The organism is Paraprevotella clara YIT 11840 (assembly GCF_000233955.1).
Lineage (GTDB): Bacteria > Bacteroidota > Bacteroidia > Bacteroidales > Bacteroidaceae > Paraprevotella > Paraprevotella clara.
The window spans coordinates 1-170775 of record NZ_JH376625.1; the positions used below are offsets into that span (position 1 = coordinate 1).

Consider the following 170775-nt stretch of genomic DNA (forward strand, 5'->3'; position numbering starts at 1 on the left):
TCAGGTAAGAGAGGATATTCCGGTCAAGACGGGGATATCCTCTTTTTTTGTTTCCTTTTTGCTGTGCCGGTAATCCGTCAAGGTTGTTTGTCCCTTGGTAAGGGAGTGATTAAAAAATGAATTCCTTACAAGCCAGATAGGGGAGTTTTCGTTTGTATGTGTCTGGGGGGCTTGTTGCTTCGTTGCTTCATTAGTGGGATTCTGTTTTTCTCTTCCTTTGTATTTTTCTGGAGCAGCCGTAAACCCATGTGGGCTATTGTTAGCCAATACAAGAAAAACGGTATATCAACCACTCCTCTAAGTTGTGCCCTGAACTGCTTAATTTTCGCATTGAAAGATTCCGGAGCTGCATTTGACGCTCTGTTGATATAGAAGTTCAAGACCTCTTCATTCCTGTCGTATAATTAGAGATTTGTTTTGAATTATATCGAACTCACGTTAAATTAAAAAAATGAAATTCTTCTATTCTTTTTTGATTCTTTTATTATTATTGTTATATTTGCACATTATTCCTCTTTTTAGAGGAATTGAGAGTGAATAATTTTATTAGTTAACCTAATTCTTAAAACAATGAAAAGGATTTTACTAAGTTTAACAGCGGTTTTATTCGCTGTGGTTGGTTGGGCGCAGAGTGAATGGAAAGACATCACGTCCGACTATATCAAGAATGCCGCTATGAGCATTGACAGGGACCAGCAGACAGACTGGACTTTTGTGGGTTGTACCGATAACGGGCCTTCAGAGGGGTATAATGTGTATGGCTTTTATGCCGGTTGGGGAGCTTTGGAAAGTACGGTTGGTAGTGCCAAGCAGGACATAACTCTGCCGGCTGGTAAGTATCGTATGACGGGGTATGCTTTTTTCCGTCAGGGATTAAAGTTCGATGTGGAACCGTCAAAATCTCTTGGCAAAATGATTGCAGGAGAAGAAAGTGCTGTAATTCCTACTTTGGGTAGTGTTTCCGGTTTGGATCCCTATCCCGATAATTTTCCTCAGGCAGCAGATGCGTTCTATAATAAGAATCTTTATCAGAGCACATTGGAGTTTACTCTTTCCGAAGATAAAACTATAACGGTGGGTTTTGAATGTACCTTCGATTTGCAACAGTCGTGGATGTTGATAGGTGAGATGAAACTGTATCGTGAGATGACAATATTAGATGAGTATAAGTTAGTTCGTGAATCTTTGAAAAGTTTGCAAACTGAAGGCTTGAATGCAGGCTTGATGGAAAAGGTGAATGCGACCTTGACTGAAACAGAAAATATGGTGGGTTCTGATGAAGAGTTGAATTCTGCCATATCCATGATGAGAACTACCAAAACCGAAGTGGAGGAAGTGCTGCCTAAGCTCAAGGAAATCGAAGAATATTTGGTTTTCTGCGAAAACGTAATATCTATCTCCACAGAGAAAAGGGCTGGTGTTACAGATGCATTCAAAGAGGCTTTGAAGACTTCCGGTCTGGAGTCTGCTGTTACTCCTGAGGATTTTGCTGGAGTAAAGACAGTTTGCGAAAATGCATACATTGAATATATTTTGAATGCTGTTCCTAATCAAGGCGAATTTTTTGATTACACAATCTTTATTGAGGGTATTGGCAACAGTACGAACGGCTGGGTGAATGAGTTTACCGGTTTTAATAAGAACTATCAGTATAATGGTGCTTCCAATAAAAATAATGAGGCATTAGGCTTGATTAAGCCAGGCTATATTGAAGCATGGAATAATGGTGCGGCATTTACCGGAACATTGATATATACTAAGAATAATTTGCCGACAGGAATCTATAAGCTTTCTGCTTATGCATTCAAGAATGACGGTGCTACTGTGAATTTCACAGCAAACGGTCAAACAGTGGCTTTGCAGGATGCCGGTGGTCTTTATACCAATCCGGTATTGGAAAACATTGAAGTTACTGATGGTTCGTTGACTTTTGGCTTGGAAATGATAGAGAAGGCTGATTGGATTGGAATAACAAATATCAAGTTGTCGTATATCGGCTTGTTGGGTATTGATAAATTGAGGGTTTCTCTTGAAGAGGCACGTACGGCTTTGCAGGCTGCCTTTGATGTCGCAGTGGCTGATAGGAAGATTGGTAAGGCCATGAAAGCAAAAGTAGAAGAGCTTATGGCGACAACCGGAACCGTAGACGATGATGCCATCGCGTTGACTGATGCTTGTAGCAAGGTGATAGCTATGACTAATTCTTTGTCTGAAATCACGGAGGCGTATGCCAAAGTTGGTCAGCAAATCAAAGATGCCATGATGTCTGCTATGTATGCCACTGTGGATAATCCTGAAGACAAAACAAACTACACCGCCGCATATACCAAAGCGAATACCGATTTGGAAGAAGCTGTGACTTTGGAAACCATTCAGGTTATCGGCACAGAATTGGCAGAAGCTACCAAGACTTTCGTGTTGGTGGCTTACCCGGGTAATGGCAAGACTTTCGACTATACTTTCATGATTGAGAATCCTTCGTTTGAAACGGGAGAGTTGTCACCTTGGACCGCTGCCAGCGGTGGGGATACCGGCGTGAAGGAAAATTCAAATGGAACTTATAATATCACCAATGCACATGGTGATTACGTGTTCAATACATGGGGAACAAGTAATATGCATGTACAGCAGACGGTAACCGACCTGCGTGATGGTGTGTATAAACTGACTGCGTTGGTTGCTGCTGATGCAGGTACGACACTAACTTTGACTGCCGGTGTGAAAACGGCCAATGTCGCTGCAATAGACAAGGCTACGGGCGTGGATGTTTCGGTAGACGGTGTGGAAGTCGTTAATGGTGAATTATTAGTCAAGGTAGCTTCCTCAAATTGGTTCAAGGCCGATAACTTCCGTTTGGAATACACAGGCAAGGCTATTCATACAGAAGTTCCGGAAGCTCTCGCTCCGGCTCCGGAAAGTGAGGGCTTGGATGAAATCGGTTATATCGAAATCACAGCTTCCGGACAATATGCAGTGATTAATGCACAGTATGATGATGAGGGATATATAGAAACATTGAATTGTGAAATGCCCTATTTGTTGAACAAAGAGACAAAGGAAAAGATTGAAGTATCAGGTGTTGATTATGGTGAAGGCTATAACACAATCATGCTGATGTTTGCAACTGAAAAGCGGGAACCTATTACAGCTTCTGGAACTTATGAGTTGGTTATTCCGCAAGGTTTGTATAGCTGTCCGGATAATAAAGAGGATTGGGAGGGTTTTGTTCTTTCCGGTCCGCAGAATAAAGAAGTGCGTTACGAATATACAATCGTAGAACATCAGGCAGGTCCTGTCATTGAAGTAATCGGTGTAGAACCGGCTTCCGAGGATGAAGTTGAAACGGTATCTACTTTCACGTTGGCATTCGACCAACCCGTTACGATTAATACGTCAGAAGATGCTCCGGCTGTGTATTTGATGAGTCGGTTGTCCGGACAGATTTCTGCTACTGTTTCGGCCGTAGAAGGTGAAGGGCAGGAAAACCAAATCCTGATTACGCTGGAAAGAGAGGTCGTAGATGCAGGCATGTACACGCTTGTCGTGCCGGAGAAGGTAGTTTTGAATGCTCAGGGAGATTGGAATGTGTCTGTAAACTTGACTTATAGAGTCACGGGTAAAAAGGTTGAGACTACCAACTACCAGCCTACGGGTATTACTCCGGCAGAAGGCGAGGTAACCTCTTTGAAGAGTTTCGTATTGCAATTCCAGAAAGAGACCTTTGCCGTGACCAATGTAGACTCTCAAGAAGAAGCTTACCTTATCAATAAAGATACGCAGGAAAAGGTAAGTGCCACTTTGGATATGGGAGACGAATACAATGAAATCAAGATAGAACTGACAGAAGAAGTTACCGCCAAAGGTTCATATACTTTGGTCGTACCGGCTATGAAGATACAACAGGCTTCGGATAGCTGGGGTAACAATGTCCTCGACAATGCTCCGGAACTGCGATATGACTTTACTGTTGTAGAGGGGCAGAGTATTGATGCGGTCCTTGCCAAAGGACAGAGGGTGGATGTCTATACCGTAAGCGGTCTGCTGGTGAAGAAGGCTGCGGATCGAGAGACTCTCAAAACGTTGAAGAAAGGACTTTATATCATTAACGGAAAAGGTGTCTTAATCAAGTAGCCTCCCCGGTTTGAACATTTTTTGGGATAAACGAGCGGATGTGTCGAGTAGCGGTGCATCCGCTTTTTCGATGATAGAATGGCGTCAATGATGCAATAAAAAAGAGGATTGCCCGTTTTTGGGAAAGGAGTATAAGAAGTTAAATGTTATGCAGTGGTATGACCGGATAAGGCAGGTTAAGTTTTTGTTAGTAGTCATGGCCATCGTGATAGCCGTGGGGTCTCTCATTATATCCAACTATTTAGTACGTGATTTGGCTTTGGGTGAACACCAAAACATGGAAGTATGGGCAGAAGCCATGCGAACGCTGAACAATGCGGATGAAAACACCGATGTCACCTTGGTTTTGAAAGTTTTGAATGGAAATAATACCATTCCGGTCATCGTGCAATATAAATCAGGAGAAATACATAGCTATCGGAATTTGTCATTGAAAGCAAGTAATGCAGCCGACAGTACGAGAGAGGTAAAGCAAATGGCGGAAGACATGCGGCAAGGAGGCCGGGTGATTCGTATTTATCTGAATGAAGGTGCTTCTCAAGGTGCTGATGGTGATTTTATGGAAATCTGTTATGACGATTCCATTATGTTGAAACGGCTGTCTTCCTATCCTTATATACAATTGGGTGTAGTTCTTATTTTTGTCGTAGTGGCTATTTTCGCTTTGTTGAGTTCCAAAAAGGCAGAGCAGAATAAAGTCTGGGTGGGTTTGTCCAAAGAGACAGCCCATCAGTTAGGTACCCCGATTTCTTCGTTGATGGCATGGGTTGAGATTTTAAAAGAGACTTATCCCCATGATGAGCTTATCCCGGAGATGGACAAAGATGTGAAACGATTGGAGATGATAGCCGAACGTTTTTCTAAAATCGGCTCTTTGCCGGAACCCCGTGAGGATTTGTTGGCCACAGTGCTTGAACACGTGATAGATTATATCTCCCGCCGTACATCCAATAAAGTGTCTATCCGTTGCCTGTTGCCGGAATATCCGTTGAAGGCTTATATGTGTGCTCCGCTTTTCGAGTGGGTGATAGAGAATCTTTGTAAGAATGCGATAGATGCGATGGGAGGACAAGGATGTATCACGGTAACAGCTTTTGAAGACGCGGGGAAAGTGGTTGTTGAAGTCACAGATACCGGTAAAGGTATCTCGAAAAATCATTTCCAGACGGTCTTCAGTCCCGGTTTTACAACCAAGAAAAGAGGTTGGGGGCTGGGCTTGTCCTTAGCCAAACGCATAGTGGAAGAATATCACAAAGGACGTATTTTTGTGAAACGTTCGGAAATCGGTGTGGGGACAACCTTTAGGGTGGAGTTGAAAAAGTATTAAAAAGAACGTTTTTTGTGCTTTTTATTGTGCGCCATCGCTTATTTTTTGTAAATTTGCAGCCCAAATGGATGTACTTGACAGTTATAAGATTGATTTGAAGAACATGCGGACTGATGTCGCTGAATATCAGTTTGCATTGGATGATGCATTCTTTGAAGCTGTGGAAGGGACTTTAGTGAAGAGCGGTAAGGCAGACGCAGACCTGAAGATAAGAGAGAGCGGGGGAGCTTATGTTTTTACCTTTCATATTAAAGGAACGGTACATGTGCCGTGCGACCGGTGTCTTGACGATATGGACGTGGAGATAGAGGCGGAACGTATGCTTACCGTAAAGTTAGGGGATGAGTATGCGGACGAAGGGGATATGATGATACTGCCATACGAAGATGCCATATTGAATGTCGCATGGATTATTTACGAATTTATTGTGCTGGAAGTTCCGCTTACACACGTGCATGAACCTGGACATTGCAATGTGGAAATGATGGAGGCATTGGCGGCACATTTGGTGACTTCGTCTGAGAAACCAGATGGTTCCGAGGAAGAGAAGAGCGCGGATGAAGAAAGTGGCAAACCGGTAGATCCGCGTTGGAATAAATTGAAAAAAATATTGGATAATAATTAAATACTTAAGAAAATGGCACATCCTAAAAGAAGACAGTCAAAAACGAGAACCCGTAAGAGAAGAACTCATGATAAGGCCGTAGCGCCTACGTTGGCAGTTTGCCCGAATTGCGGCGCATTCCACATTTATCACACTGTTTGCCCCACTTGTGGCTATTACAGAGGTAAGGTGGCTATCGTGAAAGAAGCTGCTGTTTAATCATTAGTGAGGGAGATATAGCCAGAGAGCACTATTGTTCTCCGGCTACTTTTTTTAGAAAGCAGAATAAAGAATGGAAAAAATAAATGCGGTAATCACCGGTATTGGCGGTTACGTTCCGGAATATGTCTTGAACAACGACGAGTTGTCGCGAATGGTTGATACAAACGATGAGTGGATTATGACTCGTATCGGCGTAAAGGAAAGGCGTATTTTAAATGAAGAAGGTTTGGGTACGAGCTATATGGCCCGTAAGGCAGCGAAACAGTTATTGCAGAAAACGGGAGTAAATCCTGAAGACATTGATTGCGTGATTGTTTCTACTTCTACTCCGGATTATCATTTCCCCTCTGTGGCTTCTATTGTCATTGGCAAGTTGGGGTTGACGAATGCTTTTGCATACGACTTGCAGGCAGCCTGCAGCGGATTCCTTTTCGCTATGGATACGGCTTCCGCTTTGATTGAGAGCGGGCGTTATAAGAAGATTATTGTTATCGGTGCTGACAAAATGTCTTCAATGGTCGATTATACAGACCGTGCGACTTGTCCGATTTTTGGAGATGGAGCCGCTGCCGTATTGGTTGAGCCTACTACGGAAGACTTGGGTTGGAAGGATGCCTATTTGCGTACGGATGGCAAAGGGTTGCCGTTCTTGTGCATGAAAGCGGGCGGTTCCGCTTGCCCTCCTTCGTATTTTACCATAGACCACCGCTTGCATTATCTCCATCAGGAAGGACGTACGGTGTTTAAGTTTGCCGTGACCAATATGAGCGACGCTTCAGCTTTGGTGGCCGAACGTAACGGATTGACCAAGGATAATATCGCTTGGGTCATTCCTCATCAGGCTAATGTACGCATTATCGAGGCAGTAGCACACCGTTTGGAGTTGCCGATGGAAAAAGTGATGCTCAACATCCAACGTTACGGCAATACAAGTGCAGCCACTTTGCCCTTGGCCTTGTGGGACTACGAACAACAGTTGAAGAAGGGAGACAATCTGATTTTTACCGCTTTCGGCGCCGGATTCACATGGGGAGCCGCTTATATGAAATGGGGCTACGACGGAGCAGGTAAGTAAATAAGGGATAAATAGAGAATCCTTCAAAAAGACATCATAAAAAAGAACGCATCCGTTTATAGATGCGTTTTTTTATTCAAAGAAAAAAACAGAGCAATTATGGCACATAAAGCTGGTTTTGTGAATATTGTAGGAAATCCGAATGTCGGAAAGTCCACGCTGATGAATCTCCTGGTCGGGGAACGTATATCCATTGCGACCTTTAAGGCGCAGACCACGCGCCACCGTATCATGGGGATTTTGAATACGGAAGACATGCAGATTTGTTTTTCCGACACCCCCGGGGTCTTGAAGCCTAATTACAAGTTGCAAGAGTCTATGTTGAATTTCTCGGAATCAGCTTTGCAAGACGCCGATGTGCTGTTGTACGTGACGGATATGGTGGAGACACCCGATAAGAATGGCGACTTCTTGGAAAAAGTGTCCAAGATGGATGTTCCCGTGTTGTTGCTTATCAATAAAATCGATGTGAGCAACCAGCAGGAACTGACTTCGAAGGTGGAAGCTTGGCATGCCGTTCTGCCCAAGGCCGAAATCATACCTATTTCAGCTTTGTGCAAGTTCAACATAGATACGGTGTTGAATCGCATTAAAGAACTTTTGCCGGATTCCCCTCCATATTTCGGCAAGGACCAGTGGACCGATAAACCGGCCCGTTTCTTCGTAACTGAAATTATCCGTGAAAAGATTTTATTATATTACGATAAAGAGATTCCGTATTCTGTGGAAGTCGTAGTGGAACAGTTCAAGGAAGAGGCAAAATCCATTCATATCAATGTCGTTATCTATGTGGAGCGCGACTCTCAGAAAGGCATCATCATCGGCCATCGGGGAGTGGCATTAAAGAAAGTTTCCACAGAAGCCCGGAAGTCTTTGGAGAAATTCTTCGGTAAAAGCATTTATCTGGAGACCTTTGTGAAGGTGGATAAGGATTGGAGAAGTTCGGAACGGGCTTTGAAAAGCTTTGGGTATAATTTAGATTAATAATCAGGCTGTGAAGCCGAAATTCGATAATTTATGGGAAATATAGTGGCAATAGTCGGACGCCCGAATGTGGGTAAGTCTACTCTTTTTAATCGTTTGACTCAGACACGTCATGCGATTGTCAGTGATGAAGCCGGGACGACGCGCGACCGCCAGTATGGGAAGTCGGAGTGGACAGGACGTGAGTTCTCCGTGATAGACACCGGCGGTTGGGTGGTAAACTCGGATGATATATTTGAGGAAGAAATCCGCAAGCAAGTGACGTTGGCGACGGAAGAAGCGGATGTCATATTGTTTTTGGTGGATGTCCGGAACGGTTTGACGGATTTGGACGAAGCCGTGGCCAATATCTTGCGGCGTACCAAAAAGCCGGTTATCCTTGTAGCCAACAAGGCCGATACGAATGAATGGATATACAGTGCTGCAGAGTTTTACGCTTTGGGGTTGGGCGACCCTTATTGCATTTCGGCGGCAACCGGAAGCGGTACGGGGGAATTGTTGGACCTGATAGTCTCAAAATTCCCTAAAACTACCGATGACGAAACTGATGAGAATATCCCTCGTTTTGCCGTTGTCGGGCGACCGAATGCAGGCAAGTCCAGCCTAATCAACGCGTTTATCGGAGAAGAACGTAATATCGTGACCGATATCGCCGGAACCACCCGGGATTCCATTTACACCCGTTATACCAAGTTCGGGTTTGATTTCTATTTGGTAGATACGGCCGGTATCCGCCGTAAAAACAAGGTGACGGAAGATTTGGAATATTATTCCGTCATGCGTTCCATCCGGGCCATTGAGAACTCCGATGTCTGCATTCTGATGCTGGATGCGGAGCGTGGCATAGAAGCCCAGGACTTGAACATATTCCAATTGATACAACGGAACAACAAAAGTTTGGTTGTGGTGGTCAATAAATGGGACTTGGTAGAGAACAAGACGACGGTGGTCATGAACGAATATGAATATGCCATCCGCCATCGCATGGCTCCATTCGATGATTTTCCGATTATATTCGCTTCCGCCTTGACGAAACAACGCATTTTTAAGGTGCTTGAGACAGCCAAGGAGGTTTATCAGAACCGGAAGAAACGCGTCGCTACAGCTAAACTGAATGAAGAGATGTTGCCTTTGATTGAGGCCTATCCGCCCCCTTCCATCAAAGGTAAATACATTAAGATTAAGTATTGCATGCAACTGCCGGATACGCAAATTCCCTCTTTTGTGTTCTATGCCAATTTGCCGCAATATGTGAAAGAGCCCTACCGTCGTTTCCTGGAAAACAAGATACGCGAACGTTGGGATTTCAGCGGTACTCCTATTAATATCTTTATACGGCAGAAGTAATGAGGAAAATCATTCCCCTATGGGTGGCCTTTTTAGGACTTTCCCTATGGGTTTCGTGTGGCAAAAGCGATAAAAGCGAGGTAAGCCGGGCAGCCGAGACCTATTATAATTATTTGATAGAGGGTAAGTACGAAGATTACATTCATTCTATTGCCTATAGCGACAGCATGACGGAGTCCTATCGCAGCCAGATGGTTGATCTTGTGGCCCAGTATGCCGCCCGTGAGAAAGAACGTAGGGGAGGGTTGGTTTCCGTCCGGGCATTAGGAGATACGGTATCTGGAGATGTCGCCAGCGTTTTTCTGGAAGTGCTGTTCGGAGACAGCACGCGTGAAGAAATCGCTTTGCCGATGGTCCGATGCGGAGAGGAATGGAAGATGCAGTAATCAGTATGAAATAGTTTCAGTCAGTTAAAGAATCCTGAAAAAGGGATAATTAACTGACTGAAATGTTTTAATGAGAATCTTTTGCGTATATTTGTAGCATAGCCTTGGAGCTATCCGATAAGTGCCTATTGCACGTCGGGATACTAAACAATAAAAGAGAACTATGAAACAGTTTGAAACCGTGACATTTAAAGGAACAGCAGTACATACAAACGGGATGATGCCCCAAAAAGGAGAGATGGCTCCCGACTTTACGGCTGTGGCCGGTGATTTGAGTGATTTGTCTTTGGGCAGTCTTAAAGGCAAGCGTGTGATATTGAATATTTTTCCAAGTCTGGACACTTCCGTATGCGCCACATCGGTGCGCAAGTTCAATGTGAAAGCGGCCCATTTGGAGAATGTGCAGGTATTGGCCGTATCCATGGATTTACCTTTTGCACAAGGACGCTTTTGTACGACTGAAGGCATTGAGAACGTGAAGCCCGTATCTTTGTTCCGCAGCAAGGACTTTGCCGGGAATTACGGGCTGATGATGGTGGACGGCCCCTTGGCCGGATTGACGGCCCGGGCCGTAATCATTGTGGACGAGAACGGAAAGGTGATATATGCCCAGTTGGTTCCGGAAATAACGGAAGAGCCGGATTATGACGCAGCCTTGTCGGCGTTGAAATAAACCGGTTTGCCGGTTCGTAGGAATGGAAATGGAAGATGTCACTTGTGGAGCATCTTCCATTTTTTTATCGTTCCACCACGTGGTATCGGTTGCCGTAATGTGTGTGCACCTTTTGCGCCCCTGCGGCCACGAGGGCCTGGGCCAGTTTTGGCAGCGTCACGCCTGCCATCGCTCCGGGTTCCAACCGCCGCAACCGTGCGAATATCTCGGGCAGAGAGAGCAGGCGTACCTTCTCCCCCGGTTGAGCCGCACGATAGTAGCGGCGCAACACTTCCTCGGCCGGGCAGATACGGTAGAAAGCCGCGTTGTGCAGCCTCAGGGCGTTCTCTTCCCCGTGGCTGAACCAATACCGTTCCCCGTTTTCCAGTTCCGCTTTCAGTTGGGAGTAGATTTGTGCGTGGTCGATACCTGTGCAGTCGATGGGATGCTCCACGAGCACGCAGATGAAGCGGCGGCTTCCCGAAGGGTCGGAAAGCAGTTCGCGCGAGTTGGACGTGCCGATGAAGGAGGCGATGCGCGGCAGGGCTTGGCTGTGCCGCCGGTACGCCTTGCGCAGGTTGAGGGCGGAGAGCTGCATGAGGTTTTTCAGGAGCGGGTGTTTCTTCTCGGGTATGCGGTCGAACTCGTCCAGGTTCAGCAGCCCCATCTCTGTGAGTTGCCTTTCCACCTTGTCGGGACGCGCGAGGTCCACGCTGTCGGTGTAGTAGGCCTGCAACTCTGGTGGAAGCAGGGTGCGGCAGAAGGTGGACTTTCCGAGTCCTTGTTCGTCGCTGACGAGCAAGGGCGCGGTGCTGTGTGCGTGCAGCCTGTCGGATAGTCCGGCCCATTGCGCGGCCAGTCCGAGCATCCACCGGTGGAAGGCCTGTATCCACAAGGGACTGTCCGACACACGGGCAGCCAAGTTGTGCAGTCGGTCGCGCCCGTCCCATGCCGGGAGCCGTTGGAAATACTGCCGGAAGGGATGGTATTCCCTTACGTCTGCGGAGTGCACCATGCGTGCCACGTCCCGGTCCCAGCAGTCGATGCCGTGGCGGTGTGCTTCGAGACAGATGGCATTCAGGTCTCGTTCCGTGGCGGGCCGGAATGTCCCGTTTTCTTTATCTGATTTGCTACGGAATTCCGTGGCTTCTGTGAGCACGTTGAAGCGGAACTCGTATCGTTTGGCGAGGAAACCGCCGAGGGCTGACTCGAGGCCGGCGGCTTTTAGGGATGCTACCTCACGGACAGCGGGTACGGCTTCCGGCAACCGGAGGATAGCCTCCATTGCTTCCGGAAAGTCATTACCCTGCAAGACCGTGGAGTTTTCAGCTTCCGATAAGGTGGCACGACGGGTATCCGCTGTTTTGTCTGTATGTCGTTTTTCATTCCATCGGCAGACGGCGGCATGCGCGATTTTCTTGAAGTCCATAGGCTTTGTTTTTTTCGGTGTTTTCTTATTTGCAAATATACGACATGAAAAAGCCTTTGTCAAGTCCTTCACCATAACCTCGTTGATTACCAGGTGGTTTACATTTGTAAATCGGAATCTGTATGCTGTGTGTCGTTTCCCAGTGAAATTTCGGTGAAGGATGTAAAGTCAGAAAGTTCACCTTAAAACGTTGGTACAGAAGAGGTCTGAAGGAAGCGAACCTTTTCGGGAGAAAAACAGTTTGTAGGAGGAGTGGGAACGGAGAACACCCTCCGGAAAACGTTCACACCTCCTTTTTATCCAGTGTTCAGCCCGGCAAAGTTTTGGAAACTGATGTCGTCATGTATATAAACCGTTTTCAGTAGATTGAAAAATCGTTTGCAGCAGAATGGAAGATCATTTGGCATATATTGTATGGAAGTTTCTACATGGTATAGGGAATATGTTTATAATGTGAGATTTCATTGATTAATAGTTTTGTTATATCGTAATCCGTGATTACCACCAAATTTGTTTCCCATTTTTATATGTAAATATCCGCTCGTCTTTTCCTTTTGTTAAATTTTTTAGATAATATAAACCAGAAGTCGGAACATCCTTATATACTAATCGGATATTTTGGGCTTTTTGTTTACCTAATGAACACCATTTTCCATTATTCCAATAGAATAATTCGTATGTATCACCTATGTCAATCGTATTTCCGTCACCTCGTCCAGTGAATAAAATGCGTTCTATGCCGATAGGTTTGCCAAAATCCATACCTACCCATGCTCCAGATGATAGAGGGGCATCAAAGAAAGTTAATAGGTCATTGTCAAATACTTTTTCTTTAGTACCATCGGGGTTACCTTCCCAGTGTCCATCTGTACCAATAACCTTTCCTTGTATTTGTTTGTGAGTATTACGCTCATAGAAGCGAATATCAGCTATGTTACAATAAGTTCCTTCTTTGGGTTGATAATAACGCCAGTACTGGAATTTTTGTAAGGTATCTGGCAAAATTATTTCATGTCCTATTGCAGAACAGTCGGTAATTCTATATAGTAATTTGGCATTTTTGAAATTAATATCATTTGAAGCTTGGAACTCTCCACTATCTGCACGCATAATAATTTCTTGTACATGTTGAAGTACAGGATATTTGCGTTTTAAAATAAAAGTTTCCCTTTTTGTTGTATTGGCAATAATTTTTTCTATTTTCCCGCTATATGTAAATAGGAATGGAGGGCATAATGCATTCGCTTTTCCGTCCTTATTATAAGAAATAGGAAGGTATACTGTATTCATACCCACCTTGTGAAAAATGAGCTCGCCTTTTTCTATTCGAGAAACGTCAACGGGAACCCATTCCTTGTTATTGAAAACTGCAAGATATGCATGACGTCCATTCAAGTTTTTATCGACTTTTAAGTTTATATCTCTACAGTCCATATATTCTTCCGTTACATCTTTGATGAATGGATAACGGAATAGGTCAGGTACATACTCTCCTGATTTTATTAACCGATGTAATTCTGGATTTATAGCATAAGTTAATCGAAAAACTTTGGGCATGCGTTCATCTAATTTATGTGGTTGGCCGGGGTTAGATGTTACACCTCCAAATGGAATATTTTTTCCATCATTGGAGAGTAGGACGTTCCATGTATGTCCAAGATTACGGAAAGCCCATTGTGGTGTGAAATCAATTCCGATGGGAATGCCTTGACTCCGAAAAATAGAAGATGCGATGAATGAAAAATCACGGCAAGTCCCGAATGGAAGGTGTAAACGTGTAGCAAGACGGTAAACAGTGCGAATAGAGTCTGTAAAGTTAATAACTTCAGGATGCATATAATACCATAGGTTACTATTCAAGGTGATGCCTGCACGTAAAGCTGAATTTTTATATTGATCACAATATGCTAATTCATTCATGTGGTCGGGATGAAAGTTGCGTAAATAAGTACGCCAATTATCAAATGGTTGTAATTCTTCGGTTTTATAGGGTAATATGTATTCACAAAATTGATCAAAACTTAGATGCTGTGCCCAAGGCCATTTCTTCCATTGCACGAATGCACTATCTATATTTTGGACTAAAAAATGAGCTGAGATAATTTCAATGTCTTGTACTGTTCTTGTATCCAACTGTTGGAAGTGTTTGTTTAGGCTCACTAATGAATCTTGTATTGTTTCCATGTCGTAGTCTTCCATTGATTTTAGTAAAGAGTCTACAGCATCATAATATTGGGATACTTCGGTTGTGTCTGCATATGAATAATGACCAGGCATATTACGTATAAGAAACTTGGCTGCTTCGAGCTTCAAAGAATCGTTTTGGTAATGCCTTATGACCTTTAATAATTCCTTGCGGTTTTCCTTGGCCAATATTAAGGCTTCTTCTAAAAGTATGTCACGGCGGTCATTACAACCTATGATGATTCCCGAAAGAATAAAAATGAAAAATATCTTCTTCATGTTCGTTCTAAAATATTTTGAGTACAAATATAATGAAATATATTAAGAGTATATTTTATAAATGTGGAAATCTCTTTTTAGATAAAAAATTCTATGCAATATTTTGAACCTTGATTACTACAATGAGTGGATTTGTTATCATATATAACATGAAAAAATAATTTTAGATGCTTTAGCTAAAAAATACTATTTGTTATTTTACTTTTTTAATATGTTTTCGTATATTTGTGGTTGGATTTGAATTTTATTAAAAATGAATGGCTTAAGATTATCTGATTATACCATTCCTGTAGAACTTGAATCTAATAAAGGTAAGTTTATGTTGATTCATGGTTATACAGGGGCATTGGATGTTATTGGTCGTGATGTTTTAGAGCAAATAAGAAAAAATCCTCTTGAGGGTTCATTGTCCTCAAATGCGATAGATAGATTATTAAAAAGGGGCTATTTGACAACGAAAGACAAAGAAGAGGAACAAATGTATGTGGAAAGGTTTTGTAAAATCCTCTCTAAGAGAAATAAGCTCTTGCTGAAGAAAAATTTCACATTAGTCGTTACTTATAATTGTAATTTTAATTGTCCCTATTGTTTTGAAAAAGAATTGATGGGGGGTAAATATAAAAATGTAGGAAAAACTATATCAAAAAAATTATCGACTAATTTTTTTGATACCATACCTATAATTGAACCTAATAAATATCTACGTAATAATGTGATTTCGCTTTTTGGAGGCGAGCCTTTACTCGAAGAAAATATAGATTTGGTAAAGTATATAGTTGACCAAGGAAAGGAAAGAGGCTATGTCTTTACAGCAACAACCAATGGATATGATTTGCCTGTTTATGAAAATCTGTTAGGGAATAAATTAATACAAGGAGTGCAGATTACGATAGATGGATGCCAAAGTGTGCATGATAGTCGGAGGATGCATTCTATTTATGGTGGGACTTTCAATAAAATAATCCGAAATATTAAATATTTTTTATCAAAAGGTGTGTTTGTAAGGGTTAGAATTAATATTGATGAGGATAATATAGATGAGTTAGACAAGTTAGATTCTTATTTTAAAGAAAATAAATTGTATGACTTTGAAAGGTTTTCTGTATATGCTGCTTATATTTCAGGAGATTTAAATTTTAATCCAAGAAGCTACCAAGTAAGTAAAAGAAAGTGTATAACGCAAAGATATTTTTTGGAAAAGTTGAAAAAATACAGCACGGGTATAACTTTCGAGCAACAGTTGTATTCTAATTTCTATAATGCAATTAAAAATAGTAAGGTCCTTAATTTGTCTCCATCTCATTGTAATGCTCGTTTCGGTTCGTATATATTTGATCCTTTTGGTAATATTTACTCTTGCTTGGAGGCAATAGGGACTACAGATGATGTGATTGGAACGTATTATAATGAATTAAGATGGAATAAGGAAAATAAAGATAAATGGTTTAATCAAGAGATTGGGCTTGATGAAGAATGTAAAAAATGCAAATATATACTCCTTTGTGGTAGAGGATGTTATGCAAAAAATAGAATGGCTGATAAGAAAGGGGAAAAATGCGATGATTTTCCAATTAGATTGAGAAGCGTTGCAAGAAAAGTATATTCTGATTTAAAGGGATTCTAAATAAAAGTTGGATTTAAAAATTAGAAAGTATGAAAGTAAATGATGAAATGCAATCGTTAAATGAGGGTTTGTGGACGGATTTTTCTGTAGAAGAATTAGAAAGTCGTTTAGAGACGGACCCCATGCTTATGGGAAATCCATTGGATGCTTCCGTAGAATTTACGGAAGGGGGAGAGTGTTTCACGTGTACGATGTGTTTTACATGTGGTGAATTCTTGTCGTAATTAAAGAAAATGGTCTCGATTAAAATATTGTCGAGGCCATTTTTTGCTAGTAAATGGAAAATGGAGTTGATAAGTATTCAGTGAAATCAAATCTATGATAAACTATAAGTTATTTTATTTATGCTTCGTGCTTATATCTTTTAGTGTGGGGGCTTTTTCACAATGTAAGATAACAGGGTGTGCTAAACTGGAAAACAGCCTTGAGGGAGCTTGTATTTCTGTGAAATTGTTAAATAATGATTCTGTATCCATAGCATCTGTGTCAACGGATACACTTGGTTACTTTTCTTTTAATGACGTTCCTGCTAAGCACTATATTGTAGCATACAGTCATATCGGTTACAAAACTTGTTATAGGACTTTTGAAATAATTGAGCCATATACACAGCTTCCGACAATTTACTTGCAAGAAGATAACTTGTTTTTAGACGAAGTAAAAGTACAGGCTTCTTCATTTATCCGTAAAAAAGACTATTTATTGGTTATACCAAGCAAACAACAAATAAAGCATTCATATACAGGGTATGATTTACTTTATAATTTGATGATACCTGGAGTTAATGTTGATCGCTCGACCGGGAACGTTTCTGCCTTAAATGGTAGTACAACTTTGTATATAGATGGAAGGAAAGCTGATGCTCGTGAGATAAAGCATTTACGTCCCCGTGATATAGAAAAAATAGAATATTATGATAGCCCGTCAGGAAGGTTTAGCGGTGATAATACTTCTATCAATTATGTAACTAAAACATCTGAATTGGGTGGATATCTGGCATTGGATGCTAAACAAACGGTTGGTTATATGAGTGGTGAATATGATGTGGCAACCAAATTGGTTTCTAATAATACCAGTTTTACCTTATTTGCAGGCTATGGTATGGAAGATTATGCCGGAAGTAAAGCCCAAAACGATGAAATCTTTAAATTTTCCGCGTATGAAATAAAACGTAATAATAATGGTATTCATTCGGAAGTAAAAAATCATACCCAATATGAACAGTTGAATATTATGAATAGGAATAAGCGGCGTACGTTGCTAGCCAAGTTCTCTTTCGTTCATAATAATCAACCAAAGCAATACAATATAAATGTTTTAGAATATGATGGGGGACTTAAAACAGAATCGCGTAAGCAAAGTAAACAAAAAAATATGATGCCTTCATTGTGTTTATATGGGAATTTTAATGTTGATTCTACTCAATATATTGAAGCTTCGTTTGATGCGAGTTATGCAGATAATCATTATCAATACGATTATATGGAAAATAGTACATCATTAGTGAAGGTTGCAAACGAAAATATGTATGGATTAAATATGGAACTTAAGTATGGTATTAATCTAAAAAAACAGAACTCATTAAATATTAAATTCTATCATCATCATAACATAAGCTTATCAACATATAGTAGTGAAACAGATTTATGGCAACATTTGTGGACTGGTGAGACATTATTATTCTCCGAATATAGTCAACGCATAAAAGGGAAAACATTTTTTCGTATTGCTCCAGGAGTTTCGATGCTACAATATAAGTTGCACGGTGAAAAACGTATTTGTAAGATTTCACCTCGATTGCATTTTACTTTAGGATATCAGCCGTCGCACAGAGACATCCTGCAATTTAGGATAAATGTGGGTAATTCATTTCCTAATATAAATATGTTAAGTAGCACCAGTCAAGAAGTTGATTTTTTACAAATGAGGAAGGGAAATCCAAATTTAAAAACTACCACAGCTTACCATTTTATGGGGATATATGCCATTAATTGGAAAAAAGTGAGCTTACAAGTAGTAGGAATGTATCAATTATTTAAAAATATGTATACTTATGACTATTTTGTAGAGCATGACAAGTTGATTCAGAGTTTTCGTTCCGATGTTGATTGGCAACAAGTAACAGGGATGCTTTCATTCACATGGAAGCCAATAGAGAGGCTTCATTTAAAATTAGATGGAAATAATTCTTTATCCCAATTTAGCAGAGGTGTGAATAAACGGTTGAATAGTTGGAATGGTGGTATGCAAATTAATTATTATTGTGGGGATTTCTTGATTAGCTTATTTGGTAAAACTGAAAATTCTGTGCTAGGTTATGATTTGGCTAAAGTGCATATTCCTGCTAATTATGGGATGTTTGTAAACTGGAGTAAGAAGAACTGGCTTGTTGAAGGTTCTATTAGTAATCCTTTCTATTTTAATAGACGTTATGTAGCTTCATTTCAAGATGTAGCATTTGGTTATCATAACTCTATGACACCTAAAAAGGAACAAATGTCTGGTTATATTAAGGTGGCTTATACTTTTGACTTCCTGAATAAAACATCGCATGATGCAAAGGATGTAAAAACAAAAATAAATAGCGCGATATTAAAAGTGGATTAATATATGAAATATAGGAGTATAACGATTAGTAAATTAGAAACGTCAGCTAAAGAGGAAACTTTTTTGTTATGTTGTAACAGAAAATATTACAGGGCTAATAAGTTAACTGTGGAGCTTCTTCATTCCCTTCAAAAATATGAAAATGAAAAGGAGGGAATATCTGCTTTTGTAGAACAAACAAAAGGACTATATACATATAGATATATAGAAGAAGTTGTAAAACGCGTTATTAATCCTTTATTGGAGGGTACTAATGTAAAAGCTAATAAATCATTTTTGTATGAAAGGAAATTTTTGTCTGCTGATTCTATAGATAAATTTTCCTGTCTATTCAGTTTTTTGTTTGAGAAAAAATATATCTATTTAATTTTAGCTTCAGTTTTAATTGCTGACGTTTGCTTTTTTTTTCAAGCAAATAATTTAATGTACTTTGATAATACTATAAATTTATATCACTTTATAGGCATTTTTTTATTTGTTTTTTCTTCTTCTTTTTTTCATGAATTGGGACATGCTTCCGCTTGCAAGTATTTTGGGCTAAGGCATGGGGATATAGGCTTCGGTTTATATTTGAATATTCCCGTATTATACACGGATGTGACAGAGATATGGAAACTAAAACGCAAACAGCGTATAGTTGTAAATCTTGCAGGAATCTATTTCCAGTCGTTTTTCCTGTTAGGATTAATAATTGGCTTTTTTATTAGTTCTAGTGATATACTGCGTTATTTGATTTTGATTATGAATTTTGGATTCTTGATGACTCTTAATCCCTTTTTTAAGTTTGATGGTTATTGGATAATGTCAGATTTATTAGGTATACCCAATTTGCGTGATCGTTCAAAGGAATTGCTTGTTTATATTTATAATTGTATACGAAAGAAAAGCAAAACAAAATCACCTTATTTATTGGAAATGAGAAAAAAAGAAAAATGGGGGTTCTTCATTTATTCTTTATTGGTCAATTTGTTCATGGGATTCTATCTTTTCTATGTAATTCCAAGATTTTTATTTCGTTTTATACAAGGTTTTCCAACTCAAATAGAAAAATTAAATATTTATTTGTCAAGTGGCTTGACACCTCCTTTTGCGTTAGTTCATAATTTAGGCGTACAGTTGATATTTTTAATATTAATTATATATTTCTTGTCAAGGTCTGTATTATTAATAAAAAGAAATGTTAGGCACTAAAAAGAATCTTTTATTTCCAACATATAATATTATCGCCTTGTTTATGGGGCTTATAATTGCTGCTAAATTATTCAGGGTTGATGATAATTATTATCTTGGTGAGCTATTGTCGATAATAGCATTGCTTGCAATAGGTCCATTGTCTATTAAGAGGTGGTCAGGTATTGATATTTGCTTAGGAGTCATTTCTGTGTATGATATTGTGTCTTGTTGTTATAGTAATTGTACGAATCCCTCTATACAGGTCGCGTTTTCCTCTGTTTCATTTTTTATATTCTATCTCATTGCAAGGCAACTATTCGCAGATGCAAAAGCTGAAAAAATACTTTTGATAACTAGTTCTGTTTTTGTCATAATAGGTGTGTGTTTAGGGATAAGTTTATTCTTTTTGTTTCAAAAATCAATAAAGGATGCAGGATTTGAAGGGCTTTATCATTTTAGATTTCTTTACCGGCCATTAAATTACTACGTCAATCAGTGGGGGACAATATTGATTATTCTATTAGGGTGGATTTGTCTAATAAGGAAATATACATCAGTATTGTTCTTTTTATTGTTTTTATCTATTTTTCTTTGTTTTTCAAGAGGTGCTTATTTGGCCTTGGGGGGCTTTCTAATTTTATGGTTGTTTTTTATTCCTTCTTGGAAAGAAAAAATAAGAATGTTGATAATAGCTGTAGCGTCATTGATTTTTGTATTTTTGTTTTATCCAAAAGATTGTTTGACGACCTTAAAAATGAATTCAACTACTTCTCAGCAAAAAAGTTCAATGGTGCGAATTCGTTCAACTCAGGTTGCATTGGATACATTTTGTGCTGGAAGTAATCAATTATTTGGTTATGGAAATGGAAGTTATACTTTTGTGTTAGATAAAGCTATAAATCAAGATAGTAGGCAGATGTATACGAGTTTTGCTCCGAACTTACCAATAAAGTTATTGATTGAAAAAGGCATTATAGGATTCTGTTTGTATATGTGTTTCTTTTTCATTATTGCCCAATATTTATGGAAGAATCGTGATATACGAGATACGCGAGCTGTTTTTTGTGTATTTTGTGCTGTGTTTATTAAAGAAATGACGCAGGCTGATTTTTTTAATATTCAATTTGTTTGGCTTGTGTTTTATTTACAACTTGCATACCTGCAAAGAAATGACGTTTCTCGGGTTGTAGCGGTGGATAAAGAAAAGTTTGTATTGCCTTCTTTGGCGATAATTATGTATATATGTTGGTGTATGCATTCTTTTCTACTTAAAAGAAATATGGGTTTATGTTCAAAAGCATTTATCGCTATAGAGAAAGCTAATGTAGGGGAGGCTGTTAGATATATAGAACAAACGAGTCAACAACTTCCTTATTTAATCTTGCGTGGATGGATTTACATGCAATGCTATAAAGTAGATAAAAATGAAGAATATGTAAAAAAGGCTCAGGCTGCATGGTGGAAGGCTCATCAATGCCAACCTGAGGATATACATATAGAATATTTGTTAAACGCTTATGGAAATGGATGTCAAAAAAATATATATGGATTAAAAGAATTGTCGAAAAAATATCCTTATAATTCTCTCTATTCTTTTGCTTTGGGAGAAATTTTATACGAAGAAAATAGAAAGGATGAGGCGATGAATTTCCTTATTAAGGCGATTTTGTATACTCCTACTATTTTAAGGACGGAATTTATTGAAAACATAAAAGAGCATGATTTGATTTATTTCCAATCGTTGCGAAAGAAATTATCCGCATTGAGACCTATGGATATAGATGCCAATGAAATGGCGCGTATTGGTTATATAGCTTATTGGTGTGGGAATACAAAAGAAGCCCGTTTTTATTTGAGAAAAGCCATAGAGGAATTTCCTAGCCTCTCCACGCCACAACGCTTGTTAGGAAATAAAAAAAGATATCAATTATTAAAATATGGATTTTTTCAGAAAAGTTCTACTTCGGTTTATCCTATAGAAGAACGGTTGGACAATGATTTATTGTTTATAAGGTTTTATGGAAAGAAGTTTCAAAATTGGTATGGTATTCCTTTTGGCAAATAGCTATTACGTGAACATAAGAGTGTAATAAAAAGAACGTGAATTTTTATAGCGTTTATAATATATGAAAAGCAGGAAACTATCTTTTTCGATTTTTCATATGTTAGGGGAGGTTACCCATAAGAGACTTTATAACGGAAAAGTAAACTATGAATCAACCGGTAAACTTCTATTATTGGACGAAAAGCGCAAATAATTCTCGAAATAGGCCTAAAGATTGTGGAGTATGAAAATAATTAAGTAATTTTGAAAACGGCAGGCATCACCCGTAAACGACGGGCTGCGGAAGCCTTGCAGAAGCGTGTACGGAATGAAAGGCTGTTTGCCAAACAGATGGAACTCAACAACGAAGTCCGTGCATTGAAGCGTGAGATAGCGAATCTGGATGAGGAATTTAAAACATTGGAAAACAGTTAAGAAACAAAATGTATGGCTGACATATTAAAACATTTGGATTTGCCCTTGCAGGCAGAAACCGTGGATGGCTGCACTATTTATACCGTCAACGAAGGTGACCTTGTGGCCTGTTTCTCTCCAGGCATTACCGATAAGGTAGTAGCTGCAATGGCCGACAAAAGTCCCTTGCGTGTACTCTTCCGCGATGCATGCTTCAAGGAGGATGCTCAGAAAAATCAATATTTACGAGCAGTTCAAGTAATCCTTGGATTGGGCTGATAATGATGCTTTTAATAATATTCGGGTGATATAAATATGTGAAACTTGTCTCACATATTATAATGAATGATTAAACAACGATGTTATGACAAAGAAACAAGCCATACAACTTTTTGAAGAGCGTAAAGTCCGTACCATTTGGGACGACAAACAGGAAAAATGGTATTTTTCCATTATTGATGTAGTATCGGTACTTACAGATAGTGCCGCCCCGGCGGCATACTGGCGAAAGCTGAAACAAAGATTAAAGGCAGAGGGAAATGAAACCGTGACAAGTTGTCACAGTTTGAAAATGCAAGCAGCCGATGGCAAAATGCGTCTTACGGATGTAGCCGACACAGAGCAACTATTCCGCTTGATCCAATCAATACCTTCGCCTAAGGCAGAACCGTTCAAACAATGGATGGCCGAGGTAGCAAGCCAACGGTTAGACCAGATGCAAGACCCGGAATTGAGCATAGACCAGGCCATCATAGACTATAAGCGTTTGGGATATTCGGATGCTTGGATAAACCAACGAATCAAAAGCATAGAGATACGCAAAGAACTAACCGACGAATGGGCTCGTACTGGTGTGGAGCAGGGACTTCAATATGCCTCGCTCACTGACATTATCACGCGCGAATGGAGCGGAATGACCACAAAACAATATCGCAACTATAAAGGTCTCAAAAAAGAAAGTCTGCGCGACAATATGACCAATATGGAGATTGCACTAAATATGCTTGCTGAGGCATCGGCTACGGAACTCTCCAAGCAGCGTAACCCCAATGGGTTCAGCCAACAGAAAAAAGTAGCGAAAGACGGCGGTAGTGTGGCAAAAGCAGCCCGAAACCAATTGGAAAACAAACTGGGTTATAAAGTGATTTCACCTGCAAAGGCAAGCGACTATCTGCCCCCTCTGACCGACAATGAAGACAACCATGAAGATCAGATATAAACATCAACGCTTTCAAGCGGAAGCTACTAAATGTGTGAGCGACGTGTTTCAGGGGCAACCCAAACACGATGGCAGCCGCACCTTCTTGAATAAGTTTGGTGCGCTCGACTTCGACGGCTTCGGCAACCTGCCCCTTGTGCTTGACAATGAAAGCATTTGCGAGAATGTGCGTGGTGTACAAATGGCAGAAGGATTGAGACCCGTGGAGCATTTGGAAGGTGACGGACGCACCTTTACCGTCGAGATGGAAACAGGTACGGGTAAGACTTATACTTACATCAAAACCATGTACGAGCTGAACGCCTGCTATGGTTGGTCGAAATTTGTGATCGTAGTGCCCAGCATTGCCATCCGCGAAGGCGTGTATAAGAGTTTTGAGAGTATGGCGGAACATTTTGCCGAAGAGTACGGCAAACGCATGCAATACTTCGTCTACAACTCCAAGCAGCTTGCCAAGATTGATGCCTTTGCCTCGGACAATGGTATCCATGCCATGATAATCAATACGCAGGCATTCAATGCTTCGCTCAACGAAGATAAGAACTAAGAAGGTCGTGCCGGTGATGCCGCAGCCCGTATCATCTTTTCGCGTCGTGACGAATTCGGTTCGCGAAAGCCGATTGACATCTTGGTCAAGACGCACCCCATCCTGATTATAGACGAACCGCAAAGCGTGCAGGGTACTGACAAAAGCAATGCGACCCGAAAAGATTCACGGTGGTTACTTCTTTATCGACAAGAAGGGAAAGAGCGTGGAGTCGAAAAATAAGGAAGGCGAAAACGAGGAACGCGGTTTCGACCTTATCATGAAGGATAAAGAGCGGCTGCTAAGCCAAAGTTGCCCCGTTCGTTTTATTTTCTCACACTCGGCTTTGAAAGAGGGTTGGGACAACCCTAATGTGTTCCAGATATGTACGTTGAAAGACACCTCCAACGAAATCAAGAAACGTCAGGAGGTGGGGCGTGGTATGCGCTTATGCGTCAACGATAAGGGCGAACGTCAGGATGCAGACGTATTGGGCGACCATGTGTTCGACACCAACATCCTGACCGTTATTGCCAGCGAGAGTTACGACGACTTTGCCAAGAAGTTGCAACCCGACATGGCTGAAGCCTGCGCCAATCGTCCGGTGGTAGTGACAGCCTCGCTGTTTACCGACCAACAGGCACAGACACAAGATGGGCACAGCATAAAAATTACGACCGAACAGGCTGTGGAAATCCACGAAGAATTGATTGCGCAAGGCTACATCAAGAAAGGTAAACTCACTCAAAAGTACTTTGACGAAAAGAAAGCCGGTTCGCTCAACTTTGGTGAAGTAGAGCACATACGCTCATTCATCATCAAGCAATTCGATAAGGTGTTCAATCCAGATGCCATCAAGCCGGCTAATGGCCGTAATAAGACGGAAGCTCACTTTGTGAAGGATAATTTCAACAAGAAAGAATGGCAAGAGTTGTGGAAACGCATCAACACGCGCACCTACTATAACGTGAGTTTTGAAACATCGAAACTCATCAAGAATGCCATTGATGCACTCGACAAGCATCTGAATGTGACGGAAATCCGCATCGTAGTGGAAAGTGGCGGTATGGAAAGCATCCGTGACCGCGAAGAGTTGGAAGCCGGAACAGCCATGAGTGCTGCTACCGTGAAAACCATTCGGGTGACGGAAGCTATTGGAGCAGAAGTAACTTACGACTTGGTGGGTGAACTCGTACAATCCACCGGCCTGACTCGCCGCACCATTGTAGAGATGTTGAAAGGCATCAATCCTGCAACGTTCCATCAGTTCAAACTGAATCCGGAAGAGTTCATCGTCAAGGCCGGACGTATCATCAATGGCTGTAAGGCTATTTCGCTTATCCAACACATCCGGTATGAGAAAAGTACCGGGATTTTTGGTGTTGACATCTTTGAAGGAGCTAAGCTGCGAGGTACACTCGGGAAGGATGCCATCGAAAGCACCAGGTCGCTCTACGACCTTGTAGTGGTGGATAGTGAAGGTATTGAAAAGAGTTTTGCCGAGTCACTGGAAGCAGAGAATGATGTGGTGGTGTATAGCAAGCTGCCCGGTGGATTCTACATCAATACTCCGATGGGTAAATACAATCCTGACTGGGCTGTAGCTTTCCGCGAAGGTTCTGTGAAACACGTCTATTTTGTGGCAGAAACCAAAGGCAACGACATCGAAGTGTCGCAACTTCGCTGTGCCGAGGAGGCCAAGATAGAGTGTGCCTGTCGCCATTTTGCAGCCATCAGTACAGGTGATGTGGTGTATAGCGTGGTGAAAACCTATCAGGATTTGTATAATGCGGTAACAAAGTGAGAATTATAAATTTGTCCCGAACTCACGTCTATTCTCATTTATTGGCTTCTTTCACCTTTCGGAAGAGGTCCGAGGCGAAGATGAAGCTGTTCAGGCGTTCGTTGGTCGAGTTCATGATTTCGTCTTTGTTGCCCTGCCATTCTTTTCTCCCTTCATATATATATAGGATGTTTTCTCCGATGCCCATTACGGAATTCATGTCGTGCGTATTGATGATGGTGGTCATGTTGAATTCCACGGTGATGTCGTGAATCAGCTCGTCTATCACCAGAGATGTTTTGGGGTCGAGACCCGAGTTCGGTTCGTCGCAGAACAGGTATTTGGGGTTGAGGGCGATGGCTCTTGCAATGGCCACACGCTTTTGCATACCGCCGCTGATTTCGTCCGGGAACTTCTTTTGCGCTTCAAGCAGGTTCACCCTGTCCAGACAAAACTGGGCGCGTTTCACCCGTTCGGCATAAGAGTCTTTGGAAAACATATCCAGCGGAAACATGACGTTTTCCAATACGGTCATGGAGTCGAACAAAGCTGCGCTCTGGAATATCATTCCCATTTCGCGGCGGAGCATCTTCCATTCTTGTTTGTTCATCGTCACCAAGTCACGTCCGTCATAAAGCACTTCGCCGCTGGTGGGACGGAACAATCCCACGATACATTTCATCAGTACCGTCTTTCCGGAACCGCTCTGGCCGATAATCAGGTTCGTCTTTCCATTCTCAAACACACTGTTGATGTCCTTCAGCACTTCTTTGTCCTCGAAAGACTTATATAGCGATTTAACTTCGATCATCAGGATAACAATTGAGTAAGTAACACATCGGAAAACAGGATGAGCACACTGCTGCTCACCACAGAGTCTGTACTAGCTTTTCCCACTTCCACCGAACCGCCTTCGACCGTATAGCCGTAGAACGCCGATACGCTGGTGATGACGAAAGCGAAGAATATGGACTTGATGAATCCCATCCATACGTACCATTCGTTGAAGTCGTGTTGCAATCCCAACGTCAGGTCGTCTATCGTGATGACTTGCCCGATGACGGATGTGGCGTAGGCCCCTACGAATCCGGAGAAAATACTGAAACAGACCAGGAAGGGCATCATGGTCATCATGCCCAGCACCTTGGGCAGGATGAGGTAATTGGCGGAATTGACTCCCATGATTTCAAGGGCGTCGATTTGCTGTGTGACGCGCATGGTGCCGATTTCGGAGGCGATGTTGGAACCGACCTTCCCGGCCAGAATCAGGCACATGATGGAAGATGAAAATTCCAGCAACATGATTTCGCGGGTGGTGTATCCCGTGACGAACTTAGGCATCCACGGGCTTTGGATGTTCAGCTTGATCTGGATGCAGATCACTGCGCCGATGAAGAAGGATATCAGGAGGACGATTCCGATGGAGTCTACGCCCAACTGGCTCATTTCCTTAATGTATTGTTTGAAAAACATCCGCATCCTTTCGGGACGTGAAAAAGTGCGTCCCATCAGCATCAGATAACGGCCGAATGTAGCCAAACTTTTGTTGAATAGCATGTCCAATTCTTTTTAAATCACACAAAATTAATGAAAATCCGCTAAAAAGAGGCGGCGGGCGGAAATAGTTTTGTGCAAGGGGCTGCTTTTTAATACAATTTTCGTATTTTTGTACGCAAATTTGTAGTTTATGGCAGAAGCTCTTTCTCAGGACAGTCAGAATACAGGGTTAGTGCTCCGTACGGAGGGCCTGGTGAAGACGTACGGTAAGCGTACGGTGGTGAATCATGTGTCGTTCGATGTCAAGCAGGGAGAGATCGTAGGGCTTCTCGGGCCGAACGGGGCCGGAAAGACGACTTCTTTTTATATGACTACGGGATTGGTGGTGCCTAACGAGGGGCGTATTTTCATCGGCGATTTGGAAATCACGAAGTTTCCGGTCTACAAGCGTGCCCGTAACGGTATCGGTTATTTGGCGCAGGAGGCGTCGGTATTCCGTAAGATGACGGTGGAGGACAACATCGCTTCCGTGTTGGAGATGACGGGCAAGCCGAAAGAATACCAGAAGGAAAAGCTGGAAAGCCTGATTTCGGAATTCAGCCTGCAAAAGGTGCGCAAGAATTTGGGCGACCGGCTTTCGGGCGGCGAACGGAGACGGACGGAAATCGCGCGTTGTCTGGCCATCGACCCTAAATTTATTATGTTGGACGAGCCTTTTGCCGGCGTAGACCCTATTGCCGTGGAGGATATACAATATATCGTGTGGAAGCTGAAAAAGCGCAATATAGGCGTGTTGATTACCGATCACAACGTGGAGGAGACGCTTTGTATTACCGACCGTGCCTATTTGCTCTTCGAGGGACAGATACTTTTTCAAGGTTCTCCTCAGGAATTGTCTGAAAATGAGGTGGTGCGTGCCAAATACTTGACGAACAGTTTCGTGCTGCGTTTGAAAGACTTCCAGAAGATAGATGAAGAAAAAAGTGCGCAAGGACTTTGATTTATTAAAAGATAAAGGCTATCTTTGCACGCTTGTTGTGCAATACAAATTATAAATATAATAGTAATCATATATAAATAATTAGATTTCAAAATGAATATTTCATTAGAAAACATTGACAAAGTAAGCGCGGTGCTTACCATTAAGATGGAAAAGGCCGACTATGCCGACAGGGTAGAGAAGGCTTTGAAGGATTTCCGCAGAAAAGCAAGTATGCCGGGTTTCCGTCCGGGACAAGTGCCCATGGGACTGTTGAAAAAACGTTTCGGCAAGGACATTACGGCAGAGGAAGTAAACAAGTTGCTGGGTGAGAAACTGTATGCTTACATCAAGGAAAACAATCTGAATATTCTGGGCGAGCCGCTTCCGAGCGAAGACCGTCAGCAGGATATTGACTTCGATACGATGGAAGAGTTTTCGTTTGCTTTCGATTTGGCTTTGGCTCCCGAGTTCAAAGCTGAACTGAGCGGTGAAGACACGGTAGATTATTATGACATCCAGGTGGACGACAAAATGATCGACGGCCAAGTGAAGATGTACACCCAGCGTGCGGGTAGCTATGACCATGTGGACAGCTACGAGGCTAAGGACATGGTGAAGGGTCTGTTGGCCGAACTGGATGAGAACGGAAATACGAAAGAAGGTGGCGTACAGGTTGAAAATGCTGTCTTGTTGCCTGAATATATGAAGAACGACGAGCAGAAGGCCGTATTCAACGGCTGCAAGGTGAACGATGTATTGGTCTTCAATCCGAACAAGGCATACGATGGTCATGACGTGGAAATCGCTTCGTTGTTGAAAATCAAGAAGGAAGACGTGCCGGCTATGACTTCGGATTTCAGTTTCCAAGTGCAGGAGATTACACGTTTCAAGGAAGCTGAATTGAATCAGGAGTTGTTTGACCAAGTCTTTGAGAAAGGTACGGTAACGAGCGAAGAAGCGTTCCGTAATAAAATCAAGGAGATTTTGGCAGAACAGTTTGTGGCAGACAGTGACTACAAGTTCATTTTGGATGTACGTACTTACCTGACGAATAAGGTGGGCAAGTTGGAATATCCCGATGCTTTCCTGAAACGTTTCATGCGTGTAAGCAATGCAGACAAGGGAGAGAAGTTCGTGGAAGAAAATTACGACAAGAGCATCGAAGAGCTGACTTGGCACCTGATTAAGGAGCAGTTGGTGAAGGCTTACGGTATCAAGGTCGAGAAAGAAGACTTGATTGCTACGGCCAAGAATATCACGAAGATTCAGTTTGCTCAGTACGGTATGATTAACGTGCCGGAAGAGATGTTGGACAACTACGCCAATGAAATGCTGAAGAAGCAAGACCAGGTAGAGTCTTTGGTAAACCGCAGCGTGGAGAACAAGTTGTCGGCCGCATTGAAGAATGTCGTGAAGTTGAACCACAAAGAAATCAGCGTAGAGGATTTCAACAAGTTGTTCGCTTAATTCGAGCGGGGCAGGTTTAATTTTGTGAAATAAGTATAAGGAAGGAAACCCCCGAACATATTTTTCGTACATTTGCTCGAAAATGGCGGAAGATTGTTCAGGTGTTTCCTTTTTCCGCATAAATAGTTTGACTATGGAAGATTTTAGAAAGTATGCAGTGAAGCATTTGGGCTTGAACAGCCAGGTGCTGAACGACGTAGTGAACGCGCAAAACCAATATCTCAATCCCTACATTCTGGAAGAGCGTCAGTTGAACGTGACACAGATGGATGTGTTTTCCCGTTTGATGATGGATCGTATCATATTCTTGGGAACCCAGATAGATGATTACACGGCCAATACGTTGCAGGCTCAGTTGCTTTATTTGGATTCGGTGGATCCGGGAAAGGATATTTCCATATATATCAATTCGCCCGGCGGTTCGGTGTATGCAGGATTGGGTATTTATGATACGATGCAGTTTATCAGCAGTCCCGTAGCTACGATTTGCACGGGCATGGCAGCGTCTATGGCAGCCGTACTGTTGGTGGCCGGAGCCGAAGGCAAGCGGTCGGCCTTGACCCACAGCCGTGTGATGATTCACCAACCGATGGGTGGGGCACAGGGACAGGCCTCGGACATCGAGATAACGGCGCGTGAGATTCAGAAATTGAAGAAAGAACTTTATACGATTATCGCAGAACATTCTCATACCGATTTCGACAAGGTGTGGGCTGATTCCGACCGTGATTATTGGATGACGGCGCAGGAGGCCAAAGAGTATGGTATGATAGATAGTGTTTTGGTTCGTAAGAAACCGGAATCGGCTAACGATGTCCTTAATCCGTAAATGCAATGGCAATGAAGAAAGCATGTTCTTTTTGCGGCAGGGCGGAGCGCGATGTGCCTTTGCTCATTACCGGGGTGAATGGTTTTATATGCAGCGACTGTGCGCAACAGGCTTACCGGATTGTGAAAGATTCTTTGCCCGTGGAGCACAAGGAGAAGGATGATTTGGGGTTCGATTTGGCCGAGTTGCCCAAACCGCGCGATATTAAGGCTTATCTGGACCAGTATGTCATCGGGCAGGATGATGCCAAGCGTAATCTTGCCGTGGCGGTTTACAACCATTATAAAAGATTGGCACAGCAGACATCGGACGATGGAGTGGAAATCGAGAAATCGAATATAATCATGGTGGGAAGCACCGGAACGGGAAAAACCCTTCTGGCCCGTACCATAGCCAAATTATTGCATGTGCCTTTCACGATAGTGGATGCTACGGTGTTTACCGAGGCCGGCTATGTCGGGGAGGACGTAGAGAGTATTCTTTCCCGTTTGTTGCAGGTGGCCGATTATAATGTACAGGCTGCTCAACGGGGTATTGTCTTTATCGACGAAATCGACAAGATAGCCCGTAAGAGTGATAATCCTTCCATCACGCGTGACGTGAGCGGGGAAGGGGTACAACAGGGTCTGCTGAAACTTCTGGAGGGTTCGATGGTCAATGTGCCGCCCAAGGGGGGACGCAAGCATCCGGATCAGGATTACATCCATGTGGACACGCGTAATATCCTGTTCATCTGCGGAGGAGCATTTGACGGTATCGAGAAGAAGATAGCCCAGCGGATGAATACGCATGTGGTCGGTTATAACTCGGTGCAGAATATGCAGCATATCGACAAGTCTAACCTGATGAAGTATATCCTTCCGCAGGACTTGAAGTCTTTCGGGCTGATTCCGGAAATCATAGGCCGTTTGCCGGTGCTGACCTATCTGAATCCGCTCGACCGTACGGCATTGCGCAATATACTGACAGAACCGAAGAACTCCATTGTGAAGCAGCAGGTCAAGCTCTTTGAAATGGATGGCATTAAGCTGTCTTTTGATGAAGATACGTTGGAGTATATCGTGGACAAGGCAGTGGAGTATAATCTCGGTGCCCGCGGACTGCGTTCCATCATGGAGAGTATCATGATGGATGCGATGTTTGAAATACCCTCCAAAAAAGTAAAGACGTTCAAGGTGACGTTGGAATATGCCAAAAAACAATTGGAGAAGGCCAACCTCTCCGGTTTGAAAGCAAGTTAACAGGAGGACGTTTGTGGAATTTTGAGTTAAGAAATGAAGAAATCCTGAAAATAGTTTCCCAATAATTTGCAAATATGAGGTATTTGTTTATAACTTTGTTAGGGGCAACAATGTTAAACCTGAGTTTGATTTTATTGGAAAACTATTGATATGGATGCAATGCTGAATTTGACAGAACCTCTTAAGCGGTATTTTGGCTTTGAAACCTTTAAGGGCGACCAGGAAGCCATCATACGCAATGTGTTGGCGGGCAGGGATACTTTTGTTCTGATGCCTACCGGCGGAGGAAAATCGTTGTGCTACCAGTTACCGTCTCTTTTGATGGAAGGTACGGCGATTGTCATATCGCCTTTGATTGCTTTGATGAAAAATCAAGTGGATGCAATCCGGGCGGTGTGCGGAGATGACGGCGTTGCCCATTATCTGAATTCGTCTCTGAACAAAGGGGCGATAGATATGGTGAAGAGTGATATTCTGCACGGGAAGACCAAGTTGCTTTATGTAGCTCCGGAATCGTTGACGAAGGACGAGAATGTGGATTTTCTCCGGAATGTGAAAATTTCGTTTTATGCGATAGACGAGGCGCATTGTATATCGGAATGGGGGCACGACTTCCGGCCGGAATACAGGCGGATTCGCCCGATAATCAACGAAATCGGTGCGGCACCGGTGATAGCCTTGACGGCTACGGCAACCGATAAGGTACGCGGCGACATCAAAAAGAACTTGGGGATGACGGACGCCAAGGAGTTTAAAAGCTCTTTTAATCGTCCGAACCTGTATTACGAGGTAAGGAACAAGACCAAGAATGTAGATAAGGATATTATCAGGTTCATCAAACAGCGTCCGGGGAAGAGCGGTATTATTTACGCTTTGAGCCGTAAGAGGGTGGAGGAGCTGGCCGAAATACTCCGGGCGAACGACATTAACGCGAGGGCCTATCATGCCGGAATGGATTCGGCTACCCGGTCGCAGACGCAGGATGATTTTATCATGGAGCGCATTGATGTCATTGTAGCTACCATCGCTTTTGGCATGGGGATAGACAAGCCGGATGTACGCTTTGTGATTCATTATGATATACCCAAGAGCCTTGAGGGGTATTATCAGGAGACCGGTAGGGCCGGACGCGACGGAGGAGAAGGTTTGTGCATAACTTATTATACCTACAAGGACCTTCAGAAGTTGGAGAAGTTCATGGAGGGTAAGCCTGTGGCCGAACAGGATATCGGGCGCCAGCTCCTTTCGGAGACGGCCGCTTATGCGGAATCTTCCGTGTGTCGTCGTAAGTTCTTGTTGCATTACTTCGGTGAGGAATATCATGAGGAGAATTGTGGTAATTGTGATAACTGTTTACACCCGAAAAAGAAAGTGGAAGCAAAGAATCAATTAAAGGAACTGCTTGAGGTTGTACAAGCAGTGAAAGAGAATTTTAAGGCAGATTATATTATAGATGTATTAGTTGGTAAGGAGACAGACGAGGTTATCGCTCATAAGCATGCTGATCTGGATTGTTTCGGATGCGGTGACGAACATGAGGAAAAGTTTTGGAATGCTGTCATCCGGCAGGCATTGATAGCCGGTTATCTGGAGAAAGAGATTGAGAATTACGGCATCCTTAAGTTGACGGCAAAGGGGCGTAAGTTCATGAAGAAGCCGGAATCTTTCATGGTTTCGGAAGACAATGAGTTTGAAGATGACGATGAAGAGGTGGTAAGCCGTTCCGGAGGAGGTACAGGCGTGACGGATCCGGCGTTGTTCAATGCGTTGTTGGACTTGCGTAAAAAGATGTCCAAGAACTTGAATGTTCCGCCCTATGTCATTTTCCAGGATCCTTCGTTGGAGGCGATGGCGACGATGTATCCGGTCAGCATAGAGGAACTGCAGAACATACCGGGAGTCGGTGCCGGGAAGGCAAAACGTTACGGAAAGGAGTTTTGCGATTTGATACGCCAGCATTGCGAAGAGTATGAGATTGAGCGTCCGGAAGACTTGAGGGTTCGTACGGTGGCCAATAAGTCGAAGTTGAAAGTGAGTATCATTCAGAGTATCGATCGCAAAGTGGCGTTGGATGATATTGCGTCGGCTAAGGGTATTGATTTCAACGAGTTGTTGGATGAGATAGAGGCGATTGTTTATTCCGGAACGAAACTGAATATCGACTATTTTCTGGATGAGGCAATGGATGAAGACCATTTGCTGGATATTTATGATTACTTCAAAGAGTCGGAGACAGACAGCTTAGCTGTTGCCATGGACGAGTTGGGGGACGATTATACAGAGGAAGAAGTCCGTTTGGTGCGAATCAAATTTATTTCCGAAATGGCAAATTGATAACAGACGAAACGATTTTTGAAAAAGATAAAGCTGTAAGGGTGTAGACAAATGCTGTTTACACCCTTTTTTGTGGCATATTGTTTCTCAGAATAATTTGGTAGTTCGGCAGAAGTTGCGTATCTTTGTCGTGCAGTATTATAATAAATAGATTTATGAACCAGCAAACCCTAATATATCACATGTTGCGAGACGTAAAAAGGATTTCTCCTTTTTGCGAGCGTTTCCTCGTGCATGTGCACTGGTTCAGTGGCTTTATTTGAAAAGGGTAAGTTCGGAATAATTTTCTAATGCGGTGCTGTTCGTATGAAGGGCACGTAGGACGCTATTCTTTTTCCGAACATTTTCATCGTGAGATTTTTAGAGAGTACGGCAGGTTCTTTGCGAGAAGGGCGGGCTGGAATGTTTTACCCTTTTAATGTGTTTCGTGTATGTTTAAGATTATATCTATTATGTTCGTCGGATTGGGAGCCGGTTATTTGTTGCGTGACTTGAAACTCATGCGAAAAACGGAGAAGACCATTCCGTTGACTGTTTTTGCTATGCTTTTTATCTTGGGGATATCGGTCGGGTCGAACAATTTAATCGTCAGTAATTTGGGAAGATTTAGCGGACAGGCGGCTTTGCTGGCTTGTTTCAGTGTGTTGGGCAGTATCATAGCAGCTTGGTTGGTATATTATCTTTTTTTTAGGAAGGGAGGAGAATGATGAAAGGAAGTATGATTGTTTGTTTGTTCTTTTTGTTAGGTTGTCTGATAGGTTTTGGTGTCCACATACAACTCGATACGCACAATCTTTCGATGTATATATTATATGTATTGATGTTTCAGGTGGGTATCAATATAGGTAGCAATGAGAACTTGAAGGGGATGCTGGCTCATTTTACTCCGAAAATGTTGATCATTCCTTTGGGGACGATTGTCGGAACATTGCTTTTTTCGGCGTTAGCCAGTTTGTTGTTAAGCCAATGGAGTGTGTTTGACTGTATGGCGGTGGGGAGTGGTTTTGCTTACTATTCTTTGTCTTCCATTTTGATTACCCAGTTTAAGGAACCGTCGTTAGGGCTTCAGTTGGCAACGGAATTGGGGACTATCGCATTATTGACCAATATATTTCGTGAAATGATGGCCTTGTTGGGAACTCCTCTTATCCGTAAATGTTTCGGGAGGTTTGCTCCGATTTCGGCAGCAGGAGTCAATTCGATGGATGTGCTGTTGCCTTCTATCCTGCGTTATTCCGGTAAGGATATGATGCCGATCGCGATTCTACATGGCGTTTTGATAGATTTGAGTGTTCCCGTATTCGTTTCCTTCTTTTGTAGCCTGTGAGATGTGAAGGGAAAAAGGTAAGGCGGCCATATCGTTTTTGAGGCGATGAGGCCGCCTTTTATCACAAAAAAAACAAAAAAAGGTCGCTGTTTCATATAAAATGCGTATATTTGCATGCAATAAATTTAAAGCCTATGTCATCATTTATTGCAGATAAAATTGTAATGGACGGATTGACTTACGATGATGTATTGTTAATCCCCGCTTATTCAGAAGTTTTGCCACGTACGGTGGAGTTGACCACAAAGTTTTCTCGTCACATTGAATTGAAAGTGCCTTTCGTCACGGCTGCAATGGATACTGTAACCGAGGCTCCAATGGCTATTGCCATTGCACGCGAAGGAGGTATCGGTGTGATTCACAAGAATATGTCCATAGAGGAACAGGCTCGTCAGGTGGCTATCGTGAAACGTGCTGAAAACGGTATGATTTATGATCCGGTGACGATTAAACGCGGACGTACGGTGGGAGATGCGCTGAATATGATGAGCGAGTATCATATCGGAGGTATTCCCGTTGTAGACGATGAAAACAAATTGGTGGGTATCGTTACGAACCGTGATTTGCGTTTTGAGCAGAATCCCGACCGTAAGATAGATGAAGTGATGACTTCAGAGAATCTGGTCACGACACATCAGCAGACAGACCTTTCGGCTGCGGCTAAAATCTTGCAGGAAAATAAAATTGAGAAATTGCCTGTGGTGGATAAGGATGGCCGGTTGGTTGGTTTGATTACTTATAAGGACATTACAAAAGCAAAAGACAAACCGATGGCTTGTAAGGATGAGAAGGGGCGTTTGCGTGTGGCAGCAGGAGTCGGAGTAACAGCCGATACGTTGGACCGTATGCGTGCCTTGGTAGAAGCCGGAGCTGATGCTATTGTGATTGATACGGCACACGGTCATTCCAAATATGTGGTTGAGAAATTGAAAGCCGCTAAGGCTGAATTTCCGAATGTGGATATCGTAGTGGGTAATGTGGCTACGGGAGAAGCTGCTAAGATGTTGGTGGAAGCAGGTGCCGACGGTGTGAAAGTTGGAATCGGCCCCGGTTCTATTTGTACGACTCGTGTGGTTGCCGGTGTCGGAGTGCCGCAGTTGTCAGCTATTTATGATGTAGCCAGTGCGTTGGAGGGTACGGGAGTTCCTTTGATTGCGGATGGCGGCTTGCGTTATTCGGGTGATGTGGTCAAGGCATTGGCAGCCGGAGGATATTGTGTGATGATCGGTTCGTTGGTGGCTGGGACGGAAGAATCTCCGGGCGACACTATTATATTTAATGGTCGTAAGTTCAAATCCTATCGAGGCATGGGTTCTCTTGAAGCTATGGAATGCGGTTCAAAAGACCGTTATTTTCAGGCGGCAGTGAAAGACGTGAAGAAATTGGTTCCGGAAGGAATTGCCGGTCGTGTGCCCTATAAGGGAACGGTTCAGGAGGTTATCTTCCAACTGATAGGAGGTTTGCGTTCCGGAATGGGATATTGCGGCGCCAACACGATAGAGGATTTGCATCAGGCCAAGTTTGTGAGAATTACGAATGCCGGTGTGCTTGAAAGCCATCCGCACGATGTGACCATTACGAGCGAGGCACCGAATTATAGTCGTCCGGAATGATGGAAACGATGAGAAAGTTTGCACTTTGGTGTTGCTCGTTGTGCCTAACGGGTGTTTTGTATGCACAGGGAAATGACCCTGTTGTCATGAAAATCAACGGGAAGGACGTTCCTCGCTCGGAATTCGAGTATAATTTTAACAAGAATAATGGCGAGAATGTTGTAGATAAGAAGACCGTTGACGAATATGTGGACTTGTTTGTGAACTATAAGTTGAAAGTGGAAGCTGCATTGGATGCCCGTTATGATACGCTTTCTTCTTTCAAGAAAGAGTTCCGGACTTATCGTGACCAACAGATACGTCCTTACTTCGTGTCGGTGTCGGCAGAAGAAAAAGAGTTGAAGCGTTATTATGACGGAATGAAAGCTTCCATCGGTCCGGACGGGCTGATTCATCCTGCCCATATCATGATATTGGTGGCACAGAAAGCGACACCTGAGGAACAGGCGAAAGCAAAAGAACGCATAGATTCTATTTATACCGCTTTGCAGCAGGGAGCTGATTTCGCTACTTTGGCCAAGCAATGCTCTGCCGACAAAGGTTCTGCGGCACGAGGAGGTGACTTAGGCGGATGGTTTGCCAAAGGGCAGACTATGAAAGAGTTTGAGGATGTTGCTTTTTCTTTGAATAAGGGAGAAATGTCGAAACCTTTTCAATCACCGATGGGATATCATATCGTGCTGATGAAAGACCGGAAGCAACTCGAGTCATACGAAGAGTTGAAACCTCAATTACAGCGTTTTTTGGAAAGCCGGGGCCTGAAAGAGCGTGTGGCTTCGATGGCCATAGACTCTTTAGTGAAAGGTTCGGCCGGAAAATTGACGGAAGAAGATGTGATAGAGCAGAAAGTACGGGAACTTTGTGCCAAAGACGAGAGCCTGAAGTATCTGATTCAAGAGTATCACGACGGACTTTTGTTATATGAAATAAGTACGCGCGAGGTTTGGGACAAGGCTGCCAAAGATACGGTCGGACTGGAAGCTTATTTCAAGGCCCATAAGTCAAAGTATAAATGGGATGAGCCGCGCTATAGAGGCGTGGTGTACCATTGCAAAGACAAAGGGTTGGTGAAAGACGTACGAAAATTGCTGAAATCGGTGGATGAGGTTCAATGGATAGATACCTTGCGTGCATCTTTCAATCAGGATTCCGTAAAGCAAATCAGAGTTGAAAAGAATTTGTTTAAGAAAGGAGATAATGCTTTTGTAGACCATCTGGTTTTTAAGGAAAAGAAAGAACCTAAGCCGTCAGAGTATTATCCGTATACGGCTGTGTACGGCAAGAAGTTGAGAAAGCCAAAAGACTGGACAGACGTGCGTGGAGAGGTCGTATCGGATTATCAGGTAGCTTGCGAAGCGGAGTTCGTGCGCAGATTGCGGGAGACCTATAAGGTTGAAATATACAAAGAGGTTTTAAATACGGTTAACAAGCATTGAAGCAGCCTTGAATAACACTATCTTCGTAGGCAGTTTAGAACAAGTAGTATATGAATCTTTTTAAGAAGTTATTATATGCATTTGTATTCCTTTTCGAAGGGATACAAATGCATTTGTTTGCACAAAGCCCGAATAACGTGGTGGATGAAGTGATTTGGGTGGTGGGCGATGAAGCAATTTTGCGTTCCGATGTGGAGGCAGCCCGTATGGATTTCGGGGCGAACATCTCCGGTAATCCTTATTGTGTCATTCCCGAACAGTTGGCTATACAGAAATTATTTTTGCATCAGGCACAGTTGGACAGTGTGGAAGTCGAGAACTCCCAGATTTCCGCCAACATGGAGGCACGTTTGAATGAATTGATCATGCGTGCCGGTTCGAAAGAGAAGTTGGAAGAATATTATCATAAGACGATGACGCAGATTCGTGAGATGATGTTCGAATCTCTTAAAGAACAATACACAGTACAAAGAGTACGGGAGAACTTGACTTCGGACATCAAGGTGACACCGGCCGAGGTGCGGCGTTATTTTAAAGATATGCCGGAAGATAGTTTGCCGTGGATTTCCGATCAGGTGGAAGTGCAGATTATAACCCAGCAACCTCGTATCCCACAGGAAGAAATAGAGAGGGTAAAGGCAGAGTTGCGTGATTATACCGACCGTGTCAATAATGGAGAGTCCTCATTTTCCACTTTAGCCATCCTTTATTCGGAGGATCCGGGTTCGGCTCGTTATGGAGGAGAAATGGATTACGTGGGGCGTGGAGAGTTGGATCCGGCTTTTGCCAACGTGGCTTTCAGTTTGACCGACCCTAAGAAAATATCGAAAGTAGTGGAGTCAGAGTATGGTTTCCATATCATTCAGTTGGTGGACAAGCGTGGAGATAAGGTAAAGGTACGTCATATATTGCGTAAGCCTAAGTTAGCTCAAGCTGATATTGATACGACGATGGTGCGTATGGATTCCATAGCCGAGGATATCCGTAAGGAGAAATATTCCTTTGAGGAGGCCGCTACTTTCTTGTCCGATGATAAGGACAGCCGTAACAACCGGGGGCTGATGACGAATGTGAAGTTCGACCAATCGGTGGGCGACCAAATCCGTACGTCTCGTTTCCAATTACAGGAATTGCCGGCCGAAGTGGCTAAAGTGGTTTCCACGATGAAGACCGGAGAGATTTCCAATCCTTTCTTGATGGTTAACTCTAAAGGCAAGGAAGTGTGTGCCGTGGTAAAATTGAAAACGCATATTAAAGCACACCGGGCTTCGATGTCGGAGGATTTTCAAGTGCTGAAGGATGTGGTCATGGCCAAGTTGCAGGAACAGAAAATCAATCAATGGATAAAAGATAAGCAGAAATCTACTTACATACGTATTAACGAAGGTTGGGGGGATTGTGATTTTGAATATCCCGGATGGATAAAATGAAGGATAAAAAACAGAATAAAAGAATAAACGGCGGGCATAGATTACTTTTCTTTTGTATTCTATGCCTGTTTGGGCTTTATGTTGCGGTGTCTTATGCTGAAGAGCAGCCGCAGCGGGAGCAGTCGAAGACAAAGGTTATTTTGTTGCATACGGATAACCTTACGTACGACCAGTACCGGCATCCCGGTGCACAAATATTGACTGGAAATGTACAGTTCCAGCATGATGGGGTGCTGATGTATTGCGACAGTGCTTGTTTTTATGAGGCCACGAACTCATTCGATGCTTTCGGGCATGTGAAGATGGTACAGGGGGATACGTTGGATTTGGTTGGCGACATGTTGCTGTATAACGGTTTGGACCAGTTGGCCCGTGTCCGCTACAATGTGGTACTGACACATCGTGAATCCAAACTCTATACGGACAGTCTCGATTACGACCGTCTGTATGAACTGGGATATTTTTTCGAAGGAGGAAAGTTGGTAGACAAAGACAATGTGTTGACTTCCGATTGGGGGCAATATAGTCCGCCTACGCGTCAGGCCGTGTTTAATTATAATGTGAAGTTGGAGAACCCGAAGTTTACGTTGATTTCCGATACGTTGAACTATAATACCCTGACGAGTATGGCAGAGATTGTCGGTCCTTCCAATATCGACAGCGGCGACAATCATATTTATTCCGAGTCGGGCTTTTACAATACCCAGACAGAGGAAGCCATCTTGCTCGACCGTTCCATTGTGACCAACAAGGGGCGTAAGATGGTGGGCGACAGTTTGTATTATGACAGCAAGTCCGGTGTGGGAGAAGGTTTTCGTAATGTGGTCTACACCGACGAGGTGAATAAAAACATGCTGACGGGAAACTATTGTTACTATAATGACAGTACCGGTTATTCCATGGCGACGGACAGTGCGGTAGCTATAGATTATTCGCAACGTGACACGATGTACATGCATGCCGACACGTTCAAAGTGTACACTTTCTATATGGATACCGATAGCATGTACCGCGAAGTCCGGGGCTATTACAAGGTGCGTTCCTACCGTATGGATGTCCAGTCGGTTTGCGACTCTTTGGTGTTCGATTCGCGTGATACTTGCATCACGATGTACCGTGACCCTATCGTATGGAACGGCGGGCAGCAAGTATTGGGAGAGGTGATTAAAGTTTATTTGAACGATTCTACCATAGACCGGATTCATGTCATAGACCAGACGCTTTCCGTGGAGCGGATCGACTCGGTGCATTATAATCAAGTGGCCGGAAAAGAGATGACTTCCTACTTTCGTGACGGGGAGATGTATGAGACGTGGGTGAACGGCAACGTTTATGTGGATTATTATATGTTCGACGACGACAGTTTGATGATAGGGTTGAACTATACGGAAACCACTGAGCTTAAATTGTTTATGAAGGACCGGAAAATGGAGAAGATATGGATGCCGGCCTCTACGGGGGTAATCTATCCGATAGTCATGATACCGCCCAATCGGCTTTATCTGTCCAATTTTGCCTGGTTCGATTATATCCGTCCGTTGAACAAAGACGATATATTCGTATGGCGCCCCAAGAAGTCCGGGACGGAGCTTAAGGCGTCTTACAAGCACAAGGCACCTTTACAATCTTTGGATCAAATCAAAAAGAAATAGTTTATGGCACTCTTTAAGACACGAGAACCTCGAAAGTTCCATCATCCTTATATATATATAAATGAACGAAAAGAAAAACTGAAGGCCATAGAAGAGCGTGCCAAACGAGAGTTGGGCATGCTGCCGCCGAAGGAGTTCAATCCGGAAGATATCCGCGGAACTTTCGTGAAAGGGACAAAGCATTTGCGGCGCAGGAAAGAAAGCGGGCGTAAGCCTATGAAATGGGGAGTAGCATTGATTATTATCGGTGCGTTGCTTTTCATTTGGCATTATTTATTGACTGGAAGTTTTCGGTTTTAAGCATATCCTGAAAGATGAGTGATATTATACATTTGCTGCCGGACTCGGTAGCAAACCAGATTGCTGCCGGTGAAGTGATACAACGACCGGCCTCTGTGATAAAAGAATTGGTTGAAAATGCCGTGGACGCCTCGGCCACACGGATTGACGTATTGGTGGAAGATGCGGGCAAGACTTCTATTCAAGTAGTGGACGACGGGAAGGGGATGTCAGAGACCGATGCGCGTCTTTCGTTCGAACGTCACGCTACGTCCAAGATACGTGAAGCCAGTGATTTGTTCGCTTTGCGTACAATGGGCTTTCGGGGAGAGGCTTTGGCTTCTATTGCGGCTGTGGCCCAAGTAGAATTGAGAACCCGTCAAGCCGGGAGCGAATTGGGGACGTGTGTGAATATCGAAGGTTCCCAACTGGTAGGACAGGAGCCGGTTTCCTGTGCGCCGGGAAGTAATTTCCTGATACGGAATCTTTTCTTTAACGTGCCTGCACGTCGCAAGTTCTTGAAATCCAATCAGACCGAGCTGAGTAATATATTGCAAGAGTTTGAGCGCGTGGCTTTAGTGCATGAAGACATAGCTTTCTCTTTGACACAAAACGGCAGTGTCGTGCTCAGTTTGCCAAAATCCACATTGCGCCAACGTATCATCAATATTTTCGGTAAGAAACTCAACGAGCAACTTTTGGCTGTCGATGTAGAGACTTCTTTGGTCCGTTTGTCCGGTTTCGTGGGTAAACCGGATTCTGCCCGTAAGAAAGGAGCCCATCAATACTTCTTCGTGAACGGACGTTATATGCGTCATCCTTATTTCCACAAAGCAGTGATGGAGGCTTTCGAACAGTTGATACCCGTAGGTGAGCAGGTGTCCTATTTCCTCTATTTCGAAGTAGACCCGGCCAATATCGACGTGAATATCCATCCTACGAAGACGGAAATCAAGTTTGAAAACGAACTGGCCATCTGGCAGATTATAGTGGCAGCGGTGAAAGAGTCGTTAGGGCGCTTCAATGCCGTGCCTACGATTGATTTCAACACGGAAGGTGCTCTGGACATTCCTGTATTTGGCAATGCTTTTTCTCCGGCAACCGTTGAAGCTCCGGTATTGGAAGTGAATCCCGATTTCAATCCTTTTAAGTCCGGCTCTTCTTCCGGTTATAAATCGCAGCGGATGGATTGGGAACCTTTGTATGACGGAATGGAGAAAAGCGCGTCTCCTGCAGTGACGAACGATTTCGGGGGAGGAGATTTTTCATCCTCCGTCCCCGACGATCTGACTTTGTATGCGGATACAAAGGATACCTTTGAAAAATCGACCCAGCATTATCAGTATAAAGGCAAATATATCATGACGGCGGTGAAATCCGGACTGATGATTATCGACCAGCATCGTGCACATATCCGTGTGCTTTACGACCGTTATCGTAAACAAATGGAGGGAAGCAACGGACAGTCTCAAGGGTTGCTTTTTCCCGAAATGCTACAGTTGCCGCCGTCAGAAGGCATTGTGTTGGAACATCTGGCAGACGACTTGCATGCTTTGGGCTTCGATTTGTCCGTGTTGGGCGGCGGAAGTTTCTCCATTAACGCCGTCCCTTCCGGAACAGAAGGATTGAATCCTGTGGAAATGGTGCGCGGCATTGTGCATTCTTCCATAGAAAAGGGATGTAATGTAGAGGAAGATGTACGCCATTATATCGCTTTGTCGCTGGCTCGAAGCGCCGCCATTGTGCAGGGGCAGGTGCTGTCCAATGAAGAAATGGAGGCTTTGGTAGACGACTTGTTCGTCTGTCGTAATCCCAATCAGACCCCTGACGGCAAGGTCGTTGTGGCCATATTGGAGCAGGATGATTTAGACCAGCTTTTTGGGTGAACCTCATTGTTTCTTCAGGGCATTCTCTGTGTCTTTTCATAAAATAGGCGGCATCTCGGCAAATATTCCAAGCGAGCTTGATATTTTGCTCTCGATTTGCACTATCTTTGCAGAACTAATTATACAGACAGAAAATGAAGCAGGAAAAAATTGTATTGACGGGAGACCGTCCTACGGGAAAATTGCATATCGGCCATTATGTAGGCTCTTTACGAAGAAGAGTGGAGTTGCAAAACTCCGGTCAGTTCGATAAAATATTCATCTTTGAAGCAGATGCCCAGGCCTTGACGGACAATATAGACAATCCGGAAAAGGTACGGCAGAACGTGATAGAAGTGGCGCTCGATTATTTGGCCTGCGGCATCGATCCGGCCAAGTCCACCATCTTCATCCAGTCGCAGATACCGGAGTTGTGCGAGCTGTCTTTCTATTTCATGGATTTGGTGTCCGTGTCGCGCCTGCAACGTAATCCTACGGTGAAGACAGAAATACAAATGCGTAACTTCGAGGCGAGCATTCCCGTGGGGTTCTTCACTTATCCTATCAGTCAGGCTGCCGACATTACGGCTTTCAAAGCGACGACCGTACCGGTGGGAGAGGACCAGGAGCCGATGTTGGAACAGGCGCGTGAGATTGTCCGTCGTTTCAACTATATCTACGGGGATACGCTTGTGGAGCCCAATATCCTGTTGCCGGAAAATGCCGCTTGCTTGCGCTTGCCGGGTACCGACGGCAAGGCTAAAATGAGCAAGTCTCTCGGTAACTGTATTTATTTGTCAGACTCGGCAGACGAGGTGGAGAAGAAGATACGCACCATGTACACTGACCCCAACCACCTGAAGGTGTCCGATCCCGGACAAGTGGAGGGCAATACGGTGTTTACTTATCTGGATGCTTTTTCCCGTCCGGAGCATTTCGGCCGTTATTTGCCGGATTATGCCGATTTGGAGGAGCTGAAAGCCCATTACCGCCGTGGAGGTTTGGGCGACGTGAAGGTGAAAAAGTTCCTTGCAGCCGTGATGCAGGAAGAACTGGAGCCTATCCGTCAGCGTCGTAAGGAGTTCGAACAAGATATTCCGGCGGTATATGAGATGTTGAAGAAAGGATGTGAGGCGGCTCGCGCCGTAGCGGCCGACACCTTGTCGGAGGTGCGTAAGGCCATGAAGATAAATTATTTCGACGATGAGGCCTTGATTGCCGAGCAGGCTGCCCGTTTTAGTGGAAAATGATATAGTCCGGAAAGAAATGAATACCATCCGTCGTGGGATTTTGCTCCTACGACGGATTTTTTTATGAACAAGCCACACTCCAAAATGCAGGAATGAGCGATGCCGAGGCGTAAATACTGTTACTCAAAGGTCTATGGTACGGTCGATGTACTTTATCACTTTGGCCGGTACTCCTCCTACTATGGCACGTGCAGGAACGTCCTTGTTTACCACCGCACCTGCCGCTACGATGGCGTGGTCTCCAATGGTCACGCCCGCCAAGATGGTGGCATGTGCGCCTATCCATACACCTTTTCCGATATGGATGGGCGAATGATAAAGGTTCTGACGGTCATCGGGGGCAAAGCCGTGATTTAGCGTAGCCATCACCACGCTATGCCCAATCAAAGTACCGTCACCAATAAAGATGCCACCTTGGTCTTGAAACTGACAACAGGAATTGATGAAGACATTCTTTCCGAGATGGATGTTTTTCCCGAAATCGGTATAAAAGGGAGGAAATAGGCGAAAGGAATCGTCCACCTTGTTATCGGTAATCCGGCTGAACAGGGCGACAATTTCTTCGGGAGAGTGGTAAGAGCCGTTCAAGTCGAAGAGCAAACGGCGGGTGGCATCGCTCTGTTCGCGCATGAAAGTAATCATTTCCTCGCCGGCCAAGGGCTTGCCTGTTGCAATCATCTGTTGAAATCGTTCTAATGTCATGTCCGTTCTGTTAAAATGATAATGCAAAGTTATCGGTTTCTCTCCATTGTAATGGTATATAAATTACGGAAAAGAATACCCGAATTGCTGTATCTTCAGGTCGGGGGTGCGGTACGTTTGGGGTGGGGATTTTAGTAGCTATCCGCTCTTTGAGGATACTTCGGGCGGATAACTTTACCTTTTGGTGCAAAAAAAAGTGCGTCAAAAATTTGCAGAAACGAAAAAAAGGCGTACCTTTGCATCGATTTTGAAACGAAAGAGAGGGGCGCTTAGCTCAGCCGGTTCAGAGCATCTGCCTTACAAGCAGAGGGTCGGGGGTTCGAATCCCTCAGCGCCCACCACAGATTCTTTTTCTCTTTCGTGTCATAGCAAGAGGGGCGCTTAGCTCAGCCGGTTCAGAGCATCTGCCTTACAAGCAGAGGGTCGGGGGTTCGAATCCCTCAGCGCCCACCACGCAGGAAGACACTTGGAAGGTGTCTTTTTTGTTTTATGTCATCAATCTCTGTTTTTTCGATAACTTTTCTCTATTTTAATATGTGCGAATCGATAAAATGAACTATTTTTGTAGCATAAATAATACGTATTACTTTTATGGAATTGGATTTGTTGACGGCTATTTCTCCGATAGACGGCCGTTATAGAGGTAAAACAGAGGCTTTGGCTTCCTACTTTTCTGAATACGCGCTTATTCGCTATCGCGTGCGTGTAGAGATTGAATACTTTATTACTTTGTGCGAATTGCCTTTGCCGCAGTTGGCTGATTTCAATCATGATTTGTTTTCCCGTTTGCGTGACATCTACCGGAATTTCACGGAAGCGGATGCCAGACGGGTGAAGGAAATAGAGAGCGTGACGAACCATGATGTGAAGGCTGTGGAGTATTTTATCAAGGAAGAGTTTGATAAAATAGGAGGTCTTGAGGCTTATAAGGAATTCATTCATTTCGGCCTGACATCTCAGGACATCAACAATACATCGGTTCCTTTGTCCATCAAAGAAGCTTTGGAGGAATGTTACTATCCCCAGATGGAGGAACTGATAGCCCAGCTTCGCGCGTATGCCGAGGAATGGAACGACGTGTCCATGTTGGCCAAGACACACGGACAGCCTGCTTCGCCTACCCGTTTGGGGAAAGAAGTTATGGTATTTGTCTATCGTCTGGAACGCCAGTTGGAGATGCTTAAAGCGTGCCCCATTACAGCCAAGTTCGGCGGAGCGACGGGGAATTACAATGCCCATCATGTGGCCTACCCCCGTTACGATTGGAAGTCGTTCGGCAATAATTTTGTGGCTGATAAGTTGGGGTTGGAGCGTGAGGAATATACGACCCAGATTTCCAATTACGACAATTTGGGAGCGGTTTTCGATGCCATGAAGCGCATCAATACGATTTTGATAGACCTGGACCGTGACTTCTGGCAGTACGTGTCTATGGAGTACTTCAAACAGAAGATTAAAGCCGGCGAGGTCGGTTCCAGTGCCATGCCTCATAAGGTGAACCCGATAGATTTCGAGAATAGCGAAGGTAATTTGGGTATAGCCAATGCCATATTGGCACATTTGAGTATGAAATTACCGGTGTCGCGTTTACAGCGCGACTTGACGGACTCCACAGTCTTGCGCAATGTCGGTGTACCTATGGGGCACATGGTGATTGCCATCCAGAGCACGCTGAAAGGTTTGCGTAAGTTGTTGCTGAACCGTGAGGCCATCAATGCCGATTTGGACAACTGTTGGGCGGTCGTGGCCGAAGCCATCCAGACGATTCTGCGCCGGGAGGCATATCCTCATCCTTATGAGGCTTTGAAAGCTTTGACTCGTACGAACCAGGCTATAACGGAAGAATCCATTAAGAATTTCATAGAGGGGCTGGCTGTCAGTGAAGAGGTGAAGCAGGAGCTTCGTGCCATTACGCCCCACTCTTACACGGGAATTTAAAAATGTTGACCGGAGATGCGACTGGCCCGCGAGGGCGAACGCAGTCTCCTTGTTTTAATTATTATATAGAAAGGAAAAAAGTATGGAAGACGAAAAATGGCAGGATAATTTTGCTCCTGAAGGAACAGAGCGTAGCCGTGAGGGCTATAAGCCATTCGACAGTGAGAACAACAATCGGAGTTTAAATCGTACAGGACGTGAAGGCCGTGTCATGAGGCCGCGGATTCAGCGGGCTGAACGGGCTTATACGGCCAATGGTGCCGATGGCGCACAGGAGGGACGACCTTTCCGGCCGTCTTACAACCGTGAAGATCGTGGTTTCGGTGGCGAACAGCGTAGTTACGGTAGTGGCCAGCGTCCTTATCGCAGCTATCAGCCCCGTCAGGATTATAATCGTGAGGGCGGATATGCCAACCGCGAAGGAGGCTATAACCGCGAGGGCGGTTTCCGTCCGAATAATGGAGGGTATCGTCGTGAAGGCGGATATGGTAATCGTGAAGGAGGTTATAACCGTGAGGGCGGCTTCCGTCCGAACAACGGTGGTTACCGTCGCGAAGGCGGTTACGGTAACCGTGAAGGAGGCTATCGCGACAATAATGGTGGCGGTTTCCGTCGTCCGCAAGGCGGCTATGGTAACAACCGTTTCGGTGGAGGCAGGCCGCAGCAGCGCCGTACCGGTAATTACGACCCCAATGCCAAATATAGCATGAAGAAACAGATTGAGTATAAAGAACTCAATGTGGATCCGGATGCTCCGATTCGTTTGAACAAGTTCTTGGCCAATGCCGGAGTTTGTTCCCGTCGTGAAGCGGACGAATTTATTACGGCAGGTGTAGTGAGTGTCAACGGGACGGTGGTTACAGAGTTGGGAACGAAGGTAAAACGTACGGATGAAGTGAAGTTCCACGAGCAGCCTGTGAGCATCGAGCGCAAGGTGTATGTCCTGCTGAACAAACCGAAAGATTACGTGACCACGAGCGACGATCCGCAAAACCGCAAGACCGTGATGGATTTGGTCAAGAACGTTTGTCGTGAACGTATTTATCCGGTGGGACGTCTTGACCGTAACACTACGGGTGTATTGTTGTTTACTAACGATGGGGAACTGGCTTCCAAGCTGACACATCCCAAATTCCTGAAAAAGAAAATCTACCATGTGACGACCGACAAGAACGTAACGGCAGCCGATATGCGGCAGATAGCCGAGGGCATCACGTTGGAAGACGGGGAAATACGTGCAGACGCCATCGACTATGCCAGTCCTACCGATAAGAAACAGGTTGGTATTGAAATTCATTCCGGTAAAAACCGTATTGTGCGCCGCATATTCGAAGCTTTAGGTTACCGTGTGGTGAAGCTCGACCGCGTGTTGTTTGCCGGGTTGACGAAAAAGAACGTCCGTCGAGGCGACTGGAGATTCCTGACAGAGCAGGAGGTCAACATGTTGCGCATGGGGGCGTTCGAATGATAGGATATCATAAAGATGAAAAAAATGGAAACTATTCGTAGAATAAAGATTATAGATGTACTGAAACGTGAGGACTACGGTTCGGAGGTCAATGTAAAAGGTTGGGTGCGTACGCGCCGTGGCAGTAAATCTGTCCACTTTATCGCTTTGAATGACGGGTCGACGATTAATAATGTACAGGTAGTGGCCGATGCGGATAAGTTTGATGATGAACTGATTAAACTCATCACGACCGGGGCTTGCCTGAGTGTGACAGGTGAATTGGTGCAAAGTGTAGGTTCGGGACAAGCCGTGGAGATCCAGGCCCGTGCAATAGAGGTGTTGGGTACGTGCGGTTCGGATTATCCGATGCAGAAGAAAGGGCAGAGCATGGAATATATGCGTACGCATGCCCACATGCGTTTGCGTACCAATACGTTCGGTGCGGTGTTCCGTATCCGTCATCACATGGCGATGGCCATCCATCGTTATTTCCATGAACATGGCTTTTTCTATTTCCATACGCCGATTATTACGGGCAGCGATTGCGAAGGAGCCGGACAGATGTTTCAGGTGACTACGAAGAACCTCTATGACCTGAAGAAGGACGACGAAGGAAAGATAGACTATTCCGACGATTTCTTCGGCAAGACGACTTCGCTGACCGTATCCGGACAGTTGGAAGGAGAGTTGGGGGCCACGGCTTTGGGTGCCATTTATACTTTCGGCCCTACGTTCCGTGCGGAGAACTCCAACACACCGCGCCATTTGGCTGAATTTTGGATGATCGAACCCGAAGTGGCTTTCAACGACATCCGTGACAATATGGATTTGGCAGAGGACTTCATCAAGTACTGCGTGCGTTGGGCTTTGGATAATTGCCAGGACGATTTGGCTTTCCTGAACAAGATGATCGACAAGACGTTGCTCGAACGTCTGAACTTCGTGGTGGAGAACGACTTTGTGCGTTTGCCCTACACGAAAGGTATCGAGATTCTGGAGGAAGCCGTGAAGAACGGCCGCAAGTTCGAATTCCCGATATATTGGGGAGCCGATTTGGCCAGCGAACATGAGCGTTACTTGGTGGAAGAGTATTTCAAGCGTCCCGTCATTCTGACGGATTATCCGAAGGAAATCAAGGCTTTCTACATGAAGATGAACGACGATGGGAAGACGGTGCGTGCCATGGACGTGTTGTTCCCGCAAATCGGCGAGATCATCGGTGGTTCCGAGCGTGAAGAGAACTATGACAAGTTGATGGCCCGTATCGAGGAGCTGAATATCCCGATGAAGGACATGTGGTGGTATCTCGACACCCGTCGTTTCGGAACATGTCCGCATAGTGGTTTCGGTTTGGGTTTCGAGCGTTTGATTTTGTTCGTCACCGGAATGCAGAACATCCGCGATGTCATTCCTTTCCCCCGTACCCCGAAGAACGCAGAGTTCTAAACCTGTTGCTCTCCTGCGTGGGAGACAGATATAAGAGAAGGATGCCCGCTTGCGGGCATCCTTCTCTTATAAATCCCTTTTGTTGGAAAATAGAAATTTTATAATCGTTTGTATTACAGTAACTTTAAAATTCCTTGAGATTGATTTTTCGTTTGGCTGAGAATGAAAGACAAATCTCAGGAGATTGATTTTGGGAAATGTGTTTTATAGATTTTTCTTAAAATGGGAACTGTGAAGAAGACTCTTCCGTTCGTCTCTTACGAAGAGATAGATCGGACGCACCAAAATTACGAAAAAAAAGTAAAACTGTATTGTTTGTGATATATAAATCAGCTTCTTAAACTTCATTTTTAACTTTTTCGATAAAATCCGTGTTATGAATTTTGTTTCTAAAGTTTAATGATTGGCATAACCTGAATCTTTTGTGTATTTGAAAATCAGTTTAATAACGTATTGAGTCTATCTCTTCGTAAGAGATAAAACAGATATCCTTAGGGCATTGGACGAAAAAAGTAATTTGATGTATTAATATAATGGATAAAGAAATGGGAAAAAAGAATTTATTGCGGCATGGTTATGTAGTTCCGCAGTGTGACGTTCTCCGAATGGATTGTGAGGAATTGTTGTGTGGCAGTGAACAACGAGGAATGGCTGTTCATGAAGGTTTCGTGGAAGAAGATTATACGGATATTTGGAATTAAAGAAATGGACGGAATGAAAACTTCAAGGTTATTTCATGGGGTGGCTCTCTTGGCCATAGGGGTATTGGCTTCTTGCAGCCAAGATGAAGTTGTAGGAGGAAAAGAGGGCAGGCTGTCTGTTCCGTTGGTTTTTACGGCCGGAACTCCGAGTACCCGTACGCAGTTGGTTAATGGAACCCAAGTTTATTGGACAAAGGGTGATGCCATAAGTGTGATGGACGAGGATATGGGAAAAAATTACAGGTTTTCTACTGGGGGAAGCGGTATGCTTGTTACTTTTGAAGGGGAAGCTCCTGCAGTGGAAACCTACTATGCAGTTTATCCTTATACGGAAAAAGCTTTTTATATCCCGTATTATCAGACACTTTCTGCTCTTGCCCTTTCGGCAGACCAACAGGCGGTGGATGGAACATTCGCCACGGGGCTGAATATGTCATGGGCCACGGCGAAAAGTAGCGATATGGTTTTCCAATTTCATAATATTACGGCATTGGTCAAGTTTTCTTTAAGCGGTAAGTTGTTGCCGGGGATCGAGACCATAACCTTGACTGGCAACAGGGGAGAGGCTTTGGCCTATGGCGAATTTGAATGGAGCCTGAAAGATGATGCTTTAGGGGCGCGTACAGCTTCGCCCTCTTCTACCATTACGTTGCATGCACCTGAGGGCGGTTTCAAAACGGACGTAAACTATTATTTTACCATCGTGCCGGGTGTGGACGTTTTTCAGAAAGGTTTGGTTGTGACGTGCAACGACAAGGACGGACATGCACTTATGACGAAATCCTCTGATAAGGCGATTGAAGTGAAATCCGGTAAAATACTCAATATCGGCTCCATTGAAGTGAATGGCGAACCGGAAGACGGATATGAAGTAGTGGATGGTACTTGGTGGGTGTACAATGCCAAGGGACTGAAGGCTTGGGCTGAACAGGCCAACGAGGGGAAGACTTATTTGGATGTACGTCTGGTCAACGACATTGATTTGACAGGTGTGGAATGGGAGCCAGTAGGTAATATCGATAATCCTTATCTCGGCACGTTCGATGGAAATGGCAAGACCATAACAGGATTGAAACTGAACTCTTCTGTACATTATGTAGGATTCTTCGGGGCTTTGGCCAAAGGTTCTGAAGTGAAAGGTCTTACTTTTAAGAATGCAGAGGCAATGGCCACGGACGACGCGTCGTATTGCGGCATTTTGGCAGGGAGTTGTTGTGGCTCGGTGACAGGCGTGAACCTTGATGGGGCGAAAGTAGGTGGTTATGCAATAGGCGGTTTGATAGGTTCATTGGGTTATGGATCTACTAACGGGGGAACATTGGAGGATGCGCGAATTACCGGAAAGCTTGAACTGGACGGAAGGGTAGGGCAGGAAAAATCTGATAAGACAGCCGGAGGAGCGGTCGGTTCCGCCGTCTATTATTCCACTCGGATACGTAATGTGACGGTAGAGGCAGATTTCACATTTACCGGAGCTTCGGAACATACTTTTGAAAGGGTCGGTTTGTTAGTGGGCTATATGCACTTGTCCGATGTGGAGAATTGCCATGTGGTGCTCGTGAACGACGTGCAGGTAAATACGTGTAACCTTGGTGGAATTGTCGGTGAAATGGAACAGGTTTGTGGCATTACGGCTTCTTCCATTTCTGCTAAACAGAATTGGGCTGATTTGGCTTCCCTCTTTGCTGATGAGGTTTACCACACGGTGGGTGGTGTAGTAGGCAAATGTCGGTATAACAATACGGTTTCTGGATGCTATGTGGCTGGTGTCAGGCTTGTAAGTAATTCCGGAAGGTATAACACTATGGCCGGGATTGTGGCTGATTTGGATGAGATGGGCACGGTGAACAGTTGTTATTTCAATGGGATGATTTCCAAGAAAGAAAATTCTCTGGAGAACAGGTTGGGAGCCATCGTATCCAAGAAAACGAATCCGGCTACGTTTATAGAATGTTATTGGTATTCGCCTACGGCGGGACTGAAGGACACCTATGACGGAAATGAAGCCGAGATTTCCGAGGCATCGCCGGAGTATTGGGTGAACTATGCGGAGAATATGAATAATGAGCTGGCCAAGCTTAACGTAGGTAAGGCATACGAGTATGTGGAGAATACGTTGGGGAACAAAGAGAACGTGCCTCTTGTGATACGTAAGAAAGTAGTGGAAGAGTAATCGCGTGTTGATAGGTCTGCTTAAGGTCGTTGGATATGGAACGGGAAGTGTTTTTGTATGGCATTTCCCGTTCTGTATGTATATGTGCATATTGTAGATCTTGTCTATTTTTGTACCGTAACCATCCAAACCCCGTCGTGTTTTTCATTTGTACAAAAATTCCGCTTTTTGCAGTAAACAAATGTCATGTTCAACCTGAATGAAAACAATATTCAATGAAAAGGACTTTGTTGCAGTTTACAAAGCTCGTACCTTTGCATCGTTTTAAAAATGATGCAGATGAATAATAAACGGACTTTCGCCATTATTGTATTCGCGTTGGTTTGTGTCGGTACAACTTGTGCCCAATCTGAGGCAATAACGGTGTCTGAAACCCCATCTCAGGAAAAGCAAAACATAGTATTTACCGGAGGGGCAATATTGGAAGGCAACTTATCCGGTTTTTTCCATTCCGGGATAAAAGATGGGAATAACGTCATGAAGGCCGGATTCTCCCTTGGGGGATTTTTGAATCTGGGTGTTATACGGTCGTTTTCAGTACAAGGCGAGATGTTGTTCCATTATAAAAATTCCGAGTTTGAGCAAGGAAGCCAGTGTGGGGACTTGGTTTATTGGGGAGTAGAAATACCGGTCTATGCCATGTACCATTATACTTTTTCAAGGGGCGGTTGTCTGCAAGTCGGAATAGGCCCTTATACGGAGTTCGGTTTCGATGCAAAGTTCAAGCATGGAGGGAAGGAGGCAGACCTTTATGAAAAGGACGGGAGTACGGGGCTGGCGGCCTTTCAAGAGTCGAATAGCGGTTTTGGGGCAAAGGTCGGATATGAATTCGTGTCCGGTTTCCAAATTAACGCAAGTTATAAGGCCAGCATAAGCAACCTGCTTGATGCCAACAGCAGCCAAGTTAAAATCCATCCCCATGCCATAAGCGTCGGAGTGGCTTACCGTTTTGGAAAATAGATAACGCAATACTTTATAAAAAGCGATGAAACAAAATCTGATTATAATAGTTCTGCTATTAGGCAGTGTGTCTTTGGCTTTTGCGCAAGAATCCGGAGGAAACAAGTTCAAGAAGTATTGGAATAGTCTTGTGAACGGGAATGTGGACCGTACTTATGAGAAGAAAGTCGATATGAGTTATGCTGTGGCACCTTGCTATGCCCGTGAGGGAGGCGTGGGCATCGGTGGAGGTGCAACGGGATTATACCGTTTGGATCGCAGGGATTCCACCATGCAGCCGTCTGACTTCTCTGTGACAGGAAGTATGGCGGTAAAAGGCTTTTATGGAATAACTGTAAAGGGGAACAATAATTTTAAAGGGAATAGAACTCGTTTGTCTTACCTATTGCAGTTCCAAAACAAGAATTTGGATTTCTGGGGTATATCTTTTGATGCGTGCAGCTTGAATCCCATTTCGGCTTATAAGCGGCAGTTCGTGAAATGGGAGTCGGACTATGTGTACAAACTGGCCAAGGATTTCCATATAGGCGTGGCTCTTAATTTGAATTATACGAAAGCCTCAGATGTGATAAGTCCGTCTTATTTGGAGGGGCAGAAAAGCTCTTATTTCTTTACCGGAATCGGTGCTTCCATGTCGTATGACACCCGGGATTTCATATTGAACCCGAAGGAGGGAGTTTATTTCATGGTGAAAGAAGTCTATTATCCCGGCTTTGCAAGTTCGCATGGGAAAGACATATTTGCTACGACTTTGATTTTCGACTATTACCAAAGGGCGTGGAAGGGCTGTGTGTTTGCCCTTGATTTGTACGGTCAATTCAACGGGAACGATGTGCCTTGGGCTTTGCGCGAGGAGCTTGGAGGCGGGTCGAGCCGTATGCGTGGATATTATGGAGGACGTTACATAGACAATAATCAAGTTGCCGTACAATTGGAACTTCGTCAGCATATTTACAGTCGTGTCGGATGTGTGGCTTGGGTCGGCGGCGGAACAGTCTTCCCGTCTTTTGATAGGTTGATGGGTGAGAATATCCTACCCAATTATGGGGTGGGGGTGAGGTTGGAGTTCAAGCATAATGTGAATATCCGGTTGGATTACGGTTTCGGAAAAGAGACCGCAGGTTTTGTGTTCCAGTTTGCCGAAGCTTTTTGATATCTTTTTATACTGGAATGAATTCATTCCGGTATGGTATTGAAATATTGTGGATGGCCCGTCATTGACAGAGTGGGTGTCGATGGCGGGCTTTCTTGTCCGTTACGGATGTGCAGACCCACGTTTTCCGCTCTTTTCCTTTTGTAAAATCAGGTAAATGTAAGGGGATGGGAGATTCCGATAGGCTTCCGTTCGCTTCCGTCTCCTTCAGAAAAGTTTTTCCTTAAAAAGGTTCGCTTCTTTCATACTCTTTCTGTATCAATGCTTTAAGGTGAATGTTCTATCCTCGAAGTCTTCACCGAGGTTTCACCTCGGAAAAGGGGAAACGTGTAGAACTTTCGCCAACGAGTCTGTATTTGGACAGATATAATATAGTGTTAAAATAACAATAAAAATAGATTAAAAGATGTCGATAAAATACAAATTTTTGCCTGATTTGTTCAATATGAATAAAATATAAAAGGAATAATTTTGCGTATTAGATAAAGAAAACACAAAAATCAACCTTAAAACAAACATTTATGAGAAGACATTGGTATGAAGTATCCAAGCTATGCCTTGCGTTGTGTTGCATGGCATGTTTCTTCAACTGTTCCGAGGTGGAAATCGAACACAATGAGGAAAACGTGATTTATGTGAATGAAAGTTCATTGGAACTCTTTTGCGGGGAAACACGCCAATTGACGGCAAGTCCTACGGAAAGCACGTTCAGTTGGGTGAGTGAGGACCCGGAAATTGCGGATGTGGATGTTCACGGGATGGTCACCGCAAAAAGTAAGGGAAACACGAGGATTGTGGTGTCCTCCGGGGATAATAAGGAATATGTGGAAGTAGATGTAGAGGCACCCGCTTCCAAAAGCGTGCAAGCTCATGCCGGGAAAGGGAGAGTCCAATTCGAAGTCGTCATAGACAATGAGTATGTTCAGACCGTGAAGGTGGAATGCGTGACCGACCATACTTCCATGGAGCATGTGGTGGATGGGCAGAGTGGCGTGTTTAAGTTCTTCTACGAGGGTTTGGATGAAGATGCTCATAATTTTTCCGTGACTTGCATAGACCGGTTCGGTAACGTGTCAGACCCGGTGGAAGTTTCGGCCAATGTCTATGGGGCTGAATACCAGTCAGCGTTGCGGAACCGTGGTGTGGCGGTGGCTACGCGTTTCGGTAACGGGCTTGTCATCCAGTGGAAAGACATTCCGGGTGATTGTGTGCTGAACTACAAAAACGCACAAGGCGATGAAGTGGAGAAGGTAGTTCCGGCTTCCGAGACGAATACCTATTTGTACGACTTTTCTTCGGATTTGACTTATACCAGTCGTGCTCTTCCCGAGGTGGGGGCTGTGGATACTTTTACCGTGGGGCCCGACAGGTTGGAAGTCTTTGAAGACCTGCGTGCCGTACTGACATCTTCCACTCCTTGTGTGATTCACGCATTCAACTTCGATTTAGGCGGCGAGGGCGTGGGCTACCACGATGATGACCCCGGCAATAATTCCGGTAATAATTACCGTGCGGAGAAGGGAGACGTGAATAGTCCGGGCGTGGATTTGGAAGCCGGAGGCAACGTCGGTTATACTTCTCACGGCGAATGGCTCATGTATACGGTCCATGTGCAAGATGCGGGTACTTACGCCTTCGACCTCGAACGCGCAGTGAACAATGAGGGCCGGAACGGTTATTATTCCTTGGAGATAGACGGCGTGTCTACGGATTATGTGTTCATGCAGGACGACAACGATTGGAACGCTTATAAATGGCAGCATGAGACGTATCCGGAGAACCAGCCCCAAATAAACTTTACGGAGGGAAAACACACGGTGAAGTTTGTTTTGGGGAAAGATGGAGACCACGGAAAAGTGAATTTCCGCAATCTTCGTTTCACCTTTGTGGGCGAGTGATATATAAAACGATCAGAGCAATCTAAACGGTCTAAACAATCTAAATTAATTTAATGACTATGAAAAGGAACTTTATCCAACAGACGTTGGTCTTTTCCGGCATGGCCGGCTGCATGGTGGCTTGCATCATGGCTTCCTCTTGCAAGGATGAGGCACGTGGGCAAGTGTACGACCCGAATGTACCGGTAACCGTGACCGATTTCTATCCCGATTCGGGAGGTGTAGCCACGCAGATGATCCTGAACGGCAGTAACTTCGGGACGGATCTGAACAACATTCAAGTGTATTTTAACAAGAAAAAGGCAGCCGTCATCGGTTCTTTAGGCGACAAACTCTATGTGATTACTCCACGTCGTCCAGGTGACGGCATGCCGGATGACGGAGACCCGGATCACGACCAAGTAGACATTACGGTGCAGGTAGGGGAGCAAAGTGCGACTTACGATAAGAAATTCAATTACCACATACAGACCCTCGTATCTACGTTGTGTGGACGTCCGGGTACGACAGAGACTAAGGTCGGTACGTTGGGTGAGACGGAATTCAAGGGAGAAATGGGCTTTCTGGCCGTGGATGCCGAAGACAACCTTTTTGTGGCTCCGCGCGAACTTTGGGGGGCTAACAAACTGATTATGGTTAGCATGGAGACCAACCAGTCTTCGATTATTATAGACAATGCCGGGCAAGCACCTCTCAACCAACCTTGTGTGATAGACCATGGGAACGGGTTGGTGATACCGACGGACCAAAACAACACTTACTGGATGGTTCATTCGGCAGACTTCTGGCAACCCAAGAGGCGTGACTATATGGCTGCCGAAGGGGAGGATGCCGACAAAGTGAACACAGTGTATAAACATTCGTTTGCCTACTGTGAATTGGATGGCTACTTCTATTGCAGAAGGAAGGACGCCAGTAATTTTTTCCTGAAGATAGATGCGGATACGGGTAATGCCTGGGTGTTGGACACGGGCAACAACGACCTTTTGGGCTCGTCCGACTGCTATATGACGTTTGGACGTAAGGATCCTAAGAAACTCTACATGGCGTTGACCAACTTGCATTGTATTGCCATATTCGAGGACATTACAGACCCGACACGCGAGGGGAATTTCAAGATATATGCCGGTATGCAGGGGCGTCCCGGGCATGCCGACGGCTTGGCATCCGATGCGCAGTTCCACAGTCCGCGCCAGTTGGTGTTGGATGAAGAGGAGAACCTTTATATCGCGGATTCCGAAAATAACTGCATCCGGAAGATTACTCCGGAAGGTGTAGTGAGCACGGTAATCGGTATTCCCGGTAAGAGCGGTTATAAGGACGGCACGCCCGACGTGGCCTTGTTCACGCAGCCATGGGGACTGGCCATCGACAGCGAGGGGATCATTTACGTCGGAGACAAGGACAACCTCTGCGTACGCCAGTTGTCGATAGAATAAAATTGTGGTTTCTTTAAATCGAATCATCATGAAACATATTTTTATTGTCGTATTATTATGCTGCTTGGGCATCGGTTTGCACGGGCAGACACAAAAAGAAGCAGGAATTACGGTGTCGGGTGTAGTGCTTGACGAGACTAAGTTACCCATTCCGGGAGCCAATGTATATTTGAAAGACCGTGCAGGAGTGGGTACCGTGACCGATATGGATGGAAAGTTCTCTCTGAAAGGCGCAGAAGAAAACGATGTGTTGGTCGTCTCTTTTTTGGGGTATGAGAAAGAAAGTATTCGCGTGGGGAAGAAGACGGCTATGCAGAATCTGCAAGTAAACCTTCGTCCGTCTGAAAATACGTTGGATGAGACTGTGGTGGTCGGTCTCGGCTCACAGCGTAAGGTCAGCCTTGTGGGGGCGGTAACCACAGTGGATGTGAAGGACCTTCAGGTACCGGCCACTTCCATCCCCAATATGTTGGGCGGCCGCGTGCCGGGTGTCATTTCGTTGCAGACCAGTGGCGAGCCGGGAAAGAACATCTCGGACTTCTGGATTCGCGGCATCGGCACGTTCGGAGCCAACCAAGGTGCTTTGGTGTTGATAGACGGTTTGGAGGGTGACTTGAGCCAGATAGACCCTGCGGATATCGAGAGTTTCTCCGTCTTGAAGGATGCTTCGGCTACGGCGGTATATGGATCGAGAGGTGCGAACGGTGTCGTATTGGTCACGACGAAGCGCGGTACGGCGGATAAATTGAGAATTACGGGGCGTGTCAACCTCACGGTATCCCACCTGCAAAAAATGCCGGAGTATCTGGGGGCATACGACTACGCCGTGTTGGCCAACGAGGCCCGGTTGGCCCGTGGGGAAGAAGAACTGTATTCTCCGATGGCTTTGGACTTGATTAAATACCAGTTGGACCCGGACCTTTATCCGGATGTGAACTGGCGTGATGAAATCCTGAAGCACAATTCCTTGCAACAGACTTATTACGTGAACGCACGGGGTGGAGGCAGCGTGGCCCGTTACTTCTTCAGTCTGGGCATGTCGAACGAGCAGGCGGCTTACAAGCAAGACAAAAAATCGAAGTACAGCGCGGACGTGGCCTATCGTACCTATAATTACCGTAGTAATATCGATGTGGATTTGACCAAGACGACTACGGTGTATTTGGGAACTGAAGGGTACCTTTCTCAAAAGACTGAGCCGGGAAACGTGTCTACAGACGCACTTTGGACAGCGCAGCGGACGCTGACTCCTTTAACCATTCCCTTGCAATACTCTACGGGGCAGCTTCCGGCCTGGGGCGCCAACAACGAGTATTCTCCTTACGTCATGCTGAATCATACCGGTACGGCGAAGTGGCGTCGTTTCACCAACAAGGTGACGTTGGCCGTAACACAAGACCTTTCAGCTATTACAAAGGGACTGAAGGTCAGGGCGCAACTGGCATACGACACGGAGCAGTATTTTAAAGAGGTGCGTAAGGTATTGCCTGAAATGTATTATGCCAGTGGGCGTACGATAGACGGAACGTTGATTATGCGTAAAGTGGTGGATTCTCAAACAGCTTCTTATAGCAATGAGGAATCCCAATGGCATAAGTTGCACTTTGAAACCACGATAAATTACGACCGTCTTTTCGGGAAGGACCATCGTGTAGGCGGATTGCTTTATTATTATATGAGTGACTATCAAAATTCATGGTGTGACATAGACGGATATAATTGCACCAACAGCATGCACAACATTCCCAAGCGTTATCAGGGTTTGTCCGGACGGGTCACTTACGGTTTCCGGGACACGTACTTGCTTGATTTGAATTTCGGTTATACCGGTTCTGAGAATTTCCAGAAAGGTCGCCGTTTCGGTTTCTTCCCTTCCGTGGCTTTAGGGTGGATTCCCACCAACTATGAATTTATCCGCGACCATTTGCCTTGGTTGGATTATTTCAAGATACGCGGTTCGTGGGGTCAGGTCGGCAACGACCAGATAACCAACAAGCGTTTCCCTTACCTGACGCTTATGAACGAGAATGCTTCAGCGGGGTGGAACGGTTCCAAAGGTGTGACGGAGTCTTCCATCGGTGCCGATAACCTTCAATGGGAAAAGGCCACCAAGTTGGACCTCGGTATCGATGCGAAGCTCTTCGGGCAGCGGGTGGACTTTACGGTCGATTTCTTCCGCGACCGTCGTGACGACATCTTCCAGCAGCGCACGATGGTGCCCGACTACGTGGGATTGGTGGAACAGCCGTACGGTAATGTGGGCAGCATGGTGAGCTTCGGTGCGGACGGAAATATTTCCTATACCCAGGACTTCGGGCGTGATTTCACGCTGACGCTTCGTGGAAACTTCACTTATACGGCCAATATGGTGAAGACTTGGGAAGAGGCTTTCCAGAAATATGTCTATCAGGAAAAGGCGGACAAACCTTATAATTTCTACTCGGGTTATATCGCGTTGGGATTGTTCCGCGACGAAGACGATGTGAAGTACAGTCCTGATCAAAGCAGTATCGCAGGACGTAAAGTTCTGCCCGGCGACATCAAGTACAAAGATGTGAACGGCGACGGAGTGATTACTTCTGACGACCAGGTGCCTTTGTCCAGCAACCCGAACTATCCGCGTTTGATGTATGGCTTCGGTGCGGAGTTCCGGTGGAAGAAGCTGACGTTGGGACTATTGTTCAAAGGCGTCGGAAATGTGGAGAATTATGTCGTTGATTATTGGAAAAGCGGCTCCGGATTTTTGCCATTTGGCACGGGAACCACGGGAAATGTGTTGGCCATTACGGCCAATCAGGGGAATCGTTGGACTCCCCGTGAGATTTCCGGTACTCCGGCCACGGAGAATCCCAATGCCATGTTCCCCCGCCTTTCTTACGGTAACGACCATAACAGTGTGCAGGCTTCCACATTCTGGAAAACCAACGCCCGGTATTTGCGTTTGCAAGAGATAAACCTGAGTTATAATTTCACTTCCGGAAAGATATTGAAGGCAGTCGGCGTCTCTTCGCTCGACCTCCAATTCGTAGCCTCTAACGTATGCGTATGGAGCCCGTTCAAGCACTGGGATCCGGAGCTGGCTGCTTATAATGGGACGGCCTACCCCATTCCGGCACGCTATGCTTTCCAAATGTATATTAACTTCTAAACAGAATGCAATGAAAATGAAATTCAATCATATATTGGCAGGAAGCGTGTTCCTGACAGTCATGGGTATGACGTTCTCGTGTGATTACTTGGATGTGGATGAATATTTCGATGATACGTTGAAATACGATTCCGTGTTTAGTAACAAACGTTATTTCGAGGCTTATTTATGGGGCGCGGCCGCCCAGTTGCCTGACGAGAGTAAGATTTTCAGTCATGAGTATGCTCCGGGCATTACGGCCGGAGATGACATTTTTACCGTGATGAGTACGGACATATTCCGGGGTTCTGCCTTCACTTTGGGATATGTCACTCCCGATGACTTGCGGGGGATGAACATCTGGAGCGACATGTACAAGATTATCCGCAAAGCCAATATCATGCTGTCACGGATGGACGAATGTCAGGACATGACCACGGCCGACCGTCGCAATTATACGGGTTACATCCATTTTCTGCGTGGCTATGCTTATTACCATATCCTGATGAACTGCGGTCCGGCTATATTGGTGGGTGACCAGGTGTATGAGAGCAATCTGGACGGGATAGCGTACAATAATTATCGGGCCACGTATGACGAGACGGTGGAATACATCTGTTCGGAGTTGGAGACGGCTGCGGCTTATTTGCCCGTGCGGAGTTCGATGGCGCAGTTCGAGCGTCCCACACGGGGCGCAGCGTATGCTTTGATAGCCCGTGTGCGGCTTCATGCAGCTTCCCCGTTGTTTAATGGGACATTGGTTACCCGGAAATATTTCGGCAAATGGCAGCGTAGTTACGACGGGGCGAATTATGTGAACCTGAATTATGACGAGCGTAAATATGCTTTGGCCGCCGCAGCTTGCAAGCGTGTGATGGACATGCAGGCGTATGAATTGTTCACCGTGAAAAAAGACCAAAGTACACCGGACTTGCCGGAGGGCGTACCGACGGCAGACTTTCCAAGTGGTGCCGGAGGCATCGACCCTTTCAAATCCTATTCCTATATGTTTACGGGGGATGAACCCTTTAAGAACAACAGCGAGGTGATTTGGGGGCGTATCTCAGGTGAGGTTTCGGCCTATACGCAGCAGTCGTTCCCCGAGTTTATGGGCGGTTACAATGGCATGGGTTTGACCCAGAAGATGATTGACGCTTACCGTATGGACGACGGACGTACGATAGAAGAGGCGCGTGCGGACGGCGACTACAAAGAAGGGCCCAACGACTTTACCGACGGGCCGAGGGACTTCTCGGGTTATCATTTGGAGGGCGGCATCTGGCAGATGTACGCCAACCGTGAAATGCGCTTCTATGCTTGCGTGGGATTCAGCGGGTGTTACTGGCCCGCGTTGTCGACGACACAGAATGATGTCCGTAACCAGGTCGTGGAATATTGCTTGGACGGGAATGCCAACAAATATGCCAGTAATACCACGGCAGAGAACTATACTCCCACCGGATACGTGATAAAGAAGTATATCTCTTCGTACGATGCGTGGAAGGGGGACGGTAACGAACGTTACGAAAAGGGATTCCCCATCATCCGTTATGCTGAAATCCTGCTCTCGTATGCGGAAGCGTTGAACGAGCTGACGGCATCCCATTCCGTCACTTTGCCTTCGGGTGAGACTTACATGCTTTCGCGTGATGTCAACGAGATAGCCTCGGCGTTCAACCAGGTTCGCTACCGTGCCGGGCTTCCGGGCCTGAAGGCCGCTGAACTGAACGACCGCGACGAGCTTTTCGAGCAAATCAAGCGTGAGCGCATGGTGGAGTTCCTGGGCGAAGGCCGCCGGTTCTACGACGTGCGCCGTTGGGGCATTTATGAAGACGAGGATTCCGAGCCGATTATGGGTTTGAACATAGAGGCCAACAAGAACGGCGGATTCTACCAGCGTACGGTCGTGAACGAAAGGAACTACCGGGACCGCGTGGTGGACAAGCGGCTCTTGTTCCTGCCCATCAGCAAGTCTGAGTTGCGTAAAGTCCCCTTGCTGGACCAGAATCCCGGTTACAGCGATTAGTATTTACAAACCTTAAAAACAGATGAACCAGATGAAAACGATAATTAAGAAGGCCGGTATACTCTATATGGCCTTATCTTTCGGTCTGACCTCCTGCGAGACATTCGATTTCGGTCAGGAAATGGGTCAGAAAGTGATTTGCATCATCAGCGACGACGACCTTGTGTTTACGGGCATGCACGATTTGAACGAACCGGAGAGCACGGGATATATATCCGTCAATTGCGGCGGCTCGCTCCATATCGACCGTGACGTGGAGGTGGTGATGGAATATTCTCCGGAGGTGCTGGCACAGTACAACAAGTCGAAGTATGACATAGATGAAGAGAAGTATGCAAAAGAACTGGATTCCCGTTACTACACGATTCCCGAGATGCGGGTGACGCTGAAGGCTTCGAGTGCGGACACCTATGACACGATGCCCATCCGTGTCCGTCCGGAAGGGCTTTCTCCCGACAGCATTTACTTCATTCCCCTTCGCATCCGTTCCGTGTCGGCTTATTCGGTGAATCCGGACAAGAGCCAGGTGCTTTACCGTGTTTATATGAAGAACCTTTATGCCCGTAGCGACGAGGCTTCCATTTACAATGCCACGGGTACGACCCGGAAGGACGGGGAGAACGAGGTGGAGGCGGCGGCGTCTCAGACCTTCCATCCTCTGACGAAGAACACCTTCCGCATATTTGCGGGAATCAAAGGCTATGAGACGGACGCGGATGTGATTCGCAAGAATGGCATCATCGTTCAGGTGAACGAAGACCACAGCCTGACGATGCGTCCATACGATGAGGATTCCATAGAGGTGGCACCCGTGGATGCTTCCCGTCCGGATTATTACGGTGAGTATAGTTTGTCGGAAGTATATGGCGGGAAAAAGCGCCAGCGCTTCGATTTCAAGTACAAATACCGTTTCAAGGGCGATACGCAATGGGAGACGGTTAATTTGCGTTCCTTGCGCAGTGTTACGCTCGACTTGATTGATGAATGACGGCCGTTGCGTATCGGGTGGCCATTCCCGTCCCGGGTAAGGAGGGGCGGGGATGGCCGCTTTTCATGTCCCTCCTTTCGTCTTTTTCGTAAGGTGCGGGGGCGAAGCCGTGTTTTTCGTCTGTTCGGAGGATTATCCGGAAGTGATATACCAAAATGTCAATTTGTTAATTCCGACCTTGTGTGGCTCGATTATCCGTGTCTTTGTTAGAGTCCGGTGGAAAATACGCGATTCTCGCGCCGTTTCGCGCAAGCGGAATGTATGCCCTTTGCCTGTTTTTTCCGATATTGTGACGGGTACAAGTGCGTTTCCTGCGCAAAGTGGAATGCGGAGCGGGAGTTTTTCGGCTATCCGGGTTTACAAAATGACAGCACGGTTTGGTATGCCGTTTCGTTCCGATTAGACGAAAAAGCGGTGTTTTATGCAATCCACCGCCTCGTTGGCAGTAGCGTTTTCCGACGACAGGCGCATGCCGTCGCGTCGGCATGAGGAGAAAAAAAGTGTTGATTCCGTCACGCGATAAATTTTCCGGCTTCAAAATCGCAACCTTTTGGTGAACAAATATAAAAAACGTCCCTGAAGTCTTAAAAAAAGTATGCGAAATAGCGGCTTACAGCCGCTGATTTATGCTTTTCGCATGGCTTTTCGGTTTTTCAAAATGGCTTTCTGTGGTTATTCTGTAACTTGAAACGTTGGTTTCGCTTTCATATTGTCAATTTGAAGTTTGCTGTCCGGGTTCGGCCGTGGAACGTACCCTTTTGCGTCGGGGAATGCACGTGGTCGGCACGGGCTGGCCGAGGTATCATTATGATTTCCGCCCGATGTTTTTGGGGCATAGGCACAATTTCTTCATGGAAACGTTCTTGCAAATCATAAAAATCAGTAACTTTAGCCTGATAATTTGTTTCAATGAGATTGATATTATGTATTATACCATTAAGGAAGCTACCGCGCAAGATTGCGGCTTGATAAACCGCTTGGCTTGGAAAGCTTTTCCGCCGACTTACCAGGCCATACTGACGCCGGAGCAGATCGAGTATATGATGCACTGGATGTATGACGAAGCCAGCTTGCGCCGCCAGATGACGAAGGAAGGTCATGTCTATTTTATTATTCATGTAGAGGGAGAGCCGGCCGGTTATGTGTCTGTGCGGCCGGAGGATGCCGGAGTGTTCCATCTGGAGAAAATTTATGTTTTGCCTGATTTTCAGGGGTGCCATTGTGGAAGTGCCTTGTTCCGTCATGCCGTGGCGTATGTAAGACGGGTTTGTCCGGAGGCGCGGGCGATAGAGCTGAACGTGAACCGGCAAAATCCTGCGCTTGGTTTTTATCGCCGTATGGGCATGCGCATCGACCGTGAAGGCGATTTCGATATCGGTAACGGGTTCTATATGAATGATTATATCATGCGCCTTGAACTCTAAGAAAGGGAGAAAAAGTTTGTGGATTTTGTTGGCCGTTTGATTGAAAAGTAGTAATTTTGCAAGCCGATTATTATCAAAAAGACGATAAAAGTCTTAGAACCTGCGTGTTAATAGCTCTTTCATTGGCCTGGAAGGGTGGTTAGGGAATCGCAGAAAAAGGAATTTAAAGTTTTTTTAGTAGTAACAATTTTATTTTTAAATTAAAGAATGAATACTTTAAGTTACAAGACCATTTCGGCCAATAAGGAGACCGTGAAGAAGGAATGGGTTGTTGTAGATGCAACAGACCAAGTATTAGGTCGTCTCGGCTCTAAGGTGGCAAAATTATTAAGAGGTAAGTATAAGCCGAACTTTACGCCTCACGTGGACTGCGGTGATAATGTGATTATTATCAATGCAGACAAGGTGAAGTTGACCGGTAAGAAATGGACGGAACGCGTATATCTCCGTTATACAGGTTATCCCGGTGGTCAGCGTGAAATGACTCCGGCCCGTTTGATGTCTCGTCCTAACGGTGCGGATAAGTTGGTGAGAAAAGTAGTAAAGGGAATGTTGCCTAAGAATCGTTTGGCAGACCAGTTGCTGGGTCATTTGTATATCTATGCCGGCAGCGAGCACAAACACGAGGCACAGCAACCTAAAGTTATTGATATAAACCTGTATAAATAATAAGTGATGGAAGTAGTTAATGCATTAGGCAGACGTAAGAGCGCCGTAGCTCGCGTATATGTTAGCGAGGGTACAGGAAAGATTACTATTAACAAGAGAGACCTTGCAGAGTACTTTCCCTCTACAATTCTTCAATATGTGGTAAAGCAGCCTCTGTCTACTTTGGGTGTAGAAGAAAAATATGACATCAAGGTGAATGTATACGGCGGTGGTTTTACCGGCCAGTCTCAGGCATTGCGTCTTGCGATCGCCCGCGCGTTGGTGAAAATCAATGCTGACGACAAGAAGGCACTTCGCGCAGAAGGGTTCATGACACGTGATTCCCGCGTTGTTGAACGTAAGAAGCCGGGTCGTCCGAAAGCACGTCGTAGATTCCAGTTCAGTAAACGTTAATATCGGCCGTTTATCGAGCTGCATAAACGTTTAGTATCTAAACCCGTGGGATTCTTAGGGACTACCTGTGGGTTGGTTGAGAAAACAAAAAAGAAAGTAAACGATTAAAAAAGAAAAAACAATGTCAAGAACTAATTTTGATACCTTATTGGAAGCTGGTTGCCACTTCGGCCACTTGAAAAGAAAATGGAATCCGGCAATGGCTCCTTATATCTTTATGGAACGTAATGGTATTCATATCATCGACCTCCATAAGACTGTGGCTAAAATCGACGATGCCGCAGAGGCTTTGAAACAAATCGCAAAATCGGGAAAGAAGATTTTGTTCGTTGCTACTAAAAAACAAGCTAAGCAGGTCGTAGCTGAGAAAGCTGCGGCTGTGAACATGCCTTATGTAATCGAACGTTGGCCGGGTGGTATGTTGACCAACTTCCCGACCATCCGCAAGGCTGTGAAGAAGATGGCCAATATCGATAAGTTGACGGCTGACGGGACTTATTCCAATTTGTCAAAGCGCGAGATTCTTCAGATCTCCCGCCAACGTGCCAAGTTGGAGAAGAACTTGGGTTCTATTGCCGATTTGACTCGTCTTCCGTCTGCACTTTTCGTGGTAGACGTATTGAAAGAGCAGATTGCTGTCCGCGAAGCTAACCGTTTGGGTATCCCTGTGTTTGCTATCGTAGATACGAACTCAAATCCTGATAACATCGATTTCGTTATTCCGGCAAACGATGATGCAAACAAGAGTGTTGAGGTGATACTCGAAGCTTGTTGTGCGGCTATTGCTGAAGGTCTGGAAGAACGTAAGGCAGAAAAAGTGGATGTGGAGGCTGCTGGCGAGGCGGAAAACAAACCCCGTAAACGTACGGCTAAGGCTCGTGTAGAGAAGTCGGAAGAGGCAGAGGAAGAAACTGTCGAGACGGCTGAAGCTGAAGCATAATTGATTTAATCACACGTAATACAAGATAAGATTATGGCTGTTACAATGGCAGATATTACCAAGCTCCGTCAAATGTCGGGAGCGGGTATGATGGATTGCAAGAAGGCTTTGGAAGAAGCTGGCAATGACATCGAGAAAGCAATGGAAATCATTCGTAAAAAAGGTCAGGCCGTAGCTGCTAAGCGTTCAGACCGCGAGGCTGCAGAAGGTTGTGTGCTGGTAAAGGCTGAGAATGGTTTCGGTGCGATTATCGCTTTGAAGTGTGAAACGGACTTTGTAGCCAAGAACGAAGATTTCGTGAAGCTGGCGAAGGATATTCTTGATTTGGCTGTAGCTAACAAATGCAAGACTTTGGACGAGGTGAAGGCTTTGCCGATGGGTAAGGCGACTGTGGCAGATGCTGTGGTTGACCGTAGCGGTATCACCGGAGAAAAAATGGAGTTGGACGGTTATATGGTGATTGAAGGTGAGGACATCGCTGTGTACAACCATCAGAACAAGAACCAACTTTGTACCATGGTTGCTTTGAACAAGAAAGTGGCTGAGGAATTTGGGCACGCAGTGGCCATGCAGATTGCAGCCATGAATCCTCGTTCGATTGACGAACGCGACTATCCGGCAGACGTATTGGCCAAGGAGAAAGAAATCGCTGCTGATAAAGCACGTCAGGAGGGCAAGCCTGAGAATATGATTGAGAAGATTGCTACCGGACGTCTGAATAAGCTGTTCAAGGAAGAATGCTTGTTGAAGCAGGCTTTCATTCAGAATGATAAGATCAGCGTGGCAGACTATTTGAAGGGTGCCGACAAGGATTGTACGGTGACAGCTTTCAAGCGTTTTACCTTGCGTGCCGAATAATTTTTCATACGCAAATATATTTTAGAGGAAGAGCAGGACATCCCGACGGATTGTCCTGCTCTTTTTTCGTTAAAATAACGTTATTAGGTTTAAGGCGTGCGGGTGTAGAAAATAAATCTGTATTTTTGCAGTATAATTTAAAAGAAAATAGAGTCATGAAGATACTGGCAGTAGGCATGAACTATGCCAAGCACAATAAAGAGCTTGACGGAACGTTATATAAACCGGAAGAACCTGTAATTTTCGCAAAGCCGGATTCGGCTTTATTGAAGGATGGGAAACCTTTCTTTATCCCGGATTTTACGAAACAGTGTGATTACGAAACTGAATTAGTGATCCGTATTTGCCGGTTAGGCAAGAACATCGCTCCGCGTTTTGCTTATCGTTATTACGATGCAGTGACGGTGGGGATTGATTTTACGGCACGGGATTTGCAGAGAAAGTTTAGAAAGGAGGGGCTGCCGTGGGAACTTTGCAAGGGGTTCGACAGCTCTGCGGCCATCGGAGATTTTGTGTCCAAGGAAGAGCTTCCGGATATCCAGCAGATACCTTTTCATCTGGATATCGACGGGCATACGGTGCAGGAAGGGTATTCGGGCGATATGCTCTTTGCGGTAGATGAACTTATCGCATACGTCAGCCGCTTCTATACGCTGAAGATAGGTGACTTGCTGTTTACCGGCACGCCTTCGGGGGTAGGGCCTGTAGCTGTGGGACAACATTTACAGGGGTATATCCAGGAACGAAAAGTTTTGGATTTTAATGTGAGGTGAAAGAATGAGATTAAAGACAGCCATATTTTTGCTTCTGGCGTGCATGGCACGTTTGTGGGCACAGGAATTTACTTATGTGGATTGGAATATATTGCGTCCGGATACGCTGCCGGTCCAATATACGGAAGTGATTCCTTTGGACGAGGATTACCGTAGTTTCCGCTACGAAGTCCGTTTGGATTATCCTGAATATGTCCGTTTGACCGCAACGGAAGCAGAGCGTGTGGCTGTATGGGGAAAGGACTTGCCGGAGAATCCGGACGTTTATTGTCAAGTGGCGGTAAGCCGGAAGAGGGGTGTTTTGGATGTGGCTTTTGTCCCCATCGTACGGCGTGGAGGGAAATATTATAAGTTGACGAGTTTCAAAATGAATATCGTCCGTAGTCCGAAAACACTTACGAGGGCATTGTCGGTTGCGGCGGGAAAGACGGCTGCGGAAAGATATGCCTCTAATTCGGTGCTGTCTCAGGGGCGTTGGGTGAAAATCGGTATTACGGAAGATGGAGTGTATCGTCTGACTGCGGCTGATTTGAGGCGGATGGGATTCAATGATCCTTCCCGAGTGAAACTGTATGGCTATGGGGGGCATGTGCAGGACGAAGTGATAGATGCCGATACGGATTTTGACGATTTGGAAGAAGTTCCTCTTTATCGTGACGAACGGGGACTTTTGTTTTTCGGCAAGGGGTTGATTTCATGGTCGGCCACGGACCGTAGAGGGCGGGCGACTCACCGTGTGAATACTTTTGCAAAGCAGGCTTGTTATTTTCTTACGGAAGGGGATTCGCCCAGAACGATAGAAAAAGCAGCCGTGTCCGGCTCTCCACAGAAGAATTTGGATTACACGCCGGCAAATGTATTGTATAAGAAAGAAGAATACGCATGGTACCAGTCGGGACGTAACTTTTACGAGTCTGCCAATTACGCCTCTTCTAATTCGCGTACTTATCAGTTGCCGGTTGTGGATCCCGTTGCGTCTGCGGGTGGTTCCTTGAAAGTGAGTTTTACGGCACATACTACGAATACGAGTGGGGCTTATGTCTATCCGACGGTAGACGGGGTAGAGTTGAGTGCCATAAAAATCGGTACTTCTGGAGAGTACGATGCTGCCAGAGAAGGAACGCAGACTTATACATTGAATGCCTTGCATGAAGGAACGACGGGAACCCAAGTCACTTTGGTTTCTACGGCCGGAGTAGATGCCCGTTTGGGTTATCTTGAGTTGTGTTACCGCAGGCAGCTTAAAATGCGGGATGCTTTTTTGTACATTCGTCATACGGAAACTGTGCCCAGTAATTTTGTGATAGATGCCAATGGGAGGAGCGGATTGAAGTTGTGGTGTTTGGGACGTAGGGGCAATCCTATGACGGAATACCAAGGTACATGGTCCGGTTCTACCTATACGGTTCCGGTATCCGATCCGACCTTGGAATATGTGGCAGTGGATGTAAATGCGGATTTTCCATCGCCCTCTTATATCGGCGAGGTGTCCAATCAGAATCTGCATGCCACGTCTGCCACCGACATGGTTATCATTATTCCAGCCAGCGGTAAACTTTATGCACAGGCGGAGCGTTTGGCCGAAGCTCATCGGAGTGTGGATGGCTTGCGTGTACAAATCGTGCGTGCCGACCAGATTTATAATGAGTTCTCTTCCGGGACACCGGATGCTACGGCCTATCGCCGTTTTATGAAAATGCTGTATGACCGTGCAGCGACGGATGCCGATATGCCCCGCTACCTCTTGTTGTTCGGCGACGGCATGTGGGACAACCGTATGATAACGGCCGACACGCGTGGTCTTAATCCGGATGATTATCTGCTTTGTTACGAATCGGAGAATTCTCTCAGCCATACCTCCAGTTTCGTGATGGAAGACTATTTCGGGCTTTTGGATGATGGCGAAGGAGATAATTTGATGAAAAATAAGATAGATTTGGGTATCGGCCGTTTCCCGGTGACGACGGAGGCGGAAGCCAAGATTCTGGTGGACAAGACGGTTGATTATATGGAGAACAAGTACGCCGGCTCTTGGAGAAATGTGATTTGCGTGATGGGCGACGATGGAGACAACAATGACCATATCGGGAAAGCCGAACTTATTGCAAAGCAGGTGGAAGAAGAACATGCCAGCATGCAGGTAAACCGTATTTATTGGGATGCTTATAAAAGGGAAGCCGGTGCTTCCGGATATTCTTACCCTGCTGTGACGGCGGACATTAAGCAACAGATGGAGGAGGGATGCCTGGTGATGAATTATTCGGGGCATGGAAATCCACGTGAATTGTCGCATGAGTTGGTGCTGAAGATGGCTGATTTTTCTTCTTTTTCTTCACCTAATTTGCCTTTGTGGATTACGGCTGCTTGCGATGTGAATCCTTTTGATATGATGGAAGACAACATCGGCGAGCGGGCTGTGCTGAACCCAAAAGGAGCGGCCGTGGCTTTTTACGGAACCACCCGGACGGTGTATTCCGACCGTAACAGTTTGATGAATCGTTATTTTACAAGGTCTGTTTTGGGGAAAGATATGTATGGTCGACGCAATGCAGTAGGAGATGCCGTTCGTTTAGCTAAAGTAGAATTGCTTTCACCGCATTATTGCGAAAATCATGGATATAGTATTTGTTCACATTATAATGACGAATCGGTGAATAAACTCCATTATGTCCTTTTGGGCGATCCGGCTTTGAAACTCGGGGTTCCCGAGTATAAACTCGTGGTAGATAGCATTAACGGGACACAAATCGGGGATGATTTGCCTTTTGCCAATTTTGAGGCGGGAAGTATAGCCCGTGTATCCGGACATGTGACAGATGCTTCAGGTACCCGATTGCCTGATTACTCGGGCGTGCTTTCTGCAATGGTATATGACAGTGAAAGTGTCATTACCTGTTTGAACAATGATGGACAATCGGATACTGCCGTGGTTTATGTGACGCGTGACAAACGTTTGTATACCGGTAGCGATTCCATTAAGCAGGGTGAGTTTACCATTACGTTTCCGGTACCGATGGATATCAAGTATTCAGGAGAGACCGGTCGGGTTTTGTTGTACGCAATCGACAATGGGAAGCGGCGTGAGGCTAATGGGTATACGGAAAATGTGACGGTGGGCGGCAGCAGTGATGAATTGTCCGGAGACAAAGAGGGGCCGAAGATTACGGCTTATCTGAACCGTGAGGATTTCATTTCCGGGGGAACGGTTAACGCTTCACCTTATTTCGTGGCATTGTTGGAAGATGAGAGTGGGATTAATGTGACTAATACGGCTGTGGGGCACGATTTGGAGCTTACGATAGACGGAGATCCTGCTATGACTTATATTTTGAATAATGATTACGTAAGTGACTTCGGCGATTACCGGAGGGGGCAATTGGCTTACGTCATACCTACATTGCCGAATGGCAAGCATACCCTGACTTTCCGGGCATGGGATGTGATGAATAATTCCTCCACCGTGACTTTGGATTTCAATGTAGACAGCAGCCTTAGTCCTGATTTGATAAATCTGACTTGCACGAACAATCCGGCTCGTGAGCAGACTACGTTTATTATGCGGTATGACCGTCCGGGCACGGAGTGTAGTTTTATGCTCGAAGTGTTCGATTTTGCCGGACGCAAGCTATGGACGCATACGGAAGAGGGGATGTCGGAAGACGGGATTTACCGAGTGAATTGGAATTTGACGACATCTACCGGCATGCCGCTTTCTACCGGAGTCTATTTATATCGGGCTACTGTGTCTACACCGGACAGTAAGGCGGTATCCCGTGCGAATAAAATCATTATATTAGGCAATAAATAGAAAAGCCTCACGTTATTTTATCATGTGAAAAAGAAAGAAAACCAGTATGAAGAAATATCTGTTTGCTATTTTGTGCCTGTGGTGTGGCACGATGTTATCCCTACATGCACAGGACAAAAAAAATATGTTCAACCCCGTAACCACCAGTGTGACCTCTCAATCCATTGCGCCGGATGCGCGTGGCGGTGCGATGGGCGACCTTGGGGCGGCCACAGAGCCGGACGTGAGTTCGCAGTATTGGAATCCGGCCAAATATCCTTTTTGTATCGGTCGGGCAGGAGTTGCCGTGAACTATACACCTTGGTTACGTCAGTTGGTCAATGATATTAACTTGGCATACGTGAGCGGTTTCTATCGTTTGGGTGATTATCAGGCGTTGAGCGCTTCCCTCCGTTACTTCTCTTTGGGGGAAGTGTCTACGAGTAGCGATATGTCTTCATCGGATAACATGACCATCAGTCCGTATGAAATGTCGGTGGATGTAGCCTATTCCCGTATGTTGAGCGAAACGTTCTCGGCGGCTGTAGCTTTGCGTTTTATTTATTCCGACATTACTTACGATTATTCGGATGAGACGAGTCCCGGTAAAGCTTTTGCTGCGGACATAGCACTTTATTGGAACCGTTACTTTACGGGGCGTACGCGGGAGTGGAACATGGGTATCGGATTAAACATCAGTAATATCGGTAGTAAGATTTCTTACGGTGGAGACGACAACTCCGAATTCATCCCGACGAATTTGCGTTTGGGAGTCAATTTTCTCATTCCTATAAATGAGTATAATAAGTTCTCCATTGCGGCTGATGCCAATAAACTTTTGGTGCCGACTTATCCGAAACAGAACGAAGGCGAAGCCGATCAGGATTATACGGATCGTGTACAGCGGGATTATTACGATATATCCCCCATTGCCGGTATTTTCAAGAGTTTTGGTGATGCCCCCAACGGTTTTAAGGAAGAAATGCAAGAGATACAATGGAGCATGGGCTTGGAGTACATATATAATGACCGCTTTTCGCTTCGTGCCGGTTACCATCACGAGAGCGAAAACAAGGGAAACCGCAAGTACTTCACCGTGGGTGCCGGTTTCCGGATGAGTGTATTTTCGTTGGATGCCGGTTACGTATTCTCTACGGCTCAAAGCAATCCGCTCGACCAGACCATGCGTTTCACTTTAGGTTTTGATTTGGACGGTATGAAAGATTTGTTCGGTCGTCGTCGTTAATCGTAAAGGGTAAATCATGGGAAAGATTAGAGTGGGTTTCGGTTTCGACGTACACCGTTTGGTGGAAGGACGTGAATTATGGTTGGGGGGGATACGTTTGGAGCATTCCATGGGGCTGTTGGGGCATAGCGATGCCGATGTCTTGATTCATGCCATCTGCGATGCCCTTCTCGGGGCAGCCAATATGAGAGATATCGGTTATCATTTTCCGGATACGGGAGAGGAGTTTCGTGACATCGACAGTAAAATCTTGTTGCGCAAGACAGTGGAACTGATTGGCACGAAAGGCTACCGTGTGGGGAACGTCGATGCCACGGTTTGTGCGGAGCGTCCGAAATTGAAACCTCATATTCCCGCCATGCAGGTTTGTCTGGCTGAGGTGATGGGTATTGATGCAGACGACGTGTCTGTAAAAGCCACAACCACAGAAAAGTTAGGTTTTACAGGGCGAGAAGAAGGTATTTCCGCATACGCGACCGTGCTTATTGAAAGTTAAAAGTATAGACGCTCATCCAATCGTTGAACTCTTTTTCCATTTTATATCCCGGCTCGGCTTGTAAGTCCGGGCTGTTTTTTGCGCCGTAAACATAGACGGTTGTGTCTTCTTCTGCGGCATAATGTCGGATGTCGGTCGTGTGTTCCACGATGGCGATTTCTTGTTTGTCACCGATGAAGTGGGTTAAAAGGAGAAGGGTGTTCTTTTCCTCGTGGTCGGGACCGTAAAGCAAGATTCGTTTCGCGTGTGACGGCCATTCTCTGTCCGAGGTGCGATTCACGTATTCCATGGGGCGTTCGCACCATGCATAAGCGATAAACGCTGCCACGAATATGCCGGCCAAGACCTTGGGGACGCGTTGCAAGCCCAAGGTGAGATAGTAGGCTACAGCCACTAAACACAGCGGAACGGAAGGGCTGATATACCGAGTCGCTTTCCAGTTGGCCATCCACATGACAATTACGGCCCATGCCATGGCACAGACGAACAGCCATGCGCCCGGCAGTCGGTGGGAATGGAACGGTTGTTTCGGTTTACGGACAAGGAGGATTACCAAGTAGAGAATAATGGCTGTTCCCCATACGGGAGTGAGTATGCGCAAGGCGGTGATGTAGCCCAGTCCTATTACGGTAAGCCTCAAGTTACTAAGCCAGTCGCCGCCTTGCATCTTATCTGCTACTTCCGTTGCGCGGGCATCATGCAGAAAGTTGAAGAAACCTTCATAAAGGAGTACGCATACGAGCAGGCTGGCTATGCCCAGAACCGGGTAAAAGCCCAAGTCCTTGTAAGCGTGTTGACGGAAACTGTACACAGCAAGGCATAAGAGGGAAAATCCGAAAAACAAGGCATTGAAGTATCCGCATGACAATAAGGCGGCTGATATGGCAAGCCCACCCGTAAAAGTACCGGGTGCCCAAAGTGTCTGTTGGTTGTGGATGCGTGCGGCTGCTCGCAGGCACCAATAGGCCCAAAGGACAAATAGCCATTCCGCCATGAGGTATTCGCGAGCCTGTAGGACGTTTGAAACGGAGACAGGATTCATATAGGCCAATAGCAGGCAGAAAGTCGTCAACATGGTCTTTCCAGGAAATAACATGCGTAAGAGGAGTGCCATGGACAGGAAAGACAGGCCGAAAAACACAAGGTTCAACCCACAACTGCGGCGGATTAGCACATCTGTCGATGGAGTGTCCACTCCTGTCAGTGCACAACGCAGAGCCATATAATAGAGACTGGCATGCGAGCCGTCCCTATTGTCATGATGTAATGCGGCCAAATCGTCCCACAAACCTTCCAGTCCCCCGCGGTCGTCGATGTAACATTGTTGGCGTAGCTCCTTTCCCGTAAGGATATGTCCGGCCTCGAACGTCTTCTTTCCCCACCCCGGCAGGTTGTAGGCAAGACTGACGGAAGTCGGATCGTCGATGTACATGTATTCCTTTTCGTGTATCCAGTATAGTCTGGTGAGAAGGGCCAGAAAGAAAACGAGGAGGATGGGCCATGCGCGGAATATCTTTTGTGCCCGGTGGGCAGAGAGAGAAGTCGGTTTTTCCATATTTGTTTCTTATAATGTTTGGTTATGATAAGCTTTACGGTAATTCATCGGAGTCAGTCCCGTCGTTTTTTTGAAGATACGGTTGAAATAAGCTTGGTCTTCAAAGCCCAGTTGGTAAGCTATTTCCTTAATTGGAGTCAGTTCCGTCACCAGACGAAGCTGTGCTTTCTCCATCCTTTTCTTGTTGATATAGCATAAAGGTGTCATTTTCATTTCCCGTTTGAAGATTCTGATCAGGTGGTCTTTGGACAGGCAGGATAGGGCAGCCAAAGCTTTAATGTCCGGTTTGGCATTCAGATGTGTACGTATATAAGCCAAAACCCGGGTGATGCGTTCATCGGCTACGTATGTTTTCGGCTGTGCCTGATGCAGGAATTCTGCCAGTAATAGGTAGATGATGCCACGGGATTCCACCCGTGCATACAGTTCCCGTTGTTTGTTCTTCAGGATGTTGCGGGTAAGTGCCGGACTGTTGTCATAATATTGCGGGTCGGTTTGCGTAAGTTCCAAACCCGGGCACAGTTTATACAATTTCCGGATGTAGGAAAGTGTTTCGTTTTCCGTCCGGATTTCTGTCGGGAGTTCCCAGTCTTCCAGAATATCGTGGTCGGATTCGTTATAAATGTGGATATAATAATGGCAAAACTCTCCATGGCAAATGTAACTGTGTGTGGTAAAGGCCGGAATGATATACATAAGCCCGGGATGCAAATCTTGTTTTTTGTCGGGTAGTTCGATTTGTGCATGCCCTTTCGTTACATAATATATTCGGGTGAACGGGCTACAGATGTTTTTGTAGTTCCAGTTCTCTCTGCAACAAGCTTCCCCGATGTGAAGCACGAGGAAGTGCATTTGGTCGATGTCATTGTTCATAGATTTTGTATTTCGGCTTTTGGGGGCAAATATAGTGAAAAAGCTTTTGAACGGAGAGGCTTGCACGATATTTTTTCCTCGTAGGGAAAGATAAGAAGTCGATATAATCCTATTCTTTGACGGCTTAGTACCATTTTCCCTGAGATGGAATCACTAATTTTGCATCGGATGGACAAGAGAGTGTTTTTCCACAATATGATTATTCACAAACTACCTTTAATATTATGAACAAGTATCCTAAGATTGGTATTCGTCCGACCATCGACGGTCGGCAGGGCGGTGTCCGCGAAAGTTTGGAAGACAAGACCATGAGTTTGGCTCGGGCTGTCGCAGATTTGATTTCTTCGCACGTGAAGTATAGCGACGGTACGCCGGTGGAATGCGTGATTGCCGACGGCACGATAGGGCGCGTGGGCGAGAGTGCTGCCTGTGCCGAGAAATTCGAGCGTGAAGGGGTTGGGGCTACGATTACCGTAACTTCCTGCTGGTGCTATGGCTCGGAGACGATGGACATGAATCCTTATTGGCCGAAAGCCGTATGGGGCTTCAACGGGACAGAACGGCCGGGAGCCGTATATTTGGCAGCCGTGTTGGCCGGACATGCCCAAAAAGGATTGCCCGCGTTCGGCATCTACGGGCGCGACGTACAGGATTTGGATGACAATTCCATTCCGGCCGACGTAGCTGAGAAGATATTGCGTTGGGCGCGTGCAGCCGTGGCTGTGGCCCAGATGCGCGGGCAAAGCTATTTGTCCATCGGTAGCCAGTGCATGGGTATTGCAGGGAGCATCGTAGACCAGAATTTCTTCCAGGAGTATCTGGGCATGCGCAATGAGAGTGTCGATGAAACCGAAATCCTGCGCCGCATGGAAGAGGGCATTTACGACCACGAAGAATATGCGAAAGCCATGGCCTGGACGGAGAAATATTGCAAGACGAAGGAGGGATGGGACAAGAACCGTCCCGAACGGCAGAAAACCCGGGAGCAGAAAGATGCCGATTGGGAGTTTGTGGTGAAGATGACCCTTATCGTGCGCGACTTGATGCAGGGTAATCCCCGGCTTCGTGAGATGGGCTTCAAGGAGGAGGCCATCGGGCATAATGCCATTGCCGCCGGTTTTCAAGGACAGCGTCAGTGGACGGACTGGAAACCCAACGGCGATTTCACGGAAGCCCTGATGTGCAGTACGTTCGACTGGAACGGTATCCGCAAGGCATACGTGTTGGCTACTGAAAACGACTCCTGTAACGCTGTGGCCATGTTGTTCGGCAACTTGCTGACCGGTTGCGGGCAGATGTTCAGCGACGTGCGTACGTATTGGAGTCCCGAAGCCGTGAAGCGTGTGACGGGAAAAGAACTGACCGGTCTGGCAGCGGGGGGCATGATTCATTTGATTAACTCGGGTGCCACCACGTTGGATGCCACGGGCGAAAGCACCAATGCGGCAGGCGAGCCCTGCATGAAACCTTGTTGGGAGATGACGGAGAAGGACGCTGAGGCTTGCCTGAAGGCCACCAACTGGTTGCCGGCCGACCGTGATTATTTCCGTGGGGGCGGTTTTTCCAGCAACTTCTTGTCGAAAGGAGGGATGCCCGTCACCATGTCGCGTCTGAATCTGGTGAAAGGATTAGGTCCGGTGCTTCAGATTGCCGAAGGATGGACGGCCGATGTGGATCCGGAAATCCATGAGGTGCTTAACAAGCGTACCGACCCCACTTGGCCTACAACTTGGTTCGTGCCCCGTTTGTGCGACAAACCGGCTTTCCGTGATGTCTATTCCGTGATGAACAACTGGGGAGCCAACCACGGAGCCATCAGTTACGGCCACATCGGGCAAGATTTGATTACGTTGGCTTCGATGCTCCGCATTCCCGTCTGCATGCACAATGTGGAGGAAGACAAGATATTCCGTCCGGCGGCGTGGAATGCGTTCGGCATGGACAAGGAGGGAGCCGACTACCGTGCATGTCGGGTGTATGGACCTATTTATAAATGATAAGTGAATAATGTTTAGTGTTGAAAGTTGACAGATTGTCCGGACGGGAAACTTGTGAAAGTTTCTCCGTCCGGTTCTGTCTGTTGTTTTCGACGTTGATTTTTGAATGGCTTTGAAAAAAAGAAAGATGATATGATAACCTCAGAACAGATAGAAAAATTCATAATGCAGGCCCACCGTGTGGGGGATGCCGGTTTGACCGTTTGCAGCAGCGGCAACCTTTCCTGGCGCATCGGAGAGGAGGCTTTGGTGTCTGGTACCGGTTCTTGGGTGCCCTCTTTGACAAAAGAGAAAGTAGCCGTATGCCGTGTGGCCGACGGGGAAGTCTTGAACGGAGTGAAGCCCTCGATGGAGAGCGGATTCCATCTCGGTGTCCTGCGCGAGCGTCCCGATGTGGATGTCGTGCTCCACTTCCAGTCGCCTTACGCTACGGCGGTGGCCTGTATGAAGGAGATACCCCGAAACTTCAACGTGACGGCGGAGGTGCCTTGCCACGTGGGGAGCGAGATACCCGTGATTCCTTATTTCCGTCCCGGTTCACCCGAGTTGGCGGAGCAGGTGAAGGCAGCTCTGAAAGACCATAATTCCTGTTTGCTGCGCAAGCACGGGCAGGTGGTGTGCGGGAAGGATTTCGACCAGGCTTTCGAGCGTGCCATGTTCTTCGAGATGGCCTGCCGCATCATCGTGCTCTCGGGAGGCCGTTATGAAGTCCTTTCGCAGGAAGAAATAGACGATTTGGAAACTTATATATTGGGCAAGAAACCATGAGTACGTTCTTGGCTGTGGATTTCGGAGCCGGAAGCGGACGGGTGATAGCCGGGCGCGTGTCCGGCGGGCAGTTGGAACTGGACGAATTGCATCGCTTCCCCAACCGGCAAGTACGGTTGGGCGGACATGTGTACTGGGACTTCCCTGCCTTGTTCGAGGAGATGAAAGAGGGGCTGCGCCGTGCTGCGGCCAAGTATGCCGATGTGGAAAGCATCGGCATCGACACGTGGGGTGTGGACTACGGGTTGGTGGACAGGGCCGGCAATCTGATGGGGAATCCTTTGTGTTACCGTGACGCTTCCACGGCCGACACCCCGGAGGAAGTGTTCGCCCGTATAGACGAGGCAGCGCATTACGCCGAAACCGGCATACAGGTGATGCCCATCAATACGATGTTCCAGCTCTATGCCCGGAAAAAAGAGAATGAGGCTTGGTTGCGCGAAGCCCGCCATTTGCTGTTCATGCCCGATTTGTTTGCCTATTATCTGACCGGCGTGCCCGGCAATGAATATTGTATCGCATCGACATCCGAACTTTTGGATGCGCGTAGACGCACATGGAACATGTCGCTGATACGCGAACTGGGTTTGCCGGAACATCTGTTCGGCGAGTTGTTGGAGCCGGGAACTGTCCGTGGGACGTTGTGCCCGGAAGTCGCTGCCGAGGTCGGCCTGTCCCCGGGAGTCAAGGTGGTGGCCGTAGGTTCTCACGATACGGCCAGTGCCGTGCATGCTGTTCCTTTCCGCAAGGGAAAGGAGGCGGTCAGTGCTTTTCTCAGTTCCGGCACGTGGTCGTTGCTGGGTGTCGCCTTGGACGAGCCTGTGTTGACCGAAGAGGCCCGCCGTGCAGGGTTTACCAACGAAGGCGGCGTGGGTGGACATATCCGCTTCCTGCAAAACATCACGGGTTTGTGGATATTGCAATGCCTCGTCCGTCAATGGGAAACTCGTGGATGGCGTGCCGGTTACGATTTCCTGATAGCCGAGGCGGAGCAGGCAGAAGATGTTTCGTCCATAGATGTCGATGCACCGGATTTCAAGCATCCGGCTGATATGGAAAAGGCCATTGCGGACTATTGCCGGGTCCGGGGAACGAAAGTGCCGGTTACGCAAGGCGAATATGTGCGTTGCGTGTTGCAGTCGTTGGCGGAGCGTTACCGGATGGGGATACAACAAATGAACGCCCTGTTGCCCCGGCCCGTGGAGTGCCTGCATGTCATCGGCGGCGGATGCCGCAACCGCTTGCTCAACCGTCTGACGGAAGAGGCTACGGGCATTCCTGTACTGGCCGGCCCGGTAGAGGCTACGGCCATCGGCAACCTGTTAGTGCAAGCCGAAGCGTGCGGAAAAATCAAGAATAAGAACGAAATTCAAATTATAATCTAAAAAAATATGAAAGGTTATCAAGTAAAGCAATATAATGAGCCTGTCAAGCGTTATTGCCAGACATTGGAATTGCGGGACAATCCCGAACTGATTGCCGAATACCGTCGGCGCCATAGCCGTGAGGAAGCTTGGCCGGAAATCCGGCAGGGTATCCGTGAGGTGGGTATTCTGGAGATGGAAATCTACATATTGGGCACCAAGCTCTTCATGATAGTAGAGACTCCGTTGGACTTCGATTGGGATGAGGCCATGGCAAAACTGGCCACACTACCGCGCCAACAGGAATGGGAAGATTATATGTCTGTGTTCCAGAAGGCCGCCCCCGGTGCGTCTTCGGCGGAAAAGTGGCAACCGATGGAGAGAATGTTTTACCTTTATGAGTGATTTTAAACTTTGATCTAATATCAAAAAAACGAAAATATGAAAGATAGTCGGAAAATTCCAGTTATAGGCGACGGTACATGGGCTGCCGTGGTTCCATTTGCGCTTATTACCTTCTGTTTTGCCCTGTGGGGATTCGCCAATGATGTGACTACCCCATTGGTAAAATCCTTTTCCAAGATATTCCGTATGAGTGTGACGGAGGGTACGCTCGTACAAGTGGCTTTTTACGGAGGTTATTTCGCCATGGCCTTTCCGGCCGCCATGTTCATCCGCCGTTATTCCTACAAGGCAGGTGTCATGTTGGGTTTAGGGTTGTACGCATTGGGAGCTTTCCTCTTTTTCCCCGCCAAGATGACGGGGGACTATTATCCGTTCCTCATAGCCTATTTCATCCTTACTTGCGGGCTATCTTTTTTGGAGACGAGTTGTAATCCATACATCCTTTCAATGGGGGCGGAGGAAACAGCCACGAGACGGCTTAATTTGGCGCAGGCCTTCAATCCCATGGGAGCCTTGTTGGGCATGTACGTGGCTATGGAATTCATCCAGCGTCGGTTGCACCCATTGGATACCGCCGGGCGTGCCTTGCTGTCCGGTAGCGAGTTCGAAGCGGTGCGCGATGCGGATTTGGAGACGCTCATCGCTCCCTATCTGGTGGTAGGACTGGTGACGCTTTCCATGTTAGTGCTCGTCCGTTTGGTGAGGATGCCGCGTCATCGCGATACGTCGGGTAAGATTGATTTTCTGCCTACGTTGAAGCGTCTTGTAGCTGTGCGTCGTTATCGTGAGGGCGTGGTTGCGCAGTTTTTCTACGTAGGAGCGCAAATCATGTGCTGGACGTTTATCATTCAATACGGTACCCGCCTTTTCATGTCGATGGGCATGGCTGAGCAGGCTGCCGAGGTGCGTTCACAACAGTTCAATATTGCTGCGATGGCCGTATTTTGCGTGAGCCGTTTCATTTGTACGTTCTTGTTACGTTTCTTCAATTCCGGGTTGCTGTTGCGGACGTTGGCTGTTTTTGCTGCATTGTTTACCGTGGGCGTCATGTTCCTGCAAAACATTTGGGGTATGTATTGCATCGTGGGCGTGTCGGCTTGCATGTCGCTCATGTTCCCCACCATATACGGTATCGCCTTGCAGGGTTTGGGCGAAGATGCCAAGTTCGGGGCCGCCGGGCTGATTATGGCCATCCTTGGCGGTTCAATATTGCCACCGGCTCAGGCGGCTATCATCGACCTGCACACGCTTTGGGGGATGCCGGCGGTAAACTTGTCTTTCGTTTTGCCATTCATTTGCTTTGTGGTTGTGGTATTTTACGGTCACAGTGCTTATCGCCGTGGTTGGACATAAAGATGTTTTATGGTTTAGTTTTTATGGAGAGGAGGTTATGCCGCAGGGTATGGCCTCTTTTTTCATCTATCTTCCGTCTTCATCAAGTCCTTAGACAAGGAAGCGGTGGCCGGTGCCCGGCTCCAAGACATCGTGCTCTTGGGGTCCGCGGAGAAACTGGATTGGCAGTTGACGGACGAGGGACTTGAAATCCGCTTTCCGGAACATAAACCTTGCAGCTGTGCTTATACGTTTAAAATATTGTTCGACCGCGAGGTGGGAAAGGACTTGCAGTCGGAAGCTTCCGATGAGATATTGAAGCAAGGCAGTCCGGTATGATGTGAAAAAAGCCTATAAAATCCTATATTGAATTTGGATAGTGCAATTCTGTTTTAAGGATAAATATTTAATTTTGCATCCAAAACCAAATAAATGAGATAATGAGAAACAAATGGATGATGTCTTTGTGTTGTGGGGCGGCGATGCTTGCATGCGTCCCTTCGGCAGCACAGCAAAACGTACAGCCCGAACCGATGCAGACGGGCAAATACCAACCGGCGTGGGAATCTTTGGCAGCGTATGAGTGTCCGGATTGGTTTCGCGATGCCAAATTCGGCATTTGGGCGCATTGGGGGCCGCAGTGCGAACCGGAGTCGGGCGATTGGTATGCGCGTCACATGTACTATCCGGGTCATTGGCAGTATGACGTGCACGTGAAAAAATATGGTAATCCGAAGGATTTCGGGTTTAAGGACGTGATTAATGAATGGAAGGCCGAAGAGTGGCAACCTGATTCTCTGGTACGTTTTTACAAGAGCGTGGGTGCCCGTTATTTCATGGCATTGGGTAACCATCATGATAATATGGACCTTTGGGACAGCAAGTACCAACCGTGGAACTCCGTGAACATGGGTCCGAAACGGGATGTCGTGGGCGAGTGGGCCAAGGCGTGTAAGAAATACGGCTTGCCGCTTGGTGTGAGTATTCATGCCTCCCACGCTTGGACTTGGATGGAAGGTTCACAAGATTTCGATGGCAAGTTGACGAAAGCCGATGGGAAAGGAAAATGGTGGGAAGGTTACGATCCCCAGGACTTATATGAGCAGAGACACGAACGGAGCAAGGACAGCAAGAATGTCGGGGCTATCCATTCGCAGTGGGCTTGGGGTAACGGAGCCTCCCAGCCTTCGGAGGATTTCAAGACGAAGGTGTATAACCGGACGTTGGATGTGGTCAACCGTTATCATCCCGACGTGTTGTATTTCGACGATACTGTGTTGCCGTTCTATCCTATCAGTGACGAGGGCGTGAGAATCTTAGCTCACATGTATAACACGAGCCTGAAAGAGAACAAGGGAAAGATGCGCGCCGTGGTGACGGGCAAGATTCTTGAAGACAAGCATAAGGAGGCCATGGTATGGGATGTGGAGCGTGGCATACCCGATCGTCCGCAGGAGAAAGCTTGGCAGACGTGTACTTGCTTGGGCAATTGGCATTATGAGCGGAGCGTATACGACCGTAATGGTTACAAGCCTGCAAGCCAAGTGGTAAAGATGTTGGTGGATATCGTGAGCAAGAACGGTAACCTTTTGTTGAGTGTACCTTTGAGGGGAAGCGGTGCCATAGACGAGAAAGAAGTGGCGATTCTTAAAGATATCAAAGCATGGATGGATGTCAACGGAGAAAGTATTTATGGTACTCGCCCGTGGACGACGTTCGGCGAGGGACCTTTGGCTGAGGCTGCCAACCCGATGAAAGCGCAGGGGTTCAATGAAGGGCAGAATTATACGGCAAAGGATGTACGTTTTGTACAGAAAGGCAAGAAGGTCGTGTATGCTACGGCTTTAGGATGGCCTGAAAGCAAAGTAATCATGATGAAAAGCTTCCGTAAAGGTTCTCCTTATTATAAAGGAAAGGTGAAAAGTGTGGAGTTGTTAGGTTACGGAAAGGTGAAGTTCACTTGTGGCGAAGACGGCCTGAAAGTGATGTTGCCGGAGGAGAAGACGAATGACATAGCACCGGTATTGAAGGTAAAATTGGTATAATGAATGAGTCGGCATATCGGCTTTTGTGAGAGAAGGATGCCGTAAAGATGTGACATGCCTGCTGAATCGTGGAAGAGACAGTGGGCATGTCTGTTTTATTCACTCAGATGCCTTATGCTTTCCGATAGTATCCTTTTTTGCGGATTTCCTGCCAGACCGCTTCGTCTAATCCGTAAGAGGCGTCGCCGCCTTGGGAGATGAGACGGCGGAGTTCGGTGGAGCTGATGTCGATGAGCGGGGTGTCCGTAAGCTTGACACCGGGGGGAAGGGACGCGGCCTCCACCGCGTAACCGGGACGGGGGTAGACCAAGATGCGATGGTGGCTTAGAATCTCGTCCGGTTTCTTCCAGTCCTTGAAAGCAAGCCAGTTGTCTGCACCGATGACTAATGTGAAGAGCCGGTCGGGATAAGCTTGCCGTAAGGCGGCCAAAGTGTCTGCCGTGTAGGACGGGCGGGGCAGGCGGAACTCAAAATCACTCACTTTGAGGCAGGGATGTTCCCGTACGGCCATGCGGGCTAGCTCCAGACGGATATTTTCATTCAATAAATCGGGAGACGACTTTTTGAATGGATTCTGGGGAGATACCATAAACCACAATTCGTCCAACCCTTCATCCCGGCAAAGGCGTTCGGCCAACTCCACGTGTCCCCGGTGGATAGGATTGAAAGACCCCCCGTAGATGCCCGTTTCCGTCATGCCCTTTCGTGGGATTTATGTTGGAAATGGGGTTTCCGATGGCGTTTCCGGTGCCACCATACGTAGATGATGTAGGCTTGCACCACGGCTAACACTCCCATGGCGATGGTGATTTCGGTCCATTGCAAAAGGGCTGCGGCGATGGTGACTATCAGACATAAGACGAACAGTATGATGCTGGTCTGTAAGTTCCTTTGGATGGTTTTGTCGTCCATGGGCTGTGGGTTTTATGGGTGCAAGAAGGCTTTCAGGCGGGCCAGTGCTTCGGCTTTGGCCTTTTCGAGGTCGTCGTTTACGACTATCGTATCGAATCTGGGGGCGAATGTCAGTTCGTATTCCGCCCGTGCGATGCGGTCGTCTATGACTTCCGGCGTATCCGTGCCCCGGCTTTCCAGTCTGCGGCGAAGCTCTTCCACCGAGGGCGGTTGGATGAACATACTTAAAGCGCGGTCGCCGTAAAATTCTTTGATGTGGCATCCGCCATGTACGTCCACGTCGAACACTACGTTCTGTCCGGCTTCCAGTTGCTTTTCCACCTGCGCTTTCAAGGTGCCGTAGAAGCGGTCTTTGTAGACTTCCTCATATTCCAGGAATTCACCGTTGGCGATGCGTTGGCGGAACTCTTCGGGCGTGAGGAAGAAATATTCCACCCCGTCACGCTCCGTCCCCCGTGGCGGACGGCTGGTTGCACTGATGCTGAAAGCCAAATTCAAGTCCTGTCCCATCAGATAATTGATGAGCGTGCTTTTCCCGCTGCCGCTGGGAGCGGAAAAGATAATCAATTTGCCTGTCATTGTCGTCGGTAGGGTTACATTACGTTGAGCACTTGCTCTTTGATTTGTTCCAGTTCGTCTTTCATCTTCACCACGATGTTCTGCATTTCGGCCAGATTGCTCTTGCTTCCCGTCGTGTTGATTTCACGTCCCATTTCCTGGGCAATGAAGCCTAACTTCTTGCCTTGTCCATGACCGTTTTCCATGGTCTCCATGAAATATTTCAAGTGGTTGGCCAGACGCTGTTTCTCTTCGTTGATATCCAGTTTCTCGATATAATAAATCATTTCCTGCTCCAGGCGGTTCTTGTCGTATTCCACATTGGGAATCGTTTCCAAGGCTTCCACCAGACGTTGGCGGATGCGTTCGGTGCGGCTTTGCTCGTATGGTTCGATGCTTTTCAGCAAATCGCCTATGTTTTGTATTTTCTCGGTGAATTTCTTTTGCAGTGCGGCACCTTCCTGTTTGCGGAAGTCCACGAGCTTGCCGATGGCTTCCTCGATGGCAGTCCGTACGGCTGTCCATTCCTCCTCGTCCAATTCTTCCACTTCCGTACGGGTCATGACGTCCGGCAGGCGCAATAACGTGGCGAACCAGTCGGCCGGAAGGGGAATATGGCGTTCTTCACTGATTTGTTTAATCTGCTGGTAATAGTTGTCCAAGATAACGCCGTTGATAGGTGTAGCCGTTTGCGTGTCGTCTTTTTCCACCCAGATGGTGAAGTCCACTTTTCCGCGCTCCAGCGTCCGGCTGATCATGGCGCGGATTTCCATTTCCTTTTCCCGATAGAGCGGTACGATACGTGCAGAAAGATCTAAAGCCTTGCTATTGAGGGATTTGATTTCCACGTGTATCTTTTTGCCTTTCACTACGGCAGTCGATTTGCCGTAGCCCGTCATTGATTGAATCATGATTTAATAATTATTTTATGCAAAAGTAGGAAAATAATAGGATAAAATGGTAACTTTGCGGAGTTATTCTAAGGAAAAAATAGTTTATGTCTTGTATACTGCATATTGAAACGAGTACGAAGGTTTGCTCGGTAGCCGTTACAGAAGACGGGGCGGTATTGTTTGAAAAAGTAGACAAAAGCGGGCCTTCGCATGCGGTGCAGTTAGGTGTTTTTGTGGACGAAGCTATCTCTTATATCGACAATCACGGAATTCCTTTCGATGCGGTGGCAGTGAGTCAGGGGCCGGGGTCGTATACGGGATTGCGTATCGGTGTGTCGATGGCCAAAGGCATCTGCTATGCCCGCGGTTTGAAGCTGATAGCTGTCCCGACGTTGGAATTGTTGTGCGTGCCGGTGCTGCTCTATCAGGAAGATTTGCCTGAAGACGCTTTGTTGTGTCCTATGATAGATGCGCGCAGGATGGAAGTATATGCCGCTTTGTACGACAGGGCTTTGAGACCGGTACGGGCCATCGGAGCCGACATTGTGGACGAGAGCACTTACCAAGACTTCCTGAACGAACGGCCGGTGTACTTTTTGGGTGACGGCGCTGAGAAATGCAAGACTGGAATTACGCACCCGAATGCGCATTTCCTTCCGGATGTCATGCCTTTGGCCCGGAACATGGGGCCTTTGGCAGAGAAGGCTTTTGTGCTGGGCCGATTTGAAGACGTGGCTTATTTCGAGCCTTTCTATTTGAAAGAATTTGTAGCTTCAAAACCGAAAAAACTTTTGTAAATGATATATAATACCCAACGTAAGAAATTACCGATGCCGGAGTACGGACGCGGCATCCAGGAAATGGTGGATTATGCGCTCACGCTGGAAAACCGTGAGGAGCGTCAACGTTGTGCTCGCACGATAGTCTCGATAATGGGAAACATGTTTCCGCATTTGCGTGACGTACCGGATTTCAAGCATAAATTGTGGGATCATTTGGCTATCATGGCCGATTATAAGTTGGATATTGATTATCCGTACGAAGTGACGCCCAGAAAAGTAGGAGGGGACAGTAAGCCGTCTCCTATGGCCTATCCGATGAAAAAGATCCGTTATCGTCATTACGGGGCTTTGTTGGAAGCGTTGATACGTAAATTGGCCGAGATGCCGGAGGGTGCGGAACGGGAAGAACTGACGCTGTTGGTAGCCGGGCAGATGAAACGGAGCTTGGGTAATTGGAACAAGGATGCCATGGACGATGACAAAGTGGCTTTGGATTTGGACCACTATACGCATGGTAACGTGCATTTGGATAGAGAACGTTTTCACTTGTTCTCCGACCAATATGATAAGGTTCAGCCGGGGCGTGCCCCAGTGGCTTATCGTAATGTCGGGCGGAAGAACAAACGGAAAAATTAAGCGGCGGTTCTGTTCGTATGGCTTCATTTATTATAGAGGGTGGTCGTCGTTTGACCGGAGAGATAGTACCCCAAGGCGCGAAGAACGAAGCCTTGCAGGTGATTTGTGCGACGTTGCTTACTTCAGAACCGGTACGTATCAAAAACATACCCGACATCTCGGATGTGAACAACCAAATCCGTTTGTTGGAAGATGTCGGTGTGAAAGTCACGCGGAATGCTCCGGGCGACTTTACGTTTCAGGCTGACGAGGTGAACATGGAATATGTGCAGAGCGATGAGTTTCTGGCGCGTTGTACCAAACTGCGGGGAAGCGTGATGCTTATCGGCCCGATGATAGCCCGTTTCGGCCGTGCCATGGTGGCTAAGCCGGGAGGAGACAAAATCGGACGCCGTCGGTTGGATACGCATTTTCTCGGAATCCAGAAATTGGGGGCCAAGTTTGATTATGACATCCGACGGGGCGTATACGACATTCATGCCGGGCGGTTGTGTGGTACGTATATGTTGCTCGACGAAGCCTCGGTCACGGGTACGGCCAATATCATTATGGCTTCAGTGTTGGCTATGGGTACGACAACGATATATAATGCTGCGTGCGAACCTTATATCCAACAACTTTGTCATTTGCTCAACCGTATGGGGGCGAACATCAGCGGAATAGCTTCCAACCTGCTCACCATCGTAGGAGTAGATTCGCTTCACGGTGCCGCACATACGGTTTTGCCGGACATGATTGAGGTGGGCAGTTTCATTGGCATGGCGGCCATGGTGGGCGATGGTATCAGCATCAAGAATGTGTCGTATGATAATTTAGGCATCATTCCTTATACTTTCAGCCGTTTGGGCGTGCAAGTGCTTCGTCATGGAGATGATTTGTTCATCCCGAGGCATGACCATTATGAGATTGATTCTTTCCTGGACGGTTCGTTCATGACCTTGAGCGATGCGCCGTGGCCGGGATTGACCCCGGATTTGTTGAGTGTGTTGCTCGTGGTGGCCACACAAGCCAAAGGTACGGTGTTGATTCACCAGAAGATGTTCGAGAGCCGCTTGTTCTTTGTGGACAAGTTGATTGATATGGGGGCGCAGATTATCCTTTGTGACCCGCATCGGGCCGTGGTGGTCGGGCACGACCATCAAATCCGTTTGCGTGGCGGACGCATGACGTCGCCTGACATACGTGCCGGAATTGCTCTATTGATAGCCGCCATGAGTGCAGACGGGACAAGCCGTATCAGCAATATCGAACAGATAGACCGGGGATATGAGAATATCGAATCGCGTCTGACGGCATTGGGAGCTTGCATCAAACGTGTAGAAGAATGATACGCGAAGACGAAGTATATAAAATAGGTATGTTGACCAAGACACACGGGGTGTCGGGGGAATTGAACATGGCCTTTACGGACGATGTGTTCGACCGTGTGGAAGCGGAGTATGTGGTATGCCGTATGGACGGAATACTGGTGCCTTTCTTTATGGAAGAATACCGCTTTCGGAGCGATACGACGGTCTTGATGAAATTCGAAGGGGTGGATACGGAAGAGCAGGCACGCCGCATGGTCGGCGTGGAAGTTTACTTTCCGAAGGCCCTGACGGAAGAGGTACATGAGGGAGAATATACGTGGAGTTACTTTACCGGTTTCACGGTCGTGGACACGGTTCATGGTGAATTGGGAGAGGTGGAAGCGGTAGACGAATCTACGTTGAATGTTCTTTTTGAAGTCGCTACTCCTTCTGGCGGGAAGATTTTGCTTCCGGCCGGTGAAGACTTGGTGGAGGATATCGACCATAAAAACCGTAAGATTTACATGACTTTGCCCGATGGCCTTTTGGCTTTGGGGGAATGAGAATAATACCTTGGATGAATACGAACGAGAAGAAAAAGATTGCGATATTAGGTTCCACGGGATCTATCGGGACGCAGGCCTTGCAAGTCATCGAGGAACATGCCGATTTGTATGAGGCGTATGTACTGACGGCAAACAACCGGGTGGAACTGCTGATAGAACAGGCACGCCGTTTCATGCCCGAAGCGGTAGTCATTGCCAATGAGGACAAGTACGAGGTGTTGCGCGATGCGTTGGCCGACTTGCCCATCAAGGTGTATGCCGGAGCGGAAGCGCTTTGTCAGATTGTGCAGGAAAGGCCGGTGGATGTGGTGCTGACGGCTATGGTCGGATTTGCTGGTTTAAGGCCGACCATCAGTGCGATTAAGGCGGGAAAAGCCATAGCATTGGCCAATAAGGAAACGTTGGTCGTAGCCGGGGAACTGATTAACCGTCTGGCAAATGATTATCATGCGGACATCATTCCGGTGGATTCGGAACATTCTGCCATCTTTCAATGTTTGGCAGGCGAGGTAAGTCCTGTAGAGAAGATTATCCTGACGGCTTCGGGCGGCCCTTTCCGCACGTTTTCCCATGAACAGTTGGCTTCGGTGACCAAAGCCCAGGCGTTGAAACATCCGAACTGGTCGATGGGGGCGAAAATCACCATCGACTCCGCGTCGATGATGAACAAGGGTTTTGAAGTGATAGAGGCCAAATGGCTATTCGGCGTCGAGCCGGGACAGATACAGGTGGTGGTACACCCACAGTCTATCGTGCACAGTGCCGTGCAGTTTGCCGACGGGGCGGTCAAGGCGCAGTTGGGAATGCCGGACATGCGTGTGCCCATACAATATGCTTTCTCCTATCCCTTGCGTTTACAGAGTTCGTTCGAACGTCTGGACTTGTTCCGGGTAGGCACGCTCACTTTCGAGGAGCCGGACACCCGTCGTTTCCGTAACCTCGCTTTGGCGTATGAAGCCTTGCATGAGGGTGGAAACATGCCTTGCATTGTCAATGCGGCTAACGAAATCGTCAATCGTGCCTTTTTGGAGGACCGTATCGGCTTCTTGCAGATGAGCGATGTGATAGCAAATACGATGCGGAAGACTTCTTTCGTAAAGAAACCCACGTACGAGGATTATTTGCAGACGGATGCCGAGGCGCGCCGGATTGCAGAGGAGTACGTCGGGGCATGTTAAACAAAAACAAAACAAACACAATATTACATGGATGCAACATTGATTAAAGCCCTCCAGTTGGTGCTCTCGCTTTCGATTCTCGTAGTGCTCCACGAGGGAGGACATTTCTTTTTCTCCAAACTCTTCCGCGTGAAAGTGGAGAAATTTTTTCTTTTCTTCGATCCTTATTTCCACTTATTTAGTACGAAAGACAAGTGGTTTACCCGTTTGTTTCCCAAGTGCAAGGACAATGAGACCGAGTACGGTATCGGTTGGCTTCCTTTCGGAGGCTATGTGAAGATTGCGGGTATGATAGACGAGAGCATGGACACCGAGCAGATGAAAAAGCCGGTGCAGCCGTGGGAGTTCCGTGCCAAACCGGCGTGGCAGCGTCTGCTTATCATGATTGGAGGTGTAGTGGTCAATTTCCTTTTGGCTTTGTTTATCTACACCATGATTCTTTTTCATTGGGGCGAACAGTATATACCGGCCAAGGACATGACGATGGGATACCAGTTCAACGAACAAGCGGAAAAATTAGGTTTCCGTGACGGAGACGTCTTATTGGCGGTGGACGGTGAAGAAATCCGGAAATGGGACGGTTCCGTTTACCGTGCCGTATCGGAGGCCCGTGAGGTAACTGTGCTGCGCGAGGGCCGGGAAGTGAGTCTGACGATGCCGGAAGATATGAACATGTTGGAGATGCTTAAATCCAATCCGCCGTTCATGGTTCCTTTCATTCCCTCGGTCATAGATTCTGTTCTTCCTTCCTCTCCGGTGTATGAAGCCGGAATCCGTAGCGGAGACCGCATCGTGGCGATGGATGGAAAGCCGGTGGCTACGTGGAGCGACTTTGACGAAATCATGAGAGTACGCATGGAACCTTTGATGGCCGGCAGCCCGTCCCATGAGGATAGCGTGCGTCTGAGCCGCCTGTCTGTGGTTTACCAGTCGAAAGATGGCGCTCGTACGGATACCGTGACATTGGAACTTGGGGCAGATTACAAATTAGGATTGTTGAAACAAACCCTTTCGGCGTATTATAAACCTATAAAGGTGGACTATGGTTTCTGGGCCAGTATTCCGGCCGGTATCTCCCATGGGATAGATGTACTCTCCGGATATGTAAGCGACTTGAAGTACTTATTTACGGCCGACGGTGCGAAAAGTGTGGGCAGTTTCATCACTATCGGGAGCATTTTCCCTGCTACGTGGGATTGGCTGACGTTTTGGGAGACTACAGCCTTCCTGAGCCTGATGCTGGCTTTCATGAACATCCTGCCCATTCCGGCGTTGGATGGCGGTCACGTGCTGTTCCTCATTGCCGAGATGATTCTTCGTCGTCCGCCCAGCGACAAGTTCCTCGAACGCGCCCAAGTGGTAGGTATGGCCTTGATCATGGGGCTTATGGTGCTGGCTTGTTATAATGATATTGTGAGGTTCTTATTGTAACATCTTTGTTACATCTGATACAACGTTCCGGTAAATTCTTGATTTAGGTCAAGAATTTACCGGAACTCATTTCAAAATGATTATTCATCTTGCAGGATAAACGTCCTGTTTGTACCTTTGTATCACGAAAAAGATATTAATAGGTAATGGTTTTAAGGTAAAGATACGCGTAGGTTACGGTTTGTTTAAGGTAAAAAGATTATTTTTTCAGATGGATACATACATATGGCACGTATTGTTTGCCTGTCTGGTGGCGGCTGTGCTTTGCATAGGTACCTTGGTGGTGACGGTCAGGAACGGACATTTATAATGATAAGACGAGGAGGTTAAAGATGGAAGGAGAAATGCCGAAAGATCCGATGATGCTGATGAGTTTCATCAATATGAAGTTGCGGGATTTTTATCCGACACTCGATGCTTTATGTGATGATATGGACGTGGACCGCCAAAAATTGGAAAACAAGATGGCCGAAGCAGGTTTGGAATATAATGCGGCAGCCAATAAGTTTTGGTAACACACAAACACAATGTAATTATAGAAAGCGTCCCCTCCTTGCTGTGATAGCGACGGAGGGGACGTTCATTTTCTTTCTTTGCAAGAGTGGGGTGGATTATTCGTTCGTATCCCCGTCAAATCCTTTATCCCTTTCGAGGATGTCCACTTCTATCTTGCGCAGATAAAATTTGACTTTGGCCCCCAGTTCGTCGAAACGTTGTTTGAGATGGAACACATCCGTGCGTTGCCGGTAATATTCGGCATTATGTCCCCGTCGCTTTTCAGATTCCAGTTTTTTTAGTATTTCCTGTTCTGCCCTTAGGGTACTGTCCATTATGGCCAACGTATCTTGTGCCGCAAGGAGTTCGATACTGTCCATTACGATAATGCCGGTGGCGCGTGCTTTAAAGGCCGTAGGGAAAGTTTCACGCATGGCCAGAATACTGTCTTTGGCAGCTACGTAGTTTCCTTCTGTCATTAAGGTACGCGCAGCATTGAGCATACGGCCTGCGTATTCTTCTTCCTTATCCTCTTGCCCCGTACAGGAACAGACGATAATAGGAAGCAATAAGGTGTATAATGTTTTTCTCATAGGCTTTTTGTCACAGAATTCACTCTGCAAAAGTACCATTTTTTGAGGGAATAATTCAAGCCGATGCGCAAAAAATCGTATTTTTGCAATTATTTTATGGTATTTTTGAAGAATGAGGAATTTGACGAGGGAAGATTTGATACATTTGTTGGACAAAAAGATTTTCCATCAAATATCGGAAGTGGCTGATGAGCAGGGTGTGGAATGCTATGTCGTAGGCGGTTATGTGCGTGATCTTTTTCTGGAGCGCCCTTCGCAGGACATCGATATCGTGACGGTGGGGAGCGGCATAGCATTGGCCAAGGCTTTGGCCGGCAGGCTGGGGAGAGGCGCACACCTGAGTGTGTTCAGCAATTTCGGTACGGCACAAGTCAAGTTCAAGGGAATGGAGGTGGAGCTTGTAGGAGCCCGGAAGGAGAGTTACAGCCATGACTCGCGTAAGCCGGTGGTGGAAGACGGGACGTTGGAAGACGACCAGAACCGCCGTGATTTCACGATTAATGCACTGGCCGTATGTTTGAACCGTGAACGTTTCGGAGAATTGGTCGACCCGTTCGACGGCGTGTGGGACATGGAAGACCGCCTCGTCCGTACGCCGCTCGACCCCGACATTACTTTCAGCGACGACCCGCTGCGCATGATGCGTTGCGTGCGTTTTGCCACCCAACTGAATTTTTATATAGACGAAGAGACGTTCGAGGCGCTGGAACGGAACCGGGAGCGGATAAAGATCATCTCCCGCGAGCGTATTGCCGACGAATTGAATAAGATAATGATGACGCCCACGCCTTCGAAAGGCTTTGTGGAGTTGGCCCGATGCGGCTTACTGCCTCTCATTTTTCCCGAGTTGGCAGCTATGGAGGGGGTGGAAAAGGTAAACGGACGTGCGCATAAAGACAATTTCTACCACACGCTTGAAGTGCTCGATAATATTTGCCGGCACACGGATAATTTGTGGTTGCGTTGGGCGGCCCTTTTGCACGACATCGGCAAACCGCGTACGAAGCGCTTCGATCCCGTGGCGGGATGGACTTTCCACAATCATAACTTTATCGGAGCCAAGATGGTGCCGGACATTTTCCGGAAGATGAAGTTGCCGATGAACGAGAAGATGAAATATGTGCAAAAGATGGTGGAGCTGCACATGCGCCCCATTGTCATTGCCGACGAGGAAGTGACAGATTCCGCTGTGCGTCGTCTGCTGTTCGAAGCCGGTGACGACATCGAGGACTTGATGACACTTTGCGAGGCTGATATTACTTCGAAGAACGCCCAACGTAAACAACGCTTCTTAGACAATTTCAAATTGGTACGCCGCAAGTTGGTGGATTTGGAGGAGCGCGACCGTGTGCGCAACTTCCAGCCTCCGGTTTCGGGAGAGGAGATTATGGCGGTGTTCGGTCTGTCTCCTTGTCGCGAGGTCGGCAGTCTGAAGAGTGCCATCAAAGATGCGATTCTCGACGGCGTGGTACCGAACGAGCACGATGCGGCATACGAGTTCATGCTTCGTCGGGCGGCAAAGATGGGATTAAAACCGGTCGGCACCTCGGAAACAGGAGGAGCACCTTCCGCATCGGTAAAGGAAGAAGTTTGACAGTCGGAGGAGGATGCGGCTTTCTTCGCCATAGGCGGCTGTTTTCTTCTTAATTTGTTGTAATACAGCTTGATGTAAAGTCCGTCTCTGGGCTGAGGAGAATGTCATTTTGTTCTGCGCCAAACGAAAAATCAATCTCAGCCGAACGATTTTTCAATCTCAGCCGAACGATTTTCCGTTCTCAGGAGATTTTCGTTTGGGGCGGAGGAACGATGAAAATCATATACATGTGAAGCGAAGGTTTTGAGCGGGCAACTTACGATTCGGCGGAGCAGGATGTTTTCCTGCTCCGCCGAATCGTGTAGCGTAAGGCTCTATCTTGTCAGTGAGAACCGCAGGCTGAACCCGAAATCTTGTGTGATGGTGGGATAAGCGTTGGACGAGAGCAACGGTTGGTTGCGCTGACGGTCGTAATAGAGGCTCAACGTGACGTAACGGCTCATCGTGTAGTCTGCGCTGAACGAGGCTTTGATGGCTTTGTTGCCGCTTGTAGCTTCAGACAGTGAAGTCTGGATGTTGCGCGTAATGGCGTCCTGATTACGGAACGAGAAGTCGAAACGCAGATTCAGGTCGTGGCTGATGACGCGGCTGTTTTTCGCCGAAGTACCGCTCTTGCGGGTATTGTTCCGGTTGTTGGCCGCATTCGTTTGCTTGTTGTTATTGTCCCTTCCGGTTTTCTTACGTCGGCCTCCGAAGAGGGTAGAGAACTTGAAATCATTGATTTTGTAGCCCCATCCGATGACGAAGTCATTGCTGCAAGCCTCATTCAACTGGGCCGCGGTCATGCTCAGGGTGAGTACGCGTGTCTTGCGATATTCCACCTTGACAGTCATGTTGTTGTTCAACGTGAGGTCCAGTCCTGCCAGAGGCGAGAAGGCTTCGTTGATGGATACGGAACTGATGTCGTACATGCTGCTCGGGATGATAGCATTGTCCGTAGTGTTTTGTATGAATCCCAGGTCGCCCATGTACTCCATCCAACTGCTGTACGTATTGTAAGCCCCCACGGAGTAGATGCTCTTGTAGGAGTGGTTCAGGGTGACGCTCTTGAAGTGATCCCGTATCCAAGGCAGGTAGGCCAGGCCTTTGTAGGATACGGTCCAGTTGGGCAGCATGCGTGCCAGACTCGGGAAAATGTCCAACGGGGAGTTGATGTCTCCTCCTCCGGTGTAAGCGGCCAGGAAAGCCGGTATCATGACATCGGACGAATACTTGTCTACCGTACCGTTGGCCGGGTCGAACTTGCCCTGTAGTCCGGTAGCAGCCGGATAGGTGGCATTGGCATAGCGGGCTTCCACACGGCTTTGGAACGTGTTGAGGTATTGTTGGAAACGGGCGAATGTCTTGCTGCTGTATCCGTTTCCGGCGTCGCCCCGGCTTTCGAAGGCCGATTTGATGGAAATGGTGGTCATCGTAAAGCTGCCGCTTTGCGTGGTGGGCATGCCCGCATACATATATTGTATGCTCTTGTTACTGTTCACCGTCCGGCTGGCATTCAAGTCAATCTTCAAGTCCGGGATAGGTTCCAACGTGGCTTTAAGTTGGAGGTCCTCCATGGCGTTGGTGGTGGCCGGCGTACTGATACTGTCGTTGTTGAGCAGCCATCCCCGCTCGTTGGCTTTGTCGATATAGCTTTCGCCGGTGAGGCCGAACGCAAAATCCAATCCCGGTTGCATGCCTCCGCCCGTACGTTGTCCGAGCATGTCGCCCACGTTGGGCAGGAAGCCCGGCAAGGACATGGCGAACGTGTTACGGTAGCTGACACTGACGTTGCGCACCATCATCAGGAAGCGTGTGGCCCCTTGTAAGTAGGGGTACCAAGGCTTTTCCTTTGCCGGTGTCTTGGCTATGACGTTGACACGCAGTTTTACGGAGTCCATGTTCAGGATGCGAATCTTGTTCTTATCCAGTTTCTTGAACTTGATGGGGTAGCGGCGTCCGGCAGCGGTTACGGCGGTGACGCGTATGCGGCGGCTCTTTTGGTTGTGCGCCAGTTCCACGGTCGTATCGGGTTTCAGGGTGATTTCACCGGCAAATCCCTTGAATTTCGGGTTTTTCACCTTGGCGTTGGCCGTGCCTTTGGCGTTGTCCGCCGTTTTGCCGTCCGTTTTGTCCTTCCCGTCCTTGTTTTGCCCGTCCTTCCCGTTGGCGGCGGCTTCCTTCTCTTTTTCTTTTTGTGCCTTGGCCTTCTCCCGTTCACGGTTGCTTTTGTCCTTGGCTTTCTTCCGTTCGCTGGCCGAGAATTTCTTGTTGACCTCTTTCAGGAAAGAAGAGAAATTGTACAGCGTTTCCAGGTTGAAGCGTCCGTTTATCGTAGCCGAACGCTGGTTGTTGATGGTATTGCCGTAAGAAGTTCCGTCTTCCAGTTCCATGCCGCGTTCCCAGGAATAGTTGGCCGTGTAGTTGCCGTCAAGGGACATCCACGAGAAGCACGGTATTTTTTCGAGCGGTACTTTGTACGAGGCCGTGAAGTCCTGTTGGTAGTCGAGCGGAGTTCCGAATCCTTTGATGCTGTGCCATACGGAATCTTTCCATACTTGGTACTGGTCTGCATAGAGATCCTTGTTGACCGGAACGTTCGGCTCTTCAATTTCCGCATGGGTGGCAGAGTTGAACGAGAAGTGAAGGTTTTTGGTCAAGTCCCACTTCAGACTGAAATCGCGGTTCCACAAAAACTCTTTGGAGAAGGAGAGAGGGAGCGACGTCGGGTCTTCCAGATTCTCGATGTCCCGTTCCTGGTACTCGTAATAGTTGCGCAGGATGTTCGTGTTGAAGCTGATGTTTTGCGGCAAGTAGTTGAAGTTCTGGTCGCGGATGATGTCCCACCATTTACTCTTGCTTTTAATCATCTTCTTGAACGGCTCGAAAGGCTTGTATTCGGGAGAATAGTTGTAGTTGAACGCTCCGTTCCAGTTTTTTTCCGTTTCCCAAGCCGTGGTTTCGCCCGTTTTGTTGGACTCGCTGTGCGAATAGCTGAACGAGAAGTTGGCGGGGTCGTATGGCATGGGGTGTTTGGGCGTGGCGATGTTGAACTTCACGTTGCTCAGGCTGAAGTTCTTATTCGTGGTCTCCGTGGTGGTCAGGCTTCTCAACGAGTCTTTTTCGTGTTCCGTGGTGCAAGCATCGAGAGCGTCTTCCAGCAACATGTCCGTGTCGAGCGGATTATATTTCGGTTTGATGACCTCTTTGTTGAACGAATAGTAAATGGGCGCCGTGAAGCGTACTTTCTCCGGCAGCAGCTTGCCCAGTTCGAAGCTGGTCGTGATGCTGTAATTGTACATGTCTTCCTGGTTGCGTTCGCTCACTTTGTCTTCTATGCCTCCGAATCCGGCTGTTTCCATGTGTCCGGTCAGATTGACGGAACCCAGGTCGGAGAATTGTATATTCAGGGTACCCTGTGCGGCCCAACCGCCATCATTGCTGTATTCCTGCAGGCGAAGCTCGTTGGCCCATACTTCCACCGACTTGGTTGCACGGGCATTGTTGCGCACGCCGATCATGATGGTCTTCACCTCGCCCAAGGTCGGGTTACCCATGACGCTTACCTTGTTGTTCGGCCGGTTGTCGTCGTAGACGGAGAAGAGTGTGGTCAGGTTGGTATTGCCGAGGCTCTTCTCGCGGTTGCGTGCCTGTTTTACTTTGGTGAACACCGAGAGGTCGATGTCCAGCATATTCTCTTCAGGCCATACGGCGCGGCACTGTTCGGCGGAATAAGTGTCGTAGCGTCCGGCTGCCGTCAGCTTCAAGGGAATTTCGTATTCGTAGAAGTTGTTCTTGTAGTCCGAGCCGAGCCGGATGAAGATACTGGTCTGATTGTCTTCCGTTTCGGTTACATTCTCGGCCAGCGCGTTGGCATGGACGAACATTTGGAGGTGTTTGTACTGGCGCATGTCCAGGTTGGTGTTCTTGTACACGGCGCGGGCGTCTCCCGTGGCCAGGTTACGTACCGTCAGCGAGAGGGCCTGTTCGTTGTCTTCGGCCAGTTGGCTTTGTGCCGGATCCACTACGCGGCTGATGCCCGGAGGCAGTACGTAGTTCACCGGTGTCTTGTCGTTGTTTTCTTCGATGTTGACAGCCGATATTTCCATGCTTCCGTTCGTGGTGGGCATTTCGCCGGCATAAAGAGCCTGTTCGTAGGAACGCCATTCGGCTTTCACCAGATCCAGTGTGGCGAAACGAAGGATGACGGGCTGTTCGAAACCGGTCAGGAACATACGCATGAACCGTATGCTCGTGAAATCGTTGATGTTGCCCACTTTCTTTTGGTATTCGGTAAGCGGTATGCGGAACTGATACCAATTCACCTCTTCCGTGTTGCCGTTGCGGAGCTTGACGCTTGCCGTACGTTTGTCCACGATATGGTTTTGCCCCACAATGAAGTCTTCCGGACGGATGCTGATTTTATATTGGTAATATTTCTCGTACTCGTTCAATGTGTAGTCCTGATTGATGTCTTCCACGTCGGGTGTGGTCTTGTATGAAGTGTCGTACGATTCGTTTGCGTTTTCATTCGACCGCGAGTTGCCTTCCGGCAGGTTGATATACTTGTAACGGTCGAGGATGCTGCGTTGCTGGGCGTCGTAGTCCGATCCCCGGAAGTAGTGGTAATCGTCTCCGGCCGGGTCGTTCATCAACGAATCGTACACTTGCGGGCTCACTTTCCCTTGTACGGCCATGAGAAACTCACGGTAGGCGCCGAATGTACGTTCTTCTTCGCTGTTGAGTCCGTTCAATCCGATGTCCTGTCGTTCGCGTGCTCCGGATTCGTTGTTGAAGGCATAGACCACGCTGGTGGTGTTGGGCACGCGTCCCCACGCCGTTTCCGTGTAATAGTTGGAGTTTCCGTCGATGGGCATTCCGCTTTCGAAGAATTTCTTTCCGTCGTGGAGGATGTCTTCGCTCACTTCTCCTAAGTTCAAATAGAAGTCACCTCCGTAATCGCCGCCCTTGTCACGGGTGTAGATGAACGGGTCGAGCAACCAGAATTCTACGTATTCGATGTTGGCCGTCTCGAAATCGTTGGTGTCCAATTTACGCATCATGCCGCCCCAACGGGTTTTGGGGTTGGTGAGTCTTCCGTTGTAGTCCAAGTTCGGATCCAGGTTGTAGGCTCCCCGTTCGGTAGGGTAGAATGCGAGGTTCATTACCGGGAGCGAAGCAGCCGAGTTGTAACTGGTCTGCGTCTTGTTGGGATAGAGTTCCCGTTCGTACACTTCGCGCACATAGTGGTTGGAGAGTTGGTTCAGGTCGCTCTTGATATGGGCGGGCGTGAGCGAGGAGCTTTGACGCGTGAAGAGCGGATCCACGGTGTACCAGCTCAACAGGGCGCGGTTGTAGCCTCCGCGCACGTCGTTGACGAGCTTGCTTTCTTCAAAGTCGGACGGCACGCTGGAAATCATCCAGTTGGTGGGCTGCATCACGCTGATGCCGTTTTTCGTGTTCTCGAAGTCGTCGATGTAGGAAGCCGACCCCTGTATCTTCTTGTTTTGCCCGGCAATGAGTTGGGCGAACTCCCCGGTAAAGCTGATTTGCGAAGGCTCGGTCACGTCGATGAGCGGTATTTTGTCTATCAGGTTGGTCAGCCATTGGCTTTCTTTCTTCCACGAGAGGTTGACGCCCCACAGGGTGTTTTTCAAAGGTTCTTCGCCCATGTTTACTTTTGTGGTGAGCGGCTGTTCGTTCAGGAACATGAACGTTCCGCCGAACGTGAAGTCCTTGCTCACGTCGTATTGCAGGTTGAATCCTACGAGCGTTTTGCGCTGCATGCCGTAGTTGTCGTTGCTTTCGAAGTCCACGCTTACGTTCGTGCCGGCATCGATGATGCTTTGGTTGATGATGGTCACTACGCCCATCGAGTAGTCCACCGTATAGTCCGTGTTTTCCGTCAGCGTCACGCCTCCCGCCGTCACGGTCACGGAGCCTTGCGGCACGTTCATGGCGCCGAGGCTGATTTCGGCACCGTTGTTTCCCTTGTACTCTCCGGAGAGCAGGAATTTGTTCTTTTCCGCTATCTGTTTGGCCATGGTCTTGGTGGAGTCGTACAGTGCGTCGAAACAATATTTCTCGGCCAAGGCTTCATCATTCAGGTATTGGCGCAGGTGGCTTCCGAAAGGTTCGGTCACGGGGAAGTAGATGCGTCCTTTATTGATGGTGTATCCTTCCACATAATCGAACTGTCCGTTCGGATTCGGACGGTTGTTGGCATCCAGACGGTCTAAGTTCATTACCCGCAGGAGCTTGGTGTTTTTGTATTTGGCTTCGGGAATGTAGGACACGTACACCCCGGCAGAGTCGCTTTGGTATTGGATGTCCAGCTTGAATTTGTCCTTTTGCGTGGTGGTAGCTCCCAGGCTATACACGTTTTTCATCATCAAGTCCCAGTTGCCCATCTGCGGTGTGTTCGATGTGTTTTTCAGGGCCTTGACGAACAGGGCTTGGGTATTGTCGGTCAGGTCGGCCGAGAACTCGCCCACTTGGTAGGTTGTGCCGTTGTAGGTGTATTCGAAGGCTACGGCCAGGACTTCGTCCGGTTGCAGGGTAAAGTTGAGCGACACGTAGCCCAATGAATTGTTTACGGTGTATTCCGAAGAAGACAACAGGCGTGCGCTTTGCAGCTTCTCGTAGTCCACGCTGCCTTCAAAGCCCGCGATGGCGTCCAGATCGCTCGACGTCTGACTGATGTCGCGTGCGGCGGCATGCTGTGTGGTCATGGTCGAATAGAGGGTGTTGGCGGCATTGGCGGCCACTTGCACGCTGCCTTTGCTCCAAATCGGGTTGGAGATATGGTCATGTTCGCCCAGATCGGTGAAGGCCACGATATTGCGGTTGCTTTCATAACTTCCCGTTTTGTTCGTCACCCAAAGCTCGATACGCTTGATGGTGACGCCGGACATGACGGTGGGCAGCTTGCTCATGTTCTGGTCATAATGTTCGCGGAAGAAGTGGGCGAGAAAGAAATGCCGGTTTTCTTCGTATTCGGTAGCCGAGAATTCGTAATTGTGCGTTTGCGTGCCGCCCTTGGACGACACGCTTTTCGAGGCCGATTTCTTTTGGGAAACGACCGTTTGCAGTTTCAGTTTGCCGAATTGCAGGTCAGCCCGCAGGCCGAACAGCGAGGAAGCGCCTTTGATGAGCGAGGAATTGGTGGGAAGCGATACGTTACCCCCTTCTATCAACTTGATGATTTCGTCTTCCTTGCCTTCGTAGCGCAGTTTCATGCTTTGCGCGTCGAAGTCGAACGTGGCGTCGGTGTTGTAGTTCAGGTTCATGTTGATTTTGTCGCCCACGCTACCGTTCATGCTCATGTTGATTTTCTCTTCGAAATCGAATCCGAAGGTCTTCCGGCGGTTTTCCGAGAGGCTCGGGTTGTCCGTCTTCTTCAGGTTACCCCCGATTTTCAGTTCGGCGGAACCCTGGGTTTTGATACGCACGCCACCGGGACCGAATATTTTCTCGGCCGGTCCCAGGTCGAACTGCATGTCCGTGAAGTCGAATTTGTTTTTGCCTTCATTCTCGAAAGCTTCGCTGTTCTTTTGCCGGTAGTAGTTCTGCAAGGACTTTTGCAGGCTCCATTCCTGGTATTCTTCCGGCGACATTAGCAAAGGGGCGTTCAGGTAACTGTCGCCCACTTTGGTACCGATGGTGTAATTGCCTGTCGCCGGGTCGTAAACGGTATCCGTTTTCAGGTTGTCCGGGTCTTTCAGGTCCAAGCTTCGTTTTTTCAGGTCGTCTTCGTCGCGGGGCGCCGTCCGCTTCACGCTGAAACGTGGCCGGATGGTGTCCGGTTCGGCCGGAGCCGGGATCTCGTTCCGGGGTATATGCAAGAAAGCGGCACCTCCCATGTCCGCCAGTGCGTTGGCACTGATGGCCAGAAGGATGAGGTAGAGCCACTTTTTGCGTAAATCGCTCACGCTCGGCATCCTTCGAGCAAGCTCGGTCTGCGCTCGCTTAATCGCGATTTTCAAGTTTCTTTTCATGCTGTTCCGTTGGGCTATGAAGCTTTCGGCTTCCTATAATCTTTTGAGGGCAAGTTTGATGACACGCTCCACGGCGGCCTCCGGTTCTTCTTTCAGGATGGCCAATGCGACCTTTTGCGAGGGGGCGGGCGGGAAGCCCAGCATGGTAAGGGCGGCCACGGCCTCTTCCAGTATTTCGGAATGTCCGGTTGCTGCGGTCGCGGAAGTGCCGGGGGCTGCCGTCCCTTCGATTTCCACCGATGCGATTTTGTCTTTCAGGTCCACGATGATGCGTTGGGCGGTTTTCAGCCCGATGCCTTTCACGGTCTTGAGCAGCTTGTCGTTGCCGGAACTGATGACGTTGACCAATTCTGCCGGTGTGAGAGCTGAGAGAATCATGCGTGCCGTGTTGCCCCCGATGCCCGACACGCTGATGAGCAGCAGGAAGAGGGCACGTTCCTGGCGGGTGGAAAAACCGTAAAGCACGTAGGCGTCTTCGCGGATGGCTTCGTAAACGTATAGTTTGGCTTCCTGCTTGCCTTGCAGGGCTGAAAATGTGTTCAAGGAGATGTTGAGGCCGTATCCCACGCCGTGGCAATCTATGACGGCGATGGCCGGAGTGAGTTCGGCAATCTGGCCCTTCACGTATTCTATCATGTCTTTTTTTGCTAAATATACTTTAAGAAAACGTGTCCGCCACCTCTTTATTGTGCGCACGCGTTAATTTTTATAGGGCATGCAGAAGAAATGTGAAAAATGCCGGACAACCCTTGACTTTATGTTTCATGAGACCGGCGTGTATGCGTCCGGTTGTCGCGCCGATGGAAAATACGCGATTCTCGCGCGTCGGCTTTTGGGCAAAGTGTCATCCGGAAACGGAGGAAAGGTGTCAAAATGTACGTATCCGGTTCATGCCGTGCATGGAATATGGGGCGGCTGTCAGGAAAAAGCAAGGTTCTTGTATCCATTTGCCGGACGGTTTCGGAACCGGATTTTCACCAGATAATTCAGAAAAACCGTTTTCCGGCCTTCCGTTCCCGTCTTTTAGCCGTCCGAAAAACGTTTTTCACGAGCTTTGTCCGTTTTTGTGCGGAGAAATTTTTTTCGCTTTCAAGAGATTGAAAAATCATTCGCTTGAGATTAAATGTTAAATATACGGTTTTGGAGTGCATAAACTCCGTATATACCGTATATTTATTCATTTTGTCGCACTATTTGGAGGCGTTTTTTTCTGTTTTTCTCGTAGGAAGTTATGAAAAATGTCGGACAAATCCGATTATCCGACCTTACTTTGGGCGTGTGTTTATTTCAAGTACCGGGCCAGCGGGCTGTCTGTGGCACGCAGACCTTCGGCTATGCTTTGCGCGTTGAGTTGCGCACCTTTGAGCGAGGTGTGCGTGTGGTCGCGGTTATAATAAGCTTTGGCGCCTTCTTGGCCTATCCGGTCGAGGGTATCGGCCGAGATGTTGTGCAAGTCCACGAACTCTACGGCGGTTTGGGCCACTACCTCCCGATACCATTTGCCGTAGCTGTCGTTGCGGCGTTCTATCTTTCCGCCGGGCCATTCGTTGCGGGGCGTGAGGGACACCAGAATCGGCGTGGCACCTTTTTCGCGCACGTCGTCGATGAATTTTTTCAGGTACCATCCGAAGGAGTAAATGACTTCGTTGTAAACTTTATCTCCTTTGTTGACCCGGTAAACATGACTGGTATCCTGTGCGCAGGCAATGACACCGCGTGCCTTGCCCCGGCCGATGTCGCCGATGTCGTTATGGCCGAACTGTATCAACACGAAGTCGCCCGGTTGAAGGGCGTTGTAGACACGTTCCCAACGGTTTTCTTCCAGATAAGTGCGCGTGCTCCGTCCGGCTTTGGCTTCGTTCGCCACAGTGATTTTGTCCGTGTCGAAGATGGTTCCCGCCTGACTGCCCCAACCCCACATGCCGTCCGGGGCTTTGTCCTCGTTCTTTACGGTGGAATCTCCCGTGATGAAGACCACGGGTTTGCCTTTTTCGCGTTTCACTTGCGCGGCGGGCGGTTCGAGGTTCGTCAGGCAAGCCTGCAAGGCTTTCAGCGCGGGGTGCGTGGAAGCGGCCAGTCCTTCGGCGGCCGAACGGGCGTTCAGGCGTGCGCCGAACGCACTGGTGTGGATGCGGTCCCGATAGAAGTGGTAATCCACCTTCCATGCCGAGAACCGGTCGTATTTCGAGGCCGATATTTCGTTCAGGTCTACGAAGGGTATGCCTTGCTCTTCGGCCACTTGCCGCGCCCAAAGCCCGAAGGTTTCGTCCACGCGTGCGATGTGTCCGGGGCGTTTCGTGTCCCATGCGTTGCGGGGCGTGAGCGAGAGCAGGATGGGGTGTGCGCCCAAAGCCTTGCATTCACGGACGAAACGGCGCAGGTATTCGCCGTAGCTGTAGACGATTTCCTCCTCACCCGTCTCCTTGATGGTCACACAGAGCGAGTCCGTGGGACTGATACCGCGTATGGAAGCCCGTGCGCGGCCGCTGTCGAAGGGACCATTGTCGTTGTGCCCCAGTTCGATGATGACGTAGTCTCCCTTGCGGATACCTTTCTTCACGTCCGGCCAAAGTTTGCGGTAGAATGTGCGGCTGCTCGTGCCGCCCAAGGCATGGTTTTCCACGGTCAGCCTGTCCGCGTCGAAATATTCGTGGGCGAAATACCCCCAGCCCCATTGGCCGTTGTCGCCGTTGCCTTTCGTGCCGGTACGCATCGTGGAGTTGCCCACGAGGAAGAGCACGGGGTGGTTGCCCTTTCGCGACGAACCGGGCACGGGGCGTGCCGTGTTGGCTTTTTCCAAGCTGTCGAGTGTGAGGTCCGTGACGTGGTTCACGTCCTCCATCGGGCGGAAGTCTTTGGGGTTTTGGGCGGTGGAACATAATCCGCATCCTATTAAAAGGGCGGAAAGCATACAGGTCTTCTTCATGTCAGTCAGTATTTCGATTGGTGTCGCAAAGATAATGTTTTGGACCGGATTCCAGCTCTTTCGATAGAGAAAAACTCTTGTTCCGAGAGTGAATCGTCTTGCAAATTACGGTCTGAATGCCTTTTTATGCTTTTTTTCCTTGGGCACTTGACGTAAAATAAGTACATTTGCGAGATATGTTTTGCCATGAAAAGGAAACAAGTCTTAATCTATACGACAAAATAACTAAAGAACTATGAGTTTAAACATCATTGTACTTGCCAAGCAAGTTCCCGACACCCGAAATGTCGGGCCGGATGCCATGACACCGGAAGGTACGGTAAACCGTTCTGCTTTGCCGGCCATTTTCAATCCCGAGGACTTGAATGCGCTGGAACAGGCTTTGAGGCTGAAAGATGCGAATCCGGGTTCTACCGTGACCGTCATCACTATGGGGCCTCCCCGTGCAGCCGAAGTGATTCGCGAGAGTTTATACCGTGGGGCCGATGGGGGCTATTTGTTGACCGACCGCGCTTTTGCAGGTGCCGACACATTGGCCACCAGTTATGCGCTGGCTGCTACTATTCAGAAATTGGGCATGCCCGATGTGATTTTGGGTGGTCGTCAGGCCATCGACGGCGATACTGCACAGGTAGGGCCGCAAGTGGCGCAGAAATTGGGCTTGCCTCAGGTGACCTATGTGGAAGAAATCCTGAAGTGCGCCGACGGGAAAATGACGGTGAAGCGTCATATCGACGGCGGTGTGGAGACTGTGGAAGCTCCGTTGCCCCTCGTGCTGACGGTGAACGGTAGCGCGGCTCCTTGCCGTCCGCGCAACGCCAAGCTGGTGATGAAATACAAGCGCGCCATGGTGCCGATGGAGAAGCCAGCGGAAGGGTTGGCCTATGCCGAAGAGTACGAAAAGAGACCTTACCTGACTTTGGGACAGTTGAGTACGGCCGATGTGGATGCCGACTTGAAGCAGTGCGGCCTGAGCGGTTCGCCCACCAAGGTGAAGGCCGTGCAGAACATCGTGTTCAAGGCCAAGGAGAGCAAGGTGCTGACGGCTTCCGATGCCGACGTAGAGGGATTGATACAGGAATTATTGGCTAACCATACAATCGGATAAAGATGAACAACGTATTTGTATATTGCGAGCTTGAAGGCACCACGGTGGCCGAAGTAAGCCAGGAATTATTGACCAAAGGCCGTAAGTTAGCCAATACGCTCGGCGTGCAGCTCGAAGCTGTGGCCGCCGGGTCGGGCATTACGGGAAAGATAGAACCGCAGATATTGCCATACGGCGTAGATAAATTGCATATCTTCGACGCTCCGGGGCTGGCTCCCTACACGTCGTTGCCGCATACGGCCGTGTTGGTGAACCTGTTTAAGGAGGAGCAACCGCAAATCTGCCTGATGGGGGCCGATGTCGTGGGGCGTGATTTGGGTCCGCGTGTGTCGTCCGCCCTTCATTCCGGGTTGACGGCGGACTGTACCTCATTGGAAATCGGTTCCCATGAGGATAAGAAAGCCGGAAAGAAGTATGAGAACCTGCTTTATCAGATTCGTCCGGCGTTCGGCGGTAACATCGTGGCTACGATTGTGAATCCTGAGAACCGTCCGCAGATGGCTACGGTGCGCAGCGGCGTGATGAAGGCGGAAGTGCTCGATCCTAATTATAAAGGAGAAGTCATTGTACACGATGTGGCCAAGTATGTACCGGAAACGGAATACGTGGTGAAGGTCATCGACCGCCATGTGGAGAAAGCTAAAAATAACCTGAAAGGTGCGGCCATCGTCATTGCCGGAGGTTACGGCATGGGCAGCAAGGAAGGCTTCGGCATGCTCTACGAATTGGCACACGAGCTTCATGCCGAAGTAGGTGGAAGCCGTGCGGCAGTGGATGCCGGGTTCTGCGACCACGACCTGCAAATCGGCCAGACCGGCGTGACGGTACGCCCGAAAGTGTATATCGCTTGCGGTATCTCCGGGGCTATCCAACACATTGCGGGCATGAAGGAAAGCGGTATCATCATTTCCGTGAACAGCGATCCGAACGCTCCGATCAATGCCATTGCCGACTATGTCATTAACGGTACGGTGGAGGAAGTCGTGCCGAAGCTCATCAAGTATTACAAACAAAACAGCAAGTAAACAACATGGCTAATTACTATTCAGATATACCGGAACTCAAGTATCACTTAGAGAATCCGATGATGAAGCGCATTGTGGAATTGAAAGAGCGCGACTTCAGGGACAAGGACGAATTTGATTATGCGCCGGTGGACTATGCCGACGCGATGGATTCGTATAATAAGGTGTTGGACATCGTAGGCGACATCACGGCCAATGTGATTGCCCCGAATGCCGAAGGTGTGGACGAAGAAGGCCCGCACTGCCACGACGGCCGTGTGGATTACGCCCGTGGGACGGTGGAGAACCTGGACGCCATGGTCAAGGCCGGTATGAACGGCATGACGATGCCGCGCAAGTACAACGGGTTGAACTTCCCTATTACGCCGTACACGATGTGTGCCGAGGTGGTGGCTGCCGCCGATGCCGGTTTCGGAAACATCTGGTCGTTGCAGGACTGTATCGAAACGTTGTATGAATTTGGCGACGAAGACCAGCACAGCCGCTTCATCCCGCGTGTATGTGCCGGGGAAACGATGTCGATGGACCTGACCGAACCGGATGCCGGTTCCGACTTGCAGAGCGTCATGCTGAAGGCCACCTTCGACGAGGAGAATAACTGTTGGAGGCTGAACGGCGTGAAGCGTTTCATCACGAACGGTGACGCCGACATCCATTTAGTGTTGGCGCGTTCGGAAGAAGGTACGAGGGACGGCCGCGGTCTTTCCATGTTCATTTACGACAAGCGCGACGGCGGAGTGGACGTGCGCCGCATCGAGAACAAAATGGGTATCCACGGTTCGCCGACTTGCGAACTGGTGTATAAGAATGCGAAGGCTGAGTTATGCGGAAGCCGCAAGTTGGGTTTGATAAAGTATGTCATGGCATTGATGAACGGTGCACGCCTCGGCATCGCCGCACAGTCGGTAGGGTTGAGTCAGGCGGCCTACAACGAGGCTTTGGCATACGCGAAAGACCGTGAACAGTTCGGTAAGGCCATCATCAACTTCCCGGCCGTATATGACATGCTGGCCACGATGAAAGCCAAGTTGGACGCAGGTCGCGCGTTGTTGTACCAGACTTCGCGTTATGTGGATATTTACAAGGCATTGGACGACATAGCCCGCGAACGCAAGCTGACGCCGGAAGAGCGTGCCGAACAGAAGAAGTATGCCAAACTGGCCGACAGTTTTACGCCATTGGCCAAGGGTATGAATTCGGAATACGCCAACCAGAATGCTTACGACGGTATCCAGGTGCACGGAGGTTCCGGTTTCATGTTGGAATATGCTTGTCAGCGCATTTACCGCGACGCTCGTATCACTTCTATTTACGAGGGTACGACCCAGTTGCAGACTGTGGCGGCCATCCGTTACGTGACGAACGGGGCATACATCGCCACCATCCGTGATTTCGAGCAGCAGCCCGTGCTTCCGGAATATGAGAGCTACATGAACCGCGTGAAGGAGATGGCCAACAAGTTCGACGCTTGTACGAACGCCGTGAAAGAAGCCAACAATCAGGAACTGCACGATTTCGTGGCCCGTCGTTTGATGGAGATGGCAGCCGACACCATCATGTGTCATTTGCTGATGCAGGATGCCACCAACCGTCCCGATTTGTTTGCCAAGAGCCTGAACGTGTATGTGAACTATGCCGAGGCCGAGGTGGAGAAGCATTTCAACTTTATCCGCAAGTTCACGGCAGAACAACTGGACAGCTACCGCCAGATGGCTGTGGAAACGTCGGCTGAATAATCCGGTACGATATATGATCATCATGAAGAGGAATACTTTCTGTGTAAAAAAGAAGTATTCCTCTTTTTGTTAAAAATGGCTGTATCACAGGATGATTGTGGCTTTTTTTATAATTTTACACCCAAATAAATCAAGTTGGTTTGCCAGTAGGAAAAACAAAGTATGTCGGTTTGGAAGTGGGATAAGATATTTTTCCGGAGAAAAAAAGTGCATTCAGAGGGTGAAGAATGTACTGAAAGCAAGCGCTTGGAGGATTTCGAGAGGCAAATCGGACTTTTACTGCATAGCGACCGTTTCATAGCCCGAAGCGATTACCGTTCCATTCACGAAAGATATGCGGAACTGCATGTCAGTCTTTCCAATTTGGAAAAGATGGGGATGTTGGACATGTATTGCGAAAAGAATCGTATAGACCCGAAGAAAATGGATAGATTCCTTTGCCTGTATGAAGACTTGGGCAGTAAGGAGGGTTCCAAGGTAGTTGAAGCGCACAATGACGAATTTGTTAAAAGGCATTTGGCCAAAGACAAACTTTATCTTGATACGATACTTCGTAAGGTGGACCCTAATGTGAAGCTGGATGAGGAACAGCGACGGGTCGTATTGTCCGATGAAGACTACACGTTGGTTGTGGCCGGGGCCGGAGCCGGGAAGACAACGACCATGGCTGCGAAGGTGAAATACCTTGTGGAAAAAAGAGGGGTGGAACCGGAACAGATATTGGTCATTTCATATACGAATAAGGCGGTCGGGGAATTGCGCAGCAAAATCAATAAGGATCTGAAGATAGATTGTCCGGTGACGACTTTCCATAAGACGGGCTATGCCATACTGCGAAAGCGAGACACCGAAAGGAAGACGATCGTGGATGGTGGCTTTATGTGGCATGTGGTCAACAATTATTTAAAAGGGAACATATTGGAGTGTCCGGAACTGGTGGATAAGCTGATATTGTTCTTCGGAAGCTATTTCGACGCACCGTATGAGGGAGACAATCTCAATGATTTCTTCAACTACATATCCAAAGCCGACTTTTCCACTTTGCGTGGCAATATGGATGAGTATGCAGAAAAGATTATAGACCAACGGACCGGCAAATGTGTCAGCATTGCCCACGAGACGTTAAGGTCGGTTCAGGAGGTCAGGATAGCGAATTTCCTGTTCATGAACGGCATCGACTACGTGTACGAGAAGATTTATCCTTATAATATGAGGTATACGTACAAACCCTATACTCCGGATTTTACGATTACCCAAGGAGATAAGACGGTGTATGTCGAACATTTCGGTATTACGGAAAATGGCTGGAACAGCAGATATACGGAAGAACAGTTGGCCCGGTATAAAAAGGAAATAGATGATAAAATCCGTTTGCACCGCAGACACCATACGGATTTGGTTTATACTTATTCCGAATACAACGACGGGCGCGATTACCTTGACCATTTGCAGGAAATGCTCGTAGCCCAAGGGATAGAGTTCCGTCCGAGAACTTCACGGGAAGTTTTCGACAAGTTGGTCAGCACGGAAGAGAACAAATATATCATAAAGTTGGTCAAGCTGGTTTGCACGTTCTTGCATGGCTTTAAGACCAACGGTTTCACGATAGAGCATTTCCATCAGTTTCAAAGCAAGTCCTCCAATGAGAGAAACAAGTTGTTTCTATCCATCTGCGAGCGGTGTTACTTAGAATACTCCAAGCGTCTGAAAGAAAAGCAAGCGGTAGATTTTGAAGACATGATAAACAGTTCGGCAAAAATGCTCCGCGAAAAGGAAATCCAGGGGGAGAGGTTGGGGTTCAAATATATCATAGTCGACGAGTATCAGGACATTTCCCGCCAGCGGTTTAATCTGACTTTGGAGCTGAGCAAACTCTGCGATGCAAAGATCGTGGCCGTGGGCGACGATTGGCAGTCCATTTATGCCTATGCAGGTTCGGATATCACGTTGTTCACCCAATTCAAGGAATCCTTTGGGTACGGGTTGGAACTGGGTATTACCAAAACTTACCGGAACGCCCAGGAAGTAATCGACATAGCCGGTGGTTTCATACAGAAGAACACGGCGCAGATACGCAAAAGCCTGGTTTCGCCCAAACATATAACACGTCCGGTCGTGGTCGAAACCTATACGGAGAACGTAGACCGGAGCAAATATGCCGGAAAGGGTGGGAAGTATTTCCTTGTGGGCGAAACGGTGGAGAGGATTGTCGGGCAGATATTGGAGGAGAATCCGGACGCATCGATATTGTTGCTGGGGCGTTACGGGTTCGACGCCTTTAACCTTTGCCGTTCGTCGGAGTTCACGTACGAGGAGAAGACGGGGAATGTGATTTCCAAGAAGTACCCGTTCGCGAAACTGGATTTTATGACCGTGCACCGCGCAAAAGGATTGGGATACGACCATGTCATTCTCATCAATGCCCGTAATGAGTTGTACGGTTTTCCGTCGCAAGTGCAGGACGACCCGGTATTGAAGTATGTCGTGAGGGACGACCATTCGATGGAATATGCGGAAGAGCGTCGGCTTTTCTATGTGGCCTTGACACGGACCAAAAACCGTGTGTACATCGTTGTGCCGCAACAGCATCCGTCCGATTTCGTGAGGGAACTCGTGAAAGACTATCCCGGCGTGACAGTAAATGGAGAATTGGACGATTGCCGGGAGACGCGCACTGAAATGAAACGGTGTCCCGTCTGCGGTTATCCCATGCAGTTGAGGTACAAGAAGGCATACGGGTTGAAGTTGTGGATTTGTTCCAATGAACCGGAGATTTGCGATTTCATGACCAACAACCTGAAGGGCGGTGATTTGCCTATCCTGAAATGCGACTGTTGCAAGGACGGTTATTTGATAGTGAAAGAAGGATGGGGAGAACCGTTTTTGGGATGTACGAATTACAGGGCCGACCGGAGCGGATGCAACCGTGCGATTTCACGGGACAAGTATTTGAGGTCTGTAAAGCCGTTTTTTGATGAATGAGATACTTTTCTTAACCGGTTTTTGAAAAAAACACGATTTTCTTGTCACAAAATTCCGAATCCTGCGTATTTATGTATGAAGGACTATTAAAAAGTGAAATACCATGGAACGGAAAGGAAACTGTAGCAGTGAGAATGTTTTGTATTATGCCCGGATATTGTTCGTGTGGTTTTGTCTTTTGGGACAAGTGGGCCATGTCGCGGCAAAACGTTTGAAAGTGGAAGTGGAAACGCCCGGGACGTTACCGGAACTGGTGGGGAAGAAAGCCAAATACAAGGTGACGGACCTGACGCTGAAAGGAACATTGAACGGGAGGGATTTGTGCTTCCTGCGCGAAATGGCCGGGAGGGACAAAGAGCGGCAATCCACACCGGGACGTTTGCGCGTGTTGGACATGCGGGACGTTTCTTTTGCCCGTGGCGGAGGAGGGTACGTAAGACACGGGGAATGGAGAGAGGTGCAGGGAGAGCATACGCTTCCGCCTTATTTGTTCAGCGAATGTGGATTGACGCATATCGATTTGCCCGAACGGTTGGACACCATCGCGGAAGGGGCTTTGGGAGCCACACGGATCAGTAGGATCGTGTTGCCGGAAAATGTGTTTGTGGGTGCTTCTGCCTTTTATGGGAGCAGCGAATTGGTGGAAGTGGTTTTCCCCCGGCAGGCGAGGGGCGTCTGGAAGGGTGCTTTCGAAGGATGTGCCCAATTGAAAACCTTGTCGTTGAATCATGTGGACTTTATCAGCGGAGGTGCTTTCCAGAAGATGCCGGCCGTGGAGCGGATTGAGGTGAACGGAGACGTGGGACAACTCGACGGGTGGCGCACTTTTGCCGAATGCCCGCAGTTGAAGCGTGTGGATTTCCATGGCGTAGTCTTGGGAACGGGAGGCCCCACGTTGCTGGCGGACTGTCCCCGGTTGGAACAGGTGGTGTTCCATGGCGATATATTGAGTACGGGTCTCGGCGCGGCAGAGCATTGCCCTTTGTTTGAAGGATATACCGTGAAAGGAAAGGTTCTGCGCAGCCAGCATAAAGACTTCGTTCCGCAAGTATCGGATGAAGAACGTCTGGAGGGACGCGGTTTGGCCGACTTCATGAGCCGGTTCGCGCCGGTTGTACGCCGGATTTGGGCACACGGTGGAGGGGTGATGGGCTATATGAAGAAGACCTCAGCTCCTTGGTTTTATCGTTCGGCCTGTGCTTGGGCATCTGAGGGGAGAGACGAGGAGGCTTTGGCGCATTTGGACATCGCAATAAAGTTGGGATTTGCCAAGTATGACCTGATAAAGGGCGGCAAGGAGTGGGATGCCCTGCGCGGAAATCCGGAGTTTCAAGCCCTTGTGGAAAAGGTGCGTGAAGTGGGGGACTACCTTTATGTGTTGAAGAAGTCCCCGGCCTATCGGGAAGATACCCGTCCGATGCCTGCATTTACGTACCAATCGGCCACGGACAGTAATTTGGTACGTGTGCGCCGCTATTTCAATTTGGATAGCATAGCCGGCGACGGCGACGAAATCAGCCAAATCAAGAATCTGATGTATTGGTTGCATGATGCCATCCGTCACGACGGAGGTTCGATGTGGCCGGACTGTGCACGGAACTCGATAGCCATGTATGAATTGTGCAAGCGGGAAGGGCGCGGGCTGAATTGCCGTTTTCTGGCACAGGTGCTCAGTGAGATGTATCTGGCCATGGGATTCCCGTCACGCTTCGTGACGTGCCAGTCGAAAGCGTATGATACCGACACCGATTGCCATGTCATCAATATGGTGTGGAGCCGCCAGTTGGGGAAATGGATATGGATGGACGCGTCTTTTGCAGCTTACGTCACCGACGAAAACGGTCTGTTGTTGCATCCGGGCGAGGTGCGTGAGCGGCTGATCAAGGGGCTCCCTTTGGTATTGAACGAGGATGCGAACTGGAACCATAAGACCAAGCAGACCAAAGAAGGATATTTGGAGAATTACATGGCCAAGAACCTTTATATGCTTGATGCCCACCTTGAAAGCCGGTTTGAGACGGAGCCTGCTGACGGGTTGGGAAGTCCTCGAATGTATTTGGTGCCGGAGGGATTCTGGCCGTTATCCGGACATACTACCTATGACGACCGTTATTTCTGGCAAGCTCCTTAGTTCGGTGCAAGGCCGGGATGAAGGACGTGTATGGATCAAGGGGCTGTTTTTTCCACGGGAAAAAGCGGCCCGATTTTTCTGCGCCAAACGAAAAATCAATCTCAGGCGAACGATTTTTCGTTCGCCTGAGATTGATTTTCCGATGTCAGCCGGGTGATTTTCGGGGGAACTCCACTGCCCGAAACCGTTTCTATCGTATTGTAGGAGGATGGGCGTGGCATGCCTTGTTTTTTCTTTGAACGAAATGCCTTGTGGCGTGTATTTCCTTATGACACGTGTTGCAAGTACAAACATTATTCATGGTAGAAACAGAAAGAATATGAGAAGGACGTTGATTGTTTCGTGGGCGGTGGTTGTGGCGCTTTGCGCGTCGGCACAGAAACCGCAGGAGATAAAAGGAATCGTGGAAGAGGCGCACGACTCGCTCTGGTATGCTGGCCAGGTTAAGGCTTGGCAAAGAGAGGTGGACGCAGACGAGCAGGATGAAAAGGCATGGCGCAACCTGTTTGAGGCTGCCTGGGGGCTGAATTCTTGTTCCCGTGGAAAGAACGATGGAGGGATACCCCGTATCCTGGAGCGTATGGAACGGGCTATTCCGGAGACTTATACCTATAATATATGTGCTTACCGCGCCTCCCAGGGGCCTGACAACAAGTTTGCGGAGAAGGCGATGACCCTGTTGCCGGACGATATTTCAGACCGTGGATACGATGCCGTGTTGGGATATCTTTGGATGATGGGGGAAACGGACGGGACAGGATGGAAGGCCGGGCTTTTCAATGACATCCTGCGTCGCCAGTATGAGCATGGCAAATATCCTTCGTTTATCCTGCGTTTCGGTTACAACCAGTTGCAAGGGATGGCCGAAGGCGGGCTTTTCTTTGGCAACGGCGACGCGGAGCTTTTCGACAAGCTCATGTTGCAGCGTGCGATGCGTGTGCATACGGACAAGGTGGTGGTCGTGATTCCTTTTCTGTCCATACGGTCCTATCGCGACGCTTTGTGCCGGCAGTTGGGGATTCCTCCCTTTCCCGGGCGCGAGGTCAGAACGGAAGAAGAGTTCAAGGCGGCTGTGCAAGAGATGGTGAAATACGTCATCCGCGAATCCGGTCGTCCGGCTTACTTCTCGCCGGGTTCGCAGTGGGCCGTGCAGGGCATAGCCCGCAAACTTTATAATGAGGGATTGGTGTATCGGTACAGTGAGGAGCCTTATGACAATGTTTCGGCAGCCCAACGTCATGTAGAACGGGATTATCATTTCGATTACCTGACCGAACCGGCCTTCCGTGTGGAGACATGGTGGTCGGGGAGCGAGATGTTGCTGCTGAACTACACGGTCATGTTGGGCCCGTTGGTGCAGTCGTATAGAGAATCGGGTAATCAGGAGCGTGCCGACTGGCTTTACCGGATATTGAAAGCTTCGGTGGAGAACGGCGGGTTTTCAGCCGCGAAGAAAAAGGAGTATTTGGACTATTTGGAGAAATGGCGGTAAAAATAAACTTCAGGCCGTCGTTGCGGAAACTATCGGACGAGGAATTGATGGGACGTGTGCGGCGAACGGGTGACGAAAAGGCTTTCGATGAACTTTACCGTCGTTATGCCCGACGCCTGCACGGCTTTTTCTTCCGTATGCTGGGACGGGAAGAGCAGTTGGCAGCGGACTTCACGCAGGAGCTGTTCTTGCGCGTATGGGCGGCAAGGGGGCGGTATGAATGCGGACGGGAGTTATGTCCTTGGTTTTTCACGATGGCCTATAATCTGTGCCGGAATGAATACCGTTTCCGGAATATTGCGGTCGGTTTTGCGGAAGAGGTGCGTGGCGGGCCGGATACGTATGAGGAACAGCCGGAACTTCGGATGGACATCCGGATGTTCGACCGCGAACTTTCCGCATTGTTGGACAAGTTGCCTCCGGAACAACGTGTGTTGTTTGCTTTGCGTTATGAAGAGGAACTTACGGTACCGCAACTGGCCGAGGTAATGGGTATTCCGGAGGGTACGGTGAAATCGCGTCTTCATTATTTATTGCAATACTTAAGAAAGAAATTGAAGGTTTATGAAACACTTTGAGGAACAAGTCTCACAGGCAGCCGCACGGCTGCGGAATGAAGAAAACAGCCGTTTGCGTGTGCCGCGGAATCCCCGTCGGTCCGGAGGCATTTCCTGGGGATGGGTGGCTACGCCGGTGGCCGCCGTGGCCGGTCTGTTGTGGGGAGTGGAGTTGGGACGGATGTCCGGTGAATCTTCGTTGCAGCAGGTGTCGCAGGTGATAGATACGGTGATACGCCGCGAGGTCGTGCGTGACACGGTTTATTCCGTTCGTCCCGAGAGCAAAGTCGCATCGTGGCAGGTCGGGGAGAAAGGCAAACGGAGCCGGGGGGACTGCGCCCGTTCGCCGGATACAGGCGGAAAGCCGGAAACAGGGACTGGGGACGAGACTTTACAGGCGCGGACGGGGAAATGTGTTTTGGAAGACGGCATCGACTATTCCATGCTCTGGGAGGCTGTGAAAGCAGGTAAGTGACATCTTAAAGTGGATTTTTCAGTATATATTTCGGTAAAAGTCCTCTTTTTACCGTATTTTCTTTGGTTTTCATACGGACTATGGTAACTTTGTCTTCACTAATTGCCAAGTGTATTAATAGTATTTATAATTCCAAAAAAAGAAAGAGAATAATAATGAAGAGAAATCTACTTTTATCCACTTTGTTGCTGGCTTCGGCTTCGATGGCAGCGCAGGGTTTTGACGGTTCGTTCAACGAGCCTTGGGAAACTTGTTATCCCGATGGGGTAAACGCCGTTGGTTTGCAACCGAAAGGTTGGATGGCCTCCAGCGTGTGCAAAAACTTTTTTATCACGATTACAGAAGAACTTGTGGCTCCGGATACCGACCGTAGGGAGGAGGTTAACGGCCATTCCGTTAAGATGTGGAACAACTATGTAGGAATGTTTGGTATTGGAGCAACGGCGCCGGGATATATAACATTAGGAACATCTTGGGCGTATGGTGATGTGACGAATGTGGGCAAACCGGAAGATACCAGTGATGGAGGATCCTATGGGGGGATTGAGTTCACTTCCCGTCCCGATTCATTGGTGTTCTATGCAAAGCGTACGCATGCGCAGGAAGCACCTGCAAACGGTTCCTTTAACTCGAAAGAGAAAGCCATGGCCATCTTTTATTCTTGGACTGGAACTACTTCTTCCAAAGTTATAACCGGAATGAGCAATGCGCCGGTGGAGATAGATATGATAGACCGGGAGAAAGATATTTTAGGCATGCCTACGGGTAGTGAAGTGACAGGGGATGCTAAATTGGTGGCTTCTGTAGAATATCCCATCGAGGGTGACATTGAAAATTGGACGCGTCAGTCTGTGGCTATTGATTATAAGTCGGATGGGAATCCGGAAAAGATGAACATCATATTCTCGGCTTCCGATTATTTCAATCGTTCGGAATTGGGTACGGGTAATGCCCTTTATGTAGATGATGTGCAGTTGGTGTACAATTCACGTCTGAAATCTCTCGTAGTAGACGGCAAGGAAGTGAACGGATTCTCCGACGGTGTGTTCGATTACCAACTGCCTGCCGACTTGCAGGGTAAGGACATCATGGCTACGGCTTTCGGTAAGGACGCGACAGTGGAAACCGTTACGGAAGGCAATGTGACGACCATTACGGTGAAGGATGAAACGGCTATGGGTGAGAAGGTAAACACTTACACTTTGACGTTTAAGGGAGTGAGTGCCGAAATCCAGTTGCCTGCCGAGATTCCGGCGTTGACTTATGGCGACGAGGTGGATGGTTTGGGCTTTATTTCCAATAATACTAAGGACGCTTTGGCGTACAGTTTCTCCAAGGAAGGCGTGCTCGAAGTGGGCGAAGACGGAAAGCTTCGTGCTGTCGGTGCGGGCGAGGTCGTAGTGACCGCCAGCCAACCGGGCAGCGATGATTTCACTCCGGCTGAATCCGAACCCATGACATTGACCGTGGCGAAAGCACCGCTCAACGTGTCGCTGGCCGATGATGCTTGGACATGGCGTGGTATAGCTGTGTCTACGTCTAACATGGACAAGGGGAAATGCCATTATACTTTCGTTTATGACGGGTGGAAATGGAATGATGCAGAAAAAGACGCTTCTGAGGTTTTGTCCAAGTTGCCCACGGTATCGGCATCTGCACCGAAAGATGCGGAAGCTGTAGGTAGCGAACGTGCGGCTAAGTTGAGTGGCGGTGCGGCAGAGAACTACGATTTGAAATTTGCCGAAGATGCGAAATTCAAGGTGGTAAAGAATAAGGTAGGCGTGTATGTCAAATACGGTAGCAACACTTTATCTACGGCTTACGATGACGAAAAATATCGTACGGTAAACGCCGCTGTGGGACAAGAAGAATATATCTTCACGACCGGCTATTCTGATGTGGTGTATGATGATGAGGACGTTTTGGCGGCTTTGGCCACCCAACCCGAAGTGGTGTGCAACGTGAACAAGGATGCCGTTGTGGGCGACGAGTTCCCGGTATCAGTCAAGTTGCCCGAAAAAGTTTCTTTCGACAATTTTGAACTTGTCAGCATTGTGCCCGATGTGGCCAAGCTTGTTATGGCTGAGAGCCCGGGCATTACGGTGACAGTGCCTGAGACGGTGACTTACGGTGATGAATTTACGTTGGTGACCAACGAACACGGGATTACGTACAATAGCACTGTCTTGACTTCCGGGGTGGTAAGCATGACTACAAAAGGCGTGGTTACGGCCAAGAAAGCCGGAAAGGCGGAACTGGTAGTGACTACGACAGCTAAGACGATAGACGGTGTGGATTATGGTGCCACTACTACAAAGGTTGCTTTCGACATCCAGAAGGCTGCCCTCACTATCAAGGCCAACGATGTGGAGGTCAATCTTGACGGTGACCTGTCCGAGACGTATGAACTCGTGTATGAAGGGTTCGTGAACAAAGACAAGGCTGAGACGGTATTTACCGACATGCCCGTGGCTACGGTGAATTTGCCCGAACCGTTGACGGCCGGCACTTACCCCATCAAGGTGTCCGTGAGCGAAGAACCGGAGAATTATGTGGTGACTACGGTAGACGGTACATTGACTGTCAAGGACGGTTCTTCCGTTGCGGGTGTGAGCAGTAAGAATGACAAAGTGGCTTATGCCAATGGCAACCTTTACGTTCCTTGCGGCGGACGCGTGGAAATATACGCCCTGACAGGAGCTTTGGTCGGTCGGTATGAAGGCGCTGTTATTCCGGTAGCTTTGCGTACCAATACATTATACATCGTGAAGACCCAAAAGGGTGCTTTCCGTTTGTGGGTGAAATAAGTTAAGACGTGTCGGCTTTAGATGCCGTACACGTATAATAATCCCCTTATTCTTTCTCTTTCCGGATTGGAGAGGATGGAATAAGGGGATCTTTTTTTAGTCGCGGCGTTCGTTATACACGCCTATTTCATTCAGGTACATGCGTTCGTTTTCGTTCTTCTTGGTGAAAGTGACTTTGACTTTGTTTCCCCAGACTTCATCGAAGCGGTGCACTTTTACTTTTCCGTCTTTCGGAGTCACGGGAATCTCATGCCAAACTCCGTCTTTGAGGTAGTGCACGCGATAGCTGCTGAAACTCTGGTTGTCATCCACCAATGAAATCATGTTGAACGGGCGCGTGTGTTCAAATTCCACTTCGTACCATGGTTCTTTGATTCTCGGATTGGAATGCCAGGCCGATCCGAAGTTGTCGTCGTTTCCGAAATCCATGATGAAGGAATCGTAACTCCAACTGGAATTGGCCGGACGGTGTTTGGCGATGTTTTCTGCCGTAATCGGACGTTCGTATTCGCCCAACGTCATTTCGCCACCTTCTTTTCCTTTCCAAAGGCGGCCGATTTCCTTCAACGCCTCCAAGGCATTGTCATCAATCAGTCCGTCCCGGTTGGGCGACACGTTGAGGATGAAGGTGCAGTATGCTTTGTTGAAAGGTATCAGGTTCTCGTTGACAATCCATTCGGGAGATTTCACGTCCGTTGTGGGGAAGTCGCTTTTCCAGAACCACGACGAGTTCAGCGGCAGGCACGACAAGGCCGGCATCCGGTTGGTGTCTTTGGAGATGTGTTGTCCGGCATTCTGTTCGAAGGACTTGATGTCGGTGTAGAACAATGCGTCCTGTGGGTATTTGGCAGAGTTCAAGTCCATGACGAGGCAGTTCGGCTGGAGCTGTTTAATGAAGTGATAGATGTCGTCGAACGGGACTTCTTCGTATGAAATGCGCGACCAAGGAGCGTCCCAACCGTCGATGATGAGGGCGGAAATGGGGCCGTAGTTAGTCAGCAGCTCCTTCAATTGATTTTTAATCAAATCTATATGGTTGCGGTTGATAAATCCCGGACGTAAACGATGGTGCGTGTCGAGGATGGAATAATATAACATCACGTCCAACCCTTTTTTACGGAAAGCGTCTACGTATTCCCGTACCACGTCTCGTTTCAGGGGACCGTTCATGACGTTGTATTCCGTAGTCTTCGTGTCCCAAATGCAATAACCACTGTGGTGTTTTGTGGTCAGGCATCCGAATTTCATTCCTGCACTAAGGGCTGCTTCGGCCCATTGGTTACAGTCCAGTTTCTTCGGGTAGAAGGTTTCGGCCGGCATGTCGGGGGCGGGCCAGTCTTCGTCCACGAATGAGGGCATGTTGAAATGAATGAACATACCGAACTTCTCATTGACGAATTTCTGTTGCATGGCTTTCAGGTTGTCTTGGGCAAGGACCGAGCCACACACTGCACAGGCTAACATGAGCAGCATGCTTCTTAAACTTTTGCACATAAATGATGAATGTTTTTAATGGTTATAAAAAAATAGTTTCTTTCTCAAGCAAAGGTATGTATTCCGCAGCTTTCAAAAAGTTGATGGATGCTTCAAATAATGTAATAGCTGCACCAAAACGGGGGAAGAGAAAAAGAAACGTACACTTCCGGCTGTTGGATAATGTGGTTTTATCTGCGGAAGTGTACGTGAATCTGTTTGTGAAAGCGGTTATAAGACTACTTTGAAAGTTTGTGTCTTATGTCCTATATCGGCTTTTATGAGATAGACCCCGCATCGGGGAATATCGATTGTTCCGCTGTCGTCGACTGTCATGTGTGAAATGGTGGTGCCGGTTTCGTCCATGACGGTCAGGGTTGTACTTTCGTTCACATGGTAATGCAGTTTGCCGTTTGCACCATATATCCGGACGCCGGGGAGCACATGTTCCTCTACGGAACTGCCGGACGGGTCGAAACGGGACAGTGTGAACGCTCCGCCCCTCTTGCCGTTGTCGATGGCCTGTACGCCCCATTCATACGTGGCTTCCTCGTCATCTATGTACATGGAGTAGACGGTCGTCGAGATTTGTCCCGAGATTTCTCCAGTTTTGATGAAACCGGTCTGCACGTCTGCCGGCACGGTCATGAAGAATTTGTCTGAACCCGACTTTTTCAAATACAGGTTGTACTGCAAGGCTTCTTGGGGAGTGACGTCGTCCGAAGCTACGTCCCAACTGAAAGTAACCATCTTTGTGGCTTGGTTGTAGACGGCTTTCAGGTTTTGGGGAGCGGTGGGGGCTGCGTTGGGGACGGCTCCCTCGTCGGACGATGTGTTCCGGTAAAGTTCGGTGGCGCATTCGCGTGAACATACGTCGCTATGCGCCCATCCCATGTTCCAGGCATCCAGATAACCGTCGTTGTCGAAATCTATCAAGTGGTTATTACCATGGGTTACACGATCGAATGTCCAAGGAGATGCCGTGTCGTACCATCCGCCGCAGGGCTTGAAGCAGAAATCTCCCCGGTTCAGATAAAGCCAAGTCGTGATTTCATGGCTTTCGCCGTGTCCACCTGCTAAGATGTCCGGCAGTCCGTCATGGTTCACGTCGCCGAACGAGGGGGTAGCTCCGTCTACTCCTTCAAATCCGCAGAACAAATCGTCCAACATTTCAAATGTCCGTCCGCCTTTATTGCGGTACACATAGAATGATTTGGCATTTTGCCCTTTCGTGGCAGAGTACCCGGTGACGACGATGTCCGTCCACCCGTCTGCGTTCAGGTCGCAGGGGAAACAAGACGAATCGTATGATCCGTACAGGTATTGCCCGTTTTCAGAGAAAGTACCGTCGCCATTGTTCCAGTAGATGCGGAGATTGCCTTCGCCCGGGCCGTAACCGGATGAAATGATATCCAGCCAACCGTCGTTGTCCATATCGGCAAAATGTACCGAACCTCTTGATAGCCCTGTGAAGGGTTTGTCGCCGTCCAAAGGGGTTTCTTGTCGGATGAACCCTTTCCCTTTATTGTTTTTATAGAGGTAAAGCACGCGCCGGTCGTGGTGTACGACGGGCTTACCGTTTTCATCCGTGATTCCGTTTGTGTCTTCGTAGTCATCCAGTCCGGCGATGATGAAGTCAAGATAACCGTCTTTGTCATAATCGCCTACGGAGACGTAGTGGCGCGACCGTCCGCCGTCCAGCGAGCCGTAGATAGGAGAGATTCCCATGAGATTGCTTTCCGGTGTGGCTTGATTTACTTCTTCAAAGACATATTTTCCGTCCGGTCCGATTCCTTTGTTCTCGTACAGGTAGGCGACCACATCGTCGAGGTCGTTTTCATAGTCCATAGATTTTACTCCGGGTACGAACAAGTCCATTAAGCCGTCGTTGTTGTAGTCGAACCATGTGGGGCAAGCATAATATACCACATCGAAGGGACTGTCCAGCTTCTTGAATGTTCCGTCTTCTTGATAGTCATACAGGGCGGAGAACTTTTTCCGCGAGGTTATCCGTTGGTGTTCGTTGTTGCCGGAATAAGTGACTTCCAGGAATCCGTCGTTGTCGTAGTCGCCCCAAGCCGCGTCGGAGCGGTCGGTGGAGTGGAGGAACTGTCCGCGGACGATGGCCGTGGCCGCTTGTTCGGCTGGCACGGGGTATTTCACTTTTTCAAATACCGGTTCTGTCGGATTGCCCGGTTCCGGAAACTCGGTAAAGTCTTTGTTCGTGAATTCGTCATACACCTCTTTATAATGGAAATCTGTGGCTGAAAACGCCGAGATGCCCACGTCTACGATTTGGTCGTAACCGGTTTGAATACATTTCACGGCTATCAGGTTCCAACTGTTCGGTTTGAGGGTCTGGCGTGCTTCGTCGGAGATGTCGTAAGGAATGTAATTGGAAACAGAACCTTTTTTCGTGGCAGCCCAAACTCCGTTGATATAGATGAAGATGTCATCGTCATGATAAATCATGAAGCGCATGCAGTCGATCATTTCTTGGGTGACATCGCCCAAGTAGAACCAGCGGCGCAGGTAGATTTGCTCAGTTGTCCATGGTATTGAAATGATGCCCTGAGTGGTCCATACGGAACTCCTACCGAACGCTGCGGTACCTTTGGGCCACAGGCTGTCGTCGAACTCTTTGGCGAACCAATATCTCGGTGCATTGTCTTCGGTGATGAACTTCCATTTGTATTTATGTTCCTTAGCGGTCGATACGACGGTCTGTACTTTCACATCGCTATGAGGCATATTGATGCACTCTAATATTTTGTTTTTCAAATCCCCTGTGGGTGAATATGGTTTCAATATGCGCCGGTCATAAGTGTAGATGCCGTTTTTCTCAATTTCCACGTCCGACAACTGTGTGTAAACGGCCGCATTAAGCCCATAATAATAATGGTCCTTGATTTTGTCTGCCAAGTCGTTGAACATGACAGTAAAGTCTTCCGGTGTTTCCACTGTCGTGTAGCCGAAGTCACCGCCTGGCCAGATATGTCCGGGTACTTTTAGTGTGATGCCCCCGTATTCGCCGTTGACGCAAGCACGTTTTTGGTCGATCGGACAAGATGGATAAGGATAGCTGTGAGAGTCCTTTATGTCACCGATTTCGGCATCGTTCCATCCGCTGGCACAGCAGACAAGGCTTTGCGGACTGACTTTGTCGATGACTACTTGCGTCATCCGTTCGGTGTCGAACTGTCCCCACCCCTCATTGAATACGACCCATTGCACGATGCTCGGATGGTTTTCGAAAGCATCTATGATGCGGACGGCTTCCTCTTCGAAGTTTTGCCTTGCGAAGGCTTCGTGTCCTTCTGGAAGGTTCGGACTGGGCAGGTCTTGCCATACCAGAATTCCTTCACGGTCGCAATGCATGTACCAGCGTGACGGCTCCACTTTGATGTGTTTGCGTATCATGTTGAAGCCGAGTTCTTTCATCGCTTTGATGTCGAACAGCAGGGCTTCGTCGCTGGGTGCCGTGTACAGTCCGTCCGGCCACCAACCTTGATCCAGCGGTCCCATTTGGAAGATTTGTGTACCGTTCAGGAAGATACGCGGTGTGCCGTCTACGTTTTTCACTTCAATTTTGCGCATGCCGCAATAGCTTTTTACGGCATCGGTTTGTTGTCCTCCTGAGGATAGTGTGATGTTGAGGTCGTAAAGGTAGGGATGTTCCGGCGACCACAGTTCCGGAGCGTTTACAGGCAAGGTGCATGGGGTGCCTGTGGCTACGCCTTGCAATGAAGCCACAGTGTTACCGTCTGGGTCTGACAACCGGATGTCGGCAGTGGCTTCGCTGTCTCCGGTGGCGTTCACTTGCAGTTTGAAGCAGGAATTGTCCACGTCCGGTTCGATAGACAGTCGGGTTATGTGTACCGGATTCACCGGTTCGAGCCAAACCGTCTGCCAGATGCCGCTGACCGGAGTGTACCAGCATCCCCACTTGTTCAAGGCTTGTTTGCCTTTAGGTTGGCCTTCTGCTCCCGTATTGTCATGGATATAAACGGCTATTTCCTGTTCGCCTCCGTCCGTTAAAGCAGAGGTGATGTCGAAATAGAACGGGTCGTAGCCTCCGGTGTGACTGCCCACTTTCTTACCGTTCACGTAGACCGTGGCTTCCCAATCCACGGCATCGAAATGCAATAGGATGTTTTTCCCTTTCATGCTTTCCGGTATGGTCAGGGTTCGCCGGTACCAATAACATTGGTTGTCGCTTTCTTCCATGATGCCGGAGAGGGCGGATTCGATCGGGAAAGGCACCAGAATCTTCTTGTCGTACGTAAAGTCTGCTTGGTATGCTTCTCCCTCTACGGCCTTTCTCAAGTCCCATACTCCGTTTAGGTTGAGCCATTCTTCCCGTTCCATTTGCGGACGGGGATATTCGCCGAGTACGTTGTTGACATCTATGGTTTCGCTCCACGGGGTCATCATCGGCCCCTGTTTCATCTGCCATTCTACGGCATTTGCCGTCTGTATGCCTGTGAGCAATAGCAGGCTTGCGGCAATCATGTGTTTTATTTTCATAAAGGTTATTTTGGGAATGGATGCGAGGTCATGTTCGCCTCGCATCCAAAGGTTAGGTGTTTTTTATTGCACGATAAACTTTTTGGTGGTTGTCTTACCGTTCTTGTCAGTAGCTTTCAGGATATAGATACCCGAATTAAGGTTGTCGATGAGTGTGACACCGCCTTTTACGTTCATGTTTGTTATGGTCGTTCCGTTTACGCTGTAGACAGTGACATGCGTATCCGTGTCGGTATAAATGGTGGCACGGTTGCCATGGCCTCGTACTTCTATTCCATTTCCTTGGAGTATGTTTTCTTTGATACTTTGGGGATTCTCTCCCGGGTCGAGGTACAAGCCATAGATGTTGGCACCGATATTGTCCCTGTCGGGCAGGTTATAGACTACGTATAAGTCGTGTATTCCGCTTAAGTCATCCAAATCACCGGCTGTCGTCAGCTTGTTGCTCCAATTTCCGGTACCTTGTGCCCTGACAACGGCCACGGGTTCGCGTCCTTCGAGTGCGGCATTCAATTCTTCCAGGTTGGTGACGTTCCCCCAGTCAATGTCGTTCAAGTCTGTGTAAAGCGTAAAGTTGGCATCTTCTATGGTACTGCCAATGTATGACGGTTCACAGGATGCTTTGATGAAAACCTTTTTATAGTAATTGTCCTTGAAGTCGATGCCTTTGTAAGCTACGACTACGCCGGCTTTGGTGTAACCTATGTTGCTTCCTTCGCATCGTGCATCCCCACTGATAGGCTTGATGACTTCCCATTGTATGCCTTGGTTGATGTCTGTTCCCTCTGTGGCACCGTTTTCTCCGGTTGTGGTGAACATAACAGCATTTTCAGAAGGTTGTATGTCCTCATATACCACTCCGCAATCCGGATTTTCAAACCAGACGGAATCCTTGACCAATTCGATTTTCTGCAGGTTCGTGGCATCTCCCCACTTTATATACAGATAGTGGCTACCCGTCACCTCTTTCAACGTAGTGGCTACCGGCGTAAAACTGTTCCATTCCTGTATATTGATGCCTGTCCATGTTCTGGCCACCATGTTTTCCGGTTTTACTTCGTCGATATAGAACTCCATGTATTCCGTGTATCTTTCACCGTCATGACCGATATAGGCTACCAGTTGTTGGAATTCTCCGTTGCCGAAGTCTATTTCTTCATTGGATTTGACGATGAATCCGTCGTTTGTACTTCCCCAGCATCCCGTTTCTTCGTTGTATTTTGCATCCTTGTAGGGGTCTTCTTCCGGATTTTCCGGAACTTCTACCGCCCTCACGAGAGCAGAGCCGTCGATAACAGTGGTCAGTTCTTCGTATCCTTCCATTTCGCTGGGCCATGGTTGCAAACCTTCCTCTTCTTCTGGTATGGCTTCTTCGTAGAATTTTACGGAACGCAAGTTTCCATTTCCGACACGGAAAGTCAGCCATACTTTCTGTTTACCGGTAGGACGTGCAAAACCGTCTTCCTCTTTCATGTTTTCGGCAAACATATCGAACTGGTGATAACCGAAAGTTCTTTCCACCCTGATTTCATTGAACGGGACGGCTTCTTCCGGAGTCGCGCCGGCGCTGAGTACGACGTATTTGGCTTCACCATACGTACCCCAACCGTTGGCAAACTCCACACCGGTAGCCTGATAGGCATTTCCGTCTGTTCCGAAATCAATCTCTCCCAATCCGATAACGGTGTTTTCGCTGGTGTTACCTATATTTCCGTATCCCACGTCAAAAGACGCGTCTGTCACCAATTCGATGTTTTCCGCATTGCTCTTCATGAGCGGGATAAACAAGTCGCCGGTAGCAGGTTGAGGCTCTTCCGGGTTCTGTCCCGGATCTAGATACAATCCGTAGATGTTGGCACCGATATTGTCCCTGTCGGGCAAATTATAGACCACATATAAATTATGTATGCCTTCCACATGGCTTAACGGGGCGGTAGTGGTGAGTTTGTTGCTCCACGCGCCGGTACCTTGCGCTCTGACTACAGCCACCGGCTCACGGCCTTCGAGTGCTCTATGCAGCTCGTCTAAGTTCGTCACGGTGGCCCAGTCGATGTCATCCAAGTCTACGTATAAAGAGTAATTAGCCTCTTCTGTGGTACTGCCGATATAGGTCTTGTCGCAAGAAGCGTTGATGAATACATCCTTATAGTAACCGTTCTTGAAGTCTATGTTCTGGTACATTACCACCACGCCAGCTTTGGTAAAACCGATGTTGCTGCCTTCGCACTTGGCATCCCCGCTGATGGGCTGGATTATTTTCCAGGCAGTTTCGCCCAGCGATACGTCTCCGCCTTCCGTAGCTCCGGACTCACCTTTGGTCACGAATACCACAGCATTCTCCGACGGTTGTGCGTTGTCGTAAACGACTCCGCAGTCCGGATTCTCATACCAGACGGGTTCTTTGACCAAATCTATCTGGTGGAGGTTCGTGGCATTGCCCCATTTCACATACAGATAATGGCTGCCCGTCACCTCTTTCAACGTAGTGGCCACCGGTGTGAACTTGTTCCATTCCTGTATATTGATGCCCGTCCATGTCCTGGCCACCATATTTTCCGGCTTTACTTCGTCGATATAGAATTCCATGTATTCCGTGTATCTTTCGCCGTCATGCCCGATGTAGGCCACTAATTGTTGGAAATCTCCGTTGCCGAAGTCTATTTCCTCGGTGGATTTGACGATGAATCCGTCGTTTGTTCCGCCCCAACATGCCGTATTTTCATCGTATTTGGCATCTTTGTAAGGGTCTTCTTCCGGATTTTCCGGTACTTCCACCGCTCTTTCAAATGCGGCAGCTTCTATGGAAGTCGTGATGTCTCCGTAGCCTTCCGCTTGGTTGGGCCAAGGCTGTACGCCTTCCATTCCTTCGGAGATGGCGTTTTCATAGAACTTCACCGAACGCAGGTTGCCTTGTCCGGCCCGGAAAGTCAGCCACACTTTCTGTTTACCGGCGGGAAGGACGAATTCGTCTCCTTTGTCCATATTCTCGGCAAACAGTTCAAACTGATGGTAACCGTAAGTGCGGGTCACGGTCATTTCGTTGAACGGGACAGCTTCTTCCGCCGTGGCTCCGGCACTGAGGACTACAATCTTCTTCTCGTCATAGCTGCCCCATCCATGGGCGAACTCCACTCCGGTGGCTTTGTAGTTTGTTCCGTCTGTACCGAAATCCACTTCCCCCAAACCGATGACGGTTTCCGTCGAAGTGTTCCCGATGCAGCCGTAACCTACATCGAAACTCGCATCTTTGACTAATTCAAGATGAGATGCGTTGTTTTTCATGAGTTCGATGACCCAATCGTCGGCCATCGCCTGACTTGCCCCGAACAGGGACAATACTCCAAAGAGTAACGTGTTTTTTCTCATTGTGATTAATTGTTAAATTATATGGTTAAGTTGTAATGAAGTCCCACAGGCATGATTTGATGTACAGTGCGGCCGCCCCATACCGTCGGAGAATCATGCTGCGAAACCTGTTTCTATAGGGTTATCAAAGATTTCGACGCGGTAAATTTACATTTTTATAAGAGGGAAAGAAGATAATAAATACGTCAAATAGTAATATAATTGAATCAATGACTGCTTTTTTATACAGGTTGCAGCATTTGCTTTGTTTTTTATGGGCTTTTATATTACCTTTGGCAAATAAAAACAGAGATATACATGAAAGCAAAGATAGATTGCATATTGGACTTCCTGAAAGATGTGGCGGCGCATAACGACCGGGGATGGTTTGCAGAACACAAAGGGCAGTACGAGGAAGCGCGCGGACTTTTCGAGGAGATGGTGCAGGCGCTTATCCATCGTATCGCGACATTTGACGGTAGTGTGGCCCACCTTACGGTGAAGGATTGTACGTATCGTTTTTATCGCGACACCCGTTTCTCGGAAGACAAATCGCCTTATAAGCGTCATTTCGGAGCCTATATCAACGCTTGCGGCAAGAAGTCATGGCATAGCGGTTATTATTTCCACCTTCAGCCCGGCGAATGCTTGCTGGCCGGTGGGGCATGGTGCCTGCCTTCGCCGATACTGAAAGCTGTCCGTCAGTCCATCGTGGACGAGGTGGATGAATTCCGCTCTATTGTGGAGGCGGCAGATTTCAAGGCGGCATTTCCCGTCATAGGCGAGTCTCGTTTGAAAACCCTTCCTAAAGGCTTTCCGAAGGATTTCCCTTATCCGGATTATCTGAGGCCGAAAGATTACTCCGTTTGCCACACGGTGCCGGATGATTTCTTCCGTGATGAAAACTGGTTGGACCGTACGGCCAGGATTTTCGAGTTGATGAAGCCCTTCAATGATTTTGTGAACTATACGATTGACGAATGCGAGTGAATCGTAAGATGCTGAACTGACGATTATATTTAACTTGAAAATAAAGAAAATATGAATGTAGGAGACAAGGCGCCCGAGGTGCTGGGCGTAAATGAAAAAGGAGAACGGATTTTATTGAGCAACTACCGTGGAAAGAAAGTGGTGCTTTATTTTTATCCCAAGGACAATACGTCGGGCTGTACGGCCGAAGCTTGCAGCTTGCGCGACAACTATTCTGCGCTGAAGAGTAAAGGATACGAGGTGATCGGGGTCAGCGTGGACAGTGCCGCTTCGCACAAGAAGTTCATCGAGAAACATGAGTTGCCTTTCACGTTGATTGCCGATACGGACAAGTCGTTGGTCAATGAGATGGGCGTATGGGGAGAGAAGAGCATGTATGGCCGCAAGTATATGGGAACTTTCCGTACCACCTTTATCATTAATGAAGAAGGAGTGGTTGAGAAGGTCTTCTCTCCGAAAGAAGTCAAGACCAAGACGCACGGTGAACAACTGCTTGCGTTGTAGATGGCATAGCCGAAGTTACGGCTGCCCTTCCATATACCTATTATATATATGGGAGGGCGGCCGTTTTTTTAGTCAAGTCCGGAGAAACGGGTCAGCGGTTCAGATAATGCCGGGCCACTTCGAGAGCCGTATGGATATTGTCGCAGATGTTTTTCTTGCCGAGCAGTTCGTAGAATCCGCTTTTCTTGAGGGCCTCGTGTACTTTCGGATTAACTCCGGACAGGATGATATGCACCCCTTCGCGATGGCTCATCTCGCACAGGTTGGTCAGGTTATGGATACCCGTAGAGTCGATGAACGGAACTTTCCGCATGCGGATGATGCGTACCTTAGGCTGTTCCTTGGTTTGTAGTACGACCTCTTCAAACCGGTTGGCAATGCCGAAGAAGTAAGGGCCGTTGATTTCGTAGACCTCCGTGTGGTCGGGAATGTGCAGATGCTCTTCCGAAATCACGGTGCCGTCGGCATCGGTAGGGATGATTTCATCCTTAAAAAGGTTTACTTCCGTGGTTTCCATGACCCGCTTGATGAACAACAGGCAGGCCAGCACCAGTCCGAACTCAATGGCCACGGTCAGGTCGAATATCACGGTGAGGAAGAAAGTGATGAGCAAGACGGCCACATCGGACTTAGGATTGCGCAAAAGTTCCCTGAACGTCCGCCAACCGCTCATGTTATAGCTCACGATGACCAACACGCCCGCCAGACAAGCCATGGGAATGTATTGCGCCAGTGGCATGAGCAGCAGGAAAATGAGCAGCAGCACGACGGCATGCACGATTCCGGCCACGGGGGTGCGTCCCCCGTTATTGATATTCGTCATGGTACGGGCGATGGCGCCGGTGGCAGGGATACCGCCGAAGATGGGGGAGAGGATGTTGGCGATGCCCTGTCCCACCAATTCCTGATTCGAGTCGTGATGGTCGCCGATGACGCCGTCGGCCACGGTGGCCGAGAGCAGCGATTCGATGGCCCCCAATATGGCGATGGTGATGGCCGGAGCCATCAGTTGTTTGATGCTTTCCCAATTCAGTTCGGGTACGTTCATGCCCGGAAGTTCGGCTTTAATCATAAAGCGGTCGCCGATGGTTTCCACTTGCGTCGCTATGCCGTATTGTTTCATCAGATAGACTCCCACGGTCATTACGATGATGGCAATGAGCGAACCCGGAATCTTGTGGGTCAGTTTGGGAGAGAGGGCGATAATGGCCACGCTGACTATACCCACGACGGTGGACCATACGTCCAAGCTGCCGAAGTGGCGGATGTACACGATCCATTTCTCTATAAAATCGGCCGGCACGTTGTCGATGGTCAGTCCGAAAAGGTCTTTGATTTGCGTCGTGAAAATGGTCACGGCAATTCCGCTAGTGAAGCCAACCACGATGGGATAGGGGATGTATTTGATGATGGTACCCAGATGGAATACGCCCAGCAGAATCAGGAACACACCGGCCATGACGGTGGCCACGAGCAGGCCCGCTTCGCCGTATTGCTGGATGATGCCATAGATGATGACGATAAAAGCACCCGTCGGGCCGCCGATTTGCACACGGCTCCCGCCGAACAGGGACACGGCCAGTCCGGCAATGATGGCCGTGATGATGCCCTTTTCGGGTGTCACCCCCGAAGCGATGCCGAAAGCGATGGCCAACGGTAGGGCCACGATGCCGACGATGAGCCCGGCCATGATGTCGGCCGTCAGCTTTTCCTTGTTGTAACCTCTCAAGTCGAGAAACAGTTTCGGCTTGAATTCGAATTTACTCATAACCTGATTATTTTGGAATTGTATATCCTGATTGTTTTTAGGAAGTGCAAAGATAGCCCTTTTATGTCACAAACTCTAATAATTTGCTAAAAAACGTTTCTCTCCGGACGGCAGAAAGAATAAAATGCTTGGGGATATGGGGTAAAAACGATACTAAAGCCTCAAAATGGGACGGAAAGCAAAAATTAAGTGTTATCTTTGCGAATATATTTATTCACTATTAAAAACATTTTAAATTATGTTCGAAGGTCAACCTAAGGGTCTTTATGCATTGGCGCTGGCCAATACGGGCGAGCGTTTCGGTTACTACACGATGCTGGCCATTTTTACGTTGTTTTTACAGGCGAAGTTCGGATATTCCGCCGGCGAGACATCCACCATTTTCGGTGTGTTCCTCGGGGCGGTTTATTTTATGCCGCTTTTTGGTGGAATGCTGGCCGACAAATACGGATTCGGCAAGATGGTTACGCTCGGTGTCTTCGTCATGTTCATCGGTTACCTGTTGCTGGCCATCCCGACGGGTGCGAATGTGGCCGGTAAGTCCATGATGTTCGGTGCGTTGGCATTGATTGCTTGCGGCACGGGGCTTTTCAAAGGCAACCTGCAAGTCATGGTCGGAAACCTCTACGACGCTCCTGAGTACAAGGACAAGCGCGACACGGCGTTCAGCCTCTTCTACATGGCCATCAACATCGGTGCACTGTTTGCCCCCACAGCGGCCACCAAGATGACCAACTACGTGTTGGGCATGAACGGCTTCACTTATAATGCACAGATTCCCGCCCTTGCCCACCAATATATGGATAATGCGGCGGGAATGACGGCGCAGTCTGCCGCTACGTTGGAATCGCTCAAGGCCGCGCAGGGATTCACGGGCGACACGGCTGTTTTCTGTCAAAGTTACATCGAAAAGTTGTCCGAAGCTTACAATTACGGCTTTGCCGTGGCATGCGTTTCGCTTATCGTATCCATCCTTATATACTATGGCTTCCGCAGCACTTTCAAGCATGCCGATTATAACGCGAAGACGGCGGCCGACGGGCATGCACCCGTAGAGGAACTGTCTCCGTCCGAGACGCGCCAACGCATCACCGCGCTTTGTCTTGTGTTTGCCGTGGTGCTTTTCTTCTGGATGGCTTTCCATCAGAACGGTTTGACGCTTACGTTCTTCGCGCGCGATTATACGCAGGCGTCGGCTTCGGGTTTGCTGGGCATGACGTTTAACGTGTTCAATCTGGTGCTGCTTATTGCTTTGGTATATTCCATGTTTTCCGTATTCCAAAGCAAGACCGGGCGTGGCAAGTTGGTTTCCGGCTTGGTTGCTTTGGCTGCTGTGGCCACGTTGGGCGTGCAGTATGCGAACCAGGAAAGTACGGTGGAAATCCTGCCGCAGATTTTCCAACAGTTCAACCCGTTCTTCGTGGTGGCCTTGACGCCGGTTTCGTTGGCGATATTCGGTTTCTTGGCCAAGAAAGGAAAGGAGCCCTCGGCGCCCCGTAAAATCGGGGTGGGGATGCTGATTGCCGCCTGCGGTTTCGGTGTCATGGCATTCGGTTCCATGGGGCTGCCTACGCCCGATGCGTTGGCACAGGGTGCCGATGTCAACTTGGTTTCTCCCAACCTGCTCATTTCCACTTATCTTGTCTTGACGTTTGCCGAGTTATTGTTGTCGCCCATGGGTATTTCTTTCGTGTCGAAAGTGGCCCCCCCGAAGTATAAGGGTATGATGATGGGTGGCTGGTTCGTGGCCACGGCCATCGGTAATTACATGGTGTCCATTATCGGTTACCTGTGGGGCGGCATCGAGTTGTGGATGGTGTGGAGCGTGCTCATCGTGCTTTGTCTGCTTTCAGCCTTGTTCATTTTCTCCATCATGAAGAAGCTCGAAAAGGTGGCGTAAGGAATATTTTCGGGAACTTTTCTTGTAAGGTTTCCGGATGAAAAGCGAAACCCCTGAATGCGATTCTGTATAAGGTTGTCATTCAGGGGTTTAATGTTTTGCGCAGAGTCGTGAATTTCTTTGCGCCAAATGAAAAATCAATCTCAGCCGAATGAAAAATCGTTTGGCTGAGATTGATTTTTTGTTTTCAGCATGTTGTTTTTCAGTCCTCCTGCGGGAGGCGTTTGTAAATCTTTATGCCCTTGGATCGGTCTTAGCGGTCTTCCCATATTTCGGCCGTCGCCTTACGTGTCTTTTCAGGGATGTCCGGTGTGGCCGGATAGCCGATGGGGATGATGGCCGCCGGATACCACTCTTCGGGCAGTTTGAAAAGCTCTTGGCAGAGTTGCACGCGGAAGTTGCACACCCAGCAGGTGCCCAACCCCTGTTCGGCTGCCGCCAGGCACAAATGTTCTATGGCGATGGCCACGTCGATGTCGGCATGGTTTTTCTCGTCATACCGCCGTGTCCAGGCCGCCCCGTGGTTTTCGCAGACCAAGATATAAGCCGGAGCCTCGCGGAACCATTCCTTGTCGTAGCATTGCTGCATGCGTGCGCGGTCGTCTTCGCCGATGAAGAGGATGAATTTCCATGGCTGCTTGTTGACTGCCGAGGGAGCCAGACGCGTGCATTCTTTGATATAATCCATTTTTTCTGCCGGAATGGCATCCGGCTTGTAGGCACGCACGGAATAACGTGCCTTGCAAATTTCTTTAAAGTCCATAAACTTGATATTTTAGAATCAGTGAACAAATGTACACAAAAAATAATAAAGCTGTATTTTATGCGGCTGAAAATCCATATTTCTTCTCAAAATATAATTTTGGGAAAATATGAAGTGAAAAGTTTGTTCTTGTGAAAAATTAAACATACCTTTGTGATATGAGATTCCCGGATATGTGAGAGATGGAAAGGAAGCATACTAAACCCAATATATTAATTAAAAAATGAAGAAATCATGTTGACGCAAATTATTATCACTTCTATGACGGCCGTATTTTCGCTGCCTCAATTACCCTACGAGACCAATGCTTTAGAACCTGTAATCAGCAAGGAAACCATAGATTATCACTATGGCAAGCATTTACAGGCATACGTGAATACGTTGAATACGTTGGTGAAAGACACCGAGTATGAAAAGATGAATCTGGAAGAAATCGTACGCCATGCACCGGCCGGTCCGTTGTTTAACAATGCGGGCCAGGTGCTCAACCATACACTGTATTTTGAACAGTTCCGTCCGGTGGGGGCTGGAGGCCCGGCAGTGCCGGAAGGCAAGTTAGACAAGGCCATCCGGACTGCATTCGGAAGCTTTGACGAATTCAAGGAGAAGATGGCGGCAGCCTCCACCGGTTTATTCGGTTCGGGTTGGGCTTGGCTGGCACAAAACGAGAAAGGCGAATTGGTTATCGTACAATGCCCTAATGGCGGAAATCCTGTGACGATGGGCTATGTGCCCTTGTTGGGATTCGATGTCTGGGAGCATGCCTACTACGTAGACTATCGCAATCGGCGTGCAGACCATATCGCAGCTTTGTGGCAGATCATTAATTGGGAAGTAGTGGAGAATCGAATGAAATAGGCTTTCCGTATGGGAAAGTATATTTTGATTAGTTAAGGTTGGACCGCCTGTTGTCGTGAGGATAACAGGCGGTTTTTAGTATCCTCGTGGGAGCGGGGATATCATTGGGCGTCTAATGATTTGATGTAGCCGTGCAGCAGTTTATAGAATGGTGTACGACATAGCGTATGGCTGTTGCCCACGAGAATAAGTTTCATGCGAGCTCGCGTGATGGCTACGTTCATACGGCGCAGGTCGTGCAAGAAACCGATTTGTCCGTTCTCGTTGCTCCGCACCAGACTAATGAGGATGACGTCGCGTTCCTGCCCTTGGAACCCGTCTACGGTGTTTACGCTCAGCAGGTGGCGGTAGGGTTTGAAAAAGGCATCCCGGCGGAGTAAGGCGCGCAACAGTTGCACTTGGCCTTTGTAAGGGGATATGATACCGGTGTCGATGCGTTCCGCCAATATCCTTTCCTTGCCTATCTTTTGGAAATAGGCTTTCAGGATGTTCAGGGTGAGCCGTGCCTCCTCGGGATTGGAGCGGCTGGTGCTGTCCGGATTGCGGGTTTCTCCGAAGTCGGGTACCTCAACCGCCGGGAGAGCCGGTGCACACACTGCGCCGGAAGGTTCTTCCGTCAGGTATGGGGCAGTCTGTTCCTCGTCTGCCGTGTCTATCCATTCCATCGGCGTGTCCCAGTCCAGAATGCCCCTGTATTTCACTTCCGGGGCACTTTCCACCTTTCCGTCGTAGAAGCATTCGCTGGAGAAGCGCATGATGACATCGTTCATGCGGTATTGCGTGCGGAGCAGGCTGACCGCAGAAGGATGTCGGGCGGCAATGGTTTCCATCAGCGTGCGGTCCAGTCCGCCCTTCAGGGCCTCGGGACATTTCACGGTGGGAGGAAGTTGGCGATGGTCGCCGGCCAGGATGACGCGTCCGACCTTTTGGATGGCAATCCAGCAGGAGGCTTCGAGGGCTTGGGCGGCTTCGTCGATGAACAGGGTAGGGAATTTCTTACCCGCCAGTACGCGGTTGGCACTGCCTGCCAACGTGCAGGCAATGACCCGCGCTTCGTTGAACAGGCTTTCGTTGATGGCGATTTCCAGTTCGGTAGCCCGGTCGCGCAGGCGGGCTACCTTTTGGTGAAAGGCTTCACGACCCGACGACGGGCGGCGGGCGTACAGGTCGCGGATGGCTTTGCGGATGGCCCAAAGCGAGGGGTAAGAAGGATGTGCTTTGAAACGCCGTTCGTAGGTGAACGACAACATCTTGTCATTCACGCGCGAAGGGTTGCCCACGCGCAGCACAGCCACACCCCGGTCGGTCAGTTTCTCTGAAATCCAGTCTACGGCCATGTTGCTTTGGGCGCATACCAATACTTGACTTTCGCGGTGGAGCGTCTCGTAAATGGCTTCCACAAGGGTGGTGGTCTTGCCCGTTCCCGGAGGGCCGTGCACGATCATCACGTCTTTGGCGCGTAACACTTCGTTGACGGCAGTTTCTTGCGTGGGGTTCAGCCAGGGGAAACGTATCGGTTGGAAGGAGAAATGTCCGGCCTGCGCTGTGTCGTGAAAAATGTCGCGCAGTTCGGCCAAGCGGCCGTGCCGTGCGGCGCTCACCCGGTCCAGGGCTTCGAACATCAGGCGGTAGGTAGTCTCGTCCAAGTAGAGTTGCACGCCGATGCGGCCGTCTTCCCTCAGATGCGAAAGGGCTTCCATGTCCGGCAGGACTACCGCCATCCTATTGCCGTCTACGAAACTTACGGTGCCGGTGAAGTGAAAATAATGCAGTTGGCCGCCGTGTCCGTTTCGTCGTAAGTCTCCGGAAGCGTTTTGAGTGAAGAAGCATACTTGTTTTCCCGGTTCGAACCCGTGGTCTGTGTCCGTGTATTCCGTGCGTTCCACCTCTATGACTAATTGGTTGAGCGAGTTGTAGTAGCTTCGTCCTAAGCAGAGCGGATACCAACATAGTCCTTGTTTGATTTTACGGGTTACGCCGATCGTTTCCGTTTGGGCGCGGAACTGTGCCTTTTCGTATTCGTATTCCAGCTCGAGCAAGCGGCGTTGCTGTTGGATCCATAAGATGGATGATGTGGGCATGGCGGTTCAGGATTCGGGATCAGTATGGGATGGATGTTCTGTTTTCAGGTCGGCACGGCTTTTGCTTTGGGTGACCAACCATACACCTCCGAAAACCAAAAGGACGGCTGCCCCCTGACTCCATCCGAATACTCCTAACCCTGTGGCTACGCTGACGATACAGGCCACGATGGGTTGCACGTAGTTGTACATGCTCACGATGGTGGGGCGCAGCAGTTTCTGTCCTGTCATCATCATGATATAAGCCAGATAAGTAGCCACGAAGACGACAAAGGCCGTTTCAAACCAAGTGGTTGCCGGGATTTCAGCCCATGGCAGTATGGCCAGGTCCTTATAAGTGAAAGGCAGGATGACGATGGTGGCGTAAGTGAACATCCATTTCATACAAGTCACCACTGTATATTTTTGTATTAGTTTCTTGAATATGGTCAGGTAGACGGCAAAGCTGCATTGGGCGGTAAGACACAGCAGGTCGCCTGTCAGGTTGCCGTTGCCTTTCTGGGCTGCGTGCCCGTTGCCTAAAATGAGCAGCAGGGCGCCGATGGCTCCGCAAAAAATCCCCAAGACCTTTTTGTTGGTCACCGGTTCTTTCAGGAACAGGGCGGCCAGAATCATGGTCACGATGGGAAGGGTGGTGGTGACGATGCTGGCGTTGACCGGGGATGTCAGGGATAGCCCTATCGTAAAGCAACATTGGTTGAACACGATGGCCAGCATACCGGCAAAGAAAAACATCAGTAAGTCCCGGGGAGCGACATCTTCTTTATGTCGGCCGAGAAGGGAAGTGAGCCAAAAGCATAAAGCTGCGCCGACCGCCCGGAAACTTACCAATGCCAATCCGCTGATGCCATGTGCCATGGCATCTTTGCCTAAGGGTGACATCAGTCCCCACGCCGCACAGGCCGCAAACATACAAAGGTGGCCTGTCAGGTTTTTATCTTTATACATCTTTCTTGAAATTACATGTATCGGAAAAACAACTGCAAAGTTAGTGCTTTCATCACAAATTTTAGCATCTTTCCGTTGCTTCTTTCTATGGGAAAACTTATCTTTGCTAAAGCGAAGATAGGATTCGGCATGACTGTTCGCTATCTTCGGGTATGAAGGATTCTGAAAAACGCAGACTATGGATAAGATAGGTGAGTACATACGGCGTATCGAGATCGACTCGCTTTGGAGCGGGCAGAAGCATATCGTGTGGGAATTGAACCGTAAGGTGAATATCCTGAGCGGTGTGAACGGGGTCGGCAAGAGTACGATTCTGAACAAAGTGATATTAAGGCTTTTGCAGGCGGTCAAAGAAGGATGTCCGGCCAAGCCCGATGTGAAACTGACATACGAACCGGCAGACGCCGTGACGGTAAGGTTCGATGTGGTGCGGAGCTTCGACCGTCCTTTGGTCCACAGTAATTTGTTGGAAAAATTAGCGGATGACAGGGTGGCTACCGAGCTGGACTGGCAGCTTTATCTCTTGCAGCGGCGTTTCCTGGACTATCAGGTCAATGTGGGCAACCGTATGATTGCATTGCTGACGAGCGGCGACCCCGAGGCGCGGGAAAAGGCGCAAGCGGCGGCTCAGGCCCGGGTGCAGTTTCAAGATATGGTGGACGAGCTGTTCAGCGAGACCGGAAAGAAAATCGTCCGCAGCAGCAATGAAATACAACTGGAGCAGTTCGGTGAGATACTTTCGCCTTACAAACTCTCTTCCGGCGAGAAGCAGATGCTCGTGATTTTGTTGACCGTATTGGTGGAAGACCGTCAGCCTTACGTGCTTTTCATGGACGAACCGGAAATCAGTCTGCATGTGGAGTGGCAACAGAAGCTGATTACGCTGATACGTCAGTTGAATCCGAATGTCCAAATCATCCTGACGACGCATTCGCCGGCCATGATCATGAACGGATGGATGGATGCCGTGACGGAAGTGACCGACATTACACAATAATTTTCTGAGGAAGGGAGGGGAGCGTTATGGCCAAGAGATTGTCTGAGAACCTGACTTCTTTGTATCTGGGAGCGGCGCAGAGGTTGAAACCCAAAATGGCACGGCGGAAAATCGTGGTGTATGTGGAAAGTTACGATGATGTGTTCTTCTGGCGGACCGTATTGGATGATTTCGAGGATGACAGCCGTTATTTTGAAATCATGCTGCCTTCCCGCAGTACGTTGGGCAAAGGGAAAAAACTGGTGTTGACGAACAAGCTCGGTCCTCAACTGGGAAATTATATGATAGCCTGCGTCGATGCGGACTACGATTATTTGTTGCAGGGGGCCACGCCGACCTCACGGCTGATTAACAAAAATCCTTTCGTGTTCCATACTTACGCATACGCCATCGAGAATTACCAGTGTTATGCGGCGACGTTGCACCGTGTCTGTGTGATGGCTACGCTCAACGACCGTCAGATTGTAGATTTTGAGAGTTTCATGCAAGAGTATTCCCAAATCATCTGGCCGTTATTCGTATGGTCGGTTTGGGTGTACCGGCGGAACCATTACCGGGAGTTTACTTTGACGGAGTTTGGCAATCATGTGAGTTTCAGTGATATTAATGTGTACCATCCCGAACAGACATTGGAACTTGTGCGGCGGAGGGTCAACCGGAAGATAGCTTGGCTGCAGCGCCACTTCCCACAGGCGAAAAAAGATTACGAGATGTTGAAGACGGAGCTATTGGATTTGGGGGTCACTCCGGAGACGACTTATTTGTATATTCAGGGACATACGTTGTTCGACAACGTGATTTCCCCTTTGCTGGATCCTGTTTGTATTTTGCTGCGTAAAGAACGTGAGCGTGAAATCCGTAATTTGGCCGAGCACGACACACAGCGGCAAAACGAATTGTCGTGTTACCAACATAGCCAGAATTCCGTGGAAGACATGCTTCGGAAGAATGTAGGCTTTAAGGATGCACCGCCTTATAAATTGCTTGAACGGGACATCCGTCGTTTGTTAGACCGCATGGATGCCGGAACTACGCAAAATATTTATCCAGCTTCTTAATGAACATGTTTTGGCAGAATACGACCACACTGTCGCCTTCCTGAATTTGGGTCATACCGTTTACGTGCATACCTTCGCCGCGACGTACCAGTCCGCCGATAGTAACTCCGGTGGGAAGGCCGAGGTCTTTCACGGGTTTCTTGGTGACCCTGGCTCCGGCTTTTACTTCAAACTCAGCTACATCGGCATCGGCCACGGTCAGGCATTTCACGTTGGTAACGTCCGAATCCAACATCATCTGGTAAATATGACTGGCGGCAATCGTCTTTTTGTTGATGATGGTGCCGATATCCAATCTTTCAGCCATGGAGATATAGTCCAGATTGTCTATTAACGCCACGGTTTTCCGCACTCCCAGCCGTTTGGCCGTAAGGCAAGCCAGAATGTTGCTTTCGCTTTGTCCGGTCAGGGCCACGAAAGCTTGTGTGTGCTGTATGCCTTCCGTAATCAGTAGCGAAGAGTCGCGTGCGTCTCCGTTGATAACCATCACGTCGCTGTCTCCTAAAGCCTCGTTCAGCTCGTTGCAGCGGGCGGGGTCGCTTTCTATGATTTTCACTTCCATGTACCCTGGGACATTCAGGGCGGTGTGCATGGCCGTGCGTCCGCCTCCCATAATCATGACGTTTTTCACGTCTTCATAATGCTCTTTACCTACAATCTTTCGGATGTAAGGAATGTATTTCTTCGTGGTCATGAAATACACGATGTCGCCCAGTTGGAGCGTGGCATCGCCGTTCGGGATGATGGTCATGTCGTCTCGTTTGATAGCCACGACGTGATAACAAGTGTCCGGGCCGCACAGTATTTTCAGCGGGATATTGAGGATTTCAGCGGTTTCACGCAACTTGATGCCCAGCATGACGAGTGCCCCGTCGTGCACTTCCCACCACTGTCTGACCCAACTGTGTTTGATACCTTCTATGATATCCCGTGCGGCCAGTATTTCCGGGAAGATGAGGGAGCTGATTCCCATGTTTTTAAAAAAGGTTTTGTATTCTTCGTCCAAGTATTCCGCATTGTCGATACGGGCTACTGTTTTCTGCGCTCCCAGTGTATGGGCCAGCATGCAACAGGTGATATTTTTCATTTCGTCGGGCATGACGGCGATGAACAATTCGGCATGGGCGGCTCCGGCTTCTTTCAGGCCGCTGATAGAAGTCGGTTTTACATTGAGGGTCATGAGGTCTACGTTGTCGGCGACTTTTGAAAGTTTGTCTTCGCTTTCGTCTATCAACGTGATATTCTGGCTCTCTTTGGCTAAGAGTTGTGCTAAATGTGTGCCTACAGCCCCGGCACCGGCAATGATAATCTTCATGGATTTACTTTTGTGAAATGGAACGGAGTTGTGATACAATGGCATCCCGGTCGATTCCGACGATTTGCCGTAGTTGTTCCACCGTGCCGTGTTCTACGAAATAATCGTGCAGTCCCATCCGTGTTACTTTAGGGAAGAAACCGTGGTCGGACATATATTCCAATACGGCGGACCCTAATCCTCCGCGGATGACTCCGTCTTCTATCGTGATGATTCGGGAGAAATGTGTTCCAACTTCGTGTAAGATGTTTTCATCCAACGGCTTGAGGAAACGCATGTCATAATGGGCTACCGTGAGAGGATGCCCTTCTTGCGCCTGTTGCTGCTCGAACAGGAGGATGGCCTCTGCCGCCGTATTGCCGATGGGGCCTAACGAAAGCAGTGCGATGTCCTTTCCTTCTTTGAGAAGTTGTCCTTTCCCCACTTCGATGGCTTCAAAATCACATTGCCAGTCGGTCAGCACACCCCGTCCGCGCGGGTAGCGGATGACGAACGGGCCTTGGTCCGGGAGCTGTGCCGTGTACATGAGCAGGCGCAGTTCTTTCTCGTTGAGTGGGGAAGACAGGATGAGGTTGGGGATGGGACGGAGTGCGGCCAAGTCGAATGCGCCATGATGCGTGGGACCGTCTTCACCTACCAGTCCTGCGCGGTCCAAACATAACACCACGTTAAGGCGTTCTATCGCAATGTCGTGGATGAGATTGTCATAGGCTCGTTGGGCAAAGGAGGAATAAATGTTGCAGAACGGGATGAGGCCGTCTTGCGCCATTCCGCCGGAGAAGGTGACGGCGTGTCCTTCGGCGATACCTACATCGAAAGCCCGGTCCGGCATCTCCTTCATCAGGACATTCATCGAGCATCCCGACGGCATGGCAGGTGTCACCCCGATGATTTTCGGGTTCATCCGGGCCAGTTCGAGTAAGGTCTGTCCGAAGACGTCTTGGTAACGTGGAGGCAGGTTGCTCGTGTCCGTCTGTATGCGTTCGCCGGTCTCCTTGTCGAATTTGCCCGGTGCGTGCCAGATGTCTGCCGCCTTCTCCGCCGGTTTGAATCCTTTGCCTTTGACGGTGTGTATATGAAAAAGTTTAGGACCTTTCATGTCTTTCAGAACCCGGAGCGTATGTACCAGTTCGATGACGTCATGACCGTCGCTGGGGCCGAAGTAGCGTATGTTCATACCTTCGAATACGTTCTGCTGGTTGCTGATAAGCGATTTCAGCGAGTTGTTGAAACGGATGAGTTGCTTCCGGCGGTCCTCGTTGAGCCAACCCCAGTTGAATAATTTACGGGAAGCGGCGAAACGCAGGCGGTTATAGAGGCTGCTGGTGTGGAGTTGGTGGAAATAATGGTTCATTCCTCCTACACTGCGGTCTATGCTCATATTATTGTCGTTCAGGATGATGAGAATGTCGTTCGGGGTAGAAGAAGCATTGTTCAGTCCTTCGAAAGCCAGACCGCCACTCATCGAACCGTCGCCGATGACGGCAATGATGTGCCTTCTTTTTTCATTCTGATTGGCCGAGGCCACCGCCATGCCCAAAGCGGCGGAGATGGAATTGGAAGCATGTCCGCAGGTGAACGTGTCGTATTCGCTTTCGGAAGGAGAGGGGAAAGGTTTCAGCCCGTGCAGCTTCCTGTTGGTCGAGAAACGTTCCCTGCGTCCTGTCAGTATCTTATGGCCGTACGCCTGATGTCCGACATCCCATACGATGCGGTCGTAAGGCGTGTCGTACACATAATGCAAAGCGACCGTCAGCTCCACGACGCCTAAGCTGGAAGCGAAATGTCCCGGATTGTCTGCCAGCTCGTCGATGATGTCGCGACGCAGTTCTTCGCATACTTGCGGTAATTTGTCTATGGGCAATCGGCGCAAGTCGGCCGGGATATTGATTTGCGACAAAAGGTTATATGTATTTTTGTTTGTCATCAGCTTGATTTAGTTCATGCAAAATTAGCATAATTTCATATATCTTGCTTACTTTTGCAGGAAAAAATACCGTTTTGACATTTAACGAATGTGAGATATGAAGTTTCGTACCACAGTAGAAACAGGGATGAAGGGATTGGAAATCCGACCCGGAGACGGGCTTACCCTGTTGGGTTCTTGCTTTGCCGACCATATCGGCCGGCGTATGGTGCAGTCGGGACTGGATGCGCATGCCAACCCGTTCGGGGTATTGTACAATCCGTTGAGTATAGCCGTGTGGTGCAGGGCGATGGCTACCGTGGAGCCGTTGCCCGAGGATATTTTTTTCGAATCGGGAGGACTGTGGCACAGTTGGTTGAATGACAGTTCCTTTTCTGTGGAGAACCGTGAGGAATGCCGTGCCCGTCTGGAAAACGTGCGCCGTGAAGAAGCTGCCCGGTTCAGGTCGCTGAAAGTCCTGTTCCTTACTTTAGGTACGAACCGTTATTACCGTCTGAATGACAACGGGCGGGTGGTTGCGAATTGCCATAAGCAGCCCGGGGCGCGGTTTACGGAAGAGCAGTTGGACGTGGAGGGGGCGAAGGCGGTACTCGGAGAGGCATTGGAGGCTCTTTGGCAGGTCAATCCGTCCCTGCAAATCGTTTTTACGGTCAGTCCCTACCGTTATGCCAAATATGGTTTCCATGGCAGCCGGTTGGGAAAAGCCGTGCTGTTGTTGGCCGTAGACGGGATATGTCGTGCGCACGAGGGACGTTGCTTCTATTTCCCGGCTTACGAAATCGTGCTGGATGAGTTGAGGGATTACCGGTTTTATGCGGCAGACATGCTGCATCCGTCCGAGGTGGCAGTAGAGTATATTTGGGAACGTTTCTCGGAAGTCTGTTTCCCGGCGGAAACACGAAGCTTCATGGCGGAATGGGAGGCCGTGGCCAAGGCTTTGTCCCACCGTCCGCTGCATCCGGAATCGGCGGCTTATCGGGACTTCCTGCGTCAAACTATGTTAAAGATGGAACGACTTACTGAAAAATACCCGAAATTAGCCGATACAACCGAGTACGGAAGATTGAAAGATCTGCTAAAATATTGAGGATTATGTCTTATACATTAGAAAGAATAGCTTCGCTCGTCGGCGCTCATTTGTGGGGTAGCGAAACGGTGGAAGTCCGGTGGATTCTAACGGATAGCCGTTCTTTGTGTTTCCCTGAAGATACTTTGTTTTTTGCGTTGGAAAGCCGTCGCAACGACGGGCACCGTTATATTCCCGAACTTTATCGTCGCGGGGTACGTTCTTTTGTGGTCAGTCGTTTGCCGGAAGACATGACATCCTGTCCCGATGCCAATTTCCTGCAAGTGGTCAGTCCGCTGAAAGCTTTGCAACGCTTGGCCGAACGTCATCGCGAGGCCTTCGACATTCCGGTGGTGGGTATAACCGGAAGTAATGGGAAGACCGTGGTCAAGGAGTGGCTTTACCAGTTGTTGTCCCCTGAAAAGAACGTCACCCGTTCGCCGAGGAGCTACAATTCCCAAATCGGAGTGCCTTTGTCCGTATGGAATCTGGATGAGAGAAGCGAAGTAGGACTTTTTGAAGCCGGAATTTCCGAGCCGGGAGAGATGGAAGCTTTGCAGTCGGTGATTCAGCCGACCATAGGGGTTTTTACTTGCTTGGGCGATGCGCATCAGGAGAATTTCACTTCGTATGAGCAAAAGTGTTTGGAGAAGTTGAAGTTGTTCAAGGATGCCAAAGTCCTGGTGTACGATATGGACGATGCGCGCGTAGTCGGTTGCGTCAACCGTTCGGCTTTCAAAGGAGAATATTTTGCATGGTCGCGGCAGCGGCGCGATGTACCTTTATATATCGCATCGGTGGAAAAGCGGGAGGCAGAGACGGTTGTGTCCTATATATATAAAGGTAAGGAGGCTGCTTGTTCTATTCCTTTTATCGACGAGGCTTCGTTGGCCAATTCCGTGTCCTGCCTGGCCGTATGCTTGCATTTGGGGATGAGTCCCGAGACGATTGCCGCAAGGATGGCCGTACTCGAACCGGTGGCCATGCGCCTGGAGGTGAAAGAAGGCCGGTCGGGTTGTACGCTCATTAACGACAGTTACAATTCGGATTATAATTCTTTGGATATCGCCCTCGACTTCATGAACCGTCGTCCCGATTGTGCGGGGCGGAAACGTACGTTGATTTTGAGTGATATCGAGCAGGCTGGCGGTGCGCCTGAGGATTTGTATGGCCGCGTGGCCCGTTTGGTGGCTATGCGCGGTGTGGAGAAGTTCATAGGAGTCGGTCCGTGCTTGTCTGCCGTACAAGGTCTGTTCGGCATGGAGGCATGTTTTTATCGTTCAACGGATGAATTGTTGGGCAGCGGGGTATTGGACATGTTGCACGACGAAGTGATTCTCATCAAAGGGGCAAGGTCTTTCCGTTTTGACGTTTTGACGGAACACTTGGCCTTGAAGGTACACGAAACGACATTGGAGGTTAATTTGAATGCCGTAGTGGATAATTTGAACTATTACCGCAGTTTCATGAAGCCGGAGACGAAGATGGTATGTATGGTAAAGGCGTCGGCTTACGGGGCCGGTGCTGTGGAGATTGCCAAAACCCTTCAGGATCATCAGGTGGATTATCTGGCCGTGGCCGTGGCCGACGAAGGCGTGGACCTGCGGAAGGCCGGCATTACGGCGAATATCATGATTATGAATCCGGAGATGAGCAGTTTTCCGACCTTGTTCGAGTACGACCTTGAACCGGAGGTGTACAGTTTCCGTTTGTTGGAGGCCTTGATTCACGAGGCGGAGAAAGAAGGGGTGACCCATTTTCCCATCCATGTGAAATTAGACACGGGTATGCACCGGTTAGGGTTCGACCCGGAAAAGGATATGCCGTTGCTGGTGGAGCGGTTGAAACGCCAGTCGGCTGTGATTCCCCGTTCCGTATTTTCCCATTTCGTCGGGAGCGACAGCGACGATTTCGATGCCTTTTCCGCCCGTCAGTATGAATTGTTCCTGAAAGGCAGTGCGCAGCTTCAGCAGGCTTACAGTCACAAGATTCTGCGCCATATCTGCAACAGTGCGGGGATTGAACATTTCCCGGATCGTCATTTGGAGATGGTACGTCTCGGTTTGGGGCTCTACGGTATCAATTCCCGGAATAATGAGATTCTCCATAATATCAGTACGCTCAAAACCACGATTCTCCAGATACACGAAGTGCCGAAGGAAGATACTGTGGGATACAGCCGCAAAGGGCGTTTGACGCGTGACAGTCGGATTGCAGCCCTGCCCATCGGTTATGCCGACGGCTTGGACCGCAAATTAGGTTGCGGCCGTGCGTATTGTCTGGTCAACGGACGGCGTGCCCCGTATGTGGGCAACATTTGCATGGATGTCTGTATGATAGACGTGACGGACATAGATTGCCGTGAGGGCGATACCGCCATCATCTTCGGCGATGATCTGCCGGTGACGGTGCTGAGCGACGCTGTGGGTACGATACCCTACGAAATCCTGACGGGAGTCAGTGCCCGGGTGAAGAGGGTGTATTATCAGGACTGACATAAAAAATGGAAATGGATAAGAATACTTTGCAGCATACTGATGTGGGACTGCCGACAGGCAATATGTTTGAGCAGGTTCGCAGTAAAATAATGACCGTGCGTGAGACGGTGGTGATATTAGATGCGGATATAGCAGATTTGTATGGTGTGGAAACCAAACGAGTGAACGAGGCTGTGAAAAATAATCCGGATAAGTTCCCGTCCACTTACATGTTTCGGTTGACACGTGAGGAAATGATATTTTTGCGGTCGAAAAATCCGACCGCAAAAATATCGTCTAAAAGTCGTGTCTTGCCTGCCGTATTTACGGAGAGAGGATTGTATATGTTGGCTACTATACTGAAAAGCAAGAAGGCTGTGAATGTGACGTTTGCTATAATAGAAACATTGCCAATGTACGTCAACTGAAACGGGAACTTCGTACTTTGCATCAGGAAACAGACAGCCACGTACAGCAATCTAAAATGAAACATTTCGGTGAGATGCTTTCAGACATAGTGATGCCCGACTTGGAAACGGCAGAAACAGAGTCTACTTTAGAACTCAACTTTTTGATTGGTAAAATAAAGCATACTGTAAAACGGGTTAAAAAGCAAAATGGTTCGGAGCATACGGAAACAGAATAACCCGTTTTTTAATCTGTTGGGTTGCCGATGTGAGTGAAGGTGATACGTCTTTGATTTTACTTCTTTTAAAGACAGAAGAACATAAGGACAAAATCTTATCCTTATGTTCTTCTGTCTTCTTTGTTTATCCGGTTTGCAACTGTCTCATCCCAAGAAGGAGATCAGCACGCCGGCTGCCACGGCTGACCCGATGACACCGGAGATGTTGGAGGCCATGCAGTAGTTCAACACATGGTTCTTCACATCATATTTGGTGGCGATTTCGTTGCAAACGCGACTGGCCATGGGTACGGCACTCAGCCCGGTGGCACCGATGAGCGGATTGATTTTCTTCTTGCTGAACAGGTTGAAGATTTTCACCATGGCGATGCCGGAAGCAATGGACAACGCAAAGGCGAGGAAACCGCCCACGACGATGCCTATCGTCTGCATGTTGAGGAACGCATCCACGGTCATGGTACCGCCTACGCAGAGGCCCAGGAAGATGGTAGCCGCGTTCATGATGGAGTTGGAAGCCGCATCGAACAGGCGCGAGGTGTCGGCACCGATTTCTTTCAGCAGGTTACCGAACATCAGCATACCGATGAGGGGCACTGCCGTGGGGACGAACAAGGCTACTACCGTTGTGACGGCAATCGGGAAGATGATTTTCAGGACACGCAGGTTTTTGATTTCCGTGGTAGACGGATGCAATTTTTCCTGTTCCTTCATGTTAATCATCAGCTCCTTCTTCGTGCAGGTCAGTTTCACCACCAACGGGATGATGACCGGAACGAGCGCCATATAGGAATAGGCTGCAATGGCAATGGGACCGAGCAGGTGGGGAGCCAGTTTGATGGTCGTGAAGATGGCCGTTGGGCCGTCGGCGCCACCGATGATACCGAGCGAGGCGGCTTCCTGCGGTGTGAAACCCATCAGGATGGCTACCAGCAACACGGCAAAGATGCCGAATTGGGCGGCGGCTCCGAAGATGGACAGGCGTAGGTTGCGCAGCATCGGGCCGAAGTCGGTCAGAGCACCCACTCCCATAAAGATGACGGGCGGAAGGAAACCGGTTTTGATGAGCATGTAATAGAGGAAGTTCATCAGGCCGAATTCATGTGCGATGTCGTGCAACGGCATTTCCCAGATGTTGGCTTTGCTGCCGTTGGCCAGCGTGACCATCCCTTGCGAGTCCGCTTGTATGACCCCCATCTCGCCGCCCGGGAAGTTGGCCAGCAACACCCCGAACGCGATAGGCACGAGCAACAGCGGTTCGTACTTTTTCACTATACCTAAGTAGAGCAGGACGAAAGCCAGCGCATACATGATGAGGAACGACGGGTCGGCAATGATATTGCTGAAAGCCGTCATCTGGTATAGTTTATTGAATATATCTGTTAACTGTTCCATAATTTACTGCTTGGCTATTTTCATGATTACGTCGTCTTCTTCCACGGCATCGCCGGAGTTGACCAAGATGGCCGTGATGGTGCCGTCGAATTCGGCACGGATGGCATTATAGGTTTTCATAGCCTCGATGTAACCCAGGATGTCGCCCGCTTTTACACGGTCGCCCGGTTGCTTCGGAGTTTCTTCCGTGTTTTTCACGCGGTAGAATTTGCCTTCCAACGGAGCCGGGATGTCTTCGCCTTCGCCCGTGGCTGCGGCAGGTTGTGCCGTCGGTGCGGCGGACGTCTGGGCCGGTGCGGCTTGTTCTCCGTAGGCGATGTCCACCTTGTAAGATTGTCCGTTCACGGTGACGGTAACGGTAGAAGGCTGTGCCGGTGCGCTTCCTGCGCCGACCGGTGCGGCGGCAGCCTCGCGTCTCTTTTGCAGGTCGGCCAGGAAGTCCTGTTTGGCCTTGCCGCTCTTGTAAGCCTCATACTGCGACGGGTGCATGGCATACTCGAAGAGTTCCTCGTCGTCTTGTCCCGTGTCCCAGCCTTTTTCGGCCATCATCTGGCGGTATTTGTCCAGTTCGTCCGGATAGTTGGCTTGCGGGTCGGTGTCGGAGAACTTCCGTCCTTGCGCTTCGGCCAGTGCCTTCAGTTCCGGTGCCACTTCGCCCGGCAGGCGTCCGGCCTTGCCCAAAATCATGTCCCAGATGTCGTCGGCAATCATGCTCCAGCGTTCTTTGCCTTTCTCCATTTGGATGACGTTCATCAAGGCCAGGTTTTTCACATATTGGCTGAACGGAGTCACGAGGCAGGGGTATCCCACCTTGGGCCAGATGTAGGCCACTTCGTCGAACAGCTTGACGAGCAATTCGTCCTGCGTCAGTTCGGCTTGCCCGTGTTTGGCCTTCCATTTGTTGAGCGACTCTAGGTTGGTCTCCAGGTCGGCCATAAGCGAACCCATCATGCCGCCCGGCAGTCCCGGGGCGATGAGCAGGGAGTTGTTGATACGGTTGAGCGGATTGCAGTAGAGTCCGAGGAAGTCGTCCATCATTTCCTGTATCTGCGAGCGTACCTCCATGTAGGCCGCCATATTGATTTCTTTCACCTTGAAGCCTGCGTCCTTCAGCATGGCCTGTACGGCCAGGATGTCGGCGTGTCCCGTACCCCATGCCAACGGGGCTACGGCCGTATCCACGTAGTCGCATCCGTTCTTGCACACTTCGAGGATGGAAGCCATGTTGAAACCCGGTCCCGCATGGGAATGGTATTGCACGATGATGTCTTTCTTGTAAGCCTTGATGCCCGCACAGATTTTACCGAGGGTTTCGGGGCGGCCGATACCCGCCATGTCCTTCAGGCAGATTTCGTCGCATCCCAAGTCTATAAGCTGTCGGGCCATGTCCACGTAGTAGTCCACCGTGTGGATAGGCGAGTGGGTGATGCAAAGGCTGCACTGTGAAATCATGCCGGCTTCCTTGGCGTAACGGATGCTGGGTGCGATGTTGCGGATGTCGTTCAGCCCGCAAAACGTACGGGTGATGTCCGTGCCCTGCGCTTTCTTGACTTTATAGAACAGGCGGCGTACGTCGGCTGGTACGGGACTCATGCGCAGGCCGTTCAGTGCACGGTCGAGCATGTGAGTCTGGATGCCTGCTTCGTGGAACGGTTTCGTCCATTGGCGCACGGCGTTGTTCGGGTTTTCCCCGAAAAGGAGGTTTACCTGTTCAAAACCGCCTCCGTTGGTTTCCACACGGTCGAAACATCCCATTCTGATAATGGCGGGAGCCACTTTCACCAACTGGTCCACGCGCGGCACGTATTTTCCGGCGCTTTGCCACATGTCGCGGAACACCAGGCTGAATTTTACTTCTCTTTTTTCCATTGTATGTTTTTCTTTTAAATTTCGATGACTGTTTGTGCTTATAAGCGTTCTACCTTGCTTACGCTTCCCTTGCCTCCGGTGATTTGGCTGACAGCCTCCCGGATGACGGCCAGTGTCTGGGCGTCGATGGCCGTGGCTGTACCGGGTGCGGGCTTCCGTTTCGGAGCCACCGTTTCTTCGGGGGCTACTTTGTTGACTATCTGAATCAGCCATTTGCCCAACTGGATGACAATCATAAGGATGATGAACACCGTAACCATGCCCACCACCATGAGTTGTAATGCTAAACCTATGTTTTCCATTGTTTTGGTGATAATTTATTATGTGAATTTGTTCTTTTGTGTCTGTTTCATGTTATTGCCTGCTAAATTACGAAAATTTCTTGTGGGATGGAAGAATAAGTGTAGAAAAAAATTCTTAAAAAATGCAATCTCGGTATTCGGTTTGTATGGAGGTTTTTCAGGAGTTTCCGATAACCTTGTTTGAGACAAATGACACGAAAATGTGGGTTTCTGGGACAAAAAGAAAGATAAAGACCGATTTCGGGAAGAAAGAAATCAGCGTAAAAAACACCTTTCAGACAATTTTCACTTTATTTTCTATATGTTTTTTTGCATTTTGGGCCGTATTTTAATCTTTGTTAAAGATATTGAGGTGTTAAGCACAGCCGAATAATTTTTCGTTGGGCTGAAAAAACATTTTTTTTCTCCGCAGGATGTGGAAAAAACATCTGTCCGATGGCGTGCCGACGGGTAGAAACTGGTGTGGGGAAGTGCGTAAATCGCCCTCTTTTTCTCTATTTGGAGGTCGGAAGTTGTCGAAATCAGGATGGCACAATGAAAGGTGAATCTTCTTTGGGGCTTACGTGCTTCTTGCCTGTTTGCGCGTTGTATGCCTCATTCTTGTGCAAGAAGTAAGCAAAAGTCGTGGCGGGGGTGACACGAAGGGTTTCTGCAAATGCGTGAGAATCGTTTTTTTCTTCGTGTGTGCCTTGCTGTCCGGAATATGCGATTCTGAGGAGGCGGAAGTGACAATTTGGCAAAATGATATTTAGACAAAAAGACATAAGAATAGAAAGTTAAGGAGAGACATAAGGACAAGGGGATAAAATGGTATTAAGACATAAGAACAAAAGAACAAAAAGCCTTTTAAGACTTGAAAATATGTTCTTTTGTTCTTATGTCTAAAACATAGATATTCTGTCTAAAAACAGTTCATACCGATGTTCGGGTCCTTATCTTTCCGCTTCGATTTCCACCCCGGCTTCGCGGCAATCGGCCCCCATAGGCGGATTTTCCTTGGTCAGGGTCAGACGGATGCGGCTGATGGAAGGGAAGTCGTCGAAGAGTCTTTGAAGGATTCTTCCCGCCACGTGTTCCAATAATTTTGAAGGGATATCCATTTCCGTCTTGATACTTTCATATAAGTCGGCATAGCTCACTGTGCCCTCCAACCGGTCGGTCTGCATAGCCTCGTTGAAATCCGTGTCGGCTTCTATCCCGACGTGGAAGTAAGCGCCTGTCAGTTGTTCTTGCGGATCCACGCCATGGTGGGCATAGAAACGTACGCGGGGCAGCAGGATACGGCTGTTCTTCACTTTCATAGAGCCTATCCGCATCTGGAGGCGCCGCAGTGCTTACAGATGAGGCATCCTTCTTGATATACCAACGATTCGTGACCGCAGTTCGGGCATTTCATACCTTTGGCTTCCGTGCCGTCCGTGATGTATTTCTTCAGGGCACGTTCCACACCGTTTTTCCAAGTGTTGATACTTTCGCTTTCCAACTGTAGCGAGCCGACAAGCTTGATGACGTGTTCGAGCGGCATGCGGTAACGCAGCACACCGGAAATCAGTTTGGCGTAGTTCCAATATTCCTTGTTGAACTTCTCGGAAAGCCCTTCCACGGTGGTCTTGTATCCTTTCTTGTTTTCGAATTGGAAGTCGTAACGTTTGTTGCCGTCTTCGTCCGTATTCTTGATGATACGTCCTTTCATAACGCTTTTCGGAAGGACGATGCCCTCGTCGTCGTCCTGAATACCCGTGAAGATTTCGTAGGGATAGCCGTTCAACAGTCCGACGAAAGCCACCCATTTTTCTTTGTTGTTCTGGAAGCGTACCACGTCGCATTCCAATACCTGCGGACGTTTTTCCGTCACTTCGGGACTTTTGCAGGGAAGTTCCGGTTGTTTTTTCTCGTTCTTCACGGAAATCATCACGCCCGAACGCGAACCGTCGCGATAGATGGTACAACCCTTGCATCCGGAACGCCAGGCTTCCACATAGAGTTGATTGACCAGTTCTTCGTCCACATTGTTCGGCAGGTTGACCGTCACGCTGATACTGTGGTCCACCCACTTCTGGATGGCTCCCTGCATTTTGACTTTCATCAGCCAGTCCACGTCGTTGGCCGTGGCCTTATAATAAGGAGAGCGTGCCACCAATTCGTCGATTTCTTCTTGCGTGTAACGTTTCTCCGTGTCGTAGCCGTTGATTTTCATCCACGTGAGGAACTTATGGTGATAGACGATGTATTCCTCGAAGGCGTCGCCCGTCTCGTCGATGAAGTCGATATGTACTTCCGGGTCGTTCGGGTTGACTTTGCGCCGACGTTTGTACACGGGCAGGAATACCGGTTCGATGCCGGATGTAGTTTGCGTCATGAGGCTGGTCGTCCCCGTCGGGGCAATGGTGAGGCAAGCGATGTTGCGTCGTCCGTATTTTACCATGTTTTCATACAGTTCCGGGTCAGCCTCACGCAAACGGTTGATGAACGGGTTGTTCTTTTCGCGTTCGGCGTCGAAGATTTCAAACGCCCCGCGTTCTTTGGCCATCTGTACCGATGAGCGGTATGCCTGCAGGGCCACGGTCTTGTGCACTTCCACGGCAAAGTCCGTGGCTTCTTGCGTGCCGTAACGGAGGCCGAGTGCGGCCAGCATATCGCCTTCTGCCGTGATGCCTACGCCTGTACGCCGTCCCTGTCCGCTTTTCTTGTATATCTTTTCCCACAAATGACGTTCCGTGCCCTTTACTTCCTCGGATTCCGGGTCGGCGTCTATTTTTTGGAGAATCATTTCAATCTTTTCCAGTTCCAGGTCGATGATGTCGTCCATCAACCGTTGGGCCAGTTGCACATGTTTCTTGAACAAATCGAAATCGAAATAGGCTTCCGGCGTGAATGGGTTGACCACGTAAGCATAAAGGTTGATGGCCAACAGACGGCAACTGTCATACGGGCAGAGCGGTATCTCGCCGCAAGGATTCGTACTCACGGTACGGAAACCGAGATCGGCATAGCAGTCGGGTACGGATTCGCGCAGAATCGTGTCCCAGAATAAGACACCGGGTTCGGCGCTTTTCCATGCGTTGTGCACGATCTTCTTCCACAAATCCTGTGCGCTGATGTTCTTGGCCACCATGGGCGACGAGCTGTCAATGGGGTATTGCTGCGTGTAGGATTGCCCTTCGATGGCAGCGTGCATGAATTCATCGTCGATCTTGACGGATACGTTCGCTCCCGTCACTTTGCCTTCGGTCATTTTGGCATCGATGAAAGCCTCGGCATCGGGGTGCTTGATACTGACGGACAGCATCAGTGCGCCGCGCCGTCCGTCTTGTGCCACCTCGCGGGTCGAGTTGCTGTAGCGTTCCATGAAAGGAACGAGGCCTGTGGAAGTCAGGGCCGAATTTTTCACCGGCGAGCCTTTCGGGCGGATGTGCGACAAGTCATGGCCTACGCCGCCGCGCCGTTTCATCAGTTGCACCTGTTCTTCGTCGATGCGGATGATGCCGCCGTATGAGTCGGCTTGTCCGTCCAGACCGATGACGAAGCAGTTGGAAAGCGATGCGATTTGGTGATTGTTGCCGATTCCGGTCATGGGACTACCTGCCGGAATGATGTATTTGAAGTGATCAAGAAGTCCGAATATTTCTTCTGCTTTGAGCGGATTCTCATATTTATTCTCGATGCGGGCGATTTCGTTCGCGATACGCCAGTGCATGTCTTCGGGCGATACTTCATAAATATGACCGTATGAGTCCTTCATGGAGTACTTGTTCACCCAAACCCTTGCGGCCAGTTCGTCCCCCTTGAAATATTGAAGGGCTGCCTCAAAGGCTTCGTCATAACTGTAAGTCTTCTCTTTCACGACTGTTTGAATTTAAATGGTTTACTTTAGGATTCCGTTATCAGATTTTGTAGAAGCAATAGCGGTCAATCCGGAAGGATGTTGCAAAACTACACATGTTTTCTGATATGACCAAAAGAAAAACTTAAAATCTTGTCTTTTCATGCAAAGTTTTCCATTCTTGTGTGTTATTCACCTGATTATAAGTATTATGTGTTTTTGGCGAATCGGAAAAGTTATCCGAAAATGAAAATCTTATGAAATAAAAACCTTTGAAATCTAATCTATTATGAATCATTTTGTGTATCTTTGCCCGAAGTAAAAAACGAATGAATCATGGAAACAGTAAAGAACCGTAGAAGTATTCGGAAGTATGCCGGAAAACCGGTGGATGAGGAGTTGTTGCGCCGTCTTTTGGAGGTGTCGGAAAGGACGCAGACCATGGGGAACATGCAGCTTTACAGCGTGGTGGTGACGCGTAGCGAAGAGGTGAAAAAACGTTTGGCGCCGGCGCATTTCAATCAGCCTATGGTGACTCAGGCACCTGTGATCCTGACGATATGTGCGGATTTCAACCGTACGGTCAAATGGGCGGAGCAGCGCAAGGCGCAGCCCGGATATGACAATTTTCTTTCATTTTTGAATGCCGCCACGGATGCGCTGTTGTTTACGCAGACGTTTTGCAATCTGGCCGAGGCGGAAGGGCTGGGGATTTGTTATTTAGGTACGACTTTATATATGCCGTCCCAAATTATCGACATCTTGCAGTTGCCCCGCTTGGTGATGCCGGTGGCGACACTCACCGTGGGATGGCCTGATGAACATCCCGAGCAGACCGACCGTCTGCCTTTGGAGGCTGTGGTACATGAAGAGACCTATCACGACTATATCCCCGAAACTATCGACCGATATTACGGGCCGAAAGAACAATTACCAGAGAACAGGCATTTTGTGGAAATCAACCACAAGGAGACGCTGGCTCAAATCTTCACGGATATCCGTTACACCCGTAAGGATAATGAAGCTATGAGCCGGGGCATGTTGGAGGCTTTGAAACGTCAGGGGTTTTTAGACTGACGGGCGCAGGCATGCGTCGCAAGGACGTGCCTTTTACTTTATGTTAAATAAACTTAATGGGGGGGGGTAAAAAAGCTTTGCCTCCCTTTTTGTTTTGTCGGAGTTTCAGTATTTTTGAAGCCGTATAAAACCAACTTTAAAAAAATAAGTGTATGAAGAAGATCTTACTTTTATTGTGCTTGTTCTTAGGCATGCAGACTTATGCCCAAGACGAGGTGAGAGAGTTGACTACGGTGATAAAGGTCACCCCGTCGTCTTCCGAGCGTTTCGACGTGGCGCAGTTGCAACTTGAACTCAACGGGCAGGGGATGCCTGAGAATGGGTTTGTTTGGGATGCAACTTCCAGTAGTTTCAAGGGCAAGTTGTCTTATAACCCTTACGAGGATAACTTCATCCGGCTTTACATGCCGGACCAGTCGATTTCTTACGAAGGGCCGATACTTTTTGATTTCGGCAACCCGGAAATTACGACGGTGGAAGTGAATGCGGATTTCTCTCCTTATCATTATGTGAGTTTCACGTCGGGCAGTCCGGAGGATTACAATGTAGAGTTGGATTATATAGGACTTTCCGATGGCAGCAGTTGGAATAGCTCTTATCCCGGTGTGCAGATTCGGCAGATGGATGACGGCGAATATCTGCGTACAGGTGAGTACATTTATGAACTGTCTGCGTTTACGCCCGAAGGAATCAGCGTAGATGTGAAAAACGGTAAAGTGACCGTAGAGGATGAAGATGTAGCTGTGACTACGGCGGAGAAATTGGATGATATGACACTGGTCACTTTTCAGGTCAAAGATGCTGAGGGGAAACCGGGCGAGGCCGAGGTCATTCTTCTCCAAGCGAATTTAGATTTGTCTACCGATGAACAGGGGAGCGTGCAGGGATATCTTCAGCCCGGTACATATTACTATTATCCTGAGATGGAAGGAAACTATTTGGCTTCGCCTGCGACGGATTTGGCTACTTTTACGGCTTCAGGGAAAACTACCACTGTGGATTATTCTTTCCAAGACAAAGGGTATAAACCCGTGACGTTCCGTACGGAGGGCGATGTGCAAAGCGGTAGCTTGATAATTTCGCCTGTGGGTATGGAGTATAATGAATTTTATGTGAATAATATAGACTTCCCTTATTCCGTTTACATGGTAGATGGCTTGTATAAGTATGTAGTGGAGCCCGGCTACAACGCTAATACGAATTTCGAAACGGCTCATGGACTTGTGAATACGGCAGAAAACCGTGACGTGGTTTGCGCTTTCCATTCCTCCGATTATGGGACGATGCGTTTCAAGTTGAAAGGGGCGGAAGAAGGTTATGCCTATACGATTTATGCCATGAGCGGACAAGAAAGTCGGGCTACTGATTTCATGCCGGTTACAGGTGGTGATGGAGTTTCCGGTACATGGGAGGCCGAGTTGGGTTTGAAAACCGGAGCATACACTTATGCGTTGGAAAGGCAGGATTATGCCACGCAGCAAGTAGACTTCCTGACACTCGGTGCGTTTGATATGGAGGAGCAGCAGGAGGTTGAGATAGATTTGTCAAAGACGGAGAGTGTGCCGGTCGAAATCTCCGTGGCGAATTTGCCGGACTTCATGGAAGGGCGGTCGTTCACGTGCGAGGTCAGTACGTCCCGGGGTGAAAGACTGTGGCAGTTCCGCATAGAAAGCGGAGAGACGAAGTTCCGGACCCGTTTGCCGGAAGGGGAATATGTTTTCAACTGGAACAGTTATTCCTCTTATTCGGGAGAAGATGGCATAGAGCTTGATTACGTGGCGCATGAGACCGTAGAAGGTGTATCGGACAAGGTGGTATTGGACTTCAGTCGTCTGGCATATGCTCGTGTGAAGACCGTTGTGCCCGACGGATTGGAGGCGGATTATTGCAATGTGTCCACCGGAGGGGATTTCATCACTGAGATAGAATTCGAGGGCAGTAGTATGGCGACTTATGTCATACTCGACCCCGGTCAATATGACATACAGGCCACGGCTTCGGATTACGAAGGGGTTGATGTGCATGTATCCGATTTGCAGGCTGTGACATTGGAGGCAGGCCGTTTGACTGACGTGGAACTCAACATAGACCGCAAGCAGGAGGGTATCTTGGTTGAACTGGAAGTAGAGAACGTAAAAGGGCACAATCTGGCAGGGGCTACCGTGACGCTGAATGGTAAAGTGTACCGGACGAATGCTTCCGGTTATCTGACTTTGGCCGATGTGCGTGGTGACGAAATCCGTATGAAAGTGGAAGCTGAAGGCTACTTGCCTTTTGAAAAGGTGTATGCCGTGAGTGACATTTACCGTTATGTCGGAGAAACTTATATGAATGTGGTGCTTATGCCTAAGGGTGGTTCTTCTGTTTCAGCGGTCGAGACCGATGGTCCGTTAAGTGTGGAACGCACGGTCGTGGATGGTCGTATTGTCATTTCCAATGCCACGGATAAAGTCTGGAACGTGCGCTTGGTGTCATTGTCGGGAGCCGTCGTGGCACAGGACGAAGTGCCTGCGGGGACAACCGAATTGCAAGTGGGGCACTTGCGTAAAGGTATGTATCTCTTGAATTTGTATCGCGACGGAATACAGAAGACCATCAAGGTCATTAAGAAATAAGGATCGGATATGGGGTGGGCTACCTGCCCTCCATATCCCCAAAAACTTCCGGCGCACTTGCAGAAGCAGGTGCGCCGGAAGTTTTTTTAAGATAGAAAGCTTATCGTTGTTTCAGCAGCTTTTCTATTTCATCCATTTTGGATTTGAATGCCTTGTCTACGTGCAGCCGGTCTTCTACTACGCTGCAAGAATGCAATACCGTGGCGTGTGTGCGTTTTCCAATCAGCGAACCGATGCGGGCTAATGACAGATTGGTATGTTTTTGGGCCAAGTACATGGCTATTTGCCGTACCTGCGCTACGGGTTGTTTGCGGCATTTGGTGAACACGTCCTCTTGCTTGACATTGAAGTACCCACACACTTTGTCGAGTATGAAATCTATGGTCACCGGTTTGTTCTCCTGTTTTACCGCACGTTTAAGAATCTGTTCCGCCAAAGGCAAGTCTATGTCGCGGTTCCATACGACGGAGTAAGCCATGAGAGAGTTGACGATACCTTCCAATTCGCGTACGCTGTCGTTCACGTTTTCCGAAACGAAGTCGATGACTTCTTCCGGTATTTTCAGGCCGTCCTGCCGTATTTTGTTTTCCAGAATATCATGGCGAAGCTGTTGGTTCGGCTTCTCCAGTTCGGCCAATAATCCCCATTTGAAACGAGTCAGCAGCCGTTCTTCCATGCCTTGCAGGGCTGTGGGCGGTCGGTCGGATGTCAGGATGAGCTGTCGTCCGTTCTGGTGTAAATGGTTGAATATGTGGAAGAACGTGTTTTGGGTCTTGGTCAGACTGGCAAATTCCTGCACATCGTCGATAATCAGTACGTCGATAGTCTGGTAGAAGTTGATGAAGTCGTTTACGGTGTTTTTCCGTACGGAATCCGTGTATTGCACCTGAAAAAGGTGGGCGGAAACGTACAGCACACGCTTTGTAGGGTGAAGTTCTTTGATCTTGGCCCCGATAGCGTTTACCAAATGAGTCTTTCCCACACCGGAAGCTCCGTAGATAAACAAAGGATTGAATGTAGACTGTTTCGGATGTTCGGCTATAGCCTGCCCTACGGAGCGGGGCAGTTTGTTGCTTACTCCTTCGATGAAGTTTTCAAAACTGTAGTTTCGGTTCAACTGAGGATCCAAATCCTGAGGCATGGGAGCCTGCAACGGACTGGGCGCCCTGTTGCTACCCGTTGCCTGTATCTTGGCACGGGGCGTCAGAGGCTGTGTGTTGACCGGCTCGATGTCTACGGTCAAATGATGGGTCTGGTCTACCATCAGGCTGTATTTCAACTGCGTTCCTTCTCCGAAAACTCGTCGTACGACGGAGAATATCAGTCGGCCGAAATGTTCCGACAAGAATTCATAAAAATACTGGCTTGGCAAGCCGAATGTCAGTACTTGCTTCTCGAAAGAGATGGTCTGAATCGGTTCAAACCATGTCCTGTATTGTTTCTCGTCTACATTATTGCGAATGATGGGCAGACAACGTTCCCATAACGATTGCGCTGAACCTTCCATTAGATTTTGTGTTTATCCGATGAACTTCCTATATACTTCTACGCTGCAAATTTCGCAATATTCCGCGATAAAAACAAGCCTTCAGTTCAGGACGAGATGCTAAAGACGTTTTAATTCCCTTGCAGTCAGAATGATAAAAAATAAAAAAATAAAATTGTGCTTTTTGCTTGCTTTTCTCTAAGTGTTTGTCTTGCCGGAGGATAGGCTTTCCGGGGGAAGCCGGGACGGAAAATACAAAGCCGGACACCTTAATCGGGTATCCGGCTTTACAAGCCTTGCGGCCTCTGTTTTTTCGAGGTTAGTTCTTACGTCCGAAAAGCGAGAAGTGTACGTAGCGTTTCGGATTTTCTTTCAAATCTATAAGCAGGTTGTTGGCACTGCCCGCCGTATGAGTCAGATTGTTATACAAAGCACTGTCGTTCAGCAGTAGTCCCAACGTATTGTCTTTGCGGTTCATTTTCTCGGTCATGAGCTGCACATAGCCCAATGTCGTGTCTACTTTGCTTAAAGTGGCTTGCAGATCCAGTTCGTTTATATGGTCGGTCAGGGTAATGACGTTGTCGCCTATACGGCTCATCTTTCCCGTCAGTTCCGGCAGGTCGTTACGCAGAAGCAGATTCAGTTGTCGGCTACTCTGGTTCAGGTTGGCCGTAATGCTTTGGGCGTTTTCCATAATACTTGGTAAATTCGGGTTGGCAGCCAACGTATTCAATGTAGTCAGCAGCGTGTCCACTTTGCCCATGATTTGTTCCACTTGCGGGACGATGTCGGCGGCCTTGTCCATCAGTCCCTTGGTGTCGTCTCCCTGTATGGTGTCGCCCGGAGCGTAATGCCCGTCTTCGGGGTTGCCCAATAAAAGGTTGAGGTTACATCCCCCCAACATTTCAGTAACCAGTGTGCCTTTTGTACCCTTGGGCAGGCGCATGCTTTCGTCTACGCTGATTTCTACCAATACGTGCCCCGGCAGTTGGTAATTATAAAGGATATCGCGCACCGTACCTATTTTATATCCGTTGGCCAACACCGGGCCGGACTTGGCCAATCCTTTGATGTCCGAAAATTCTATGTAATAGGAATTGCTGGACTTGAACAGGTTAATGCCTTTCAAGAAGTTGAGTCCGATAAAGAGTGCGGCGATAGCCACAGCGCCGGTCAAGCCGATTTTAACTTCTTTCGTAAAGTATTTCATAAGTTTCTCAACGTTTATTTGTTCTTTTTATATTCGGAGATGGCTTCAGAGAGTTCCATCTTTTGGCCGTTTTTAAAAGCCACGATAAAAGCCCCTTCAAAATCTTCTTTTATTTTATTGCGTATTTTAATGGCTTCCTGGTAGTCGGTAGTTGCCCCGTACGTGTACTTATAATAAGCCCCTTCTTTATAGAAATCTATCGGAGAAAGGTTTTTGAAACGGGAACTGCCCGCAGGAATCTGTCGGGTGGAAGCCTGGATTTGTATTTTGAATACAGGCCGGGAGTCCGTGGCCGGTTGTTCCTGCTTTTTCTCCTCCGGTTCTGAGGTTGAAGGCTTATCGCTGTTTTGGGTCAATACGCCGATGTCGCTTTCGGGGGTATCCGTTACGGCACCTTCCACGGCTTGCGTTTCATCGCTTTCCGCTTGTAGGACATCCTTTTCCGCTCCCGTTGTCTTTCCTTTCGTATGCTGTCTTTTATAAGAAAGGAAGGCGTTATAAATGCTTTGGCTCATTTTACGGATACCGTTTTGTGAGTTGAGGAAAGCCTCTTCATCGTGTGTAGAAATGTAGCCCAATTCAATCAATACGCTCGGCATGCTTGTTTCCCGTAATACGAGGAACCCTGCCTGATGCACGCCTTTGTCCGGTCGTCCGCCGGTTGTCCTGAACTCTTTTTGGATTTGTTTGGCAAAATCTACACTCTGAGCCATGTATTTGTCTTGCATCAGTTCGAAAATGATGTAACTTTCCGAAGACTTCGGGTCGAATCCCTGATAACGTTCCTTGTAGTCGTCCTCCACCAGGATTACGGCATTTTCCCGTTTGGCCACTTCCAGATTCTCATCGGCGCGGGCCATACCCAGCGTGTAGGTTTCAGTTCCCCGGCCTATCGCCTTGCCCGGCAAAGAATTCGTATGTATGGACACGAACAGGTCGGCATTCGCCCGGTTGGCGATTTCCGCCCGTCGTCCCAACGGAATGAACACATCGGTCTTTCGGGTATAAATCACTTTTACGTCCGGACAATTTTCTTCCACCAGTTTGCCGAATGCCTTTGCTACAGACAGGTTGATGTTTTTCTCGCGGGAGAAACGGCCTATGGCACCGGGGTCTTTCCCGCCGTGCCCTGCGTCGATGACCAAGGTGAAACGGTCTGTTCCGGCCGGTGCGGCCGAGGCATATAAAAACTGTGTCTCTCCGGCGTATGCCAAAAGAAACACGAAAAGGACTTTTATAATCGTTATCGTTTTTTTTAGTTCCATTTTGTTGCAAAGATAGTGTAAGTCGGGTGTAATTCGGCTGGCCCGAATTTGCAGACTACCGCCTATCTCGTGCAAATATAATAGATTTTCAGGTAAGAAACGCCTTATTTTTATGCTTTTCTGTAGGGAGTCCCTGAGATTTTAATAGATTTTATCAGTCTGCCGGTCGGGCATATCCTTTCTTTTCGCTATATTCGCACCGTCATTAACTGAAGGCTCATGAAAAATAATCTGAGGAAAACTTGTGTATGTATTTCAGCCTTGTGCATGGTCGGTGCCGTATGGCCGGTTGCCATGCAGGAGAAAGATGCCGTTTCCGTAAGTGCAGTTAGGAAACCGGAAACGAGGGCGTCTTTTTCTGCTACCGAAGAACGTCTGGGACGAGGAACCGTAGCTGTCAGGCTATCGCCCGATACGGTCACGGTGAGTTGGCGTTATTTGTCCTCCGATCCGGTGCGTACGGTATTCAATGTGTATCGCGATGGCCTGTTGGTCACTCCTAAACCTGTGGCCGTTTCCACACAATTTTACGATTATAACCCCTCCCGGGGAAAATCGGTATATGAGGTACGTCCGGTGATAGACGGTTGTGAAAAAACGTCGTCCGGCGGTAAATGGACGCTTCCGGCCGATGCTCCGTGCGGTTATGTCAACATCCCGTTGCAACAACCGGAGCCGCAGACGATGCCCGACGGTGAGGTTTGCACCTATACGGCCAACGATGCGTCTGTCGGTGATTTGGACGGCGACGGGGATTTTGAGATTGTACTGAAGTGGGAGCCTTCCAATGCCAAAGACAACTCCCACAGCGGTTTTACCGGAACCGTGTTTTTGGATGCGTATGAATTGGACGGCACCCGTCTGTGGCGTATCGATCTGGGGCGTAACATCCGTGCGGGGGCGCATTACACCCAGTTCATGGTGTATGACCTCGACGGCGACGGACGGGCTGAAGTCACGGCCAAGACCGCAGACGGCACGGTGGACGGCCGGGGACATACGATGGGCGACCCCTCGGCGGACTACCGGGTGGGGGCGCAAGAACCGGTGGAAGGCCGGAAGGGGTATATCGCTTCGGGACCGGAGTTCCTGACCGTGTTCGACGGGAAGACGGGCGCGGCCTTGCAGACGGTGGACTATGTCCCTCCGCGCGGACGGTTGGAAGACTGGGGCGACAATTATGCCAACCGCAGCGAACGGTATCTGGCGGCTGTGGCCTACTTGGACGGGCGGCACCCGAGCGTGGTGATGTGCCGGGGATATTATACGCGCAGTGTTTTGGCGGCTTTCGATTGGGATGGCAAGCGGCTGACGTCGCGTTGGGTGTTCGATACGGATTCCGCCCGTTGGGCTTCGTACGCAGGGCAGGGGAACCATAACCTGCGTGTGGCCGACGTAGACGGTGACGGTTGTGACGAAATCACATACGGCTCGTGTGCGATAGACCATGACGGGACGGGGCTGTACAATACCGGCTTCGGTCATGGCGACGCCTTGCACCTCACGGCTTTCGACCCCTCGTCCGACCGCTTGCAAGTGTGGGATTGCCACGAGAACAAGCGCGACGGGAGCGATTTCCGCGATGCCGCGACCGGAAAGGTCATCTTTCAACTCCCGGCTGCCAAAGACGTGGGGCGTTGCATGGCGGCGGACATCGACCCTACGAATTACGGCGTGGAGATGTGGTCGTCGGCTTCCGGAGGCATACGGAATATAAAAGGAGAGGTGGTTTGTGCCGCGCCACGGGGCTTGCCGATGAACATGGCCGTATGGTGGGACGGTGATTTGCTGCGCGAGATGTTGGACCATGAAACGGTGAGCAAGTACGACTGGGAGGCAAAGGCTTGCCGTCCGCTGGCGACGTTCGACGGATGCAGTTTCAACAACGGGTCGAAAAGCAATCCTTGTTTGCAGGGCGACATCTTGGGCGACTGGCGCGAAGAGGTCGTGGTGCGCACGGCGGATAATACGGCTTTGCGCGTGTATGTGTCCCCGCTTCCCACTCCTTACCGTTTCCATACGTTTTTGGAAGACCGGCCTTATCGGCTCAGTATCGTAACGGAAAACGTGGCTTATAACCAACCCACACAGCCCGGCTTCTATTTCGGTGCGGAATTGGAACGGAGCGGCAAGCTTTTCCGGGGGTATCAGTTTGGAAAATGAGAATATGGAAAATCATATGAACTAAAAATGAAAAAGCAATGAAGAAAAACTTTTTGGCGGCTATCTTGTTAGCCGGAATGATGTCTGCGGGCGGGGCGGCTTGGGCTGCCGGTGAGGCGGACGCTGCTCCTTGGGCCGCAGTCATGGCTGCGGCAGCACAGCAGGATGAAAAGACCGTCACCAGTCCCGACGGTATGACCTTCCTCAAAGTAGGACTGAAAGACGGACGTGCATATTATAAGGTAGGATATTATGCAGACGGGAAAGAAGGGCGGAAGGAAGTGACGATGTTGGAGGAGTCTCCCTTGGGGTTGGTGGCCAATATCGGTGATTTCAGCCGCGACTTGGTATGGGTGAAAGAACAGACCGGTACGCGCGACATCCGTTACGACCTGGAGCGCAGCAAGGCGAGCCGGGTGGACAAGAAGGCCAATACCTTTACCGTGCGTCTGGCCAATGCCAAGAAACAGGAGATGGAAGTGGAATTCGTGGTGGAAGACCACAACGTGGCTTTCCGTTATTTCCTGCCCAAGCAGGGCGGAACGGGCAGCGTGCGCGTGATGAACGAAACCACCGGGTTCCGTTTCCCCGGCAAGACCACGACTTTCCTCACGCCGCAAAGCGATGCCATGATAGGTTGGAAGCGGACGAAGCCCAGTTACGAGGAGGAATATAAGGCTGACGCACCGATGGACACGCCTTCACAGTATGGCCACGGCTACACCTTCCCCGGATTGTTCCATGTGGGGGAAGACGGTTGGGTGCTCGTGAGCGAAACGGGCGTGGACAGCCGCTATTGCGGTTCCCGCCTGAGCGACGCGCAGGACGGCCTGTACACTGTGGCTTTCCCGATGCCGGAAGAAAACAACGGTAACGGCACGTCGGAACCGGCCTTTGCCTTGCCCGGCCATACGCCTTGGCGTACGCTCACGGTGTCCCGGGACTTGGCTCCCATCGTGGAGACCACCGTTCCGTGGGACGTAGTGGAACCCCGTTTCACCACAGAGCATAAGTATAAGTACGGGCGCGGTACGTGGAGCTGGATTCTCTGGCAGGACAACAGTATCAACTACGACGATCAGGTGCGCTATATCGACATGGCTTCCGCCATGGGCTACGAATACACCTTGATAGACAACTGGTGGGACAACAATATCGGCCATAAGCGGATGGAAGAGCTTATCCGTTACGCACGCAGCAAGGGTGTGGAACTTTTCTTGTGGTACAGTTCCAGCGGTTACTGGAACGACATCGAGCAAAGCCCGATAAACATCATGGACAACCCGATTGCCCGTAAACGTGAGATGCGTTGGTTGCAGCAACAGGGCGTGAGGGGCATCAAGGTGGACTTCTTCGGCGGCGACAAGCAGGAGACGATGCGCCTTTATGAGGCCATCCTGAGCGATGCCGACGACCACGGACTGATGGTCATCTTCCACGGTTGCACCTTGCCGCGCGGCTGGGAGCGCATGTATCCCAACTATGTGGGCAGCGAGGCCGTGCTGGCATCCGAGAATATGATTTTCAACCAGCATTTCTGCGACAACGAAGCATTCAATGCCACGCTTCATCCCTTTATTCGCAACACCGTGGGATGTATGGAGTTCGGCGGCACTTTCCTCAACAAGCGCATGAACCGGGGGAACGACGGCGGCCCGACCCGTGTCACCACCGACATTTTCCAGTTGGCTACAGCCGTGGCTTTCCAGAATCCTATCCAGAATTTTGCATTGGCACCGAACAACCTGACGGATGTGCCGGCCTTCGAGATAGACTTCATGAAAGAGATTCCTACGGTGTGGGATGAAGTGAAGTTCATCGACGGTTACCCCGGACGTTACGTCGTGTTGGCGCGTCGCCACGGGCAGGATTGGTATGTGGCTGCCTTGAATGCCGGAAAAGAGACGCTCAAACTGACGGTAGACTTGCCCATGTTGGCCGGTAGCCCGGTGGCATATTACCATGATGGCAAAGACGGCAAGACCCCTCAGGTGGAAGAAACCAAAGTGGGTAAGAAAGGCCAGTTTAAGTTCACGCTTCCGGCTCAGGGCGGTGCCGTGCTGAAGGGTAAGGCTCTGTAAGGATTCACGGCAGGTAATACCGTGGCGTAGAAAAGCCTTCACGCGTTCATGCTTCTTGTTTTATAATGTGTTAGGGTGAATGGTTTACACCTTTTAACCTTCCTGGTTGTCCAATGAAATCCTATAGGAGGTGAAGGGACGGTGAAGGACAGGTGAAGGGAAAAACAGGGGAAAGTTCACCTTAACGTATTGGTATACAGGAAGTATGAACGCGTGAAGGCTTTTTTCGAGGAAAGGTAAAGAAGAGGAGACGGGTCTTTTTTAGGACATATTATCACGTCGCTGTGTCGCTCTGGAAGGGTTCTGTATGTCCGTAATTCGTTTGCCGCACATCGGAGAATCGTTCTCAGCCAAACGATTTTTCGTTTGGCTGAAAGAAATTGAGCGGTTTCTACAAATATAGGATTAAAATCCAAAAACATAGTGGGAAAGAAAAGGTGTATTGCGCGGAAAATAGGAAGATGGAAGACGGAAAAGGAAGGCGGTATGTTCATAGGAATGTGGACTATAGTGATGAAAGGCTGCTGTTTTTGGCGTATTTTTCTGTATACCAGTGTTTTACCCCCCCC

General features: G+C 48.4%; 122 protein-coding genes, 2 tRNA genes and 2 pseudogenes. 92 read left to right on the forward strand and 34 right to left on the reverse strand.

The features are described 5' to 3' along the window. Positions 1-260 precede the first annotated feature (260 nt). Positions 261-389, reverse strand: a pseudogene (locus HMPREF9441_RS18410) (transposase); the annotation flags it as partial. Between the two features lie 181 nt (positions 390-570). On the opposite strand from HMPREF9441_RS18410, the gene HMPREF9441_RS14020 reads away from it, so the two are divergent. The 9 genes from HMPREF9441_RS14020 to tpx all read left to right on the forward strand — a co-directional run bounded on the left by HMPREF9441_RS14020 (position 571) and on the right by tpx (position 10749). Beyond that, on the forward strand, positions 571-4131 hold the full coding sequence (locus HMPREF9441_RS14020) for a hypothetical protein (RefSeq protein ID WP_008622350.1): 3561 nt from the start codon (positions 571-573) through the stop codon (positions 4129-4131). 148 nt (positions 4132-4279) lie between these two features. Then, positions 4280-5458 carry a sensor histidine kinase gene (locus tag HMPREF9441_RS14025; RefSeq protein WP_172634978.1) on the forward strand — a complete coding sequence of 393 codons (1179 nt, stop codon included), beginning with the start codon at positions 4280-4282 and terminating at the stop codon, positions 5456-5458. A gap of 64 nt (positions 5459-5522) precedes the next feature. After that, the gene (locus HMPREF9441_RS14030) at positions 5523-6083 is read left to right on the forward strand and encodes a YceD family protein (RefSeq protein ID WP_008622352.1); all 561 of its coding nucleotides are present in this window, start codon (positions 5523-5525) and stop codon (positions 6081-6083) included. Between the two features lie 12 nt (positions 6084-6095). Then, positions 6096-6281, forward strand: a complete 186-nt coding sequence (gene rpmF, locus HMPREF9441_RS18015) for a 50S ribosomal protein L32 (RefSeq protein WP_008622359.1) — start codon at positions 6096-6098, stop codon at positions 6279-6281. Positions 6282-6354: 73 nt separating this feature from the next. Further along, entirely contained in the window at positions 6355-7359 is a 1005-nt protein-coding gene (locus tag HMPREF9441_RS14035; RefSeq protein ID WP_008622360.1) for a beta-ketoacyl-ACP synthase III, read from the forward strand. A 99-nt stretch (positions 7360-7458) separates the two neighbouring features. Then, the gene (era, locus tag HMPREF9441_RS14040; protein ID WP_008622361.1) at positions 7459-8343 is read left to right on the forward strand and encodes a GTPase Era; all 885 of its coding nucleotides are present in this window, start codon (positions 7459-7461) and stop codon (positions 8341-8343) included. A 33-nt stretch (positions 8344-8376) separates the two neighbouring features. Beyond that, positions 8377-9690: a ribosome biogenesis GTPase Der gene (gene der, locus HMPREF9441_RS14045; protein ID WP_008622362.1), complete on the forward strand. Its 1314-nt coding sequence runs from the start codon at positions 8377-8379 to the stop codon at positions 9688-9690. Then, positions 9690-10076, forward strand: coding sequence for a nuclear transport factor 2 family protein (locus tag HMPREF9441_RS14050; protein WP_008622363.1), 387 nt, complete (start codon positions 9690-9692; stop codon positions 10074-10076). The genes der and HMPREF9441_RS14050 overlap by 1 nt, the downstream gene beginning before the upstream one ends. Before the next feature lie 163 nt (positions 10077-10239). After that, on the forward strand, positions 10240-10749 hold the full coding sequence (gene tpx, locus HMPREF9441_RS14055; RefSeq protein ID WP_008622368.1) for a thiol peroxidase: 510 nt from the start codon (positions 10240-10242) through the stop codon (positions 10747-10749). Between the two features lie 64 nt (positions 10750-10813). Here the strand turns inward: tpx and HMPREF9441_RS14060 are convergent, their stop codons facing one another. Both HMPREF9441_RS14060 and HMPREF9441_RS14065 read right to left on the reverse strand, forming a co-directional pair. Continuing rightward, positions 10814-12157 carry a VapE domain-containing protein gene (locus HMPREF9441_RS14060; RefSeq protein ID WP_244949784.1) on the reverse strand — a complete coding sequence of 448 codons (1344 nt, stop codon included), beginning with the start codon at positions 12155-12157 and terminating at the stop codon, positions 10814-10816. A 498-nt stretch (positions 12158-12655) separates the two neighbouring features. Next, the gene (locus HMPREF9441_RS14065; RefSeq protein ID WP_008622370.1) at positions 12656-14620 is read right to left on the reverse strand and encodes a discoidin domain-containing protein; all 1965 of its coding nucleotides are present in this window, start codon (positions 14618-14620) and stop codon (positions 12656-12658) included. A 253-nt stretch (positions 14621-14873) separates the two neighbouring features. On the opposite strand from HMPREF9441_RS14065, the gene HMPREF9441_RS14070 reads away from it, so the two are divergent. The 8 genes and pseudogenes from HMPREF9441_RS14070 to HMPREF9441_RS14105 all read left to right on the forward strand — a co-directional run bounded on the left by HMPREF9441_RS14070 (position 14874) and on the right by HMPREF9441_RS14105 (position 26031). Continuing rightward, on the forward strand, positions 14874-16244 hold the full coding sequence (locus HMPREF9441_RS14070) for a radical SAM/SPASM domain-containing protein (RefSeq protein ID WP_008622371.1): 1371 nt from the start codon (positions 14874-14876) through the stop codon (positions 16242-16244). Between the two features lie 318 nt (positions 16245-16562). After that, positions 16563-18851: a peptidase associated/transthyretin-like domain-containing protein gene (locus HMPREF9441_RS14080; protein WP_008622373.1), complete on the forward strand. Its 2289-nt coding sequence runs from the start codon at positions 16563-16565 to the stop codon at positions 18849-18851. A 3-nt stretch (positions 18852-18854) separates the two neighbouring features. Next, positions 18855-20042: a zinc metalloprotease gene (locus HMPREF9441_RS14085; protein WP_008622375.1), complete on the forward strand. Its 1188-nt coding sequence runs from the start codon at positions 18855-18857 to the stop codon at positions 20040-20042. Next, entirely contained in the window at positions 20029-22089 is a 2061-nt protein-coding gene (locus tag HMPREF9441_RS14090) for an O-antigen ligase family protein (protein WP_008622376.1), read from the forward strand. Before HMPREF9441_RS14085 ends, HMPREF9441_RS14090 begins: the two co-directional genes overlap by 14 nt. A gap of 243 nt (positions 22090-22332) precedes the next feature. Continuing rightward, positions 22333-22503, forward strand: coding sequence for a hypothetical protein (locus HMPREF9441_RS18660; protein ID WP_008622380.1), 171 nt, complete (start codon positions 22333-22335; stop codon positions 22501-22503). Between the two features lie 12 nt (positions 22504-22515). Then, positions 22516-22761: a hypothetical protein gene (locus HMPREF9441_RS14095; RefSeq protein ID WP_008622381.1), complete on the forward strand. Its 246-nt coding sequence runs from the start codon at positions 22516-22518 to the stop codon at positions 22759-22761. 85 nt (positions 22762-22846) lie between these two features. Beyond that, on the forward strand, positions 22847-23701 hold the full coding sequence (locus tag HMPREF9441_RS14100; protein WP_008622386.1) for a BRO-N domain-containing protein: 855 nt from the start codon (positions 22847-22849) through the stop codon (positions 23699-23701). Beyond that, positions 23673-26031: pseudogene (locus HMPREF9441_RS14105) on the forward strand (restriction endonuclease). Before HMPREF9441_RS14100 ends, HMPREF9441_RS14105 begins: the two are co-directional and overlap by 29 nt. A 34-nt stretch (positions 26032-26065) precedes the next feature. Here HMPREF9441_RS14105 and HMPREF9441_RS14110 read toward each other — a convergent pair. Both HMPREF9441_RS14110 and HMPREF9441_RS14115 read right to left on the reverse strand, forming a co-directional pair. Beyond that, on the reverse strand, positions 26066-26821 hold the full coding sequence (locus HMPREF9441_RS14110) for an ABC transporter ATP-binding protein (RefSeq protein WP_008622389.1): 756 nt from the start codon (positions 26819-26821) through the stop codon (positions 26066-26068). Further along, positions 26821-27567: an MlaE family ABC transporter permease gene (locus tag HMPREF9441_RS14115; protein WP_008622390.1), complete on the reverse strand. Its 747-nt coding sequence runs from the start codon at positions 27565-27567 to the stop codon at positions 26821-26823. Before HMPREF9441_RS14115 ends, HMPREF9441_RS14110 begins: the two co-directional genes overlap by 1 nt. A gap of 130 nt (positions 27568-27697) precedes the next feature. Between HMPREF9441_RS14115 and lptB the strand changes: the two genes are divergently transcribed. From lptB to trpS, 14 genes are all read left to right on the forward strand, one after another. Further along, complete coding sequence (gene lptB / locus HMPREF9441_RS14120; RefSeq protein WP_008622391.1) at positions 27698-28507, forward strand: LPS export ABC transporter ATP-binding protein; 810 nt, start codon at positions 27698-27700, stop codon at positions 28505-28507. A 93-nt stretch (positions 28508-28600) separates the two neighbouring features. Beyond that, positions 28601-29956, forward strand: coding sequence for a trigger factor (gene tig / locus HMPREF9441_RS14125; RefSeq protein WP_008622392.1), 1356 nt, complete (start codon positions 28601-28603; stop codon positions 29954-29956). Positions 29957-30089: 133 nt separating this feature from the next. After that, entirely contained in the window at positions 30090-30785 is a 696-nt protein-coding gene (gene clpP / locus HMPREF9441_RS14130; protein WP_008622399.1) for an ATP-dependent Clp endopeptidase proteolytic subunit ClpP, read from the forward strand. A 5-nt stretch (positions 30786-30790) separates the two neighbouring features. After that, positions 30791-32026: an ATP-dependent Clp protease ATP-binding subunit ClpX gene (clpX, locus tag HMPREF9441_RS14135; RefSeq protein WP_008622400.1), complete on the forward strand. Its 1236-nt coding sequence runs from the start codon at positions 30791-30793 to the stop codon at positions 32024-32026. A gap of 150 nt (positions 32027-32176) precedes the next feature. Beyond that, positions 32177-34360 (forward strand): DNA helicase RecQ, encoded by a 2184-nt coding sequence (recQ, locus tag HMPREF9441_RS14140; RefSeq protein ID WP_008622401.1) that lies wholly within the window; start codon positions 32177-32179, stop codon positions 34358-34360. A gap of 431 nt (positions 34361-34791) precedes the next feature. Continuing rightward, entirely contained in the window at positions 34792-35067 is a 276-nt protein-coding gene (locus tag HMPREF9441_RS14145) for a LysO family transporter (RefSeq protein ID WP_008622403.1), read from the forward strand. After that, positions 35067-35687, forward strand: a complete 621-nt coding sequence (locus HMPREF9441_RS14150; RefSeq protein ID WP_087943214.1) for a LysO family transporter — start codon at positions 35067-35069, stop codon at positions 35685-35687. The genes HMPREF9441_RS14145 and HMPREF9441_RS14150 overlap by 1 nt, the downstream gene beginning before the upstream one ends. Before the next feature lie 134 nt (positions 35688-35821). After that, positions 35822-37300 (forward strand): IMP dehydrogenase, encoded by a 1479-nt coding sequence (gene guaB / locus HMPREF9441_RS14155; protein ID WP_008622405.1) that lies wholly within the window; start codon positions 35822-35824, stop codon positions 37298-37300. Further along, positions 37297-38736: a peptidylprolyl isomerase gene (locus tag HMPREF9441_RS14160; RefSeq protein WP_008622406.1), complete on the forward strand. Its 1440-nt coding sequence runs from the start codon at positions 37297-37299 to the stop codon at positions 38734-38736. The genes guaB and HMPREF9441_RS14160 overlap by 4 nt, the downstream gene beginning before the upstream one ends. Positions 38737-38786: 50 nt before the next feature. Further along, positions 38787-40166 (forward strand): peptidylprolyl isomerase, encoded by a 1380-nt coding sequence (locus tag HMPREF9441_RS14165; RefSeq protein WP_008622407.1) that lies wholly within the window; start codon positions 38787-38789, stop codon positions 40164-40166. Next, positions 40163-41818: an OstA-like protein gene (locus tag HMPREF9441_RS14170; protein WP_172634980.1), complete on the forward strand. Its 1656-nt coding sequence runs from the start codon at positions 40163-40165 to the stop codon at positions 41816-41818. Before HMPREF9441_RS14165 ends, HMPREF9441_RS14170 begins: the two co-directional genes overlap by 4 nt. A gap of 3 nt (positions 41819-41821) precedes the next feature. Further along, positions 41822-42118, forward strand: a complete 297-nt coding sequence (locus HMPREF9441_RS14175) for an FtsB/FtsL family cell division protein (RefSeq protein ID WP_008622409.1) — start codon at positions 41822-41824, stop codon at positions 42116-42118. A 14-nt stretch (positions 42119-42132) separates the two neighbouring features. Next, positions 42133-43983 (forward strand): DNA mismatch repair endonuclease MutL, encoded by a 1851-nt coding sequence (gene mutL / locus HMPREF9441_RS14180; RefSeq protein ID WP_008622410.1) that lies wholly within the window; start codon positions 42133-42135, stop codon positions 43981-43983. A 134-nt stretch (positions 43984-44117) separates the two neighbouring features. Continuing rightward, entirely contained in the window at positions 44118-45212 is a 1095-nt protein-coding gene (gene trpS / locus HMPREF9441_RS14185) for a tryptophan--tRNA ligase (RefSeq protein WP_008622411.1), read from the forward strand. A gap of 123 nt (positions 45213-45335) precedes the next feature. On the opposite strand, the gene HMPREF9441_RS14190 is transcribed toward trpS, so the two are convergent. Next, on the reverse strand, positions 45336-45914 hold the full coding sequence (locus HMPREF9441_RS14190) for a DapH/DapD/GlmU-related protein (RefSeq protein ID WP_008622413.1): 579 nt from the start codon (positions 45912-45914) through the stop codon (positions 45336-45338). A gap of 263 nt (positions 45915-46177) precedes the next feature. On the opposite strand from HMPREF9441_RS14190, the gene HMPREF9441_RS14195 reads away from it, so the two are divergent. From HMPREF9441_RS14195 to ispF, 23 genes are all read left to right on the forward strand, one after another. Beyond that, positions 46178-46255 (forward strand) — tRNA-Val (locus HMPREF9441_RS14195). 34 nt (positions 46256-46289) lie between these two features. Beyond that, positions 46290-46367, forward strand: a tRNA-Val gene (locus HMPREF9441_RS14200). Positions 46368-46505: 138 nt separating this feature from the next. Continuing rightward, positions 46506-47852, forward strand: coding sequence for an adenylosuccinate lyase (gene purB, locus HMPREF9441_RS14205; protein WP_008622415.1), 1347 nt, complete (start codon positions 46506-46508; stop codon positions 47850-47852). Positions 47853-47934: 82 nt separating this feature from the next. Next, the gene (locus HMPREF9441_RS14210) at positions 47935-49320 is read left to right on the forward strand and encodes a pseudouridine synthase (protein WP_039865390.1); all 1386 of its coding nucleotides are present in this window, start codon (positions 47935-47937) and stop codon (positions 49318-49320) included. 24 nt (positions 49321-49344) lie between these two features. After that, the gene (gene asnS, locus HMPREF9441_RS14215; RefSeq protein WP_039865402.1) at positions 49345-50748 is read left to right on the forward strand and encodes an asparagine--tRNA ligase; all 1404 of its coding nucleotides are present in this window, start codon (positions 49345-49347) and stop codon (positions 50746-50748) included. Positions 50749-51281: 533 nt separating this feature from the next. Further along, positions 51282-51449: a hypothetical protein gene (locus tag HMPREF9441_RS18665; protein WP_172634977.1), complete on the forward strand. Its 168-nt coding sequence runs from the start codon at positions 51282-51284 to the stop codon at positions 51447-51449. A gap of 13 nt (positions 51450-51462) precedes the next feature. After that, complete coding sequence (locus HMPREF9441_RS14220) at positions 51463-53622, forward strand: fimbrillin family protein (protein WP_244949785.1); 2160 nt, start codon at positions 51463-51465, stop codon at positions 53620-53622. A gap of 279 nt (positions 53623-53901) precedes the next feature. Beyond that, positions 53902-54582: an outer membrane beta-barrel protein gene (locus tag HMPREF9441_RS14225; RefSeq protein WP_244949786.1), complete on the forward strand. Its 681-nt coding sequence runs from the start codon at positions 53902-53904 to the stop codon at positions 54580-54582. A 25-nt stretch (positions 54583-54607) separates the two neighbouring features. Further along, positions 54608-55735 carry a BamA/TamA family outer membrane protein gene (locus tag HMPREF9441_RS14230; RefSeq protein ID WP_008622423.1) on the forward strand — a complete coding sequence of 376 codons (1128 nt, stop codon included), beginning with the start codon at positions 54608-54610 and terminating at the stop codon, positions 55733-55735. Positions 55736-56256: 521 nt separating this feature from the next. Further along, positions 56257-57633 carry a DUF4998 domain-containing protein gene (locus HMPREF9441_RS14235; protein WP_244949787.1) on the forward strand — a complete coding sequence of 459 codons (1377 nt, stop codon included), beginning with the start codon at positions 56257-56259 and terminating at the stop codon, positions 57631-57633. A 59-nt stretch (positions 57634-57692) separates the two neighbouring features. Further along, on the forward strand, positions 57693-59072 hold the full coding sequence (locus HMPREF9441_RS14240) for an IPT/TIG domain-containing protein (protein WP_244949788.1): 1380 nt from the start codon (positions 57693-57695) through the stop codon (positions 59070-59072). A 28-nt stretch (positions 59073-59100) separates the two neighbouring features. Beyond that, positions 59101-62220 (forward strand): SusC/RagA family TonB-linked outer membrane protein, encoded by a 3120-nt coding sequence (locus HMPREF9441_RS14245; RefSeq protein WP_008622430.1) that lies wholly within the window; start codon positions 59101-59103, stop codon positions 62218-62220. Between the two features lie 16 nt (positions 62221-62236). Then, positions 62237-64225 (forward strand): RagB/SusD family nutrient uptake outer membrane protein, encoded by a 1989-nt coding sequence (locus HMPREF9441_RS14250; protein WP_244949797.1) that lies wholly within the window; start codon positions 62237-62239, stop codon positions 64223-64225. A gap of 31 nt (positions 64226-64256) precedes the next feature. Continuing rightward, the gene (locus HMPREF9441_RS14255; protein ID WP_244949789.1) at positions 64257-65213 is read left to right on the forward strand and encodes a BT_3044 domain-containing protein; all 957 of its coding nucleotides are present in this window, start codon (positions 64257-64259) and stop codon (positions 65211-65213) included. A gap of 923 nt (positions 65214-66136) precedes the next feature. Continuing rightward, positions 66137-66637: a GNAT family N-acetyltransferase gene (locus HMPREF9441_RS14260; RefSeq protein ID WP_172634979.1), complete on the forward strand. Its 501-nt coding sequence runs from the start codon at positions 66137-66139 to the stop codon at positions 66635-66637. Positions 66638-66844: 207 nt separating this feature from the next. Then, positions 66845-67306: a 50S ribosomal protein L13 gene (gene rplM / locus HMPREF9441_RS14265; protein ID WP_008622437.1), complete on the forward strand. Its 462-nt coding sequence runs from the start codon at positions 66845-66847 to the stop codon at positions 67304-67306. A gap of 6 nt (positions 67307-67312) precedes the next feature. After that, positions 67313-67699 carry a 30S ribosomal protein S9 gene (rpsI, locus tag HMPREF9441_RS14270; RefSeq protein WP_008622438.1) on the forward strand — a complete coding sequence of 129 codons (387 nt, stop codon included), beginning with the start codon at positions 67313-67315 and terminating at the stop codon, positions 67697-67699. A gap of 121 nt (positions 67700-67820) precedes the next feature. After that, the gene (gene rpsB, locus HMPREF9441_RS14275; RefSeq protein WP_008622439.1) at positions 67821-68639 is read left to right on the forward strand and encodes a 30S ribosomal protein S2; all 819 of its coding nucleotides are present in this window, start codon (positions 67821-67823) and stop codon (positions 68637-68639) included. A gap of 33 nt (positions 68640-68672) precedes the next feature. After that, positions 68673-69497 carry a translation elongation factor Ts gene (tsf, locus tag HMPREF9441_RS14280; protein WP_008622440.1) on the forward strand — a complete coding sequence of 275 codons (825 nt, stop codon included), beginning with the start codon at positions 68673-68675 and terminating at the stop codon, positions 69495-69497. Between the two features lie 155 nt (positions 69498-69652). After that, positions 69653-70270, forward strand: a complete 618-nt coding sequence (locus HMPREF9441_RS14285; protein WP_008622441.1) for a fumarylacetoacetate hydrolase family protein — start codon at positions 69653-69655, stop codon at positions 70268-70270. 4 nt (positions 70271-70274) lie between these two features. Continuing rightward, positions 70275-74078 (forward strand): type IX secretion system sortase PorU, encoded by a 3804-nt coding sequence (gene porU / locus HMPREF9441_RS14290; protein ID WP_008622443.1) that lies wholly within the window; start codon positions 70275-70277, stop codon positions 74076-74078. 46 nt (positions 74079-74124) lie between these two features. Continuing rightward, positions 74125-75303, forward strand: a complete 1179-nt coding sequence (porV, locus tag HMPREF9441_RS14295) for a type IX secretion system outer membrane channel protein PorV (RefSeq protein WP_008622445.1) — start codon at positions 74125-74127, stop codon at positions 75301-75303. Between the two features lie 16 nt (positions 75304-75319). Then, positions 75320-75799, forward strand: coding sequence for a 2-C-methyl-D-erythritol 2,4-cyclodiphosphate synthase (ispF, locus tag HMPREF9441_RS14300; protein ID WP_008622447.1), 480 nt, complete (start codon positions 75320-75322; stop codon positions 75797-75799). Here the strand turns inward: ispF and HMPREF9441_RS14305 are convergent. Together HMPREF9441_RS14305 and HMPREF9441_RS14310 are read right to left on the reverse strand one after the other, a co-directional pair. Further along, positions 75786-77354, reverse strand: coding sequence for a hypothetical protein (locus tag HMPREF9441_RS14305; protein ID WP_008622448.1), 1569 nt, complete (start codon positions 77352-77354; stop codon positions 75786-75788). The genes ispF and HMPREF9441_RS14305 overlap by 14 nt on opposite strands. Before the next feature lie 9 nt (positions 77355-77363). Beyond that, complete coding sequence (locus HMPREF9441_RS14310; protein WP_008622449.1) at positions 77364-78227, reverse strand: AraC family transcriptional regulator; 864 nt, start codon at positions 78225-78227, stop codon at positions 77364-77366. Between the two features lie 224 nt (positions 78228-78451). Between HMPREF9441_RS14310 and fucI the strand changes: the two genes are divergently transcribed. The 7 genes from fucI to HMPREF9441_RS14345 all read left to right on the forward strand — a co-directional run bounded on the left by fucI (position 78452) and on the right by HMPREF9441_RS14345 (position 86138). Beyond that, positions 78452-80224 (forward strand): L-fucose isomerase, encoded by a 1773-nt coding sequence (gene fucI, locus HMPREF9441_RS14315; RefSeq protein ID WP_008622450.1) that lies wholly within the window; start codon positions 78452-78454, stop codon positions 80222-80224. Positions 80225-80356: 132 nt separating this feature from the next. After that, positions 80357-80992, forward strand: coding sequence for a class II aldolase/adducin family protein (locus HMPREF9441_RS14320; RefSeq protein WP_021981494.1), 636 nt, complete (start codon positions 80357-80359; stop codon positions 80990-80992). Continuing rightward, complete coding sequence (locus HMPREF9441_RS14325) at positions 80989-82377, forward strand: rhamnulokinase (RefSeq protein ID WP_008622452.1); 1389 nt, start codon at positions 80989-80991, stop codon at positions 82375-82377. Before HMPREF9441_RS14320 ends, HMPREF9441_RS14325 begins: the two co-directional genes overlap by 4 nt. Before the next feature lie 6 nt (positions 82378-82383). Further along, a complete protein-coding gene (locus tag HMPREF9441_RS14330) occupies positions 82384-82761 on the forward strand; it encodes an L-rhamnose mutarotase (RefSeq protein ID WP_008622453.1) in 378 nt (125 codons plus the stop codon). A gap of 36 nt (positions 82762-82797) precedes the next feature. Beyond that, entirely contained in the window at positions 82798-84114 is a 1317-nt protein-coding gene (gene fucP, locus HMPREF9441_RS14335; RefSeq protein ID WP_008622454.1) for an L-fucose:H+ symporter permease, read from the forward strand. 81 nt (positions 84115-84195) lie between these two features. Then, positions 84196-84432 carry an alpha-L-fucosidase C-terminal domain-containing protein gene (locus HMPREF9441_RS14340; RefSeq protein WP_333598321.1) on the forward strand — a complete coding sequence of 79 codons (237 nt, stop codon included), beginning with the start codon at positions 84196-84198 and terminating at the stop codon, positions 84430-84432. 101 nt (positions 84433-84533) lie between these two features. Continuing rightward, positions 84534-86138, forward strand: a complete 1605-nt coding sequence (locus HMPREF9441_RS14345) for an alpha-L-fucosidase (protein ID WP_008622456.1) — start codon at positions 84534-84536, stop codon at positions 86136-86138. Positions 86139-86250: 112 nt separating this feature from the next. Here the strand turns inward: HMPREF9441_RS14345 and nadD are convergent, their stop codons facing one another. The 4 genes from nadD to HMPREF9441_RS14365 are packed head-to-tail and all read right to left on the reverse strand — an operon-like array spanning position 86251 to position 88519. Then, positions 86251-86835, reverse strand: a complete 585-nt coding sequence (gene nadD, locus HMPREF9441_RS14350) for a nicotinate (nicotinamide) nucleotide adenylyltransferase (protein ID WP_008622457.1) — start codon at positions 86833-86835, stop codon at positions 86251-86253. Further along, entirely contained in the window at positions 86832-87050 is a 219-nt protein-coding gene (locus HMPREF9441_RS14355) for a hypothetical protein (protein WP_008622458.1), read from the reverse strand. Before HMPREF9441_RS14355 ends, nadD begins: the two co-directional genes overlap by 4 nt. Positions 87051-87062: 12 nt before the next feature. Beyond that, positions 87063-87629 (reverse strand): guanylate kinase, encoded by a 567-nt coding sequence (gene gmk / locus HMPREF9441_RS14360; RefSeq protein WP_008622459.1) that lies wholly within the window; start codon positions 87627-87629, stop codon positions 87063-87065. 14 nt (positions 87630-87643) lie between these two features. Continuing rightward, entirely contained in the window at positions 87644-88519 is an 876-nt protein-coding gene (locus HMPREF9441_RS14365; RefSeq protein ID WP_008622461.1) for a YicC/YloC family endoribonuclease, read from the reverse strand. An 86-nt stretch (positions 88520-88605) separates the two neighbouring features. On the opposite strand from HMPREF9441_RS14365, the gene tsaB reads away from it, so the two are divergent. The 7 genes from tsaB to HMPREF9441_RS14405 all read left to right on the forward strand — a co-directional run bounded on the left by tsaB (position 88606) and on the right by HMPREF9441_RS14405 (position 94898). Then, a complete protein-coding gene (gene tsaB / locus HMPREF9441_RS14370) occupies positions 88606-89298 on the forward strand; it encodes a tRNA (adenosine(37)-N6)-threonylcarbamoyltransferase complex dimerization subunit type 1 TsaB (protein WP_008622463.1) in 693 nt (230 codons plus the stop codon). Then, positions 89299-89919, forward strand: a complete 621-nt coding sequence (locus tag HMPREF9441_RS14375) for a DUF4290 domain-containing protein (protein ID WP_008622464.1) — start codon at positions 89299-89301, stop codon at positions 89917-89919. A gap of 17 nt (positions 89920-89936) precedes the next feature. Beyond that, positions 89937-91247, forward strand: a complete 1311-nt coding sequence (gene murA, locus HMPREF9441_RS14380) for a UDP-N-acetylglucosamine 1-carboxyvinyltransferase (RefSeq protein ID WP_008622466.1) — start codon at positions 89937-89939, stop codon at positions 91245-91247. Continuing rightward, positions 91244-91771: a ribosome maturation factor RimM gene (rimM, locus tag HMPREF9441_RS14385; protein WP_008622467.1), complete on the forward strand. Its 528-nt coding sequence runs from the start codon at positions 91244-91246 to the stop codon at positions 91769-91771. Before murA ends, rimM begins: the two co-directional genes overlap by 4 nt. A gap of 14 nt (positions 91772-91785) precedes the next feature. Continuing rightward, entirely contained in the window at positions 91786-92952 is a 1167-nt protein-coding gene (locus HMPREF9441_RS14390; protein ID WP_039865404.1) for a 1-deoxy-D-xylulose-5-phosphate reductoisomerase, read from the forward strand. Positions 92953-92979: 27 nt separating this feature from the next. Further along, entirely contained in the window at positions 92980-94383 is a 1404-nt protein-coding gene (gene rseP / locus HMPREF9441_RS14395; protein WP_008622469.1) for an RIP metalloprotease RseP, read from the forward strand. A 332-nt stretch (positions 94384-94715) separates the two neighbouring features. Beyond that, complete coding sequence (locus HMPREF9441_RS14405) at positions 94716-94898, forward strand: DUF4250 domain-containing protein (protein WP_008622471.1); 183 nt, start codon at positions 94716-94718, stop codon at positions 94896-94898. 96 nt (positions 94899-94994) lie between these two features. Here the strand turns inward: HMPREF9441_RS14405 and HMPREF9441_RS14410 are convergent, their stop codons facing one another. Beyond that, entirely contained in the window at positions 94995-95471 is a 477-nt protein-coding gene (locus HMPREF9441_RS14410; RefSeq protein WP_244949791.1) for a hypothetical protein, read from the reverse strand. Between the two features lie 112 nt (positions 95472-95583). On the opposite strand from HMPREF9441_RS14410, the gene HMPREF9441_RS14415 reads away from it, so the two are divergent. Continuing rightward, positions 95584-97065 carry a CCA tRNA nucleotidyltransferase gene (locus HMPREF9441_RS14415; protein ID WP_008622473.1) on the forward strand — a complete coding sequence of 494 codons (1482 nt, stop codon included), beginning with the start codon at positions 95584-95586 and terminating at the stop codon, positions 97063-97065. A 314-nt stretch (positions 97066-97379) separates the two neighbouring features. On the opposite strand, the gene sov is transcribed toward HMPREF9441_RS14415, so the two are convergent. The 4 genes from sov to HMPREF9441_RS14435 form a co-directional block, all read right to left on the reverse strand. Beyond that, positions 97380-105041, reverse strand: coding sequence for a T9SS outer membrane translocon Sov/SprA (sov, locus tag HMPREF9441_RS14420; protein ID WP_008622475.1), 7662 nt, complete (start codon positions 105039-105041; stop codon positions 97380-97382). Positions 105042-105074: 33 nt separating this feature from the next. Then, entirely contained in the window at positions 105075-105677 is a 603-nt protein-coding gene (ruvA, locus tag HMPREF9441_RS14425; protein ID WP_008622476.1) for a Holliday junction branch migration protein RuvA, read from the reverse strand. 119 nt (positions 105678-105796) lie between these two features. Continuing rightward, a complete protein-coding gene (locus tag HMPREF9441_RS18415; protein ID WP_147715958.1) occupies positions 105797-105988 on the reverse strand; it encodes a hypothetical protein in 192 nt (63 codons plus the stop codon). Positions 105989-106323: 335 nt separating this feature from the next. Beyond that, positions 106324-107967 carry a rhamnogalacturonan acetylesterase gene (locus HMPREF9441_RS14435; protein ID WP_008622480.1) on the reverse strand — a complete coding sequence of 548 codons (1644 nt, stop codon included), beginning with the start codon at positions 107965-107967 and terminating at the stop codon, positions 106324-106326. A 235-nt stretch (positions 107968-108202) separates the two neighbouring features. Here HMPREF9441_RS14435 and HMPREF9441_RS14440 point away from each other — a divergent pair, with 235 nt between their 5' ends. From HMPREF9441_RS14440 to HMPREF9441_RS14480, 9 genes are all read left to right on the forward strand, one after another. Next, positions 108203-109075: an electron transfer flavoprotein subunit beta/FixA family protein gene (locus HMPREF9441_RS14440; protein WP_008622482.1), complete on the forward strand. Its 873-nt coding sequence runs from the start codon at positions 108203-108205 to the stop codon at positions 109073-109075. Between the two features lie 2 nt (positions 109076-109077). Further along, positions 109078-110100 (forward strand): electron transfer flavoprotein subunit alpha/FixB family protein, encoded by a 1023-nt coding sequence (locus HMPREF9441_RS14445; RefSeq protein ID WP_008622483.1) that lies wholly within the window; start codon positions 109078-109080, stop codon positions 110098-110100. A 5-nt stretch (positions 110101-110105) separates the two neighbouring features. Further along, positions 110106-111836 (forward strand): acyl-CoA dehydrogenase family protein, encoded by a 1731-nt coding sequence (locus HMPREF9441_RS14450; RefSeq protein WP_008622486.1) that lies wholly within the window; start codon positions 110106-110108, stop codon positions 111834-111836. Positions 111837-112043: 207 nt separating this feature from the next. Further along, positions 112044-114818, forward strand: a complete 2775-nt coding sequence (locus tag HMPREF9441_RS14455; RefSeq protein WP_244949792.1) for a UvrD-helicase domain-containing protein — start codon at positions 112044-112046, stop codon at positions 114816-114818. A 103-nt stretch (positions 114819-114921) separates the two neighbouring features. After that, positions 114922-116949 (forward strand): leucine-rich repeat protein, encoded by a 2028-nt coding sequence (locus HMPREF9441_RS14460; RefSeq protein WP_008622490.1) that lies wholly within the window; start codon positions 114922-114924, stop codon positions 116947-116949. A gap of 319 nt (positions 116950-117268) precedes the next feature. Beyond that, a complete protein-coding gene (locus HMPREF9441_RS14465) occupies positions 117269-118441 on the forward strand; it encodes a hypothetical protein (RefSeq protein WP_244949793.1) in 1173 nt (390 codons plus the stop codon). After that, the gene (locus HMPREF9441_RS14470) at positions 118432-119019 is read left to right on the forward strand and encodes an RNA polymerase sigma factor (protein ID WP_008622493.1); all 588 of its coding nucleotides are present in this window, start codon (positions 118432-118434) and stop codon (positions 119017-119019) included. Before HMPREF9441_RS14465 ends, HMPREF9441_RS14470 begins: the two co-directional genes overlap by 10 nt. Next, a complete protein-coding gene (locus HMPREF9441_RS14475; RefSeq protein WP_008622494.1) occupies positions 119006-119473 on the forward strand; it encodes a hypothetical protein in 468 nt (155 codons plus the stop codon). The genes HMPREF9441_RS14470 and HMPREF9441_RS14475 overlap by 14 nt, the downstream gene beginning before the upstream one ends. A 155-nt stretch (positions 119474-119628) precedes the next feature. Beyond that, positions 119629-122280 carry a PCMD domain-containing protein gene (locus HMPREF9441_RS14480; protein WP_244949794.1) on the forward strand — a complete coding sequence of 884 codons (2652 nt, stop codon included), beginning with the start codon at positions 119629-119631 and terminating at the stop codon, positions 122278-122280. 96 nt (positions 122281-122376) lie between these two features. On the opposite strand, the gene HMPREF9441_RS14485 is transcribed toward HMPREF9441_RS14480, so the two are convergent. From HMPREF9441_RS14485 to HMPREF9441_RS14500, 3 genes are all read right to left on the reverse strand, one after another. Beyond that, positions 122377-123753: an alpha-L-fucosidase gene (locus HMPREF9441_RS14485; protein ID WP_008622497.1), complete on the reverse strand. Its 1377-nt coding sequence runs from the start codon at positions 123751-123753 to the stop codon at positions 122377-122379. A 231-nt stretch (positions 123754-123984) separates the two neighbouring features. Then, positions 123985-128325, reverse strand: coding sequence for a glycoside hydrolase family 2 (locus tag HMPREF9441_RS14495; RefSeq protein WP_008622499.1), 4341 nt, complete (start codon positions 128323-128325; stop codon positions 123985-123987). 18 nt (positions 128326-128343) lie between these two features. Further along, positions 128344-131646, reverse strand: coding sequence for a T9SS type A sorting domain-containing protein (locus tag HMPREF9441_RS14500; RefSeq protein WP_008622500.1), 3303 nt, complete (start codon positions 131644-131646; stop codon positions 128344-128346). Positions 131647-131943: 297 nt separating this feature from the next. Here HMPREF9441_RS14500 and HMPREF9441_RS14505 point away from each other — a divergent pair, with 297 nt between their 5' ends. Both HMPREF9441_RS14505 and bcp read left to right on the forward strand, forming a co-directional pair. Then, on the forward strand, positions 131944-132615 hold the full coding sequence (locus HMPREF9441_RS14505; protein WP_008622501.1) for a DUF2461 domain-containing protein: 672 nt from the start codon (positions 131944-131946) through the stop codon (positions 132613-132615). 51 nt (positions 132616-132666) lie between these two features. Further along, positions 132667-133119, forward strand: coding sequence for a thioredoxin-dependent thiol peroxidase (bcp, locus tag HMPREF9441_RS14510; RefSeq protein WP_008622503.1), 453 nt, complete (start codon positions 132667-132669; stop codon positions 133117-133119). Positions 133120-133210: 91 nt separating this feature from the next. On the opposite strand, the gene HMPREF9441_RS14515 is transcribed toward bcp, so the two are convergent. Beyond that, a complete protein-coding gene (locus HMPREF9441_RS14515; RefSeq protein ID WP_008622504.1) occupies positions 133211-134887 on the reverse strand; it encodes a SulP family inorganic anion transporter in 1677 nt (558 codons plus the stop codon). 238 nt (positions 134888-135125) lie between these two features. Between HMPREF9441_RS14515 and HMPREF9441_RS14520 the strand changes: the two genes are divergently transcribed. Beyond that, the gene (locus HMPREF9441_RS14520; RefSeq protein ID WP_008622508.1) at positions 135126-136787 is read left to right on the forward strand and encodes a peptide MFS transporter; all 1662 of its coding nucleotides are present in this window, start codon (positions 135126-135128) and stop codon (positions 136785-136787) included. A 253-nt stretch (positions 136788-137040) separates the two neighbouring features. On the opposite strand, the gene HMPREF9441_RS14525 is transcribed toward HMPREF9441_RS14520, so the two are convergent. After that, positions 137041-137550: a nitroreductase family protein gene (locus HMPREF9441_RS14525; RefSeq protein ID WP_008622510.1), complete on the reverse strand. Its 510-nt coding sequence runs from the start codon at positions 137548-137550 to the stop codon at positions 137041-137043. Between the two features lie 234 nt (positions 137551-137784). Here HMPREF9441_RS14525 and HMPREF9441_RS14530 point away from each other — a divergent pair, with 234 nt between their 5' ends. Beyond that, entirely contained in the window at positions 137785-138408 is a 624-nt protein-coding gene (locus HMPREF9441_RS14530; protein WP_008622512.1) for a superoxide dismutase, read from the forward strand. Positions 138409-138509: 101 nt separating this feature from the next. On the opposite strand, the gene HMPREF9441_RS14535 is transcribed toward HMPREF9441_RS14530, so the two are convergent. Then, positions 138510-140489, reverse strand: coding sequence for an AAA domain-containing protein (locus tag HMPREF9441_RS14535; RefSeq protein WP_008622513.1), 1980 nt, complete (start codon positions 140487-140489; stop codon positions 138510-138512). A 6-nt stretch (positions 140490-140495) separates the two neighbouring features. Continuing rightward, positions 140496-141437 carry a DMT family transporter gene (locus tag HMPREF9441_RS14540; protein ID WP_009389256.1) on the reverse strand — a complete coding sequence of 314 codons (942 nt, stop codon included), beginning with the start codon at positions 141435-141437 and terminating at the stop codon, positions 140496-140498. A gap of 178 nt (positions 141438-141615) precedes the next feature. On the opposite strand from HMPREF9441_RS14540, the gene HMPREF9441_RS14545 reads away from it, so the two are divergent. After that, positions 141616-142434 (forward strand): AAA family ATPase, encoded by an 819-nt coding sequence (locus HMPREF9441_RS14545; RefSeq protein WP_008622514.1) that lies wholly within the window; start codon positions 141616-141618, stop codon positions 142432-142434. A gap of 26 nt (positions 142435-142460) precedes the next feature. After that, positions 142461-143492 (forward strand): DUF4435 domain-containing protein, encoded by a 1032-nt coding sequence (locus HMPREF9441_RS14550; RefSeq protein WP_008622516.1) that lies wholly within the window; start codon positions 142461-142463, stop codon positions 143490-143492. Here the strand turns inward: HMPREF9441_RS14550 and trkA are convergent. Continuing rightward, positions 143464-144807 carry a Trk system potassium transporter TrkA gene (gene trkA / locus HMPREF9441_RS14555; protein ID WP_008622517.1) on the reverse strand — a complete coding sequence of 448 codons (1344 nt, stop codon included), beginning with the start codon at positions 144805-144807 and terminating at the stop codon, positions 143464-143466. The two genes, HMPREF9441_RS14550 and trkA, sit on opposite strands and share 29 nt — an antisense overlap. Before the next feature lie 4 nt (positions 144808-144811). Beyond that, the gene (gene dxs, locus HMPREF9441_RS14560; RefSeq protein ID WP_008622518.1) at positions 144812-146734 is read right to left on the reverse strand and encodes a 1-deoxy-D-xylulose-5-phosphate synthase; all 1923 of its coding nucleotides are present in this window, start codon (positions 146732-146734) and stop codon (positions 144812-144814) included. A 97-nt stretch (positions 146735-146831) separates the two neighbouring features. Between dxs and HMPREF9441_RS14565 the strand changes: the two genes are divergently transcribed. Genes HMPREF9441_RS14565 through HMPREF9441_RS19090 form a run of 4 tightly spaced genes read left to right on the forward strand, consistent with a single transcriptional unit; the run spans position 146832 to position 150923 of the window. After that, entirely contained in the window at positions 146832-147821 is a 990-nt protein-coding gene (locus HMPREF9441_RS14565; RefSeq protein WP_008622519.1) for a GSCFA domain-containing protein, read from the forward strand. A gap of 5 nt (positions 147822-147826) precedes the next feature. Next, on the forward strand, positions 147827-150295 hold the full coding sequence (locus HMPREF9441_RS14570) for a bifunctional UDP-N-acetylmuramoyl-tripeptide:D-alanyl-D-alanine ligase/alanine racemase (RefSeq protein WP_009389254.1): 2469 nt from the start codon (positions 147827-147829) through the stop codon (positions 150293-150295). 14 nt (positions 150296-150309) lie between these two features. Beyond that, positions 150310-150705 carry an ORF6N domain-containing protein gene (locus HMPREF9441_RS19085; RefSeq protein WP_244949796.1) on the forward strand — a complete coding sequence of 132 codons (396 nt, stop codon included), beginning with the start codon at positions 150310-150312 and terminating at the stop codon, positions 150703-150705. A gap of 56 nt (positions 150706-150761) precedes the next feature. Next, positions 150762-150923, forward strand: a complete 162-nt coding sequence (locus tag HMPREF9441_RS19090) for a hypothetical protein (RefSeq protein ID WP_008622523.1) — start codon at positions 150762-150764, stop codon at positions 150921-150923. A gap of 144 nt (positions 150924-151067) precedes the next feature. On the opposite strand, the gene HMPREF9441_RS14585 is transcribed toward HMPREF9441_RS19090, so the two are convergent. The 5 genes from HMPREF9441_RS14585 to HMPREF9441_RS14610 all read right to left on the reverse strand — a co-directional run bounded on the left by HMPREF9441_RS14585 (position 151068) and on the right by HMPREF9441_RS14610 (position 158330). Then, positions 151068-152315, reverse strand: coding sequence for a sodium ion-translocating decarboxylase subunit beta (locus tag HMPREF9441_RS14585; protein ID WP_008622525.1), 1248 nt, complete (start codon positions 152313-152315; stop codon positions 151068-151070). 3 nt (positions 152316-152318) lie between these two features. Next, on the reverse strand, positions 152319-154184 hold the full coding sequence (locus HMPREF9441_RS14590) for a biotin/lipoyl-containing protein (protein WP_008622527.1): 1866 nt from the start codon (positions 154182-154184) through the stop codon (positions 152319-152321). A 38-nt stretch (positions 154185-154222) separates the two neighbouring features. Then, on the reverse strand, positions 154223-154486 hold the full coding sequence (locus HMPREF9441_RS14595) for an OadG family protein (protein ID WP_008622529.1): 264 nt from the start codon (positions 154484-154486) through the stop codon (positions 154223-154225). A gap of 932 nt (positions 154487-155418) precedes the next feature. Then, on the reverse strand, positions 155419-155787 hold the full coding sequence (folB, locus tag HMPREF9441_RS14605; protein WP_394370337.1) for a dihydroneopterin aldolase: 369 nt from the start codon (positions 155785-155787) through the stop codon (positions 155419-155421). 5 nt (positions 155788-155792) lie between these two features. Beyond that, on the reverse strand, positions 155793-158330 hold the full coding sequence (locus HMPREF9441_RS14610; protein ID WP_008622534.1) for an adenosylcobalamin-dependent ribonucleoside-diphosphate reductase: 2538 nt from the start codon (positions 158328-158330) through the stop codon (positions 155793-155795). A 315-nt stretch (positions 158331-158645) separates the two neighbouring features. Between HMPREF9441_RS14610 and HMPREF9441_RS14615 the strand changes: the two genes are divergently transcribed. Next, on the forward strand, positions 158646-159386 hold the full coding sequence (locus tag HMPREF9441_RS14615) for a nitroreductase family protein (protein ID WP_008622538.1): 741 nt from the start codon (positions 158646-158648) through the stop codon (positions 159384-159386). 152 nt (positions 159387-159538) lie between these two features. Continuing rightward, complete coding sequence (locus tag HMPREF9441_RS14620; protein WP_008622540.1) at positions 159539-162001, forward strand: T9SS type A sorting domain-containing protein; 2463 nt, start codon at positions 159539-159541, stop codon at positions 161999-162001. 100 nt (positions 162002-162101) lie between these two features. Here the strand turns inward: HMPREF9441_RS14620 and dnaA are convergent, their stop codons facing one another. The 3 genes from dnaA to HMPREF9441_RS14635 form a co-directional block, all read right to left on the reverse strand. Continuing rightward, positions 162102-163508, reverse strand: coding sequence for a chromosomal replication initiator protein DnaA (gene dnaA / locus HMPREF9441_RS14625; RefSeq protein WP_008622541.1), 1407 nt, complete (start codon positions 163506-163508; stop codon positions 162102-162104). A 298-nt stretch (positions 163509-163806) separates the two neighbouring features. Beyond that, a complete protein-coding gene (locus tag HMPREF9441_RS14630) occupies positions 163807-164697 on the reverse strand; it encodes an MlaD family protein (protein ID WP_008622543.1) in 891 nt (296 codons plus the stop codon). A 14-nt stretch (positions 164698-164711) separates the two neighbouring features. Beyond that, positions 164712-165962 (reverse strand): N-acetylmuramoyl-L-alanine amidase family protein, encoded by a 1251-nt coding sequence (locus HMPREF9441_RS14635; protein WP_008622544.1) that lies wholly within the window; start codon positions 165960-165962, stop codon positions 164712-164714. 267 nt (positions 165963-166229) lie between these two features. Here HMPREF9441_RS14635 and HMPREF9441_RS14640 point away from each other — a divergent pair, with 267 nt between their 5' ends. Both HMPREF9441_RS14640 and HMPREF9441_RS14645 read left to right on the forward strand, forming a co-directional pair. Further along, positions 166230-168125, forward strand: a complete 1896-nt coding sequence (locus HMPREF9441_RS14640) for a rhamnogalacturonan lyase (protein WP_008622545.1) — start codon at positions 166230-166232, stop codon at positions 168123-168125. Positions 168126-168205: 80 nt separating this feature from the next. Continuing rightward, entirely contained in the window at positions 168206-170206 is a 2001-nt protein-coding gene (locus HMPREF9441_RS14645) for a glycoside hydrolase family 97 protein (protein ID WP_407946629.1), read from the forward strand. Positions 170207-170775: the final 569 nt, after the last annotated feature.

Excerpts from the sequence above, each read along its gene's own strand:
- HMPREF9441_RS14325 (WP_008622452.1), top strand. The coding sequence starts at position 80,989 with ATGAGTACGTTCTTGGCTGTGGATTTCGGAGCCGGAAGCGGACGGGTG.
- mutL (WP_008622410.1), top strand. The coding sequence starts at position 42,133 with ATGAGTGATATTATACATTTGCTGCCGGACTCGGTAGCAAACCAGATT.
- HMPREF9441_RS14545 (WP_008622514.1), top strand. The coding sequence starts at position 141,616 with ATGGATAAGATAGGTGAGTACATACGGCGTATCGAGATCGACTCGCTT.
- der (WP_008622362.1), top strand. The coding sequence starts at position 8,377 with ATGGGAAATATAGTGGCAATAGTCGGACGCCCGAATGTGGGTAAGTCT.
- HMPREF9441_RS14390 (WP_039865404.1), top strand. The coding sequence starts at position 91,786 with ATGAATACGAACGAGAAGAAAAAGATTGCGATATTAGGTTCCACGGGA.
- HMPREF9441_RS14415 (WP_008622473.1), top strand. The coding sequence starts at position 95,584 with ATGAGGAATTTGACGAGGGAAGATTTGATACATTTGTTGGACAAAAAG.
- recQ (WP_008622401.1), top strand. The coding sequence starts at position 32,177 with ATGGATGCAATGCTGAATTTGACAGAACCTCTTAAGCGGTATTTTGGC.
- HMPREF9441_RS14170 (WP_172634980.1), top strand. The coding sequence starts at position 40,163 with ATGAAGGATAAAAAACAGAATAAAAGAATAAACGGCGGGCATAGATTA.
- HMPREF9441_RS14050 (WP_008622363.1), top strand. The coding sequence starts at position 9,690 with ATGAGGAAAATCATTCCCCTATGGGTGGCCTTTTTAGGACTTTCCCTA.
- HMPREF9441_RS14150 (WP_087943214.1), top strand. The coding sequence starts at position 35,067 with ATGAAAGGAAGTATGATTGTTTGTTTGTTCTTTTTGTTAGGTTGTCTG.
- HMPREF9441_RS14540 (WP_009389256.1), bottom strand. The coding sequence starts at position 141,437 with ATGTATAAAGATAAAAACCTGACAGGCCACCTTTGTATGTTTGCGGCC.
- clpX (WP_008622400.1), top strand. The coding sequence starts at position 30,791 with ATGGCAATGAAGAAAGCATGTTCTTTTTGCGGCAGGGCGGAGCGCGAT.
- HMPREF9441_RS14345 (WP_008622456.1), top strand. The coding sequence starts at position 84,534 with ATGAGAAACAAATGGATGATGTCTTTGTGTTGTGGGGCGGCGATGCTT.
- folB (WP_394370337.1), bottom strand. The coding sequence starts at position 155,787 with ATGAAAGTGAAGAACAGCCGTATCCTGCTGCCCCGCGTACGTTTCTAT.
- HMPREF9441_RS14225 (WP_244949786.1), top strand. The coding sequence starts at position 53,902 with ATGAATAATAAACGGACTTTCGCCATTATTGTATTCGCGTTGGTTTGT.
- HMPREF9441_RS14145 (WP_008622403.1), top strand. The coding sequence starts at position 34,792 with ATGTTTAAGATTATATCTATTATGTTCGTCGGATTGGGAGCCGGTTAT.
- HMPREF9441_RS14630 (WP_008622543.1), bottom strand. The coding sequence starts at position 164,697 with ATGAAATACTTTACGAAAGAAGTTAAAATCGGCTTGACCGGCGCTGTG.
- HMPREF9441_RS14460 (WP_008622490.1), top strand. The coding sequence starts at position 114,922 with ATGGAACGGAAAGGAAACTGTAGCAGTGAGAATGTTTTGTATTATGCC.
- HMPREF9441_RS14235 (WP_244949787.1), top strand. The coding sequence starts at position 56,257 with ATGAGAAGACATTGGTATGAAGTATCCAAGCTATGCCTTGCGTTGTGT.
- HMPREF9441_RS14570 (WP_009389254.1), top strand. The coding sequence starts at position 147,827 with ATGTCTTATACATTAGAAAGAATAGCTTCGCTCGTCGGCGCTCATTTG.
- trkA (WP_008622517.1), bottom strand. The coding sequence starts at position 144,807 with ATGAAGATTATCATTGCCGGTGCCGGGGCTGTAGGCACACATTTAGCA.
- HMPREF9441_RS14230 (WP_008622423.1), top strand. The coding sequence starts at position 54,608 with ATGAAACAAAATCTGATTATAATAGTTCTGCTATTAGGCAGTGTGTCT.
- HMPREF9441_RS14405 (WP_008622471.1), top strand. The coding sequence starts at position 94,716 with ATGGAAGGAGAAATGCCGAAAGATCCGATGATGCTGATGAGTTTCATC.
- HMPREF9441_RS18415 (WP_147715958.1), bottom strand. The coding sequence starts at position 105,988 with ATGGATACAAGAACCTTGCTTTTTCCTGACAGCCGCCCCATATTCCAT.
- HMPREF9441_RS14435 (WP_008622480.1), bottom strand. The coding sequence starts at position 107,967 with ATGAAGAAGACCTGTATGCTTTCCGCCCTTTTAATAGGATGCGGATTA.
- HMPREF9441_RS14525 (WP_008622510.1), bottom strand. The coding sequence starts at position 137,550 with ATGGACTTTAAAGAAATTTGCAAGGCACGTTATTCCGTGCGTGCCTAC.
- HMPREF9441_RS14115 (WP_008622390.1), bottom strand. The coding sequence starts at position 27,567 with ATGCTATTCAACAAAAGTTTGGCTACATTCGGCCGTTATCTGATGCTG.
- HMPREF9441_RS14520 (WP_008622508.1), top strand. The coding sequence starts at position 135,126 with ATGTTCGAAGGTCAACCTAAGGGTCTTTATGCATTGGCGCTGGCCAAT.
- HMPREF9441_RS14365 (WP_008622461.1), bottom strand. The coding sequence starts at position 88,519 with ATGATTCAATCAATGACGGGCTACGGCAAATCGACTGCCGTAGTGAAA.
- HMPREF9441_RS14100 (WP_008622386.1), top strand. The coding sequence starts at position 22,847 with ATGACAAAGAAACAAGCCATACAACTTTTTGAAGAGCGTAAAGTCCGT.
- HMPREF9441_RS14175 (WP_008622409.1), top strand. The coding sequence starts at position 41,822 with ATGGCACTCTTTAAGACACGAGAACCTCGAAAGTTCCATCATCCTTAT.
- nadD (WP_008622457.1), bottom strand. The coding sequence starts at position 86,835 with ATGACGGAAACGGGCATCTACGGGGGGTCTTTCAATCCTATCCACCGG.
- HMPREF9441_RS14355 (WP_008622458.1), bottom strand. The coding sequence starts at position 87,050 with ATGGACGACAAAACCATCCAAAGGAACTTACAGACCAGCATCATACTG.
- HMPREF9441_RS14440 (WP_008622482.1), top strand. The coding sequence starts at position 108,203 with ATGAGTTTAAACATCATTGTACTTGCCAAGCAAGTTCCCGACACCCGA.
- lptB (WP_008622391.1), top strand. The coding sequence starts at position 27,698 with ATGGCAGAAGCTCTTTCTCAGGACAGTCAGAATACAGGGTTAGTGCTC.
- HMPREF9441_RS14060 (WP_244949784.1), bottom strand. The coding sequence starts at position 12,157 with ATGGACTTCAAGAAAATCGCGCATGCCGCCGTCTGCCGATGGAATGAA.
- rpmF (WP_008622359.1), top strand. The coding sequence starts at position 6,096 with ATGGCACATCCTAAAAGAAGACAGTCAAAAACGAGAACCCGTAAGAGA.
- ruvA (WP_008622476.1), bottom strand. The coding sequence starts at position 105,677 with ATGATAGAATACGTGAAGGGCCAGATTGCCGAACTCACTCCGGCCATC.
- porV (WP_008622445.1), top strand. The coding sequence starts at position 74,125 with ATGAAGAAATATCTGTTTGCTATTTTGTGCCTGTGGTGTGGCACGATG.
- HMPREF9441_RS14640 (WP_008622545.1), top strand. The coding sequence starts at position 166,230 with ATGGTCGGTGCCGTATGGCCGGTTGCCATGCAGGAGAAAGATGCCGTT.
- HMPREF9441_RS19090 (WP_008622523.1), top strand. The coding sequence starts at position 150,762 with ATGAAACATTTCGGTGAGATGCTTTCAGACATAGTGATGCCCGACTTG.
- HMPREF9441_RS14250 (WP_244949797.1), top strand. The coding sequence starts at position 62,237 with ATGAAATTCAATCATATATTGGCAGGAAGCGTGTTCCTGACAGTCATG.
- HMPREF9441_RS14615 (WP_008622538.1), top strand. The coding sequence starts at position 158,646 with ATGGAAACAGTAAAGAACCGTAGAAGTATTCGGAAGTATGCCGGAAAA.
- HMPREF9441_RS14160 (WP_008622406.1), top strand. The coding sequence starts at position 37,297 with ATGATGGAAACGATGAGAAAGTTTGCACTTTGGTGTTGCTCGTTGTGC.
- bcp (WP_008622503.1), top strand. The coding sequence starts at position 132,667 with ATGAATGTAGGAGACAAGGCGCCCGAGGTGCTGGGCGTAAATGAAAAA.
- rplM (WP_008622437.1), top strand. The coding sequence starts at position 66,845 with ATGAATACTTTAAGTTACAAGACCATTTCGGCCAATAAGGAGACCGTG.
- rpsI (WP_008622438.1), top strand. The coding sequence starts at position 67,313 with ATGGAAGTAGTTAATGCATTAGGCAGACGTAAGAGCGCCGTAGCTCGC.
- HMPREF9441_RS14065 (WP_008622370.1), bottom strand. The coding sequence starts at position 14,620 with ATGAAGAAGATATTTTTCATTTTTATTCTTTCGGGAATCATCATAGGT.
- ispF (WP_008622447.1), top strand. The coding sequence starts at position 75,320 with ATGGGAAAGATTAGAGTGGGTTTCGGTTTCGACGTACACCGTTTGGTG.
- HMPREF9441_RS14090 (WP_008622376.1), top strand. The coding sequence starts at position 20,029 with ATGTTAGGCACTAAAAAGAATCTTTTATTTCCAACATATAATATTATC.
- HMPREF9441_RS14465 (WP_244949793.1), top strand. The coding sequence starts at position 117,269 with ATGAGAAGGACGTTGATTGTTTCGTGGGCGGTGGTTGTGGCGCTTTGC.
- HMPREF9441_RS14095 (WP_008622381.1), top strand. The coding sequence starts at position 22,516 with ATGGCTGACATATTAAAACATTTGGATTTGCCCTTGCAGGCAGAAACC.
- HMPREF9441_RS14645 (WP_407946629.1), top strand. The coding sequence starts at position 168,206 with ATGTCTGCGGGCGGGGCGGCTTGGGCTGCCGGTGAGGCGGACGCTGCT.
- HMPREF9441_RS14450 (WP_008622486.1), top strand. The coding sequence starts at position 110,106 with ATGGCTAATTACTATTCAGATATACCGGAACTCAAGTATCACTTAGAG.
- sov (WP_008622475.1), bottom strand. The coding sequence starts at position 105,041 with ATGAAAAGAAACTTGAAAATCGCGATTAAGCGAGCGCAGACCGAGCTT.
- HMPREF9441_RS14320 (WP_021981494.1), top strand. The coding sequence starts at position 80,357 with ATGATAACCTCAGAACAGATAGAAAAATTCATAATGCAGGCCCACCGT.
- HMPREF9441_RS14410 (WP_244949791.1), bottom strand. The coding sequence starts at position 95,471 with ATGAGAAAAACATTATACACCTTATTGCTTCCTATTATCGTCTGTTCC.
- murA (WP_008622466.1), top strand. The coding sequence starts at position 89,937 with ATGGCTTCATTTATTATAGAGGGTGGTCGTCGTTTGACCGGAGAGATA.
- HMPREF9441_RS14085 (WP_008622375.1), top strand. The coding sequence starts at position 18,855 with ATGAAATATAGGAGTATAACGATTAGTAAATTAGAAACGTCAGCTAAA.
- HMPREF9441_RS14080 (WP_008622373.1), top strand. The coding sequence starts at position 16,563 with ATGATAAACTATAAGTTATTTTATTTATGCTTCGTGCTTATATCTTTT.
- HMPREF9441_RS14505 (WP_008622501.1), top strand. The coding sequence starts at position 131,944 with ATGAAAGCAAAGATAGATTGCATATTGGACTTCCTGAAAGATGTGGCG.
- HMPREF9441_RS14220 (WP_244949785.1), top strand. The coding sequence starts at position 51,463 with ATGAAAACTTCAAGGTTATTTCATGGGGTGGCTCTCTTGGCCATAGGG.
- HMPREF9441_RS14470 (WP_008622493.1), top strand. The coding sequence starts at position 118,432 with ATGGCGGTAAAAATAAACTTCAGGCCGTCGTTGCGGAAACTATCGGAC.
- HMPREF9441_RS14245 (WP_008622430.1), top strand. The coding sequence starts at position 59,101 with ATGAAACATATTTTTATTGTCGTATTATTATGCTGCTTGGGCATCGGT.
- HMPREF9441_RS14445 (WP_008622483.1), top strand. The coding sequence starts at position 109,078 with ATGAACAACGTATTTGTATATTGCGAGCTTGAAGGCACCACGGTGGCC.
- HMPREF9441_RS14550 (WP_008622516.1), top strand. The coding sequence starts at position 142,461 with ATGGCCAAGAGATTGTCTGAGAACCTGACTTCTTTGTATCTGGGAGCG.
- gmk (WP_008622459.1), bottom strand. The coding sequence starts at position 87,629 with ATGACAGGCAAATTGATTATCTTTTCCGCTCCCAGCGGCAGCGGGAAA.
- HMPREF9441_RS14515 (WP_008622504.1), bottom strand. The coding sequence starts at position 134,887 with ATGAGTAAATTCGAATTCAAGCCGAAACTGTTTCTCGACTTGAGAGGT.
- purB (WP_008622415.1), top strand. The coding sequence starts at position 46,506 with ATGGAATTGGATTTGTTGACGGCTATTTCTCCGATAGACGGCCGTTAT.
- HMPREF9441_RS18665 (WP_172634977.1), top strand. The coding sequence starts at position 51,282 with ATGGATAAAGAAATGGGAAAAAAGAATTTATTGCGGCATGGTTATGTA.
- HMPREF9441_RS14635 (WP_008622544.1), bottom strand. The coding sequence starts at position 165,962 with ATGGAACTAAAAAAAACGATAACGATTATAAAAGTCCTTTTCGTGTTT.
- HMPREF9441_RS14530 (WP_008622512.1), top strand. The coding sequence starts at position 137,785 with ATGTTGACGCAAATTATTATCACTTCTATGACGGCCGTATTTTCGCTG.
- HMPREF9441_RS14255 (WP_244949789.1), top strand. The coding sequence starts at position 64,257 with ATGAAAACGATAATTAAGAAGGCCGGTATACTCTATATGGCCTTATCT.
- HMPREF9441_RS14020 (WP_008622350.1), top strand. The coding sequence starts at position 571 with ATGAAAAGGATTTTACTAAGTTTAACAGCGGTTTTATTCGCTGTGGTT.
- HMPREF9441_RS14595 (WP_008622529.1), bottom strand. The coding sequence starts at position 154,486 with ATGGAAAACATAGGTTTAGCATTACAACTCATGGTGGTGGGCATGGTT.
- tsaB (WP_008622463.1), top strand. The coding sequence starts at position 88,606 with ATGTCTTGTATACTGCATATTGAAACGAGTACGAAGGTTTGCTCGGTA.
- tpx (WP_008622368.1), top strand. The coding sequence starts at position 10,240 with ATGAAACAGTTTGAAACCGTGACATTTAAAGGAACAGCAGTACATACA.
- trpS (WP_008622411.1), top strand. The coding sequence starts at position 44,118 with ATGAAGCAGGAAAAAATTGTATTGACGGGAGACCGTCCTACGGGAAAA.
- HMPREF9441_RS14330 (WP_008622453.1), top strand. The coding sequence starts at position 82,384 with ATGAAAGGTTATCAAGTAAAGCAATATAATGAGCCTGTCAAGCGTTAT.
- HMPREF9441_RS14375 (WP_008622464.1), top strand. The coding sequence starts at position 89,299 with ATGATATATAATACCCAACGTAAGAAATTACCGATGCCGGAGTACGGA.
- HMPREF9441_RS14495 (WP_008622499.1), bottom strand. The coding sequence starts at position 128,325 with ATGCGAGGCGAACATGACCTCGCATCCATTCCCAAAATAACCTTTATG.
- HMPREF9441_RS14035 (WP_008622360.1), top strand. The coding sequence starts at position 6,355 with ATGGAAAAAATAAATGCGGTAATCACCGGTATTGGCGGTTACGTTCCG.
- HMPREF9441_RS14030 (WP_008622352.1), top strand. The coding sequence starts at position 5,523 with ATGGATGTACTTGACAGTTATAAGATTGATTTGAAGAACATGCGGACT.
- HMPREF9441_RS14190 (WP_008622413.1), bottom strand. The coding sequence starts at position 45,914 with ATGACATTAGAACGATTTCAACAGATGATTGCAACAGGCAAGCCCTTG.
- clpP (WP_008622399.1), top strand. The coding sequence starts at position 30,090 with ATGGAAGATTTTAGAAAGTATGCAGTGAAGCATTTGGGCTTGAACAGC.
- tsf (WP_008622440.1), top strand. The coding sequence starts at position 68,673 with ATGGCTGTTACAATGGCAGATATTACCAAGCTCCGTCAAATGTCGGGA.
- HMPREF9441_RS14585 (WP_008622525.1), bottom strand. The coding sequence starts at position 152,315 with ATGGAACAGTTAACAGATATATTCAATAAACTATACCAGATGACGGCT.
- HMPREF9441_RS14590 (WP_008622527.1), bottom strand. The coding sequence starts at position 154,184 with ATGGAAAAAAGAGAAGTAAAATTCAGCCTGGTGTTCCGCGACATGTGG.
- HMPREF9441_RS14305 (WP_008622448.1), bottom strand. The coding sequence starts at position 77,354 with ATGGAAAAACCGACTTCTCTCTCTGCCCACCGGGCACAAAAGATATTC.
- HMPREF9441_RS14285 (WP_008622441.1), top strand. The coding sequence starts at position 69,653 with ATGAAGATACTGGCAGTAGGCATGAACTATGCCAAGCACAATAAAGAG.
- fucI (WP_008622450.1), top strand. The coding sequence starts at position 78,452 with ATGAACAAGTATCCTAAGATTGGTATTCGTCCGACCATCGACGGTCGG.
- HMPREF9441_RS14240 (WP_244949788.1), top strand. The coding sequence starts at position 57,693 with ATGAAAAGGAACTTTATCCAACAGACGTTGGTCTTTTCCGGCATGGCC.
- porU (WP_008622443.1), top strand. The coding sequence starts at position 70,275 with ATGAGATTAAAGACAGCCATATTTTTGCTTCTGGCGTGCATGGCACGT.
- dnaA (WP_008622541.1), bottom strand. The coding sequence starts at position 163,508 with ATGGAAGGTTCAGCGCAATCGTTATGGGAACGTTGTCTGCCCATCATT.
- tig (WP_008622392.1), top strand. The coding sequence starts at position 28,601 with ATGAATATTTCATTAGAAAACATTGACAAAGTAAGCGCGGTGCTTACC.
- HMPREF9441_RS14565 (WP_008622519.1), top strand. The coding sequence starts at position 146,832 with ATGAAGTTTCGTACCACAGTAGAAACAGGGATGAAGGGATTGGAAATC.
- HMPREF9441_RS14210 (WP_039865390.1), top strand. The coding sequence starts at position 47,935 with ATGGAAGACGAAAAATGGCAGGATAATTTTGCTCCTGAAGGAACAGAG.
- HMPREF9441_RS14260 (WP_172634979.1), top strand. The coding sequence starts at position 66,137 with ATGTATTATACCATTAAGGAAGCTACCGCGCAAGATTGCGGCTTGATA.
- HMPREF9441_RS14110 (WP_008622389.1), bottom strand. The coding sequence starts at position 26,821 with ATGATCGAAGTTAAATCGCTATATAAGTCTTTCGAGGACAAAGAAGTG.
- rpsB (WP_008622439.1), top strand. The coding sequence starts at position 67,821 with ATGTCAAGAACTAATTTTGATACCTTATTGGAAGCTGGTTGCCACTTC.
- rseP (WP_008622469.1), top strand. The coding sequence starts at position 92,980 with ATGGATGCAACATTGATTAAAGCCCTCCAGTTGGTGCTCTCGCTTTCG.
- HMPREF9441_RS19085 (WP_244949796.1), top strand. The coding sequence starts at position 150,310 with ATGGATAAGAATACTTTGCAGCATACTGATGTGGGACTGCCGACAGGC.
- HMPREF9441_RS14165 (WP_008622407.1), top strand. The coding sequence starts at position 38,787 with ATGAATCTTTTTAAGAAGTTATTATATGCATTTGTATTCCTTTTCGAA.
- asnS (WP_039865402.1), top strand. The coding sequence starts at position 49,345 with ATGGAAACTATTCGTAGAATAAAGATTATAGATGTACTGAAACGTGAG.
- HMPREF9441_RS14620 (WP_008622540.1), top strand. The coding sequence starts at position 159,539 with ATGAAGAAGATCTTACTTTTATTGTGCTTGTTCTTAGGCATGCAGACT.
- HMPREF9441_RS14475 (WP_008622494.1), top strand. The coding sequence starts at position 119,006 with ATGAAACACTTTGAGGAACAAGTCTCACAGGCAGCCGCACGGCTGCGG.
- HMPREF9441_RS14485 (WP_008622497.1), bottom strand. The coding sequence starts at position 123,753 with ATGCTGCTCATGTTAGCCTGTGCAGTGTGTGGCTCGGTCCTTGCCCAA.
- HMPREF9441_RS14500 (WP_008622500.1), bottom strand. The coding sequence starts at position 131,646 with ATGAGAAAAAACACGTTACTCTTTGGAGTATTGTCCCTGTTCGGGGCA.
- HMPREF9441_RS14025 (WP_172634978.1), top strand. The coding sequence starts at position 4,280 with ATGCAGTGGTATGACCGGATAAGGCAGGTTAAGTTTTTGTTAGTAGTC.
- HMPREF9441_RS14070 (WP_008622371.1), top strand. The coding sequence starts at position 14,874 with ATGAATGGCTTAAGATTATCTGATTATACCATTCCTGTAGAACTTGAA.
- guaB (WP_008622405.1), top strand. The coding sequence starts at position 35,822 with ATGTCATCATTTATTGCAGATAAAATTGTAATGGACGGATTGACTTAC.
- era (WP_008622361.1), top strand. The coding sequence starts at position 7,459 with ATGGCACATAAAGCTGGTTTTGTGAATATTGTAGGAAATCCGAATGTC.
- fucP (WP_008622454.1), top strand. The coding sequence starts at position 82,798 with ATGAAAGATAGTCGGAAAATTCCAGTTATAGGCGACGGTACATGGGCT.
- HMPREF9441_RS14535 (WP_008622513.1), bottom strand. The coding sequence starts at position 140,489 with ATGCCCACATCATCCATCTTATGGATCCAACAGCAACGCCGCTTGCTC.
- HMPREF9441_RS14480 (WP_244949794.1), top strand. The coding sequence starts at position 119,629 with ATGAAGAGAAATCTACTTTTATCCACTTTGTTGCTGGCTTCGGCTTCG.
- rimM (WP_008622467.1), top strand. The coding sequence starts at position 91,244 with ATGATACGCGAAGACGAAGTATATAAAATAGGTATGTTGACCAAGACA.
- HMPREF9441_RS14310 (WP_008622449.1), bottom strand. The coding sequence starts at position 78,227 with ATGAACAATGACATCGACCAAATGCACTTCCTCGTGCTTCACATCGGG.
- dxs (WP_008622518.1), bottom strand. The coding sequence starts at position 146,734 with ATGACAAACAAAAATACATATAACCTTTTGTCGCAAATCAATATCCCG.